The organism is [Zimmermannella] bifida NBRC 103089, from assembly GCF_001570925.1.
Taxonomy (GTDB): Bacteria; Actinomycetota; Actinomycetes; order Actinomycetales; family Microbacteriaceae; genus Gulosibacter; species Gulosibacter bifidus.
Genome location: NZ_BCSP01000004.1, coordinates 1 through 181,771, shown reverse-complemented (window position 1 = coordinate 181,771; position 181,771 = coordinate 1). Strand labels below are relative to the sequence as shown.

Genomic DNA, 181,771 nt, shown 5'->3' with positions numbered 1-181,771 from the left:
GGGGCGGGATGCGGGGCGGGATGCGGGGTGCCGGGCGGGGCGGGCAGGATGCGGGGGCGGCGCCTACCGCGAACGCTCGACGGAAGCGGCAGCGTGCGCCGCATCCGGCGCCGAAAGCCGCTGCACGGCCATCACCGGAATCGGCAGCCACTCGGGCCGGTGCTGCGCCTCATACAGCGTCTCGTACACGGCCTTGTCGAGCTCATACGCCCGCAATAGCGCCGCGAGATCGTCGCGTCCAACGGCCTCGACCACATCCTGGGCCGCAAGATTGCTCAGGTACCCGGCGAGGAACGCATCCCGCGCCGCATCCGCCCATTCACGGCCGACTTCGCGCCCGGCACGCACCGAAAGCGCGCCCGATACGTAGTCGAATGAGCGCAGCATGCCGGCGAGGTCGCGCTGCGGCAGATCGGGCAGGTTGCGCTCGTCGAGCGACCGCAATGGTTCCCCCTCAAAGTCGAGCAGCACCCAGCCGCGGTCGGGCACCGCGAGCACCTGTCCCAGGTGGTAGTCACCGTGAATCCGCTGCATTCGCGGCCACTGCACGGTGCCGGCATGGGCGTACACCTCGGTGACGTCGTCGCGCATCGCTTCGAGTTCGGGTACGGCTTCAACGGCCAGGTCAAAGCGGCGGTGCATCTGCGCAACGGCAGTTTCGATTTCGTCGCTGCTCGCATCCACCGTTGGCATCACGCGCGCGAGGGTGGCGTGCACCTCGGCGGTGGCCTCGCCCAGCAGGCGTGCGAGCTCGCCGAAGTCTTCGCCACTTTCGGCGCAGCGCAGCGCCACGCGCCACGCGTCCTGCACACCGCTAAAGAATTCCTGTGCGAACACGAAGTGTCCCGAAACCTGCCCGCGTTCGGGGTCCTGCCACACGCCGGTTACCTGCCCGAAGGTGGGCGGTACACGCAGCGATCCGGATGCAGCCAGTGCGGTTTGCAGCGTAACGTCGGGGTTGTCACCGGGGTGAATGGCGCGGAATACCTTGACGATCAGCGGCACGGCCGGGTCGCCGTTTTCATGCTGCAGTTCACAGATGATCGACGTGTTCGACTGTTCCCCCTGCAGGATGCGTGAGCTCGCGAACTCGGCCACGCGCGCGCCGGGCATTGGCTGACCGTAGACGTCAACGCCGGGGGCACCGGGGGCATCCGCACCAATAATCTGCCCTTCATCGCCGATGAGCGCGATGATGGCGCGGGCAAAGGCTGGATCGTGAGCGCCGTCGACGAGGGCAGCACGGTCGCCGTGCTCGGTGGCAGCGCCGATGTAGCCGCGGGTGTCGAGGTGTGCATCGACGTCTCGGATCACCATGGGCACTTGGTACGTGGGAGTTTCGGGGCGCGCGGCGTCGCGCACGAGGGCGACGGTGATGAGGCGCACGCTGGTGTCATCGTCGGGTGCGGGGAGCTCGTAGCTGCCGACGAGTTCGAGCTGTTGTGGCGTTTGATCGCCCGCGAACCACCGTTGCTGCGGCAACCACTGCGCGAGCAGCGACATGACGTTCGACATTTGTGGGGCTCCTTCCGCGCGACCTTCGCTCGTAAAGAATATGCGCCGCTGGCTTGGCTGCACGTGTACGTGGGCACCGAGTTGTTGGTGCGGATGCAGTCAGATGCGCGGCCTGCGGGCTAGTGTTGGTTCATGGCGCTCAAACAGGTTTGTGTGACGTATTTGCTTCGCGATGGTGCGGAGGGTACTGAGGTGCTGCTTGGCCGCAAGAAATATGGCCTCGGCGCGGGCAAGCTGGTGGGCTTGGGCGGCAAGCTGCATGCGGGCGAGCATCCGCGGATGGCGGCGGTGCGCGAGATCGAAGAAGAGTCGGGCGTGTTTGTGGCACCTGGCGAGTTGCGTCATGCGGGGTTGCTCACGTACTTGTTCCCGACTCGTATTGAGTGGTCGCAGGAGTCGTGGGTGTATCTGTGCCGCGATTGGGTTGGCGAGCCCGAGGAGTCCGTGGAACTGATTCCGGAGTGGTTCCTCGTTGATGAGTTGCCGCTGTCACAGATGTGGTCGGATGCGCAGTATTGGCTTCCGGGGGCACTGCAGGGTTCGTTCGTGCGCAAGAGCTTTATTTTTGGTGGCGATCTCGAGACTGCGGTCGCCAGCGACGATCCAGACGTAGGTCTACCGCCGATGCCGCCTGCCGGTTCGCTCGATTCGCCGAGCTAGCATCACCGCCGCCGCACCGCAGCAATCCCCCCGCTGCACTAGCGCCGCGAGAGCGTCACCGTGAACTTGTCATTCCGCGCGAGCTGCGTGGTTTCGCCAATGTAGTGCTCGAGGTACTTGCGGTGGCGCAGGTGTGAGTTGAACACGGTGATGCAAATACCGCCGGGCCGCAGCATCCGCCCGGCTGCCGCAAACATGGCGTTTGACATGCCGTTGTCGACGTCGCGGCCTTCGTGGAATGGTGGGTTGCACAGCACGAGGTCAACGCTGTCCCGGTCGATGCCCCGTCCTGCGTCAGCGCGAAGCACTCGCAGGTTTGTAAGGCCATTAGCGTTTGCGGTGGCGGTGGCCGAGGCGCAAGCCGACCAGGAGCGGTCGGTCGCGATCACGTCGGCATCGGGGTAGCTCTGGGCGAGTACGGCAGCGAGAATCCCGCTGCCGCAACCGAGGTCAACGGCACATTCGGGTGCCCTCGGGAGGTCGGGGTGTTGTAGGCGGCCACCCGGCAGTGCGCCGAGGGTTTCAAGCAGGGCACGGGTGCCGATGTCGAGGGTATTCGCGGCGAAGGTGCCACCGTGGGCGCAGACGGTCAGGCCGAGTTCGGGATGCGTGTTGGCCACCGGGTAGGGAACGCTGCTGCCCTGCCTGGGCGCGCTGGCGACAAGCACCCGCGATTTACGAGCGCCGCGTGAGGCGCGAACGCTCTCGAAGTAGCGGCCAAGCACGTCGTTCATGGCGCGCACGAGGTGCTTTTCCCGCCCACCGAGCATGAGGATGCAGTCGGATGCGGCACCGGCGGCGACGGTGGCGGCGATCTCGTCGAGTTCGGCGAGTGATTTGGGCAGATAGCCGACGACGAGGGAGGTCGCTGGAGTGACGAGTTCAGGTAGGTCGACGACGATGCCCGTCATGTTCGTGTCGAAGCCGGTATCGCAGGTGGTGCGTGGGCTTTCGCTTGCCAGCGTTGCCATTGCGCTGGTGAGGTGGCCGTCAGCGGCATCCACTACTGCGGCGCGGCTAATGGGTGCGTCGGTATCGGCGATTTCCCGCAGAATCACGTCGATGACGGGTTCGGGATGCGCGTGGTCGGATTGGTCGCTCATGGTTCGAGCTTCGCACACCCGCGCCTCGCGGTCGTATCGAACGGCCGCCATGCTGCGCCATGACGGCCTACTCACCCGCTAGGTCACCAGGAAACCGCAATCGGACCCGACCACTATGGCCGGGTCCGATTGCTCAGCGGTGGGATGCCGTCAGCACCGGAATGCTGACATTACCCGTCGGAATTAGGCGTTGCGGCGACGAAGTACGAGCGCGCTACCACCGGCCAGCGCAACCAGCGCTATCGCGACAATACCAAGCACGTTCTCCGCACCGGTTTCAGCAAGGCCGCCGCCCTGACCACCCGAGGCCGGGGTGGTTGCCGGGGCACTCTGCGCCGGAGTGGTTTCTACCGGAACAGTCTCGGTCGGAGTCGACGGAGCCGGAGCCGGCGGGGTCGACTCGGCCGGGGATGACGGAGTCGGGGTTGGGGTCGGGGTCGGGGTCGGGGTCGGGGTCGGGGTCGGAGCGCTCTCCACCTTGACGGTCTGCCCCTTGTCATTGATGTCTTTGTGCTCCGCGATAGCCTTGCCGTTCGCGTCGTACAGGGTCTCGAATACCACGAGGGTCTTGCCCTCGTAGCCTTCAGGAACGGTGAACTCTACCTCGACGGTACCGGTTGCCGTGGTCGGGGTGAAGGTCGCCTTGGCGGTGATGCCGGTGGCCTCAGCCTGGCCGTTGTTGTTCACCATGAGCTCACCCTCAACGGTGTATTCCTTGCCGGGGGTCAGGCCCTCGTGCTTAACAACATCCTTGATGGTGCCACCGGTGGTGGCGAGCTGCTGGTCGCCGTCAGCCTTGTCCGAGGCGGTGGTACCGATCTTGATGATTTCTTCACCGGTTTCAGGGCTGATGAACTTAGCGGTGATCAGGTTCTGGTACTGGTTCGGGTCGGCACCCTGAGCGATCGTGAAGATGGCGAGGGTTTCCTTGGTCTTGTCAGCCGTGGCCAGCTCAACCGGGGACTGTGCCTGCTTGGTCAGGATCTCGTACGCGGGCTTAATCGTGGCCGGCACCTCGTAGGTGCTCAGCGTGTCGGTGTAGTACCAGATCGCGAGCTGGGTCGCGGCGCGGAACTGCGCATCGGTGAGGCCGAGCTTCTGCTGGAGACCGGCGGTGTTAACCGGGTAGCCGTTCTTGAGCACGTCGAGCACACCCTGCTCGGCGTCAACCGACGTGATCGGGTTGTCGGCGTAGTTCGCCAGCGGCTCGCCGTAGGTCTTCTGGTAGCGCACGCCGCCGAGACGGTCGGTTTCACGGATGTTCGGGAAGCCGCGCTTGAAGTTGAAGCAGTAGACCACTTCGGCGTCAGCGGGCAGGTACTGGCCGTTCTGGTTAATGTCGCTGGTTTCCGGGAAAACCACCATCGGAGCCATCGAGCGCGTCGAGGTGGCCGAGGGGTACGGGTCTTCCATGGCGGTTTCACGGTCGATGATGGCCTTGTACAGGGTCTGATCCGTCTGTGCCTGGGCCCCTTGAATGTTCGGGAAGAACAGGACACCAACGGTCATGGCGAGAGCCATTACGGCCGCAACCGCAAGCTTCATGATCGTTTTGTTCATGGGTTAGTGCTCCAATTAGCGCTGAGTAGTTGCTAGCTGTTGTGCGAAATGCAGCACCCGCGTACACCTGCGAACCCGACGAAATCTAGACTCCCAGAGGGTCACATTATATAAAGGTGCATACATTCCTCATGCAGCCTAAATGACGAGCCCATAACAGAACACGAAAGTACAACTATCGAACGAATCCAGATATAACTTTCAGCGAGTGCCTCGGCGTGTCGGTATTCGAGGGTTATCATGCCCACGCGAGCGGCCGCGGTCATCTCCCGTTAACTCGGGGCCTTAGCATGGATGGAATGCGCGCCCGCGAAACCAGGCGCATCCACCGACAAACTCAACTGGAGACCCACGTGAAGATCGCAATCCTCGGAGGCGACGGCTTCTGCGGCTGGCCCACCTCGCTGCACCTTTCGAACCTCGGCCACGACGTTGTCATTGTCGACAACCTCTCACGCCGCCGAATCGACGAAGAACTTGGCGCGAACTCACTCACCCCCATCCAGTCGATCGAGGACCGCATCGCCGCCTGGCACGAAGTCAGCGGTAAGACCGTCGAATTCAAGAACATCGACGTCGCCCAGGACTACGACGCCCTGCTCAGCCTCATTGTTGACGACCAGGTCGACGCCATCGTGCACTTCGCCGAACAGCGTGCCGCCCCCTACTCGATGAAGTCGCCCAAGAACAAGCGGTACACCGTTGACAACAACGTCAACGCCACCAACAACGTACTCACCGCCATCGTCGAATCTGGCCGCAACGTGCACCTCGTACACCTGGGCACCATGGGCGTCTACGGCTACGGCACCGCCGGCATGAAGATTCCCGAAGGCTACCTCGATATCGAAGTCGTCGCCGACGAAGACAAGAATGGCAACCCCGCCGAACCGCACCGCGTTCAGCAGCAGATCCTCTACCCAACCAACCCGGGCTCGGTCTACCACCTCACCAAGGTGCTCGACCAGAACATGTTCGCGTACTTCGCGAAGAACGACCAGCTGCGCATCACCGACCTGCACCAGGGCATCGTTTGGGGCACGAACACTCGCGAAACCGCGATGGATGAGCGCTTGGTCAACCGCTTCGACTACGACGGCGACTACGGCACCGTACTCAACCGTTTCCTCATGCAGGCGGCAGTCGGCTACCCGCTCACCGTGCACGGAACCGGCGGCCAGACCCGCGCATTCATCCACATTCAGGACACCGTGCGCTGCATCGAAATCGCGCTCAATAACCCGCCAACACGCGGCGACCGCGTCATGATCTTCAACCAGATGACCGAAACGCACCGAGTGCGCGACCTCGCGGCACTCATTGCCAAGATCGCCGACGCCAAGGTCGAAAACGTGCCAAACCCGCGCAACGAAGCGGCCGAAAACGAGCTGCACGTGCGTAACGACACCTTCCTCGACCTCGGCCTCAACCCGACCAAGCTCGCCGAAGGCCTGCTGCTGGAAGTCACCGACATCGCCCGCAAGTACGCCGACCGCGCCGACCGTTCGAAGATCCCAGCCACGTCGCTGTGGACATCGAACCAGCAGGCCGGCGTGCCCGCATCGGTCGCAGGCAACAAGTAGTACCACCGGACGTAACCACGTCGTCACGCAGATTCGAGGTCATTCGCATGCGCATCGCCATGTTTACCGAGGTGTTTCTGCCAAAAATTGACGGCGTGGTTACCCGCGTGCTGCGCACTATCGAAGAACTCACCGCACTCGGCCACGAAGTACTGGTGTTTGCCCCGGGCAACCCACCCAGCCACTACTGCGGGCAGCGCGTGGTGCGGGTGAACTCGGTACCGATGAAGCCCTGGTACCCCGAGCTACAGGTTGGCCTCGCGACCCCAAAGATCGCGCGCGAAATGGAACAGTTCGCGCCGCACGTCGTGCACCTGGTGAATCCGGTCGTGCTCGCCGCATACGGCGCACTCTCGGCCTCGCGCCGCGACCTGCCAATGCTCGCGAGCTTCCACACCGACACCCCCCAATATGCCGATGCCCTCGGGCTCGCATCCATTCGCAAAGCCGGTACCGAGTACCTGCGCCGCATTCACAACCTCGCCGAAGTAAACCTCTGTACCTCACCACAAATGGTGGAACGTGCCGAACACCTCGGCTTTGAACGCGTCGACCTCTGGCCCAAGGCGATCGACACCGGCAACTACCGGCCCGATCGCGCTGATGACCCAATGCGCGCCCGGCTCACTGACGGCAACCCCGGCGACAAGCTGATGATCTACATCGGCCGCATGTCGAAAGAAAAGAACCTGCGCGCCCTGCTGCCGGCGATCCGCGCCCTGCAAGACCGTGGCGTGCGCCTCGCAATGGTGGGTTCGGGTCCAGACCGCGCCGAACTCGAACGCGAATTCGCCGACACCAACACCATCTTTACCGGCTATATGTCGGGCGACGCCCTCGCGGCCGCGTTCGCATCGGCAGACGTATTCGCGTTCCCCTCCACCACCGAAACGCTCGGCTTTGTAGCGCTCGAATCCATGGCCTCGGGTGTGCCAGTCGTAGGCGCGCGAGCCGGCGGCATCCCATTCGCCGTATCCGAAGGACGCTCTGGGCTGCTGTTCAACCCAGCATCCTTGGACGACTTCATCGCCCAGCTAGAACGCCTGCTTTTTGACGACGAATTGCGGATGCGGATGGGCGCAGCCGGTCGCGAAGAAGCGCTCGAGAGTTCGTGGCGGTCGGCGACCGAACGCCTGGTCGAGTGCTACGAACTCGCGATTGACCGGCACTGGCGCCGCGCCAACAACCTGCATTCGTATTCGCTGCCAATGCGCCTCTTTGGCCGCCCGCTCCCCCGCCCGCGCGACCTGCCACCGGCCCTGACCCACTGGAATGACTACCGCGCGTAAATCAAATGTCCCGCACTGCCGACTAGTCACGGCATGCCAGGTGTGAAACAACCACCTACAGATGTATGTTCATTCATCACGTGGTTTGGATTTTCCATTAATCGGGAACAAACGTTACTTCCCGTTACATCAAACCCTTACCGTGTACCCAGGACCATCGATCCGCACTCAATTTTTGGAGCCCAGATTATGAAGACTCTCCGCAAGCTTGCCGTTATCCCAGCACTCGCTGCAACGCTGACCCTCGCCGCCTGCGCTGGTGGCGGCCGCCCTTCGGCTAGCGACCTTCAGGACGCAATGAAGTCCGGCCTCGAGAAGCAGGGCATGACGACCATGCTCAGCGAAGACCTCGTCAACAAGATGACCGACTGCATGGCTACCAAGTTGCACGAATCGGACATCTCGGACGAGTCCCTCTCGAAGATGGTTGAAGCTGCCAAGAACGGCGAAGACCAGGTCGAGTACAAGGACGAGGCCGAGAAGAAGAAGACCGAAGACATCATCACCGACGTCAGCAAGCAGTGCGGTGACGACCTGCAGGACCAGATCATGGAAGAAATGGGCGGCGGAGCTGGCGGCGCTGGCGAAATCGCTCCTCCTTCGAACTAACGCATAGCGCGCAGCCTAATTCACGGGTACGCTATCCACGTTGCCGGGTCGTCGACTGAACGACCCGGCAACGTTCGCGTTTCCCGCGAACTGCCGCACCGCATCCGCCGAGCACCCCCAGCCCGCAAATATCGGCCGCACTCATTAACACTCGCAGGAGCATTCAACAATCAGACACCAGAATGTCACTTGCATTTGAATGCTTGAAATAGGCTGTATGCAAGCGACACGGTCGCCGGCGTTTACCGGATTTTGGAAGGACTCATGATGCGGTTCCGTCTGTATGCACTCGTGCCCGCAATTACCGGGCTGCTCGCACTCACCTCCTGCGCGTTCGCCCCCGATGAAGTACTGCGCGATGTCGCGCTCGACACCCTGCAGCAGGAACTCCACAACTTTGGCGTTTCGGTTGACGTCACCCGCGAACAGGCCAGCTGCTTGCTCGGCGAACTCGAACGCAGCGGCATTTCGATCGACCAGGTACCGCAGATCGTCGCGGATGCCGCGGGCGGTCACCCCGAGACCATCGAGAAGATCGAGCAAGTCATCACCAACTCGACCGCGACCTGCGGCGTGGACGTGGACAACGCAGCCGGTAACTAGCCGCATCCCACCGCCGAACCGCCACGCGGTGGTCGTGCCAAACCGGGACCGCATCCCTGCGAAGTCCAACACAGCAAACCAAGCCAACCAATACAGGCCAACCAAAAACGGGGCCTCACCAACTGGCGAGTGCCCCGTTTTCGTGTGAAGCTGCGGTGTACTAGGCGTTCAGTACCGTCAGGCGCGTCGTTGCCTCAAGGCCACGGATCTGCTCGAGCGCAGCCTCGGGAACACCATTGCTGCAGTCGGTAACCACGTAGCCGTAGCCACCGCGGGTCGAGAGCTGCTGGCTGTCGATGTTGACACCGTGCTCGCCGAGCACCGAGTTGACGGTCGCCATGACGCCCGGAACGTTTCGGTGTAGGTGCAGCAGACGCGAACCCTGGGTGAAGCGTTCAAGGCTAACTTCGGGCAGGTTGACCGACATGTAGGTCGAACCAGTCTGCACGTAGTCACGGAACTTGCCGGCAACGAAGCGACCGATGTCCTCCTGCGCCTCGGCGGTCGAACCACCGATATGCGGGGTCAGAATCACGTTTGGGATGCCCTGCAGCGGCGACACGAATTCGTCGCCCTGCTTCTTCGGCTCCTTGGGGTACACGTCAAGACCGGCACCGGCAATATGGCCCGAGAGCAGGTTGTCACGCAGCGCATCGATGTCAACAACGTGGCCGCGCGAAAGGTTGAGGAACAGCGAACGTGGGCGCATCTGCGCGAACGTGTCGGCGTTGAAAAGGTTGGTGTTCTCGGGGCGACCGTCAACGTGGATCGAAACGGTTTCGACCTTGCTGAGCAACTCTTCGAGCGAGTTGCAGCGAGTGGCGTTACCAAGTGCGAGGCGGTCGACGACGTCGTAGAAATAAACGTGCATACCGAGCGATTCGGCAAGCACCGAAAGCTGCGAACCGATGTTGCCGTAGCCGACGATTCCGAGCGTGCGGCCGCGAACCTCGTGCGAGCCCTTCGCGGTCTTGCTCCAAACACCCTTGTGCATATTGGCGCTGTGGTCGCCGATGTGGCGAGCCAGGTTGATGATCTCACCGATAGCGAGCTCAACGACCGAGCGCGTGTTCGAGTACGGCGCATTGAACGCGACGACCGAATGCTCTGCGGCAGCGTCAAGGTCGATCTGGTTCGTACCGATGCTGAACGCACCAATTGCGAGCAGGTCGGGGCACGACTCGATGACACGGCGGGTGGCCTGCGTCTTCGAGCGGATACCGAGCAGCTGCACGCCCTGGGCGGCGGCGATCAGTTCGTCTTCGTCGAGGGCACCCTTGCGGGTTTCAACCTCGATGCCCTGGCTGGCAAGAAGAAGTTCGGCTTCGGGATGAATGGATTCAAGGAGCAGCGCTTTCACCCTTGCCATTGTAGATCGCTCCCGTAACCCCAACAGTCCGGACTGCACATCCAGTGCTGACGACGTTGTTGTTCTGCACAATTGCGGATGCGGTACTCACGAGGGAGTGCAGGTTTCGTCGCCCTCAGTGCAGGTTCCGGCCGCCGCAACCCGATGTCTCGAAAAAATTGTTGCAGCACAGCACCTTCATCGACATATTTGCCTCGAAGGTCTCCTAGGGCAACAAATCTTGCACCGGGATGCGCGTTTCAACTACGCGCGAGGCGCACTAGATTTCGTCGTTGTTGCGCTTGCGACGCAGCGCCAGCAGCGCACCACCTAGGATCAGCACGGCAGCAGCGCCACCAAGCAGCCAGCCATTGACGTTGTTACCGGTTTCGGCAAGTGCTTCAGGAGTGTTTGCGGCATCAAGCACCGGTGGCTGGTCAGACTGGCTGGGCTCGTTCGAAGCGGTCTTGCCCGGTGCTTCGCTCTCGGATGCGGCCGGTGCCGTCGTTTCGGGCGTCGTCGGCGGGACGGTCTCCGGTGCCGTCGTTTCAGGGGTGGTTTCCGGAACCGTCGGCGTCGGCGTAGCTGACGGTGTAGGCGTCACCGGTGGCGTTGCAACGGGAACCTTAGTGGCAGTGTTCTCGATCTGTACCTTCACACGCTGCCCTTCAAGCACGGTGACCTCGGCGCTCTGGCCATCGGCCGAAACCTTCACGCCAGGGAGCTCCGTGAACTTCGGGGTACCCCAGGTTATGCCGGCAACCGCAGGAGGCGTCAGCTCACTCAATGTGATGACCACACCCGTGGTGAGGTCTTCCGAGTCCAGCGAGTTCTTCAGGGGCACGAGCGTGCCATCAGCCTTGATCTGCACCTGTTCGTCGTTGTGCACGACTTCGCCACTGACCGTGCTATCCCACTGCGCGCGGGCGGTGAACACCGTGTCGGCCGGTACCGATTCGGCACCGTCACCGCTCACCAGCTTCTGGATGCCAACGCGACCAAATCCGGTCGGAATGACCTTACCGCCGGCCTCCCAGTGACGTGTCGCGTCGTCGGTCACCTCGGTACCAGCTACAACGGCCGTGTTCGTGTACGGTCCTGGATCGCTGACATCGTCAATCTTGGCTTCGTAGTAGATCCGATACAGCTTGTTGGGATCAAGCGTGTTCGGCTTGATTGTGATCGTGAATTCCGTACCGCCGGCTGACACGTCTTCGGTGTACGCATCTGTTGGCAGTTCCGTGTACGTCTCTGGACTCTTCGTGACTTCTTCGACCATGACCACACCGTTATAGGTCTGGCCCGACCCGAGGGAGTCCGTGATCTTCAGCTCGGTGGTCGTGTCAACAGTGCCTTCAGGAATCCAAACCATCCAGCGGATCGCGTCTTGCGAACCCAAGGCAAACCAGCCCCACTTTTCGATTTCACTTGGAAACTCAGTTTGTTCGCCAATAATGCCGCCGCCACCGGGAATTTCAACAGCTTCAGTCTCGCCGGTTACCCGACCAAATTCGACGGTGGTGGTATCGGTCACCTCGTCAGCCTGCACATAAAAGAACACCTTGCCCTCGAGCTTGCTGAAGTGCTGCTGCGCGAAATCCGTGAAGGTGCAGGTGACCTCGCCAGTGGCGCCATCCGCACCACAACTTGCGGTGACGTTGCCGTCGTCATCGGTCAGGTCCCACGTGGGGTCAAGCAGCTGAAAACCAGCAGGCACCTTGACTCCAAAGGAGTCGCCCGCCTTAACCCGGCCATTCGTGTCAAACCCAAACTCGACCTTCAGCACGTCGTACTGCACCGTGGTCTCACCCTGGCCCCGCGACTCGTTCGTGAGCGTAATTGAACCGGGCACGATGATGTCGAGCTGAGCAGCATCGGCCGACTTCGGTCCGACCAGGACACCAGCCAGGGCGAGCACGACCGCGAGAATCATCGCGGCAGCAGTGGTCAGCCAAGAACGCGACTTGGTGATGGGCAGCGAATCTGCGAGCGATGGTCGCAACAATGACTCCAATACGTTGGAAGGTTTCCAGCGACTGCACCAACCGACTCACGCGCAGGTAGCCAGTGCCATAATCAGTGCATCCACACTAAACACGGTCGTCTGCAAGAACGATCACCAAAATGCTTGCGCTACTGCGATTGAGTCGCAACTAGCGGCAAGCGGATGCGGATCCGGATGCGCTACGCGATCGTCTCGGGGTCTGCTTCGGGCTCGGGGCCGAGTGCAAAGCGACGAGCAGTGATGCGTTCAATGTCGATAGCCACAAAGACGCGCTTAATACTCGGTACCAGCGGGCGCAGGTCGAGCTGTTCGGCACGCTCGATTTCGTCATCGCGGTCAAGGATGCGGGCGGCACCGGTTACGAGCACGCTCCAGGCTTCGGTTTCGGACACGTAGTCGGTCTGCAGGAAGACTTCGTCGGCGGTGACCGCAGCGGCAAGCTTGGTGCCGGGAGCGGTTCATCGTAGTTTCACCGTAAAACGCACACTACGGAGTTTGTCTAACTGATCAGCTCGCGTCGAGGCATTGCACAGTCAAGATTTCACCGCATCCGGATGCGCTGACAGCTGCTCTGGGCATGCTGGCAATATCACTGTTACGCACAGTCCGCCATCTTCATTCGCAGCAATGTCAAGTTTGCCGCAAGCTCGATCAACGATGGCAGAAACGATCGATAGTCCGAGCCCCCGGTTGCCACGACCTGTGCGTCCCGCTTTCGTTTCAAACGGTTCCAACAGCCGACCCAATTCGCTCGAATCCACGATCTCTCCAGAGTTGCGAACCATTACGACTGCAATGGGCGGCGTATCCCCTGCTCGATCCATTGTGGTGGACACCGTGAGATCACCGCCATCAACATTGTGTTGAATCGCGTTTTGCACGAGGTTCTGCACGAGCTGGCGAAACAACTGTTCGTCCCCGTACGCCGTTGATTGTGCGAGTTGTGTCGTTACGGTGAGACCACGCCGCTCGATTTCTGCCTCGAAATCTTGCAGCACACTACGAACTGTTTGGCTCAAATCGCATTCAGTTTGCGAAACTTTCCCGGCTTCGAGTTCGGCAAGATCAAGCAACGCCTCAACCGTTCGCGTGCTGCGGGCATTGACTTCTTTCAACTTGAGCAAGACATCACGGTCAACCATGTCTGGCTTCATGAGTGCCACTTCGAGGATCGTGCGAGTAGTTGCTAACGGGGTGCGAAGTTCGTGCGAAGCGTTTGCCGTAAATCGTCGCTGAGCGACAGTAAACCGCTCGAGGTTGTCGAGCATCTGGTCAAATGTTTGCGCAAGCTCTGTGATTTCGTCCTTGGGACCCTGATATCCGATTCGGTGATCAAACCGTCCGTCGGCAGCAAGTCGCGCAGCATTATTAACCGCCGCAAGTGGTTTCAGCATCCGCCCGGCTAACAGCCAAGCGGCTACTGAACTCAGCACGACCAACACGAGCAGCGCGATGAGCGAAACCTGTAACAAGAGCGTGAGGAAATCGCCCTCAGTCTTGACGGAAATCGCGAAATCTTCGGGGAAATTCTCCGGGTCATCAACGGCAATGACGAGCGGTCCGTGTTCAGAACTGCCTGTTGGCGAAGCAAATCCGTAATCCGGAACATAGCCGATGAACAGCGCCATCAGCGCCAGCAGCACCCCGCCGCAGAGAATCATGAGCAGTGCATACGAGAATGCGAGCTGTGTGCGAGCGGTGAAACGACGGCGTTTCCAACGCTTGGTCCGCTGTGGCCTACTCATCCACAGTCCGGTCAATTCTGTACCCAACGCCAGGTTCCGTACGAATAACCCATGGCTCACCGAGCTTGCGGCGAAGCGAGCTAATCGTCACCTTCACCGATTGCGTGAACGGGTTGGCGTTTTCATCCCAGGCTTCTTCTAACAGCGTTTCCGCGCTAATGACGCGACCTGGATCGCGCATCAGCGATTCCAACACCGCAAACTCCTTACGACTTAGACGGATGAAACGCCCGTCACGAGTAACCTCGTGCCGGAAAGGGTCAAGCGTCACCCCGGCCGCCTCGTAGTTGGTGGGACGAGCCGTGAATTGACGTCTGCCAAGTGCTCGGACTCTTGCCAAAAGTTCTGCAAATTCAAACGGCTTAGCTAGATAGTCATCTGCTCCAAGCCGGAATCCTTCAACTTTTTCTTCGGTGCGACGTGCTGCCGTCACCATGAGAATTGCCGGACGCTCGGCTCGGAGGTTCAGCCTCCGGCACACCTCATCACCGTGAATCCCGGGGATATCCCGATCAAGCAGCACCACCTCGTAATCGTTGACGTCGATGCTGTTCAGCGCGTCCACACCATTAGTGACGATATCGGCCGCGATGGAATGTAACGAAAGTCCATCTTGAATGGCTTCTGCCAAGTACGGCTCGTCTTCAACTATCAGAACGCGCATGACTCCTCCTAAGCAAAAGGTCAGCACATGATAATTGCACGGCTCCTCGCTGATTACTGGCCTGGACCAGTGTTGCACGCAGCCGGTAAAAGAAACGTAAGCAAATTTCTTTACCCTTTCGCAACCGCTTCACCTGTCAACTGGATTTGTCCCGGTCACGCAGCCGCAGCTGTGCTGACTCAGTTTCAAGAACATCAGGAGACTTCCATGTTGAATTCACGAGCTGCTCGATTCGCTACGGCCCTACTACTGGGCGGCGGCGCCCTGCTGTCGTTGGCTGGTTGTGCAACAAACGAACAGCCTGAGCTTAAGAAGGATCACGCATCGAGCGTCGAACAGTGGCAGCACGACTTTGACCGCTGCCTGCGAGACGAAGGCATCGAGCCCGAAAATGCCGGGATTCCAGTGAATCCTGATGGCTCGCCTGTTGAAGCGAATGCCGACAGCGCCGCACTCGATGCAGCACTGCAGACCTGCACTGAGAAAGTTGGCCCGGCACCCCAGGGAGCAGGCGTGGCAACTGACGAACAACTCAATGAACAGCTGCTGACGTTTGCGAAATGCATGCGTGAAGCTGGCTACGACGTCGCTGACCCAAACCCGAACGCTGGCGGAATCACCGTGCAACAGAATGGTGGCCCCGATGCTGATCCTGCAGATGTCAAGCGATGCAGCGAGGAAGCAGGCTTAGAAAACCAGGGCGAGTAGGTTCCATCGATGCAGAAGAAACGCATTGTCGCTATTACCGGCGGACTGCTCGTTGCTATCGCGATCGGGGTAACCGGAATATCACTCGCCAACGGTGCCGCCGCGCCACAAGCTGCTCAGACTGTGGCACCTTCGACCGAAACCGCGACGGTAACGAAAACAGATCTCGTAGAACGGGTAGAAGCCAAGGGCACCCTCAATCATGGCAAGACCATGACCTACGGGACGCAGCTAAGCGGCACCATTACGGCATTAGCTCCCATCGACACCAACCTTGCGCCCGGTACCGAGATGCTGCGCGTGGACGAACGGCCAGTCTTTGCCATGCGCGGTGAAGTCCCTGCCTGGCGAAGTTTTGAAGAGGGTATGACGAACGGCAAAGACGTCATGCAGCTCGAGCAGAATCTGAACGCACTCGGATATTTTTCCGACGAACCAGACGAACACTACGGCTGGGCAACTGCCTCCGCTGTCGCCCAGTGGAACAAAGACCATGGATTTGGCTGGAATACCACGCTTGAGCTGGGTCGCGTCGTGTTCATCCCAACAGATGTCCGCGTTAGCGCACACAAGGCCAAGGTCGGGGATGCCGCAAGCACGTCCGTGCTTGACGTCACGGGTACTGCCAAGGCAGTTACGGCCGAAGTTCAGCCGAGCATGCGGTCGCTGTTGCAGGTTGGCGCCAAAGCCGACATCACGCTACCCGATGGGAGCAGCATCAAGGGTGTCGTAGAAGCCGTCGACCCTCCGGTCGAAAAAGAAGACAAGTCTGGCCAAAAAACGGTCAAAGTGCCAGTACGGTTGTCACTTGTTGACCCGGCATCCGCCGATGCGTACACCGATGTGACCGTCAGTGTCGTCGCTACTCGGACCATCGCCAAGGATGTACTGGTTGTTCCGGTACAGGCCCTGCTTGCGGAACCTGGTGGCAAACACGCCGTTGAAGTCGTCAACAACAACGTGTCAAAACGCGTTCCGGTAGAAATCGGTGCGTTTGGTGACTCGATGGTTGAAATCAAGGGCGGCAACGTTCACGCAGGCGACAAGGTGGTAGTCGGCGAATGATGACGCAATCACCACTACTGACACTTGAAAGCGTGTCACGAACCTACGGCTCGCCGCCAACAACGGCCCTCAACGACGTCAGTTTCACCGTGAATTCCGGCGAGATGGTGGCGATCACCGGCCCCAGCGGCTCCGGCAAGTCGACGCTGCTCAACTTGATCGGTGCGCTCGACCGCGCAAGCAGCGGCGAAATCACCATCGCCGGTTACCAACTGTCCGAAGCCCGTGATGCTGACCTGTCGGCGCTACGAGCGCACCTCATCGGATTTGTGTTCCAGCAATATCACCTGGAAGAGTCACAAACCGCCGTCGACAACGTCGCCACGGGACTCCTCTACACCGGCATGCCCCTCAAGAATCGACGGGAACATGCTCGTGCAGCGCTGAGCCGTGTAGGACTCAGCGACAGACTTAACCACACACCTCGGCAGCTTTCGGGCGGACAGCGACAACGCGTCGCCATCGCCAGGGCAGTTGTCGGCGACCCGCCACTATTGCTTGCTGACGAGCCAACTGGTGCACTCGACACGCGCTCCGGTGAGCAGGTTCTCGAAATCCTCCGAGACCTCAATTCCACGGGAACCACCGTGCTCGTCATCACCCACGACCGTGACGTTGCTGCTGGGTTTCCCAGACAAATCAGTATCCGCGACGGCGTAATTGAACGCGATAGCCAACGCGCATGACACAACCAACCAATATGACAGCAGATATTTCTGTATCCCCTTCTCGGCTGCGCCGAAAGGATCTCCTGCGACTGGGCTGGCAAGGGATCCACGCGCATCCGCTGCGTGCCACGCTTTCTGCATTGGGAATCGCCATCGGAATCGCCGCAATGGTCGCAGTCATCGGCATCTCACTATCGAGTCAAGCAAGGGTCCAGGAGCGGCTAGCGTCACTCGGCACCAACCTACTTACCGTCTCCGCAGGAAAGTCATTCAACAACGAAGATGCCGTGCTGCCAGCCGACGCTGCTGAACGCCTCAAACGCATCGAGGGAGTTGAACAAGTTGGTTGGGTAGGCAACATGCCCAACGTGGCGGCGTATCGCAACCAATATATTGAGCCAAGTGCCACCAACGGTCTGACCGTCGCAGCAACGGATACCGGCCTACTTTCGGCAACCTCAACCGAACTGCAAAGCGGAAGCTGGTTCAATGACTCCACCAAGCAGTTTCCAACCACGGTGCTTGGCGCAACCGCGGCACAACGCCTGGGCATCGTTAGTCCTGGTGGGTTGATTACGATCGGCGGCCAGAACCATACCGTGCTCGGCATCCTCAAGCCTTCGGCGCTCGCCCCCCAACTTGACACCTCGGTCTTAGTAGGAAGCACGCACGCGGAAGCGCACCTCGGATTTACCTCGTCCCCCACGACCCTGTTTGAGCGGTCTACGGATTCCACAGTGGAGTCCGTTCGACAGCTCATCCCGGCAACGATCAATCCGAAATCCCCAAACGAGGTAAGTGTTAGCCGTCCTTCCGACACCCTCGCCGCACAACACGCAATCGACACCGCGTTTACCGGCCTGCTCGTAGGAATGGGCTCGATCGCCCTGCTGGTTGGTGGCGTTGGTGTCGCGAACACCATGGTCATCACGGTGCTCGAACGTCGACGTGAGATTGGCCTACGACGAGCGCTCGGCGCAACTCGTGCCCATGTCCGCATGCAGTTCCTAGTCGAGGCGATACTGCTGGCGACCTACGGTGGCGTAGCTGGAGTTGTGCTTGGCGTAACCACAACCGCTCTGGTCTCATTGGCCAACGGATGGCCGCTCGTGACACCCCCGCTCATTTCTGCACTTGCGTTAATTTCAACCATCGCGATCGGCGCGATCTCCGGCATGCTTCCGGCTATGAAAGCGGCGAAAGTTGCACCGACCGAAGCACTCGCAGCCTAACGGCAAGAACCTCACCGTTGGATACGCGCAGCAGCTCCATCTATGCGATGGAGCTGCTGCGCATTTCCTACGAACCTCATCGCGCACGTGCGTTAAACCACGGTGCGCTTGCGAGCCAGCAAGATCTCACCAAGAACAATCGCGTCAGCGGTGCTTAGGCGATCGTCTCAGGTTCTGCTTCGGGCTCGGGACCGAGTTCAAAACGACGCGCGCTAATGCTCTCGATATCGATCGCTACGAACACGCGCTTGACGCTCGGTACCAGCGGGCGCAGGTCGAGTTGTTCGGCACGCTCGATTTCGTCATCGCGGTCAAGGATGCGGGCGGCACCGGTAACGATCACACTCCACGCTTCGGTTTCGGACACGTAGTCGGTCTGCAGAAACACCTCGTCAGCGGCCACTGCGGCGGCAAGCTTCGTGCCGGGAGCGGTGCGGAAGATCAGCAGGTCACCCTCGATGGCGTAGTTGATCGGGAAGATCTCCACATGTTCGCCGATTCGCTCGACGAGTCGCCCCACCGTTTGCGATGCAAGCAGTTGGCGGGCTTCGGCCTCGGTTGGGATCATCATTACATCGTCGTAATCGCTCATGTTGCTATCGTGCCACTGCGGGCTGAACAACACGTGACGTTCGACGGGCACCTGCACGGCGCACCCGCTAGCCTCGCCGCTTGCGGCGAGCGATATTGGGGATTTCCAGCTCGGGCATCGCTCTGAGCATGAAGCGGTCGAAATCAGGAACCGTAAACGCGGCATACCCGTGAGCTGGCGTGTAGAGAAGTCCCATCTCAATCAGCTGTGCTCGTGCAGGGCCAAGCTGACTCGAATCTCGTTGCAACAGCTTGGCAACGTCCGCAGCTTTCTGCGGAGCCGGGCCAAGTTCTGCCATCGCCCGCATGTAGGCCGCTTGCAGTGGCGTTGCCCGGTCGAGACGGACTCGAAAAAATGAGCTGTCAAGCTTCTCTTCATAGGCTTCTCGTGCTTCTTCCACGTCCCGGGCAGTAATTGTCGGCCCCTCAGCGATTATCCACGCCTGATACCCGAGCTCTTGAATGAAGTAGGGGTAGCCGCGAGTGAAGTCGACAGCGAGTTCTGCCGCATCCGTTTCAAACTCAACACCCTCGGCGGCGGCTGGATCTCGCAGCGCTCGAATGGCTTCCTCGTACGAGAGTTCACCGATCACCGGAAACTTAAATAGGCGCTCCGCATAGGATTTTGCGTCCCCCGCAAGCTCAGCAATTTGCGGCAGACCAGCACCTACGAAGGTCACCGGAAGCTTCAGTTGCACCGTACGATGAACCGATTGAATTAGCGCCTCGAGCTGGGCAGGTTGCAAGAATTGCACCTCATCGATGAGGATCGCCACTCCACGCTTGCGGGCTTGCGCGGCTTTACCGACGGCAACAAGCGTATCGGTCAAGTCGAGTCCGATGTCTCCGTGGTCGGCAACGCCTTCACTCGGGTCAACACCCCAGGATGCGGTCAACCGCGCATCGTGGTCAATCACCAGTGCGAAAGAACTCAGCGCAGCGGCTGCATCCCTAGCGAACGAGTCCCAGCGCGCGCGGGGCGACAATCGCAACAGCGCACCCTTGAGCTGCGTGAACATCTTGCGACGAAATTCTTCGTCGTCGCCTTTGCTTGCTTCAAAGGACACGACTTCCCAGTTCGCGTCGGTGGCCAAGTGTTCGAACTTGTTCAGCAGGACAGTCTTGCCCACTCCGCGGAGCCCCGTGATGATCATGGACTGCTCGGTACGTCCCCGGGCAAGGCGTGCGAGCAACGTCTCAAACGATTCCAATTGATCGTCACGACCGATTAACACCTCGGGTGCTGCACCCGCATTAGGGGTGTACGGGTTCAGCTTGGGGTCCACGTGCGCCGCCTCAGTTTTCTACGATTACCTAACTTTATTAGCTTTCAATAAAACACTGTAAAACACGAAAAGTGCTACCACTGCTACCTGTGGATAACTCTGCGACGAATGACCTTGACGACTTCTTCGAAGGCGAGCACGAAAGCGCCCGCAGCCACCGCAATCAACCAGTGCACCGCATCCAGCCCGACCGTGCCGAAGGCCGATTGCAGCAGCGGCACCTCAACCACCGCGATCTGCGCCACGATCGCCACCGCAAACGAAATCCACAGCCAGCGGTTCGAGAACAGGTGCGTGAAGGCGCTCGACATATCCGAGCGACTGTTCAGCGCGTTGAAGAGCTGCATCATCACGAGCGAAGTGAACACCGTCGTGCGCGCCACCGCGAGCTGCTCGGACTCGGGCACGCCTTCGGTCATGCCCGCAAGGAAGCCGCCGGGCAGCATCAGGTCATAGATCACCAGGTTCACAACGCCCATCACCAGGCCGATGCTGATCATTCGTGACCACATGTGACCGTCAATCACGCGTGCATCCGGACGACGTGGCGCCCGCGCCATCACATCGTCAACTTCGGGATCAACACCCATCGCGAGCGCCGGACCCGAGTCGGTCACCAGATTCACCCAAAGAATCTGTGTCGCGAGCAGCGGGACCACGGTCGCCGCCGGGTTCGCAGGGTCGGCCAGGCCAATCAGGCCACCGAACACGACGCCCAAGAAGATCGTCGCGACCTCGCCCATATTCGAGCTCAATAGGTAGCGCATGAACTTCTTGATGTTGTCGAAGATCACGCGGCCCTGGCGCACTGCCGCAACGATCGTGGCGTAGTTGTCATCGCCCAAAATCATGTGCGAGGCCTGCTTGGTCACCTCGGTACCGGTGATGCCCATCGCGATGCCAATGTCGGCCGATTTCAGCGCCGGGGCATCGTTCACACCGTCGCCGGTCATCGATACGATCGCGCCACCCTCACGCAGTGCCGCGATGATGCGGAGCTTGTGTTCGGGAGAAACGCGAGCATAGACCGAAACGTCGCGGGCCGCTTCGACGAGCGCGGCCGCATCCATCGCATCTAACTGCGCGCCGGTGAGCGTGCGTGCCTGCTCCCCCGCACCAACGATGCCGAGATCTTGCGCGATACGTGCCGCGGTGATCGGGTGGTCGCCGGTGATCATCACGACCTTGATGCCGGCACCGTGCGCTTCGGCAATGGCCTGCACCGACTCATCGCGCGCCGGGTCGATGATGCTCGCGACACCGACAAACACCAGGTCGCGTTCGCAGGAGTCGTCGAACGCGTCGCACTCGCACTCGTCGGCGTCGCGCAACGCCACACCGAGGGTGCGGTATCCCTGCTCGGCGAGGTCACGAATCTGCGCCTGCCAATAGTCACGTCGCTCTGCCGTGAGTGGCACTTCACTGCCGTCGACGTATTCGGATGCGCAGCGGTCGAGCAGGACGTCGGGGGCACCCTTGGCCAGGATGCTCGCGGTTCCGTCCTCACGTCGGCCGATGACCGACATCATCTTGCGTTCTGACGAGAACGGCACTTCGCCCAAGCGTTCCAGCGCCGGAATCGGGCCCGCCGCCTCGAGTTTGCGCTCAGCGACGAGGAACGCGGCTTCGGTCGGGTCGCCCTGAATCTGCCAGCTGCCATCCACCTTGGCGAGCTGCGCGTTGTTTGCGCGCGCCCCGCCGTTGAGCACGAGTGCGGCTTCGGCGAGCACCGCCAGTGACGGCGCCAGTAGCTTGCCCTTGGGCGTGTAGCCCACGCCCTCGAGCGTGACGCGACCGGATGCGGTCACCACTTCGCGCACCGTCATCTCGTTTTTCGTGAGTGTGCCGGTCTTGTCAGAGGCAATCACCGACACCGAACCGAGCGTCTCGGCCGAGTGCAGGTCTTTCATGACGGCGTTGCGCTGCGCGAGCACCCGCACCCCGATCGCCAACACCAGTGACAAGATCGCAGGCAAGCCCTCGGGTACGGCCGCGACCGCGAGCGATACGCCCAGCAACAGCACCTGAATCGCCTCGGCCACCGAGTGCACGCCGTTGACCAGCACCAGCGCCAGCATCACCACGACGGCGATCGCAATCACCAGGATGCCCAGGGTGCGCGAAACGCGCGCAATCTCGCGTTCCAGCGGCGACGGCTCCGACTCGGTCGCATCCAGTAGTGTCGCCACTCGACCCATCTCGGTGTCCATGCCGGTGCGGGTAACGATCGCGCGACCCACGCCGCGCGCAACCGCCGTGCCTTTAAACACCAGGTTGACGCGGTCGCCGATCTGCTGTGGGGCATCAAGGGTGTCGACCGACTTGGTGACGCCGGTTGATTCGCCCGTGAGCGAGGCTTCTTGCACCTGCAGCGAAGTTGCCGAAACGAGGCGCGCGTCGGCACCGACCGCATCCCCCTCACCGAGCACCAGCACATCGCCCACAACGATTTCGGATGCGGGCACGCTCACCATGAGTCCGTCGCGCAGCACCGTGGCGCGCGTCGCGGTCATCGCCGAAAGCGCGGCAACGGCATCGGCAGCCTTGTTCTCTTGCACGAACCCGAGCACGGCGTTCGCGAGCACGATCACCGCGACCACGATGCCGTCGATCGGCAGGCCCTCGGCCCCTTCGGCGGCCCACGCAACCACCGAGATCCCGATGGCCACGAGCAGCAGGTACACGAGCGGATCGGCGAACTGCCGCAGGAATCGCACGAACGCCGACTCGCGCTCGGTGGTGCGCAGTTCGTTCGGGCCGTATTCGTTGAGGCGACGCTCCGCCTCGGCAGCGCTGAGGCCCTGTTCGGCGTCGACGCCGAAGTGCTCGGCGATCTCTTGTGGGGTGCGGGTTTCGAGGGCGTCGAGTGGGGTCAACTTCGGGTCCTTTGCGCGCGAAAACGGGGCCATACCCTGCTGTTTGCATCCTGGTGGGGATGCATGACGGTTCACGGTGTTGCCCGTCTACCCGAGGGTATAGCCCCGACAATTCGCGTTATTGAGCGTCGCTCAGTTTGCGGTGTTGGTGCGGATGCGCGCGGGACGAGTGCGTGTCGCGCGCGGCGTGCTTGTAGTTGCCGCTTGCTGAGTCTGCCGCTGACTAGCCTGCTGCTGGCCTAGGCGGTTGCCGCCGCAGCAGCTTCGGCGGCCTTCGGCAGGGCCTTCGCGATCTGCTCAAGCGCCGCGTCGTCATGGGCCGCCGAAAGGAACCAAGCCTCGAACACGCTCGGTGGCATGTTCACGCCGCCGTCGAGCATGGCGTGGAAGAACGCCGGGTAGCGGAACGATTCCTGACGCTTAACCTCAGCCTCGTTGATCGGCGAAGCGTTGCCGAACTCATCCTTGCCCGACCATCCGAGCGCAGCGCCGTCACCGAACGCGAACGAGAACAGGTTGCGCACCCGCTGCACGGCGAACGGCTGGCCCACACGCTGGAATTCGGTGGCCACAAGCTCGACCACACGGTCGGCCGCAGCATCGACGGCTGCGTATGCCGCCGCATCCGCCAAGCGCAGCGTGGTCACACCCGCGGCAACCGCAACCGGGTTACCCGAGAGCGTACCGGCCTGGTAGACGCCACCGTTTGGCGAGAGGTGTTCCATGATTTCGCGGCGCGCACCGAGCGCGGCAACCGGTAGACCGCCGCCGATGACCTTGCCGAACGTGAAGATGTCGGGTTCCCAGCCGCCGCGGGTCGAGTCCTGCTGCTCGCGACCCCACCAACCGGCAGGTCCCGTGCGGAAACCGGTGAGTACTTCGTCGCAGATCATCAGTGCGCCGTTGCTGTGGCAGATCTCGGCGAGCTCGCGGTTGAACCCGGCAGCCGGTGGCACGACACCCATGTTGGCGGGCGATGCTTCGGTAATAACCGCCGCGATCTGGCCCTCGTGCTCGGCGAACGCGGCGCGAACGGCCTCGAGGTCGTTGTAGGGCACCACGATGGTCTGTGAGGTGATGGCTTCGGGCACACCCGCCGAACCGGGCAGTGCCAGCGTTGCCAGACCCGAACCGGCTGCGGCGAGCAGACCGTCGGAGTGACCGTGGTAGCAACCGGCGAACTTGATGATGAGATTGCGGCCGGTAACGCCGCGCGCCAGACGAATCGCAGTCATGGTCGCTTCGGTACCGGTCGACACCAGGCGCACCTCGTCAAGTGCCGGCACGCGCTTGGCGATCTCTTCGGCGAGCTCAACTTCGCCAACCGTGGAGCCTCCAGGACACATCATGCGCGCCGAGGTCTCGCGAACTGCTTCAACAACCTCGGGGTGCGAGTGGCCCAGCAGCAGCGGCCCCCAACCGCAGACGAGGTCGACGCGCCGGTTGCCGTCGATGTCGGTGATCCAGGCGCCTTCAGCCGAGTGGGTGAACGGCGGGGTGCCGCCAACCGAGCCGAATGCGCGAACCGGGGAGTTCACCCCTCCGGGAGTCACCTTGCGGGCACGGTCAAACCAATCAGCGGATGCGCTCATGAATTCTCCTTGGAAGATGTTCAGACCCCAACAGTCTAGGCAGTGTCGATCTGCGGGGCGGTCAAGGCCTGCGGGCGTCGCCTAGGCGGCGGGCCAACGCGGCGGATTCCAAACTCTTTGCCGATGAATAACGGATTAAGTTGCACAAAATCGCGTTCATGTTGCTGTGACAGCAATATGAACGCGTTTTTGTGCAAGTTAGTGTGCCGCCTGACGGTTAGCGCAGCGTACGCGCGTACTCGAGCGCGAAATACGTGAGCACCGCATCCGCACCGGCACGCTTGATCGACACGATCGACTCGTCGATCGCGCGCTCACGGTCAATCCAACCGTTCTGCGCAGCAGCCTCGATCATCGCGAATTCGCCCGAGACTTGGTACGCCCAAACCGGCACGATCGACTCGGCTGCGGCATCGGCGAGCACATCGAGGTAGCTCATCGCCGGCTTGACCATCACGATGTCGGCACCCTCTTCGATGTCCAGCAATACCTCGTGCAGACCCTCGCGACGGTTGCCCGGATCCATCTGGTAGCTGCGGCGGTCGCCCGAAAGCTGCGAGTCAACGGCTTCGCGGAAGGGACCGTAGAAGGCAGATGCGTACTTGGCCGAGTACGCGAGCAAGATCGCATCCTGGTGACCGGCTGCATCCAGCGCCTCGCGCGCCACCGTGATCTGGCCGTCCATCATGCCCGACATGCCAATGATCTGCGCGCCGGCCTGCGCCTGCACGACCGCCATTTCCGCGTAGCGGGCGAGGGTGGCGTCGTTGTCGACGCGGCCGTCGGCGTCGAGTACACCGCAGTGCCCGTGGTCGGTGAACTCGTCGAGGCAGAGGTCGGCCTGAACCGTGAGGGCGTCGCCGACCTCTTCGGCAACCGCGGTAATCGCGCGGTTGAGAATGCCCTCGGGGTCGGTGGCGCCGCTACCGCAGGCGTCGCGCTCGGCAGGAATACCGAAGAGCATGATGCCGCCAAGACCCGCTTCGGCCGAGTCGTTGGCGAGCTTGCGCAGCGAGTCCATGGTGTGCTGCTGCACCCCCGGAAGCGAGGTGATGTCGACCGGTGCGTCGATGCCTTCGCGCACGAATACGGGCAGAATCAGTGCATTTGGGTGAACGCGAGTCTCGCAAACCTGGCGACGAATGGCGGGCGTGGCGCGCAAACGGCGCGGACGAATTGTGGGTTCGAGCATGTGGCCAGTCTATTCCCTGGCCCGTTACAGGCGGCGGCCGATCGGCGATGTTGCGAAACCACCGGCTTTCGTGACTCGGTTACTCGGTCTAAAGAACGTATGCGTCGCGAAACGCACCAGACGAGTCACGAACGCAGATCATCCGCCTGCAACGCCGCGCCCACCGCGTCGACAACCGCTTGCGGGTGCTTCGACGCGGCCTCAGCATCCACGCGGAGCCCAGCATCTTCGGCATCCGAGGTGGTGATCGGACCAAACGACACGACCTTTGTCAGGGCAGCGCCCTCGGCAGTGGCGAGTTCTGGAACCTGCGCCGCAAGCTCCCGCGCGATGGAACCCGAGGACACGACGACCGCATCCACCTCGCCCGCAAGTAGCCGCGAGCGCAGCGGGACCGGTAGCGTGCGTGCAACCGGGCGATACGCCACCACATCGGTGAACGCGGCGCCAAACTCAGCGAACCCGTCGGCGATCGTCGTGCGCGCAATCGCGGAATGCGGCCAGAGCACGCGCAATTCGTCGCGGTGGTCGGGCCACTGGGCGATCAGCGCTCGCGCCGTGTGTTCGGTCGGGATGAAGTGGGTTTCGATGCCGTATTCGGCCAGCGCCGCGGCGGTACCGTCACCGACCGCCGCCACCTTCGTGTGCTCGGGAATGCGCGCCGAACCGGCAGCGGCCACCAGCGCGTGGATTGCCCGCGGACTGGTAACCACCAGCCACTGGAACGCGCCCCGGCGCAGCTTCTCGGCAGCGTCGAATACCTCGTTCAGGTCGCCCGGCGCAACACCGATCAGTGGCGCGACCTCGACCGCGCAACCCGCCGCCGCAAGCAATTCGCGCGTGGGCCCCACCCAATCGCCATCGCTCAGCAGCGCCACCCGGCGCCCGGCCAATCCTGACTCGTTCATCGCGGTCGCTTAGGCGTACGGTTCGGCAATCAGCCGGCCCGCGCCCTGCTGCAGCAAATCCTCGACCACGAGTCGCGCCACCGCGAGCACATCGTCGGATGCCATGGGTCGCGCGGTCAGCGCACCGGTCGCAGGTGCCGGCAACGTGACCGGCCCGGTCGCCCGAGCCTCGCAGCGCGTCGACTGGCCCGCATCCAAGCCGTACACGACGCCGTGAATCGACAGCACGCCGTCGACAACTTCGGCGTGCACGCCAACCGGTGCCTGACAGCCCGCGTCAAGCCCGTTCAGCACGGCGCGTTCGGCCTCGACTGCGGTACGGGTCGCGGCGCAATCGACCGCGCCCAGCGCATCCAGTTCAAACCCTTCGCGCACCTCAACCGCGAGCGCACCCTGACCGGGAGCGGTCGGGAAGACATCCAGCGGCAGCATCTCGGTGATGACCCGTTCGCGGTCGAACCGCACGAGTCCCGCCGCGGCGAGCACGACCGCATCCAGCTCGCCCGAAGTGACGAAGCCGATGCGGGTGTCGATGTTGCCGCGAATGTCGACCGGAGTGACGTCGGGACGTGCCCGCCGCAGCTGCGCGATACGGCGCGGCGAACCGGTGCCCACACGCGCGCCCGCCGGTAGATCGGCAAGCCCGAGCCCGTCGCGAGCGACGAGCACATCGCGCGCATCGGCGCGTTCAGGATGCGCGGCCAGCACGAGCCCTGGGGCCGGTACCGTCGGCAGATCCTTCAGCGAGTGCACGGCGATATCGACCTCACCGGCCGCGAGCGCCTCGCGCAGTTCGGTCGCAAATACGCCCTGACCGCCGATTTCTTTCAGCGAGGCGCGGTTCACATCGCCGTGCGTCGAAACGCGCGCGATCTCGAACTCGCGACCGGCCGCATCCGCAATACGTTCGGCGATCTGCGTGGTCTGCGCCACCGCGAGCTTCGACCCGCGCGTGCCGATTCGAAGCGGCGCGGGCGTCATGGCTGCAGTCCCGCAACCGCAGGGCGGAACCCGAGGCGCACGTTCTCGCAGCAGCCGGCGCGGCAAACGTCGTACCAGGGGCCGATCTCGGTACGTGCGGGGCGCGCATCCTTCGGGGTGCCCTGGATGCGTTCTGCAATCAGGTCGGCAAGTCCGGCGACGTAGGTGGGATGCGATCCGGGAGTCGGCGTGCGACGGAACGCGAGGTTCGCGGCCGCGGCCGAATCCTTCGCCTCGTTGTCGAGGTCCCAGAGCACTTCCATGTGGTCGCTGACGAAACCGATCGGCACCACGATTACCGCGCGACGGCCCTGTTCGGGCAGCGTCTCGATGACGTCGTTGATGTCTGGCTCGAGCCATGGCTGCGATGGTGGGCCCGAACGTGACTGGAACACGAGCTGCCAGTTGAGCTGCGAGAGTCCGTCGCCGCGCTCCTGCAGCTGCGCGAGCACATCGCGCACGACCGCTTCGCTCACTGCGAGGTGCTGTGCCTTGTAGGCGCCGCCCTCGGGGAAGTTGCGAGTGTCGGGGCCGGAACGGTTGGCGTCGTCGACCGGTACCGAGTGCGTGGTGAACAGCACTTCGACGTCGGTGGCGAGGTTGAGGGATGCGTCGGCTTCCTTGAGCGAGTCGAGTGCGTCGCGCACGCCCTCAACAAAGGTATCGACGAAACCGGGGTGGTCGAAGAACTGACGCACCTTGTCGATTTCGAGTTCGCCGAACAGGCCCTGGTCTTCGAGCGCATCGGCGAAGTCTTCGCGGTACTGGCGGCACGACGAGTACGACGAGTACGCGCTCGTCGCGAGGGCGAGCAGCCGCTTGGCACCCGCATCCGCTGCCTCGCGCACCGCCTGGTTCATGTACGGCTCGGAGTTTCGGTTACCCCAGTACACCGGCAGGTTCAGCCCGCGGCGCTGCAGTTCGGCTTCGAGGGCCGCGCGCAGCTGGCGGTTCTGGGCGTTGATCGGGCTGACGCCGCCGTAGTGGCGGTAGTGCACGGCAACTTCTTCGAGACGTTCGTCGGGGATGCCGCGACCGCCAGTGACGTTGCGCAGGAACGGGATGACCTCATCCTGGCCTTCGGGGCCACCGAAGGATGCGAGCAGGATGCCGTCGTACTGCGTAGGTTCGGATACCCACGGGTCACCGGCGGCGCAGGCCGACGATGCGGCCGAAACGATGGCACCGGGGGCGAGCGGTGCGTCTTTGGCCGGTGCGGGTTTGCGTCCCAAGTTCTCGGCGGGCACTAGTTGCCGGCCTCGTTGGTAGCGGCTTCGTAGCGGAGCACGCTCGCGATCTCGGCGGCTTCGATGCGGCGGCCGGTGTAGAACGGTACCTCTTCGCGCACGTGCAGACGAGCCTCGGTGTAGCGAAGCGCGCGCATCATGTCGACGAGCTGAATGAGTTCCGGAGCCTCGAACGAGAGCATCCACTCGTAGTCGCTAATGCCGAACGACGCGACGGTGTTTGCGAGCACCTGCTTGAACTGGGCGCCGAGCATGCCGTGGTCGCGGAGCATGACGCTGCGCTCTTCTTCTGGCAGCAGGTACCACTCGTAGGAGCGCACGAATGGGTAGATGGTGATCCACTTCTCGGGGGCCTTGCCCATCATGAAGGCGGGCATGTGGCGGTCGTTGAACTCGGCGGCGACATGTACGCCAGCGACCTGCCAAACGAGTTCGAGTTCAGCGAACAGGCCGGTGCGGCGGATGTCGCGCACGGCAGCCTGCAACGCCTCGGGGTCTTCACCGTGTACCCAAACGAGCACGTCACCGTCGTAGCGGAAGCCCGAGACGTCGTAGAAACCGCGCAGGGTGACGCCACGATCGGCGAAGGTTGCGACGGTGGCCTCGAGGTCGGCGCGCGACTGGGCGATGTTGGTGGGCACGCCAGTCGTGGTCGGGCGACGGAACACCGAATACAGGGTGTATTGCGTGAGCGAACGAGATTCAGCGGTCTGCGAAGTGTCCATAGGCGGCAGTCTAGTCCGGCGCGCTGCGCGTAGCGGCGGGGCTCGCGCAGCCGAACGTGCGCCGCGCAGCCGAACGTGCGCCGCGCATCCCGAACAATTCCCGCATCCGGCGCAACTGCCCGCACACGTCCGACGCGCATCTCGCGCCCGGAACCCGCCTTGACCCCGCTTTTCTACGCAACTACTTCGCAAGGCAACTACCCGGCACCATCCGTCGGCGTCGTTTGACTCATCAAAATGCTGCGAATCGGGGGTTTTCACGCCAAAAACCACCGAAATGATGAGTCAAACGACACCTGACAGTCGAGCCAACGCACACGGCGCTGCGGATGCCGGATAACAGCTCGCACTCCGGCGGGCTGTGACTCATCAAAACGCAACAAATCGGGCATTTTCACGCCAAGAACCACCGAAACGATGAGCCGGAGCACGCGCGGTGGCTCCACCCGACGATGTTTGATGCGCCGGGCACCCAGTGCGTCTAGCGCAGCGCGGCTTCGGCGGCCGCGATCGCCGCAGGCACGACCGTCGCCAGGCCGGTGCCGTCAATCCACGTGCCGCAAACGTGCACGCGCGGGTGAGCTGCCGCACCCTGCCCGCCAACCGCACGCCGCACCTGCTCGAGCAGCGCGGCCCGCCCGAGTCGCGTCGGCGGCGCGGGCATGCGCCACACGCGACGACCAAGGTCGAGCAGGTGTGCATCCGAAAGCCGCACGCCAAGCAGCTCCGAGGCATCCGCGAGCGCCAGGCGCGCCACATCGGCGTCCGACATCGACGTGGTCTGCGGTTCGGCGGCGGTGCTCTGCCCCGGCTGCGGGCCGTACGAGAGCCGCACCACGTGGCGACCAGCGGCCGCGTCCTGCAGCCACTCCCACTTCGCGCTCGCATGGGTCAACGCTTTCGCGCGCACCTGGCGGTCGGTGCCTGTGCCGGACGCCACCAGCAGGCCAGTACCGCGCGGATACGCGTCAAGTTCTGGCGCATCCAGCAGCAGCGCCACCACTTCGGCAGCAACGGTGTCGGATGCGGCGAGTTGCGCGGCGTCGATAGCGTCGGTCGAGGCAGCGATGCCGGATGCGATCTGCAGCTCTCGCAACCACGGGAACGACGGCGACGGGGCCACGGTCACGATCACCGCATCCGCGCTGCCATCACCCGCAAGCGAGGTCGCGGCACGCCCTTCGCAGATCTCGACGCCGAGTTCGCGGCACTGCGCCGCCAACGCAGCGATGACGCGGTTCATGCCGCCGCGCACGGTGTTGACGAGCGCGCCGGGTGTTGCCTGCGCACGGCGGTGACGAATCACTGCGGCGACCGATCCGTGTTCGCGCACCTGCTCGGCGATACCAGGCAGCACCGCGTTGAGGTCGACATCTTCGGGATCGATCGAGTAGACACCGCGGCTCACCGGCGCGACGAGCCGCTCGAGCACTTCGTCACCGAAGCGCGCGCGCACAAACTCCGCGAGGGTCGTGGCGTCGGCACCGACGGTGGCGTCGAGCGTCGATTCAGCGGCGACGGATGCGGTTCCCGCGGCGGTAAGCACGTGGCGCACGTCGTCGGGGTCGCTCGGGATGCCGATGAGGCCTCCCTTGGGCATCGGGTAGGCGCGGCCGTCGGCGTAGCCCCAGGAACCGAGCGCGCGCGGTGCGACGACGTCGCCGCTCAGGCCGAGCTCGTCAATCAGCGTCGCGACCGCACCGCCGCGCACGGCGAAGGCTTCGGCGCCGATGTCGATCGTGACGGCACCGTCAGTATCGCCGCCCGCACGCAGCGTCGCGGGCTGAATCATCCCGCCAATCTGCCCCGCTTCGAACACGCGCACGCGCGCACCGAGTTGCGCTGCGCACCGAGCCGCGACCAGTCCCGCAGGCCCGGCACCGATCACGTCGACGCGACGCATTAGAACTCCCCGGTGTGAACCGCGGCGCCTGCCGTTGCGGGCAGGGTGTGGATGAACTCGACCAGGCGCGTTAGCACGGTCGGGTCGGCCTGCGGTGGCACGCCGTGGCCGAGGTTCACGATGTGCGCTGGGGCCGAGTAGCCGCGGCGCACGACGTCGCGAACGTGTGCGTGCAGGTGGTCGTCGCCGGCAAAGAGCGCGGCCGGGTCGATATTGCCCTGCACCGGCACGTTGCTGCCGAGGCGTGCGATGGCTTCGTCGAGCGGGATGCGGTCGTCAACGCCCTGCACGTCACCGCCGGTTTCGTGCATGGCAGTGAGCAGTTCGGCGGTACCCACACCAAAGTGAATCGACCGCATCCGCTCGCCATCGGGCGTGGTGAACTGTGCCGCGCGCTTCAGCGGAATTGCGCTGGATGGGGCGACGGCAGACGCGTAGGTTGCGCGCGAAAGCGATCCGGCCCACGAGTCGAACAGCTGCACGACCGAGGCACCGGCAAGGATTTGTGCTTCCAGGAACGCAGCTGAAAGCTCGCCGATTGCTGCAGCCAACTCGAGCCACGCATCCGGCTCGGCGCGCATGAGTGCGCGAGCACGCAGGTGATCCTTCGACGGACCGCCCTCGACCATGTAGGCCGCGAGCGTAAAGGGTGCGCCGGCGAAGCCGATCAGTGGGGTGTCGCCGAGCTCGGCCACGGTGAGCTTGACCGCTTCGGTGATGGGGGCAAAAATCTCGGGCGTGATCTCGCCGCGCACCTTGGCAGCAAACTCGCGCACCGCATCCGCATCGCGCATTGGTGCAGCAAATACGGGACCGCGGCCGGGAACGATGTCGACATCAACGCCGAGCAGTTTGAGCGGTACCACGATGTCGCTGAAGAACACGGCACCGTCGACGCCGTGGCGGCGTACCGGCTGCAGCGTGATTTCGCTGGCGAGTTCTGGGCGCAGGCAGCTGTCGAGCATGTCGATACCTTCGCGCAGTTCGCGGTATTCGGGCAGCGACCGACCGGCTTGGCGCATGAACCACACGGGCAGCGTGTCGGTGCGGTTTCCGCGGGATGCTTGCACCAGCGGTGAGTTAGCGGTGCGAGTACAGAGCGGATGGTCGGCTGGCAGAACAGTCATGGGCCAATCTTCCTACACTCGACCGCTTCCTGCATCCGGGCGCTGCCTGCCTGTCGCCGCGACGTATCGATGGTCGTTCCTTATGCCGCCTAGGCACGGCGTCGTCTGACTCATCAAAACCGGCCGCATCCACACCGATTCGCGCCAACACACTCAAAATGATGAGCGAAACGACGCCGAGCCACCCGCGTTCGTGTGCTGCGACTCATCAAACGCCAATAAATCGCCCAGCACGCTCAAGAAATCGCGCATTTTGATGCACCGCAGCACGCCAATCACCGCAGCACCGCAGCACCGCAGTTGCAGCACGCCATCCGCGAGCGACCCACAAAAGCGCTCGCAAGCGGGCTAGACTGGGGCGATCATGCTCGTGTGTCTGAGTGCCAACCACCGCAGCGCTGGTTTTTCGCTTCTGGAACGACTCTCGTCGACTCCGGTTCCCGCCCTGGAGGCGGTGCTTCGCGACGCTGACAGCGTGCTCGGTTCGGTGGTCCTCTCTACCTGCAACCGCATCGAGATCTACTTGCACGTCGACGACACCGACGCAGTCGATGCCCTCTTTGCGCCCCTCGCCGCCGTGGTCGGCATCGCCGAATCAGAGCTCCGCGACGGCGTACGCGTCGTCGGCAACGAAGAAGTCCCGGCCTACCTCTTTGCTGTCTCTTCTGGTTTGGAATCGGTGGTTGTGGGCGAAGCCGAGATCGGCGGCCAGGTGCGCCGCGCCTACCAGCAGGCGCTCGAAGCGAAGCTCACCACCAGCGTGCTCGACGACCTCTTCCGCTCGGCAGCAGAAACTTCAAAGGGCGTGCGCGCCAAGACCACGCTCACGAACTCGGGCCGCTCGCTAGTAAGCCTGGCCCTCGATCTCGCGGCATCGCAGGTCGCCGATTGGTCGACCGCACGCGTGCTGCTCATCGGCACCGGTGCGTACGCCGGCGCATCCCTCAAAGCCCTCGAAGCCCGCGGCGTCGGCAACGTCTCGGTCTACTCCCCCTCGCAGCGCGAGCACACGCTCGGCGAGCGTTACCGCATCACCCCGGTCACGCGCCCCGAGTTCAACGAAGTGCTCGCAACTGCCGATGTCGTCATCACCTGCACGTACAGTGACAACTACGTCATCGACTTCGATCTGCTGCGCAACACCCGCCTAACTGCAGGGTCGTCGGCCAAGAAGCTCATCATCGACCTGGGCTTGCCCCGCAACGTCGACCCGATGGTCGGCAAGCTCGACGGCGTCGATGTGCTCGACCTCGAGGCCCTGCGCCTGCACGCCCCGCTCGAAGAACTCGGTACCGCTGAGCTCGCGCGCTGCATCGTTGCTCGCGCCGCACTCGAGTTTGACCAGTCGCGTGCCGAACAGCGGGTTTCGGATGCGATCATTCGGTTCCGCAAGCACGTTTCGTCGCAGCTTGAGGCCGAAATCGCGCGCTATGCCAAGAGTGAAGAGACGGCGATTGCGATGCGCAAGCTCGGTGGTGCGCTGATGCACGGGCCGACGATGCGTGCCAAACAGCTTGCGCGCGAGGGCCGGGCCGAAGAAGCCGAGGCCGCACTCGACCTGCTCTTTGGCAGCGAATCGGTCTGCCCGGCACTGCCGGCGACCACAGCCGCGATCAAGACGCTGAACCACCGCGGCCAAAACTAGGCCAGCACCTGGCCCGCCGACTCCGCACCTCGACCCGGCTTCAAGCACCAGGCTCGGCAACCAGCTCGTCGCCGACACGTCGAGCTCACCAATCTTGCCGTCGTTGAATGACATCAACGCGCCACCGAAACACACTCAGTTATTCGCGCGTGTATATCGGCCTTCGGCATTCAAGGCTCCGAATCTGCCGTTAATTCCCAGCGATGCCTTTCGATTTCGGTCGTTACGCTCTTCCCGCGCAACCGTGCACTCATTCCCGCATCCCCGGATGCCTGCAATGAAAGATGACAACGACCATGACGCATTCGTACGCGAAACCGTGGAAGGCCGGCCCATTTGATATTCGGCTGCCTTTCCTTCACTACCGATTTGAATGGCAGGACTACACGCAGGGTCTGGTCATCTGTGCCGTCGATATGGCGGCAATTCCGCTGATCACACAAGCACTCGGGATGCCGTTTGAGGCTGCCTTGGCAATCGTCATCATGAACGGATTGCTGTATCTGCTGCACTCGACGTTTGGCGACCCGGTGATCCCCGGCTGGATTACCCCGGCCATCCCGCTGCTGTTGATGTACCTCGAGGAGTTCCCGCAGGAGCAAAAGGTTCATGCGCTGGTGGCGTTCCAGTTATTGCTGGGGCTCTTTTCACTGACGCTGGGTATAACCAAACTCGCGTCGAGAGTCGTCAAGCTCATTCCTAATGCCCTTCGCGCCGGAATCGTGATCGGCGCCGGTATTGCGGCCGTGCAGCGCGTATTTGCTGACGGTGGCGAATTCGACCAGTTCCCCGCATCCATCAGTATTTGCGTGGCCGTTGCGATCTTCTTTATGTATTCGAAGTGGTTCCAGAATGCGCAGCGCAATAACGCGGTGCTGTCGACAATCGGTAACTTCGGCATCTTGCCGGCAATGCTGCTTGCCGTGATCGTGGCGCCGCTGGTTGGCGAAGCCGCGTGGCCGACTATCGAATGGGGAATTACCCAGCCGGACTTCATGACGGTATTCACCGAATACACCGTGTTTGGCGTGGGATTCCCGCCGATTGAGATGTTCATTACCGCGATTCCGATCGTGCTCGCGGCCTACATCGTGGTGTTTGGTGACGTGATTCAAGCCGAGGCCGTGCTCGATGAAGCGAACGCGGTGCGTAAGGACGAGAACGTCAAGTACAACCCGAACCGCGCCCACCTGATCTTCGGTGGCCGCAACATGGTGATGGGTGTGGCCGGTCCCGACTGCGCCATGTGTGGTCCCCTGTGGGCGGCGATGCACGTGGCGACCTCGGAGCGCTACAAGAAGGGCCCGAAGGCGATGCAGTCAATCTTCTCGGGTGCCGCCGCCGTGCGCTTGGGTACGAATACGGGATTGTGGCTGCTGCCGATCGTGATGATGATGCAGCCGACGCTCGATGTCGGCTTGGCATTGACGCTGCTGATTCAGGGATTCGTGTCGGTGCGCGTTGGTGTCACCGAGGCACGGTCGAAGACCGACCTGGGCATTGCGGGTGTGGTTGCCGCCATCATCGCGATCGATGGTGCGACGACCGGTTTCGCGGCGGGTGTGCTGCTGACGCTGCTGATCTACACCAAGGACTTCTTCCGCGGTGAAGACGACGGCCTGTTCGCGCCCGACCCGAACAAGATCCCCGACCCCGCCAACGACCCCGAGGTCACCGCGCGTCCAGCAATCGACTGGAACAGCACGGCTGCTGAGTCGACTGCGGTTCAGGATGCACCCGGTCACGCCCCGCAGGCACCCGAAGGTTTGTCATCGTCGCCGTATACGCAGTCCCCACCGCAAGGCGGCGCTGTCGACGATCAACCCACCGACCGCTAATCCAACGTTCCTGCCTCCCAACGGGGAGCCGCGAACCAAACGGGGGTGGTGTGCCACAGGCACACCACCCCCGTTTACGTCCCACCGCAGCCGCACCGTAACGCACGCAGCCGCAACGTCCCGCATCGCACGCACCCGCACTCTGCGTGCTCCCACTCATCAATTCCGCCAAAATCACAGCGAAACCGGCCAAAAACACCCAAAATGATGAGTCGCAGCACACCGAGCCGCACCGACAGCCACCGGAAACGCGCCAAAACCACCCGCATCCCTATGTGAAAATCTCCATCACCCACCAGCAGGTTCGTGCTCATTTCCATTTCCCAGCTAACTTTCAGTGTCCTAGGGTGACCACTACGCACTGCCGCGTACCGCCCCGTCACCAGCGCCGGTGACGCTCACAACTGAAAGACGATTCATGACGCATTCCTACGCGAAACCGTGGAAAGCCGGACCGTTTGATATCCGACTTCCGTTCCTGCACTACCGCCTCGAATGGCAGGACTACACCCAGGGCCTCGTCATGTGTGCGGTCGACCTGGCGGCAATTCCGCTGATGACCGAGCTGCTGGGCATGCCGTTCGAGGCTGCCCTCGCGATCGTTATCCTCAACGGTCTGCTCTACCTGACTCACCACCTGCTCGGCGACCCGGTGATCCCCGGCTGGATCACCCCGGCCATCCCGCTGCTGCAGCTGTACCTCGAAGAGTTTCCGATGGAACAGCGCGTGCACGCACTCATTGCCTTCCAGCTCATTTTGGGAATCTTCTCGATCGCGCTCGGGGTGAGCGGGCTGGCGTCCAAGATCGTCAACATCATTCCGAATGCACTGCGCGCGGGCATCGTCGTCGGCGCCGGTCTCGCGGCCATCCAGAGCATTTTTGCTGCCGGTGGCAAGTTCGATTCGTTCCCGATCACGATCTCGGTCTGCGTCGGTATCGCGTTCTTCCTGCTCTACTCGAAGTGGTTCCAGCACGCGCAAATCGGTAACCGCCTGCTCGGCTTCATCGGTGGCCTCGGCATCCTGCCCGCCATGCTGCTCGCCGTACTCGTGGCACCGCTGGCTGGCGAAACGCCATGGCCAGAGATCGAGTGGGGCCTGTCGACGCCTGACTTCATCACCATGTGGTCGCAGTACACCGTTTTCGGTGTCGGTCTGCCTCCGATCGAAATGTTCGTGACCGCAATTCCCACCGTGCTCGCGGCGTACATCGTCGTGTTCGGCGACGTGCTCCAGTCGAAGGCCGTACTCGATGAGGCGAACGCTGTTCGCACCGACGAGAACGTGCAGTACAACCCGAACCGCGCGCACATGATCTTCGGTGGCCGCAACGCCCTGATGAGTTTCTTCGGTCCCGACACCGCAATGTGCGGCCCGCTCTGGGCGGCCATGCACGTCACCACTTCGGAGCGTTACAAGAAGGGCCCGAAGGCGATGCAGTCGATCTTCTCGGGTGCCGGTTCGTTCCGTTGGGGCACGAACACCGGTCTGTGGCTGCTGCCGATCGTGTCGATCATGGAGCCGATCCTCGGTGTCGCGCTGGCGCTGACGCTGCTCGTACAGGGCTTCGTGTCCATCCGCGTGGGTATCACTGAGGCTCGCTCGAAGACCGACCTCGGTATCGCCGGTGTTGTCGCGGCAGTGCTCGCAATTAAGGGCGCCACCTGGGGCTTCGTCGCCGGTATCTTGCTGGTCGCGCTGATCTACACCAAGGACTTCTTCCGCGGTGAGGACGACGGCGTGTTCGCGCCAGACCCGAACGCGATTCCTGACCCGGCCGCCGACCCAGAGGTCACCCCGCGTCCGCACATCGACTGGAACGACAAGTAGGTCAGTACCGACAGCAGACGTCCGAATTGTCACCAAACCACCCACAATCGGTCATGTTCGACCGAAATCGGCAAGATTGGTGACAGTTCGGACGTTTGTCTACAGCAACGCCAGCGACAGGCCGTACACCGCAACGCCGGTCACAATGCTCAGCAGCACACTCTTTCGCAACAGGTGGATGCCGATGGTCGCGGCCGTGGCGATCACCGTCGGCACCCAGGCGTAGTTCACGATCGGGGTGTCCTGCAGCATCGCCACAACCAGCGTCGCCATCACGCCAACGGGCAGCAGTAGCCCAAACTCTTCAACGAGCTCGTTGTCACGCAACCAGCGCGAGGCGACAAACGGCGCGGCCCGCAACGCGAACGTCACACCCCAGGCGGCCAGGATGGCTCCAGTCACGTACCAAGGCTCCATTACGCACCCCCGCCGGTTACGTTGCGGAAACGTCGGCGGGCGATCACCACGGTGGCGAGCGTGCAGTACCCGACGAGGCCAACCAGCATGGTCAGTTGCGGAACGACAAGTGCTGCGGCGGTGGCGATTGCCAAGCCTGCCGCCAGCATCCACCACTCACCGCTCACCCGAGCAGCCTCGAGCGCGAGCACCACAAACAGTGCGACGACCGCGAACGACATGAACGAAAGATCGAACGGCAAGAACAGCGCAATGATCGAGCCGATCGTGGTTCCAGACACCCAATAGAAGTGCCCGGATGCGCCGATGGCAAGCATGCGTCGCGGCGTCAGCACCGAGCGCGGCAGCGACGTGCACACCGCATACATTTCATCGGTGAGGCAGTGGATGCCGTAGGCACGCAGCCATGGATTCTTGATTCGCTCGATGGGCACACTCAGGCCGTACACCAGGTGGCGCGAATTGACGAGAAACGTGGTGGTGGCGATGGTGGCGATCGGCGCGGCCGCTGCAAGCATCCCGGCGACAAGGAACTCGACCGAGCCCGCGAAAATGAGTAGCGCGGTGATTGCCGCAAGCCACCAGGGCAGTCCCTGCGAGTGCGCATACATGCCGTAGCTCATGCCGAATGGCAGGTAGGCCCAGGCGATGGTCAGGCCGTCCTTGAGACCGGCTTTGATCTCTTCGCGGTGCACCTGTGCCAGATCGGCAGGTTGAGCAGTGTCTGAATGTGGCACGTCTCCCAATTGTGCCGGATGTATCGGGGGTTCGAGAACGTTTGTTACTTCTTGTAATGCACGGGCGGTGTTGGGGTCGCTCGCCGTCGACCCTAACCAACCACCCGCGCCTAACGAACCACCCGCGTAGAAATTTGACCCCACAGGGAGCCTCGGAAGCAATATATGCCTCCGACCTCACCACACGGGGCAATTTTCGCGCCAAGCAGCGCGAAACCCAGGACTGCGAAACTGGCATCGGGAGGAATGATGGCGCAAGATTTCGCAGTGCTCTGCATCGACGACGAGCTCGAACTCGGCGCCGCGATCGTCGAGTACCTCGCCGCATCCGGCATCGGCGCGACACACGTCACCACCATCGACGACGCTCGCCCACTCATCCAGCACGCTCGCCTCGTGCTGCTCGACATCAACCTCCCCGACGGCACCGGCTTTACCCTCTGCCGTGAAATTCGCGAGCAAGCCGATATCCCCATCATCTTCATTAGCGCCCGCGGCAGCGACGACGACCAGATTCTCGGGCTCACCATCGGCGCCGACGACTACCTCGTGAAGCCGTTCTCGCTCGGGCTGCTCACGGCGAAGGTCAAGCGGATGCTTGACCGTGAGCAGCCACCGACAGCCGCGTTCGACGACGGTTGGTTACGGGTCGATCCCGCATCTGGCCGCACCTGGATCAACGGCACCGAAGCGCAGTTACAAACCTTGGAGGACCGGCTGCTGCAGCTATTCGTTCGCGAGCGCGGCCGGCTCATCACCAAACAGGATCTCGCCGAAGAGGTTTGGGGCGACCCGTTCACGTCCGACGGCTCGGTCAATGTGCTCATCCGCCGCCTGCGCATGCGCATCGAACGCGACCCGAACGCTCCCCGGTATATCCGCACAGTTTGGGGACGCGGCTACCTCTTTGAATCCCCGGATGCATCGGCTCCCGGCCCCTTGAACGCTCCCGCACCACACGCGTCGCGATCATGAAGCTCACACTCCGCGCCCTCGCGCTTGCGGGACTCGCGTGCATCGGCATCCTGCTCGTTTGGCAGTTCGGTACCCGACCGGCGACCCGCGTCGATATTTCGCAGCTGAACGCTATCGCCAAGCAGGTGGAGCAGCAGTGGCCGACTCCAACGCTCACAACTCCCGGCGCGGTGTTCGAAGGCGAAACACCTATCACCAGCCGGGAGGTCTCGTGGCCGTCGCCGCTGGCTGCTGCCAGCGACGATGCCCAGCTGCTGCCAATTGTCGTCGACGGTGACACGGTTGGTGTGTTGGCAATCTCGGCGGATGCTGGGCGCGAACCAGTACTGAACGCACACCTGCACTCGGCGTTGCGGGTCGCGACCGCGACCATCGGCATCCTCACCCTGCTCGCCATCGCTTGGGTCGCAGTCGAGTACGCGCGTGTGATTCGCCCTTTCCGCAGGCTGGAGCAGTTTGCGAGCGATGTCGCGGCGGGCAATCTGGATGCACCGCTACTGGCCGGCACAAACACAAGGTTTGGTGCGTGGCAGTCGAGCCTCGATATCTTGCGCAGCGAGCTCCTTGAAGCCCGGGCGAATGAGGATACGGCGAAGCTCGCGCACAAGCAGTTGATTGAGCAGATCAGCCACGATATTCGCACCCCGATTGCGTCGATCGCCGCGAACGCAGAGCTGCTGGAGCTCGAGAACCTCTCCAGCTCGCAGCGCGAACGCGTCCACACAATCGCCGCGAAAGCACAACAGCTTGCCGCGTTCACGCACGATCTCGATCCAAACCTCGTGAAACTGCGCGTTGACCCCGTCGCGATCGGTAGCCCGCAGCTGCCCCCGATGTTCCGTTCGACGGATGTCGAGGTCCGCGTCGACCCCATCCCGCCGTGCATCGTCCTCGGCGACCCGATGCGCCTGCAACAGGTGATTGACAACATCATCGAGAACTCGGTCAAGTACGCGGGCACCCCGATCACTGTCACCTCCGAGCTCGAAGACGACCAGCTGTGCATCCACATTGCCGATACCGGCCTGGGCGTTCCCGCAGCCGAACGCGGCACGCTGCTCGGTCGTGGGGTTCGAGGTTCGAACAGTACCGGCGTCGTCGGCCAGGGCCTCGGCCTGTACACAAGCGCCCACCTCATGGAGCGCATGGGTGGGGCGATGTGGCTCACCGCACCAGATTCGCAGGATGCACCATCCGGGTTCACCGTGACGCTCGCGCTCACCCTTGCCGATTCGTGAGCGGTTTCATGGCCGGGACTCCGCGGTAAGTATCCGGTAAGAATCGTGGAACGATCTCGTACCCATCACCGACATAGCTTGAAATCAACGGAACTCCCCAGATGAACAAAGGACGCTGCTATGACTTCCGCTGATTCAAGCTCTCCAGTCATCGTTACCGACAAACTATCGACCACATTCACGCAGGGCGGCCGCCAGCATCATGTGCTGCGCAATATCGATCTCGAAATCGAGCGCGGCAGCTTCACTGTCATCATGGGTCCCTCAGGCTCGGGTAAGTCGACGCTGCTGTACGCACTCAGCGGCATGGATGCACCGACCCTCGGTTCGGTGGTCGTCGACGGTATCGAGATTTCTGGGCTCTCGGCCGATGCGCAGGCGAAGTTTCGCCGCAATCACTGCGGGTTCGTGTTCCAGCAGATGCACCTCATTGATGGCCTGAACGTACTCGAGAACCTCATGGTGCTCGGGCTGCTCACGAACGGCGACCGCCGGGAAGTTCGCCACCGCGCGCTGTCGCTATTGGAGCGCGTGGGGCTACCAGAACGGGATGCTGCGAAACACCCGTCGATGCTCTCCGGTGGTGAGGCGCAGCGCGTTGGAATCGCGCGGGCGCTGATGAACACCCCAACAATCGTGTTTGCTGACGAACCAACCGGCCAGCTGAACTCGAGCAACTCACAAAAGGTGCTCGATCTGTTGAACGAGGTGAATCGCGAGGGCCAGACGGTCGTGATGGTGACCCATGACATCCATTCGGCTGAGCGCGCGGACCGCATTTGTTTCTTGCGAGACGGGCACATCCGCTCGGAGCTGCAGCTTGAACCGTTTACTGAAACGAGTCGCGAACGCACTGAGTCTGTGACGTCCTTCCTCGCAGAATGTGGGTGGTAACGATGCTGTTGCGACGCTATCTGCGAAACGGCGCCTCGTTCTCGCTCACCGGGCTCGCGCTCGTTATTGGCATGCTGCTAAGCATCGCCGCGACCCTGGTGCTGGTGTACCCGAACAACATCCACAACAAGACTGACGAGTACAACGCTCCGGATGCGATCTCGGTCACCGAACGCATTCCAACCGACACAAAACTCACGCACGCCGATATCGACGAGGTTGAGATTGAGGATGTGTTCTCCGCGCTCGCGAAAATCCGCTTTGCGGACCAGGACAACTCCCTCACGTTGGTTATGCGCGATCACGCCAATGACTTGCAGTTCAGTGGAAGGCGTTTGCTGCGCGAAGATCCAACGCAGCACGACCGGCCGATCTGGCTGCCAGCGGTACTGCAGAGCGACTATGCGCTCGGCGATGATTTCGTTGTTCGAACCGCGGCCTCGACTACGACGTACCAGGTGCAGGGGTTTGTCGAGACAATCTACGGCGGTACCCCTGGCATGGGTACGTTCTTCGTCGAGATCAATCGCGGCGATGAAATTCCCGACGCGATTCCGACCAGCCTCATCAGCGTTACCGGCGATGACCCTGCTGATGCCTCCGCGGCAATTACGGAAGCGCTCGATGGCCGTGCGGCCGAGAAGTATCAGGATGCACTCGATCTCGTCGTCAGCATCACGGGTATTGGCGCGAGCGTGTTTGCGGTGATCTTCACAGCGTTCTCGATCATTCTCGCGCTGGCGCTGGTGATCGTGCTGTGGTTCGTTCTAGGCAACTTGCTACGTCGCGACCTGCCGGCGCTGGGCGCATTGCGCGCGGGTGGGTATCGAACCTCGGACGCGCTGCGCCCGTTCGTCCTTGCGTTCACGGTTGCTGCCTTCACCGGGGCCGCTGTCGGTGTCGCGGTTTCCTATCTGCTGTTGCCGGGGATTTCCGATGCGCTCATGCAACAGTCGGGAATTTCGTGGACGCCCGAATTCAGCTGGGTGACCGCTGCAATTGCGGTGGTGCCTGTGGTGGCAATTGTGTCAGTCGTGACCGCACTCGTTGCCCGCCGCATCCGAACACTCTCGGTGTTGGATGCTCTCGAGGGCGGTCGCGCAACTCGCGGAGGTGTGGATTCGCTCCCCCTCGATCGCGCGCGGCTCCCGCTTTCCGAGGTGCTCGGCGTGAAGTTATCGCTGCGACAGATCGGCCAACAGTTTGCTCTTGCGGGGTGTGTGCTTGCGGTCGCGTTCGCCTCCTGCTTTACATTCACCGCATCCACCCAGCTGCTCGGTTCTGCCGATAAGGCTAGTGACATGCTGCTCGGACAGATTGGGGATATCGCGGTTTCTGCAGGTCAAGAAACGACGGTTGCAGAGATCGCTGAGCGCGTCGACGGGTTCGACGGAATCGAAACGGCAGTCGCCACGCACGTCGAAAACACTCGAATCGACGGTGCCGCAGCCCTGCTCACCGTTGCCGACGACATTGAAGCGTGGCGTGGTCCGATCGCGCACCAGGGCCGCCTGCCGGTGAATGACAACGAGATTGCGTTTGGTGGGCCGTTGGCGAAACGGTTCGGACTCGAAGTTGGCGATAACTACACCCTGCATTGGGAAGGTGGCGAAAAGGAGTACCTCGTCACCGGCATCGTTTCGACGGTGAACGGCATCGGGCTCAACATGTTCATCACGACCGAGGGTGCGCTGCGCGTCAATCCCTCATATGCACCGAGCGACTTGACGATCCTGGTGCACGAAGATGTGGAAGTTGCAGATGTGGTCACTGATTTGCAGGCAGAGTTTGCAGACACGGATGCGACCGTTTCGAACATTCATGACGTCATTGGTTCCCAGGTGGACGGGTTCTTACAGATGGGGAGCGTGCTGAGTCTCGTCATCGGAGTGATTACCGGATCGATCGTCACGCTGATGCTGTCCCTGGTTGTAGTGACTCTGATCGCGAATAATCGAACGCAGTTTGGGGTGTTCAAGGCAATTGGGTATACGACGAACCAGTTAACTCGTCAGGTCGTTTGGGCGTTCTTGCCAACGATCTTCCTGAGTGCGGTTCTCGGAGCAGGGCTCGCAGTGGTCGGCATTGAGCCGATCGTCGCCGAGATGATGCAAGCAATTGGGGTGTCCCGGGTGTCAATCGACGATCCGATCACGATGGCGGTCCTCGTCGTCGTTGGTTTGACCCTGCTCGGGCTCGTCATTTGCCTGCTGACGGCGCAGCGGGTGCGGAAACTGCGGCCAACCGATCTCTTGCGCGCTTAGCCGCCTCCTTCCAGGGCAACCACCAGCCAAGAAATTTGACCCCACCGGGAGCCTCGGAAGCAACATATGCCTCCGACCTCACCACACGGGTCAAATCTCAGGCGGGCACGGCCATAACAGTACGAAGCAGGAAAGACCAAAACCCCCGAACCGAAGTTCGGGGGTTTCTCGCTCTGTTTGAGCTGGTGCGCGAGGGGGGAGTTGAACCCCCACGCCCTTTCGGGCACACGGACCTGAACCGTGCGCGTCTGCCTATTCCGCCACTCGCGCGCAAACGACAACGCTACCACAACTTAAACCAATTTACGACACCCACCGTAGAAGCATTTCGCTCGCTCACCATTGCGCACTACTATGCCAACCGTGGCCCGCGCGTGCGGAGTCCGTTGGCGTGTGCAAACTTCGGCGCGTACAACCAAGGAATACCGGCAGGGCCGTCACCCGGGAAACCGAGTGAACAACCACCAAGGAGACGTTTTGGGAATTCTCGACAACTTCGAGCGCGGACTCGAACGTGTCTTCAATGGCGCGTTCGCGAAGACGTTCAAATCAGGCTTGCAGCCGGTCGAGATTGTTGCAGTCCTCAAGCGCGAGATGGACACCAACACGTCCATCGTTTCGCGCGAGCGCATCCTCGTCCCCAACCGATTCCACATCATCGTCTCCCCCACCGACTACGACCGCCTCGCCGGCATGGGCGACTCGCTCCGCGACACGCTCATGCACGAGATCGAAGCGCACGCGGTCAAGCACCGCTACCAATTCCCTGGTGGTCTATCGATCAAGCTGCTCCACGATGAGGCCCTCAGCGAAGGCCAGCTGCGCGTCGATTCGCGCGCGGTCGAGGGCAAGGTCAATTGGACGCCGGTCGTCGACGTGAACGGTCAGCGTTTCCACCTGCAGCACGGCTCGAACGTGATTGGCCGCGGCTCCGAGGCCCAGATCACGATCGACGATGGTGGCGCTTCGCGTCGCCACGCCGAAATTATTTGGGATGGGCAGCGCGCGGGCATCCGCGACCTCGGTTCCACGAACGGCACCAAATGCAACGGCCGTCGCGTGGCACAGGCCTCGCTCGAATCCGACTCGCTCATTGAAATCGGACGCACGCAGCTCACATTCCGTGTCGTCCCCGAAGCAGCTCCGAGTGACGACACCGGATACCTGCAACGACCAGGAGGGCTGCGATGACCGGTGAACTCACTCTGCTCGTTCTGCGCCTGATCTTCCTCGCAGTCATGTGGATTTTCGTGTTTTCGATCATCTACTCACTGCGCAGCGATCTGTTCGGCAGCGCATCCCGCGACTATCAGAAGGCCATGGAGCAGTCGCGCCAGCAAACCTTCGGTGGCGGCGCCGCAACCCCGGCTTCGGCACAGGATGCACCGGCTCCCGCCCCAGCCCCGGTTCCGGCAGGTGCCGCGGCGCGTTCGCGTCCAACTGCCGCGAGCGCATCCACCCCGCCGCAACCCGGCTCGCAACCACGGCCGGCCGGATTCACCCGATTGGTGATTACTTCGGGACCCAAGCGCGGCACCGAGATCGACCTCGGCCAGCAGCCGGTGTCGATCGGTCGCGCACCCGACTCTGATCTGGTGGTGCAGGACGACTATTCGTCGACCCGCCACGCACGCCTGCTCAACTGGAACGGCCGCTGGATGGTGCAGGACCTCGACTCGACAAACGGCACGTTCGTCAACGACGAGCGCATCGGTCAGCCCACAGAAATTCGTGCCGGTAGCTCTGTCCGCATCGGAACCACCACCTTCGAGCTCCGCTAATGACACAAATTGTTCGCGCCGGTGCGGTTTCGCACGTAGGCCGAGTCCGGTCAAATAACCAGGACTCGGGCTTTATTGGCGCGCACATTTACGGTGTTGCCGACGGCATGGGTGGCCACGCCGGTGGTGACGTCGCGTCGTCGATTACCGTCAAGTTCCTCGCCGAGCACGAATCCGGCTTCGATTCCGTCGAAACGGCCGAAACCGGTCTGACCGAACTCTTGCTCGACGCCAACGAGATGATTGCCTCGGCCGTTGCCGAACATGCCGAGCTCAAGGGCATGGGTACCACCGCCGACCTCATCACGCAGGTTGGCGACCAGATGGTCATCGCGCACATCGGCGACTCGCGCGTGTATCGACTGCACCACGGCAAGCTCACGCAGATCACCACCGACCACACCTTCGTGCAGCGGTTGGTGGATGCGGGTCGCATCACTCCCGAAGAAGCGCTGATTCACCCGCGCCGCTCGGTGCTGATGCGCGTACTCGGTGACGTTGAGACCAGCCCGGACGTCGAAACCTATGTTGTGCCCGCGGTTGACGGTGACCGTTGGCTGCTGTGCTCGGACGGCTTGTCGAGCTATGTCAGCGACGCGGAGATCGCTGCCGTGCTCTCGCGCATGGGTGAGTCGTCACGCGAAGTTGGCGACGACCTCGTGCAGTTGGCGCTCGATAACGGCGCACCCGACAACGTGACGGTTGTGGTGCTCGAACTCGGTGCATCCGAGCTCGAAAACATGCCCCCGAAGGTCGTGGGCTCGGCGGTAAACCCACTGCGTTACGCGGCTCGCCCGCCACAGCGGATGAAGAAGCGCCTGCTGCCAGATGTGCTGCAGCCCAGCCGCCGCCTCGCGCAGCGTCCCGAGAACGAAGAGTTCGTCGTTCCTACCGACGATGTCTTCCAAGAGATTCTCGAGTCGGAGCGTCGCCGCAAGCGCTGGCGCCGCATCACCTGGCTGGCGGCCTCGCTGCTGCTGCTCGGTGTCATTACCGGCTCCAGCGTGCTTGCCTACAACTGGACCCAAACGCGTTACTACGTCGGCGTCGACAACGGCAACGTGGTCATTTACCAGGGAGTCCAGGCGACGCTCGGCCCGATCCCGCTTTCCGAAGTGGTCGAGAAGAGCTCGGTACACGTTGATGACCTGCCCGACTACCAACGCAATCAGGTGACGAACACGATTTCGTTCGACAATCTCAAGGCCGCACAAGAACTCATCGAACGACTAGAGGGGGCCACCAATGCCAAGTAGCGCACCGGTAGCTGCCTACCCGACTTCGACCCGGCCGGTTTCGATCCCCGGGCGCAAGCCGCGCACGCAGGGTCTGCGGAACATGGAACTCGCATTCCTGGTGTTCGCGTACGTCATTGTGCTTGCGGCCCTGCTGCAGGTGCAGCTTGGCGTCATGGGCGAGTTCGACTTCCAGCTCATTACCGTGTTCGGGTTCCTCGTGGCGCTCACGGTGGCCATGCATCTGGTGCTGCGCTTCCGGGCCCCGCAGGCTGATCCGTTCCTGCTGCCGATCGCCACGGCCATTAACGGTCTCGGTATCTCGATGATTTACCGCCTAGACCTGGTAAATCCCGACATCACCGACGGTTCAGTACCGAATGCGACCGCGCAGATGGTGTTCACAGGCCTCGGTATTGGTGTCGGTATCGCGGTGCTGATCGCGCTGCGCAACCACCGCATCCTGCAGCGTTACACCTACATTTTTGGCGCCGTATCGCTCGTGCTGTTGGTGCTGCCGCTGGTGCCCGGACTCGGTGTCAGCGAAGCGAATGCGCGCGTGTGGATCTCGGTTGGTCCGTTCAACTTCCAGCCCGGTGAAATCGCCAAGATCACCCTCGCGATCTTCTTCGCCGGCTATCTCGTGACTGCCCGTGAGTCGCTCTCGGTAGTGAGCCGTAAGTTCCTCGGGCTTCGACTGCCCCGGATGCGTGACCTCGGTCCGATTCTGATCGTTTGGGCATTCTGCATGGGCGTGCTGGTGTTCCAGCGCGACCTCGGTACCTCGCTGCTGTACTTCGGCCTGTTCTTGGTGATGATCTTCGTCGCCACCGGTCGCCTCTCGTGGGTGCTGATCGGTCTGGCGCTGTTCGTTGCCGGTGGTACCGTGGCGGCGCTGAACATGGAGTACGTGCGTAAGCGCATCGAAGGCTGGATCAACCCGTTCGATCCCGATTTCTACGAAGCCAGCGGCGGTAGCTACCAGCTGGTGCAGGGCCTGTTCGGCATGTCGAACGGTGGCCTGGTGGGCACCGGTCTCGGCCAGGGCCGTCCCGACATCACCCCGCTTGCCGAAAGTGACTTCATTATTTCGGCGCTCGGTGAGGAGCTCGGACTTGCCGGCCTGTTTGCGATCCTCGCGATGTACTTCATCCTCGTATCGCGAGCACTGCGCATCGGTCACCTGGGCGGTGACGACTTTGGTCGCCTGCTCGCTACGGGTCTTGGCTTTGTCATTGGTCTGCAGGTGTTCATTGTTGTCGGTGGCGTCACCCGCGTGATTCCGCTGACCGGTCTGACCACACCGTTCTTGGCGGCTGGTGGTTCGAGTTTGGTTGCAAACTGGATCATCATCGCGTTGCTCTTGCGATTGAGCGACACGATTCCGAATCAGGCAACGACGCGCTTGGAGGTGACAACGTGAGCCGCAATATCCGCTCGATCAGCATCATCCTGCTGGCGATGTTCTTGGCGCTGTTCGCATCTTCGACCGTCATCCAGATGATCGAATCGCCAAACCTTGCCGACGACCCGCGCAATCGCCGTGCCGTCCTGGCAAGCTACGACGTTGAGCGCGGACCGATCCTCATCAACGGCTCGCCGATTGCCTACTCCGAGCCGATCGACAGCGAGTTCAAGTTCCAGCGCAAGTACAACAACGGCGAGCTCTACGCCCCGATTACCGGCTACTACTCCACGAACCAGGGCCGCACGGGTCTTGAAGCGTCGATGGATCAAGAACTTTCGGGTCGCTCCGACTCGCAGTTCTTCGACAGCCTGCAGCGCAAGTTCACCGGCGAACAGCCCGCCGGTGCGGCCGTCGAGGTCTCAATCGACCCCGACGCGCAGCAAGCGGCTCGGGATGCAATGGGTGACATGAAGGGTGCGGTCGTCGCGCTCGACCCCGAAACCGGCGCGGTACTCGCCATGGTGTCGACACCATCCTTCGACCCGAACCAGCTCGCCATGCACGATGACGATCAGGTCATCGCGAACTACAACGAACTGCTCAACCGCGAAGACGGACCGCTCTTCAACCGTGCCATCGGGGGTAATCTCAACCCACCGGGCTCAGTATTCAAGGTTGTCGTAGCGGCCGCCGCCATCGAGCACGGCATTGTGAAGGCCGACACTCCGCTCGATAATCCGAACGAATGGAAGCTGCCGGGCACCAATTCGGTCGTTTACAACCCAAACCACGGGGCGAAGTGCGGCAATGGCGAAAAGACCACGCTGCGCGAAGCCCTCGAGCTTTCGTGCAATATTCCGTTTGCGCAGCTGGCCGTAAAACTTGGCGATGAACGAATCCGCGAAACTGCCCAGGGATTCGGCTTTAACGACAGTTTTGACCTGCCCATGCCGTCAACCGAGAGCACGTACCCTCGTGAAGCACTCGACGACGCGCAGACCGCGCTAACCGGGTTCGGACAGTTCGATGTCCGCACCACGCCATTGCAGATGGCGATGGTCTCGGCCGCGCTGGCAAACGAGGGCGAGGTCATGAACCCGACCGTCGTCGAACAAGTCCTGACCCCCGACCTGAACGAACTGCAGGGTCCCAAGATCAGCAGTTACGGCCGACCCATTTCGAAAGAAACGGCAGCGGTGGTCGGCGACATGATGAAGGGCAGCGTTCAACGCGGTGCCGCAACCAACGCGGCAATCCCCGGAGTCGACGTCGCAGGAAAGACCGGAACGGCCGAAAACGGCGCCGACGAACCGTATTCACTGTGGTTTACGGGATACGCGGAAGCCAACGGCAAGAAGGTCGCAGTTGCGGTTGTGATTGAAGACGGCGGCGGACAAGGACAAAGCGGCACCGGTAACGGGCTTGCGGCAGCAGTTGGAGCAGAAGTGATGAAGGCGGTGCTTGAGGTATGAGGCCAGCACAGGGTGTGACGTTTGGTAATCGCTACCAGCTCGGAAGCCGTATTGCCATTGGCGGTATGGGCGAGGTCTGGGAAGCCACCGACCTCGTGATCGGTCGCCAGGTTGCCATCAAGATCCTTAAAGACGAGTACATGGGTGATCCCGGGTTCCTCGAGCGCTTCCGCGCCGAGGCCCGTCACGCTGCCCTCGTCAACCACGAAGGCATCGCCAATGTCTATGACTACGGTGAAGAGAACGGCTCCGCCTACCTGGTGATGGAGCTCGTGCCCGGTGAGGCGCTCTCCACCATCCTTGAACGCGAACGCGTGTTGCCAAGCGATCAGGTCATGGATATCGTCTCGCAGACCGCGGCCGCACTCGGTGCCGCTCACCGTGCGGGACTCGTGCACCGCGACATCAAGCCCGGAAACCTGCTGATTACGCCGGACCACCGGGTGAAGATCACCGACTTCGGTATTGCCCGCATCGCCGACCAGGTGCCACTGACGGCAACCGGTCAGGTGATGGGTACGGTGCAGTACCTGTCGCCCGAGCAGGCATCTGGCCACCCGGCAACGCCCGGCACCGACATCTACTCGCTGGGCATCGTGGCCTACGAGTGCTTGGCAGGTCGCCGTCCGTTCACCGGTGAATCGCAGGTCGCGATCGCCATGGCGCACATTAACGACGAGCCACCGGCACTTCCGGTGACCGTGGCGACCCCGGTGCGCAACCTGGTGATGTCGGCGCTGGCGAAGGAACCGAAGGACCGTCCGGAGTCGGCCGCCGCATTCTCGCGCGCGGCTGCGGCCCTGCGTGACGGCCAGATTCAGCGTGCCGCACAGGCCGTACCGGCAGTGCTTTCGGGCGGCATCGGTACCGACACGGCACAGCTGGTGCAGACGCAGATGCTCGGGGATGACCCGACGATCGCGATGAACGCGACGAAACCGCAACCGCGCGAAGAGTTCGATCGGATGTTCGCCCAACGGGCAAACGACGAGTCCCTCAACCCCGACAAGAAATCCGACGACGCCAATAACAATTGGCGGTGGATCCTCGTGGGCGCGATTGTGCTGTTGGCACTGGCTCTGGGGCTGCTCGGGTTCGCGATGCTGCAAAACGGCGATGCACCGGCACCCACCGCGACGCCGACCGCATCCGCCACGGAAACGAGCCAGCCGACGCCGACCGAAACCGAAGCCGAAACGGTTGAAATCGATGGTGCCGATTTCGAAGGCCTGAGCTACGAAGAGGCACAGGCCAAGCTGTTCGAACTCGGCCTCAAGCCGGTCAAGGTTGATGGCGAAGCGGCAAAGACCACAGACGACGTCAACACCGTCATCGAAGTGAACCCAACTGGCACCCTGCCGTTGGGTAGCGAAGTGAACGTCACCGTCTATGGCGCCGTTGAAGCCGCGGATGCACCGACTGCAGCTCCGAAGGTCGAGCAGGTTAACGCGACGCAGCTCGTTGTGTCGGGCTTCCAGGGCACTTGCCCGGGCGGATCCGACGCACCGAACTTCAAGGTGAGCGTGACCTGGGACACCGGCGCCGCCGATGAGGTCGAAGTAGGTGCCGGACAGCGAGCACCATTCACCATTCCTAGCGATGCGAAGAGCGCGTCCGTGACGTACGTGCAGGTCTGCGGCGGCACGCCGCAGGAGAAGAGCTCACCGGTCACGACCTTTACGATCACCCCGCCGTCAACCCCAGCACAAAACGGTGGGGGCAACAACGCCAAGCCAAACCAGTAGCGGGAACTTTCTCGCCACCGGCCGCATCTAACCCGCGGGTACATAACAATTCGGATGCGCTCGGAACTATACGTTCCGGACATTCGACCTGATAGGTAGGCTGACAATTCTGAGTCGGTGGCAGCAATGGCGACCATCGCACAGACATCCACGAAGCAACTAGGGAGCATACGACTTGATCCAGGCAGAACGCATTCTTGCCGGGCGCTATCACATCGGCCGTCGCATCGGCCGCGGTGGCATGGCTGAAGTGTATGCAGCAACCGATGAGCGACTCGGTCGTCACGTCGCGGTAAAGCTGCTGCACACCAACCTCGCCACCGAGTCGAGCTTCCGCTCACGCTTCCGCCAAGAAGCGCAGGCCGCCGCCCGAATGACGCATCCGTCAATCGTGCGCGTATTTGATGCCGGCGAAGACACCTTCGTTCGCGGTGACGGCTTTGAAATTGTCGTGCCGTACATTGTCATGGAATACGTCGATGGTCAGCAGCTGAGCGATCACATCGCCGAGGGGCAGCTCTCGAACGAGAAGATCGAAAAGTACATGACAGAGATCCTCACCTCGCTCGAGTACTCACACCGCGCCGGCGTTGTGCACCGCGACATCAAGCCCGGCAACGTCATGATCAGCACTGCCGATGAGGTCAAGGTCACCGACTTCGGTATCGCGCGAGCGATCTCGGACACCACCGGCACCATTGCACAGACCACCGCAATTCTGGGCACCGCATCCTATTTCTCGCCCGAACAGGCCCGCGGCGAACAGGTTGACGGCCGCAGCGACCTCTATTCGGCCGGCATTGTGCTCTACGAAATGCTGACCGGTCGCGTGCCTTTCCAGGGCGACTCGGCCGTGGCCGTCGCCTACCAGCACGTCACCGAACCACCGCGTCGACCGAGCGAATTCAACCCGCGGGTCTCCCCCGAACTCGACGCCGTGGTCATGAAAGCACTGGCAAAGCGTGCCGATGACCGGTACCAGACGGCCGCCGAGTTCCGCACCGAATTGCAGAACGCGTTCAAAGGCATCGCCCCCGCCCACGCCGCGGCCATGGCCGATGCCAACCCGACCGAACTGTTTGGTCCAGGCCCCACTGCCATCGACGCCACCGAATCCGCACTGAACTCCATTCAGCACGACGATGACCGCGCCCCCGACGTACAGCGCCGCCCACCGGCAATGTGGATCTGGGCGGCGATCGGTGTCGTTGCCGCCGTTGTTATCGGTGCACTGATCTTCACGCTCATGCTGCCCAAGGAAGGGCAACTTCCCGACGCGAGTGTCAGCGTACCCAACGTTGAAGGCATGACGCTTGAAGAAGCGAAGTCCGTGCTCGAAGCCGAGGGCTTGAAGATTCGAGAGAAGAACGAGGCGAGTGACACGGTCGAAGCCGACCACATCATGTCGCAATCGCCACCGGCCGACTCATCCGTCGCACCTGGCACCACCGTGACGCTCACCATTTCTACGGGTAAGGGCGCCCTCACCGTGCCCGATATTTCAGGCATGTCGGTGGATGAGGCCAAGGCGAAGCTCGCGGAGATCGGGTTCAAGCCGGGGTCGATCACGAGCGAAGACTCCGCCACCGTCGCCGAAGGCGATGTGATTCGCAGCGAGCCGGGACCTGGTGAACAGGCCAAGTCCGGCGAAACGATCAACATCTTCACCTCAAACGGTAAAGTCACCGTGCCAGACGACCTCGTCGGTAAGCCCTATGCCGACGTCGAATCCGCACTCGGCGAGCTCGACCTGCCCTACACGCCGATCGAAAACCCATCCTGCCCCGCAACTCCAGAGAAGACCGTGACTGGCGTCTCGCCAACGGGCAAAGTGGCACAGGGAACCGAGATCCAGGTCACGTACTGCTCCGGTTCGAACCAGGACGGTAATGGCGGGCAGCAGCAACCCGGCAACAACACCCCACCAGGTCAAGGCGGCACAAATCCCGGAAACGGTGGTAACCCACCCGGACAAGACGACGATGACGATGACGACAGCGACAGCGGTCTCCCCGGCGACCGCCTCCCGAACGGCTAGTCCCCGAACGAATGAGGGTGCTGCATCCAGCGCAATGGATGTAGCACCCTCATTCGTTTCCCTGCGATCCCTGCCGTTTCGCTACGAGGGATAATCGCTACTTCAAGAACGCAACCTACGTGACGGCCTGCATCCCGACGGTAATGTCATCGCCGGTCTTGAGGTACGTCTCGTCAAACCAGGGGAAGGCGTAGGTCACCAGCGCCCAAAGTGCGACCGCAATGAGTGCCAAGAAGACAATGAGCTTGACCGGCCAGGGGCCGGGAATGACGCGCCAGAGTGCTCCGTACATTAGTGTTCAGCTCCGCCCCCGGTGTCGCCACCGTTGTTGTTCGTGCGTGCGTTGACCGCTCCGGCGATCTCTTCCGGTGGTCCCTCAGAACGCGGGATGAAGTCAACAAACGTCGTGTACGAAACCACGCGTTCTTCGGTCGAGTGGAATGGGTTGCACGTCATCAGCAGCATGATGCGGTCTTCGCCCTTGAGCTCTGGGTGACGCGGCACATCCGAAAGAATCGAAATTTCTGATGGACCAACATACTCACCGGCTCGGAAGGTGTACTCGTACCAACCGTCAACCGTCTCAACGTAAACGTTGTCACCGAGCTGCAGGTCGGGGATCTTCTGCATCGATGCGCCGTAGGCCAAGCGGTGGCCGGCGATGGCAAAGTTGCCGACAGAGCCGACCGGGTCAGAGTCTGGGTAGTAGCCGACGTAGTAGTCGAGCACGCCGTAGCGGGTGATACCGGTGGCAATTGTGCGTGAGTAGTCTTCACCCCAGGCCGGTACGTACAGCACCGCGAATGGCGTGGCTTCTTCGGTCGGAGCCTTGCGGATGGGAATACCGCTCTCATCGACCTCGGGCGGCTTGACTGTTTCGTACTCGCGGTCGAATTGCTCGCTGAGCGCCGCGCCCTCTTGGTTCTGCGCGTTTCCCACGATGATGTCGTTCAGCCAGAACTTCCAGCCAAGGAAGAGCATCATCACGAAGCCGGCGGTCAGCAGGAGTTCGCCAAGGACGCCAGAGACGGTGACCCGTGGTGCGCGCTTTCGAGGTCGCTTTGAACCGCGCTCTTCACGGCGCGAGGACGAAAGCGGCAGGTCATCACTCATAGCAGACAGTCTAGGCAGTTAGAATGCTGATATGCCAGAAACTGACCCCAAGAAGGACGCCGAGGAAGTCGTGGAATCGACCTCCAAGAGCGACTCTGCGGCCAAGAAGCCGCTCGACGCCAAGGCCCGCAAGGAAGCCGAGCGCAAGCGCATCGAACGCTCGAAGCAGATCGCCGCTGAGGCTCGTTCGAAGAAGGGACCGACCGCTCGCCGCGGCAAGAAGTCGACGCGCGATGACGCATCCCTCACCAGGGAACAGCTGCGTGCGTCTGGCCGTACCGAAGTTGCTGAAGACGAGAACCCGGTGTGGTTCAAGCCGATCATGTTCGGCTTCTTGATCCTCGGATTCCTCTGGATCATCGTGTACTACCTGTCCCAGGGACGCATGCCGATCGCCTCGATTGCCGACTGGAACATCCTGGTTGGCTTTGGAATCGCACTCGTCGGCTTCTTGATGATGTCGAATTGGAAATAGCCTTCCGCTAACAAGATTTCACGGTTCATCACCCATCCGGTGCCCATTGCCAAGTTATCCACAGGCAGTGGGCACCGTTGTTTATAGAGAAACACCTGATCAGTAGCGATTTCTGGGAGTATTACACAGGTGGAGTTACACGTGTGTAGTTCTCCCCAGGTGTGAATAAGTCTGTGGATAACCTGGTACCGCAAGGCGACGAAGGTGACCGGCGCGCATCCACCGAAACGGGTTCACCGACCGTGGTCCTGCGTCGCGGGTCAGCCGGCTCGGGTCAGCCGAACTAGGGCAGCAGCGAGCCCATGATCGGCGGCGCCGCCACACAAACGACCGCGACCACAAGTTGCAGCCACAGGCCCAAACGCGCGGGTTGCTTTGCGCGGCGCAGATCAACCATCGTCAGCCAACCGCACAGCAGACCGATGGCGAGACCACCCAGGTGGGCCTCCCACGAGATACCCGGGTTCATGAACGATACGGCGACGTTCAACCCGATCAGCACGAGCATCGAAGTCACATCCTGACCGCTCGTACGCAGAACCACGAACCACGCGGCAAAGAGACCGAAAATTGCGCCCGACGCGCCTACGACCCAAGCGTTCGGGGCCACCATCGCCACCGCGAGCGAACCGCCGAGCGCCGAGACCAGGTACAGCACCGCAAATCGCAGCGTGCCAATCACCGGCTCCAACGCGCGGCCAAAGATCCACAGCGACAGCATGTTGAACGCAAAGTGCAACGCCCCCATGTGCAAGAACGCCGAGGTGAGCATGCGCCACGGCTCAAACACCGTGCGGCCATCGGGGTAGATGTGCTGCAGGTCGGTGAACTGCGGCGAGTACGAACCAATCGCCGTGACCACACTCGTGCCGTTGAGTCCGGTCAACCACTGAATCAGACCAGCAATTGCGGTGATTCCGATCAGGATGTACGTGGCTGGGCTACCGCTACCGGTCAGGTTGCGCCAGGTCTCGTTGCCACGTCTCGAACGCAGCCAACTGCCGGATGCGGTTCGGCCGCGTCGCGCAGATTTGCCGCCAGGAATGAGTTTGAAGTCACGAACCGACCCAGCGCCGCCGGCTGCTGCCCCGCCGCGCAGGCACTCGGGGCAAATGACGCCGACTGGTGCCTCGGTTTGGCAATCGACACACACCGTGCGCGTGCAGCGCTGACAGAGGATGAAACTCATCCGATCCGGGTGCCGGTAACAGAAGTTATCGGAGTTCAGCTGCGGGTCGGTGGGTTCACTCATGCTCATATTCTCGGTTGTGCGGGTGCGGAAACGCGCGCAGGCGGTGTCGGTGTGTCGAGCGGGTGGTTCCGCTCGCTACCGAACACCGCCTGCGGCAGTGGAATCAAATGTTTGCGTTACAGCGCAACAACGTCGACCGACTCGATGACAACGTCTTCGAGTGGGCGGTCGCTGGCGTTGGTGGCAATGGCGTCGAGCTCGTCGACAACCTTCTTCGACGCGTCATCGGCAACTTCACCGAAGATCGTGTGCTTGCCCTGCAGCCAGGTGGTTGGTGCGGTGGTGATGAAGAACTGCGAACCGTTGGTGCCGCGGCCAGCGATACGGCCAGCGTTGGCCATGGCGAGCATGTACGGCTTGGTGAAGTCGAGTTCTGGGTGAATCTCGTCGTCGAAGTTGAAGCCGGGGCCGCCGGTACCCGTACCGGTACGGTCGCCACCCTGCAGCATGAACTCGCGAATAATGCGGTGGAAGATCACACCCGAGTAGAACGGTTCCTGCTTGGATTCACCGGTTACTGGGTCAACCCATTCGAGTTCACCGGTAGCCAGGCCAGTAATGACCTTGACCGTGTTTGGCGCGTGGTTGCCAAACAGGTTCAGCTTGATGTCTCCGTGATTGGTGTGCAGCGTCATGACTGCGGTTGCGTTGGTCATGAACACATCCTTACACAATGCATGCGCTTGTCATTCATGCACCACGCAGGTTCAGGATTAGCCAATTTCGTCGTGTCAAGATGAGTGGTGTTCCAATCCACTATTGGGTATTTACCTCGGAGGTAGAAATGGCACTGTCAAGGAAGAACAAGCGCAAGCTCAACCGACTGCGCCGCGACGCCGACCGCCTCTGGTCGGAACAGCAGGTCGTATTCGACAAGGCTCGTGAGCTCGTCGGTCGTGCCGGCGGCACCGCAAAGACGTACGCAGACAGCGAAATCACCCCTGTCGTTCGCAAGCGCGTTGACAACGATATTCGCCCCGCATTCGAGCGCGGTGTTGAAAGCGGCCGTCGCGCCCTTGCTTCGGCAGAGCAGACGCTGCAGAAGAACGTTCTTCCTGCCGTCGCTCAGGTCGGTGGCAATGTCACCGGTGCCGTGCGCGAACTGCTCGACTCGGAGCAGGTCAAGAACGTGCAGAACAAGGCAGAGCAGTTCAGCAAGCAGGCCGCCGCAAACCTCGAGCGCGTACAGGCGCAGGTTGCCAAGCAGAAGCCTGTCAAGAAGAAGAAGTCGGGCCCTGGTGTCGGTGGCTGGTTCCTCATCGGTGCCGGTGTCGCTGCGATCTCGGCCGTGGGCTACGCCCTCTGGCAGACCTTCCGCGCTGACGACGACCTCTGGATCGCCGACGAAGAACTCGACGCTCCGGTTGCCAAGGTTGTTACCAACAACTAGTCGCGCCAAGCGTTACTAACACAATCAGCAACGGGCTCCGCAATTGCGGAGCCCGTTGCTGTTGGTACCGGATGCGTGCCGTAACGCACGAGCGCACCTTTCGGTTAGCTCGCCTCAGCCTCGTCAAGCTTGCTGGGCTCGCTACCCGGTAGCCGTACCGCCGGGCGACGCTTGGGGCCGCCAAGTCCCTCCAGATGCCCGTTACGGGGACGTTCGTGGTACAGCCGCATGGCAACGCGTACGAGTGACACGGTTTGCAGCTTTTTGACCTCCCGCAGATCGAACCAGCGTGCCTCATCCGTCGTGCCATTTTCTTCGGCACGCAGATCGCCGCCGATGACGGTTGCCTGGTAAACGACGCGAACGTTCTGCAACGGCGCTTCTTGCGGGCGTCCCTTGCGGCGACGGTTGCGTCCGTTGACGACGATGGAGTCCACGCCCAAGAGCTGGTCGAGCTGCGCGTGGTAGCCGGTTTCTTCCCAGATCTCGCGGATGGCTGCATCGTGCGGATCTTCTCCGGCTTCAACACCGCCGCCCGGAAGGGTCCAGCCCGAACGTCCTCGGGAATTCCAATGCGCCAGCAACACCTGACCGTCGCGCACGATAACGCCGTACGCACCAACTCGGAATCGCATTCAGACTCCTTTCGTTGGATCGGTTGAGGTGCAGTCATCTGACTGCTGCGAAATACCTTCGCCATGCACCGACGTGTTCGATGCAATGGCACACGACAGTTGAGTTTACGACGTTGCAGATTAGTTCTGCGTCAAGACACCGCGTTCGACCTTGCCATCGTTGAATCGCGCTCGATCCACGCAGCGCAGCAAGCTGACGGTGTGAATCTGCCGGAAAAGTTTGAATCCCTCACGAATTGTCGTGAGGGATTCACCACCCGTGGAGCCTGCGGGAATCGAACCCGCGACCTCCTGCTTGCAAAGCAGGCGCTCTACCAATTGAGCTAAGGCCCCGTGCAGTACATTTCTGTACCAGTGGGTCTACCAGGACTTGAACCTGGGACCTCTTCGTTATCAGCGAAGCGCTCTAACCGCCTGAGCTATAGACCCGTAAACATTTCCCTTGCGGGAGCTGTTCAGCACAAGAAACGAGATTACCGCACGTTTCGTTGTTTGTGCAACTCGAGCAGCGGAAATGTTTTTCCAGCCCCGAATTTCACCTAGTTATTGGTGAATCCGAAGACCAAACCGCCGGTCACGCGGACAAGCAAGTTGTAGACAAACGCGCCAACAGCTGCGAGTGCCGTGTAGACGATGATCTGCAGCACACCGCAGACCGCGCCAAAGAGCGCTACCGAACCAAAGTTGATGAACTGCTCAACCGAAACGGAGTTCTTCTTGTTCTCGCCACCACCGGTGACGTCGTTCAAGAGCGCGTTGATCGAGTCGAGGACACCGGTGTTTGCCAGCACTACCCAACCAAGGATGAAGGCAACGATCGTCGCCAGACCGCAAAAGAGTGCGATCCAGAAGGCCATCTTCACAACCGACCATACGTCGACCTGTACCAAGCGCAGGCGAACCTGCTTGCCACGGGTACGACGCTCGGTTTTTTGCGCGAGCTTATCTGCGACTGAAGTCATGACTGTTGATCTTACTGGTCGTCGGCGTCTTCAGCATCCGCCGATGGTTGTTGATCATCAGCAGCGGCTTCGGTGGATGCGGTACCTTCGGCCGCAGCAGCGGTTTCCGTTTCCGTGTTCTCCGCCTCGTTCTCGGCACCCTCTTCGTCTTCGCCATCGGTACCCAGGTCGCGCTCGGTGTTGCGCGCCATACCAATAATGAAGTCGGAATCCGCGTGACGAGCAAAGACCACACCCATGGTGTCGCGGCCCTTGGCCGGAACTTCGGCAACGTCAGAACGCACGACCTTGCCCGAATTGAGGATGACAAGGACTTCGTCGCGCTCGTCTACGAGCATGGCGCCAGCAATCTGGCCGCGTTCTTCGGACTGCTTCATCACCTTGATACCAAGACCGCCACGGCCCTGGATGCGGTAGTCGCTAATCGAGGTGCGCTTGGCGTAACCACCCTCGGTGATGGTGAACACGTAGAGGTCGTCAGAGGTCGCCACCGCCGCGTTGATCAGGTAGTCGTCCTTGCGGAACGACATACCCTTCACACCCGAGGTGTCGCGCCCCATCGGACGCAGCTGCTCATCATCGGCAATGAAGTGCAGCGACTGACCGGCGTGCGAGAACATGAAGATGTGGTCGCCCTCGCTCACGGCCATGGCCGAAACGAGTTCGTCGTCTTCCCGCAGCTTGATCGCGATGATGCCGGCCTGACGGTTGGTGTCGTACAGGCTCAGGCGGGTCTTCTTGACCAGGCCCTTGCGGGTAGCAAGCACCAGGTAGTCGTGCTCTTCGTAGTTGTCGAGCTCGAGCACCTGCGCAACCTGCTCATCCGGCTGCAGTGGCAGCAGGTTGGCGATGTGCTGACCCTTTGAGTCACGACCGGCTTCGATCAGCTCGTAGCACTTGGTGCGGTAGACGCGACCGTAGTTCGTGAAGAACAGCAGCCAGTGGTGCGTGGTCGTGACCAAGAAGTGCTCCACCACGTCGTCGGCGCGAAGCTGCGCACCGCGCACGCCCTTGCCACCACGGCGCTGCGAGCGGTAGTTGTCGCTGCGTGTGCGCTTGATGTAGCCATCGCGCGTAACGGTGACCACCATCTCTTCGACCGGAATCAGGTCTTCATCACTAACATCACCGTCGAAACCACGAATGATCTCGGTGCGGCGGTCGTCGCCGAAGCGGCGCACGATCTCGGTAAGTTCTTCCGAGATGATTTCGCGCTGGCGCAACTCCGAAGCCAGGATCGCCTTGTATTCAAGGATGAGGTTCTCGAGCTTCTCGGCTTCGTCGGTGATCTTCTGTCGTTCGAGCGCGGCCAGGCGGCGCAGCTGCAGGTTCAGGATGGCCGAGGCTTGGATTTCGTCAACGCCCAGCAGTTCCATCAGGCCTTCGCGGGCCACCTCGACCGTGGCCGATGCGCGAATCAACGCGATGACCTCATCCAGCGCGTCAAGCGCCTTGAGGTAACCACGCAGGATGTGGACTTCTTCTTCGGTCTTGCGCAGGCGGTACTCGGTACGGCGAACGATGACCTCGATCTGGTGGTTCACCCAGTGGTAGATGAACCCGTCAAGCGAGAGCGTGCGCGGGGCACCGTCGACGATCGCGAGCATGTTCGCGCCGAACGTTTCCTGCAGCTGCGTGTGCTTGTACAGGTTGTTCAAGACCACCTTGGCAACCGCATCCCGCTTGAGCACGATGACCAGTCGCTGACCGGTGTGACCCGAGGTTTCGTCACGGATGTCGGCGATGCCGGCGAGCTTGCCTTCGCGCACCATTTCGGCGATGCGGTTGGCGAGGTTGTCGGGGTTGACCTGGTACGGCAGCTCGGTGGCTACCAGGCAGGTGCGGCCTTCGATTTCTTCGACGTTGACCACGGCACGCATGATGATCGAGCCGCGACCGGTGCGGTACGCCTCCTGCACGCCGCGGGTGCCGAGGATCTTCGCGCCAGTTGGAAAGTCCGGACCGGGGATGCGTTCCATGAGCGCTTCGAGCAGCTCCTCGCGGCTCGCATCCGGGTGTTCGAGCGACCACAGCGCACCTTCGGCAACTTCGCGCAGGTTGTGCGGTGGGATCTTGGTGGCCATACCAACGGCAATACCCTCGGAACCGTTAACGAGCAGGTTCGGGAATCGTGCTGGCAGAACGGTCGGCTCTTGCGTCTGACCGTCGTAGTTGTCCATGAAGTCGACGGTGTCTTCTTCAATGTCACGCACCATTTCGAGTGCGAGCGGCGCCATCTTCGTCTCGGTGTAACGGGGGGCAGCAGCACCGTCGTTACCGGCCGAACCGAAGTTGCCCTGTCCGAGCGCCAGCGGGTAGCGCATCGCCCAGTCCTGCACCAGGCGAACGAGGGTGTCATAGATCGCAGAGTCACCGTGCGGGTGGTACTGACCCATCACGTCACCGACCACGCGGGCACACTTCGAGAATGACTTGTCGGGGCGGTATCCGCCGTCGTACATGCCGTAGATCACGCGGCGGTGTACCGGCTTCAGGCCGTCACGTACCTCGGGCAGCGCACGACCCACGATCACGCTCATGGCGTAGTCGAGGTACGAGCGCTGCATCTCGAGCTGCAGGTCTACGGCAACAACGTGACCGCCCGCATCCGTATTCACTACGGGTTCGTTTGACTCGGGAGTTGGATTAGTTTCGTCAGCCATTGGTGTTCACTAACTCTTTTCGAAAACGTTCGTGTGGTGCTCGGATGCGCGGACTAGATGTCGAGGAAGCGCACGTCGTGCGCGTTCGACTGGATGAACGCACGGCGCGACTCAACGTCTTCGCCCATGAGCGTTGCGAACACTTCGTCGGCGGCTTCGGCATCGGCCATCGTCACCTGACGGAGGGTGCGAGTTTCGGGGTTCATGGTGGTGTCCCAAAGCTCGTTGTAGTTCATCTCACCAAGACCCTTGTAACGCTGGATTGCGTTGTCCTTGGGGATGCGGCGACCGGCAGCTTTACCGGCGGCGAGCAGTGCGTCACGTTCCGCATCCGAGAATGCGTATTCGTGGGCAGCGTTCGTCCACTTGATGCGGTACAGCGGTGGCGAGGCGAGGTACACGTACCCGGCATCGATCAGCGGACGCATGAAGCGGAAGAGCATGGTCAGCAGCAGTGTGGTGATGTGCTGACCGTCAACGTCGGCGTCGGCCATCAGAATCACCTTGTGATAGCGGGCCTTCTCGACGCTGAAGTCGTCGCCGATGCCGGCACCGAATGCGGTGATCATGGCCTGGATTTCGGCGTTCTGCAGGGCGCGGTCGATGCGCGCCTTCTCGACGTTCAGCACCTTGCCTCGCAGCGGCAGAATCGCCTGCGTGCGCGGGTTACGTCCCTTAACCGCGGAACCTCCAGCGGAGTCACCCTCAACGAGGAAGATCTCGGATTCGAAGGGGTTGCGCGAACCACAGTCCCGCAGCTTGCCGGGCATACCGCTCGACTCGAGCAGGCCCTTTCGACGGGTCTGTTCACGAGCCCGGCGAGCCGCAAGACGCGCTGCCGATGCCTGGGTGGCCTTGCGAATAATTTCCTTCGCCTGCACCGGGTTGCGGTCGAGCCAGTCCTGCAGGGCCTGGTTGGTGACGCGCTGCACGTAGGTCTTTGCCTCGGTGTTACCAAGCTTCATCTTGGTCTGGCCCTCGAACTGCGGTTCGCCGAGCTTCACCGAAATAATCGCGGCGAGACCTTCGCGCACGTCTTCACCCGAAAGGTTTTCGTCTTTTTCTTTCAGCAGACCCTTTTCGCGGGCGTAGCGGTTCATCGCGCTGGTGAGTGCGGCACGGAAACCTTCGAGGTGCGTACCGCCCTCCTTGGTGTTGATCGTGTTCGCGAACGAGTGCACCGACTCGTTGTACGACTCGGTCCACTGCATGGCGATCTCGACCGAAATCATCGCGTCGGTGTTCTCTTCGGTCATGCCGATGACCTCTGGGTGCACCACGTCGACCTTCTTGCGGCGAACCAGGTGTTCCACGTAGTCAACGAGACCGCGGTCGTACTTGAACACGACTTCGCGCGGTTCAAATTCAGTGTCGGCAGCGGTTTCGGATGCGGTGGCATCCGCATCCTCGGCCCTCTCGGCGGTCTCGAGGTCGTTCGCGACGTCAGTCTCGAGCACCTCGGCAACCGAGGTGATGGTCTTACTCAGGGTTGCTGGGTTGCGCTCATCGATGAGCTTGATGCTCAGGCCCTTGTTGAGGAACGCCATCTGCTGGAAGCGCGTGCGCAGCGTGTCCCAGTCGAACTCAACGGTCTCGAAGATGTCGGAGTTCGGGTAGAACGTGATGCGGGTACCGGTTTCGTCGGTTGCCTCGCCGCGTTCGATCGGTGCATCCGGCACACCGTTCTGGAACGACATGCGCCAGTTGTAGCCGTCGCGGCGTACTTCGGCGATCATGCGGAATGACAGCGCGTTCACGACCGACGAACCCACACCGTGCAGACCACCGGAGACCGCGTATCCGCCGCCGCCGAACTTACCGCCGGCGTGCAGCTTGGTCAGTACCACTTCGAGCGTCGAGATGCCCTCTGCCGGGTGTTCGGCAACCGGAATACCGCGACCGTTGTCGTCTACCTGAACCGAGCCATCCTGGCGCAAGCGCACCACGATGTCGTCGGCATAACCGGCCAGTGCCTCATCGACCGAGTTGTCCACAATTTCATACACCAGGTGGTGCAGACCTTCCGGTCCGGTCGAACCGATGTACATACCGGGACGCTTTCGAACTGCTTCGAGGCCCTCAAGCACCTGAATCTGGTTGGCGCCGTATTGGTTCTCAACGCGGCCAGTGCCGGTTGTTTCGGTATTCGGTTCGCCAGTTTCACTCATCGTTTCGAACTCCTAGTGGGATGCCTGGGGGCACGTTCGATACCCCGCGCATCCGGTTCAATGGGCTGACTCGTCCGTTCGGATAGTCAAAGACAACCCATCTTACCAAGCGAAACCCCAGAAACGGGCGTCAAATGGCCGCTAAACGCGATTACCCCGCGTGCAAGTAGGTTCCCACATGATCAGCCGTACGTGTCTCGAGGCCCGCGTCCAGGTACCGATCGAATTCCGTGACGCCACGAAGGGGCTCCCGGATTGAGGAATTTGATGTCTCGAATTTCGGCGTCTGGAAAGCGCTGATTGATCGTGCCAAGTACGGTGCCGCGAATCGAACGCAACTGCGTTGCCCACGCAGTTGAGTCGCACTGCACCTGCAGTACGCCCGCATCATCAACAAATTGCGGATTCGTGTGCCGCGCAGTCTGTTCTCCCACCAACTCGGCCCAAGCGTTCACGACACTTGCCTGCGCGAGTGGGGTCTGCCAGCCGTATTGCTGCAAGAGCTGCGACATTGCCGATGCCGAGGTGACCGGGTCGCGATGCGGACCAAACGGCAGTTCGTCTGCCGAAGCGTTCTCGGGAATCTGCATCGTGTGCTTGCGGCGGTACGAGGTCTTCACACCGGCAAAGACCTCTTTGAAGTGCAGCCAAACGAGCGACGACTCACTGAGATTCATCGTGCTCGCCCTCGGTATCCGACTCGATGCCGGTATTTGACTCGATGCCGTCAGTTGCGGCTGCAACGCGCTCGAGGATCGTCCCCGATTGGATGCGGATGCGGTGCTGTCGCAGTGGTTCGGGAATGTCCGCAAGCACGGCGCAGGTAATGAGCACCTGCTCAAAATCACCAATCGCGCGGCTCAATCGTTCGCGTCGACCGCCGTCAAGCTCAGCGAACACGTCGTCGAGGATGAGTACCGGGTCGCCCGTTCGCGATTCGGCGCGAATGAGTTGGGCGGATGCGAGTTTCAGCGAAAGTGCGAACGACCACGATTCCCCGTGGCTTGCGGTGATGCGCGCGGGCAGGCCGTTCAGCCAGAAGGTGGCATCGTCACGGTGGGGACCGACAAGTGTCAGACCGCGGTCAAGTTCTCGTGGCTGTGCCTGCAGCAGTCTCGTACGGAAACGTTCACGAATTTCGTCGACCGTGATGTCGCCACCACGCTCGCCACCGTCATCGTCCTCATCCATCAGCGTCGCCGCATCCGCCAATGCCGAAACACGCATGGTGATGTCGGCACCGTGATCGGCATCGGCAAGCGCGCGATAGGCCGCGGCCAGATGCGGGCGCAGGCGTTGCACCAGGTCGAGGCGCCCGACGATGATCTTGGTGCCGAGCTCGATGAGCTGGTCGTTCCAAATTTCGAGGGTGCCAAGTTTGTCGGCAGGGATGCGCTGCGATTTTGCCGATCGCAAGAGCGTGTTTCGCTGTTTCAGCACGCGCTCGTAGTTCGCAATCGTCTCGGCAAATCGCGGCGAATGGATAACGAGCAGCGCATCCAAGAACTCGCGTCGCCCGCTCGGATCGTCACGAACAAGTGCCAAGTCTTCGGGTGCGAACACCACCGTGGTGAAAAAGCGCGAGAGTTCGCGGGCCTTCACCTGCGAGTTGTGCACGCGGGCACGGTTGGCACCCGATTTGTTGATCTCAACATCGATGCTTAACCGGCGCATGCCGTGCGCAAGTTCGGCGCGAACCACCGCTTGCTGCGCACCAAACCGGACCAGCGCCGCATCCTTCGATACCCGGTGAGACTTCAAACTCCCCAAGTAGGCGATGGCTTCAACGAGGTTGGTTTTCCCCTGCCCGTTGGCACCCTCGAAGACGTGGATGCCCGAGTCAAGCTGCAGGTCTGCCGCGTGATAGTTGCGGAAGTCCTTAATGACCAGCCGAGTGACGTGCACTGTTAGCGCATGAGCAGGTTTGGCTGCAGCAGGTAGCGGAACGTGTCGTTTGCTGCTGGCTCATCGAGCGAAGTCTGGCCGCTGAGCAGCACAGGCCCTGGCTTGTTCGGGTTGTCGGTTGCGGTGAACGCAATGCGAACGAACGGGTTGTGGATTGCACCCACGCCCTCGAGCAAGAACTGCGGCTTGAGCGAAACCACCATGTCGTCGCCGACGAGATTGACGCCGAGCTCTTCCGAGCCGGCAGCCTTTTCGGCACCGACAGCGTCGAGCTTAAGGCCCTCGGCGGTGAACGAAAAGCGCAGTGCCTGTTCGCGCTCGAGCACGAGCTGCATACGACGAACTGCGTCGACAACTTCGCTGCCCTGCATTACGGCAAAGTGCGGGGTTTCCTTCGGGAACAGTCGCGAAACGGCCGGGAAGTTGCCCTTGATGAGCAGCGAGGTAACCGTACGGCCCTCGGCAGTGAATGCAATGAGCTGGCGATCGCCTTCGGTAACGAGGGTGATGACCACTTCGTCGGCGTGCGCGAACGACTTACCCACTTCGCCAAGCGTGCGCGAAGGCACGAGGGCCTGGTCTCCCTCGTTGAAGTTGCTCTGCCATTCGATTTCACGAACGGCAACGCGATAACGGTCGGTAGCAACCAGTCCGAGGGTGGTTGGCGACAGGGTCAGGTGCACACCGGTGATGACCGGCGCAACATCTTCGCGAGATGCCGCAACGACAACCTGGCCGATGGCCTCCGAAAAGTCAGCGCCCGAAACGACACCCGAGGTGCCTTCGATCATTGGCAGTGCCGGGAATTCTTCGATCGGCATGACGGGCAGCGAGAAGCTGGCGCGACCACAGGTGATCGTGACGCCGCGTTCATCCTGTGACACCTCAACCGGGGCAACCGGCAAACGGTTGGCAATCTCAGCGAGCAGACGCCCTTGAACGAGTACCGCACCTGGGGTTTCGACATTCGCTTCGACGCTGGTGCGCGACGAAACTTCGTAGTCAAACGTCGACAGCGACAGCTGGCCTTCGTTGGCTTCGAGCACAACACCGCTCAAGATCGGCAGCGTTGGACGTTGTGGCAGGAGCTTGACAACAAACGAGACTGCGTCGCTAAACACGTCGCGGTTGACTTCAAACTTCACGGTGCGTCCTCTCGGTTGGTAGGGCTACCCATGCTAGCCGTTAATTGTTGTTGTCTTCATCCAGATCGGTGACAACGAATAACAAGTTGCTGCTGATCGAGCGTTTCTTGTGTGGGCTTGGCTGATCCCATCGTGGAGATCCACTAGCGGTTTGTCTTGTCTGACCTTCGTTCGTACCCGGATGCGTGACGATGTGTCGCACCACCTCATTGTTGATTTTGCATTGGATGAATTTCTTGAGTCGTACAAGACGCAAGTGTTGTGGTCGGCGAACCCAGTCGAGTCAAGTCGGTAAATGTCACGAGCTTGATGTTTTGTAATTGCAATAAGAGTCATCTTCGTAATAACCCTTGTGGAGACTGTGGATAAGTCTGTGGTGAGTAGACGCGAGTAGGGAACTACAACCGTGAAAGATGTGGTTCGTTGGTGAACCAAATGTGACCGACATTCGACAGAAATTTGACGTTGCCGTTCGCTATCCACATTAGAAACTGGGAAAACCCACTTTTTTGACCGTTTTCCCGCAGTTTCTCCACAAGTTATCCACAATCGTTGTCATTGCAGTTATCCACCTCTTGTTCACCTGTTGTCCACCGGAGTTTCCGCAGACTTATCCACATTGCCTGTGGATAACTCGGGAAAGTGGCCGATCAGCTGCGTGCTTCGGTCGGTTTCATAGCCGGTTCTCAGCGTGACCGTGGTGCTGCCAGTGGAGGCAGAATCGGTCGATTTCTGCTCGCGTGATTACCGGCATCCGGTCGAAATGGTGTCTGGCAGCACCGGCTGAGCAGCGTTGCTACCGATGCGATGAGGCGAACCAGTAGCCGAAACCAAGGGCGCTGACTGACGTCCAGAACGTGCCCGAGCTGTGGCCTAACGCGACTCGATCCATGTCAATGGCGATTGGGTGGGGTCGGTGCTACCCGAATCAGGCTCGTTCGTTAGCCGCATCCTGGTCATGGATGCGCAAATCCATTCGCTATGGCTAGCGAACGTTGGGCTGACGGATGCGGGAGGTGAGTTCGGTGACCTGGTTGAACACCGAACGGTCACTGGTCATGAGCTTGGTGATCTTGCGGTGGGCGTACATCACTGTCGTGTGGTCGCGGTTGCCAAACAGCTGGCCGATCTTCGGCAACGAGAGGTTGGTCATCTCGCGGCAGAGGTACATCGCAATCTGTCGACTCGTTGCGATCGCTTGCGAACGGCTTGAACCATAAAGGTCATCGACCGTGAGGTGAAAATAGTCGGCCGTCTGACGAATGATGTCGCCAGGCGCAATGACGTTCGGCTCGTCGGTCGTAATGATGTCCTTGAGCACGGTGGTCACCATGCTCAAATCAATCGCCTGCTGGTTCAGGTTCGCGTAGGCGCTAATGCGAATCAGCGTGCCTTCGAGTTCACGTACGGAGCTGTCCACGTGCACGGCGATGAACTCGAGAACATCGTCAGGCAGCACCAATTGATCAGCCTGGGCCTTCTTGCGCAGAATCGCGATACGCGTTTCGAGGTCGGGAGACTGCACATCCGTGATGAGTCCCCACTCAAAGCGAGAGCGCATCCGGTCTTCAAATCCGGTGAGCTGCTTTGGCGGCACATCTGAGGTGATGACGACCTGCTTGTTGTGCTCGTGCAAGGTGTTGAACGTGTGGAAGAACGCTTCCATCGTCTCGGCCTTGCCTTGCAAGAACTGAATGTCGTCGATCAGCAGGATGTCGTTGTTGCGGTAGCGCTCGTGGAATTGCGCCACGCTGTTCTGCGCGATCGAGTTAATGAAGTCGTTCGTGAATTCTTCACTCGAGACGTACCGAACCTTGATGCCGGCATAGATGTGCTCAGCGTAGAGACCGATGGCGTGCAAGAGGTGTGTCTTGCCGAGTCCGGAGTCGCCGTAAATGAACAGCGGGTTGTAGCTTCGGGCCGGAGCTTCGGCCACCGCGACGGCGGCTGCGTGCGCAAACCGGTTCGAGCCACCGATGATGAAGTTTTCGAAGGTGTACTTCGGGTTAAGTCGACTGCCCGTTGTCGCTGTGACCGATACGTGTGCGTCTGCGGTGGTCACCGACGATCGTTCGGGATGCGTGCCGGTTGCGCCGCGAGGTTCGTCGACCTGGGTATGCAACTGTCCACCCTGTGGATAACTCGTGGATAAGTTGGTCGGTTGTACCGATTCGTGCAGCACTTTCACCTGATCAGCGACGGATGCCTCGGGTGAATTGAGTGGTTGCAGCTCGCGTTCGTCGAGCACGGGTTCCGGAGCGATATCCGGGTTGACGAACACGGCAAATGTCGAAATCTCGTGGTCAACGGGAGCGGTGCGGATCGCATCCAGTAGTGGTTGTCGACCCTTTTGCTCGATCATCGACCGGGTGACGTCGTTGGGAACTTCGAGGTAGATCGTGCCGTCCATCACGCCTTTTGGCCTGACCAGAGCGAAAAAACCGCGCATCGATGCGGGGAGATCGTGATCTTGCAGGAGCTTGTTGAACAGGGCGTCCCAAATTTCCGCGACATCCTGGCTCATGAACAAACCTCCTGTTTTCTTACCAACGCATACCGTGCATCGTGTTCGACTGAACGGCACCGCGTTCGATCAGAAATGCTTCGAGTAACCGCAGGCCGCGCACCGAAAACACGCCTAAGCATGACTTATGCACATGTCCTGTGGATAAGTATGTAGCCTGTGAACAACTCGAAGCAACAGACTGCAACTATATGCATGGATCGTACTTCGACGCCAATCAAAAATCTGAGAATCTCGGTGAGTCGGATTCGAGAAGTGTTTGGTATGTGTTACCTCAAGCTTCAACCAATGCTTGACTGTCACTGCCCTTGGGCGTATTCTGGTGCAGTTGTGCCCGTAACGGGCAATTGAGTCGATGCCCCTCGCAGGGCCACGATCCGGAGATTTTTACATGTCGAAGCGCACCTTCCAGCCAAACAACCGTCGTCGTGCCAAGAAGCACGGCTTCCGTGCACGTATGCGCACCCGCGCAGGCCGTGGCATCCTCGCCTCGCGTCGCGCCAAGGGTCGCAAGGTCCTCTCGGCCTAAGTACTGCACGTGCTAGCTCGGCACCATCGGGTGACTAGCGGCGCGGATTACCGCCGTATTTCCCGTCGAGGCCGTCGAGTTGGCGCACCAGGTTTTATCGTCCTTGCTGAATGCAGCAGGGACGCGGCTTCGCCCACCCGGTTTGGTTTCATCATTACCAAGCGGGTGGGCGTTGCTGTTGTCCGAAATCGGATGCGGCGGCGACTTAAGGCGATCTGCTTCGAGGCATTGCCGTTGCTTCCTACGGGTCTCTCGATCGTGATTCGCGTGTTTCCGGAATCCGCATCCATCCCCTATGCCCAATTGCGCGCCGAAGTACGTGCGGCGCTGGTCAAGGCAGCAGAGCAGGCTGGACTACTGGCCATCCCAGAAGAATGCAGCTGCAGCGATGTTGTCGACTAATGTTCGCCGCACGGTGCACAATGTCGCGCTCGTACCGCGCAACTTGGGCGTTGCGTTCTTGTTGCTCTACCGCAAAGTGATTTCTCCGATTTATGGCGACGTGTGCCGCTACTACCCCACTTGTTCCGCGTATGGTTTAGAGGCGGTACAGGTGTACGGATTGGTACGCGGTGGATGGATGGCGTTGCGACGAATTACGCGTTGCCATCCGTGGGCGAAGCCGGATTTCGATCACGTTCCCGAACCTAAACGTCCGTATGCACTGCGGCGAACCAAACTCGGTTTCGTCGTGTCTGATCTGCAAGCGAAAGGCTAGCCTGCAATGAATTTCTTTGACATCATCCTGTGGCCATTGCGCTGGGTGATTGAGGTTGTGCTCGTCTCGGGTCACGCATTCGTGACGTCCCTGGGCATGCCATTTAACAGCGGATGGTCGTGGGTTCTCGCGATCCTCGTGCTGGTGCTGATCGTTCGCTCGGCAATGATCCCGCTGATGCTCAAGCAGATCCGTTCGATGCGCGGCATGATGGAAATGCAGCCGGAGATGCAGAAGATCCGGGACAAGTACAAGGGCAAGCGCGACCAGTTCTCGCAGCAGGCCATGCAGCAAGAGATGATGGCGCTCTACAAGCGTCACGGCTCGAGCCCACTGTCGGGTTGCTGGCCGATGCTGATCCAGATGCCGATCTTCTTCGCGCTGTTCCAGGTGCTGCAGGCAGCTAACCAGAACCGTGCCGGTGTGGGCATGATGAGCCTTGACCTCGCGAAGTCGTTCTCGGAATCCACCATCTTCGGTGCCCCGATGAGCGCCGTGCTTTCGCACGCGAACGGTAATTCCACCATCATCACGGTGGCGGTTGTACTCATTGTCCTGATGGTCGGTACGCAGTTCTTCACCCAGTTCCAGATCACGGCGCAGAACGTTTCGCAGGCGGCGAAGGAATCGCCGATGTACCGCCAGCAGCGCATCATGATGTACCTGTTCCCGCTGCTGATGGTCGTTTCGGGTGTCATGTTCCCGATCGGTCTAATGGTCTACTGGGCACTTACGAACCTCTGGACCACTGGTCAGCAGTGGTGGACGATCCGCAATATGCCGACTCCTGGTTCGGATGCAGCTAAGAAGCGTGAAGAGCGCCTGCGCGCTGCCGGCAAGTGGGATGACCACCCGGACAACCCCGCAAACAAGAAGAAGAAGTTCGACGAAGAAACCGGCAAGCCGATCGTGCAGACCGGTCAGCGTCAGCAGCCAATTGGTAAGCAGCGCGCTAAGAAAAAGAAGGGTAAGCGCTAGTAGCTAGTGGCGGTATGCATCCAGTCGGATGCGAACCCACGATCGTGCCCCGGATGCAGGTAGTCACCGCATCCGGGGCACGATCAGTTTCCGCGAGTTTCGCACAAGGGCGCGCCATTATGAGAGAGTTAGTACTTATGAACAGCAACCTGCCTGCCGAAGAATCCACCAAGCCTGAAGGCACCGCCGAGGAGCAGCTGGAGACCGTGTCTGGTCTCGATGCTGATGCCGGTGCCGACACACAGCTCGGTGCTGATGATGCGGCTGCTTCGACTCCGGTCGATGGCGAGGATGCTGCCGACGACGATGATCGCGACGAAGGCGACATCGCTGCTGATTTTCTTGAAGAGCTGCTCGACATCGCCGATATCGACGGAGACCTTGAGATTGAGATCCGCAAGGATCGCACCTACGTTTCGGTCGAGAGTGACGACGCTGATAGCAACCTCAAGGTGCTTTCGGAGCGCAAGGTTGTTGATGCGTTGCAGCAGCTCACGCGCCTGGCGGTGCAGGCCGAGACCGCTGAACCGGCACGGTTGATTCTTGATATTGCGGGTTCGCGTGAAGCACGCAAGGTTGAGCTGAAGGAACTCGTTGACCGTGCGATCGCACGCATCGAGGAGGGCGCTGCTTCGGCTGCGCTGCCACCAATGACTTCGTATGAACGCAAGCTCGTTCACGACATTGCCGGTGAACTCGGGTACTCGTCGGAGTCCGAGGGTGAGGGCGCAGGCCGGCACACCGTGCTTCGCAAGGAAGCTGACTCGCAGTAGGTTTTGTTGCGCAGATGCCGCTGCTCACCGTTTGTGTGAGCGGCGGCATTGTTGTTTGTTGGTGGATGCATGCGGTCGGTTGGATGTGTCGGATGTCGCCCCGATCTCGGCTCGCTCTCGACTCATCGCGGTCGGTGATTACCTGGAGGATTGTTCGTGGCCGGTTGACGCTGCTCTGTCGAACGAATAGGGCCGCTCAACATATTGATTGGTTTCGATGCGTTGTTCATTGGGCGTGCTGCAACGATGGCGTTTTCCCGTGAGCAAGCAATGGGCGCGTTTGTATTCGTGAGGATGCATCCGGGTGACGATCTAAAACGATGTGTGTCGATATAGATTGTTAGCTTCGCTCAAACGCATTCGCTTTCACACGATTGAGCTCATCGGTATACAGTTGATTTCGAGAAAACTGCCTCTCATCTGGGAAATTGTTTGCTGAGGCGTATCTTGACCATGTCCAAGGTGTAGATCCATCCGTCTAAACCAGAATGGTGTAGTTCTGGCGATGATGAGACTGACCACTATCGTAGGTAGTTCGTCCAATCTGGATGGCTGTTCGTGACGTCGGCAATTTTGGCTGACTCGAGGACCGTGGCGCGGTCGGTGGTTGATCGGATCGCTGGGGCATCGACCGGCTTGATGTTGGTACGCAAATCAGTGAAGTATTAACAGTGCCTTTAGATACATTGAATCGGCATAAATGTGTGGGTGGTCGACTATCACCTGGGGTGGGGTTTGAGGCTTGCGGCCGCTCAAACATGCAAGAACTAGTTATATGGTGTGTTCGCTAATGTATCGTGTGAGCTCACTGCTGAGTGCTCTGCGTCTTGTTTGATGCATTGGCTGCCTGGATTCCGATTCCGGAAGGGTACTACCTCTGATCGGTGAGACACTCGGCCTTGGTTGCGGCCCCTTGTGGCTATCTGGTTTCACGTGAAACGGTACTTTGAATCCCTGGGGTTGCTCCAGTCGTAGTTCCATTTCTTTATGACAGAGGGGATGCGTTGCTGCACGCCAGGTTAAAATCTCCCGCTCCACACTGCCTCACTTCCCTGCAGCAGTCCGTGAGTGTGTCGTCGGTGCCACCTGGATGAGGTGTCTTACTTATGCCAAGGCGCCCCACCTGTTGCTGCTGAAGAACGGGATGCGACTTCTCTTGTGTGTTGTCGCCTAGAGTTTCACGTGAAACGAGCAGCGTTGGGAGGCCTTCGCGCTGCTGGTTACTGCCTCAAGCTTGGGGTGAATTGCACAACAAGTGGGGTGCGAGGGGTGGAGAATCTCAACGGATGAACCCTAGGACTTGCCCGTCTAATGAATTCGGCCCGCTCTAGACCGCGAGCGAAGGAAGCGTTTCACGTGAAACCATTCGAGCCTGGTAGCTGAAAACAGGCGTTGGGTGCAGTGAATGCATGTTTCCGGTGATGCGTACCTCGCCATGCGTGGTTAGCTGATCGGCATACACCATGGACGAAAGTCCCAGACCGATTGGCTGACGACGCTACTTCGTGGTTCCGATGGGTGACAGTTGGATGGTGTGATGCGCTGGCTTGGCGCGATGTTTCACGTGAAACTAGTCCGTCTTGAGCGGGTGAACCGTCCAGGGGCGTCCGTTGACAGGCCATTTGGCATCGGATTCACTGTCGGGTCCATGCGCAGCGGTGATTGTTGGCATTCCTTGGGCCGCCAACCAGTCAGTTGATAGAAGCCTAAACACAGACCGAAACATCGCGAAGCTGTTGTTTCACGTGAAACCACCACCCCGATCGCCGGTGAATGCGGAGCGAGATTGCTGCTGGAATCCAGCCTGAACGCAGGGCTGAGGTCGTCCTCGTGAGGTAGTGAGTCAGACACGATTTGATCGATTCGAGGGCCTTTAGCCGCGTTGGGTTGAATACTCACTACCGGTCCACTGACGACAGTGCTGCGCAGATTCCGTCATGTTTCACGTGAAACGAGACTCGCGAACGTCCCGATTCTGGGGTGTTCAACTTCTGTAGGCGTTAAACGGTAGTTCTCTCGAGACCGCGCACAACGTGCCTGAGAGTCATCCTGATGATGTCAGTGCACGGGAGCTCTCCTGCTCGAAGGTCCAAACATTGTGTTTCACATGAAATGGCGAATGATCGGTATCAAGGGGAACAGCGTTCAATAGACGATGCATTTTCGCTTGATGTATTGGATCCGCACCCGCACCCGCACCCGCACTTACACCCACGCCCACGGGTCACTGGTCACAGGCCACAGGTCATAAGCAGATTCGCGAAGCCACGCACCGGGCTATCCGGCTACCGGGCTAGCGTCTACCGATCTACTCTTGGCTCACGAAGCATCGCGACAATCCTGGTGAGTACATAGGGTCCACATGTCACTATGCCGGCCTCTGACGAAGAGCAACCGTCCAAATTCTGGGCGGAATTGAGCCACAAAATGCAACTGGAATTCCCTCGAAACCCGACAACAAATGAGTGCAGGATGCATTCTGACGACGAGAAAAATTGCGGATTGACATGTTTCACGTGAAACGGGAACACTGTGACCGTGATGTATCGCCCAATGAGGTGGGATTCTGTCTGTCTTTCCGTTCGATAGCACCCCTCCTGTGCAACTTCACTACTTTCGTGCGAGCTTCGTTTCACGTGAAACGACCCCACGTTATCCATTCGATCGGGGCGACCACGTGGATGCTTCGCGCGAATGGAACCGATCATGGTCTGGAGCATTAGTTCCACGGGGCGAGGACATGCTTTGCCTGTTGCCTGTTGCCTGTTGCCTGTTGCCTGTTGCCTGTTGCCTGTTGCCTGTTGCCTGTTGTCTGTTGTCAGACGCCAGACCCTCGAGCCCAGAACGCCAGTACAGAACGCGTCTGTTTCGGGCACCGCGGCTACTTGAGGCATTCGCTACCCGAGTTGGGAGATCAACGACGCGAGTTTCACGTGAAACGTAGACGCCTTGAGGTTCCTGTTTGGCCCCCTTGCCTGGAGTGACGGGCTATTGGTGACTCAAACCGGGACATGGCGAGCTCCCGCACTCCGCATGGTTGGCGAACGATGGGGACTGACGATGTGCAAAGTGTTTCACGTGAAACGGCCCCGATCGTGTCTGGTCGAGCAACCATCGCAGACCTTGATCGAACAAATTCCACTTCTGAGAACCCTGTTCGGTGAATGAGTGGGGGTTGAATCGGGACAGACCAATCCAGACCTAACTAGACCGGCTTCGTCCAGACTCAGCTCTATTGGGTTCGGTGGGCTCGGCTGTTTTGATGGCACTCAGGACATTTGGTGTTGCCCCGTGGACCCGATGTTGCTGTGGATGAGGTCCCTGCCATGAATGCTTCGTCTCGCATCTGGAGCAGGGGGCGGCCATCTGTGTAGCCTTGCCGTGAGCCTACATTGACCCTTGGGGTAGTCGTGTTTCACGTTGAAACAAACCTGGCATGTTTCAACGGCGAAAAGGTTCCAAAGCACAGTGACTCCGTACCGCTCACTGTGGAACATGGCGACCAGCGTACGGAAGTAGAACAGCCCATGAGGGGAACACTCCAAGCAATGTACTTGCTCAAATGCTCGGTGGGAACAGTGTTTCGGCAAGTAGGAACCACAAAAGGCCAGATCAGCAGCATAAAAGGTCTCTGTAATGGCGTCACTGGTTCGCATGTGTGGGGCCGACATGACGCGCTCCAGTCCCCGCGCGTGGTGATGTTCTGGCTACTTCGGAACGATCGGAAACCGCAGCGTTTCACGTGAAACAATAGACACTGAACGAAGGAGTGTCATGAGTGAACACGAGGACCTGACCACCGCATCCGCGAACAAAGAATCACCGGTCACAGAAGTCGTTCTCGACGGAGAAACCGTGCCGGTTGAACCCCGCCCTGCTGTAGCAGAAGCAATTTTCGGCGACCGCGTCGATGTGGCTCAGCAGTATGCTGACGCACTTGCTCGCGACGGTGAAACCCTTGGCCTGCTCGGCCCCCTCGAATACCCGCGCCTGTGGACGCGTCACGTCGTAAACTCCGCGCTCATTGCACCACTCCTCAACGGCACCGTTGGTGATATCGGATCAGGTGCCGGACTCCCCGGAATCCCGCTCGCTATTGCTCGCCCGGACGTGCAGTTCACGCTTATCGATCCCATGGAACGTCGCCACACTTGGCTTACACAGCAGATCAAGTCGCTTGACCTCACCAACGTCACTGCGGTCCGCGCACGCGCAGAAGAATTGTTCGATACGCATACATTCGACCAGGTTACGGCCCGCGGTGTTGCGGCACTGAGCAAGCTCATTCCATGGACGGCCCCACTGGTTCGGTACGAGGGCGAACTCGTTCTCATGAAGGGCAAGAATGCCGAGGCTGAGATTGAGAAGGCGGCAAAGGTTATTCGCCGATTCGGTCTCGTTGATGTTCGCGTTGAAGAAGTCGGAACGGATCTCGACACCGAGCCGACTCGCGCGGTGGTCGCAACCGTTGCCTAACGCATCCAATTACTGAGCTCCAAGAAATTCCGTTTCACGTAAAACGGAACCAGAGGAAAGTTATCCACAGCTTGTGCACATTGGGGCAGATTGTTGTGGGGAATGTGTGGAGAACAGGTCAACCGCATCAGTTATCCACAGTGCGGGAACCAATCCCGATACTGTGCGGAAGTGGTGCGAAGATTGACGCTGACCTGTGACGATGTCGAAGGAACCAGAGAGAGGTGCGCCACCAGTGTTTGATGAGTTTGACTCACCACTTGCGCGTCAACTTGAAGCATTGCGCCTGCGTCGCAAGAAGCTGAAGGCTGCGACCATGCCGGCACCCGCTGAGACTCGCATCATTGCGGTGTCGAACCAGAAGGGCGGCGTAGGTAAGACCACCTCGACGGTTAACCTTGCCGCTGCATTCGCGCTCAACGGGATGCGGGTGCTCGTCATCGACATCGACCCGCAGGGCAACGCTTCCAGTGCCCTCGGCGTAAACACCAATAGTGACGTCCCCGGTACCTACGAAACGATACTGAAGGACCTGCCGATGGCCGAGGCAATCGTGCGCTCAACCAGCATTGAGAACCTCTACTGCTGCCCGGCCACACTCGCCCTCGCCAGCGCTGAGATCGAACTCTTCCCGCTCGATGACGGCCAGACGCGCCTGCGTAAGAGCCTGTACGAGTTCCTCAACATCAGCGCGAAGAACGGTCACGGTTTCGACTACGTCCTCATTGACTGCCCACCATCGCTCAGCATGCTCACGATGAACGCTTTCAGCGCGGCCAAAGAGATCCTCGTGCCTATGCAGACCGAGTACTACGCCCTCGAAGGCCTTGAGCAGCTCGTGCGTTCGATCTATGCGTTTTCGAGCCGGCTCACGCACCCGCCGAAACTCAGCACCATCCTGCTGACGATGTTTGACAAGCGTCTCAACCTGGCCCAGGACGTCGTTGAAGACGTTCGCACGCACTTCCCCAAGGAAACGCTCGAAACGACGATCCCACGTTCGGTCCGCATCTCGGAGGCGCCAAGTTTCCAGCAGACCATCATGACGTACGACCCCAATGGCGTAGGCGCTGTTGCCTATCGCGAAGCAGCACTAGAAATCGCACGGCGAGGAGCCTAAGCACACATGGCAACGAAGAAACGGTCCGGCCTCGGCCGCGGCCTCAGCGCACTCATTCCCCAGGCACCGGCTCAGTCCGAACGAGACATTGACGTCTTCTTTAATGGTTCCGCGCCAACTGGTCGCACCGTAAGCACCGCCGAGACTGACACCGCATCGACAACAACTAATGCAGCTCCGGCACGCACCAAGTCGACCGGCGCCAAGGCGAAGTCGACCAAGACCGCGTCCTCGCGAACCGCATCCGCATCGAAATCAACGGCCAAGAAGGCCGCCTCGACCGCTAAATCAACGAAATCTGCAGCAAAGAGCGCAACAACATCTCGTGCAACGGCGAAGAAAACGTCTGAGCCATCGATCGAAGAGTTGCGTAACGCATCGATGCAGGCCGATGAAGCTATTGAGCGTATCGACAATGATCGATCTGATGACGCAGTCGAGTCGACAGACAGTACGAGTACCGAGGAAACGACCACAGCGGCGGCAGTAACCGACACAGCATCGCTCGAAACCGCATCCACCGCCGCAACAGCTGGCGACAGTGCTGCAACTGACACCGCGGCAAGCGACGACGAGATGGAACTGCTGCCGGTTCCCGGCGCACGTCTTGCCGAGCTCGACCCGTACCGGATCGTTCCGAATGCCAAGCAGCCGCGTCACGAATTCGATCAGGACGCACTCGACGAACTGATCATCTCGGTGCGCGAGTTTGGTGTGCTGCAGCCAATCGTCGTGCGTCCGCTTGCCGAAGACGACCCCCGTCGTGCCGAAGGCGACTTCGAGCTCATCATGGGTGAGCGCCGCCTGCGCGCTACCAAGGCATCTGGCCGCACCGAAGTGCCGGCAATCATCCGCGACACGAACGACGAAGACATGCTTCGTGACGCGTTGCTCGAGAACCTGCACCGCGCAGAACTCAACCCGCTTGAAGAAGCCTCGGCCTACCGCCAGCTGCTCGATGACTTCGGCTGCACACAGGACGAACTCGCCGAGCGCATCGGCCGTTCGCGCCCGCAGATCTCGAACACGCTGCGTCTGCTCAACCTGCCCGTAGAAGTACAGCGTCGCGTCGCTGCTGGCGTTCTAAGCGCCGGACATGCCCGTGCCGTCCTCTCGGTAGGCGAGCCCATCGCAATGGCGCAGCTGGCCGACAAGATCGTCAACGAGCAGCTTTCGGTGCGTCAGGCAGAAGCTGCAGCGGCCACCAGCGCGACTCGCGCCGGCCGTGCCAACCCTCGTCGAGGAGAACAGCACTCAGATTCGCTCACCGCACACCTCAACGAGGTGGGGGAGCGACTGGGCGATCGCCTCAACACCCGTGTTCAGGTATCGCTGCGCAAGACCAAGGGCACGATCCGCATCGACTTCGCGTCGGTAGCCGATCTCAACCGCATCCTCGAAGAACTCGGCGAAGACACCGAGGTCTAACCGCGGAACACACGACCACGCACCACACAACGAAGAACGGTGGCGACCCACTACGGGCACGCCACCGTTCTTGTTTGGTTGTCGGATGCGGATGTTCGGTTTAGTTCTCGCCCGTAGCTTCGTCCGCAGCCTCGTCAGCCGTCGAATTCGCAAACACACCGGCCGAACCGAACGCATCCTGAACCTGCTCTGGCGTATTGCGCGGACCACGCTCAGCAGCGATCATCGCAAGCGTTGCGTACACCTCCGAGAGCTGCAAGCCTGCAGCCTCAATACCCATCGGCACCAGCGAAGTCTCGGTCATGCCCGGAATCGGGTCGGCCTCAATGAACCAGGCCTTGCCTTCGGCATCAACAATGAAGTCAATGCGAGCAACGTCAGCCAGGCCGATCGTGCGGTAGGCGTGCAGCGCCTGCTGTGCCACCGACTCCGCGACCTCGGGCGACAGGCGTGCCGGGGCGTAGTAGGTCGTCTCGCCCGGGTTGTAGCGGGCAGCGTAGTCAAACACACCGTTGTTCGGCACCGTCTCGACGGCTGGGACCGTCATCGGGCCCTCGCCGAGGTCGAGCACGCCAACCATCACTTCGGTACCCGAGATGTGCTTCTCGATGAGTGCCGTGTCGCAGTAGGTGAACGCGGTCATCAGCGCGCGGCCGAGCTCGGCAACGTTCGATACGTGGGTAACACCCTGCGCCGAACCGCCCTCGGCAGGCTTCACGACGGCAGGGAAATCAATACCGCGCGACACCGCGTCGATAACGGTCTTGGCGCCAAGCTCACGGAAGATCTCGTTCGGCAACACGATTGATGGCGGGGTCGCAAGACCGGCACGCTTGGCCAGTGCCTTCGCGGTTGCCTTGTTCCACGCGAGCTTCGTCGCGGTCGGACGCGAACCAACATAGGCAAACTCGTTCGCCCGCAGCAGCGAGTACAGCGCACCGTTCTCACCCGAGGCACCGTGCAGAACCGGCCACACGACATCAACGTCGTCGCGGTTCTCAATCAGCCAGGGCAGCAGCGAGCCGTCGGGCTCGCGAACCGTCACCTTGGCACCCGCGCGAGTCAGCGCATCCGCCACACGACGACCAGAACGCAGCGAGACGTCACGCTCATGCGAGATTCCACCAGAGAGGATCACAACGTGGCGACCTTGCATAGTCATTTGGCCAGTACTTTTTAGCAACGCGGGCTCCTTAACAACGCGGGTTCCAAAGTTACGCGGGAACTTGGCGTGAGATTTGATGAACGGTTGGCGGTCACAGTGGGGGAGTCAGGCCTGGCACGGGGGCTCGGCCGACGTGAGCAGCATTAGACGAGGTCCGGCGGGGCGGCCGAGACGTGGTCATCATCGTCAGTGGGCGCCGACATCGCGCCAAAGGTCTCGAGCAGGTCGAGCTCTTCGTTGATGACATTCGCCAGGCGACGTACACCCAAGCGGATGCGCTCGGGCTCGGGAAGGCTGAAGGACAGGCGGATCTTGTCGCGACCACGGCCATCCACATAGAACCCGGTACCGGGCGTGTACGCGACGAGCTCGGTGACAGCACGAGGCAGCATCTGCTTCGAATCCAGACCCTCTGGCAGCTGTACCCACGTGAAGAAGCCGCCTTCGGGCACGGTCCAGCTGAGCATTGGCAGGTGTTCCTGCAGCGATTCGAGCATGGCGTCGCGGCGCTCGCGGTAGATGCCGCGGAAGGTGTCGATCTGTGCGCGCCAATCGGTGCTTGCCAGGTACTCGGTCACAAGCCACTGGTTCAGCATCGAGGGCGAGAGAATCGACGACTCGACCGAGAGCACCATCTTTTCGCGGATACCGTGCGGCGCAACCACGAAGCCGACGCGCACACCCGGCGAGAGAATCTTCGAGAACGAGCCGAGATAGACGACGTGTTCCGAGTCCATCGAGCGGATCGCATCCGGTGCGGGCTCGTCAAAGTAGAGCAGACCGTACGGGTTATCTTCGACAATGAGCACGTTTTCGCGGATGCACAGGTCGAGAATCTCGCGACGTCGCGCAACCGACATGGTCACGCCGGTCGGGTTGTTGTAGTTCGGCACCGTGTAGAGGAACTTGACCTCTTTACCTTCGGCACGAGCGGTCTGGATGGCCGCGGTTACGCCGGCGATCGTGAGTCCCTCGTCGTCCATGTCGACGTGGCGAACATCGGCCTCGTACGACTTGAAGGTTCCCAGAGCCCCGACATAGCTCGGCGACTCAACCAGGATCACATCACCCGGGTTGATGAACAGCTTGGTCACCAGGTCGATCGCGTGCTGCGAACCGGTGGTGGTGATGATGTCATCGGCACCGGCATCGGTGATGCCCTCAATGGCGATCAGGTCAAGAATCTTCTCGCGCAGCTGCGGCAAGCCCTGGCCGCCACCGTACTGCAGGGCGTCGGGGCCGTGGTGTTCCATCATCGACTGGAACGCGGCGTGCACGAGTTCGTCGGGCAGACCCGCTACGAACGGCGAACCACCGGCCAGCGATACGACCTCGGGGCGCGAGGCCACCGCGAACAACGCTCGAACTTCGCTGGCCGCCAGTCCCTTAGTGCGGGATGCATAGGTTTCGTACCAGGGGTCGAGGTTGCGACCACCTGCGGGCTTCGAATGGTTCTGCGATGACACGTAAATCCTCTTTGAGCTAAAGGTCGATGCCTTAGTTTACGCCCGGCCTCCGGTTTGGCACAGCGTTTTGGTGGCGAAGCGCCTGCAAACCGGGCGGAAAACGACGGATGCGGTCACGAACGAGCCGTGACCGCATCCGGTTGCTAGAACCACTACCGGAACTGGCAGGGTGACTAGTCGAGAAAGCCTTCGAAGTCCTTCTCGAGTGCCGCGCGTGGCTTTGCGCCCACAACTTCGCGCTGCACTTCACCGTTCTTGAACAGCTTGATCGCTGGGATCGAGGTGATGCGGTACTTCATGGCGAGGTCCATCTCGTCGTCGATGTTGACCTTCACGACCTTGACCTTGGGGTGCGCTTCGGCGATGGCGTCGAGCACCGGGGCAACCTGGCGGCAGGGACCGCACCATGGCGCCCAGAAATCAACGATTACGGGACCGGCGTGACGCAGTACTTCGGCGTCGAACTCGGCGGTCGAAATTTCTTTCGCAGCAGTCATTTGGACTCCTTTGCTTGGGAAATGGGTAAGTTGTGCGCGACTATTCGGCGGCGTCTACCTGAGCAAGCAGCTCGTCTGACAGTCCGGCGATGTACGCCTCGGCGTCGAGAGCGGCAACGCAGCCCGAACCGGCTGCAGTAATGGCTTGGCGGTAGTGGTCGTCGATCACGTCACCGGCGGCAAACACACCGGCAACGCTGGTACGCGACGTGCGGCCATCCACCGCAATAACGCCGGCTTCGGTGAGCGCAATCTGGTCGCGGAACAGATCAACGCGCGGGTCGTTTCCGATGGCAACAAACGCGCCGGTTGCCTCGATGACGCGCTCTTCGCCGGTGCGGGTGTCGCGGAGTTTCACGTACGAAAGCGTGGGTTCACCCGAGAACTCAACAACTTCGGCGTGCGTGATCCACTCGATCTTCTCGTTGGCGCGGGCGCGCTCGAGCATGATCTTCGAGGCACGGAAGTTGTCGGAACGGTGGATGACGGTGACGCGCTTGGCGAAGCGGGTCAGGAACGTCGCCTCTTCCATAGCCGAGTCGCCGCCGCCAACCACGATGATGTCTTGGTCCTTGAAGAACGCGCCGTCGCAGGTGGCGCACCACGAAATGCCCTTGCCCGCGAGCGCCTCTTCGCCAGCAACGCCGAGGTGACGGTAGGCCGAACCGGTCGCAATGATGACGGCGAGTGCCTCGAAGTCGCCCGAGTAGGCCGTCTTGATCTGCTTTACGTCACCGTCGAGCTGTACTTCGGTGACGTCGTCAAAGACGAGCTCGGTGCCAAAGCGCTCGGCCTGTTCCTGCATCTTCTGCATCAGATCGGGGCCCATGACGCCCTCGGGGAAGCCCGGGAAGTTCTCGACGTCGGTGGTGTTCATCAACTCGCCACCAACCTCAACTGCCGAGGTAAACAGCACCGGACGTAGGCCGGCGCGGGCGACATAGGTTGCGGCGGTGTACCCGGCCGGACCGGAACCGATGATGGCGACGTTTCGCATGAACTCTCCTTATGGCGGTAATGCCGGATGCAGTGGGGCAGACGGTGACCTACCCCGCGTTGGGTGCGCCCGGATATCCGAACGTGAGTGTTCGAACCAACCGAGTACTCGATGCAACGAATACCGAGCGAATCTATTTCATTGTTGTGGTTGCGGCTGTGCTCTGGCCGAACGGGTGGATGCGTGCGCCGGGTTACGCAGGGCCGATCGAGCAGGTCTAGATGAGCGTTTCGTCGTCCTGCTGCACCTGCCGGTCATACGCTTCGCGCTGCTTCTTGCGCATGTATTCGCGCAGTTCGCGACGGGTGGGCAGCGACGACGTCGTGTTGGACACGCTCTGCACCACGGCAATGTCTGGAGTGGTGACGCCGGTGGCATTGGGCTGTGGCGTGTAGTTGTCGAGCAGGGTGCCGAGCTCGTCGTCATCAGGGCGCACGGTGTTGGCAGCGTGGCGGTGCGACGAGTCGGAGTGGCGGCCACGGAGGCGCTCGAACTTGTGCAGCAGCGGCCCGGCATACGCTTCGATTTCGGGCGAGCGCAGCGCAATCGTGAGTCCGAAGTAGACCAGCACCATGGCGATACCGGCGACGGCACAGGTGAGCACGGCCGGAGCGATGCCGGTGCGCGCGAATCCACCAGCGGTGTACCCACCGAGCAGCCACACGATGACCCCACCAATGCACGCGGTTGGCAGCGCGATACCGAGGTACTTCAGTGTGGTGGCCCCGAGGCGTTCGCCGTTGATGGGGCCGATGTATCGCGTTACACCACGCAACTGGATGCCCATGCGCAGGATGGTGATGACCGTAGCCACGAGGGTGATCGCGACCACGATCCAATCGACCGGCACCAAAAAGCCGACCACGAGCATCGCAATGACCTGGATCGGTGTGGTGTAGACGTACAGGAAGAACACCGCGCGGGTGTCTTCGAACGCGTAGTAAATGCGGTGCGTGTAGAACAGCAGCGAGAACGAAACCAGCCCGATAAGTGCCGCACACAGAATCGTGGCCAGCGCATCCACACCCGCATCTTTGGCGTCAAAAATGCGCGCGAACGCCGGCGAAATCACCATGAGCGCCACCGCCGAGAAGATCATGAACATGATGATCGAGCGGGCCCCGCGGCCGAAGTCGCGGGTTACGGCAGTGAGATTACGCTCGGCCGCATTTGAACTCAGCCCGGTGAACAGTGACGTCGCCACCGACACGGTAATCAGCGAGTGCGGCAGCATGAAGATCATCCACGCGTTCTGGTTTGCGGCCAGCGACGCGGCCGCACCGAACGCACGGTTCACCATGAGTGTTTCGATCCAGCCCACGGTTTGCGTGATGAACAGCACGCCGAGCGACCAACCGGCGAGCTTGCCCGCGTGGCCGAGACCGGTACCGCGGAAGTGGAAGTCGGGGCGATAGTCGTAGCCGGCCTTGCGCAAGAACAGGAACAGCACGATGGCCTGCAACGCGACACCGACCGTGGTGCCGCCGCCGAGGAATCCGATCATCATCGGATCCCAATCGGAAATCGGTCGCAGACCCGCTGCATCGGTACCGAAAACGACGCCGAAGGCAATGAGTACCGCGATCGCAACAACGTTGTTCAGCACCGGGGCCCAGGCAAACGGCCCGAACATTTCGCGCGCGTTGAGGATTTCGGTCACGACCGAATACAGCCCGTAGAAGAAGATCTGCGGTACACACCAGAACGCGAAGGCGGTGACGAGCCCGAGCTGTTCGCTCGTGAGCGTCATGCCGTAATACCAGGCGAGTACCGGGGCGCCGATCGTGAAAATCACGGTGACTGCCGCGAGCACCACGATCGAAAGCGTCACCAGCCGGTTGATGTACGTCTTGCCGCCGTCGACCTGCTTCATGGCCCGCACGATCTGGGGCAGCAGCACAGCGTTGAGCAGACCGCTCGAAATCAGTTGGTAGACGTTGGCGGGGAGCGCGTTAGCGTTTGCGAACGCGTCGGCAGACGCCGAACCCACCAGACCGATCGTGCCGGCGAGCACGATGGCCTTGACGAACCCGAGCACTCGCGAAACGAGTGTTCCCGAGGCCATGATCAAGACATTTTTGCCGGTTGCCATCGTTATGGACGTTCCTCAATCGTGTCGTTGGTCGTGGTCGATTCGACGACAGCTCCGTCGGTGGATGCGTCGCTATCGGTTTCGGTATTGGTTTCGGATGCTTCGAGGGTGTCTGACTCGGCGGCCTCGGCAGCAACCGTCTCGTTCGCGGCTGCCCGACGCGCCAACCCGCGCCGCCGCATCCGCACGAACCCGGCAACGAGTAGCAGCCCGACCACACTGAGCATGACGACCATGATGATGGTCTCGAAATTGGTGTTCACATTGACCGGGAACGCCGCGTTCGACGGCAGCTGCACGCCATCGGGCGTCCACAGCGTGGCTTCGAGCGTGGTGGAACCGTTGGCAATCGCTTCGACCGGCACCTGGGCACGCGTGACCGAGTTCGGTGCCACCGAAATCGTCACCGGCTTGTCGACGTTCAAATGGCCGGTGGTGGCGCGCAACCGAACTTCGACGGTGACCCGGCGATCGGTGTTGTTAGCAATAAAGAGCGGAATTGCAGATTCGTGGCCGATGAGCTGAATCTCACTGCCCTGCTCCACCCGCACCTTGCGCCAGGCTCCGGTCGCAAACGCCTCGAAGTGCTCGAGTGTTGCCTTGTGGGTTGTTGTCGACATGCGCTGGGCCGACATAGCGAGCACAAACTCGGCGTGCAATTGCTGTTCGGCATGTTCTGGCACGTCGTAGAGGCCGGTGAGCGATTCACCGCGAGTCTGGAGTTCCTCGAGCTTCGCGACATCGCTGAGCTGGTAGTCGGGCACTTCGCCCGGCGCGAAGGCAACCTCGGGAAGGCTGGCGGTTTCGGCATTGGATGCGTTGGGTAAGCCGGCGAGCGCAACGGCCGGAAGTGCGTCTAGGTCGTCGAGCAGTGCACCAACGAGCTTTGGGTCCGCCACCATGGTGCGCGGCAGCGTCACCACGTTGATGGGTCCGGTGACCGCAGCATGCTGCGAACCCTGGTCGGCGGCGCCCGTGCCTGAGAATCCGGGTGCCGAGACCGACGTTGCCGCAATCAGATCGCTGCGCACCGAGTTTCGAGCCGCATCCGAGTCTGCCGAAAGATACGCGCCGAGTAGCGCCTGCACCTGGCTATCGGTCACGACCGCCTGCGTGGAACCGATGCGCTGCATCGACCCCGTGCCCGCGGTGACATCGGCGCCGTCGACCACTTGGCTGCCATCGACGAGCAGGACCGCGCCCTTGCCATCGCTTGCCCACATGGCGAACGACTGCGCGTTTTTGATCGTGCCGGCGACCGGCCAGACTAGATCTGGGTTCGAGTAGTCAAACCCCTGCAGCTCTGCGGTCGAAGGCGGAGTGTTCGGATCGTTCGGTTCGCCCTGGGGTGTGGGTGCTGCCGGTTTGGATGCACCGGGCGCGGGGGATGCATGTCCATCACCGGTTGCCGCCGGCGTAATTGCGTACGCATTCACGTTGGCGAAGGTGTTGCCATCGGTGGCAAAGCGAAATGACTCGGGGCGAACGGGTGCGTCTAATCCTGCCTGCTGCTGCAGGGTGAGGTGTGCATCCCCAAATTCGAGCGGGAAAGAGGGGTTATCGAGCTGTTGCAAACGCATCAGCCAGGTCAGCGCGCTCGCGGGAGCAGTGTCGCCAAGGGCACGGATCGATACCAGCAAGCGCGGGTCAATCGCGAGCGTGGCGGAGGTGCCTTCGACGGCGTCGAGCAATAGGTCAAGTTCGCCGCCATCTGTCGTGAGCACCGCCAGGGTGTCGGCATCGACCAGGGTGTCGTTGCTGTTCGGCGCCAGCACCGGCACCACAACGTTGAGCCGGTATGGCGCGCTCAGATCGGCGCCATCGGCGATCTCGCCACCGCTTACGACTCCGTGCCCCTCGGCAACGGCATGATTGTTTGACACCAACTGCGCGCGCAGGCTGTGGATGCTGCTGGTATCGACACCGAGTTCGGTGAGATCGGCTTGCTCGATCTTGAACGAAACTTCGCGACGCTCATCGGCCTTGAGTGAGTCGACCTTGATCTCGGCGAGTGCGGCAGTTTCAGAAATAGTGGACCCGACCGCAACCGGTGACTTGCGGTCACCGAGCCAGGAGCGCGCCTGGGAACGCGAGGTGATCGCATCCACGTTCAATTCGAGGCGGATGACGGCCTTGTCGATGGCGTTCGTGCTGCGGTTGCGCAGCACGATGGTGCCGGTCAGTGGCTTGGAGCCGTCGGTGGTGGGCGCATCGGGAGAAATCTCGACGGTGACTTCGCCGTCGATGCCGTCGCCAAGGTTGAAACTGGGCGCTACGCGGTTTGTGGCAGCAGCAAACTCGCCCGTGTTCGCCCCCAGCGCATTCGCTGATTTCACATCGTGTTGCGCGGATGCGTGTAGTGGGTTTGCGGCAGCAGTTGCGTTGGCAACTGGGAACGGTGAAGCACCCGCGGCGGTGCAGACACACACCAGCGCGGCGGCCGCAGCCTGCACCAGGCGAAGCAAGGGTCGCCGGGATGCACGCACTTGCTTCGCATCGGACATAACCGTCAGTTTACGAGTGCCCTGAAATCATCTGGGCACCCCTCGCCGGGGAGCGACTCGTAAACTGGAACGGTGCAACACGTGCAGACCGCTCTTGATCGCCTCAAACAACTCGCTGAAACCGGGCCGGTGGCGACACTTTCTGCTGCGTTTTCGCAGGCCGGTGCCGAGTTGGCGCTGGTGGGTGGACCGGTACGTGATGCATTCTTGGGTCGACCCATTCACGACCTGGACTTTGCCACGAACGTCGAGCCGGACCGCATCCTGCAAATCGTGAAACCGATTTCGGATGCGCACTGGGACATCGGCCGCGAGTTTGGCACGATCGGGGCGAAGATTCAGGGCGAAACGGTCGAAATCACGACTTATCGCGCCGATAGCTATGACGGCCACTCGCGCAAGCCCGTGGTTGCGTTCGGCGACAACATCGAGGGCGACCTGCTGCGCCGCGACTTCACCGTTAACGCCATGGCGCTGTCGCTGCCGGAACTGCAATTGGTTGACCCGACCGGCGGCTTCGACGACCTGATGGAAGGCGTGCTGCGCACCCCGATCGCACCAGAAGTTTCGTTCGGCGACGACCCGCTGCGCATGCTGCGCGGGCTGCGGTTCTCGTCGCAGCTCGGGTTTTATCTCGACGCGGATGCGTTTGCAGCCGTTAACGACATGCGTCAGCGCATCCTCGATATTTCGGCTGAACGCGTGCGTGACGAGCTCATCAAGCTGATGTGCACCGACAAGCCGCGCGTCGGTCTCGAACTGCTGGTTGAAACCGGACTCGCGGAGCTGGTGCTGCCGGAGCTTCCCGCGCTGCAGCTCGAACACGACAGCGCGCACCACCACAAGGACGTTTACGAGCACTCGTTGAAGGTGCTCGAGAACGCCATCGAACTTGAAACGGCCGCGTACGAGCAGGCCGTTGCCGACGCCAGTGCTGCAACGGCGAACGACACGACGGCGAGCGACGCAGAGTCTGAGCCGGATGTCGAATCACCTGCGCTGCCGCCGCATCCCGACCTGGTGCTGCGCCTGGGCGCACTGCTGCACGACATCGGCAAGCCCAAGACGCGCGCCTTCGGACCAAACGGTGTGGTGACCTTCCACGGGCACGACTGGGTCGGCGCAAAACTCACCCGCAAGCGCCTCACCGCGCTGCGCTTTGACAACGACTCGATCAAGCAGATTTCGCGCCTGGTTGAGCTGCACATGCGCCTCTACAACTACGAGGGTGCCGGTTGGACCGACTCGGCGGTGCGCCGCTTTGCGCGCGATGCCGGCCCGCAGCTGCAGCAATTGCTGCTACTCATTCGCGCCGACATCACCACGCGCAACAAGCGCAAGTCGGATCGCTTGCAATTCGCCATTGACTCGCTCGAACAGCGGTTGAACGAGCTGCGCGAACAAGAGGCGATGGATGCGATTCGTCCCGATCTCGACGGCAGTGACATTATGCGCATCCTCGGTATCGGTCCCTCGCGCGAAGTGGGCGAAGCTCGAAACTTCTTGCTGGAACTGCGTCTCGACGAAGGCCCGCTCGGTGCCGACGTTGCCGAAGCCCGACTGCTCGAATGGTGGCAGGCGCGCGGTGAACAGGGCGGCGACAACAGCAAGACTTCGCGAACGGATGCGCGTGACTAGCCTCGCGCGCGACGCAGCGACGACCTCCACCGCATCCGAAAACCGGACGCGGCCGGAGGGCACACCGAGCGCGCGCAATACGCCCAAGCGTGCCCGCCGCCGGGAGACGCTCACGGCTTACGCGCTGGTAGCACCCGCACTCATCGGTGTCGTGGCATTCATGGTCGTGCCGATTCTGGTGCTTTGCTACCTCTCATTTGCGAAGTGGGACATTCTGCTGCCGATGAAGTTCATCGGCACGGCGAACTGGGAATGGGCGCTCACCTCGCCGACGATGTGGCACAGCCTTGGCGTCACGCTGCTGTTCGTGGCGATCGTGGTGCCATTGCAGGTCGGTGTGGGTCTGTGGCTCGCGACGCTGCTCACTCGAGCGCTGCCCGGCTCGACGGTTTTCCGCACGCTGCTGGTCTTGCCGTGGGTGAGCGCACCGGTGGTACTCGGCATCGTCTGGAACTGGATTTTCGACTACGGTGGCGTGCTCGACAGCGTGCTCGGCCAACACCTCGGCCTGCTGAGTAACGAGGCATTCGCGCTGCCGACCGTGGCGTTTGTGCAGGCCTGGACCCAGATTGGCTACGTCTCGCTGTTCTTTATGGCCGGGCTCTCAAGCATTCCGAATGAAGTGGTCGAAGCCGCCCGCATCGACGGGGCAACCGACCGGCAGATTTTCTGGCAAGTGAAGTTCCCGCTGCTGCGGCCAACGCTGTTCTTTGTGTCGGTCACCGGTGTCATTGCCTCGTTCCAGGCGTTCGATCTGGTCTATACGCTTTCGCCCAATGGCGGCCCCGGCGGCAGCACCGACCTCATCGCCGCGCGCATTTACCAGCAGGCAATTGGGCAGGCGAATATCGGCCAAGCAGCGACTCTTGCACTGACGCTATTCGTGCTGCTGGTCGCAGTCACCGTCATCCAAAACCTCGTGTTCAGCCGACGCATGAACTACGACCGATAGGCGGTGAACTCAATGTCTACAACGCAATCCGCAGCCACCGTGGGTGGGCCGTCGAAGGCCGCCCGCCGCTGGCAGATGGTCGGTACGTACACGGCACTCACGATCGTGACGCTGATCACGCTCGCCCCGTTCATCCTGGCGCTGCTCACCGCGTTTACCTCGAAGGCGCAGTTCAGCGCGCAGGGGCTTTCGGTGCCGATGCCACCGACGCTCGATAACTTCATTGCGCTCGGTGACCGTCGCGTCGACTTCGCTGAGGCCGCATGGGTAACGCTCGCCGCCGTGCTGGTGATTACGGTCGGGCAGCTGCTGTTTTCGGTGATGGCGGCATTTGCGTTTGCGCGGATGCGGTTCCCCGGTCGTGATCTGCTGTTCTGGCTGTTCCTGGCCACGCTCATGGTGCCGCAGGTGGTGACGGTACTGCCGCTGTACTTCATGATGAGCGAGGTCAACCAGGTGGGTACGTTTACCGGCCTGGTGCTGCCGTTCATTCTTGGTTCGCCGTATGCGGTGTTCTTGTTGCGCGAGCAGTTCCGGCAGATCCCACAGGAACTGCTCGATGCGATGAGGATGGACGGGGCTGGGACCCTGCGCATCCTCTTTGGGCTCGTGGTTCCGTTATCGCGGCCGACTCTGGTAACGCTCATGCTCATCACCGTGGTGACGCACTGGAACAACTTCATGTGGCCGCTGATCATTGGTCGCAACCGCCTGTTCGTGATTACGACGGCGACGCAATCGCTGCAGGAGCAGTACGCAAACAACACCACGCTGATCATGGCTGCCTCGCTCTTGGCGATGCTGCCGCTGATCGTGCTGTTCGTGATCTTCCAGAAGCAGATCGTGCGTTCGATTCGCATTTCGAGCTTCCGCTAGCTGCCGGATGCGGTGCCCTGGCCGGTTCGAGTCTGCCGCGCACGGGGCTGTTCGCTGTTAGCGCGCAACCGCGTCCTGGTGCGTCACAGCACGTCATGCGCCGTCATATTTTTGGTTGATATCGCAACTATCAAGCATTTTGCGGCGCATCCTGCAAAAATTATCCCAAAGTTAATGCGCCATCATGTATCACCCGGCCCGGGTTGAACACGTGCGCGTGGGACGGAGCAACATGAACCTTCGACGGATTATCACGGGTGCCGTGGCCGCGCTGGCTGCAGTTTCACTCGTTGGCTGCGCACCTGGGGCCGAAGGCGATGCCTCGGGCAAGGTCACGCTGCGCCTGTGGGACGAGAACGCGGCCAAGGCGTATGAGTCTTCGATCGCCGAGTTTGAAAAGCAGAACCCTGGCATCGATGTTGAGATCAACGTCGTTCCTTGGGACTCGTACTTCACTTCGCTGCGCAATGAGGTCGGCAGCGGCCAGGGCGACGATGTCTTCTGGCTCAACGGCGCCAATGTCACCGACTACGTGCAGAGCGACAGCCTCATCAACATCAGCGAGACCTTCGACAAGGACACCATCAGCAAGTGGGACCAGTCGGTCGTCGACCAGTACACCCAGGACGGTTCGCTCTGGGGTGTGCCGCAGATTAACGACGGTGGTTCGGCCTACTACGTGAACGAAGACCTGCTCAAGGAAGCCGGTGTTACCGCAGACGAGCTTTCGAAGGCCACCTGGAGCCCGAAGGAGTCCGAGGACACGCTGCTGCCGATTCTGCAGAAGTTGACCATCGACAAGAACGGCAACAACGCTGCATCGCCAGAGTTCGACGCCGCAAACGTCAAGACCTACGCGATTAACGCATCCAGCGAACTGCAGAACATTCAGCTGAACTTCATCGCTTCGAACGGCGGCACCTACCAGGATGAAACCGGCAAGCTGACGTTCACGAACGAAAAGACGGTTGAGGCGTACCAGTACATCGTTGACCTGATCAACAAGTACCACGTTGCACCACCGGCTGAAGCCACCAACGACAATGGTGACTACACCCGCGATGAGTTCCTCAAGGGCAACATCGCCGTGTTCCAGTCGGGTACCTACAACCTCGCTAATGTCAACGAGGGCGCGCAGTTCAAGTGGTCGGTGACCGAAATGGCTGCCGGTCCGGAAGGCAAGGTCACCGTTGCACCGGGTCTGATTGCTGCGGGTAACAAGAACTCGGACAACCCCGAGGCCACCAAGAAGCTGCTCGAGTGGCTCGGTTCGGCCGAAGGCGTCTCGTACCTCGGTGAGGCCGGCGCAGCAGCTCCAGCCAGCGAAGAAGGACGCAAGGCGTACGACGAGTACTGGAAGTCCCAGGATGTTGACACGTCGGCGTTCTACAGCGTGATTGAGGGTACCGAACCGGCGCCACCGGTCATTGGTACCAACTACGCAGCGCAGATGGAGGCGTTCACGCCGGCGCTGAACGAGGTATTCCTGGGTAAGACGCCCGTCAAGGAAGGTCTCGAGAAGGCGCAGCAGGCAGCTGACAGCGTTGGCTAGTCTGCAGATTCTCTGATCAACACCGCCCCGTTTGCTTCGGCAACGGGGCGGTGTTGTGTTTGCCTGTATCGACGGTCGTTAGTGATAACGAGATTAGAAGCTTGGCGAACCAGTCGGCTCGGGCAGCTTGGTTGAGGGTGCGTTCTCGTCGGGCACGTTTGCTGGCGACGTTGGGTCGTTGTCGAGCGTCGCCCTCGGTTCGTTGGCCGGGGGAGTGGCGTCCGTTTCGTAGGGCGAGTGCGTCGACGTTGGTTCGGTTGTCCTAGTGGGCGCGTCCCAGTCCACGTTGTCGGTGACTTCGAAAATGAACCAGCCGATTCCGAAGATCAACAAGACAACCGGCAATACGAAACCGAGGAACATCGCAACTACACCGCTAATAATCGCGACAATCGCCCAAGCTCGCTTGCCGCGATACTGCGACATGATGCAACCGGCGATGCCGAGACCTGCGGCAACCAGCCCAGCAAGAATGCCGAAGATGCCGATAACCGGGAAGAACGCGAGCACGATGCCGATGAACGCGATGATGGAGCCGACGATGCCGGGGACGTTGGTTTTACCGGGGGTAGCCGGTGGTGCGCCGAACGGCGGCTGACCCGGATTCGGCACGGCACCGTACGCGCCCGGGCCGTACTGGGGGCCACCGTACTGAGGTGCACCGTACTGCGGCTGTCCGTACTGTGGCCCACCCTGTGGGTACCCGGAGTTGCCATAGCGCGGTGCCCCGCCAGGCTGGCTTGAAGCACCGTATTGTGGCATCACCGCGCCAGGCTGCTCGCTGGCACCCAATTGTGGTGCGGCACCTGCCCAGCCGGTCGGTTGCGTGCCGGCACTGTTTTCGGTGGATGCGGGCTGCTGGTCGTCCTTGTTCGTACCGTCGGAGTAGGGCGAGCTCATCTGATCCTTCAATCGTGGGCCTGGTCGCGCATCCTGAACCGAATACGCAGGCGATGTTCGGGCAACATTCGTGTTGTTCCGACACTATGGGATTGCCGTAAATCGAACATCATCCGGAGGGTGCGAGATTCGGTTATGCGTTCGGCCAGAAAAATGGGTGGCGGGATGCGTGTGGCTGGCATAAGCTAAACAGGTTGTGTTGGCTCTACCTGAATTAGCACAGCAGTGGTGGCAAACAATTGCCGTCACGATGCAACAACCCTCCTGCTACAGACCGTCTGTAGCCGTTTGAGACCAAAGGAGGTGGGTTACACGTGCATCAGTATGAACTCATGGTGATCATTGATCCCGAGGTGGATGAGCGCACCGTCGCACCAAGCCTCGACAAGTTCCTCGCCGTTATCACCAAGGATGGCGGAACTATTGAGAACACCGACATCTGGGGCAAGCGCAAGCTCGCTTACGAGATCAACAAGAAGTCTGAAGGCATCTACGCCGTTGTGAACTTCACTGCGACCCCGGCAACCGCGCAGGAACTCGACCGTCAGCTTCGTCTGTCGGAAGCAATCATGCGTACCAAGGTGCTGCGTGCCGACGAGGCATCGTTCCGCATCGGTGCAGCCAAGTCGGACGACGAAGCTGCCGCAGAGTCGAAGTAAGACCGAAACACCGTCGAAATAGGAGCGCAAATTGGCCGGCGACACGATCATCACCGTGGTGGGTAACCTCACCGCAGATCCAGAACTGCGCTACACCCCTAACGGGTTGGCAGTTGCAAACTTCACGATTGCATCCACCCCACGCGTTTACGACCGTCAGTCGAACGAGTGGAAGGATGGCGAAGCCCTGTTCCTGCGTGCGTCCGTTTGGCGTGAATACGCAGAGCACGTTGCCTCCAGCCTCACGAAGGGCCAGCGCGTCATCGCGCAGGGCAAGCTCAAGCAGCGCTCCTACGAAACTCGCGAGGGCGAAAAGCGCACCTCGGTTGAGCTCGACATCGACGAGATCGGTCCCGCACTCCGTTACGCCACCGCGCAGGTCACCCGTTCGACGGGTGGCGGCAACTTCGGTGGCGGTCAGGGCCGCAATAACGAGGTTCAGGGACAGGCTGCACCGCAGTCGCGCCCCCAGGCCGACGAACCGTGGGGCAGCTCCGCAGGTCGTCAGCCACAGTCGAACTTCGGTGGCGGCGCAGGCGGCTGGGCAGCGCCCGGCGCCGGAGCTGGCGGATACGACGACGAGCCGCCGTTCTAAACAGCGGCCCTCTCAGATCATTAACTCTTTAGTTCAGAAGGAAAGACATCAGCATGGCTGGTAAGTCGAGCGGCGATCGCCGCAAGTCACACCGGGGTAAGGCAAAGCCTGCCGCACCGGTAAAGCACATCAAGGTAGGCGTTATTGACTACAAGGACGTCAACACGCTTCGTAAGTTCGTTTCGGAACGCGGCAAGATCCGCGCCCGCCGCATCACCGGTGTTTCGGTACAGGAGCAGCGTCTCATCGCTCGCGCTGTAAAGAACGCCCGTGAAATGGCACTGCTTCCGTACGCCGGCTCGGGACGCTAGGGAGGTCGACACACATGGCAAAGATCATCCTTACTCAGGAAGTAGCTGGACTCGGTTCGGCCGGTGACGTTGTTGAGGTCCGCAACGGCTTCGCACGTAACTACCTCGTACCTCAGGGCTACGCAGTGAACTGGACCCGCGGTGGCGAATCGCAGGTTGCGCAGATCAAGCAGGCTCGCGAGGCTCGCGAACTCAAGTCCGTCGAAGAGGCACAGACGCTCAAGCAGCAGCTTGAAGGCGCGCTCGTTAAGATTGCCGTCAAGTCGGGTGCTGAAGGCCGCCTGTTCGGTTCGGTTCGCACCGCCGACGTCGCTGAGGCTGTTGAAGCTCAGGGCCTTGGCAAAATCGACAAGCGCAAGGTTGTCTTCCCCGAGCAGATCAAGACGATCGGTACCCACGAGGCAACCGTTCGCCTGCACGAGGACGTAACTGCAACCCTGAAGCTGCAGGTCATCGCAAAGCGCTAACGCGTGAGCTTGTTGCCTTCGCGGCAGCGAGCATCGCCACGGCGATAACTGTAGGTATCGGCATCGACCCGTTTGGGTTGGTGCCGATACTTCATTTCCCGGATGCGGTGGGTCGCGAACACCGCTTGAATTTCCGGCAAACTTGTCGTCGCTTCCGGTGAAAACCGGCCTTGACGCGATCGGTTCTCCACAGGTGAGTGTTTGCTGAGTGCAACCTTCAACCTGGACTTTACACAGATCCTGTGCACAGCCATATGGGTACATAAAGGCCTGATCAGGGCAATGTAATGTTTTGATAACGGTCGCTTATCCACAGTTTTCCCCAGGAGATTCCACAAGCATTCCGCGTGTCGTCCACGAACTTCCCACAAGTTATCCACAGGGTATGTTCTGGGTGGCGTTATTGTAGGGCAGCCCACGAGTGTGCATCCTCGAATCGATGTCGGGGAGCCGACTAAGCTCGGACTCGATCGAACGATTACGGCCGATGCTGATCGACCGCGGTTCGACCGTTGCGGCCGAGGGAACCGGCTCGCATCCCACTACTTGCAAGAAAGACACGGCACATGGCAATTCCGCAGCACAACAATGACTCGCGCGGTCAGCGCGACTCAGGCGGTGGCCCCGGCCGTGAAGCTCGCGACCAGCAAGATGGACCACGCATTCCCCCGCATGACCTTCCGGCCGAGCAGTCGGCGCTCGGAGGCATGCTGCTGTCTAAGGATGCGGTCGCTGATGTTGTCGAGTCGGTACACGGTTCCGACTTCTATATCCCCAAGCACGAGATCATTTTTGATGCGCTGCAGACGCTGTATGCCGCGGGTGAACCCACCGACGTCATTGCGGTAACCGACCAGCTCACCAAGACCGGCGACCTGCAGCGTGCCGGTGGTGCCGAATATCTGCACAACCTCGCCAGCGTCGTGCCAACCGCGGCGAACGCGGGCTACTACGCATCCATCGTCGCTGAACGCGCGGTGCTGCGCCGCCTCGTCGAGGCCGGTACCCGCATCGTGCAGATGGGGTACAACGCCGAAGGTGAAGTCGTTGACCTCGTCAACAATGCCCAGGCCGAAATCTATGCCGTTACCGGTGGTGTCCAGGCCGAAGACTTCGTGCCGCTGAGTGAAGCGCTCATGGAAGCGCAGAACGAGATCGACGCGGCGCAGAACCGTGACGGCGAACTCACCGGTGTGCCAACCGGATTCCGCGACTTCGACAAGCTCACCAACGGGCTGCACGCCGGTCAGCTCATCATCATCGCGGCGCGACCGGGTTTGGGTAAGTCGACGCTCGCACTTGACTTGTGCCGGCACGCATCCGTTCACGCCAAAATGCCGTCGATCTTCTTCTCGCTCGAAATGAGCCGCGCCGAAATCGCAATGCGTCTACTTTCGGCTGAGTCCCGAGTGCGCCTGCAGCACATGCGTACCGGCAATGTGGCTGATGACGATTGGCCCAAGATTGCGCGCACGCAGGGTGAGATTGCCGACGCGCCGCTATTCATCGATGACTCGCCCAATATGACGCTCGTGGAAATCCGCGCGAAGTGTCGTCGCCTTAAGCAGAAGCACGGCCTGCGCCTGGTGGTTATTGACTACCTGCAGCTGATGACCTCGGGTAAGCGCGTGGAATCTCGCCAGCAAGAGGTTTCGGAATTCTCGCGTGCCCTCAAGCTGCTCGCAAAAGAACTCGAAGTGCCGGTTATTGCGCTTTCGCAGCTCAACCGAAACTCCGAGCAGCGTGCCGACAAGAAACCTGCGGTGAGCGACCTCCGCGAGTCGGGTTCGCTCGAGCAGGATGCCGACATGGTGATTCTGCTGCACCGCGAGGGTGCCTACGAAAAAGATCACCCGCGTGCATCCGAAGCCGACTTTATTGTCGCTAAGCACCGTAATGGCCCCACCGACACCATCACGGTGCTATTCCAAGGCCATATCTCTCGCTTCGTCGACTACGCGCCGGGTACGGCACCGTCGCCCTCGATGTAGCAAGCCGTCACCGTCCATGTAACCAGGGCGGTGGATGCACCCGCTCGCGAGAATCCCAGGCTCGCGAACGATGGCGGTCGCGCCTCGGTTCGCTACGCTGACAGAGTGCGCAATCAAAGCAACGCGGCCAACGACCCCGGCCAGTCCACCGAAACACCGGACAGCTCGAGGGTCGATGTTGCGCGCGATGCTGCTGCGTCGAAGCCACGCGCATCGCGCCGCCGTAACTGGTACCGAGGCAAGGTCGGTGCGGGCATGGCGATTGGTGTGGGTGCCGCGATCTTCGCCATTGGTGTCTGGATTGCCTTTGGGCTCGGGTTCTCGCGCGCCCGGCCAGAATTCCCGCTGAACCGCGCGATCGGCCTCGACTCGATTCCACAAATCACGTACCAGACCGGTGATACCGGCTGGTTCCGGCTCGAAGGTGAAGGGTGGGACCCAAACTTCGAGCAATACGGCAACGTTGCCGAGGACAGTGAGGCCCGCTGCATCCTACATTGGCGAACTGGGCACCTCGGAGGCGGGCAAATCGGTACCCGAATTGGGGCTACCGACTTTGAGGCCTCGCGATTCTTGCTGCGCTCGCTCTCGCTGAATCCCAACGAAGCGACCACACTCAATCTCACAGCAACAAATAACACACGATTTGAGTTGCTTTTCGGTATTCGCAATGACGACCAGATTTCTACCGGTCATGCGGTCCGGGCATTCTCGGCCTCAAACCACATGATTGTGTTCACGATCATGTGCGACCGTCAGGGAGCAGTTACGCCGGCGCTCATGAATGATGCGTTGCTCGGTGTCCAACTTGAAATTAGTCCAGTCTGATTTTCAGTCACTGGACTGGGGCAACAATCACTCGCTTGTGGGATTACGTGCAGCCCCATAGCTTGATATAAACGAAAACAGCAACCGCACAACACGACGTAAGGAACAGAATGTCGAATCAGTTCCCCCCAGCCGGCTATGGCCAGGGCGAGGGCTACCAGCAGCCGGGCCAGCCTAGTGAGGGTGGCTACGGTGCGTCGCAGGACTCCAGTGGTTACCAGTCCTCGACCGGTGACTACCAGGGTTACCAGGCCCAATCGAACTACTCGGGTTACGGCAGCGACCAGAACCCCGGTCAGCAGAGCGACTACTCGGGTTACGGCAGCTACGGCCAGCAGGACCAGTCGGCCCCGTCGTATGATCAGGCCGGTCAGGACGCTTCGCAGGGCTACGACCAGCAGCAGACCTACGGTCAGGATGCAGCTCCGAGCTACGGTCAGCAGAGCTACGGCCAGGACGCCGCTCAAGGGTACGGCCAGGACGCATCGCAGGGCTACGGTCAGGATGCAAACAGCGGTTACGGTGCCTACGGCCAGCAGCCTGCTTACGGTCAGGACGCCTACGGCCAGCCCGCAGGTGCGGCAGCCGGCTATGGCGGTTATGGCCAGCAAGGCTACGGTGCCCCGCAGGGCGAAGCCCCTAAGAAGAAGGGTCCAGCAGGATGGGTATGGGCAGTAGTTGCCGTACTCGGTCTCGCGCTGGTTGGTGGCCTCGTCTGGGGTGGCATTATGCTCTTCGGTGGCGGCGGCATGGGCGGCCCGAACTACTCGATCGAATCGAAGGATACCGTTGACGATGTCTCGGTTGAGTACACCGGGCCTTGGAAAGAAAGCAGCTTCTCATCGTCGTCCAGCAAGGTCTACGAATCCGGTGACGGTAGCTGCATGTACGGCATGGAGTACTCCAGCAATCTGAAGGCCGACATCGACCCGAACGATGTTCGCGGCAGCATGAAGTCGTCGATCGACGATGCAATGGCGGAGTCGGTGGGTACCTCCGGTATGGATCTGCAGGTCAACGAACTCGACTCGATGAAGCTCAAGGACACTGAGGGCCTCGAGGTTGAATTCCTCGTATACGAGGTAAAGGTCGACAGCGGCTACGGTTCGTCGGGTAGCGCATACGTTGCGATCCACCCGTTCTCGGACTCGGGTGAGTCCCTTGCTGGCATGGTCATGTGCCAGGACGGTGGCAGTAATGGCGAGTCGTACCTCAGGGAACAGATGGAGGCGACTGAGTTCACGCTAACGCCAACCAAGGAGTAGGTTCTCGGCGAGCGAGTTCATCGCACACAATTGGTGGGTACTGCGGATGCGGTACCCACCGCTCGTTTTCCGCGCCCATTCTGAAGGCGGCACGCGCATACATCCGCAGGTGGTTATGTCGTGATGCGTAACCGTGGAAAATAGCCCTGACAACCGCAAGCATTTTGCTTGCTCATGGAAGGGACCCCTCATGGTCGAGAATTCCTCGAAGAATCGCGATGGTGACGAGTCTGAGCTGAACCGCCAGGCAGTTTTTGGCGCCGGTGACTCCTACATCGGCGGCGCGCACGCATTCGGTGGCGATGACTATTACAGCGACTACGACGGCGAACCGTCGCAGCACGATCACCAGTCCTCGCAAGCCTTCCACGACCAGCAGGGATACCAGCAGCAGGGTCCAAGCCGGCAGGATGCAGGCCAGCAGCAGTACGGGCAGCACGGCCCGGCGTACGGTGCCCCGCAGCAGTTCCATCCCGCCCAGCAGCAGTCGCCGTACCCGCCACAGCGGGGGCCGCACCCAACGCAAGCGAACAATCACGCGTTTGCACCGCATCCACCGCAACCACCAACGTCAGGTTCGGGCACGGATGCGAGCCGCAAGAAGAAGGCGCCCTGGCTGATTCCCGTGGTCGCAGTTGCGGCCCTCGCACTCGTAGGCGGGCTGGTTTGGGGTGGCATCGCGCTTTTTAGCAAGGGCGGATCCGACGAAGCTGATGGCCGCGACGGCGGCGGCGAGACAACGGCAGAGCCGACGACGCCGCCACCGGGAACGGCGACGTACCCGCTCGAAACCGACGAAGACATTACGTCGGCATCAGTGAGCTATACCGGGTCATGGGAATACGACGCAACCAAAGACATCTACCTGCAGCCAGAAGGGCAGTGCGCGTACCAAGCGAGCCACGCACCCGACCCGACGCTTGTGGGTGTCCGCCACAGTAACGAAGACCTGATCAAGCTCATTGAAGAGCAGGCTTCAGCGACTTCGAACACCGAGATCACCGGCAGCTTTGTCGAGCCGTACACGCTCGGCACGACGTCCGACGACACCGTGCAGTTTGCGCTCATGAACTTCACCAGCAGCGCCCCAGCGGGCACCTATGGCGAGGTCTATGCCGCAGTTCACGTGTACGGCGAGAGCGGGGAAACGACCATGATGATGCTTGCCTGTGTTCGCGGCAAGGGTGAGCTGCAGATGCTCAAGGATCGGATGCAGGAGACCTCGCTCACGATCACGAAGTAGACGGTCACACACGCGCGATTCGCAAGTGCGGGCATCCTGAACACTTGCGTCGGTCGAGTCGCACGGGAATCCGCGTAGACTTGGGGAGTTAGCCTCGGCAGGATTCTGCCTGGGCAGTGACTACTGGAGGAAATGTGTCGACCGTTCTAGGTGAGTCCCGTCGCCCCAACCCGACTCGCAACCTGCCCGAGTCCGTGTGGAAGTCCATGCTTTTCCGCGCGCTGCCGGTGCTCGTCGGCGCCTTCGTCATTACCTTTTCGCAGGACCACAACGCGCGATTTGGGTTTGCCGTTTTTGGTGCGGTCGTGCTCGCTTCGGGTGTCATCACCGGCTTTGAAGCCGTCGGCATCAAAGGGCACCCGCTGCGTCCGTTCGTATTCGCACGCGCCATCTTTAGCGCCATCGCTGGTGGCTTCGCCCTGTTCATGGCCACTGGTGGTCATGACTGGGCGACCGTTGGCGCGTTCATCCTTACGGTTGCAATCTGGGGTATCGCAACCGGTCTGCTGGAGCTGATCGGTTCGTTCTTGGTGCGCCGTCACTCGCTGTACGCCGGTGAGATCCTCGTTTCGGGTGCGCTCACCCTGCTACTCGGTCTGATCGTGGCGTTTGTTCCGCCAGAACTGAATGCGGGCTACGGTGGAATGGAGCAAGTTGAGGGTGCGCTCACCGCAGATGTGCAGGCCATCGGATTCGTTGGCGCCTATTTCGCGCTCTTGGGTGTGCTGCTTGTCATCGAAGGAATCAGCCTGCGCGCGGCCATGCGCCGCCGCGACGAAGCACTTGAAGGGGTAGGAATTTCTGCATGAGCGACGACAAGGAAGCCTTGCGCGCCCAGCGCCGCGCGCTGATGAAGCCATTTGAGGTGCTCGGCGTTGCCGGTGGCTCCGGTGCGTTCGTGTTCTTGATCGTGTTGCTCACGCTCAAGGACTTCAAACTCGGCCTGATTCTCGCCGGCATCACCATTGTTGTCGTGCTGCTGATTCTGGGTCTGCTGCTGCTGAGCTACAAGCCCAATCCTGATGTCCCGGTCTACCTCGACCGTGATCTGCACGATAGCGACGAGCCCGGCGCTCGCGGTGCGGCGCTTCGCCCCTATGACGGTGAAGTTGCGGTACCGGATGCAGAGAAGCTCGATAACAGCTAGTTACTGCGTGTAGGCGGTTGCGTTTTGGCCGCCACGTTGCTGCTGACACCCTGCCAAGAAGAATGGGCGCCCCCTCAAGTGAGGAGGCGCCCATTCTTGTTGTGGTGATTAGGACAGGCGGTCAACCAGCTGCGAGCTGCGGCCGATGTAGGTCTCCGGGGTGAGTGCACGCAAACGTGCCTTTGCCTCGTCGCCGATCTCAAGTGCATCCACGAATGCAATGAGCTCGTCGCGGCCCACGCGGTGACCGCGGGTGAGGTCTTTGAGCACCGCGTAGGGGTCTTCGATCGACGAGCGACCGGCGACCTTTTCGGCGCGAATCACGGTCTGGATCGCTTCGGCGAGGACTTCCCAGTTCTCGTTGAGTTCGGCTCCCAGGCGTTCTGGGTTGACGTCAAGTTCGCCGAGACCACGGCGAACGTTGTCGAGTGCCAGCACCGAGTGGCCGAAGCCAACGCCGATGTTGCGCTGCGACGACGAGTCGGTAAGGTCGCGCTGCATGCGCGAGGTGACCAGAGTTGCGGCGAGCGAGTCGAGCACGGCACACGAAAGCTCGAGGTTCGACTCGGCGTTCTCAAAGCGGATCGGGTTGATTTTGTGCGGCATCGTGGACGAACCGGTCGCGCCCGGCTGCGGGATCTGCTTGAAGATACCGCGCTGAATGTACATCCAGACGTCGGTGCAGAAGTTGTGCAGTACGCGGTTGAAGTGGCAGATGTCCGAGTACAGCTCTGCCTGCCAGTCGTGCGACTCGATCTGCGTCGTCAGCGGGTTCCACTCGAGGCCGAGTACCTGCATGAAGTCCGTTGCGAGCTGCTCCCAGTCGGTTTCGGGGCTGGCGGCCAGATGCGCGGCGAAGTTACCGGTGGCACCGGCCCACTTGCCGAGGTACGGCTGCTGTTCGATGCGGCGCAGGATGCGGTTCATGCGGTGGGCGACCACGGCAAGTTCCTTGCCGAGCGTCGTTGGCGTGGCGGGCTGGCCGTGCGTCAGCGAAAGCATCGGCTGGTCGCGGTACGTACCGGCGAGCTCGGTGATGGCGGCAACGACGGCCTTGGCTGCGGGCAGCCAGACCTCGTCAACGGCGGCGCGGATCGTGAGCGCGTACGAAGTGTTGTTGATGTCCTCAGAGGTGCAAGCGAAGTGCGTGAGCTCTTCGATGCCGGCGAGGTCGAGTTCGCGCAGGCGGGCACGCACGAAGTATTCGACAGCCTTCACGTCGTGGCGGGTACGCGCCTCGATTTCGGCAATCTCATCGATGGCGGCCTGGTCAAAGTTCGTGACCACCGCGCGCAGGGCTTCCTGCTGCTGGGTCGTCATCGGCGCTGCGCCGAACATCTTGTGTTCGCACAGGAAGATCAACCATTCGATCTCGACCTGGACGCGGGCGCGGTTGAGTCCGGCCTCGCTGAGGTGGTCGCCGATCGACGAAACCACGCGGTAGTAGCGGTTGTCGAGGGGGCTGATTAGCTGCGGTGGCAGCGAGCTCATGGCTTCTCCGTTCGGTGCGGTGTTGCAGGTAGTGGCGGTGTGGGCGGATGCGAATTGCGGCCGTGCGGTCGGCGCCGGGCTACGGTTTGGTCGCGGTCGTGGCGTCGATCTCGCTGGCGGCCCGCAGTGCGGGAGTCAGCTGTTTGAGCAATTGCAAACAGGCCGCTTCGATCTGGTCGCGGACCGTGTCAAAGAGCGCGTCATCTCCATAGTAGGGATCCGTGACGTCTTGGCGATCGCTACTGGCAGGATCGAACGAGAGCAGCGGTCGCAGCAAATTGCGTTCCGCATCCGTCTCGGCCCAAGAACGCAGAATGCGCAATTGGCCGCGGTCGAAGGTGCACACCAGGTCAAAATCCGAGAACCACTCGGGATCGAATTGCTTGGCCCGGTGCTCGTCAGCGGAATAGCCGGCGCGCTTGAGTGCGGCGAGCGTGCGCGGATCGGCCTGTTCGCCGACGTGCCATTCGCCGGTGCCGGCTGACGTAAACGAGATGAGCTTATGCAGGCCCAGGCCTTTCGCAAGCTTGCGACTGATTGCTTCGGCCATCGGTGACCGACAAATATTGCCGGTGCACACAAAACAGACGCGAAACATCGAGTCTTCTTGCGAATTTCCCATGGGCATATTCTGCCGCACTTCGGTATTGCGTGGGTGGCCGAGTTGACAGGCAGCAGTGCAGCCGGATTGTCGAGCTCGAGCTGTGGAAAACGAGTTATGCACAGCTGACCGCCATGAGTGCCAAGATGCTCCCCAACTTCGACACAATCTCGGCACCGGCTCCCGCTGCTGAGAGGACGAAGATGCAACCCGCCACCCAATTCATCAATCTTTCCCTGCCCGATTTTGGTGCCATGCTCGACGAGACCCTGATTCGTCAGGTTCGGGATGAAGCTGAGCGGTTGGCTGCGCTGCTGCGCGAATGTGCCGCCGTCGTCGAAGAAGCACTCTTGCCCGCTGTTGACCAGGCCGAGATTTCCGAGTGGCAATCGCTGGCGCGGCTGAGTTATGACCTGACCCGATCGACCCTGCGCGGCATGATCGAGGCTGCCTGTTGCGGGATGCACGCCATTGCGGGGCAACTCGACCTCACGGTTCCGATGCTCAACGGTCAGATCACGGTTGCGGAGGCGTTCTAATGCACGGACAGATTCGAGTCGAGACGGCCCACTTCGATACCGCGAGCGAACACCTTCGTGCGATTGCGACGCAGCTCGAAACGGTGCACGCACGAATTTCGTGCGAGAACTGGTATCCCTCGGGTGCCGAGCACACGCCCGTGGCGTTCATGTTTGATGCGATTTCCCTGCAAGCCGATGTGCTGACGTTGGGGTTGCCCGGGATGGCGGGCCTTGCCGGCATGGTTTCCGATCACTTGATCCAGGCACAGCAGTGGTATGAGCTGGCCGATCAAACGGTCGTGCAACTGGTGGCATCGGTGTCGGACACGCTCATTGGTATTGCGGTGAATGGGCTGCGACAGCTCGCTACCGTCGCCATGGGATCGGCTGTGGCACTGCTGGGCTCGCCGGGTGGCCTCGCCGTAATCGCGGGCGTTGGCGTGACGTCGTGGGCGCTGACGGAAGCCGGCGTGCTGCCTAACCCGTTGGAGGGTCTCAGCACGCTCGTCGACAACGCGCACGTCTTGGCAACTCCCGACACGGTGATGTTGCTACGCGGTCTCGTGTCTGCCGGTGACGAGATCATGAACGGTCTCGGCCCAGTGCCGACACTCGGCGATGGTCAGGTACCGCGGGAGCACGCTGCCGCCATTGCCGGGTTTGCTGGTGTGGCCGTGGGGGCGGCGCCGATGGCGGTTAAGGCAGTGCCGCGTGACCAAACGGCCAAAGCGCCCGAATCTGTCGCCGACCTGGCCGCATCCATCCCCAGCACCGACGAAAACGGGCCGCACGCGACCATCACCGAGTACGTGCGTGCCGATGGCAGCACGGTCTACACCGTCTCGGTCGCGGGCACCTCCACCACCGAGTTTGGTGGGGAATCCGGCATGGACAACCTCTCGAACCTCGCCGCCTACGGCAACATGGATGCGCAATCGCTCGCGGCGTTGCGTGAGGCCATGCAGGATGCGGGTATTGAGCCAGGCGATGAGGTCGTGTTCTCGGGGTACTCGCAGGGCGCACTGCTGATTACGCAGCTTGCGGCCTCGGGGGAGTGGGATACCCGTGCGGTGGTCACCGCGGGGACGCCGATTCACGGCAATGAGATTGGCGGGCAGGTGCCGGTTGCGCAGCTCGAGCACGACGGCGACCTCATCACCGGTTTGCAGGGATGGGTGGCGCCGGCCGCGGGAGAGGTATCGGTGATTCGCCGCAATCCGTTCCCCGAGGGTGTGCCGGCCGAGGCTGGGGTGCTCGGGCCGCACGAACTGGCGGCGTACCAAGAAACGGCCGCACAGTACGACGCGCTTACCGACGAGAAATCAGTCGAACAGCGCAGCCAAATTCTCGCACCGGTGGCTGGCGCCACCGCCGTAGCAACCACCGACTACCGATTCACGCGTGAACAGTAGCGGAAGCCCCGGGTGTTAGTCGCGAGCAGATTCGCGGTTACTCGACTTGCGGTCCTTGCGGCTGCTATTGAACAGGCCGTTCAGGATGGACGAGAACAGACCCATCAGAATCGCGCCACCGATTGCCCACCAGAAGTTCTTGATGGATAGGCCGTAGCCAAGCAATTCGCTGACCCAGCTCACCAGCCAGAAGAGGAATCCGTTGACGATGAGCGCGAAGAGTCCGAGCGTCAGGCAGTACAGCGGCAGCGAGACGAACTTGACGACCTTGCCGATTACCGAGTTCACCAGTCCCCACACACCGCCGAGGAGCACCAGCGTGAGGACATACGCCAAGTCAGTGTTCTCGTAGGCCGTAACCGTCAAGCCGCCCGAAAGGATCATCGTTGTGAGCCAGAGCGCAACAGCATTGAAGACCAAAGAACCAATGAATCGCATTGCCCCATTGTCGCAATTGCCGCTGAGTGGCCCCCGTGCAACGGAGCTGGCCTGGGGGACGAAGCTCGATGCAGGAGCACCTCAACGCCAGACGTCTACCCGGAACTTGGCCGCGTTACGGCCAGGGGCGTTCGATGCAGCGAATGCTGGTACACGGTGTTCGTCAAGAAGCGGAGGGCGATGCGCCCACCCATGGGTCAATCAAGGTGATACCAGTGCTGCGGAAGTCCTTGGTGTTGCGTGTCGCACAAACTGCTCCTCGGGCGCGACAAATCGCCGCGATTTGCGCATCTCCGGTCGAGATCGGGAGGCCTATTGCTTGGCGCTCAGCCAGGATGTCGGCATAGTGCGGAGCCGCTAGGGCATCAAACGCAAGAATTGCTCCGGTATCGCGATACGGTCGCAAGGCGGTTTCTACCTGAGCCGAGAGCTCGGACTTTCGTTTGCCGTCCGGCAAGCGACGCAGCCCCGCTAAGAGTTCAGCCAGGGTGATTGCCGTGATAGCGACGTCATCAGTGATCGATTCCAGCCAGTTCACAACGTTGGCATCCGGGCGAGGCCTGAGCACCTCAGAAACGACATTCGTATCGAGAACGATCACGAGAAATCCACCGTGCGAGCACGATCAGAACGCTCCGGAATCGGCAGATCCTCAACTCCACCCACCGACTGCCCGGCACGCAGGAGCGCCAATCCAATGTTCGGCCGGGTCGCCGCCCGCGTCAGGATGTCACGGACTTCAGCTTCCATGGAGCGGCCATGCTCCTTTGCCTGAGCCGCCAAACGCGCCTTGACTGACTCATCAAGTCCGCGAACAACAATGGACGACATCACGGTCACCTCCCACAATGATTGCACTGATGCTATCACTTTGCCATTACGAACCGTCGCTGGGCGCGAGGCGGCGGGCAGTTCGGGGTGGATGCGTAGACTGGCGACATGTCAGAGTCACCGGTGCAGCTCCGTCCAGAAATCATGGCGCAACGCGCATACAAGCAGGGCAAGCCTGCACCCGTGAATGCGTTCAAACTGTCCTCAAACGAGCTGCCGTTCCCGCTGCTCGACGACGTTGTCGCGGCAGCAAGTGACGTCATCGACAACAACCGTTACCCGGATGCATCCTGCACCGCCGTGCGTGAAGCACTCGGTGAACACTATGGCCTCGAGTCCGACCACGTACTCGTCGGCGCCGGTTCGGTCGCGCTCCTGCAGCAAGCGATCACCACCGCTGCAGGCCCGGGCGATGAAGTCATCATCCCGTGGCGCAGCTTTGAGGCGTACCCCGCCATGCTCGTGCCCTCGGGCGCGCTCGGCGTGACGGTGCCGCTCACGCGCGAAGGCGGCATGGATCTCGACGCCATGGCCGAGGCCATCACCGGCCACACCCGCTGCATCCTCGTCTGCACGCCAAACAACCCGACCGGCCCCGCAGTCGGGCACCGCGAGTTCGAGCAGTTCATGGACAACGTCCCCGAAGACGTGCTCGTCATCGCCGACGAGGCCTACCACGAGTTCGTCACCGACCCGAAGGCGCTCAACGCCGCTCGGGTACTCGACCGTCACCCAAACCTCGTCGTCGCGCGCACGTTCTCGAAGGCCTACGGCCTGGCCGGCCTACGCATCGGCTACATGCTTGGCAACCCGGCAATCCTGGCCGCATTCAACACTGTCGCCATCCCCTTCGCTGTCCCTGCACCATCGCAGGCGGCAGCGCTCGCGGTCATGCGTGCCGGTGATGCCGTGCGTGCCCGCGTCAACGAAATCACTGCCCGTCGCGATGAGATTCGACGCGCGCTCTACGACCAGGGATGGCCGGTGCCAGAATCGCAGGCAAACTTCGTTTGGTTGCCCTGCCGCGAACAGGTCGAAGGCGTTAACGCCATTCTGCAAGCCGGCGGCATCATCGCCCGCCCGTTCCCGGGCGACGGCATCCGCATCAGCATCGGCGAAGAAGCCTCAGTGACCCCGCTGCTCGCCGCCTGCTGGCAGGCCATCGAACGGTACCCCTACCTGCGCCGCGACGAACTGCTCTAAGACACGGAGGCCCCGCATCCCGGCCGAAAATGCCTGGCTGAGATGGCTGCAACGCCCGGTCTATGACGGCTGCGCTCAGAGTGAACATTTGGGCAACTATTCGCTTGCAACGTATGTTGAACCGCAGAACCGTTATCATTACCTGGTTGGATGCCTCGCCGACGTCAGGGCGGGCGAGCATCCGCTTACCGTTGCCCTGACATAGAGGGGACTTCACAATGCGCGGAACGAAACGCGTCCTTTTTGGCTCGGCCGCCGCAATTCTGGTTGCTGGCAGCCTGGCTGCGTGCTCGCCAGCAAGCAATGACCCGGCTGCTGACGGCTTCAAGATCGTCACGACCACGACTCAGCTCACCGACTTCGCCACGAACGTCGCCGAAGGCACGAACGCAGAGATCGTCAGCCTGTTTGAACCGGGCGAATCGGTGCACTCGTTCGAAGCGAGCGCTGCCGACCTCGAAGACCTCCGCACTGCCGATGTCGTGATCTACAACGGCATGGGACTCGAGCCATGGCTCGAAGAAACCCTGACTTCGGCCGACTTCAAGGGCACCAAGATTGACGCCTCGGAAGGCTTTGACCCAGAGTCGATTCACGATGACCACGGCCACGGTGGCGAAGAAGGCCACGAGGGTCACGACCACGGTGCAGCCACCGACGGCGCCACCGAAGAAGGTCACGACCATGGCACCGAAGAAGGCCACGAAGGTCACGACCACGCCGCTGGCGCTGCTGAAGACCAGAAGATCGCTGCTGCAACCACGGAAGAGCACGACCACGGCGCTGAAAAGGGCCACGAGGGCCACGACCACGGCGCAGAGGAAGGCCACGACGGTCACGACCACGGCGCAGAGGAAGGCCACGACGGTCACGACCACAGCCACGACGGTCCCAACCCACACATCTGGACCTCGCCTGACGGCGCAGTAACGATGGTCGAAAACGTATCGAAGGGCCTGTCGGAAGCCGACAAGGACAACGCCAGCAAGTACGACGAAAACAGCAAGGCCTACATCGCCAAGCTCGAATCACTTGACGGCTGGATTGCCGAGAACATCAAGGCAGTACCCGAGGAGCAGCGCGTGGTCGCCACCGGTCACGACGCTCTCGGCTACTACAACGAGGAGTACCACATCACCTTCGTTGGTTCGGTCATGCCGAGCTGGGACGACAACGCTGAACCTTCGGCCGCCGAACTCGACGAACTCGTTGCCAAGATCAAGGAACACAAGGTTCCGGCCATCTTCACCGAGACGCAGCTCGACCCGGCAACTACCGAAGCTCTCGCCAACGAAGCAGGAATCAAGGTTTATTCTGGCGAGGACGGTCTGTACACCGACTCGCTCGGTGCAGACGGCTCGGGCGCTGAGAGCTACATCAAGGCGACCATCCACAACACTAAGCAGCTGCTCGACTCGTGGGGCAAGACCGCGAGCGAAGCGCCTGCAGACATCCAGGACGCCTAGCTTTTGCCAATGAATTCACCATGTGACGTCCCCGGTGTCGATGCGATATCGGGGACGTCCTCGCATCCGGCCGCACCACTGCATCCGGAACGCACCCTCGTTACCGCTCACGATGCCGGGCTCTCGTACGGCGGCCAAGCCATTGCCCTCGACCACCTCGACTTCAGTATTGCGTCGGGGGATGCGTTGGCGCTGGTTGGTCCCAATGGCTCGGGTAAGTCGACCCTGCTCAAGGCCCTGCTCGGCCTGGTGAAAACCGTGCGCGGCGAGCTTCACGTACTCGATGGCGATCCACGCGCCGCCGCGGGGCGCATCGGCTACTTGCCGCAGCACGACGAAATCGACCTCGAATTTCCCGTATCGCTGCAGCAAGTCGTGATGATGGGGCGCTACCGCACGCTGGGCAACTTCCGCTGGCCCGGCAAGGCCGATCGCAAAGCCGTTCGCGAGGCGCTCGAACGAGTTGACCTCGCCGATCGTGCCAGCGCGCACTTCGGCTCGCTCTCGGGCGGTCAGCGCCAGCGCGGCCTGCTCGCGCGAGCGCTCGTTGACAGCCCCGATCTGCTACTGCTCGACGAACCCTTCAACGGGCTCGATACCACCAGCCGCAAGGCGCTCATGGCAACACTGCGCAAGCTGCGTGGCGAAGGCGTCGGCATCATCGTCTCGACCCACGATCTCGAACTCGCGCACCAGGTGTGTTCCCACATCCTGCTCGTAAACCGCGAACAGATCGCATTCGGTCCGATTCACGAAACGCTCATTCCCGAAAACGTGACGCGCGCCTTCGGTGAATCGCACGACCACTTCGACACGCACAGCGACCTCGTTGCCCACCCGCACCCGGTGCAGCACGACCCACGATCGCGGGACATTCTGTGACCCCGATCGCCATCGTGTTTGGCGCGCCGTTCATTCAGACGGCGGCGATCGCCCTCGCCATGCTCGCGGTTGTCGTCGCCGCGGTCGGCGTCGCGCTCAACCTGCGCGGGCTCGAATTTGTGAGTGACGGCCTCGTCCACGCGGTTTTTCCCGGCATCGTGATCGGGTTCATCCTCGGCGGAGGCGAGCGCATCTATATCGGTGCCGCTATTGCTGCGCTCATCGCGACCGTGTTGCTGACCCTTGCCGCAAGAAAAGGTACCGGTACGGATGCGGCTACTGCCGTCATGCTCGCCGGTACGTTCGCGCTGGGTATCGTCATCGTCTCGCGCACGACCCGCTACTCCACGGGGCTCGAACAATTGCTGTTTGGGCAACTGCTCACCATCAACTCGCACGATCTCATCTACATCGCCGTGCTCGGTGGGATTGCGATTGCGCTCGTTGGCACCACCTGGAAGATGCAGACGTTTATCTCGTTTGACCGCCAGGGGGCAATTGCGTCAGGTGTTTCGGTGCTTCGCTACGAACTCATCTTGAACATCGCGATCGCTATCGTCGTCGTGGCGGCCTCGCGTGCGGTCGGCAACTTGCTGGTGCTCGCACTGCTGATCGTGCCTGCGGCGATCGGTCGATGCATCTCCCGTGATATTCGCGTGATCTTGGTGGTTGCGCTGTTCTCGGCGCTGCTGGGTTCGTTTGCTGGACTGCTTGGCGGCTACTGGCTCTCGGTCGATGCCGAGCTCAGTGTCTCGCCGTCGGCAGTGCTGGTGCTGGCGCTCGTGGCCGTGTATTTCATCGTCGCTATCGCAACGACGCTGGTGCGGGCACCCTGGCGTGCTCGGCAGCAGCGCCAGCGCGGCCAGGTGGATGCGGCGGCTGACACGGAGGCGGTTGCGGCATGACGGTCTTCGGCAACGCCATGCTCGCCGCGGTGCTCGTCGGTGCGCTCTGCGGCATCGTCGGCACGCTGGTGGTGCTTCGTAAGCGGGCGTTCTTTACCGTGGCGCTCACCCACGCGACGTTCCCCGGGGGCGTGATTGCGGCCATCCTCGGGGTACATCTCGCGCTCGGTGGGTTTGTCATGGGGATGCTGCTGGTCGGGCTGATGGTGCTCGTCGGCAAGCTGCACCGCCAGGGTAACGAAGTTGCGGCCGGCATTGTGCTGTCGTTCGGCTACGCCCTCGGCACGTTCCTGCACGCCGCGAATCCGCAATTGCAGTCAAAAGTTGACTCGTTCCTGACCGGAACCATCCTCGGCATCAATCGCGAGAGCATCCTGCTCATTGCCACGATGCTGATCATTACGGTGGTCGCGATGACGCTGTGGTGGAAACCGATGCTGTTTTCGACCTTCGACCCGCGCGGGTTCGTTGCCAGCGGCTACTCCGGTTGGGGATTTGAAGCGCTCTCGCTGGTGCTGATCGTTGGCACCGTCGTGGTTACGATGCCCGCAATTGGGTCGGTCTTGGCGATTGCGATGATCGCCGCTCCGGCCGCTTCGGCGAAACTGCTCGTTCGCAATGTGGTCTGGTTGATTCCGACCGCGGTGGTGCTGGGAATCTTGGCCGCCACCGGTGGCCTGTGGATCTCGCGCTGGCTGTCGATATCTGCAGGTGGCTCGATTGCGCTGACCGCGACGCTCGTATTCGTCGTCGCCACGGTGCTGCGCAGCCTGGGCGTTGGGGGACCGCAGCGGGGTGCTGCCGCAACGTTGCCTGTAAAAATTAGCGACCGTGCATAGGGGCATTCGGGCTAGGCTGATGGCATGAATGAAATTCCATCAGCAGGCCCGCAGCGCCGCAAGACGTGGCAGCGTGACGCAGTGCGTGAAGCGCTCGCCGAAACCGCCGAGTTTGTCAGCGCGCAGGAACTGCACCGCATCCTCGAGGATCGCGGGCAGCGGATGGGATTGGCAACGGTGTATCGCGCGCTCGGTTCGCTGCACGAGAGCGGCGAAGCGGACTCGCTACACACTGCCGATGGTGAGCGCTACCGCAGCTGTGAAAGCGAGGCGCACCACCACCACTTGGTATGCCGCAACTGCAAGGCAACCGTCGAAATTGAAACGCCAGACGTTGAGGTTTGGTCGCGCCAGCTCGTCGAGGCGCACGGCTACACCCAGCCGTCACACCACCTCGAAGTATTCGGGCTCTGCCCGAAGTGCACCGCCGAAACTGCCTAAGTTCGGTTCATTCGTCGGGTGATACCGCCGCGTGATGCGCGGCGGTGATTATTGCGTCTTGTGCGGATGCGCGTGGCCAAGTAAGCTTGTGCGCTGGTGCGCCTGGGGAACTCCTCCGGCGTAACCGCGTTCGATGTGGCCTATCCGCTCGGACGCCGACAAGAGATCTTGGGCAACACGTTCATGCGTGTTGCGGTATTGAAGGAGCAACCATGGCCGCAGTGTGCCAGGTGACCGGGAACACCCCCCAGTTTGGTCACAACATTTCACACTCGCACCGTCGCACCAAGCGTCGGTTCGACCCAAACATCCAGAAGAAGAAGTACTACGTACCTTCGCTCAAGCGCACCGTTACGCTGACGCTTTCGGCAAAGGGCATCAAGGTTATTGACGCTCGTGGTATCGACTCGGTAGTTGCAGAACTGCTTAAGAAGGGAGTGAAGCTCTAATGGCTAAGAAGTCGCAGGACGTACGTCCCATCATCAAGCTTCGTTCCACCGCCGGCACCGGTTTCACGTACGTGACCAAGAAGAACCGCCGCAACACCCCTGACCGCCTCGTGCTCAAGAAGTACGACCCGGTTATTCGTAAGCACGTCGAATTCCGTGAGGAGCGCTAAGCCATGGCGAAGAAGAGCAAGATTGCCAAGAACGAACAGCGCAAGGAAATCGTTGCGCGTTACGCCGAGCGTCGTCTGCAGCTCAAGAAGCAGCTGGTAGACCCTAACGGCACCGACGAGTCGCGCGAAGAAGCTCGCGTAGCTCTGCAGAAGCTGCCTCGCGACGCATCGCCGGTACGAGTTCGCGGACGCGACTCGATCGACGGTCGTCCACGTGGTGTCCTCTCGAAGTACGGCATTTCGCGTGTCCGCTTCCGTGAGATGGCCCACCGCGGTGAGCTTCCAGGCATCCGCAAGTCGAGCTGGTAAGCACCAAATCTCGCGTAAAACGCGCGCTGACGCCGAAGTAATGCAAATTTATTGAGGCTTTACAGCAAATTGCCATAGTGGCGAGCAGTTTTGAATTGCTCGCCACTATGCATTTTCCTGAATGATTACGCGAAGTGGATGCTGACCTGGGGTTTTATTGTTTGGTTGGTGGATGCGGTTGCGTTGCTTGCAAGTTACCGAGAGCGGGTTGCATGGCCGGTGGATGTCTGCCAGCAGGGGAAAAATTTGGTAACAATACCCCCGACTTCCGCGTAAATTCAGCGATCGCACGGCATCGGTGTTAGTTTGGCGACGTTGCCATTTGGGGCGAGAGCCCCGTGAAGGTGACCACAACGTAAGAAACGCTCATCCCTGAGCGTCACGTGTCCTTAGGAGGACTTCATGGCAGACAAGACTGTGAACAAGACCGAACTCGTTGCGACCATCGCCGCTGAGACCGGTCAGAGCCAGGCAACCGTAAACGCCGTTCTCGACGGCCTCTTCCAGCAGCTCGCAGCTAACGCTGCAAAGGGCGTCAAGGTAACGATTCCTGGCTGGCTTTCGGTTGAGCAGACGCAGCGCGCAGCTCGCACCGGTCGCAACCCGCAGACCGGCGCAGAGATCCAGATCCCTGCTTCGAAGGGTGTCAAGATCTCGGCTGGTTCGAAGCTCAAGAACGCAGTCAAGGGCTAATTCGCTCGAACACTGTCGGTGGGGTCGTCCGTTTGGGTGGCCCCACCGTTCGTTTCCGCACCGAGCCCGCCCGCCGCGCGCCCCCGCACACGCCACGCACCCCCGCACCCCCGCACTCCCGCACACGCCGCATCCCGCCGCATCCCGCCGCATCCCGCGCCTCCACCGCATCCCGCCGCACCAAAAGCGTGAAAAAGCGCCCTTATGTGCCGTGAAAGGGGCGCGTGCTTGCTCCTTTTCACGAAGATCGGTGCATATGGCACCGCATCAGCACTAGAACCGGATGCGGGCTAGGCTGGAGGCACCATGTTGCTGACCGATCACGCTGCCGCAACCGGTTGGTCGCGGACCACCGTTCGTTCCCTGCAATGGGGGCCGCTGGCGCTGCTCATCGTTGCCATCGCATTTACGTTCATTGCGTACACCACCGCGGGTGGTGCGGAGCCGCTCGTTGTTGGCGATCCCGGCCCCCTCGTGCGCTGGGGTGTGCCGCTGGGGCGCCTCGCGTTCAACCTCACCGCCGCGCTCACCCTCGGCGCGCTCGTGCTCGCCATGTGGGCCGCGAGCCGCAAGCTCCCCGAGTTCGAACGGTGCCTCACCATCGCTCAGGGTGCATCCGTCGCCTGGACCTTCGCGACCATCTACGCGTCGATCGTCACCTACCTCGATGTCTCGACCATCCCGTTCTCATTCGACGCCGAATTTGGGCAGGGGCTCTGGTACTACCTGACAAACCTCGAGATGGGCCAGATGTGGCTGATGGCGACCGTGATGATCGCCATGCTCACCACGTTCATCTTCGCCAGCCGCTCGCCCTGGGGCATTTTCCTCACCACGATGTTCGGGCTGCTCTGCCTCTGGCCGGTCGCCACGCTCGGCCACGCCGCCGGTGCTGCCGCTCACGAAACCGCCGTTGGTGCGAACACGCTCCACTACACCGGTGCCGCCGTTTGGATCGGTGGTCTTGCCGTGCTCGCAATGGTGACCCCGCGCCTGGCGCCAGCACGCCGACTCGCGCTCACCGAGCGCTATTCCGAACTCGCGCTGGTGGCCTTCACCATCACCGGCTTCAGTGGTGTCGTCGCCTCGTTCCTCAACCTCTCAGCGCTCGAAGACCTGACGAACACCGGCTACGGCGGCATCGTGCTGTTCAAGATTCTGCTCACGGTGGTGCTCGGATGCTTCGGTGCGGCACAGCGTCGCTACTTCATTGATCGGATGCGCGCGCAGCTGCCGGTAGTCACCAAGCGTGGCCGTGGCGCGGCAGCTTCAGCAGCGGCGAAGGATGCGCCCGCTTCGGCACCGCAGGCGGGCGGTCGGCCGCTCGTGTGGCTGATCACGCTCGAGTTGCTGATCATGGGTGCCGTTTCGGGTGCCGCCGCAGCACTGGGCCGTTCGCCGCGCCCGCAGCCACAGATCACCGCGGATCAGCTCGCCGACCCGACTCCCGCGCAGCTGCTTTCGGGCGACGCCCTGCCACCCGAGTTCACGTTCACGCGCCTGTTCACCGAATGGCGACTCGACCCGGTATGGACCTCGCTGGTCGTGATGGGCATGATCTTCTATTACTTCGGTGTTGCGCGACTGCGTCGCCGCGGTGACAAGTGGCCGATCTGGCGCACTGCATCCATCACCGTTGGTGCGCTCATTCTGCTCTACAACGTCAACGGCGCCATGGTCGTCTACGGCAAGTTCCTGTTCAGCTTCCACATGACGGAGCACATGATCCTGTCGATGATCATCCCGATCTTCCTCGTGCTCGGCGCCCCGATGACGCTGCTGCTGCGTGCCGTCAACGCTCGCACCGACGGCTCGATGGGCGCGCGCGAATGGGCGCTCAAGCTCGTGCACTCGAAGTGGGCGGCGTTTGTGAGCCACCCGATTGTCGCGGCGGTGAACTTCGCGCTCGCGCTGCTGACGTTCTACTACACGCCGCTGTTCCGCTGGTCGGTCGCCGACCACGTCGGTCATATGTGGATGATCGCGCACTTCCTCATCGTCGGCTTCCTGTTCGTGGAATCGCTCATTGGTGACGACCCGATGCGCACCCGCGCTTCGTACCCGATGCGACTGATCGCGCTCATCCTGGTCATGACTTTCCACGCGTTCTTCGGGCTGGGCGTGATGACCGGTGAAGCGCTGCTCGTGGCCGAATGGTTCGGGTCGACGGGACGCGATTGGGGCGAGCTTTCGGCGATCCTCGACCAACAACTCGGCGGTGCCGTGGCTTGGGGTCTGGGCGAGTTCCCGACAGTCATTCTGGCGCTGCTTGTCGGTCTGCAGTGGGCGAAATCGGATGAACGTGCCGCGAAGCGCTCCGACCGTAACGCGAGCCGCACCCAAGATGCCGAGCTCAACGCCTACAACGAACGGCTTAAGCAGCTGGCGGAACGCGAAGGGCGCTAATGGCGATCGAACTCACCCCCGAACAGCAGGCGGTGTTCGATGCCATCGAGCACAGCACTGAGCACCTGTTTGTGACCGGTCGCGCCGGTACCGGTAAATCGACGCTGCTGAATCACCTGTCGTTTCACACCTCGAAGCAATTGGTGATCTGCGCGCCTACCGGTGTCGCCGCGCTCAATGTGGGCGGGCAGACGATCCACTCGCTGTTCAAATTGCCGATCGGCATTATTGGCAATCAGCCGCTGGAACAGCCCCGCGACGTGAAGCGCCTGCTAAAGAAGATCGACACGCTCGTGATCGACGAGATCTCGATGGTGTCGGCAGATTTGCTGGATGCGATGGATCGGGCGCTGCGACAGGCGCGAGGACGGGCATCAGAGCCGTTTGGCGGCGTGCAGGTGGTCATGTTCGGTGATCCGTTCCAGTTGGCGCCGGTGCCGCCGAGCGATCCGACTGAGCGCGCCTGGATGCGCGATAACTACAAGTCGATGTGGTTCTTCGACGCGCGGGTGTGGCGCGAAACGGAGCTGCGCATCCACACCCTGCGCGAAATCCACCGCCAGCACGATGACGAGTTTCGCCAGCTACTGACTGCCGTGCGATACGGACAGGTGACGGCCGATATGGCCGCGCGGCTCAACGAGATTGGTGCCAGGCCGGCACCGACTGACGGCATTATTACGCTGGCCTCGAAAAACGCGACGGTTTCGCGCATCAACGCGCGCGAACTCGAGCGGCTTCCCGGCCGCGCCATGACAGCAACCGCCGAAGTCCACGGTGACTTTGAACACGCCCGCACGTTCCCGGCTGAAGAAGAGCTCGTGCTCAAGGAGGGCGCGCAGGTGATGTTCCTGCGCAACGACACTGACGGCCGCTGGGTGAATGGCTCGGTCGGCGTTGTCTCGCGCATTTCGAACACCGTGTACGTCGAAGTCGACGGTGAAGAACACGAAGTTGAGCCGATCGTGTGGGAGAAGCTCAAGTACGACTATGACCTCGAGACGAAGGAACTCTCGCGCGAAGTCGTCGGCGAATTCCACCAGTTCCCGCTGCGGCTGGCGTGGGCCGTGACGATCCACAAATCGCAGGGCAAGACCTATGACCGTGCGGTGGTCGATCTCGGTGCCCGCGCGTTCTCGCCGGGTCAGACCTACGTGGCGCTCAGCCGCATCCGCTCGCTCGAGGGTCTGTACCTGAACCGGCCGCTGCAGCCGAACGATATTTTCGTTGACCAAGACGTGTTGCGGTTCATGAACGAAGTCGCCCAGGCGCAGAAGGCGGCGCGCAGCGCAGCTAAGGCGTAGCTGCCGTAGCTAACCGCGGTCGCTAGTGCGGGTGGATGAACAAGCGAATTTCGGCCGCGAGCGCATCCGCATCCACGCCGGTTACTCCGAGGACCTCTGCCCAGGCGCCGACGTACTCCTCGAAGTACCGGTGCGCGTGCCCACCCGGCGTGGAAATCGACATGGGCGAGTCCGCGACAATCTGCCAGAACGTCACCCACGGCCACCAGCGCCAGTGCGCGGTGACGTCGTGGCCGCGAGTTTCGCGCATCCACTGCGGTTCGCGCCAGATCATCGAAGTGCTGCCCCACACCACCGGGTCACTCGGGTGTTGCAAGAAGATGAAGCGGCTGTCGTCGGCCCACGCCGCATAGGGCTCGCCTTCGACCGGACCGTGTAGATCTTCGGTGCGGTTCGAGAAGCGGATGCGGGAGCCGTCGCCGATGCGCGGCAGGATCTCGAGGGAGCCGGGTTCGCGCGCCTCGGTGAGCTCCTGCCAAATCGCAGCAATCTGCGGGCACCCCGCCCAAACCGCGCCGTCGAGACGCGCCATCATGTCGGCCGCATCATCGAACACCGAGAGCCCGCCGAACGCACCGAGCGATTCACCCGACATGACAATCTTCGGGCGCTGGTCTGCGGGCAGTGTTTCGATCTCGGCCATGACCTCGCGGTAGAGCGCCTGGCCGGTGAGCTTGGGAGAGTTGCGGTCGACGAGCAGCGCCAGCGAGCTGGTCAGTACCGTGTACTGCAGCGACACCACCGCGCAATTGCCGCGGGTGAGGTATTCGATTGCCGCCATCGACCAGTCGTTGAGCCAGCCCGTGCCGGTGCCGACCTTGATGCAGATAACGTCGCGATCGAAACCACCGGCACGCTTGAGCTCGGCAACCGCGCGCTTGGCCGCATCCGGAATTGAAACCTGCGCACGCAAGCCGACATACGCGCGAATCGGTTCGAGCGCGGGTTCGCCCCAGTATGCGGCGATGTCGCTGCCGCGCGGCCCGTCGCTGACGATGGCCTTGCCGTGGCGGCCGAGGGTGTTGAACGGTTCGAGGGATGCGGCGGATCCGCTTCGTTCGGATTGTTCCGGTGGTACGCGCCCTGGCAGCGGACTCAGGTTCTTGGCGTGTGCTGCCGCCTTAAGGCGTTCCATGAGTCGCTGCCAGAGGATTGACCGGTTGAGGTAGTACGTGAGCCCGAAGGTAATGAGCGTGCCCGAGAACGGTGCCGCGAGCGCGGGAGCAAAGCGTCGCAGGAGTTGTTTGGTGCTGTGTGATTGCAGCCTGAAGACGGTGAGCCAACCGAAGATGGCGCTCGCGAACGCCGTGCCGGCGGCCATACCGACGATCTGGGTGCGCGTCGAGGGTTCATCGACGCCGATGCGGCGGGCGATTTCGCGCTGGCGGGGAATCGAGCGCAGCAGCGCGACAACGGTGCCGGCCGACATGGTGAGCACCGAGGTCCACCGCCAAATTCGGTTCAGCGTGGCGGGGAAAGTCGGGTTGTTCGGTAGGTGCAGCAGGCGGCGAGCGGGGATGCGGAGCAAGCTGCGGACGCTGCGGGCGCCGGAGCCGACGGCGTAACCGTAGATCTGTGCGAGGGCGACGCTACCGGCGGTCATCCACCAGGTGCGCGGCAAGAAGCTCGGGCCGAGGGCGATCCACGAGGCGATATTGGCGCCGATGGCTCCCCACCAGTTCGGCAGGTAGCGGGCGATCGTGGTGGGTCGTTTGGCGCGGGGGCTGGGCGCGAATCCGTCGCGCTGTTGGGCTTGGTGGGCGATTTTGGCCCGTCGCATGAAGCGGATGCGGCGCTGGCGCTGGCGGTCGAGCTGCGTGCGGATGCGCCGGAACCTGAACATGTGCTCAATTATCTGATAGTTCGTAGGGTGGGGCATCCGCCGTTGGGTGGGATTTCGGATGCGTGCTGTGGCGGTCGTATTGGGTGCTAGCGCAGGATTTCCGAAACGTTTCCGAGAACGCCCTTGCGCATTTGCGTGAACGCGAATAGGTTGTATCTACAACTAATTACTTCCGGTGCAACAACCAGGTGTTCCGGGTTATGTAGCAGGCAGGCTCGCAACGCGGGTCGCCACCACAACACAGGAGAATGAATGACCACCCAAATCGCCACCGGTACTTGGACCATCGACGCCACCCACACCAGCGTGGGATTCCAGGTACGTCACCTCGCCGTTTCGAAGGTTCGCGGCACGTTTGACAACGTTGCTGGCACCATCGAGATCGCCGAAAACATCACCGACTCGAAGGTTAACGGCACCGTCGAGGTTGCTTCGGTCAACACTCGCAACGCTGACCGCGACAACCACCTGCGCACCGGCGACTTCTTCGCTGCCGACGAGTTCCCAGAGATTACCTTCACCTCGACCGAAATCACTGGCGAAGGCGACGAGCTCAAGGTCACCGGCGACTTCACCATGCGTGGCGTCACCAAGCCCGTAACCTTTGACGTTGAAATCGGCGGCGTACTGCCAAACAACGGCTACGGCGCCCAGGTACTCGGCTTCGAGGCCACCACCACCATTAACCGCAAGGAGTTCGGCGTGAGCTTCAACATGGCAACCGAAGCCGGTGGCCTCACCCTTGGTGAAGACGTCAAGATCGTCATCGAAGGCGAAGCCAAACCTCGCCGCCTAGTTCCGCGAGTTTGCGCGGCTACGGGCTATGTATCCCGTAGCATTGCTGGTGTTCAGTGTCGCGCGCATCGCGCGTAATTGCGGGGCAGTAACCATCGTGGTTGCTGCCCCGCGTTGTTGCGTCTGCAGCCAACCCACCCACAGAAGGATTCGCGAGGATACCGCATCCCGCTAACCTAAAGAACATGCTGCTTAGCGATCGCGACATCCGTGCCGGAATCGACTCGGGCCGAATCGGCCTCGACCCGTGGGACCCCGCAATGGTGCAACCCTCGAGCGTCGACGTGCGCCTCGACCGCTACTTCCGTCTCTTCGACAACCACCGCTACCCGTCGATCGACCCGGCAGCAGAACAGCCAGAACTGACCCGCCTGGTTGGGATCGCACCCGACGAGCCGTTCATCCTGCACCCGGGCGAGTTCGTGCTCGCATCCACATACGAACAGGTTTCGCTTGCCGCTGATGTCGCCGCGCGCCTCGAAGGCAAGAGCTCGCTCGGTCGACTGGGCCTGCTCACGCACTCGACCGCTGGATTCATTGACCCCGGCTTCCAGGGGCACGTCACCCTTGAGCTGTCGAACGTGGCGACGCTGCCAATCAAGTTGTGGCCGGGCATGAAGATCGGTCAGCTGTGCTTCTTCCAGCTCAGCTCGCCATCTGAGCTGCCATACGGTTCCAAGGAATACCAGTCGCGTTACTACGGTCAGCGAGGCCCGACCGCATCGCGCTCGTTCCAGAACTTCTCGATCGTCGACGTCAGCGCCACCGACGCGGGCAGCCGCGGAAACTAGCGCCGACCCGCACGCCGACTGACCGCATCCGTGCTGCCCGACACCGCGCAATTCGCCGCAGCGCGGCAGCTCGTGCGGCAATATGGCGGCCCAACCCAGCTACAGGTGTGGCACCGGGGTGCGCTGGTGGTTGACGAACGCATTGGCGTCGGCGCCGAAGCGCTGTTCTGGCCATACTCCACCTCGAAACTCTGGGTCGCCACCGCCATCTGGGCGCTCCACGACGACGGCAAGCTCGACGTGGATGCACCGGTCGCGACCTACTGGCCCGCCTTTGGTGCTGCGGGCAAGTCGACGATCACTATCCGCGAAGTGCTGCAGCATCGCTCGGGGCTGCCACGAGTGGGCGGCTCCCTCCACGAAGTTCGCACCATGACGAACTGGCACCGTGCCTGCCGCAACATTGCCACCGCCACCGCTGCCAACGATCGGCTCGCAACCCCCGCCTACGAGTGGCTCGCCTGGGGATTCATCCTCGCCAAGGTGGTTGCAGGTGCATCCGGGCAGCGATTCGAGGATGCGCTCCGCAATCGCATCATGCGACCGCTTGGCGCTGACTCGCACGCGGTGCTCCCGGCGGATGCGGTCTGGCGCGCGGTACCGTTCCGCGGCACCGAGCCGTCGACCCGGCTGGTCGCCGCCGTACTCAACCGGCCCAGTGTGCGCGAAGCCTGCATCCCCGCCGGCGGCATCTGGTCGCGCGCAACCGACCTCGGGATGCTGCTCGAAACGCTGGCGAAGCATCCCGAACGGTTACGGATGCGCCCCGAAACGGCGCGCGCGATGTTAACCCCCAGCAACAACGGCGAATTCGACCGCTACTCGGGATCGCGCGTGTGGTGGGGCAACGGCGTGCAGCTCGGCCACAGCGCACCGAGCCTGATGGGTGCCTCGGCACTCGGACGCCGCTCCACCGCACGCACCTTCGGGCACAACGGGTCGAACGTGTCGATGGCCTGGCACGACCTCGACCGCGATTGCACCTTCGTGCACTGTTCCGGCCGCATCCTGCCGTTTCCCCTGAACCGTCGGTACCTGATGCGGGTGGCGGATGCAGTAACCGCTGCAATCGACGCAACAACGCCGTAATCGCAGGCGGTGCGGGGCGCCAACGCCGGCCGTCGTATGCGTGCACTCGGGCTGTCGGAACCTGCAACCACGCACTACACTCGAACGGTCGCCCTCGAAAGGATTCCAGTGCCAAATCGCTCGCCCGCGCCGCAGCCCCGCCCTGAGCGCATCCCGCACCGAGAAGACCCGACCCCCGCCGACATTCGTCGCTGGCGTCGCTACCTGGCCGACGAACAAGCCGAAGCCGAAACGTACCGCGCGCTCGCAAAGAAGCGCAAGGGCGAAGAACGCGAAGTGCTCCTGGCACTGGCCGAAGCCGAACGCCGCCACGAACAGCACTGGCTCGACAAGCTCGGCCCCGAGCACGCCGCAAAACGCGTCAGCCCAAGCTTTGGCACCCGACTGTTTGGCGTATTTGCTCGCCACTTCGGCTCCGTATTCGCGCTCGCCATGATGCAGAACGCCGAAGCCCGCTCGCCATACTCGACCGACCCCGACGCCACCGACCAGATGGAAGCCGACGAGGCAGTCCACACCGAGGTCGTGCGCTCACTTGCACAGCGCTCGCGAGCGCGCATGAGCGGGTCATTCCGAGCGGCCGTATTTGGCGCGAATGACGGACTCGTCTCGAACCTCGCGCTCGTGCTCGGTGTGGGCGCAACTGGTGTTGGTGGTGGCGTAGTACTTGCTACCGGCATCGCCGGGTTGCTTGCCGGTGCGCTGTCGATGGCCGCGGGAGAGTACGTATCGGTTTCGAGCCAGCAGGAACTGCTCGACGCATCCACCCCCAACCCCGAAACCGCACGCAAACTGCCAGCGCTCGACGTCAACGCCAACGAACTGGCGCTCGTCTACCGCGCTCGCGGCATGAACGCCGACGAAGCTGCCAGCCGCGCCGCCGAGGCGATGGCACTGCAAACTGGCCTCACGACCGACCCCGTATCTGCGGTCGATACCACCGAGTCGCTCGAAGAGCTCGGCACACCCATGGGTGCTGCGATTTCGAGCTTCCTCTGCTTTGCAATCGGCGCGCTGTTCCCGGTGTTGCCGTGGCTGTTCGGGATGGTCGGGCTTCCGGCGGTCGTGACCGCTGCGGTTGTCGTCGGCGCGGCGCTGCTATTTACCGGCGGCGTGGTTGGTGTGCTTTCGGGCTCAACGCCGTGGAAACGGGCGCTGCGGCAGCTGGTGATCGGCTATGGGGCTGCGGGTATCACCTACGCGCTCGGTCTCGCCTTCGGCGGCGTCGTTGCCGGCTAATGGCCGTGCCAGTTAGTGCCAGCGGTGGCCGGATTCGGTCGTGCGTAGGACTCGCGCGATAGCCTCAAGTCATGCCGATTCCCGAGTTTATTGTCGAGCTGCGCAAGAAAATTGGCCACGATCCGCTGTGGCTGGTGGGATGCACCGCGGTGGTCGTGCGTGCACACGCCGACGATGCCGCGCGCCGCGCAGATGCCGAAGCGGCCTGCGAGACTGTGGGCACCGCATCCGACCCCAACGCACCGCGGGTGGGCCTGGGTGCGGTGGATGCATCGGTCTGGCAGGCGGGGGATGGCAGCGAAGACGTGCTGCTGGTGCGGCGCGCCGATGACGGCCTCTGGGCGCCGGTGACCGGCGTGGTCGACCCGGGGGAGCACCCGGCGATCGCGGCCGTGCGCGAAACGTTTGAAGAAGCCCGCGTCGAAGCGGAGATTGAGCGCTTGGCACAGGTGCACGTGACTGACGAAGTCACGCACGCCAATGGCGACCGGGCGCAGTACACGGGGCTGGTTTTCCGCTGCCGCGCGATCGGGGGCAGTGTGGGCGTCGGCGACGATGAGTCGATCGATGCCCGCTGGTGGCCGAGCGACGCCATGCCACCGATGCGGCAGGTGCACCGGGATGCGATTGCGGCAGCATTGCGTCGGGAAGCGCTCGCGGAATTGCGCGTGGGTGACTCGGTGTTGCCGGTGGTGGCCCCGTAATGGGTGCCGTAGCGGCTGTCGTGGCAGCGGCCGAGTAAGGAACTTGCGAATGCATCGAACCGCGACTGAACGGCAGCGAGCCGAGCGCCATATTTTCGGTGTGACCGAGCAGCAGTGGCACCGTGTGTCGATTTGGCCGCTCGGGTTTGCTGGGCTTGCATTCTTGGCGAGCTTTTCGCTCGGGGTATTCATCCCCGAATATTCGACGCTGCTATTCACCCGCATGGTTGAGGTTGTGGTCTGGGCGATCTTCGCGGTGGACTACGTGATTTCGCTGTATCTGGCGCATAACCGCATCCGCTGGTTTTTCCGACACCTGTTGCTGCTGTTCATCGTGATCTTGCCGGCGCTGCATCCGCTGCGATTGCTGTGGAGCGTGACCGTGTTCACGGCAATTCACCGTGTGACGTCGGCGGTGCTGCGCGAGCGCGTGCTGATCATGGTGATCGCTGCCAGCGGGCTCTTGGTCTACCTCGCGTCGCTTGCGGTGTGGGAACTTGAACGAAACAACCCGATGAGCGAGGTCGTCACGTACGGCGATGCGGTGTGGTGGGCCGTGATGACGATCACCACGGTAGGTTACGGCGACATCGTGCCGATTACCTCGCCGGCACGCACGATCGGTGTGGTGCTGATGCTTGCCGGTGTTGCCTCGGCTGGATGCATTACCGCTATTTTGGCGTCGTGGCTGATCGACGTTGCCGGCGAACGGCAGGGGCGTCGCACCGCAACTACCGAACACATTGATCTGCTTGCTTCAGAAATACGGATGCTTCGGGCGGAGGTTGCGGCGATGCACCGGGAACACGGTCGCGCGGGTTCGCAACCGACCGGCACTGTGCCCACCGTGACGAATGCTGTGCCGACGAGTGTGGCGCCGACGAGCGCGGCGCCGGTGCTGCCGCCGGAAGCCGTCTCGAACCGGACCGGCACGCTGCGACTTCCGCAGCCTGAGGACCCGCCAGTGTAGGAAACGCCCGCCCTACCTGTTGCGTATGCGGGCAGCGTTGCGTATTTGGCAGCGCCGCGACATATGGCAACAGCTAGGGCAGCGTGAGCGGTTACTGCGCCTATTCTGGGGCGCCGACGACCAGCTGGCCCGACTGCGAGCCCTGGGTTACGGTGACGGTCTGTGTGCCGCCGGCGTACTCAAACTCGCACTGGAAAGACTCGCCCTGGTCGACCTTGATCCAGTTGGGGCAGTCAACCGAAGCCAGGTCGCTGAACCCGTACTCGTCGCGAAGTACGCCAGCCACCGCATCCTCGACCGCCTTGTTGTCGAACGAGTTCACGTTCGTCGCCAATGCGTAACCGCCGATCAGACCGCCAATAATGCCCAGGGGCAAGAGCAGCGAGAGCACCACGATGGCACCACGGCCGCGCTTCTTCGTGGGGTTCGAAGCAGCCGTACCGCCGGTTGTTCCATAGCTGGGGGCACCCGAGCTTGCCGGTGCGCCGATCGGTGACTGTCCACTCGTTGCCGACCAGGCCGGTTTGGATGCGTTGGTTCCGGCCATCGTGGCCGGATTCGGTACGCGCGCGGCCGGGTTCGGTGCGGGCACACCGGGGGCGCTGCGCAGCGGTGGCAGCTGCTGCGTCGGCGCATCGGCGCTGCGCTGTGGCGCTTGGTGCTGCGAGCTTGGAGCCTGGTGCGGTCGAACACCGGGGGCACCAGACGGTGCTTGTGCCTGTGCGCTAGGTCGCGGCATACCGGCGGATGCGGATGCTGCTCCACCCTGCTGCGCGCCGCCTACCGGAGGCACACCATAGCGATCGGCGTAGGCACCGAAACCACCGGTAGGACCGCCTGGCCCTGCCGGGCGGCTGGGCATACCGGGAACGTTCGAAGCGCCCTGGGCGCTTGGCGCACCCGGAGTCTGCGGTGCGGCGGGAGCTGCTGGTGGCGTGGCCGCATGCTGCTGACCGGCACCGGACTGGGCCGCACCGTTCGAGTCACCCGGTGCGGTACCGGGGCGCGACGCACCATGCGGGGGAAGCTGATTCATGTCGTTGTTCATATTCACCAAACTCGCTAGCTCCCAAGCTTTTCAACAAACGTTTCAAGCTGGTCGGGGGTGGTAATCCGGTAGAGGTCTTGTTGGGGAATCTGCGCGGGGTCAACCGGCTTGAGTTCGCTCGACGCGGAGGTCGATGTCAACTCAAAGCCAATCTGCAGCGCCATCTCTTCGCCGTTCGCGCCCACAGCAACACCGTTCACTTCCATCTTGGTGACGATGCCATTCGCATCCACCCAAATATGAAACGGAACCAGGGTTTCATCGGCGGTTTGGGCGTCGAACCCTTCGGTTTCATCGGCGCGAATCGTCAGCCCGGCTTCGTCGAGGGCGCTCAACGAAACGGCGGTGGTGAAGTGGCGCTCACCGGTTTCGGACTGTGCCAGCTTGACCGGCACCGACTTGTGCTGTTCGCGCGTAATGTTCCACGCTTCGATGAGATTGCAACTGAACGCCACGGCGAACAGCTTGCAGGCTCGCGGCGGATCCTGCATGCGGTTGAGGTCGCCTACCGGCACCGAAACCCAGCTCTTGCCATTGCTGGCGCGGTTCTTGAGTTCGTCGCCGAGCAGGTAGTACGTCTCGTTCGAGCCGGCCTGGTGCGATTGGTCAAACGAGAAGCCCGACTTGTTGCTCGAGAACTTCGAGACAAAGCCTTCGCCCGAAACCGACGACTCGTATTCGAGGTGCACCCGCCAGCTCGGTGACTCAACGTGGTGAAAGCCAACCGCCTGAAACTCGTTCAGCGTGGCGAATCCCGCGGTCGCATCCAGGTTCAAGAGCTCGTCACCGGCGTCCTTGTGGAACGCCACTTTTTCATCGTGGTGCGCCACCGCCCATGGCGAGATTTTGGTGTCGGGCAACAGTTGGCAGCCGCTGAGCAGTCCTGCAGTCAGCAACGACAGTGCGGCGATGGATGCACCACGAAATTGCGCGCGCACGGTTCGGTTACTCGTCATCGCGCTACCCCTGATCCAGTTGGTTGTAGAGTCCGAGGGCGGTTTGGCCGAGCACTGGCGAGTTCGCCATACCGGTGGCGTCGACGGTTGAAGTCACCGCAACGAGGTAGCCCGTTCCCGTCTTGGCGTCGTAGTCCGACATCCAGGCGCCACCCGATGCACCCTGCGTCATATCGCAGCGGTGCGCGTAGCCGCCCTGCCAGTTGGAGCTGAACGAGGTCGACGCGCACATGAACTCGTCACGGCCGTCGAACGGTGGTGCCGAGGGATAGCCGATCTGCGTCAGGTAGTTCACGGGCGTACCGAACGCGATTCCCTGCGCACCGGTGACGTCCTGGATGCTCTTGCCGTCTTGTTCTTCCATCCGCAAGAACGCGAAATCGTAGTTCCAGCCCTCATCACTGAGCAGCTGACCTTGATCGTCCGTACGGGCCTTATCGATGAACTGCTGCGGCACCACCATTTCGACGGCAGCCCAGGTTCCGTATGGGGTTTCGCGGCCGTTGTCCTTGTCACCAGGGATGAACACCACCGATTCGGCGAGCTTGCCCGAACCATTCGTTTCGGCAACACAGTGACCGGCAGTCGCGACAATATCGCCCGACTTCGAGTTCACTACGGTGGCCGAACACACATAGGTCTCGCCACCGTCAAAGGTGAAGTACAAGCGCCCGAATGAGGATGCGGCTAGACCCTGTCGATCGAAGACCTCGGCCTTGGGGACATCGCCGTAGCCCGAAGGGTTACTCGGCATCGCCTGCGTCGCCGGCACATAGGCACCGGTGGCCGGGTCGCCCGGGCCGGGAGGAAGGCCATTATCGGGCGCCTTGTAGTCCATGCCTTCGGCGTTGTCACGGCGCTCAGGATCCGACCAATAGTCGTGCGACTCGCTCGGATTCTTCGAGAACTCCTGGCGCAGACCAGAGTCGGCGCTCGTCACCTCGGGCAGGTAGAGCTCGTAGCCGCCATCAGCGGGCACAGCCTCGATGTTCGTTACCGTGCAACCGGTGCACACGAGCGCCGCAGCGGCGATCAGCGCAGCGAACCCGCGCCGGTTATGGGAGCCAGCAAAACGCATCCTGTGCCTTCCTCAGTTGTGCTTGTAACGACTAGCTTCTCGAACATTAGTCGCTCGCGCTATCGTGCATTGGTCGTAATCCACAGATAGCGCGCATCCAGTAATCGCGGCACCCGACGCGGCCACCGCGCACTCAGCCCACTGGTGTTCGATACGCACATGACCAATGTTTCGGTGCTCGACCTCATCATGCTTCGTCGCGGCGAATCCGTCGCAACCGGGCTGCAACACAGCCACCAACTGGTGCAAGCCGCCGACCGGCTTGGCTATACGCGATATTGGGTGGCCGAACACCACAACTCCGAGGCCATCGCTTCAACGTCGCCGGCAACCACCCTCGCGTACCTCGGGCAGGGAACGGAACGCATCCGCCTCGGCTCGGGCGGCGTGATGCTGCCAAACCACACGCCGCTGGTCGTCGCAGAACAGTTTGCGCTGCTCAGCCACATGTATCCCGGTCGCATCGACTTGGGTCTGGGCCGGGCGCCGGGAACCGACCCGGTCACCGTGGCGGCGGTGCGCGGGCGGCCGCTCACCGAAGGTCGGTTGCCGGATGCGGTGGCTCGTTACCCGCAAGACGTGCTTGAAATTGCCGGGTACTTCGGCGATGTGCGGCCGCAAGCCGATCGCGAACGGTTCCGGCAGGTGCGCGCGGCAGCCGACCTGCCGCATCCACCGCAGCTGTGGCTGCTGGGATCGAGCAACTATTCGGCGGCGCTCGCGGGCGAACTCGGCCTGCCGTTCGCCTACGCGAACCACTTTGCGTTCGGATCGAACCCGCGACAGGCATTCGCTGCCTATCGCGACGGGTTCGTGCCGTCGGCAGTGTGCCCAGAACCCCTCGCCATGATTAGCGCCTCGGTGCTCATCGCCGATTCGGTGGATGCGGCAACTCGGCTCGATCTGCCCTCTCGCGTGTTTCGATACCAGCTCATGTCGGGCACGCCACGGGCCATGCTCACACCCGACGAAGCGCAGGAATTCGCCGATAACATCGTGAATCCGCAGCTGTGGTTCCGCGCCACGGGGTCGCAGTACCTCGGCTCGGCTGAACAGGTGCGAGACCGTCTGCACGACCTGGTGACGCAAACGGGCGCCGACGAACTGATCGTGACCCTCGGCGGCAGCGACTTGGCCACCCGGATGCACACGCTCACTGAGCTTGCACCGCTCGCGCAGCAACCGGGTGACCGGTAGCGACGCCGCAAGCTTCCGAAACGCGCCCCGTAAAACCGACCCCGGTAAGCCAGACCCCGGAAAACAAGCCAGACCCCGGAAAAACAAGCCAGAATGGACTGCATGACGCACAACGCCACCGCCGCATTCGACGACCCGAGCGACGCCCCCGACAGCCGCGATATCGCGCGACTCGGCCGCATCCGCGCCGCCTTCGCCGCCGCCAACTACACCGTTGACGGCGTGAACGAGTGCCTGGGCGCCGGCGCCGCCGAAGCGCTGCACCGCGACCTGCTCGTTCCCGCTCAGCATGCGCTCGCGAACGTTGCCGAAACGGACGCGCTGGCCGCGCTCATCCGCCTGTACCTGCTGGCTGAGACCATGCCCGCCGCAGTGGTGCCCGCGGCCGAAGACCAGGTGGCCGCAGGCTTGCTCGAACCGGTTCCGGCGCAGCCCGAGAGGCTGCGGGCCCGCGTCGACATTCGCCCGTACGCCGTTGCTGCGCCGGGCACCGACGCAGATTCGGCGGATGCGGGCGAGCCCGCCGCGCTCGATCTGTGGGTGGCGAGCGACCTCGGTGGCCTGCAAGTTCCCGCTGACCAGCCGCTTCGCCGCGACCACGTCGTTGGTATTGGCCCAGCCACCGCAAACCTCGCACAGCTCACGCCGCGCGAACCCGTCGCCCGCGCGCTCGACTTGGGTGTGGGGATGGGCGTGCAAACGATGCACCTGCTCAGTCACGTCGACCACGTGGTCGCGACCGATATCTCGGCTCGCGCGATCGAGTTTGCCCGCTTCAACCTGCTGCTCAACGCTGAAGTGCTGAGCATTGACCCGCAGAACCTGGAGGCACGCGTATCGCTGCGTCTTGGCGACTTGCTGCAGCCGGTCGCGGGGGAGCAGTTCGACCTGATCGTCTCGAACCCACCGTTCGTCATCACGCCGCGCGCGGCCGATGAAACCGCATCCGACCAGTACACCTACCGCGACGGTGGCCGCCCGGGCGACCGCCTGGTTGAAGAACTCGTTCGCAACCTCGGTACCCACCTGGCGCCGCGCGGTGTTGCCGTGATGCTCGGTAACTGGGAAGTCCACGAAACCGATGAGTCGTGGCACACCCGACTCGAATCGTGGGTGCCCGCGCACACCGACCTGTGGGTAGTGCAGCGCGAACGCGCCACGCCCATCGAGTACGCCGACATGTGGCTCAAGGACGCCGCCGAGAACCGCGAGCTGACGAGCTGGCGCGAACAGTTCGTTCGCTACCTCGATGACTTCGCTTCGCGCGGTGTCGTTCACGTGGGCATGGGCATGCTGCTGCTGCACGCTGCACCGGAGGGCACCGCACCGGTGCGCCGATTCGAGACGCTCGAACATCAGCTGGCAATGCCGCTGGGCGCGAACATCCGCGATGCCTTCGATGCCGATGACTGGCTGCGTGAGCGTACCGACGACGAACTCGTTGACGAAACGTTCGTTGTTGCGCGCGATGTCACCGACGAACGCTGGACGATCCCCGGCGAAGCTGACCCATCAGCCATGCTGCTGCGCCAGGGCGGTGGCTTTCGCCGCACCTTCCCCGAGAGCACCGAGCTTGCGTCGTTCGTTTCGGTTTGCGATGGCGACCTCACCGGTCGCCAGATCATCGTTGCGATTGCGGCACTGCTCGAAATTGATCAGGATGCGCTGCTTGCGGCGATTGCACGCGATGTGCGCGATCTTGTGTCGCTCGGTTTCTTGGTGCCGCGCTGGATGTAATTTTCGGATGCGGCGCGGGAATAGTGCCGCGACGCAATTCGTTATCGCTAGTAGTGGCCGCCATGAGCGGTGTGACTATCCCGACCTGCACCCCACCCCTCGAACGGAGCATCCCATGAACACCACGTACCTCGTAAGCGGCATGACCTGCGGTCACTGCGAACTCAGTGTGCAAGAAGAACTCGCTGAAATCGACGGTGTTACCGCCGTCAAGGCCGACCACGTAAGCGGCAAGGTCGAAGTCACCTCGCAGGCGGAGCTTTCGCGCGACGACGTCGAGCGTGCCGTGACCGAAGCCGGCTACACGCTCGAGGCGTAGCCTCGACGACGCGAACGGAAGCGAGCGCACCCAATTGACCGACGCATCCACCAACCCCACTGCTGACGAGGTCGTACTTGACCTCGAAGGCATGACCTGTGCGAGCTGCGCGAACCGCATTGAACGCAAGCTCAATAAGCTGCCCGGGGTGGATGCGGCAGTCAATTATGCGCTCGCGCAAGCGGTGGTGCGCCCCAAGCAGGCGGGTGCGGCGTCGGGTGCCGATGTGGGCACGCCGTCGCTGCCAGATGCGCAGCAGCTCGTCGAAACCGTCCGGGCCGCTGGCTATGACGCGCAGGTGCACGAGGTCGGCGCGGTCGATGACGGCGCCGATGCCGAAGCACATGCGGCTCGCACGCTGCTCGTGCGCTTGGTGGTGTGTGCGGTACTCACCGCGCCGGTGATCGTGACCGCAATGATCCCGAGCACCCAATTTGCCGGCTGGCAGTGGGTGTCGATGGCGCTCACGCTGCCGGTGGTGACGTGGGGTGCGTGGCCGTTCCACCGTGCCGCATGGCGCGGGCTGCGACACGGCAGCACGAGTATGGACACGCTCGTGTCGCTCGGCATTACCGCCGCGATGCTGTGGTCGCTGGTCGCGATGTTTGTTGGCCACGCGGGCCACATCGGCATGACCCACACCTTCGAGTGGCGGCCAACGCCGCAGTCGGGCCTCGGCAATATCTACTTTGAAGTTGCCGCTGGCGTGACGACGTTCTTGCTGCTCGGCCGTTTTCTCGAGGCACGAGCCAAGCGTCGCGCCGGTTCGGCACTGCGCGAACTGCTGGCGCTTGGTGCTCGCGATGTTGAAGTGATCGTGGCCGAATCGCCCCGCGAAACCCAGCGCATCCCCATCGACCGACTGCGGCATGGGCACCGATTTGTGGTGCGCCCGGGCGAACGCATCGCGACTGACGGCATCGTGCGCGAGGGCCACTCGGCAATCGACGCGGCGGTGCTGACCGGCGAATCGGTGCCGGTTGACGTTGCCGAAGGCGACGACGTGATCGGCGCCACCGTCAATACCCACGGGATGCTCGTGGTTGAGGCCACCCGGATTGGCCGTGAAACTCAGCTCGCGAAAATGGGCGAAATGGTTGCCCAGGCGCAGGCCGGTAAAGCCGCCGCGCAACGTCTCGCCGACCGCGTCTCGAGCGTGTTTGTGCCGATCGTGCTGGCGCTTTCGGTCGTGACGCTCGTCGCCTGGCTGCTCATTGGTGCCACCGGCGACATGGCCATTACCGCGGCCGTCGCGGTGCTGATCATCGCCTGCCCCTGCGCGCTCGGACTTGCGGTACCCACCGCGATCCTGGCCGGCACCGGCCGCGGCTCGACCATGGGCATCCTGCTGTCTGGACCCGAAGCGCTTGAACGCGCACGCAGCATCACCACTGTCGTACTCGACAAGACCGGTACCGTCACCAGCGGCGAAATGCACGTGCGCCAGGTTATTGCGGTCGCGGATGCATCCGAAAACGAACTCTTGACGCTCGCAGCTGCCGTCGAGCAGGGCAGCGAACACCCCATCGCTCGCGCCATCGTCCACGCCGCCCGCGAGCGCAGGCTCGACCTCGCGCAACCCGAGGGATTCCAGAACCTGCCCGGACACGGAGCCCGCGCATCCGTCAGCGGCCACGAAATTCGGGTGGGGCGCGACGCCGCCGCCGATGGGCTCGCCGCCGAACTCACCGCGCGCCTAGCGCAACAGGGCGAGACGCCGGTGCTCGTCTGGCGAGACGACGCGTTGCTCGGCGCGATCTCGGTTGCCGACCAGGTTGCGCCGGACTCGGCCGAAGCGATTTCCCAGATGCGCGCGCTCGGCCTGCAGCCTGTGCTGTGCACCGGCGACCACGAACTCGTGGCGCAGGCCGTCGCTGCCGAAGTTGGCGTTGACCGGGTGATTGCTGGCGTGCTGCCCGAGCAAAAGGCCGAAGTGGTACGTCAATTGCAGGCTGACGGCAACCGTGTTGCCATGGTTGGCGACGGCGTGAACGACGCCCCGGCGCTCGCGACCGCCGACCTCGGCATCGCCATGGGTGGCGGTACGGATGCGGCTGCGGCAGCGAGCGACATCACGCTCGTTCGCGGCGGGTTGCGCACCGCAGTCGACGCGATTCGACTCTCGCGCGCGGTCAACCGCATCCTGCGCCAGAACCTCTTCTGGGCGTTCGCCTACAACGTACTGGCCCTGCCACTGGCGGCGTTTGGCCTGCTCTCGCCCATGATTGCGGGCATCGCGATGGCCTTCTCGAGCGTGCTCGTGGTCACCAACTCGCTGCGTCTTGTGCGTTTCAAATAAATTCCTAGCCGCGACCGCGCTCGGTCGTTAGGCTCGTTTCCCATGGCAGATCTCCGCATCCGCACCGTGACCACCGCTGATATTGATGACCTGGTTCGTATCCATAACCAGGCCTGGCAGGAAACCTACGGGGGCACGATTCCTCAGGATCACCTCGACATGGGCGCCAATATTGATGATCGCTTGGCGTTCTGGCAGGACGCGATTACCGAAGCCGACGCTACGAAACGTGCGCGCATCCGCATGGGGTTCATTGACGGTGAACCGGCCGGGTTCGTGTTTGCTCGCCCGACGCCCGACGAGGAATCACCGCGCGATGTGGAGTTGCGCGTGCTCTACACCCTGAAAATCGCGCACGGCACCGGTCTCGGCCGCATGCTCGCCGACGCCGTGCTTGAGCAGGATGCCGCGTGGCTGTGGATGCTTGAGGGCAATGACCGCGCCGAGGCGTTCTACAAGAAGCTCGGATTCCGCCGCGATGGCGAGCCGATTTTCCGCAGCTGGCCTGACGGCCACCGCGACCTGCGCCTGGTGCGCGACGCACAACCGGCGCTCGAGTCGGATACAGCTTCGGAGGCGCAACCGACCGCATCCGCCGTGGCTGAAGCCGAAGCGACCGTGAAGGCCGCCGAAGCGGAGCTCGCGACATCGACGGACACCCGCGAACTTCACTGCTGCAGCTAGGCTCTGCTGTAGCTAGGCTCTGCTGCAGCTAGGCTCTGACATCGCCAAGAAATTTGTTGCCTGACAGCGCCTACATCGCAATATTTGCTTCGTAGGGCCTGTCATGCAACAAATGTTTCCTGGGTCTCGGGGCCGGGCGAAGGTCGGGGGCTTGGGGGCTCGGCAGGCTACGCGTCAGCGGATGCGGTGCTGCCGTCTCGCGAGGCAAGCGACGCGATCTTCGGTACCGCCGGCACCGTCCACATCAGCAGCAGACCGATCAGCAGCGTGAGCAGGATGCCCCAGACACCGGCCTTTGGCGTCATCAGCATCGAAATGAACGCGAAGTAGAGCAGGTTCGACAGCCAGCCAGCCGCGCGCCCGGTGGTCGAGTAGAGGCCCATGAGTTCACCCTCGCGACCCTGCGGAATCGACCGCGCCATGTAGCTGCGGGATGCGCTCTGTACCGGCCCGATGAACAGGCACAGCAGCAGCGCCACGACCCAGAACGAAGTCTGCACATCGGGCAGCACCATCATGCCGAGACCGGCGATGAGCATGCCGATGAGCGACCAAATGATCGTTGGCTTTGTGCCGACCCGGTGCTCGATGGATCCGCCGACGAACGCACCGATACCCGACACCAGGTTCGCGACGATCGCGAACATCATGATCGCGGTGTTGCTGAACCCATAGACCTGGCCTGCGAGCACCGCGCCCCACGCGAAGACGGCGTTGAGGCCGTCGCGGAACACCGCGCTCGCGAGCAAGAACTGCAGCAGCTTGCGGTCGGTGCGCCACAGCGAGCGCAGCGTGCGCCACAACTCGGCGTAGGCGCCGAAGAAACCGACGCGGCGTTCATTGGTATTCCGCGGTGCTGAGGGCACGCGACGCAGAATCGGGATGAGGAACACTAGGTACCAGATTGCGGCGAAGACGATGGCCAGGCGGATATTGAGCGCTTCGCCGTCGGCGCCCGAGGGGAGCGCGAAGATGCCGGAACCCGGTGCATCCCCGTTGACGTCTTGAATAAAGAGCACTAGCAGCAGGATGAGCAGCACGATCGACGAGATGTAGCCCAGGCCCCAGCCGCGGCCGGAGACCTTCGAGACGTTTTCGTGCGTGGCGACCTGCGAGAGCATGGCGTTGTAGTTCACGAACGCGAGCTCGCTGAGCACGGTGCCGCTCGCGAGCAGCACGGCGCCGATCGCGAGGAACTTGGCATCGGGCCTGACGAAGAACATGCCGAGCATGACCGCAACCACCAGTCCTGAGAAGACCGCCAGCATGCGCTTGCGCGAGCCCGAACCATCGGCGGTGCGGCCCAATGCGGGGGCGATGAGCGCCACCAGGATGCCGGCGATGAGGTCGAAGCCAGCAATGACCTGCTGTGACTCGGCCTGCGCCGCTACATACGCCGGGTCGGTCTTGGGCAGCGCAGCAATCTGCGGGTCGAAGAACAGCGGACTCGACAGGTACGTGGCGAAGACGAAGGTCACGATCACCGCCTGCCACGCCGATTGCGATAGGTCGTAGAGCTGCCAGGCGAACGCGCGGCGGCGCTGCTCGCGATGACTGAGCGTGGTGCCGTCGAGCGTGGTCAGGGTGGTGTTGGCGGTAGTCACGCGGCGGATTGTATGCGCCCAAGTCAACCGAATGATTGCCGTTCATCGAACGCCGGGATGAATCCGAGGGATTCCGTGACGACACGCGGTAAGTTTGGGCACAAGGAGGATCCGACTATGACGATCTCGAGGTGCCCTGGATGCACGGCTCAAATTACGGCGAATCAGCGGTTCTGCGCGGAGTGCGGAACGCGCTTGGTGACGCCGCCCGCTGCGGCGGACCGCAATGCCGTGATGCGACGCCCCGGTGGTGGCCAGCCCGATCCCTTTGCAGTGGGCACATCGGACTATGACGCCGACGACTTCTTCTCGCAGTTCACGCCCAAGCGGGTGACGAGCGCTGAGGACGTCGCGAATGCGAGCGCCGAGTCACAGGCCGGTTCGAGCGGTGAACCGCAGCTCCCGAGCCGTCGTTCGCGCCGTCGCTTTCAGCCGAAGCTCTATGACACTTCGCAGGTTCCGGAAGTGTCCTCGCAGTCTGGCGGGGATGCGGAGGCCGCGTCGAGTGCGCAGCCGTCGGTACCTGCACCTGCCGCAGCTAGCGAGCCCGCCGCATCCGCTCAGCCCGCCACGCCGGCCAAGCCCGCACCGGCTCAGCCAGCACAGCAGGCCCCGCAGCAGCAGCCGGAACAGCCAGCAATGCCGGAACAGCCAGCACAGCCGCAGCAGTCGCCGTTCAGTGCGCCGGACGCTGCAGGCTCGGGTGATGCATCCATGCCACCGATGCCCCCGCTACCGCCACAGTCGCCGTTCCAGCCGCCGAAGACCGTGCAGATGCCGCAGGCTCCGCGGTCGAATGCAGCCGAGCCGGCGGAAAATGGCGCACCGACCGTGCAGATGCCGCAGGCTCCGCAGACGCCGGCTGCTCCGGCCCCTCAGCGCCAGACTGGTGACACCCAGACTGGCGACGCACAGCGCGAAACACCTCAGGCTGACCAGCCCAAAGACGTCGCCGCCCGCGACCGCCGCAACGCGCCGTCACTTCCAGAGCCCGGTATGCAGCAGGGCTCGCCCATGGACAACTCGTTCACGCAGGTCATCAAGGGGTTGCCGCAAGACCCAGCAGACCAGCCAATTGCTGCGCCGCAATTCGACAAAACCGGCGTTGTACCACTGCCCGCACTTCCGGCTGCCGACCCGCAGCAGCGCGCCGCTCGTGACCGTGCCGCCGCGTTCTACACCGGCGAGGTGCCACCGAACGCACAGCCGTCGCAGCCGCGCTCGAATTGGGCACAGCCGACACCACCGTCATTCGCCGCCAACACTGGCGAGCAAGCCGAGCCACCGGTAGCGCCCAAGGCGGTTACCCCGGGCCAAGAACCAATCGACAGCCCGTTTATTTCGGACTCCACGTCGCAGCCCGCCGCCTCGGCGTCAGCCGGGCACGGACGCAGCGAGCCCGAGGTTGATGACTTCGCCAGGATGCTTGGTTTCGGCGATGACGAAAACGAACCCGAGGCACCGGCATCGAACGGGTTTGCCGCAGGTTCAGTGGCGGATGCGGGGCTCTCGAAGCCGCGTAACCGTAGCTGGAAGCGTCGTGGCGGCGCCAAGTCCAATGGCAGCACGCAGGTTGAAGTCCCGGATCCTGCCGCTGGCGCGCTCGGCGCGGCCGGTGTGGCAAGCGCCAATGCTGCCGTCGAAGCGGCGGCTGCTGCACCTGACTCACCGTTTATGGGGAGCACCGCCCCGGTGCAGAACCCGCCCGCATACGACGGCGCGAACTGGCAGCAGTCCGCATCCAACGACGCCGATCTCATCTCGGGCAGCGCCACGGGCGGTGCCAGCGGTTTCGGTGGCGGCGGCTCGGGTGGGGGAGAAAGCTCTATTCCGGAACGTCGCCGCGGTGTCGCGATGATCATGATCGCTGCGGCCGCCGCGCTGGTGCTCATCCTGGGCACGCTGGTGATTACCGGCCTCTTCGGTGGTGGCAAGGACGAAGCAACTGCGCCAGATTCGAACCAGGAGCAGAGCGAACCGGCACCAAACAGCGAAGGCAACGGCGAAGCATCGCCGAGCGACTCCGAAACCGAAGCACCCGCAGCGGACTTCGAACCGGTTGCGTTCACCTCGGAATCGGGCAACATTCGCTGCCAGATTACGAAGGAATCGGGCGTTGCCTGCCAGATTCTTGAGCGCAACTTCAGCCTTCCCGACGGTGAATGCCGCGGTCAGAACTACTCGGGTGCCGCAGTCGGCTTGGATGCGGAGGGCGCCACGTTCCCGTGCCTGCAGGGCGACCTGCAGGGTAGCGCGATTCCGTACGACCAAGAGGTCAAGGCCGGGCAGTACACCTGCGCGATCAGTTTCGAAACCGGTGTTCGCTGCGACAACGGTAAGGGCTCGCAGTTCGTGCTCGAGTACGAAACGGGCATCCTGGTGACCGGAAACCCGTCACCGAACCCGCATCCGGATGTTGCACCACTCGGATAGCGTCGCTCGCGCGGAAGCGTCCTAGCGCGCGGTCCCAAAACACTCAAGGCCGGTCAGTTTCCTATGAACTGACCGGCCTCAGTGGATTGCGTGAGCGTATGCCTACTTACTGACCCAGCGCATCCGCCACGATTGCCTTTGCCGCCTCTTGCACTTCGCGCAGGTGCTCGGTGCCCTTGAACGACTCAGCGTAGATCTTGTAGACATCTTCGGTGCCGCTCGGGCGGGCCGCGAACCACGCGTTCTCGGTGACCACCTTCACGCCGCCGATCGCCGCACCGTTGCCCGGTGCTTCCGAAAGCTTCGCGATGATTGGCTCACCGGCAAGCTCGGTGGCGGTGATCTGCTCGCCCGACAGCGCCTTCAACACGGCCTTCTGGTCCGGCGTCGCCGGTGCATCCACCCGCTGGTAGGCGGGGTCGCCGAACTTCGCGACGAGGTCCTGGTAGTAGTGCGACGGCGACTTGCCCGTAACCGCAATGATCTCGGCAGCAAGCAACGCCAAGATGATGCCGTCCTTGTCGGTGGTCCAGGTCGAGCCGTCGAACTGCAGGAACGACGCACCGGCCGACTCCTCACCGCCGAATACGACGGTGCCGTCGCTCAGACCCGGCACGAACCACTTGAAGCCAACTGGCACCTCAACCAGATTGCGCCCGAGATCCGCGACAACGCGGTCGATCATCGAACTCGACACGAGCGTCTTACCGATACCCGCATCCTTCGACCACTGCGGGCGGTTGCCGGCCAGGTAGTGGATGCAGACGGCCAGGTAGTGGTTCGGGTTCATGAGACCCGCGTGCGGCGTCACGATGCCGTGACGGTCGGCGTCAGCATCGTTACCGGTGAGCACGTCGTAGTCGTCGCGGTGTTCGAGCACCGAGGCCATCGCCGATGGCGACGACGGATCCATACGGATCTTGCCGTCCCAGTCGAGCGTCATGAACGGCCAGCGTGCATCCACTTCGGGGTTCACCACGGTCAGGTCGATGCCATACTCATCGGCAATGGCCTGCCAGTACTTGACGCTCGAGCCACCCAGCGGGTCGGCGCCGATGCGCACACCGGCGCGCTGAATTGCTTCGAAATCGATGATGCTGGCGAGATCGCGCACGTAGTTTCCGCGGAAGTCGTAGCGGCCAATGTGGCCGTCGGAGTTGATGCGCTTCACGTCGCCCATGCCGGCGGCGATGATGTCGTTCGCGCGCTGCTCAATCCACTTGGTGGCATCGGTGTCGGCCGGGCCACCGTGCGGCGGGTTGTACTTGAACCCACCGTCCTGCGGCGGGTTGTGGCTTGGGGTCACCACGATGCCGTCCGCCTGGTCAGTGTGCTGCGGGTTGGCGTTGTACGCGACGATTGCACGCGAAAGCGCGGGGGTGGGCACCCACGAGTTTTCTGCATCCGCCAGCACCCGAACACCGTTTGCTGCCAGCACGTCCAGGGCAACCTGCTCGGCAGGTTCGCTCAGTGCGTGCGTGTCGCGACCGATGAACAGCGGGCCGGTGTAGCCCTGCTGGGCGCGGTACTCGCAGATCGCCTGCGTGATGGCGAGGATATGCGTTTCGTTGAATGACGACTTGTAGCTGGAACCGCGGTGGCCGGAAGTGCCGAACGCCACGCGCTGGGTTGGATCTTCGACATTCGGAACGTTTCGATAGAACGCACCGATCAGGTCGTCAATATCAATGAGGTCTTCGGGAAGGGCTCGTTGGCCAGCTCGCTCATGCATGGTTCCATCCTGGCAAGTGCAGTTGAACAAACCCGCCAAGTACCCGCGGTAGCCGCTTACGAAAATCCCCAACCACCGCCGGGTACTAATGGCTCCCGGGAAAATGTTGCCCACGGGGCACTCCGATGTGGATATCGCAACGGACTGCCGCAGCGGCAACAGCTTTCCTGGCTTACCGACGTGATGTTGGCTTCCGTTACCCGCTGTGCGCGGGCGCCAACCTGCCCGCAAACGCAAACGACGTACAGTAACGGCATGGACGATCGCGAGACGATTTCATATCTTGGCCCCGCTGGCACGTTCACCGAGGCTGCCCTGAAACTTGCCCCGCAGGCGGTGGGGAAAACGTGGAAGCCGGTGTTGAACGTGCTGGAAGCGCTGCAGGACGTGCAGGCCGGCACTTCGTGCGCGGCGATGATTGCGATTGAAAACTCGGTCGAGGGTGGGGTGACGGCCTCGCAGGATGCACTGGCAACGATGCCGGGGCTGCGGATCGTTGGCGAGTACATCGTCCCGATCCGGTTTTCGTTGGCCGCTGCTGCCGGAACGGCGTTGGATGCGGTGCGCACGGTTGCGGCGCATCCGGTTGCCTATGGTCAGTGCCGACTGTGGTTGAACCGAATGTTGCCGGGCCATGTGCACGTTCCGGCCGCATCCAATGTCGCCTCAGTTGATCTGGTGTTGGCAAACGAGGGGGCGCAGCGGCTTGCGGATGCGGCGATCACCACGCCGTTCATTACGGACCACCGCGATGTAGCAATTTTGGCAAGCGACATTCAGGACAATGGCAACGCTCGCACCCGCTTCGCGCTGGTGACGATGGGTACTGAGCTGCCCGAGCGCACCGGACGTGACAAGACCTCGCTGATTGTCGAGCTGCCAGAGGAGCGTCCGGGTGGCTTGCTATCGCTACTGGAACAGATTGCCGCGCGCGGAATCAATCTTTCGATGATCGCTTCGCGGCCGATCCCGCAGCAGCCGGGCCGCTACCGCTTCGTGCTCGACTTGGATGGCCACCTGCATGATGCGCGTGTGCGCGACGCGCTGCTGGGTATCCGGCGGCTGTCGCCCGCGGTGACATTCCTCGGGTCGTATCCGCGGGCAGTGGCCTCAACGGTACCGGTGCCCAGTGCCTATTCGGATGAAAACTACCAGGCGGCAGCGCAATGGTTGCAGGGGCTGGAACGGTAGTAAGCGAAACGGGGCGGAAGCCGGTTGCCCGGTTCCGCCCCGAATCATGGGTGTGCGCTAGGCGTTGCGGCGGCGAGTCGAGTACAGGGTGAAACCACCCAGCAGCGCGGCTACCGCGAATACGGCTATCGCAGTGACATCTTCGCTACCGGTGGTGGCCAGGCCCTTAGCGCTGTCGTCGGCGCTGCCTGTCGGTGCGGGCGTGGTTGGTGGGATCGACTTCGAGGTGCCGTCCTTCGCGTCCTTGTCGGTCTTGCCGTCCTTGTCGTCAGCCTTCGCGACGACCGCAATGTCTGCCGAGGCAGTCTTGCCCGAGGCACCGATGGCGACAAGCTGGTGCTCGCCCGGGGTGGTGTCGGCGGCCAGTACGAAGCTGCCGCTGGCCTGACCGTTAGCGTCAGCGGTTACCGTCGCGACCTCTTGCGGAGTCGAGTGCAGTTCGATCTTGACCTCATCCTGCGGTGCGAAACCGTCGATGTTGAAGTTAACGGTGTCGCCCTGGGCGTACGAGGCCTTGTCGGCGCTGATCGAAGGGTCCTTGACGACCGTGATTTCACGTTCGGCGGTGACTTCCCACTCGGTGCCGGCAGCGATCGTGAACTTCACGGTCTGCGGGGTGTCGAGCTTGCTGGCATCAACGTCGCCGGTGATTTCTACCGGGAACTTGTCGGCGTCACACATCGAGTGCTCAACGCCCTGCAGCAGGTCGGCTGAGGATGCTTCCGATTGCGTAATCGTTAGCGGTTCGGGGTTAGCGTCCAGGGTCGGGCGAGCGTTGGGTACGTTTACGCGCACCTCATCCACGATGCTGTTGACTTCGTGTTCGCTGCTGCCATCGGCGCGGTGGGTGCGGTACGTGAACGAACAGGCGTCCACATCCACAACCGTGTAGTTGCGCAGGTATTCCTGGTTCTTGACCGCAAGGTACGGCTGGTCGGCCTCGTTGATGTCGTAGAACTTCGAGCCCGAAGCGGAGTTCGCGACGATCGATACCAGCTGGTTGTCGGTGAGGAAGACTTCCTTCGGAGCATTCTCGCCGGTGCCGAGGTTGATGACCTCACCGGTCTGATCCTTCCAGTTGTTGCCTGGGGTGCCCGGGTAGAAGTTGTTCACAATGTGTGAACGAGCGTAGGAGTGGTCGTGTCCGGTCAGCAGCACGCTGATGTTGTGCTTGTGCAGCAGCGGCACGAACGTGGTGCGCACGTCGTCGGTTGCGCTACTGGTTGAGTGCGGGCCGGTGGAGTACAGCGGGCGGTGCATGACTACCGCGTGGTGGGCGTACTTGCCACCCTGCTCGGCAAGCACCTTGGTCATCCAAGCGTCGTGTGCTTCGAACGCGTCGGGTCCGGTGAACTCCGTGTTCATGTGCAGGAAGAGCACGTTGTTTTCAGCCCACCAGCTGTTCCAGGTGTCCTGGTCGAAGTTCGGGTGGTTGTAGTGCTCTTGGTAGGTGGCGCGACCGCCGGTGTAGTAGTCGTGGTTACCGAGGGTGGGCGCGTTCTGGAGGGTTTTCAGCGCCTGCGGGTAGCTGTATCCGAGGTATTCGCGTTCGGTCTGGTTCTGCGAGCTGTTTGGCTGGGACGTGCGGGATGATTCGACCTGGTCACCGGCAGAAACATGCGTGTGGATGTTCGGATAGGTCTTGGTGGCAAGCTTCAGGGTTTCATTCCATCCCCAGGTGTCGGCCTGCCAGCTGCGCTCCATTGGATTGGTGCCTTTGTGACCTGCTGATGCACCAATTTGCGGGTCGCCTGTGAAGAAGAAGCTCCACTTGTCGCCTGCCTGTTCGGTGGTGAACTGCCATTGTCCGAGCCAGGTGTCGCCATTGCCGATGCGGTAGGCGTAGCTGGTGCCCGGCTTGAGGTCCTTGAACGTGATCTTGTTCACGTTCGCCTCGAAACCGCGCGACTGGGTTTGTCCGGCAACGTGTGTGGCAATCTCGTTACCGGTGAAGCGAGTGGCACCGCGTTCTGGGAATGCTCCGTTGGTGAGCTTGTCGGCGGTGATCAGCTCAACGATCGGGGCGCCACTGTTTTCCGAGTCGGTGTACCAAACGAGGTTGCGGGTGTTTGGTTCCGCGCCCACACCGAGGATCACGTTGGTCAGGGCAGTCTCGTTTGCCAGGGATGCCTTGATTCCGGCCAGCGAGTCGTCACGCGTTTCGGCGAGGTTCGCCAGGGCGGGGTTTGCGGACGCGTTGATGGCACCGAACAGGCCAAGGGCCACCACGGCAGTGGCTGCGGCCAGTTTCTTGGCCACGAGTGAAGCTCTATGCACGTTTTACTCCGATTAAGTGAGAAGTGACATCTATCACAACTCATAGATTTGACTTGTCAAAATTAGTGTTACGGGAGGTGGTAACGAATTGGTAAATTGGCAATGAAAATTAATTACATGTATTTTCAAGGGTTGCGGGATGCGCACCCGCGTGCGAGATAGGCCAGGGGATGAGAGCCCGCGTGTGAGATAGGCCAGGGGATGCGCACCCGCGTGTGAGATAGGCCAGGAGATGCGAGGCCGCGTGTGAGATACGGCAGCCGGGTGTGGATTCGTGCGCGGCTTGGGTTAACGATGCGGGATGCGCACCCGCAGCGCACGGGGCATGACGGTGAACCTTGCCGCCACGACGGGACCGACAGTGTCCCCATCCACCTGAAACTCCTCCGGGCGCGAATCCAGCCGCAGCATGATCGTGCGCCCACAGTGATACCCGAGCATGCGTTGTGAACCGCGCTGACCTCGCTGCCAACGGTGCGCAAGAATCCTCACTGCCACAACAACCCAACCCAGCGGCCCGCGCGGGCGCATCATAATCATGTCAATAACCCCGTCATCAATGCGCGCCTGGCGCATCAACACCAGCCCACCGGTAAGCGTGCCGGAATTGCCAACCATGATCGACGCGGCGCGAGTGCCGTAGGTCGGCCGCTGGTCAACTCGATATCGGGCTCGAAACGAGCCGCTACTGACCAGCCAACGCAAAATACCCACCCCGTACGCAGGCCAGCCCAAGCGCTTCTTCAACGTCGGGTTGGTGTTCGAAATCATGCCCGCATCAATACCGATACCGGCAATCACCGCGAACACAAATGCATCCCGAGCACCACTGGGGCGCTCAACGGCCACCCGCACCAGGTCAATATCACGCTCACCACCGGCGAACGCGAGTTCGACAGCCTGCGCGAGCGTTGCATCCGGATGCAACAAACCGGGAGTGGATAACTCAAGCGTGCGGGCAAGCAGGTTCCCAGTACCAAGCGGAACGATCGCAAGCGGAACACCGGTATCGGCCAACGCTTCAGCAGCCAAGCGGACCGTGCCGTCACCACCGGCGGCGATGACGACCGCGGGACCGTGCCCCAATGCATCCCGAACCTGACAGCGCGCATCGTCGTCAACGGTTGTCGCGATGAACCGTGTTGGCGCGAAGCCGTAGTGCTGCTCGGCCTGCTGGCACCAGTCGCGCAACTTGTCGATGGTGATTCTTGTGGGGTTATAAATGCACGCCGCGTGCGATTGAGTCACCTGATCGAGTGTAGGTTGCAGCCTTGTGTTCTTCTGGATGGCTACGATGGCAGCGTGATTGACGTTCAGCTTCTTCGTGACAACCCTGACCTGATTAAGGCCTCCCAAATCGCGCGCGGTAACGACCCGCAAACGGTGGATGCGGCAGTTGCGGCAGATTCCGCACGTCGCGAGGCGCTCATGAAGTTTGAGACGCTGCGTGCCGAACAAAACACCAAGTCGAAGCTCATCGGCAAGGCAACACCCGAGGAACGCCCAGCGCTGCTCGCTTCGGTGCAGGAACTTGCGCAGCAGGTTAAGGAAGCCCAGGCTGCTGCCAATGCCGCCGAAACCGAGTTTGAGACCGCCGTGATGGCGATTGAAAACCTCGTGCTCGACGGTGTTCCCGCCGGTGGCGAAGAGAACTTCACCGTGCTGCGCACCGTCGGCGAGCGGCCGCAATACGACTTCGAGGTGCGCGACCACCTCGAGCTCGGCGAAATGCACGACGCCATCGACATGGTTCGCGGCGCCAAGGTCGCTGGCGCTCGCTTCAGCTACCTCAAGGGAATCGGCGCCCGCCTCGAACTGGCCATCATGCAGCTCGGCCTCAACAAGGCCGTCGAAAACGGCTTCGTGATGCTCACCCCGCCAACGCTGGTCAAGCCCGAAATCATGCGCGGCACCGGCTTCCTCGGCGAGCACGCCGACGAAATCTACTACCTGCCAGCCGACGACCTGTACCTCACCGGCACGAGTGAAGTTGCGCTCGCGGGTTACCACGCCGACGAAATCATCGACGTTACCGAGCCCAAGCGTTATGTCGGTTGGTCGACCTGCTACCGCCGCGAGGCGGGTTCGGCGGGTAAGGATACGCGCGGCATCATTCGCGTCCACCAGTTCAACAAGCTTGAAATGTTCGTGTACACCCGCCCCGAAGATGCCGAAGCCGAACACGATCGACTGCTCGGTTGGCAGGAAGACATGATGCAGGCGCTGGGGCTTCACTACCGCGTGATTGACACCGCGGCTGGCGATCTTGGTTCTTCGGCGGCACGGAAGTACGACGTTGAGGCGTGGGTGCCAACGCAGGAGACCTTCCGCGAGCTCACATCGACGTCGAACTGCACCACCTACCAGGCGCGCCGACTGCAGACTCGCGCACGCGATGAATCCGGTAAGGCGAAGCCGGTAGCGACCCTCAACGGAACGCTCGCAACCACGCGCTGGTTGGTGGCGCTGCTGGAGACGCACCAGCGTGCAGACGGATCGGTTTGGGTTCCCGAAGCGCTTCGTCCATACCTCGGCGGACTCGAAATTTTGGAGCCAGTGACACCATGACCGAACGCCTGCTCGTCGCCCTTGACATCGACGGCACAATTCTCGACATTGACGGTGAAATCTCAGACGCCACGCACCAGCAGGTGACGCGTCTACGCGAAGCAGGACACGAAGTCATGCTCGCCACCGGGCGCTCGGCCCGAGACATGCTGCCAATTCGAGAACGACTGTCGCTCACATCCAAATATTTGGTTGCAGCAAACGGTGCGATGGTGCTCGAGCAGGATGCGGATGCTCCCGAGGGGTACTCGCCGCTTTGGGTTGAAACTTTTGACCCGACCGACGCGCTGATGCGGATGCGGGATGTGCTCGAAGGTGCGCGGTTTGCGGTTGAGGGCAGCGACGGTATCTACCGATTCTCGGGGCGATTCCCCGAAGGTAGCTTCGAGGCGCAGGGCAAGGAAGTCAGCTTTGATGAGCTGATGGCCGAGCCGGTCACCCGACTCGTAGTAATTTCCCCAGATCAGTCGATGGAGGAATTTATTGACCGGGTGAAAGGCTCTGGCCTGCACTCAGTGAGCTACTCGGTGGGTTGGTCGGCATGGCTCGACATTGCGCCGAACGGCGTGAACAAGGCAACCGCACTTGAGCGTGTTCGTGCGGAACTCGGCATCGCTCGCGAGAATGTCGTGGTTGCTGGCGACGGCCGGAACGACATCGAAATGCTGAGCTGGGCCCGCGATGGTGGCGGACGAAGCTATGCGATGGGCAATAGTCCTCAGGAAGTAATTGCGGCGGCGAGCCACCTCACTTTGGACCTGAAACATGACGGATTAGCCCACGCACTCGCAAACGTCGGTTACGATTGACGACATTCCACATCGTTCGTTACGAAATCGTTGTGGAAGGGAGGGCTGTCCGAGCGGCCTAAGGAGCTGGTCTTGAAAACCAGTGGGCAGCAATGTCCCGTGGGTTCGAATCCCACGCCCTCCGCAGCACGTGCGGGTCTTCGCCCGTTTCCGTAGCAACTAGGGAGACCGCTTTTGGCTGGAAAATCCGGTGGGCAGCATGGTGCCCGGGGAACCGTTGCGCGTCACGGTCGACTTCGTGTCACGACCGCATCGGGAACGCTGGCGCGCGGAATTTCCGGCGCGCTCGCCGTCTTGTTGGTGTCGGCACTGACCTTCCTGGCCATCGTCTGGTGGAACCTGCAGTCGGGTGTTGAGACGTTTGACCTTGCTGTGCCCGCCAATGACGAGAACGCAGCCCAGGGTAGCGGTGCCGTGTTCGAAGGCGGCGTCAATATCTTGCTGGTGGGTAGCGACTCTCGTGAAGGCCAGGGTGCTGAGTTCGGTGAGGGCGAAGAAGCTGCTGCCGGCACGCTCAACGACGTGAATATGCTCTTCCACCTTTCGGAAGACCACTCGCACGCATCCCTTATTTCGATTCCTCGCGACACGCTTGTCGATACGCCACAGTGCCAGAACGACCAGGGCGAAACGCAGTACGAGCGCTACGGCGTGATGATTAACTCGATTCTTGATTCGGGTGGCATGAACTGCGTCGTCGCCACGGTCGAAGAGATGTCGGGGCTCGATATCCAGTACGCCGCGATGGTCAAGTTCAAGGGCGTCATTGAGATGTCGAATGCTGTCGGCGGTGTAGACGTGTGCGTTGAGCAGCCGATTTCTGACAGCTATATCGGTCTCGAACTTGATGCGGGCATGCACTCGTTGCAGGGTGCGGATGCGCTGAAATTCTTGCGTACACGACACGGTGTGGGCGATGGGTCTGACCTTGCCCGAATTACCAACCAACAAGTGTTCATGTCGGCGCTATTCCGCAAGGTCAAGAGCGACCAGACGTTCTCGGATCCCGGTCGTATGTACGCGATCGCGCGTGCGGCAACCCAGAACATGACGCTGTCGAGCAACCTCAACAACATTGACACGCTCGTGAGTCTTGCCGGTGCCCTGTCCAGCGTTCAGCTCGACAAGATGGCGTTTGTGCGCTTGCCGGTGGTCGAGGCCGCTGAGGCAGGCCGAGTCGTGCCCGACCCCGACAAGGCCGAGGTCATGTGGCAAATGCTGCGTGACGACAAATCACTGTTCGATGCAGCGCAGCCGACGCCTGCCCCTGAGCCGCAGCCCGGCGACGAAGGTACGCCGCCGCTGCAGGACCAGGCAGAGCCGGATGCTGGCGTGGTTGACCCCGGTGCAGACAGCAGTGTCGACGATGGAACTGGTGAGGTCCCACCTGTCGACGAAGAAACGGTCACGCCGCAAACGCCTGAGTTTGACGGTCAAACGGCGGATAAGACGACTTGTTCGAACGGCGATACGCTGTTCTAACCGATTCGCAGCGCACGCAGAATCCGCGTCGAGTGGCAAGTTCGTGCGGTCTGTGTAGAATTGGCAAGTCTGGACACGTGCTAGAGCGGCCGAATAGACCACCCTGCTAAGGTGGGGCCTCCATTAGGGGGCCGAGGGTTCGAATCCCTCCGTGTCCGCGTGTATAGGGCGCCCCGCTGGGGCGCCCTTAGTCTTTTCCATGAGGTGTGCGTTTGGGCGCGGTGCTCATTCGCACCGCGGGATTTCCGAATCCCAATACCGCGGTTGAACGGTGGCTTGGCGATGTACCTAGGTGCGGGTGGATGCGGTTGGTCGCGTTGGCAGCACGATGATCGCGATGATGATGGCCACCAAATAGATGACCGCAACCATGGCGATGAGCGATATCCAGCCGTGTGACTGGTAAAACAGGCCGCCTACGAAGCCGAACACGCTTGACCCGAAGTAGTACGTGAAGTTGTACAGCGCGCTCGATTGGGCGCGGCCGTTCTTTGGGTGCGCCGCAGCCCAGCCAATGCTGATTGCGTGGGAGGCGAAGAACCCGGTGGTAAACACGATGAGCCCGGCCACGATCGCCCACAGGTTAGGAATCAGCATGATTCCCAGGCCGACGAGCGAGATCGCATCCGAAGCGAGCTTGACGCGTTTGCGCCCGTGTTCGCCGCCCAGGCGTCCGGAGATCGGTGAGCTGATTGCGCCGGCGAGGTAGGCCACGAAGGCGAACGAGGCCAGCCAGACCGGCAGCGAATACGGTTCTGCGGTCAGGTAGTAGCCGAGGTAGTTGTAGATGGCCACGAAGCCACCCATCATCACGAACGGCTGCAGGTAGATCGCGAGCAGCACGCGATCGTGCAGGTGCTCCCAGGCGTTACGGACCGTGCGCCGCACGGATGCGCCGACTGACTGTGTAGGTCCGAGTGGGGTGAATCCCTGTGGCGTGGGGGAGAGGAACATGAACAGCAGTGCGGCTACGAGCGCCAACGTAGAAACCGACAGCACGCCAAGCTGCCATGACCCGGTGAGTTCACCAACTGGCCCCGAAACCAGGCGGCCAGAAAGGCCGCCGATGGTGTTACCAGCCACGAACATCCCGGATGCGGCCGCGGAGTCGATCTTGTGTACTTCTTCGTTGAGGTACGCCATGGCGGCGGCGGGGACGCCACCGAGGGCGAAGCCTTCAAAGAGCCGGATAAGTAGTGCGAGCTGGAAGTTCGGCGCGAGAATGGCGCACAGGCCCAAGATGGTCGCGGCAATGATCGCGATTGAGATGGATCGCTTGCGGCCGATGCGGTCAGCTACCAGTGTCCATGGCACGACGGCTACGGCGAGGCCGACGGTCGACGCCGAGACCATGAGCGAGGACTCGGCGGTGGTGACGCCAAAGCCCTGTGATACCTGGGGAAGGACCGCCTGGGGCGCGTAGAGCTGCGCGAAGGTGGCGATTCCGGCGAGCAGCATCGCAAGTTGGATGCGGCTGTAATCGCGGGTTCCGCGTCGGTGCCCAATCCATGTGGTGCCCGTTTGCGAAAATCCTGCGTTGGTCATAGTTGAACCGTAGTCGAATTGCGGCGTGTTGCGGAGGAGTTGCGTTTTGCGGATGGATATTGCTAAGCTTGCTCAGTCGCCACGCGATGTGCGCCCGTAGCTCAATGGATAGAGCATCTGACTACGGATCAGAAGGTTAGGGGTTCGAGTCCCTTCGGGCGCGCGGCATCCGCCCCGTCTCCACCAGGAGACGGGGCATTATTCGTTTCCCCAGTTCGCAGCCAATCCGCATCGACACCGCAAGCGAATGCCCACATCGCTAGGGTCGCGCGGTTCGGCTTGGCTAGGCCACGTTCGGCGTTTGAGATGGTCGCTCGGCTAATCCCGGCGCGTTCTGCCAGTTCGCCCTGCTCCAATTCGGCAAATTCACGCGCTACGCGCAGGCGAGTTCGCAGCGTGATTGCTGGGATCGCGCCGCCGGTCATGGGTTGCATCGTCATGTAAGCAACGTTACGCACGTTACCCACTTGGCACAAGTGCTTACGGCGCGTCGCAAAGCTAAAACTAGGCATATGTGTAGCAATCATGTAAGTTACGCATATGCCTAGTAATCAGCTCATATCAACCCGCGCCGCCGCAGCGCGGCTAGGCGTGTCGCATCAGCACGTGGCGTACATGGTGCGCAATGGGCTGCTGACACCCGCATTCCAGGCACCAGGACTACGCGGCGCGTACATGTTCGACCGCGATCACATCGAGCAGATCGCGCTGGCGCGCAAGGCGAAAGAGGTTCACCGATGAACCGTCCACAGCCGCCGTAGCCGTCGCCACTCACTCAGTGGCGACAACCACAGCACAGCGTGCAATACGAGAAAAGCCCGCACAGCATCGAAGTGCAGACCCTGGCAGACAGAACCAGACAACTCCCGTAGCCCTTACCCGGCGCGGCATCAACCGGTTAGAGCGGCAAATGTACCGACCCGAAAACGCGCGGCGCTGGTTAAGGCAGAACCGGGCAGCGGCAAAAGTCCCGCGCGTTTACATCCCGTTCCTGACGCGCTACCGCGCGTGCGCCCCGACCGATCGACCGACCGACCGAAACGACCGATAGGCAGCGTCTCTAGCGAATGAAAGTTCGCTAGGGGCGCGCCGCTCCCTCACTCCCTCACTCCCTCACTCCCGATAGGACGCGACTATGAGCGATCAAACGCAACAACTCACCGATTTACACCGCAAACTAACGCGACTGCACCGCGAGCTAGACCTAGGACGTCCTGCAATCACAATGACTGCAAACGGCAAAGCCGCATCGATCATGGTTCGCGTCGGACAACAAGCAATCGCTAATGCTCTCAGCGCAAGCGCGCATTCCATGCCTAAGCCGTTCGTCATTGCCGCCGAGTCTCACGCGATCGAAGTAGCTCAATGGGCCGTTCATGAAATCGAAAGCATGTCAATTGGCTAGACCCGAACACTGCCAAGTTTCGTTGTTTGCCGAGTTGGCGCGTGCACGCGCCGCACTGATCGATTGGGCAGACAAGTACGACTTTCCCACTCGTGCGCACATGATTCGTGCCGCCGAACATCTTGGCAGCGCGGCACACCGATTGATCTACCGATCAGACACATATGACGAAGCCGCCGCATTGCTCGAAGCCGTGCAACCACTACTAACGCTAACGGATGAGTGAACCAATGACAGTTGACATGAACGAAGTACGACTACTTAACGCAATGGTCGCATCAGTCCAGTCCGGTCGCGCGTTGACGCCATCCGAAATCGAATCGGCAACCGAACCTATTGCGTTGTGTTTGCCGCGAATCGTTTGGTCGCAGATCGCTCGCATCTTTGCCATTCGCGTAGACCCGATACCTGACGAACACTTCAGCGCCTTGGCGCTTGAGTCACTTCAGCGGTTCGCCGATCTGCTCAACCACATTGGGGACATCAAATGAACACCCCCATGAGAGAAATTGCACCCCCACCCCCCACACCAAAACGACGGGGTAGGGGAAAGCACGCCCCGCCCGGTCGCCGTGAAGTATGGGCTGGCAGTCGCGTCGCCAAATGGGTACAACGAACGCTGGCCGAATACGGCACTACATGTTGGCTATGCGGACTACCTGGCGCAGACTCAGCCGATCACGTCGTGCCGCGAAGTCAAGGCGGGGCGGTATATGACATGGAGAACCTCGCGCCAGCACACAAACGATGCAATATCGCGCGTGGCGATCGCGACGTGACGCCAGCCGCCAAACAGATTGAGTCACGGCTGCATTTTTTTAACATCTGACGCCCTCGGAAGATTCGCGCCAGCCCTTTCCGTCTCTCTCGACCACCCTCAAAAAACCTGGAATCTGCCCGAAAGACTCGACCAGAATCATGCCAAATCAGACCACACCAGCCCTAGACGGATTGGAACCACCGACACCGCCAAGCGAACTTCGTCAAGCGCTCGACAAAACGATTCAGTCGCTAACCGATGACGGACTAATCAACGATTCGCACGCTGCATTGTGTGCCCTCGCCCGTGTGCTTGCCGACGCCACCGAATCCGGTAGACATTCTGGCCGTGCATCGGCTGCAGCTATGGCAGCGCGCGAACTTCGCGAATGTCTCGAAGCGTTACCGAAGCCCGAAAGCGTTACCGAAGCCGAAGCATTCGCCAAACTCGTTGAGGGCTTGAATGGCTAAACCAGCCCATGCCACCGAGCGCGACCCAAGTCGCAAGAACTTTGCCGAGCCGATCGCAAAGGTATCGGCAGCACTTGGCAAACCACTAATGCCATGGCAACGGCAAGTACTCGAAACCGCCACCGAGCTAGACGAACGCGGACGATTCGTGTATGACACCGTGCTTGTTACAGTGCCGCGCCAATCCGGTAAGACCACGCTGGTTTGGCCGCTCATGCTGTGGTGGGCGATAACTCGCCCGCGTGCAACCGTGTTCTATACCGCACAGACTGGCAAGGACGCACGCGACCGATTTCGCGACGCATCAAAGCTAATCGAATCTTCGCCATTTGCCAGCGTTACCCGCGCCCGCTGGTCGGCAGGCGACACCGGGCTTGACGTGCCGCTAAACGGCTCAGTCATTCGCACATTCTCGCCTGGCATGGCAGCCGTTCACGGCTCCACGCCCGGATTAGTGGTGCTCGATGAGATTTTTGCATTTACCGATGAACTAGGCACGGCAATGCTCGACGGCGCGATTCGACCCGCGCAACAGACACTAACCGGGCGAGCGCAAGTTTGGCTGATCTCGACCGCTGGCGACGCGACTAGCACGTTCATGCGCCGACTCGTTGACGAAGCACGGGCCGGTACACGGCAAGGACTCGCATATTTCGAGTGGTCACGCCCTGCGGATCTCGACCCCTACGAACCGGCAACACTCGAAGCGTTCCACCCTGCAGTTGGACACACAGTAACCGCCGCCGATCTGCTCAAGATTCGCCCAAGCTCGCACGCGGCATGGCTTCGCGCATTCTGCAACAACTGGATTGACGCCGCCGAACCACTCATTTCGCTAGACGATTGGGACAGCCTGGCAACGGACTTGACGCCGCCGCCGCTGCATAGCATCGGCATTGGATACGAAGCCGCCGATTCACCTGATTCGCTATCAGCCGTGTTTGCTGCTTGGCGAGACGATGCTCGGCGCCCGTGCTTGGCGCTAATGCATGCCGCGCCTGGCACTACATGGCTGCAACCGCTGCTTCGCCGTATCCATGCAGCAAAGCCGAAAGGTATCGCCGCCGATGACGGCGGCACATCCAGAGCAATCACGGCCGCGCTAGTTCGTGACGAACTCGACGTTGCCAGCATCGGCGCACGCGACGCCGCAACCTGCACCGCCGAGCTGCTAGATGCGATCGCCAACAAGCAACTACGCCATGACGGTAGCCAATCAATGCGCCGTTCCATCGCAGTAGCGCAGCTGCAGCGGCGCGGCGACGTAGTTCGTTTCTCTCGCTCGCGCTCCACCGGTTCGATCAGTGCACTACTCGCCGCAACCGCAGCACTGTACGCCTACGACAATGCCCAAACGGTACTACCTGCACCGCTCGTTAATTTCTAGGAAACCATCATGACTACGTTCGTAATCGACTCAACAAAGCACACCGTCGTTATCCGCTGCAAGTCCTGCACCTGGTGGAGTGCGATGAGATTCAGCCGCGCTGAAGCCTGGCAGGTAGCTAACGATCATGAACGCCTGCATCACCCTGAGCACCGTCACGCGCAAAAGATGGTTAGCCAACAGCGGCAATCCTGACATTATGCACATGCTGGAAACATGAACCTTTGGCAGGTGGCACTAAACGCACTCGGCGTGGACGCCGTTACCGGCACGGCGTCGCCACATGCTGATTCGACACATCTCGAATCGCTCAACAACGCTGCAGCCTTTGCAACGCCGCCGATGCCAGTCATTGACCGCCGCGCCGCAATGAGTATCCCGGTGGTGCGCCGCGCCCGTAACCTAATCGCGTCAACGATTGGACGCCTACCACTCGTTGAAACGGTTGCACCGAACGCCGAACCAACGAAGCTGCTCACACAGCCGGAACCCGGCAGAACCCGAGCGAACTCGATTACTTGGCTAGTCGATCAACTCATTTTTTACCCACACGCACATTGGCATGTAATTGATCGCAACGGGCGTGGCTATCCCACTGCAGTTGAGTTGCTACCGTATGACGCCGTTTCTTATGACGCGACTACCGGCGCGCCGACGCTACCGCCCGGCATGTCTGCCGCGAACTTGATTCGATTTGATTCACCAGATGAAGGACTGCTGGCGGCTGGCGCCGACGTGCTACGCCGGTCACTATCCATTACCGCCGCCGCATCACGCGCCGAATCCAATCCGGTGCCAGCCCTTGATCTGCACAACAACGGCGAAGAACTTACCGCCGCCGAAATCGAACAATTGTTGAGTTCGTGGGAACGCGCGCGCGCTCGCCGTGGCGTCGCGTATTCCTCGCGTTCGCTTGAGGTGCGCCCGCTTGGTTCATCGACTGAGAACCTGCTAATTGAGGGGCGTCGTCAAATTGATCTTGAGTTGGTTCGTGCAATCGGCCTACCGGCATGGGCGGCAGACGTAGTTATTTCTGGTAGCTCACTGAACTACACCAACCGCGAATCACGTAACGCCGAATTAATCGACTTCACGCTTGCGCCATACATGACGGCGATTACTGAACGCCTATCACTTGGCGACGTCACACCGAGCGGGCGCAATGTCACGTTTGACACCGACGCACTCGTTAAGCCGAGCCGCGAAAACCGGTGGAAAACCCTAGAAATCGGAATCAACGCAGGAATCATTACCGCCGAAGAAGCACGAAAAGAAGAGGGGCTAGACCGATGAAACTACAGCTAGAAGCCCTGGCCGTAACTGACGTTCCATCTCGCCAGATCACCGGCATTATCGCCAGTCACGGCACACCAAGCACGACGCAACGCGTACAGCTTGCAGCCGATGCACTCAAGCCGCGCCAGCCGCTTAGCCGCGTCAAGCTGCTAATCGACCACAAGCAAGACCAACCGGTTGGCGTTCTGACCGCGATCGAAGCCACGCCGGATGGCACACGCGCAACGTTCACGTTGCCAGAGGGCGCCGAATCTGACGCCGCGCTGGCTTCGGCTTCGGCAGGGCTTCGTGATGGCCTTTCGGTTGGCTTCGTCGCCACGAAGCATGAGCTTGCCGCCGATGGCGTGATTCACGTCCACGAAGCCGAACTATTTGAAGTGTCGCTAGTCGCTATTCCAGATTTTGCCGCCGCAACCGTTGAAACCGTCCACGCATCCGCTAACACCGACAAGGAAATTGAACCGATGCCAACAACCACCGAAGCACCCGAAGCACCTGAAGTGACCACCTCGGAAACGACCGCGCTCGCCGCGACGCCCGTCGCACCTCGCGTTGAGGTAACTCACCGCCCGCTCAACCTGCAGGCCGCACTCTCCACCGTTTCTAGCGCAATCAACAATGGCGATCGGAACGCAATCATGCTGGCGCTTGCGGACATTGTGCCTAGCGACGATGCCGGAAACGGCTTCATTGGTCGCGACGATTGGATTGGCGAACTATGGACGGCATCCGGTGCACGTCGTCAATGGATTGACGCATTCGGCGGCACGAAGCCGCTTACTAGCTTGAAGCGCACCGGTTGGCGTTGGAAGAAGCGCCCGAAGCCTGGCAAGTACGACGGCAATAAGACCGAAGTGCCAACCGGCAAAGCAACCACCGAGTCATACACCGTTACGGCAGAACGTTGGGCAGGCGGCTGGGATATTGATCGAATCTTTATTGACCTGGCCGATCCCGGATTCCTCGAAAGTTTCTGGAATGCTGCACTCGTTGAGTACGCTGCAGATTCCGACGCTGACGTTGCCAAGAAGATCGCCGCCGCCGCGACTACCGGCAAGGGTGGAACCGATTCGCTGCTTACCGCACTCAAGCACTCGGCGCGCGACATTCGCCGCATTGGTGGTGAAATGACTACCGTGTTCATGGCGGACGATCTCTACGACGCTTACGCCGCACTCAAGCAATCCGATGTACCGCATTGGCTGGCAAATTCGGTTGGCGGCGTCGATCTTCGCGACCAGAGCGCGAACGTTGGCAACATTCGCATTGAAAGCGCGCCAGAACTTAAGCCTGGGCAGCTGCTCGCGGCCGATGCCCGCGCCGTCACGATTCGCGAAAAGGCACCTATTCAGCTCAAGGCATTCGACGTCGCTCACGCTGGCATTGATCTGGGGTTCTACAGTTACGGCCTAGTAGAAATCCATGACCCGCGTGTGATCGTGTCGCGAACCGTCACTAGCACCGCCGAGCCTAGCGAATAATGCCCGCAAACACTGCAGAGGTCACGCCCGCCGAGTTGAGCGACTACCTGGCGGAAGCCGGTAGCGACTCGGCGCGCGTGGCCGAATGCGCCGCCGCCGCGACTGCATACGTTCGCCGGTATCGCACCGAGTGGGACGAATCGTGTCACCTCGGCGCGCTGCACCTTGCCGCTGGACTGTACCGCGACCGCGCTACACCCGGTATTGCAGAGGGTTGGGAAAGCGCGCAAAACGTGTTCGCCCGGCTTACCGATGTTCGCATTGAACAGTTATGTCGCATTGGGCGTTTCGCCCCGCCCCGGATTGGCTAACCATGATTACCGCCGCACTCAACGAAGTTCGCGACGCACTCAAGCGTGCTGGCATCACCTCGCACGCCGATCCGAAGCGTGTACCGATACCCGGTGCTTGGCTAAACGCCAGCGAAGTACGAACCGACACGCTCGACGGTTCATGTCGCGTGCGCGTTGACGTGCATCTTGTGGTGCGCGATCAATCAGCTACCGGCGCCATTCGCGACTTAGAAGCCCTGCTACTGGCGGCGATGGCTGTGATTGAGCCTGACGGCGAAATTGAGACCGCAGAGGTATTGCAGACCGATCGCTACGCCTTGCCCTGCTTCGTGTTCCCCGTATTCGTAACCACATCCCGAGAGGTATAACCATGCCAGTTAAGTCCACCGTTCTAGGCCCTGGAAAGTTGTTGATTGGCGACATCACCACTACTACTAAGGCGGAAGAGTTCGCCACGCAATGCACTAAGACGCGACTAAAGCCATCTACAAAGACCGATGACGCGCTAATTGTGCTTTCGGGCGATTCAATCCCAGGTAGCCAAACTACGACGTGGGAACTCGAAGCAACAATTATTCAGGACTACGACACCGGCAACCTTGCCGAGTTCTGCATGACGCACGCCGGCAAGCAAGTCCCGTTTGAGTTCACGCCAGCAAACGGCGCGAAGCGCATGTATAAGGGTGAACTTGTGTTGCGCCCGTTCGACATTGGTGGCGACGTCGGCAAGCGAAACACCTCGGATGTTTCGTTTCCGCTCGTTGGCGACCCGAAGCCTACCAACGCAAATGAGTAACGCCGTATGACTATGTACGTAGTTGGCGCGCGTGCATTACGACGCCAACTATCGCAAGCCGCTGACGATTTCAGCGACTTGAAAGCCGTACATCGTCGCAGCGCTGAAATCGTCGCTACCGAAGCCGCGCGCCGCGCCCCGGTGGAAAGCGGAAAGCTTCGCGATTCCGTGCGCGTTGGCGTTACGAAGAAAACCGGCATCGTCCGGTTCGGCAAGAAGTCCGTACCGTATGCGCCGCCTATCCATTGGGGATGGCATAAGCGCGGTATTCGGCCAACCTTGTTTGCCACCAAAGCGGCAAAGGAAACCGAACCGGAATGGGTAGCCGAGTATGAACGCCGTATGAACGAAATTATCGACAAGATCAAAGGAGCACAAACCTAATGCAGTTCACCGCAAAGCTCGAAACCGGGAATACGTTCACCGTGTCGCCAAAGTTTGCCGACAAGATCGCGTTTGAGCAATACCTAGCCAATCGCAATATCGGCAACATTGCTACGAACGTGTTTCGGATGCAGGCATTTTGCACCTGGCGGGCTGGCAAGCGCGACGGGCATATTGACATGACGCTTGACGATTTCATGAATCAGCTGGTTGAAATCGACGTCACTGAAGCGCCCGCGATCGATGACGAAGCCGACGATGACGCCATGATTGAGGGCGTCACGCTGGGAAAAGATGGCCTACAGGCTCAGCAAATGAACTAGTTGTTGCCGTCGCGCTCGCCACTCACACGCACCCGGATGTGTGGCGAGCTGGCAGCGAACTCGATCTACTCACGGCAATTCACATTCTGAATGAACAGCGAGAAGCGGTAGACAATGGCTAAATCGGCGATCGTATCGATTCGATTGGTTGGCGATGCCGAATCGGCACGCAAGGCGCTAAATCAGACTGCAACCGCCGCCGAGAAGTTTCAAGCGGGCATCAACAAGGCAGCGGGCTACGCTTCGCTAGGCTTCGCCGCTATCAGTGCTGCATCATTGAGTTGGATTGATTCGGCAAGCGAAGCGGAGCAAGCGCAAGGTGCGTTGGCGGCAACGTTTGGCGATCAAACCGCCGCAATGCAAGCGAACGCCGAAGCCGCCGCCGAAAGTGTTGGACTGGCAAGTTCTGAGTACGCACAAATGAGTGCCGTAATCGGGTCGCAGCTCAAGAACCTCGGCGTCGATCAGGCAAACCTCGGCGCCGAAACCGATAACCTAATTCGGCTCGGCGCCGATCTTGCCGCACAGTTTGGTGGCACTACCGCCGACGCAGTAGGCGCGCTCGGCTCATTGCTTCGTGGCGAACGTGACCCGATCGAACGCTACGGTGTATCAATCAAGCAGGCGACGATTGACGCGAAAGTTGCCGAGCTTGGACTAGACGGACTCACCGGAGCGGCCAAGACAGCCGCCGAGCGGCAAGCAACACTAGCGTTGCTTACCGAGCAAACGGCATCCGCGCAAGGTGCGTTTAGCCGAGAATCAGACACCGCAGCCGGTGCGCAGCAACGCGCTAATGCCGAGTTCGAGAACGCCAAGGCAGCCCTTGGCGCCGGATTCTTGCCAGCCGTTTCAGCCGCAGCAAACTGGGCTAAGGGCTTCGCCACATGGGCAAAGGATAACCCTCAGCTAGTTGCCGGAATTGTGGTTGCGCTTGGCACGCTCGCGTTGGCGATCATGGGCGTGGCTGCAGTAACCACGATCATGAATGCTACTTGGCTGGCGTCGCCGGTCACATGGATTACGTTAGGCATCGTCGCAGCGATTGGGCTTGTTGTTGCGGCAATTGTTTGGCTGACCCAAAACTGGGATGCCGCCATGGCCTGGCTTCAAAAGACGGGCCAAGACCTGGCAAACGGCTGGCAAGGCATGTGGCAAGACATCGGCAAGTGGTGGCAAGAATTATGGAACGGCATCGGTAACAACTGGGCAAGTTTCTGGAATGACGTAGGCAACAACTGGTCAGGATTCTGGCGCGACGTAGGCAACAACTGGTCGAATTTCTGGAATGACATTGTTGCCGGTTGGCAAGGCATGTGGCGCGACATCATCGACTGGCTAGTTGACTCATGGAACAATTTCGCGAGTTTCTGGGCAGACATCTGGAACGGCATGTTTGGTTGGGTGAACGACGTCGCCGGGCATGTGAACGACGCGCTCGGCTGGATTGGCAACCTAAGCGTGTCTACCGAAGCGACGGCAAACATAAACCACGCCTATACCGCTGCAGCCTACGACGCTGCACGGCCTATGACGTTCTATCTCGCCGCATTTGAACCGCCCCGTCCATTGGCGGCATCGTTCGCGAACGCCGCAGCACCCTCGGCGCGTCACGCTACCTACAACATCAACGTGACTGGTGCTACCGATCGCGAAGCGGCAGCACGCGAAATTCGCGACATGATCGCCGACTTAGAACGAAGCGAGGGGCGCCGACAATGGTAGACACATACCAGCCGACGAACCGCGCCTACGGCATCGAAGCAATTGCTATTGGCGGTATGCGCCTAGGTACCGGCGCCGCAGAGCTGCAACCGCCGGAATGGTTAACCGGTGGCTCGCGTGCGCCCGTAATGCTCGCATCCGTCACCATTCCATGGGGTCGTGAACGCCTTACCGATAAGCCGCAAGGCAACGCCTGGACCATTGACCTAGCCTTGCTACCTGGTAACGCAATTCCCGATTTCGTTGGCGCGCAAGTGTCGATTCGGTTCATGTCAGGTGCAACGCTGATTGGCAAGGTATCGAAGCAATCAATTAGCGTGCGCAAGCTCAACGAACCTACCGATAGCACCGGCACACGCGAAGTGCTGATTATTCGCGTTGTCGCGCGCGATCGCTACGGCGTGCTTGCCACGACGCACATTACTGGCGACGCGCCGAATGACTCGCCTTGGCCGAGAGGTTGGAAACCACAACTCGCGCGCGTGCGCGCCGAGTACATCCGCAACAAGGCTGGCATTGCATCAATGGAGAAACTGCCATTTGGTGAACTGCCAAAGCTCACCGAAAGCGCGTTTAACAACGTCAAGCAAAACGACGGCTTCGCCTGGACAATGCAACCGCCGTACAAAGCGAATGAAGCACCTAACGCGCTCGACATGCTCAATTCGTGCTACGCCGCAACAATCAACGGTGCTTGGCCGATCTTTTACGACACTGGACTACGCACCGGCACGCCAGGCACGCCCGGCACGCTGTCGCTACGACTAAACCGCGGCAAGATAGAAGTCGCTGCAAGTGGTTGTGTGATGTGGCCAGCAGATCGACTAGAAATTGAACCTGGCGCGTTCCCGCAAGCCGATTTCGACAACCGCATTGGCACAGCAATTGTTAGCTACACCGGCGACGAGCACGTTCACACCACAAGCGGTTGGCAAACACCGTACAACCATGCGGGCGCGGCAGTGTGGAATCTTAAGGAAAGTGTAAATACGGCAACCTATGACGCTGGCACATTGTTTTTCAATGGCGGCTGGTCAAAGGGCGCAATTAACAACACCGACCCATCTGGCAACACCGTTAACATTGGCTCAGGTGCAAACGGCGCCCATAGACGCGCGTATGATCTAGTTACATGGCTTAGTAGCTACTCAACGTTGCCACGAATGCCAGTTGTGACTATTTCCACCCGAACCGGTAGTGTTTCGGCAAACGCTGAAATGTTTACACCACGCGAATTGCTTACCGCATCAGGTACGCAGGCGATCTACTTGGCAGGCTCGAAGTGGAATAACCGTAAGGACATTCCCCGGTTCTGGCAGTCAGTTGGCGGCACATACCGCGAAGATGGTAAACACGCTTACCATGACATTCAGCTTGCGCCGATTCATGACACTAAGCCGCGCGACTTGCGTATTTCGCAGCTATTCCCGCCGTCGTCCACAGCACCATTGAAGTTTGACAAATCGCTACGCCTTAGCGATTTGTCTGCAGTAACCGAAAGCAAGTTGTAATGGCCCGCCAATATACACAGACAAACCAAATCCCATACCTAGCCGCGAACTCACTCGCGAGCGACATTCAACCAGCAAGCTACGAACTGGCCAGCCGAGTCGATCAGCTGCTTGAGGATGTGAAACGTTCGCACGGTGCCGAAGCGGTCGCCCAGCTGCAAACCGATGTAAGCAACGCGGCAAGCAAAGCGGACGCCAACGCCAAATCACTCAGCACGCTAACGACTAGAGTTAAGAGCGCCGAAGATCGCATTACAGCGCTAGAGGGCAAGGGTGGCAGCAACGCGGCGCTAATGGTATGCGCACGCACTGGCGCGGCAAAACGTACTGGCGATACGTCGTTTACCGTTATCTACCAAGGGTATGACTGGCAGACTGAGCAGATTGCAGGCGGCGGCATCACTCGAAAAGGTTCGGTATTTACAGTTACGCCCGGCATTTACCTGGTTACGTTCAAAGTTGCGTTAGCGAAGCCCGTCACAGGGTTCGCATTTAACGCAATCAAGGTGAATGGCGGGCAACCACAATTCGCTACGCCAATGCAAGGTGGCGTTACGACGCCATCAGCGCCCGAGGCTGAAATCGGGCTAATCAACCTGCACGCTGCAGTTGAAATGAAATCTGGCGGCACGATCGAAACGGTTGGAGCGCACAACGCTAACGATATGCCAGAGTTTTGCACGTTGACAATCGCAAGGATTTAGGAGCGACTCATGACATTGTTCGGCATTGACGTATCGGCATGGCAGCCGGACGAAATCACACGCCAAATCAATTGCGATTTCGCGATTATCAAGGCAACCGGCGGCACCGGGTATGTATCGGCTTCATGTAACACACAAGTCGCAGCAGCAATTGCCAGCGGCAAGCGCATTGGACTTTATCATTTCGCCGCAGACGGATTTGCAGACCGTGGCGCGGTAGCGGAAGCCGATCACTTCGTTGATTCGATTCTTGGACACCTTAAGCACCGCCCGATGCTGGTACTTGACTGGGAAGCCGACGCATTGCCGCGCGGTAGCGCGTGGGCGCACGCATGGTTGCGCCGAGTTCACGCCCGCACCGGCGTTAAGCCGCTCATCTACATGTCTGCAAGCGTCACCCGGCAATATGACTGGCACCCGGTAATTGCTGACGATTTCGGGCTATGGGTAGCCGCCTACTATGATGCCGCGCCGCGCGGCTTCGCGAACCCTGGCAGCGCACCACGCACGCCGTGGCCATTTGTGGCCATGTGGCAGTACACGTCAAGTGGACGCATTGCCGGGTACGATGGCGATCTTGACCTAAACGTTTTCTATGGCGACGCCGCCGCATGGAACAAATACACCGGCGGCAATGCGACGAACGTCGCGAAGCCGAAGCCGAAGCAAGCGCCAGCCACAAAGACGTACACGGTCGCACCTGGTGACACGCTCAGCGGCATTGCCGAACGATTCGGCACTACCTGGCAGCACCTCGCCAAGCTCAACGGCTTGGCTAATCCCGATCTAATCCACCCTGGGCAGGTGCTCACCGTCACCGGTGGCATGAAGCAAGCGCCAGCCACAAAGACGTACACGGTCGCACCTGGTGACACGCTCAGCGGCATTGCCGAACGATTCGGCACTACCTGGCAGCACCTCGCCAAGCTCAACGGCTTGGCTAATCCCGATCTAATCCACCCTGGGCAGGTGGTGCGCTTGCCATGAACAGCGATGTTGCCGTTGCCGTTGTCAACGCGCTTGGCCTTGTGGCGTCCACCGTTTCGGCAGCCGTACTAGGCACGATCTTGCCAAAGGTGCGCAAGACTGAGAAGCACACGCAACAAGTGCTGGCGCAAGTGCAGAACACGCACACGACAAACCTAAGAGACGATATAGACGCGAATCACGCCGCCGTCATTGCCGAGCTTGCCGCAATTGGCGACGTGATCGAAAGGAATCACCCTAATGATGCTTATTCAATCAGCCGACGTCACGCCAGCAACCCGCCGCGACGCCGCCGAGCGTGGCACGCGTACGTTGTTTCAAGGCTTAGCCGTAGACATCTTGGCAGCTATTGGCGCAACCGTTCTGCTAGTCATGGGCAGCATGGATGACAGCGCGCTACTTACCGCGCTCGGCTGGCAAACGATCGGCGTTAGTCTGCTCAAGTCCGTTTTGACGGCGGTCGCTTCGTGGTTGGCTCGACTCTCGGCGCCGCCGCTATCGCAGCGCGGTAAGCACGCACGCTAAGCCGCTAGGCTCTCAATCACGGTGCGCGCCTTTGTCGCGTCCGGTGCAATGTAGACCCGCGTAGTTACTGGCGACGCATGCCCTAGTAAGTCCTGCACAACTAGCAGATCGCCGCATTGGCGATGTGCCAACGTCGCGAACCGGTGGCGCCCCGCGTGCAATGACCACGCGCCGGGCAAGGCATTGGCGGCAAGCTTGCCAACCCACCGTGCCGACAAATGCCCATCATCACGTCCTGGGAATAGGAAGCCCTCGGCGTCAAGAATCACACGGGCAAGGCTGGTTGGTAGTGGCAGGATTCGCACCCGTTCGCCCTTGCCACGCACGCGAAGCGAGTAACCAACCAGATCATCAATCACATCGTCGCGATGAATCTTTGCGATCTCGGCACGGCGTAGACCGAGGTCGCACGCCAGGCGCAAGATCAGTTGCGTTCGCGCATCGGCGCGCAGAATCGCAGCGTCAAGAGCTGCAGTCGGTAGCGGGCGCGGCGCTGGCAGCGTAGGGCGCACAACTGGCAGCGCCTTTGCTGCATCGTGTTCAAGCCGTCCGGTAGCTACCGCCCATCCCCAAAACGCACGAAAGGTTGTTCGTCGGCCGCGCCGAGTTTCGCGCGCCCATGACTGACAGCTTGCCCATTCAACAAGGTGATTGCCAGTAATGTCACCCGGCGCCCTCTTGATCTTTCGCGCTAGGTGGCTTAGGTGCTGGCGACGCGTCTCAACGGTAGTGCTTGGTGCACCGGCTGCAATCTGTGATTCGAGGAAGTCGCCAATCATAGCCGCCCATGCTGGCGGTACTGATAACCGTTCTAAAGACATACAGACGTTTTACATGTACATTCAGCGAACTTTCAGCTAACTACGCCGCAAATCGGATGATTTCCGCACCGGGGGAAACCACAGAACAGAAGGTTAGGGGTTCGAGTCCCTTCGGGCGCGCGATAGGAAAGTCCCGGCAGTTTACCTGCCGGGACTTCTTCGTTTCCTGCCTTTGCCGGTCCAATCCGCTGAACTGCAGCTAACACTCGACGATGTTGACGGCGAGGCCGCCGAGCGCAGTCTCCTTGTACTTGGCCTTCATGTCTGCGCCGGTTTGCATCATCGTGCGAATCACCTGGTCCAGCGACACGATCTGGTCACCATCGCCGTGGAGCGCCAGTCGCGCCGATGCGATCGCCTTGGTCGCGCCAATCGCGTTCCGTTCAATGCACGGAATCTGCACCAGCCCGCCAACCGGATCGCACGTCAACCCCAGGTGGTGCTCCATCCCGATCTCTGCCGCACAGCACGCTTGTCGCGCCGAACCGCCCATGGCCTCGGTTAGCGCAGCGGCGGCCATCGAACATGCCGTGCCGACCTCGCCCTGGCAACCCACTTCGGCTCCCGAAATGGATGCGGTCTGGTGGTAGACCGCGGCAATCGCGCCGGCGGTCAGCAAGAAATTGCAAATCGCATCCTCGCTCGAACCATTAGGCACGAACCGCACGGCATACTGCAGCACCGCGGGAATGATGCCGGCAGCACCATTGGTTGGCGCCGTCACGACGCGCCCACCTGCGGCGTTCTCTTCGTTGACGGCAAGCGCCCACAGCTGCACCCAATCCATCGCAATCAGCGGGTCGTCAACGTGTCGGTCCGCGGGCATTCCCTCGCTGCGAGCCAGGCCCGCAGCTTCGGCACGCGCGGCCTCAGCCTCCGCATCCCACACCAATCGGTCGTACAGTGCGGCCGCTCGCCGCCTCACCTTCAGCCCTCCCGGCAGCGTGCCGACGGTTGCGACTCCCGCATCCACACAAGCTTGCATCGTGCGCCAAATCTCGAGTAGCCGCGCGCGAACTTGGGCCGCAGGGCGGCGAGCACACTCATTTGCGAACATGACTTCGCAGATTCGCATGCCGGTGGACTCGCACACCTCGAGCAGGTCGGCGCCCGACCGGAACGGGTACGGCACCTCAATACGTTCATGCGTCATCTCGGCATGCCCGTCATCATCGGCGGCCACGACGAACCCGCCGCCGACCGAATAGAACGTGCGCTCGGCGGCGACTTGCTCACCGGCCCACCCCGTGAACCTCAGGGCGTTGGAATGAAACTCCAGCCGAGTGTTCCGATGCAAGATGAGGTCAACCTCGCGGTGAAACGGCACTTCCCTTCCCGGGTCACCGAGCAGCCGGAGCGAACCACCGTCGGTGATCTCGTTCGCCCGGGGTTGAATGCGGTCGGTTTCGACAGTGGCGGGATCGGCACCTTCCAGCCCGAGCAAAACCGCTGGCTCAGAGCCGTGGCCGCGACCGGTGGCCCCCAGCGATCCAAAGAGTTCGATGCGGATGCGGGTGATTGGCTCAGACGTCGCTGCAGTCAGCTCGCGCGCAAACATTGCCGCAGCCTTCATCGGGCCAACCGTGTGCGAGCTCGATGGCCCGATACCGATCGTGAATAGATCGAAAACACTCGTTGTCATAAGTGAATTCTTAATAGTTCTTGCTGAACGCTTGCTGGTGTTCGTGCTCTGTTTCGAAGAGGCATCAGGCGTTGCGGCTCGTTCCAAACAGTCCGTTGCGGTCGAGGCTCAAGACGAGCGGGTCATTTGGGCCGCGTCGTCTGCGCAGGATGTCGATTGACTGGTTAACCAGTTGGAGACGTTCCGGCGTGGTACTGAATTCACGTGCTTGCAAAATGAGACGCACTGCGGTGTTCATTTCCCTGACGTTCAAGGTTTCGGTGAAGCAATAGCGGTACTGGTGCAACAGTTCAGGAGTTTGCTCGGGATGCAGGTGAGCCAAGGCCTCACACACGAGCGCATCCGTTTCGTCGTGGTCGAACAGCGTGGCGACCTCGACGATCAATTCGGGTGCATTGAGTTCGTGCGCGATTCGACACAGTTCGTCACCACTCGCGGTTACCTCATCTGTCAACTCGGCTCGTTGTGCGTCGAGTTGACGGCGCACAGCCTCGAGTGCATGTACCCGTGTGGTCGCCGGATCGTTGGTGTGTGTACGCAGTTCCCGATATAGCGCCAACGTGGGACGCACCGCGAAGGCGGCTTGCAAAAGCTGATCGGCAAGGCGCGCAGCATTCAAATCGCGCAATCGTGTGGCAACGGAGACTGCGCCCACGAACTCGTCGCTATCAGCGGCTTCAGTAACGCACTTGGATTCGAGCGCACGATTGATCCAGTGCTGTGCCTCCTCGATACGGGCCGCGGTGAGGAGTCGGGTGACGATTTGGCCATACTTTGGTGGCCTACACTCGGCGAGCACGTCAATGGCCGCATCCGTATCATTCGTCATATCCGCGATTTCAAGCAACAGTTCACGGCGTCGAAATTCCGGGATCTCGGTATCCGGAGCAGCCAGAGCAGTTAGGCACATGCGAAGGCCGTTGTCGCCCATCGCCTCGATATAGTCGCTGAGGCGAACGGTGCAATAGGCCGGTGCGTACCCACGAAATTCAGCAAACCATTGGCCGAGTTCGGTCTGATTGATTCCTTCGAGCTTGGCGGTCTTACGGTGGAACTCCAGCGCTTGACGTATCGCGAATCGTTCCTCGCCTCCGTTGTACCAACCGCGGTTGAGATTGGTACAGACCACCTTGAGGAACAGCTCGATGGCTTGTCGTGCCGCGTCAGCGCGGCCGAGCGCAATCACGGTTCGGCAAGGTTTGGTTAGCGAGACCAGACGCTCCTCAAGTTCAAGGCCATACAGATCGTCGTCCTCGCCTGGAACCAGCGCAGCAGCACGGCTAGCTTGATCGCGCAACATGGCGATGCTTGCTGCGGGATCTGAAATGCACAGTGCGCCTAGGAGCAACGTGGACCGTGTTGTTGAGCCTTGTTGCCAGAGAGCACCGCACAGTTGTGCCAAAGTCTCATGACTGGCTCGTTGCAAGAACTGCGCAAAACGGTCTCTTGCCTCCTGCTCGAGTTGGAGCTGCGTCGCATGCTGCGCGATGATCTTCGTGGTTGTGGCAGGCAGACGGTCGCCAGCAGCATTGCGGACGGCTAGACCAACGGCTACTAAGTGCTTGCAGAATTGCGTGTACGGGCAGGTGCATTCACCCCAAACCCGGTGTTCGTCCCACGACAGCGTGGCGAAATATCGCAATGTGCCTTGCACGGATGCAGCGGCGCTCTCGTCCTTGACCTTCAGATCGTCAACCTCAAGGATGAGTAAGAGTCCGCGCTCATACACTTTCACGGATGCAGCCGTGCGGAGAGCTTGAAGCGTTGGGGAGTTCATGTCTTGAACATATCTCGGGCCTACGACACGCATTAGTGCAGGGGAGGCTCACGCGGGCAGCCGCCTCACAACCGAAATCCTTACGGTGATCGCATGAACCAAACGCATCCCGAACACGCCAAGGGCGGCGTCTACTCCAGCGCAGGCAGGGGCTACGAGCGTGACACGAACTACATCAACGATCGCATCACCAACGGTGCCCGCCCGGTCGCCGACGGGATCCGCACCTGGCCGGTAGAACCTGGTCGTTACCGGCTCGTCGTGGCGCGAGCCTGCCCCTGGGCTCACCGAGCCATCATCGTGCGCCGGCTACTCGGGCTCGAAGACGCCATCTCCATGGCAGTGTGTGGGCCCGTGCACGATGAACGTTCCTGGACCTTCGACAAGGCCCCGGATGGTCGCGACGAAGTCCTCGGGTATGCCCGCCTTCAAGAGGCGTACTTCGCGCGCGACCCCGAGTACCCGCGCGGCATCACCGTACCCGCGATCGTTGACACCGCATCCGGTCAGGTCGTTACCAACGACTTTCCCTGGATCACCCTCGACTTCAGCACCGAATGGCGGGAGTATCACCGCGACGGTGCCCCAGACCTGTACCCCGAAGCGCAGCGCGACGAGATGAACGAAGTCATGCGCCACATTTATACCGAGATCAACAACGGTGTGTATCGCTGCGGTTTCGCCGGTAGTCAGAATGCGTACGACTCGGCGTATGCGCGCCTGTTCGCCGCACTTGACACGGTTTCAGAACGCCTGGCTACTCGCCGCTACCTCATGGGCGACCACATCACCGAAGCCGATGTGCGTCTGTTCACGACGCTGGTTCGGTTCGACGCGGTGTATCACGGGCACTTCAAGTGCAATCGCCAGAAGCTCAGCGAAATGCCGGTGCTTTGGGCGTACCTGCGCGACCTATTCCAAACGCCGGGCTTTGGCGACACTACCGACTTCGTGGACATCAAGCGGCACTATTACGAAGTGCACCGCGACCTCAATCCGCACGGTATCGTGCCACGCGGGCCGGAACTCGCCGAATTTCTTACGCCGCACGGCCGCGAGGCGCTCGGCGGTCAGCCGTTCGGAAGCGGCAGCGCGCCGGACGCGGTTCCTCGCGATCCGGTCGAACCGGAACATCGCCTCGAAGCTCTTACCCAGCACACGAGCAAAGCAGCAGATCACTAACTTGCTCAAAATCGGGCTTATGTGGCTCTGAGCGCAACATGATCGCGTTTTTGCGCAAGTTAATTGCTCATGGCGACCGTGATTGTCCGTGGACCGGGTTAGTCGTGTGTCGATACGCTCGCGATCAGGCGCCCGAGCGCATCCGCATCCGGCCGGTACAGGCGCCAATTACCCGCGCGTTCAACCGTCACCACTTCGGCTGCGACCAGCAGCTTGAGGTGGTGCGAGACCGTTGCCTGCGAACAACCGAGAGCTTCGGTGAGTTCGGTAACGGTCATCGGGCGCGGATCGTGTGATGCAAGTAGCGACAGGATGCGGATGCGTGCGGTATCGGCCACGATGGCGAGTGCGTCAGCTAGAGCCGCGGCGGCGTCAGCGCTGATGGCTTCGTCACCCACGCGCCCGGGCCACGCAAATCCGCTGCCACGGCGGGCAGGCGACGGTAACGCGGGCGAATTCGACATCGTGACCCGAGGTTAGTTGCTGGAATCTTTACGCAGCAACTGGCGGCTGAGCTTCGTCAGCGTGTTGAGGTCGTCGCGGGTGAGGCTGCCTTCCATGCGCAGCCGAATATTCTGTTCGTGAATGGCGTTGGCCTTGTTGAACGCCTGCACACCCTTGTCGGTGAGCGCCACGATCGTGCCGCGCGCGTCCATGCCGTCTTCGTGTTTCGACATGAGCCCGCGGGCAACCAATCGGTCAACAAGTCGCGACACCGAGGATTGGGTAATAAGGACGTTGGCGTTGAGCTCGCGCATGCGGATGCGGTGCTCGCGGGCGTCATGAACAATGTTCATCACGTCATACTCGTTCATGGTCATACCGACGTTGGTAAACGCATTGCGAAGGTCGCGCATGATCGAGACTTGGGCTCGATACATGGACTCCCATGCGTCACTCGCTGCTGCCTTCATAGTTTTGACTCTGCATATCTCTCGAGTGGGCCGTCCTCACTCAGGACGGCGTTGCGGACGCCGAAAGCACGGCCTCGGGGATCACTAGCTCGGCGAAGCTGCAGGCACGCGTGAGTTCGTAACTCGTTGTGGGCGTCGGCGCTGAAGGTCCTCTCAGCGGCTGGCAACCACGGCAGCGTATCCGATTTCCATGCGAAGACCCCCAATTTTCGTTGAGATATCGGCAATATCCCCAAATGGTATGACAAAGAGTCTCACTATTAATTACGGTGCATCGACAAGGCGTCAAGTTCGAGAAAAACTGCTTCCCTGGTACAGGGTGTTCCTACGTCAGGTGGGCACACGAGTGGATCACTCGCACATCCGCATGCCGGTCAAAGCGGTAGCCCTTACCGCGGACCGTGCGCACGATGTCGGCATAGTCACCCAACCGGTTGCGCAGGCGTCGCACGTGCACGTCAATGGTTCGGGCGTGCGGTTGCGGCTCGGCTGAGTCCTTCCAAAGCACTTCAATGATCTCTTCGCGCGAAACGGTCCGTCCTTCGCGCAGTACCAACGCCTGGAGCAGCTCGAACTCCTTGAACGTGAAGTCGGCGTTCTCGCCGTCGACGAGCACGCGCTTGCGCGAGGTGTCAATAATCACGCGCGACGATGCCTCGGCGTCGGCTTGCTTCTTGCGTTCGGTCTCGCTGGCCTGCTGGTGAGCGTGCACCGCCTTGGGTTCCTGAAGCGCCAGGCGTACCAGGTCGAGGTTCTTGCCCGGTGCGCCGCTGGGGGCAAGCGCCACGGATGCGTAGTGTTCGGCGCTCGGCGCGCGACGCTGCAGCAGTTCGCGCAGTTCGGTCACGATCTCGGTCAGTGAGATGCCGAGTTCTGCGGCGCTGGCTTCGTCGAGGCCCACGTAGAGGGCAAAACCGCGAACTTCGCTCGGTGCCGGCTGAGGTGGTGTTGCGGGCACGGCGGTGGATGGCCGTGGCTGCGGATACGAGCGAGTCGCGGGAGCCGCTGGTTGCGTCACGGTCGTGGTGCCCAGCTGGGTTTGGGCTCGGGCGGGCGCCCGCAGGGGTGCCTGCGTGGATGCTGGCACGGCGGACGCGCGGTGATGCGCGGTTGGTGCGCCGTGGGCACGGGTGTGCGGGGCCTGGCGAGCAGGCCGAGTCTGGTGCGCAGGCTGAGTCTGGCGGGAAGCAAGGGTGGTAACCGGTGCGAGAGTCATGAGAAATCCTTGTGTGGAGTCGCGCGATTCGAGCGCGGTGCCGCCGGAGTCATCCAGTCGGCGGCGAATGTAGCGAAGCGGGCGTTCCGGAGCGGTTGACGCGTGTGGCGCACCATTTGCGTGACGTGAGTCGGTGCAATTGCGTATGGCGCGCATCCGCTGCACAACGAAGAACCGGAACGGTGGACGCTCGAACTTCGAGCGTGGCCCTGCACGACGGGGTGGGTCTGCGGGGCGGGGATCCTGGTCTCGATCACGGACTCGAGGTCGACGTGACGGCATTGAAGCCAGAGACGAAAGGAGCGTCTTAGCTACACATTCGACAGTGCTCACCCGCTGCGGCACGCATCATGCATGCCTGCCCTGCCCGAAGAACGGCAGTAGCAACGCGAGCGGTGAAGTGAGTCATAGCGTCAATCTTTGTCGTAGTTGCGAACGGCTGTCAAGCAGCGATCGTTGCCGCCGCACATCGTGCATTCCGAGCCGGGCAACAACGGCCGCAGCGCAGCGCATCCGCTGTTCATCATCCGCGCGACGGATTTACGCGGTCACGGCGGGTTTTCAGTGCGCCGAACCGATCGATTCCGTTTCCTGGGCCGTGTAATGTCATCCCGTATTTCGTTAATCCGGTTTCGCACGCGGCGACGAACGTTGGCCGGTCGCCACGCCAACGAACCGGCTGCCCGACGGAACGCTCGACGGGCTGCTTGCACGAAACGCGCTCGCACAGGCCTGCTGATGCGAGTGTGCTGACACAGGAAGCTGGGGGAGTAATGGCTTTGACGGACAACGCCGCAACGAGTAGCACGGTGCCGGTGACGTTCGCGCAGGACACCACGACCTTCGACCTGGCGGTGCCACTGCACCTGCCGCTCACCGAGGTTGTGCCCGCGGTCATCGACGAAATGGGGCTACTGACGCCCCGTGCTGCCTCCGGCGGATTCCGATTGGTCAACGGGCTTGGCGAACACGTCTCGCTCGAGCTCACCCCGGCTGAAGCTGGCATCGTTGCCGGTGACGTGCTCACCGTCGAGGGGCTCGGCTACGGCGAAGACGACATGCGTTACGACGACCTTGTTGAGGCACTCGGCGCCGTCGTTGAATCGAGCAATGTTGGCTGGAGCGGCGCCGACTCGTTGCGCACCTGCATCGCGGCCGCCTGCACCCTGTTTGCGGTGACGGCGGGCGTGCTCTGGTTCGAGGGCGGGCTGTTGGCAATTTCGGCCGGATTCGGTGCCGCGCTGGCCGCAATTATCGCGGCGATCGTGGTGTTGCGACTCGGGCAACCCACCGGCGCGGTGCTCACGCACGGCATCGGCGCACTGCTGGCCGCGGCCGGAAGCGCCGCACTGGTCGATGGCACCGGGCCAAAACTGCTGCTTGCCGGAGTCGCCTTCGTTGTCGTCGCCGGCCTCGGGTTCATCACGCTGCGCGCCGCAAACGGCGGCCAAATGCTGCCGCATATCTCGGCAATGTTCGGGCTTATCTACATTGGCCTGGCGCTGCTGTGGGCAGGAATTGCGCGCCACTATCTCGTCCAAGAACCGCACTTTATTGCCGTTGTCATCGTCACGATCACGGCCCTGGTGCTCATCATGGCGCCGTGGATCGCGCTCGCACAGACACCAATTCGCAGCTACATCCCGCGCAACGAAGACGAACGCGCGCGCGACAACGCGGTCTACACCGACAGCGAAGTCCGCCGGTACACGGCCGTCGGCCGGGCGCTCGCGGTAACGATCAAGATTGCCGGTGGCCTGGTATTGCTATTCACCACGCCATTCTTGGTCACCGAAAGCATTCCGTCGCTCGTGCTGGCAGGTGCCGTCGGTGCATCCATGCTGCTCGCGACGCGTCAAGTACGCGACCGTGCCGAAGTGCTCATCGGCGTCATGACCGGCGCCGGTGTGCTGCTCGAGATCGCGGTATTCACCATGCTCGGTCAGCCGCACCTCGCCACGATCGTCGCTTGGGTCATCATCGGCCTGGCGAGCTTGGTGCTCTTTTTCGGTGCCCTTGCCCGTGCGTTCTCGCCGGCGATGAACCGCTGGGCCGATGCGCTTTCGGTGTGCTGCTTGCTGGCGATCGTGCCGGCCGCGGCGCTCGCGAGCGGATTGCTCTAGGCGGGGCGAGGTCACCACACCATGGCAACCAGCAAAGACATTCTCGATGCCCAGCGCTTTAACAAGCGCCGGCTGATTTCTGCGTTCACGTCGGGCAAACCCGGTGGCCGCGAAGTCGAACTCAAGTCACCGATGGGGCCAATGCTCGTCGGCGCGGTGCTGACGCTGTTGATCTTGGTGGGCGCCTGGATCTTTGGCCGCTTCGCCCCAGCGCTGCCGTCGAACTGGCAGAACGGCATGTTCATCACCGACTCCGACACGGGTGCGCAATTCTTCTCGATCGACGGCACGCTGCATCCGGTACGCAACGCGGTGAGCGCACAGCTGCTCGCCGAAGGCGTGACGGTTTCGCGCACGTCGGTCGGTTCGAGCGCGCTGACCGATATTCCGCGCGGACCCGAAGTCGGCATCGTCGGTGCGCCCGACTCGGTGCCGAAGCCCGATTCGTTGGCGAATACCGGTTGGGCTGCCTGCCCGGCCGAGGGCGGCGAACACCTCACTATCGGCGGCAAGCCACAGCCAACTGGTGGCGTCAACGGTTCACTCGTCAGCAATAACGAGCGCACCTATCTGGTTGCCGATGGACGTCGCTACGAAATTCTTGAGGGTGATCTCGCGCTCGTTCGCTTGGCATTCGGTTGGGATGCGGCCGAGATCACGCCCGTTTCGTCGAACTGGCTCGACCTCTTCGAAGAAGGCGAACGTATTTCGCCGTGGAGCTTGGATGGCGCCACCGATACGCCAGTGGGCATGACCGGCGCGCTTTCGAGCGCCAAGATCGGCACCATGGTTGAGGTGCTGGATGGCCGCACCTCGCGGTACTACTTGGTCACGGGCAAGGACACACTTGACTCGATGACCGACTTCGAGCGCAGCATGTACTCGACCTCAACCGGGCCGAACACCGGCGATAACGTGATTCGCGCATCCGTCGGCGATGTTTCGGGACTCAAAGTGAGCCCGGACAGCCCCGGTCCGAGCAGCTGGCCAAGGCAGGTGCCGCTGCTCAACGAAGAAGGCACGATTCCTTGCGCCATTCTGCGCGGCGATGAAAAGGGTGTGCGCACCGAAGTAGCGCAGGCCACCCGGCCGGAAGGCCCGGGCATCGTCATCGCCGGCGGTAGCGGTGCATTGGTGCGCGCAACCGGGGGTGGCTCGATCGGCGCACTGTTTGTGATTACCGACGTGGGTATGGCGTTTGGTCTCGAAGGCGCACCCGAAGATATCGTGCAGCGCCTCGGCTACCAAATGACCGACATTACTGATGTGCCCTCGCCGTGGGTGAAGCTGCTGCCGCAGGGGCCAACGCTGTCGACGACTGCCGCCTGGGCATCGGTGCCGACCGGAGACATGGCCGCCGACGGTCAGGTCGCTGTCGCGGCACCATACGCAGCCTCGAACCAGACCGCATCCTTGAACCAGCCAGCAGCACTGGCCCAGACCGCATCCCTGCCGCTCGGCCCGAAATCTCGCGAGGCCGAGGCCGAAGCCGGCGAGCAGTGCGAGCGCGGTAACCCGCAGTATCTGCCGCAGACGCCGACCGCATTCACGCAGCTCGGGATTGACCGGGCGCAGCAGCTGGCGCTCGGCGAAGGGGTGACCGTGGCGGTCGTTGACTCTGGCGTCGATTCGCGAAACAAGCACCTTAACGGTGTGCAGGGCGGTCACGATTTCACTGGCGCCGGTAATGGGCTGCAAGATGACGAAGGGCACGGCACGGCAGTTGCCGGCATCATTGCCGCCCAGCCCGTAGACGGTTCAGGTCTTGTTGGCGTGGCGCCCAAGGCCAAGATTCTGCCGGTGCGGGTGTACCAGTCAACGCAGGACAACAAGATGGTTGGCCCAAATATCCCGATGACGGCCGATGGGATCCGCTGGGCGGCAGACCACGGCGCGCAGGTGATTGTGGCAGCGCTCTCGACGTCGACAGATGACCCGAAGCTTGCCGAGGCCGTGGCCTATGCGCAGGGCAAGGGGTCGCTTGTTGTGGCAAGTGCCGGCAACCGAAACACTGCCGACGAAGACGACAAGGCCGATGGCGTTCGTTACCCGGCCGGCTATGACGGTGTCGTTAGCGTGACCGCGGTAACCGACGACGGACAGCCAACGGATGCGGCCATTCACGGCGTGCACGTCGGCGTGGCGGCGCCCGGGCAGAATGTGCTCGTGTCGTGGTTCAACGATGGTGACTGCATCATCGCGCCGGATGCACCGTCAACGAGTTTCTCGACCGCGTACGTCGCGGGCGTGGCCGCGCTCGTCGCATCGGAATATCCCGATGAATCTCCCGAAATGTGGAAGTGGCGCATAGAAGTGTCGGCGCTGCGACCGAGCATCGCCGAGCACAACGAATTGACCGGTTGGGGCATCGTCTCGCCGTTCGACGCGCTAACGGTGACCCCAGACAGCGCGTACCAGGGACCGCTCGTACCCGGTGGCGAACGTCGCCCCGAAAACGCGCAAGCCGGCCGCACCCCGCCGCAGGCCGAAGAGAAGCCGCTGCTCGTGCGTCATCAGGCCGCGATCGGTATTACCGGTGTTGGTGCGCTCGGCGTCGTCGTGCTCTGGCTGCTGCGTCGCGGCGTTGACCTGCGCAATCGTCGCGCACGCTAGAACGCACTCAGCATCTGGTGGTCGAATAACGACCCCACAACGCATTCGGTCCGAGGTGGTTACTCACCCCGGGCCGAATGCGTTCTCGCGTGAAATGACGGTGTGCTAGCCGAGCCAGAGCATCGCACCGTCGCCGAGGTCGATGACATCGCCGCGGGCAAGTGTGACGGCATTCATCGCCTGCAGCGGCTCGGGAATGCTGCCACCGCGCGCGACGACGGTGCCGTTGGCCGAGCCGAGGTCCCAGACGAGCACATTGCCCGCCTCATACGTCACCACGAGGTGCGATCGCGAGATCTCTTGCTGTGGTGAACGCAATTGCATGAGCTGCGCGTGCGTGGGGTCCGGCGCGCGGTCAACTACCGGGGCGCGGCCAACAACGACCGTGCTCGACAGCGTGACCACGTGTCCCTGGTTGCTGTTCAACTGCGGCGCCCACTCCCTGGCCGGCAGCGCGTGCCGTCCGCTCGGCGCGGCCATGCCGTTGCGGGATGCGGCAAGTTGCGGTTCGTGGACCGTCGCGTCATCCGCGTCGTACGACGTCGAATGGGTGGGCATGTGCGGTGGTGGTGGCATCGCGGATGCGGGCGGTGCAGCTGCAGACGCATTCGGAGTGGCAGCGCGTGGTTGCGCAGCTGGTGTCGCATGTTGGACGGTCGCGGCGGCCACACTCGGCATGCCGAGGCCCGCAGCGGGGGCCGGGGCCGCCGGATGTCCCAGCGGTGCCGGAGCAGCGTTGGCGTTGATCGCACGCGAAACTGCGCTCGGTGCATCCGGGATCGTGTCGTCGTCGATCTCGGCGTTGCCGCTGCTGTCAGCTGTGGTCATCGCCGCCGGTTCGGGCGAAGCCGGTTCTAATTCGGTGGTGGATGCGGTGCTCCCGTTTGCGTCGGGGCTCGGCTGGTCCTTCGCAAACGTCGTGACCGCATCCGTATTGATCAGCGAGAATTTGGCAACTTCACCAAACCAGACCTCGCTGGTCGGGGCCGCGCCCTCGGTGATGGCGAACTGCGTGCGATCGCCCAGGTGTGTGGCCTCGGTCGTCGACTTGAGACGTATGCGCCACCCCGACATCGAGGTAACGGCACCACCGCGCCAGCCACGGCGAAGTTCGGGGAACGTTTCAACCGGGCCGCTCGGCGTTTCAATGCGAAGCTGCAAGGCATCGCCGCGGAGCACGAATGAGGTCGCGGCAGGAGCCATGCCGACCACTGCCACGGAGTGACGTGCGGTCGGGTCAGCGAGCTCCGCATCCAGCACGGCCATCGGGTTGGTGCCGGCGAGGAGCGCCTCGTAGACACGTGGGGCTGCGGACACCAACGATGGGCCGAGCACAATGCTCGACCCATCGTGGGTAATTACCGCACCGCTACCGCCGTGAAACTGAAGCGTCGGTTTCGGGTTGGTAGTGGACACGGGTTAGGCCGGTGCGCTGAGCTTTGGCCAAGCGTTGCCGGGGAAGACGTCCGTTGCGCCTTCGAGCGCCGAGGTGATCTCGTTGAAGGTCGAGACCTGGCCAGCGATGAAGTCGAACAGGGCAATGATCGTGTCGGCGATGTTCGCGGCCAGCGGGAATGCGCCCGCAAGGAGCGTGACAATCGCTGCTGGGATACCAACGATCGTGCCGGCTTCAACACCTGCAGCAAGCATCGCGGCAATGATCGCGATGACGAGGGTGAGCAACTCGATGTACAGCTGCTGGCCCTGGTGCGCACATTCTGCGAGCGACTCTGAGTGGGTGTTCGCTACCTTGCTTGCGTGCTGGGCCGCTTTGACGCTCTGGGCGGCTTTGGCGCGATACGCATCAGCAGCTTGACCCGTCCAGGCTGGGCTACCGGGGGCACGCAGGCCGGTGGGGCCGAGGGCCTTCGCGACGTTGTCCATGTCGTGCGAAATCTGCAGCCACTTGTCGGCGTACGTCGGCATGATCCAGGGCATGAATACACCCTTGATCGCTTCGAAGAGCTTCGTGGCAACTTCCTTCAGCTTGGCAATGAACGTCTTGAAGTTGTTGAGGGCCTCGTTGAGCTTGTCGAGTACGCTGCCGATGCCGAAGCCGTCGAGCAGTTTGTGGCCAAAGCTAATCCAACCGCTGACCTTGTCGAGCGCACGCTCGATCCAACCGAGGACGTCGAGACCGGTTGGTTCTACGTCAGGAACCTTGCATTGGAGCTGATATGCGGTTTCCATGGTTCTAAAAATCTCCTATGTGTCTAACTAGGTTTCGCTTGGCTACTTGACCAGGCGGTCGAAGAGCTCTTCGGCAACTTCAGCGATCAAACCGCCCTTGCCCTTCTTGCTCTTCTTGCCGCCCTTGTCGTCGCCCTTACCACTGGTAGAAGACGAACCGTCCGAGCTGCTGCCCGAACCTGAGCTATCCGAATCCGAGTCCTTCTTGCTGCGTCCAGCGTCAATGACGTCGCCGAGGTCGGGAGTTTCGAGACCCCAGTCGACCGGGTCGACGTCAGCCTTGGCCGAGTCGTCGCGGTGCATGGTGCCCGAGTAGTCGTAGTTGGTTGGCAGCTGGTCGTATCCCTCGAATCCGGATGCGCGACCCTCGTCGGTCTGGCTGAAATCGATCGCGGTCTGGACCAGTGCTTCCATCGCGAGTTCGAACTCGTTGACACCGGTCATGCTCAGCGTGGTGAACAGGTCGGCCAGGCGGTTGTTCGGGTCTTGGAGCGCAAAGAAGATACCGGCCTCGAGTCCGTCCCAGTTGCATTCTTGGGCAAGGCGGTTCGCGTTGTTCAGATAACCCGCGGCATCCTGCCATGCTGCGGATTCAGCGGTGACTTCGGCCGGCGACAGGTACGTTTCCTTGTCACCAGCAGGGCCATTGCTCGTGGTCTTCTTGTCATCACTGGACTTGTCGCTGCCGCCGCCGGACGGGTTGTTGCCGCCGCCGTTGGTGTCGCCACCGCCGCCGCCGGACGGGGTGCCGCCGCCACCAGACGGGGTGCCGCCACCGCCGCCACCAGACGGG

The 181,771-nt window shown here is 61.6% G+C and carries 164 protein-coding genes, 6 tRNA genes and 2 pseudogenes; 104 read left to right on the top strand and 68 right to left on the bottom strand.

Features of this window, described 5'->3' with window-relative positions; all coding sequences use genetic code 11:
- Positions 1 to 63: 63 nt before the first annotated feature.
- The gene (locus tag ZBI01S_RS05380; RefSeq protein ID WP_066057460.1) at positions 64 to 1,515 is read right to left on the bottom strand and encodes a maltokinase N-terminal cap-like domain-containing protein; all 1,452 of its coding nucleotides are present in this window, start codon (positions 1,513 to 1,515) and stop codon (positions 64 to 66) included.
- A 132-nt stretch (positions 1,516 to 1,647) separates the two neighbouring features.
- Here ZBI01S_RS05380 and ZBI01S_RS05375 point away from each other — a divergent pair, with 132 nt between their 5' ends.
- On the top strand, positions 1,648 to 2,175 hold the full coding sequence (locus tag ZBI01S_RS05375; RefSeq protein WP_066057457.1) for an 8-oxo-dGTP diphosphatase: 528 nt from the start codon (positions 1,648 to 1,650) through the stop codon (positions 2,173 to 2,175).
- A gap of 38 nt (positions 2,176 to 2,213) precedes the next feature.
- On the opposite strand, the gene ZBI01S_RS05370 is transcribed toward ZBI01S_RS05375, so the two are convergent.
- Together ZBI01S_RS05370 and ZBI01S_RS05365 are read right to left on the bottom strand one after the other, a co-directional pair.
- The gene (locus ZBI01S_RS05370; protein ID WP_159421412.1) at positions 2,214 to 3,278 is read right to left on the bottom strand and encodes a class I SAM-dependent methyltransferase; all 1,065 of its coding nucleotides are present in this window, start codon (positions 3,276 to 3,278) and stop codon (positions 2,214 to 2,216) included.
- Between the two features lie 183 nt (positions 3,279 to 3,461).
- On the bottom strand, positions 3,462 to 4,838 hold the full coding sequence (locus ZBI01S_RS05365; RefSeq protein WP_066057451.1) for a VaFE repeat-containing surface-anchored protein: 1,377 nt from the start codon (positions 4,836 to 4,838) through the stop codon (positions 3,462 to 3,464).
- A gap of 353 nt (positions 4,839 to 5,191) precedes the next feature.
- Here ZBI01S_RS05365 and ZBI01S_RS05360 point away from each other — a divergent pair, with 353 nt between their 5' ends.
- The 4 genes from ZBI01S_RS05360 to ZBI01S_RS05345 all read left to right on the top strand — a co-directional run bounded on the left by ZBI01S_RS05360 (position 5,192) and on the right by ZBI01S_RS05345 (position 8,922).
- Positions 5,192 to 6,421, top strand: a complete 1,230-nt coding sequence (locus tag ZBI01S_RS05360) for an NAD-dependent epimerase/dehydratase family protein (protein ID WP_066057448.1) — start codon at positions 5,192 to 5,194, stop codon at positions 6,419 to 6,421.
- Positions 6,422 to 6,468: 47 nt separating this feature from the next.
- A complete protein-coding gene (locus ZBI01S_RS05355) occupies positions 6,469 to 7,710 on the top strand; it encodes a glycosyltransferase family 4 protein (RefSeq protein WP_066057444.1) in 1,242 nt (413 codons plus the stop codon).
- Positions 7,711 to 7,899: 189 nt separating this feature from the next.
- A complete protein-coding gene (locus tag ZBI01S_RS05350) occupies positions 7,900 to 8,319 on the top strand; it encodes a hypothetical protein (RefSeq protein WP_066057441.1) in 420 nt (139 codons plus the stop codon).
- Positions 8,320 to 8,583: 264 nt separating this feature from the next.
- Positions 8,584 to 8,922: a hypothetical protein gene (locus tag ZBI01S_RS05345; protein WP_159421411.1), complete on the top strand. Its 339-nt coding sequence runs from the start codon at positions 8,584 to 8,586 to the stop codon at positions 8,920 to 8,922.
- Positions 8,923 to 9,082: 160 nt separating this feature from the next.
- Here ZBI01S_RS05345 and serA read toward each other — a convergent pair whose 3' ends face one another.
- The 5 genes and pseudogenes from serA to ZBI01S_RS05320 form a co-directional block, all read right to left on the bottom strand.
- Positions 9,083 to 10,282, bottom strand: coding sequence for a phosphoglycerate dehydrogenase (gene serA / locus ZBI01S_RS05340; RefSeq protein ID WP_066057434.1), 1,200 nt, complete (start codon positions 10,280 to 10,282; stop codon positions 9,083 to 9,085).
- A gap of 268 nt (positions 10,283 to 10,550) precedes the next feature.
- Positions 10,551 to 12,275: an Ig-like domain-containing protein gene (locus ZBI01S_RS05335; RefSeq protein WP_159421410.1), complete on the bottom strand. Its 1,725-nt coding sequence runs from the start codon at positions 12,273 to 12,275 to the stop codon at positions 10,551 to 10,553.
- Between the two features lie 179 nt (positions 12,276 to 12,454).
- Positions 12,455 to 12,721: pseudogene (locus ZBI01S_RS05330) on the bottom strand (pyridoxamine 5'-phosphate oxidase family protein); the annotation flags it as partial.
- Positions 12,722 to 12,808: 87 nt separating this feature from the next.
- Positions 12,809 to 14,020: a sensor histidine kinase gene (locus ZBI01S_RS05325; RefSeq protein WP_083524528.1), complete on the bottom strand. Its 1,212-nt coding sequence runs from the start codon at positions 14,018 to 14,020 to the stop codon at positions 12,809 to 12,811.
- On the bottom strand, positions 14,013 to 14,684 hold the full coding sequence (locus ZBI01S_RS05320; protein WP_066057423.1) for a response regulator transcription factor: 672 nt from the start codon (positions 14,682 to 14,684) through the stop codon (positions 14,013 to 14,015). Before ZBI01S_RS05320 ends, ZBI01S_RS05325 begins: the two co-directional genes overlap by 8 nt.
- 207 nt (positions 14,685 to 14,891) lie before the next feature.
- Here ZBI01S_RS05320 and ZBI01S_RS05315 point away from each other — a divergent pair, with 207 nt between their 5' ends.
- Genes ZBI01S_RS05315 through ZBI01S_RS05300 form a run of 4 tightly spaced genes read left to right on the top strand, consistent with a single transcriptional unit; the run spans position 14,892 to position 18,357 of the window.
- Positions 14,892 to 15,392, top strand: coding sequence for a hypothetical protein (locus tag ZBI01S_RS05315; RefSeq protein ID WP_159421409.1), 501 nt, complete (start codon positions 14,892 to 14,894; stop codon positions 15,390 to 15,392).
- A 9-nt stretch (positions 15,393 to 15,401) separates the two neighbouring features.
- Positions 15,402 to 16,457 carry a peptidoglycan-binding protein gene (locus ZBI01S_RS05310; RefSeq protein ID WP_066057418.1) on the top strand — a complete coding sequence of 352 codons (1,056 nt, stop codon included), beginning with the start codon at positions 15,402 to 15,404 and terminating at the stop codon, positions 16,455 to 16,457.
- The gene (locus tag ZBI01S_RS05305) at positions 16,454 to 17,143 is read left to right on the top strand and encodes an ABC transporter ATP-binding protein (protein ID WP_306301613.1); all 690 of its coding nucleotides are present in this window, start codon (positions 16,454 to 16,456) and stop codon (positions 17,141 to 17,143) included. The genes ZBI01S_RS05310 and ZBI01S_RS05305 overlap by 4 nt, the downstream gene beginning before the upstream one ends.
- Positions 17,140 to 18,357, top strand: a complete 1,218-nt coding sequence (locus ZBI01S_RS05300; protein ID WP_245610541.1) for an ABC transporter permease — start codon at positions 17,140 to 17,142, stop codon at positions 18,355 to 18,357. The genes ZBI01S_RS05305 and ZBI01S_RS05300 overlap by 4 nt, the downstream gene beginning before the upstream one ends.
- Before the next feature lie 154 nt (positions 18,358 to 18,511).
- Here the strand turns inward: ZBI01S_RS05300 and ZBI01S_RS05295 are convergent, their stop codons facing one another.
- The 11 genes from ZBI01S_RS05295 to hemE all read right to left on the bottom strand — a co-directional run bounded on the left by ZBI01S_RS05295 (position 18,512) and on the right by hemE (position 32,785).
- The gene (locus tag ZBI01S_RS05295; RefSeq protein ID WP_222822370.1) at positions 18,512 to 18,949 is read right to left on the bottom strand and encodes a pyridoxamine 5'-phosphate oxidase family protein; all 438 of its coding nucleotides are present in this window, start codon (positions 18,947 to 18,949) and stop codon (positions 18,512 to 18,514) included.
- Between the two features lie 67 nt (positions 18,950 to 19,016).
- Positions 19,017 to 20,234, bottom strand: a complete 1,218-nt coding sequence (locus ZBI01S_RS05290) for an ATP-binding protein (RefSeq protein ID WP_066057407.1) — start codon at positions 20,232 to 20,234, stop codon at positions 19,017 to 19,019.
- A gap of 83 nt (positions 20,235 to 20,317) precedes the next feature.
- Positions 20,318 to 23,143: a cation-translocating P-type ATPase gene (locus tag ZBI01S_RS05285; protein ID WP_066057404.1), complete on the bottom strand. Its 2,826-nt coding sequence runs from the start codon at positions 23,141 to 23,143 to the stop codon at positions 20,318 to 20,320.
- A 206-nt stretch (positions 23,144 to 23,349) separates the two neighbouring features.
- Entirely contained in the window at positions 23,350 to 24,702 is a 1,353-nt protein-coding gene (hemL, locus tag ZBI01S_RS05280; RefSeq protein WP_066057401.1) for a glutamate-1-semialdehyde 2,1-aminomutase, read from the bottom strand.
- A gap of 217 nt (positions 24,703 to 24,919) precedes the next feature.
- Positions 24,920 to 25,894: a porphobilinogen synthase gene (gene hemB / locus ZBI01S_RS05275; RefSeq protein ID WP_066057400.1), complete on the bottom strand. Its 975-nt coding sequence runs from the start codon at positions 25,892 to 25,894 to the stop codon at positions 24,920 to 24,922.
- 125 nt (positions 25,895 to 26,019) lie between these two features.
- Positions 26,020 to 26,802, bottom strand: a complete 783-nt coding sequence (locus ZBI01S_RS05270) for a uroporphyrinogen-III synthase (protein ID WP_066057397.1) — start codon at positions 26,800 to 26,802, stop codon at positions 26,020 to 26,022.
- Between the two features lie 9 nt (positions 26,803 to 26,811).
- On the bottom strand, positions 26,812 to 27,783 hold the full coding sequence (hemC, locus tag ZBI01S_RS05265; protein WP_066057394.1) for a hydroxymethylbilane synthase: 972 nt from the start codon (positions 27,781 to 27,783) through the stop codon (positions 26,812 to 26,814).
- Positions 27,780 to 29,030, bottom strand: a complete 1,251-nt coding sequence (locus tag ZBI01S_RS05260) for a ferrochelatase (protein WP_066057392.1) — start codon at positions 29,028 to 29,030, stop codon at positions 27,780 to 27,782. Before ZBI01S_RS05260 ends, hemC begins: the two co-directional genes overlap by 4 nt.
- Positions 29,030 to 29,755, bottom strand: a complete 726-nt coding sequence (gene hemQ, locus ZBI01S_RS05255; protein ID WP_066057389.1) for a hydrogen peroxide-dependent heme synthase — start codon at positions 29,753 to 29,755, stop codon at positions 29,030 to 29,032. Before hemQ ends, ZBI01S_RS05260 begins: the two co-directional genes overlap by 1 nt.
- Before the next feature lie 481 nt (positions 29,756 to 30,236).
- The gene (locus tag ZBI01S_RS05250; protein ID WP_066057387.1) at positions 30,237 to 31,658 is read right to left on the bottom strand and encodes a protoporphyrinogen/coproporphyrinogen oxidase; all 1,422 of its coding nucleotides are present in this window, start codon (positions 31,656 to 31,658) and stop codon (positions 30,237 to 30,239) included.
- Positions 31,658 to 32,785, bottom strand: a complete 1,128-nt coding sequence (gene hemE, locus ZBI01S_RS05245; RefSeq protein ID WP_066057385.1) for a uroporphyrinogen decarboxylase — start codon at positions 32,783 to 32,785, stop codon at positions 31,658 to 31,660. The genes ZBI01S_RS05250 and hemE overlap by 1 nt, the downstream gene beginning before the upstream one ends.
- Before the next feature lie 364 nt (positions 32,786 to 33,149).
- Here hemE and ZBI01S_RS05240 point away from each other — a divergent pair, with 364 nt between their 5' ends.
- The 3 genes from ZBI01S_RS05240 to ZBI01S_RS05230 all read left to right on the top strand — a co-directional run bounded on the left by ZBI01S_RS05240 (position 33,150) and on the right by ZBI01S_RS05230 (position 38,099).
- A complete protein-coding gene (locus tag ZBI01S_RS05240) occupies positions 33,150 to 34,430 on the top strand; it encodes a glutamyl-tRNA reductase (RefSeq protein WP_066057382.1) in 1,281 nt (426 codons plus the stop codon).
- A 296-nt stretch (positions 34,431 to 34,726) separates the two neighbouring features.
- Positions 34,727 to 36,268 (top strand): benzoate/H(+) symporter BenE family transporter, encoded by a 1,542-nt coding sequence (locus ZBI01S_RS05235; protein WP_110477047.1) that lies wholly within the window; start codon positions 34,727 to 34,729, stop codon positions 36,266 to 36,268.
- A 418-nt stretch (positions 36,269 to 36,686) separates the two neighbouring features.
- Positions 36,687 to 38,099: a hypothetical protein gene (locus ZBI01S_RS05230; RefSeq protein ID WP_222822369.1), complete on the top strand. Its 1,413-nt coding sequence runs from the start codon at positions 36,687 to 36,689 to the stop codon at positions 38,097 to 38,099.
- A 99-nt stretch (positions 38,100 to 38,198) separates the two neighbouring features.
- Here the strand turns inward: ZBI01S_RS05230 and ZBI01S_RS05225 are convergent, their stop codons facing one another.
- Positions 38,199 to 38,501, bottom strand: coding sequence for an AzlD domain-containing protein (locus tag ZBI01S_RS05225; RefSeq protein WP_159421408.1), 303 nt, complete (start codon positions 38,499 to 38,501; stop codon positions 38,199 to 38,201).
- 14 nt (positions 38,502 to 38,515) lie between these two features.
- The gene (locus tag ZBI01S_RS05220; protein ID WP_066057379.1) at positions 38,516 to 39,253 is read right to left on the bottom strand and encodes an AzlC family ABC transporter permease; all 738 of its coding nucleotides are present in this window, start codon (positions 39,251 to 39,253) and stop codon (positions 38,516 to 38,518) included.
- 246 nt (positions 39,254 to 39,499) lie between these two features.
- Here ZBI01S_RS05220 and ZBI01S_RS05215 point away from each other — a divergent pair, with 246 nt between their 5' ends.
- The 4 genes from ZBI01S_RS05215 (at position 39,500) to ZBI01S_RS05200 (ending at position 44,624) form a co-directional block, all read left to right on the top strand.
- Positions 39,500 to 40,228, top strand: a complete 729-nt coding sequence (locus tag ZBI01S_RS05215) for a response regulator transcription factor (RefSeq protein ID WP_222822368.1) — start codon at positions 39,500 to 39,502, stop codon at positions 40,226 to 40,228.
- Entirely contained in the window at positions 40,225 to 41,466 is a 1,242-nt protein-coding gene (locus ZBI01S_RS05210) for a HAMP domain-containing sensor histidine kinase (protein ID WP_066057376.1), read from the top strand. Before ZBI01S_RS05215 ends, ZBI01S_RS05210 begins: the two co-directional genes overlap by 4 nt.
- 120 nt (positions 41,467 to 41,586) lie before the next feature.
- Positions 41,587 to 42,360 carry an ABC transporter ATP-binding protein gene (locus ZBI01S_RS05205; protein ID WP_066057375.1) on the top strand — a complete coding sequence of 258 codons (774 nt, stop codon included), beginning with the start codon at positions 41,587 to 41,589 and terminating at the stop codon, positions 42,358 to 42,360.
- Between the two features lie 2 nt (positions 42,361 to 42,362).
- Positions 42,363 to 44,624, top strand: coding sequence for an ABC transporter permease (locus ZBI01S_RS05200; RefSeq protein WP_159421407.1), 2,262 nt, complete (start codon positions 42,363 to 42,365; stop codon positions 44,622 to 44,624).
- Positions 44,625 to 44,807: 183 nt separating this feature from the next.
- Here ZBI01S_RS05200 and ZBI01S_RS05195 read toward each other — a convergent pair.
- Positions 44,808 to 44,894 (bottom strand) — tRNA-Leu (locus ZBI01S_RS05195).
- Between the two features lie 207 nt (positions 44,895 to 45,101).
- Here ZBI01S_RS05195 and ZBI01S_RS05190 point away from each other — a divergent pair.
- The 7 genes from ZBI01S_RS05190 to pknB all read left to right on the top strand — a co-directional run bounded on the left by ZBI01S_RS05190 (position 45,102) and on the right by pknB (position 54,303).
- Positions 45,102 to 45,815, top strand: coding sequence for an FHA domain-containing protein (locus ZBI01S_RS05190; protein WP_066057370.1), 714 nt, complete (start codon positions 45,102 to 45,104; stop codon positions 45,813 to 45,815).
- A complete protein-coding gene (locus tag ZBI01S_RS05185; RefSeq protein WP_066057367.1) occupies positions 45,812 to 46,405 on the top strand; it encodes an FHA domain-containing protein FhaB/FipA in 594 nt (197 codons plus the stop codon). Before ZBI01S_RS05190 ends, ZBI01S_RS05185 begins: the two co-directional genes overlap by 4 nt.
- Positions 46,405 to 47,661 (top strand): PP2C family protein-serine/threonine phosphatase, encoded by a 1,257-nt coding sequence (locus ZBI01S_RS05180; RefSeq protein ID WP_066057365.1) that lies wholly within the window; start codon positions 46,405 to 46,407, stop codon positions 47,659 to 47,661. Before ZBI01S_RS05185 ends, ZBI01S_RS05180 begins: the two co-directional genes overlap by 1 nt.
- Positions 47,651 to 49,063, top strand: a complete 1,413-nt coding sequence (locus ZBI01S_RS05175; protein WP_066057363.1) for an FtsW/RodA/SpoVE family cell cycle protein — start codon at positions 47,651 to 47,653, stop codon at positions 49,061 to 49,063. Before ZBI01S_RS05180 ends, ZBI01S_RS05175 begins: the two co-directional genes overlap by 11 nt.
- On the top strand, positions 49,060 to 50,520 hold the full coding sequence (locus tag ZBI01S_RS05170) for a peptidoglycan D,D-transpeptidase FtsI family protein (protein ID WP_066057360.1): 1,461 nt from the start codon (positions 49,060 to 49,062) through the stop codon (positions 50,518 to 50,520). The genes ZBI01S_RS05175 and ZBI01S_RS05170 overlap by 4 nt, the downstream gene beginning before the upstream one ends.
- Positions 50,517 to 52,265 carry a protein kinase domain-containing protein gene (locus ZBI01S_RS05165; RefSeq protein WP_083524527.1) on the top strand — a complete coding sequence of 583 codons (1,749 nt, stop codon included), beginning with the start codon at positions 50,517 to 50,519 and terminating at the stop codon, positions 52,263 to 52,265. The genes ZBI01S_RS05170 and ZBI01S_RS05165 overlap by 4 nt, the downstream gene beginning before the upstream one ends.
- A 175-nt stretch (positions 52,266 to 52,440) precedes the next feature.
- Complete coding sequence (gene pknB / locus ZBI01S_RS05160) at positions 52,441 to 54,303, top strand: Stk1 family PASTA domain-containing Ser/Thr kinase (protein ID WP_245610540.1); 1,863 nt, start codon at positions 52,441 to 52,443, stop codon at positions 54,301 to 54,303.
- Between the two features lie 115 nt (positions 54,304 to 54,418).
- Here the strand turns inward: pknB and ZBI01S_RS09925 are convergent, their stop codons facing one another.
- Positions 54,419 to 54,595, bottom strand: coding sequence for a hypothetical protein (locus ZBI01S_RS09925; protein WP_169794641.1), 177 nt, complete (start codon positions 54,593 to 54,595; stop codon positions 54,419 to 54,421).
- Positions 54,595 to 55,416 (bottom strand): class E sortase, encoded by an 822-nt coding sequence (locus tag ZBI01S_RS05155; RefSeq protein WP_066057356.1) that lies wholly within the window; start codon positions 55,414 to 55,416, stop codon positions 54,595 to 54,597. Before ZBI01S_RS05155 ends, ZBI01S_RS09925 begins: the two co-directional genes overlap by 1 nt.
- A gap of 31 nt (positions 55,417 to 55,447) precedes the next feature.
- Here ZBI01S_RS05155 and ZBI01S_RS10100 point away from each other — a divergent pair, with 31 nt between their 5' ends.
- Positions 55,448 to 55,891, top strand: a complete 444-nt coding sequence (locus ZBI01S_RS10100) for a cell division protein CrgA (RefSeq protein WP_083524526.1) — start codon at positions 55,448 to 55,450, stop codon at positions 55,889 to 55,891.
- A gap of 283 nt (positions 55,892 to 56,174) precedes the next feature.
- Here ZBI01S_RS10100 and ZBI01S_RS05145 read toward each other — a convergent pair whose 3' ends face one another.
- Both ZBI01S_RS05145 and ZBI01S_RS05140 read right to left on the bottom strand, forming a co-directional pair.
- Positions 56,175 to 57,143 carry a rhomboid family intramembrane serine protease gene (locus ZBI01S_RS05145; RefSeq protein ID WP_159421406.1) on the bottom strand — a complete coding sequence of 323 codons (969 nt, stop codon included), beginning with the start codon at positions 57,141 to 57,143 and terminating at the stop codon, positions 56,175 to 56,177.
- Positions 57,144 to 57,259: 116 nt separating this feature from the next.
- Complete coding sequence (locus tag ZBI01S_RS05140; RefSeq protein WP_066057487.1) at positions 57,260 to 57,799, bottom strand: peptidylprolyl isomerase; 540 nt, start codon at positions 57,797 to 57,799, stop codon at positions 57,260 to 57,262.
- Positions 57,800 to 57,927: 128 nt separating this feature from the next.
- Between ZBI01S_RS05140 and ZBI01S_RS05135 the strand changes: the two genes are divergently transcribed.
- Positions 57,928 to 58,533 carry a hypothetical protein gene (locus ZBI01S_RS05135; RefSeq protein WP_159421405.1) on the top strand — a complete coding sequence of 202 codons (606 nt, stop codon included), beginning with the start codon at positions 57,928 to 57,930 and terminating at the stop codon, positions 58,531 to 58,533.
- Positions 58,534 to 58,637: 104 nt separating this feature from the next.
- Here ZBI01S_RS05135 and ZBI01S_RS05130 read toward each other — a convergent pair whose 3' ends face one another.
- From ZBI01S_RS05130 to dnaA, 10 genes are all read right to left on the bottom strand, one after another.
- Positions 58,638 to 59,168: an NUDIX hydrolase gene (locus tag ZBI01S_RS05130; protein WP_083524525.1), complete on the bottom strand. Its 531-nt coding sequence runs from the start codon at positions 59,166 to 59,168 to the stop codon at positions 58,638 to 58,640.
- Positions 59,169 to 59,428: 260 nt separating this feature from the next.
- Positions 59,429 to 59,501 (bottom strand) — tRNA-Ala (locus ZBI01S_RS05125).
- Between the two features lie 22 nt (positions 59,502 to 59,523).
- Positions 59,524 to 59,597, bottom strand: a tRNA-Ile gene (locus ZBI01S_RS05120).
- 110 nt (positions 59,598 to 59,707) lie between these two features.
- Positions 59,708 to 60,130: a DUF3566 domain-containing protein gene (locus ZBI01S_RS05115; protein WP_066057346.1), complete on the bottom strand. Its 423-nt coding sequence runs from the start codon at positions 60,128 to 60,130 to the stop codon at positions 59,708 to 59,710.
- An 11-nt stretch (positions 60,131 to 60,141) separates the two neighbouring features.
- Positions 60,142 to 62,793, bottom strand: coding sequence for a DNA gyrase subunit A (gene gyrA, locus ZBI01S_RS05110; RefSeq protein WP_066057341.1), 2,652 nt, complete (start codon positions 62,791 to 62,793; stop codon positions 60,142 to 60,144).
- Positions 62,794 to 62,846: 53 nt separating this feature from the next.
- Entirely contained in the window at positions 62,847 to 64,961 is a 2,115-nt protein-coding gene (gyrB, locus tag ZBI01S_RS05105; protein ID WP_066057338.1) for a DNA topoisomerase (ATP-hydrolyzing) subunit B, read from the bottom strand.
- Positions 64,962 to 65,143: 182 nt separating this feature from the next.
- Complete coding sequence (locus tag ZBI01S_RS05100; RefSeq protein WP_066057335.1) at positions 65,144 to 65,638, bottom strand: DciA family protein; 495 nt, start codon at positions 65,636 to 65,638, stop codon at positions 65,144 to 65,146.
- Positions 65,625 to 66,866 carry a DNA replication/repair protein RecF gene (gene recF, locus ZBI01S_RS05095; RefSeq protein ID WP_066057332.1) on the bottom strand — a complete coding sequence of 414 codons (1,242 nt, stop codon included), beginning with the start codon at positions 66,864 to 66,866 and terminating at the stop codon, positions 65,625 to 65,627. The genes ZBI01S_RS05100 and recF overlap by 14 nt, the downstream gene beginning before the upstream one ends.
- A gap of 2 nt (positions 66,867 to 66,868) precedes the next feature.
- Positions 66,869 to 68,011, bottom strand: a complete 1,143-nt coding sequence (gene dnaN, locus ZBI01S_RS05090; RefSeq protein WP_066057330.1) for a DNA polymerase III subunit beta — start codon at positions 68,009 to 68,011, stop codon at positions 66,869 to 66,871.
- A gap of 985 nt (positions 68,012 to 68,996) precedes the next feature.
- Complete coding sequence (gene dnaA / locus ZBI01S_RS05085) at positions 68,997 to 70,535, bottom strand: chromosomal replication initiator protein DnaA (protein WP_066057328.1); 1,539 nt, start codon at positions 70,533 to 70,535, stop codon at positions 68,997 to 68,999.
- A gap of 391 nt (positions 70,536 to 70,926) precedes the next feature.
- Between dnaA and rpmH the strand changes: the two genes are divergently transcribed.
- From rpmH to ZBI01S_RS10095, 8 genes are all read left to right on the top strand, one after another.
- The gene (gene rpmH, locus ZBI01S_RS05080; protein WP_066057325.1) at positions 70,927 to 71,064 is read left to right on the top strand and encodes a 50S ribosomal protein L34; all 138 of its coding nucleotides are present in this window, start codon (positions 70,927 to 70,929) and stop codon (positions 71,062 to 71,064) included.
- Positions 71,065 to 71,073: 9 nt separating this feature from the next.
- Positions 71,074 to 71,466 (top strand): ribonuclease P protein component, encoded by a 393-nt coding sequence (gene rnpA / locus ZBI01S_RS09515; RefSeq protein ID WP_083524524.1) that lies wholly within the window; start codon positions 71,074 to 71,076, stop codon positions 71,464 to 71,466.
- Positions 71,360 to 71,782 carry a membrane protein insertion efficiency factor YidD gene (yidD, locus tag ZBI01S_RS09510; RefSeq protein ID WP_306301612.1) on the top strand — a complete coding sequence of 141 codons (423 nt, stop codon included), beginning with the start codon at positions 71,360 to 71,362 and terminating at the stop codon, positions 71,780 to 71,782. The genes rnpA and yidD overlap by 107 nt, the downstream gene beginning before the upstream one ends.
- 6 nt (positions 71,783 to 71,788) lie before the next feature.
- Positions 71,789 to 72,760 carry a membrane protein insertase YidC gene (yidC, locus tag ZBI01S_RS05070; RefSeq protein ID WP_066057320.1) on the top strand — a complete coding sequence of 324 codons (972 nt, stop codon included), beginning with the start codon at positions 71,789 to 71,791 and terminating at the stop codon, positions 72,758 to 72,760.
- A gap of 137 nt (positions 72,761 to 72,897) precedes the next feature.
- On the top strand, positions 72,898 to 73,533 hold the full coding sequence (locus ZBI01S_RS05065) for a Jag family protein (RefSeq protein ID WP_083524522.1): 636 nt from the start codon (positions 72,898 to 72,900) through the stop codon (positions 73,531 to 73,533).
- A gap of 3,774 nt (positions 73,534 to 77,307) precedes the next feature.
- Positions 77,308 to 78,009: a 16S rRNA (guanine(527)-N(7))-methyltransferase RsmG gene (gene rsmG / locus ZBI01S_RS05060; protein ID WP_083524521.1), complete on the top strand. Its 702-nt coding sequence runs from the start codon at positions 77,308 to 77,310 to the stop codon at positions 78,007 to 78,009.
- 202 nt (positions 78,010 to 78,211) lie between these two features.
- Positions 78,212 to 79,129 (top strand): ParA family protein, encoded by a 918-nt coding sequence (locus tag ZBI01S_RS05055; RefSeq protein WP_066057318.1) that lies wholly within the window; start codon positions 78,212 to 78,214, stop codon positions 79,127 to 79,129.
- A gap of 381 nt (positions 79,130 to 79,510) precedes the next feature.
- Complete coding sequence (locus tag ZBI01S_RS10095; RefSeq protein WP_083524536.1) at positions 79,511 to 80,557, top strand: ParB/RepB/Spo0J family partition protein; 1,047 nt, start codon at positions 79,511 to 79,513, stop codon at positions 80,555 to 80,557.
- A 100-nt stretch (positions 80,558 to 80,657) separates the two neighbouring features.
- Here the strand turns inward: ZBI01S_RS10095 and ZBI01S_RS05045 are convergent, their stop codons facing one another.
- The 6 genes from ZBI01S_RS05045 to ZBI01S_RS05015 all read right to left on the bottom strand — a co-directional run bounded on the left by ZBI01S_RS05045 (position 80,658) and on the right by ZBI01S_RS05015 (position 89,278).
- Positions 80,658 to 81,719, bottom strand: coding sequence for a D-alanine--D-alanine ligase family protein (locus ZBI01S_RS05045; protein ID WP_083524520.1), 1,062 nt, complete (start codon positions 81,717 to 81,719; stop codon positions 80,658 to 80,660).
- 146 nt (positions 81,720 to 81,865) lie between these two features.
- On the bottom strand, positions 81,866 to 83,188 hold the full coding sequence (locus ZBI01S_RS05040; RefSeq protein ID WP_066057313.1) for an aminotransferase-like domain-containing protein: 1,323 nt from the start codon (positions 83,186 to 83,188) through the stop codon (positions 81,866 to 81,868).
- A gap of 173 nt (positions 83,189 to 83,361) precedes the next feature.
- Positions 83,362 to 83,685: a thioredoxin gene (gene trxA, locus ZBI01S_RS05035; protein ID WP_066057310.1), complete on the bottom strand. Its 324-nt coding sequence runs from the start codon at positions 83,683 to 83,685 to the stop codon at positions 83,362 to 83,364.
- 40 nt (positions 83,686 to 83,725) lie between these two features.
- Positions 83,726 to 84,682 carry a thioredoxin-disulfide reductase gene (gene trxB, locus ZBI01S_RS05030; RefSeq protein ID WP_066057305.1) on the bottom strand — a complete coding sequence of 319 codons (957 nt, stop codon included), beginning with the start codon at positions 84,680 to 84,682 and terminating at the stop codon, positions 83,726 to 83,728.
- A gap of 217 nt (positions 84,683 to 84,899) precedes the next feature.
- Positions 84,900 to 86,774 (bottom strand): murein biosynthesis integral membrane protein MurJ, encoded by a 1,875-nt coding sequence (gene murJ, locus ZBI01S_RS05020; protein WP_066057298.1) that lies wholly within the window; start codon positions 86,772 to 86,774, stop codon positions 84,900 to 84,902.
- 2 nt (positions 86,775 to 86,776) lie between these two features.
- Positions 86,777 to 89,278, bottom strand: coding sequence for a DUF6049 family protein (locus tag ZBI01S_RS05015; protein ID WP_159421404.1), 2,502 nt, complete (start codon positions 89,276 to 89,278; stop codon positions 86,777 to 86,779).
- 72 nt (positions 89,279 to 89,350) lie between these two features.
- Between ZBI01S_RS05015 and ZBI01S_RS05010 the strand changes: the two genes are divergently transcribed.
- From ZBI01S_RS05010 to ZBI01S_RS04995, 4 genes are all read left to right on the top strand, one after another.
- Positions 89,351 to 90,916: a CCA tRNA nucleotidyltransferase gene (locus tag ZBI01S_RS05010; protein ID WP_066057292.1), complete on the top strand. Its 1,566-nt coding sequence runs from the start codon at positions 89,351 to 89,353 to the stop codon at positions 90,914 to 90,916.
- Positions 90,903 to 91,868 (top strand): carbohydrate ABC transporter permease, encoded by a 966-nt coding sequence (locus tag ZBI01S_RS05005; RefSeq protein ID WP_083524519.1) that lies wholly within the window; start codon positions 90,903 to 90,905, stop codon positions 91,866 to 91,868. The genes ZBI01S_RS05010 and ZBI01S_RS05005 overlap by 14 nt, the downstream gene beginning before the upstream one ends.
- A gap of 12 nt (positions 91,869 to 91,880) precedes the next feature.
- Positions 91,881 to 92,744: a carbohydrate ABC transporter permease gene (locus tag ZBI01S_RS05000; RefSeq protein ID WP_083524518.1), complete on the top strand. Its 864-nt coding sequence runs from the start codon at positions 91,881 to 91,883 to the stop codon at positions 92,742 to 92,744.
- A gap of 232 nt (positions 92,745 to 92,976) precedes the next feature.
- A complete protein-coding gene (locus tag ZBI01S_RS04995) occupies positions 92,977 to 94,296 on the top strand; it encodes an ABC transporter substrate-binding protein (protein ID WP_159421403.1) in 1,320 nt (439 codons plus the stop codon).
- 93 nt (positions 94,297 to 94,389) lie between these two features.
- Here ZBI01S_RS04995 and ZBI01S_RS09705 read toward each other — a convergent pair whose 3' ends face one another.
- Positions 94,390 to 95,196 (bottom strand): hypothetical protein, encoded by an 807-nt coding sequence (locus ZBI01S_RS09705; protein ID WP_066057286.1) that lies wholly within the window; start codon positions 95,194 to 95,196, stop codon positions 94,390 to 94,392.
- A 332-nt stretch (positions 95,197 to 95,528) separates the two neighbouring features.
- Here ZBI01S_RS09705 and rpsF point away from each other — a divergent pair, with 332 nt between their 5' ends.
- Genes rpsF through rplI form a run of 4 tightly spaced genes read left to right on the top strand, consistent with a single transcriptional unit; the run spans position 95,529 to position 97,228 of the window.
- A complete protein-coding gene (gene rpsF / locus ZBI01S_RS04985; protein WP_066057283.1) occupies positions 95,529 to 95,855 on the top strand; it encodes a 30S ribosomal protein S6 in 327 nt (108 codons plus the stop codon).
- Between the two features lie 31 nt (positions 95,856 to 95,886).
- Complete coding sequence (locus ZBI01S_RS04980; protein WP_066057280.1) at positions 95,887 to 96,450, top strand: single-stranded DNA-binding protein; 564 nt, start codon at positions 95,887 to 95,889, stop codon at positions 96,448 to 96,450.
- Positions 96,451 to 96,503: 53 nt separating this feature from the next.
- Entirely contained in the window at positions 96,504 to 96,761 is a 258-nt protein-coding gene (rpsR, locus tag ZBI01S_RS04975; protein ID WP_066057276.1) for a 30S ribosomal protein S18, read from the top strand.
- A gap of 14 nt (positions 96,762 to 96,775) precedes the next feature.
- Complete coding sequence (rplI, locus tag ZBI01S_RS04970) at positions 96,776 to 97,228, top strand: 50S ribosomal protein L9 (RefSeq protein WP_066057273.1); 453 nt, start codon at positions 96,776 to 96,778, stop codon at positions 97,226 to 97,228.
- Here rplI and ZBI01S_RS09825 read toward each other — a convergent pair.
- Positions 97,225 to 97,449, bottom strand: coding sequence for a hypothetical protein (locus ZBI01S_RS09825; RefSeq protein WP_159421402.1), 225 nt, complete (start codon positions 97,447 to 97,449; stop codon positions 97,225 to 97,227). The two genes, rplI and ZBI01S_RS09825, sit on opposite strands and share 4 nt — an antisense overlap.
- Before the next feature lie 345 nt (positions 97,450 to 97,794).
- On the opposite strand from ZBI01S_RS09825, the gene dnaB reads away from it, so the two are divergent.
- The 6 genes from dnaB to ZBI01S_RS04940 all read left to right on the top strand — a co-directional run bounded on the left by dnaB (position 97,795) and on the right by ZBI01S_RS04940 (position 103,702).
- On the top strand, positions 97,795 to 99,219 hold the full coding sequence (gene dnaB, locus ZBI01S_RS04965; protein WP_066057271.1) for a replicative DNA helicase: 1,425 nt from the start codon (positions 97,795 to 97,797) through the stop codon (positions 99,217 to 99,219).
- 105 nt (positions 99,220 to 99,324) lie between these two features.
- Positions 99,325 to 100,047, top strand: a complete 723-nt coding sequence (locus ZBI01S_RS04960) for a hypothetical protein (RefSeq protein WP_159421401.1) — start codon at positions 99,325 to 99,327, stop codon at positions 100,045 to 100,047.
- A 110-nt stretch (positions 100,048 to 100,157) separates the two neighbouring features.
- Positions 100,158 to 101,312 (top strand): hypothetical protein, encoded by a 1,155-nt coding sequence (locus ZBI01S_RS04955; protein WP_066057265.1) that lies wholly within the window; start codon positions 100,158 to 100,160, stop codon positions 101,310 to 101,312.
- A 190-nt stretch (positions 101,313 to 101,502) separates the two neighbouring features.
- Positions 101,503 to 102,555 carry a hypothetical protein gene (locus ZBI01S_RS04950; RefSeq protein WP_066057262.1) on the top strand — a complete coding sequence of 351 codons (1,053 nt, stop codon included), beginning with the start codon at positions 101,503 to 101,505 and terminating at the stop codon, positions 102,553 to 102,555.
- Positions 102,556 to 102,689: 134 nt separating this feature from the next.
- The gene (locus ZBI01S_RS04945; RefSeq protein WP_159421400.1) at positions 102,690 to 103,364 is read left to right on the top strand and encodes an HdeD family acid-resistance protein; all 675 of its coding nucleotides are present in this window, start codon (positions 102,690 to 102,692) and stop codon (positions 103,362 to 103,364) included.
- Complete coding sequence (locus tag ZBI01S_RS04940; RefSeq protein ID WP_066057256.1) at positions 103,361 to 103,702, top strand: hypothetical protein; 342 nt, start codon at positions 103,361 to 103,363, stop codon at positions 103,700 to 103,702. The genes ZBI01S_RS04945 and ZBI01S_RS04940 overlap by 4 nt, the downstream gene beginning before the upstream one ends.
- A gap of 108 nt (positions 103,703 to 103,810) precedes the next feature.
- Here ZBI01S_RS04940 and purB read toward each other — a convergent pair whose 3' ends face one another.
- Positions 103,811 to 105,193 (bottom strand): adenylosuccinate lyase, encoded by a 1,383-nt coding sequence (gene purB, locus ZBI01S_RS04935; protein ID WP_066057252.1) that lies wholly within the window; start codon positions 105,191 to 105,193, stop codon positions 103,811 to 103,813.
- 79 nt (positions 105,194 to 105,272) lie between these two features.
- A complete protein-coding gene (locus ZBI01S_RS04930; protein ID WP_245610538.1) occupies positions 105,273 to 105,815 on the bottom strand; it encodes a low molecular weight protein-tyrosine-phosphatase in 543 nt (180 codons plus the stop codon).
- Between the two features lie 113 nt (positions 105,816 to 105,928).
- Here ZBI01S_RS04930 and ZBI01S_RS04925 point away from each other — a divergent pair, with 113 nt between their 5' ends.
- Both ZBI01S_RS04925 and ZBI01S_RS04920 read left to right on the top strand, forming a co-directional pair.
- Positions 105,929 to 106,333 carry a hypothetical protein gene (locus ZBI01S_RS04925; RefSeq protein WP_159421399.1) on the top strand — a complete coding sequence of 135 codons (405 nt, stop codon included), beginning with the start codon at positions 105,929 to 105,931 and terminating at the stop codon, positions 106,331 to 106,333.
- Positions 106,333 to 107,727 carry a hypothetical protein gene (locus ZBI01S_RS04920; RefSeq protein WP_066057243.1) on the top strand — a complete coding sequence of 465 codons (1,395 nt, stop codon included), beginning with the start codon at positions 106,333 to 106,335 and terminating at the stop codon, positions 107,725 to 107,727. Before ZBI01S_RS04925 ends, ZBI01S_RS04920 begins: the two co-directional genes overlap by 1 nt.
- Positions 107,728 to 107,742: 15 nt before the next feature.
- Here the strand turns inward: ZBI01S_RS04920 and ZBI01S_RS04915 are convergent, their stop codons facing one another.
- The 3 genes from ZBI01S_RS04915 to ZBI01S_RS04905 form a co-directional block, all read right to left on the bottom strand.
- A complete protein-coding gene (locus tag ZBI01S_RS04915) occupies positions 107,743 to 108,165 on the bottom strand; it encodes a phage holin family protein (RefSeq protein ID WP_066057240.1) in 423 nt (140 codons plus the stop codon).
- A gap of 163 nt (positions 108,166 to 108,328) precedes the next feature.
- Complete coding sequence (locus ZBI01S_RS04910; RefSeq protein ID WP_066057236.1) at positions 108,329 to 108,766, bottom strand: type II toxin-antitoxin system VapC family toxin; 438 nt, start codon at positions 108,764 to 108,766, stop codon at positions 108,329 to 108,331.
- Positions 108,763 to 108,996: a FitA-like ribbon-helix-helix domain-containing protein gene (locus ZBI01S_RS04905; protein ID WP_066057234.1), complete on the bottom strand. Its 234-nt coding sequence runs from the start codon at positions 108,994 to 108,996 to the stop codon at positions 108,763 to 108,765. The genes ZBI01S_RS04910 and ZBI01S_RS04905 overlap by 4 nt, the downstream gene beginning before the upstream one ends.
- 108 nt (positions 108,997 to 109,104) lie before the next feature.
- On the opposite strand from ZBI01S_RS04905, the gene ZBI01S_RS04900 reads away from it, so the two are divergent.
- From ZBI01S_RS04900 to ZBI01S_RS04845, 12 genes are all read left to right on the top strand, one after another.
- A complete protein-coding gene (locus tag ZBI01S_RS04900; protein WP_066057231.1) occupies positions 109,105 to 110,199 on the top strand; it encodes a histidinol-phosphate transaminase in 1,095 nt (364 codons plus the stop codon).
- A gap of 218 nt (positions 110,200 to 110,417) precedes the next feature.
- Positions 110,418 to 111,665 (top strand): metal ABC transporter solute-binding protein, Zn/Mn family, encoded by a 1,248-nt coding sequence (locus ZBI01S_RS04895; protein WP_066057229.1) that lies wholly within the window; start codon positions 110,418 to 110,420, stop codon positions 111,663 to 111,665.
- Between the two features lie 9 nt (positions 111,666 to 111,674).
- Positions 111,675 to 112,547 (top strand): metal ABC transporter ATP-binding protein, encoded by an 873-nt coding sequence (locus tag ZBI01S_RS04890; RefSeq protein WP_083524517.1) that lies wholly within the window; start codon positions 111,675 to 111,677, stop codon positions 112,545 to 112,547.
- Positions 112,544 to 113,452 (top strand): metal ABC transporter permease, encoded by a 909-nt coding sequence (locus tag ZBI01S_RS04885; RefSeq protein WP_066057226.1) that lies wholly within the window; start codon positions 112,544 to 112,546, stop codon positions 113,450 to 113,452. Before ZBI01S_RS04890 ends, ZBI01S_RS04885 begins: the two co-directional genes overlap by 4 nt.
- A complete protein-coding gene (locus tag ZBI01S_RS04880; RefSeq protein ID WP_066057222.1) occupies positions 113,449 to 114,291 on the top strand; it encodes a metal ABC transporter permease in 843 nt (280 codons plus the stop codon). Before ZBI01S_RS04885 ends, ZBI01S_RS04880 begins: the two co-directional genes overlap by 4 nt.
- Positions 114,292 to 114,315: 24 nt before the next feature.
- The gene (locus tag ZBI01S_RS04875) at positions 114,316 to 114,732 is read left to right on the top strand and encodes a Fur family transcriptional regulator (RefSeq protein WP_066057220.1); all 417 of its coding nucleotides are present in this window, start codon (positions 114,316 to 114,318) and stop codon (positions 114,730 to 114,732) included.
- Between the two features lie 212 nt (positions 114,733 to 114,944).
- Positions 114,945 to 115,181 carry a 50S ribosomal protein L28 gene (gene rpmB, locus ZBI01S_RS04870; protein ID WP_066057217.1) on the top strand — a complete coding sequence of 79 codons (237 nt, stop codon included), beginning with the start codon at positions 114,945 to 114,947 and terminating at the stop codon, positions 115,179 to 115,181.
- The gene (gene rpmG, locus ZBI01S_RS04865) at positions 115,181 to 115,351 is read left to right on the top strand and encodes a 50S ribosomal protein L33 (RefSeq protein ID WP_026937797.1); all 171 of its coding nucleotides are present in this window, start codon (positions 115,181 to 115,183) and stop codon (positions 115,349 to 115,351) included. The genes rpmB and rpmG overlap by 1 nt, the downstream gene beginning before the upstream one ends.
- Before the next feature lie 3 nt (positions 115,352 to 115,354).
- Positions 115,355 to 115,660, top strand: coding sequence for a 30S ribosomal protein S14 (gene rpsN, locus ZBI01S_RS04860; protein WP_066057214.1), 306 nt, complete (start codon positions 115,355 to 115,357; stop codon positions 115,658 to 115,660).
- A gap of 402 nt (positions 115,661 to 116,062) precedes the next feature.
- Positions 116,063 to 116,353 (top strand): HU family DNA-binding protein, encoded by a 291-nt coding sequence (locus tag ZBI01S_RS04855; protein WP_066057212.1) that lies wholly within the window; start codon positions 116,063 to 116,065, stop codon positions 116,351 to 116,353.
- A gap of 306 nt (positions 116,354 to 116,659) precedes the next feature.
- Positions 116,660 to 118,759 (top strand): bifunctional copper resistance protein CopD/cytochrome c oxidase assembly protein, encoded by a 2,100-nt coding sequence (locus ZBI01S_RS04850; RefSeq protein ID WP_066057209.1) that lies wholly within the window; start codon positions 116,660 to 116,662, stop codon positions 118,757 to 118,759.
- The gene (locus tag ZBI01S_RS04845; RefSeq protein ID WP_066057206.1) at positions 118,759 to 120,063 is read left to right on the top strand and encodes an ATP-dependent DNA helicase; all 1,305 of its coding nucleotides are present in this window, start codon (positions 118,759 to 118,761) and stop codon (positions 120,061 to 120,063) included. The genes ZBI01S_RS04850 and ZBI01S_RS04845 overlap by 1 nt, the downstream gene beginning before the upstream one ends.
- A 22-nt stretch (positions 120,064 to 120,085) precedes the next feature.
- Here ZBI01S_RS04845 and ZBI01S_RS04840 read toward each other — a convergent pair whose 3' ends face one another.
- Complete coding sequence (locus tag ZBI01S_RS04840; protein WP_066057203.1) at positions 120,086 to 121,906, bottom strand: alpha/beta-hydrolase family protein; 1,821 nt, start codon at positions 121,904 to 121,906, stop codon at positions 120,086 to 120,088.
- A gap of 252 nt (positions 121,907 to 122,158) precedes the next feature.
- Here ZBI01S_RS04840 and ZBI01S_RS04835 point away from each other — a divergent pair, with 252 nt between their 5' ends.
- The 6 genes from ZBI01S_RS04835 to ZBI01S_RS04810 all read left to right on the top strand — a co-directional run bounded on the left by ZBI01S_RS04835 (position 122,159) and on the right by ZBI01S_RS04810 (position 127,494).
- Complete coding sequence (locus tag ZBI01S_RS04835; RefSeq protein ID WP_083524515.1) at positions 122,159 to 122,779, top strand: YceI family protein; 621 nt, start codon at positions 122,159 to 122,161, stop codon at positions 122,777 to 122,779.
- A 107-nt stretch (positions 122,780 to 122,886) separates the two neighbouring features.
- The gene (gene dcd, locus ZBI01S_RS04830) at positions 122,887 to 123,492 is read left to right on the top strand and encodes a dCTP deaminase (RefSeq protein WP_066057201.1); all 606 of its coding nucleotides are present in this window, start codon (positions 122,887 to 122,889) and stop codon (positions 123,490 to 123,492) included.
- A 30-nt stretch (positions 123,493 to 123,522) separates the two neighbouring features.
- Positions 123,523 to 124,581 carry a serine hydrolase domain-containing protein gene (locus tag ZBI01S_RS04825; RefSeq protein ID WP_066057199.1) on the top strand — a complete coding sequence of 353 codons (1,059 nt, stop codon included), beginning with the start codon at positions 123,523 to 123,525 and terminating at the stop codon, positions 124,579 to 124,581.
- 108 nt (positions 124,582 to 124,689) lie between these two features.
- A complete protein-coding gene (locus tag ZBI01S_RS04820) occupies positions 124,690 to 125,820 on the top strand; it encodes a VIT1/CCC1 transporter family protein (RefSeq protein ID WP_245610537.1) in 1,131 nt (376 codons plus the stop codon).
- Between the two features lie 71 nt (positions 125,821 to 125,891).
- On the top strand, positions 125,892 to 126,524 hold the full coding sequence (locus ZBI01S_RS04815; RefSeq protein WP_083524513.1) for an NUDIX hydrolase: 633 nt from the start codon (positions 125,892 to 125,894) through the stop codon (positions 126,522 to 126,524).
- Positions 126,525 to 126,573: 49 nt separating this feature from the next.
- Positions 126,574 to 127,494 (top strand): potassium channel family protein, encoded by a 921-nt coding sequence (locus ZBI01S_RS04810; protein WP_066057196.1) that lies wholly within the window; start codon positions 126,574 to 126,576, stop codon positions 127,492 to 127,494.
- A 100-nt stretch (positions 127,495 to 127,594) separates the two neighbouring features.
- On the opposite strand, the gene ZBI01S_RS04805 is transcribed toward ZBI01S_RS04810, so the two are convergent.
- Genes ZBI01S_RS04805 through ZBI01S_RS04795 form a run of 3 tightly spaced genes read right to left on the bottom strand, consistent with a single transcriptional unit; the run spans position 127,595 to position 130,576 of the window.
- Complete coding sequence (locus ZBI01S_RS04805; RefSeq protein WP_159421398.1) at positions 127,595 to 128,530, bottom strand: DUF4333 domain-containing protein; 936 nt, start codon at positions 128,528 to 128,530, stop codon at positions 127,595 to 127,597.
- A gap of 26 nt (positions 128,531 to 128,556) precedes the next feature.
- A complete protein-coding gene (locus tag ZBI01S_RS04800; RefSeq protein WP_159421397.1) occupies positions 128,557 to 129,498 on the bottom strand; it encodes a hypothetical protein in 942 nt (313 codons plus the stop codon).
- A gap of 4 nt (positions 129,499 to 129,502) precedes the next feature.
- Positions 129,503 to 130,576 carry a trypsin-like serine peptidase gene (locus ZBI01S_RS04795; RefSeq protein WP_066057187.1) on the bottom strand — a complete coding sequence of 358 codons (1,074 nt, stop codon included), beginning with the start codon at positions 130,574 to 130,576 and terminating at the stop codon, positions 129,503 to 129,505.
- Positions 130,577 to 130,735: 159 nt separating this feature from the next.
- On the opposite strand from ZBI01S_RS04795, the gene ZBI01S_RS04790 reads away from it, so the two are divergent.
- The 5 genes from ZBI01S_RS04790 to ZBI01S_RS04770 all read left to right on the top strand — a co-directional run bounded on the left by ZBI01S_RS04790 (position 130,736) and on the right by ZBI01S_RS04770 (position 136,812).
- Positions 130,736 to 131,773, top strand: a complete 1,038-nt coding sequence (locus tag ZBI01S_RS04790) for an LLM class flavin-dependent oxidoreductase (protein WP_159421396.1) — start codon at positions 130,736 to 130,738, stop codon at positions 131,771 to 131,773.
- A 102-nt stretch (positions 131,774 to 131,875) separates the two neighbouring features.
- The gene (locus tag ZBI01S_RS04785; protein WP_083524534.1) at positions 131,876 to 133,510 is read left to right on the top strand and encodes a DUF7059 domain-containing protein; all 1,635 of its coding nucleotides are present in this window, start codon (positions 131,876 to 131,878) and stop codon (positions 133,508 to 133,510) included.
- Positions 133,511 to 133,625: 115 nt separating this feature from the next.
- Positions 133,626 to 133,829, top strand: coding sequence for a heavy-metal-associated domain-containing protein (locus ZBI01S_RS04780; protein WP_066057178.1), 204 nt, complete (start codon positions 133,626 to 133,628; stop codon positions 133,827 to 133,829).
- A 34-nt stretch (positions 133,830 to 133,863) separates the two neighbouring features.
- Positions 133,864 to 136,128, top strand: a complete 2,265-nt coding sequence (locus tag ZBI01S_RS04775) for a heavy metal translocating P-type ATPase (RefSeq protein ID WP_066057175.1) — start codon at positions 133,864 to 133,866, stop codon at positions 136,126 to 136,128.
- Between the two features lie 42 nt (positions 136,129 to 136,170).
- Positions 136,171 to 136,812: a GNAT family N-acetyltransferase gene (locus ZBI01S_RS04770; RefSeq protein ID WP_066057172.1), complete on the top strand. Its 642-nt coding sequence runs from the start codon at positions 136,171 to 136,173 to the stop codon at positions 136,810 to 136,812.
- A 167-nt stretch (positions 136,813 to 136,979) separates the two neighbouring features.
- On the opposite strand, the gene ZBI01S_RS04765 is transcribed toward ZBI01S_RS04770, so the two are convergent.
- Complete coding sequence (locus ZBI01S_RS04765; protein ID WP_110477042.1) at positions 136,980 to 138,416, bottom strand: MFS transporter; 1,437 nt, start codon at positions 138,414 to 138,416, stop codon at positions 136,980 to 136,982.
- 195 nt (positions 138,417 to 138,611) lie between these two features.
- On the opposite strand from ZBI01S_RS04765, the gene ZBI01S_RS04760 reads away from it, so the two are divergent.
- The gene (locus tag ZBI01S_RS04760) at positions 138,612 to 140,849 is read left to right on the top strand and encodes a hypothetical protein (protein ID WP_159421395.1); all 2,238 of its coding nucleotides are present in this window, start codon (positions 138,612 to 138,614) and stop codon (positions 140,847 to 140,849) included.
- Positions 140,850 to 140,955: 106 nt separating this feature from the next.
- Here the strand turns inward: ZBI01S_RS04760 and pgm are convergent, their stop codons facing one another.
- Positions 140,956 to 142,581 carry a phosphoglucomutase (alpha-D-glucose-1,6-bisphosphate-dependent) gene (gene pgm / locus ZBI01S_RS04755; protein WP_066057166.1) on the bottom strand — a complete coding sequence of 542 codons (1,626 nt, stop codon included), beginning with the start codon at positions 142,579 to 142,581 and terminating at the stop codon, positions 140,956 to 140,958.
- Between the two features lie 255 nt (positions 142,582 to 142,836).
- Between pgm and pheA the strand changes: the two genes are divergently transcribed.
- Positions 142,837 to 143,772 (top strand): prephenate dehydratase, encoded by a 936-nt coding sequence (pheA, locus tag ZBI01S_RS04750; RefSeq protein WP_066057163.1) that lies wholly within the window; start codon positions 142,837 to 142,839, stop codon positions 143,770 to 143,772.
- Between the two features lie 57 nt (positions 143,773 to 143,829).
- On the opposite strand, the gene ZBI01S_RS04745 is transcribed toward pheA, so the two are convergent.
- Together ZBI01S_RS04745 and ZBI01S_RS04740 are read right to left on the bottom strand one after the other, a co-directional pair.
- Complete coding sequence (locus tag ZBI01S_RS04745) at positions 143,830 to 146,031, bottom strand: purple acid phosphatase family protein (RefSeq protein ID WP_066057160.1); 2,202 nt, start codon at positions 146,029 to 146,031, stop codon at positions 143,830 to 143,832.
- A gap of 306 nt (positions 146,032 to 146,337) precedes the next feature.
- Positions 146,338 to 147,297 (bottom strand): diacylglycerol/lipid kinase family protein, encoded by a 960-nt coding sequence (locus tag ZBI01S_RS04740; protein ID WP_066057158.1) that lies wholly within the window; start codon positions 147,295 to 147,297, stop codon positions 146,338 to 146,340.
- A 54-nt stretch (positions 147,298 to 147,351) separates the two neighbouring features.
- Between ZBI01S_RS04740 and serS the strand changes: the two genes are divergently transcribed.
- The 5 genes from serS (at position 147,352) to ZBI01S_RS04715 (ending at position 151,066) form a co-directional block, all read left to right on the top strand.
- Positions 147,352 to 148,617, top strand: coding sequence for a serine--tRNA ligase (serS, locus tag ZBI01S_RS04735; RefSeq protein ID WP_066057155.1), 1,266 nt, complete (start codon positions 147,352 to 147,354; stop codon positions 148,615 to 148,617).
- Positions 148,614 to 149,426, top strand: coding sequence for a Cof-type HAD-IIB family hydrolase (locus ZBI01S_RS04730; RefSeq protein ID WP_066057152.1), 813 nt, complete (start codon positions 148,614 to 148,616; stop codon positions 149,424 to 149,426). Before serS ends, ZBI01S_RS04730 begins: the two co-directional genes overlap by 4 nt.
- Positions 149,427 to 149,465: 39 nt before the next feature.
- Positions 149,466 to 149,550 (top strand) — tRNA-Ser (locus ZBI01S_RS04725).
- 50 nt (positions 149,551 to 149,600) lie between these two features.
- On the top strand, positions 149,601 to 150,908 hold the full coding sequence (locus tag ZBI01S_RS04720) for an LCP family protein (RefSeq protein WP_066057149.1): 1,308 nt from the start codon (positions 149,601 to 149,603) through the stop codon (positions 150,906 to 150,908).
- Positions 150,909 to 150,979: 71 nt separating this feature from the next.
- Positions 150,980 to 151,066 (top strand) — tRNA-Ser (locus ZBI01S_RS04715).
- A gap of 130 nt (positions 151,067 to 151,196) precedes the next feature.
- Here ZBI01S_RS04715 and ZBI01S_RS04710 read toward each other — a convergent pair.
- A complete protein-coding gene (locus ZBI01S_RS04710) occupies positions 151,197 to 152,453 on the bottom strand; it encodes an MFS transporter (RefSeq protein WP_066057146.1) in 1,257 nt (418 codons plus the stop codon).
- A gap of 90 nt (positions 152,454 to 152,543) precedes the next feature.
- Between ZBI01S_RS04710 and ZBI01S_RS04705 the strand changes: the two genes are divergently transcribed.
- Positions 152,544 to 152,616: transfer RNA gene (locus ZBI01S_RS04705), tRNA-Arg, on the top strand.
- Here the strand turns inward: ZBI01S_RS04705 and ZBI01S_RS09500 are convergent.
- The gene (locus ZBI01S_RS09500; RefSeq protein WP_110477045.1) at positions 152,582 to 152,893 is read right to left on the bottom strand and encodes a helix-turn-helix domain-containing protein; all 312 of its coding nucleotides are present in this window, start codon (positions 152,891 to 152,893) and stop codon (positions 152,582 to 152,584) included. The genes ZBI01S_RS04705 and ZBI01S_RS09500 overlap by 35 nt on opposite strands.
- Positions 152,894 to 152,993: 100 nt before the next feature.
- On the opposite strand from ZBI01S_RS09500, the gene ZBI01S_RS09700 reads away from it, so the two are divergent.
- The 21 genes and pseudogenes from ZBI01S_RS09700 to ZBI01S_RS10090 all read left to right on the top strand — a co-directional run bounded on the left by ZBI01S_RS09700 (position 152,994) and on the right by ZBI01S_RS10090 (position 166,500).
- A complete protein-coding gene (locus tag ZBI01S_RS09700; protein ID WP_110477041.1) occupies positions 152,994 to 153,194 on the top strand; it encodes a MerR family transcriptional regulator in 201 nt (66 codons plus the stop codon).
- 394 nt (positions 153,195 to 153,588) lie between these two features.
- Positions 153,589 to 153,858 (top strand): hypothetical protein, encoded by a 270-nt coding sequence (locus ZBI01S_RS04700; protein ID WP_159421394.1) that lies wholly within the window; start codon positions 153,589 to 153,591, stop codon positions 153,856 to 153,858.
- Positions 153,851 to 154,084, top strand: coding sequence for a hypothetical protein (locus tag ZBI01S_RS04695; protein WP_159421393.1), 234 nt, complete (start codon positions 153,851 to 153,853; stop codon positions 154,082 to 154,084). Before ZBI01S_RS04700 ends, ZBI01S_RS04695 begins: the two co-directional genes overlap by 8 nt.
- Positions 154,085 to 154,100: 16 nt before the next feature.
- Positions 154,101 to 154,349: a hypothetical protein gene (locus ZBI01S_RS04690; RefSeq protein WP_159421392.1), complete on the top strand. Its 249-nt coding sequence runs from the start codon at positions 154,101 to 154,103 to the stop codon at positions 154,347 to 154,349.
- Positions 154,346 to 154,687, top strand: a complete 342-nt coding sequence (locus ZBI01S_RS10220; RefSeq protein WP_370664366.1) for an HNH endonuclease — start codon at positions 154,346 to 154,348, stop codon at positions 154,685 to 154,687. The genes ZBI01S_RS04690 and ZBI01S_RS10220 overlap by 4 nt, the downstream gene beginning before the upstream one ends.
- An 89-nt stretch (positions 154,688 to 154,776) precedes the next feature.
- Positions 154,777 to 155,088: a hypothetical protein gene (locus tag ZBI01S_RS04685; protein ID WP_159421391.1), complete on the top strand. Its 312-nt coding sequence runs from the start codon at positions 154,777 to 154,779 to the stop codon at positions 155,086 to 155,088.
- An 8-nt stretch (positions 155,089 to 155,096) separates the two neighbouring features.
- Positions 155,097 to 155,177 carry a hypothetical protein gene (locus ZBI01S_RS10215; RefSeq protein WP_370664368.1) on the top strand — a complete coding sequence of 27 codons (81 nt, stop codon included), beginning with the start codon at positions 155,097 to 155,099 and terminating at the stop codon, positions 155,175 to 155,177.
- Positions 155,177 to 156,475, top strand: a complete 1,299-nt coding sequence (locus tag ZBI01S_RS04680) for a terminase large subunit domain-containing protein (protein WP_370664367.1) — start codon at positions 155,177 to 155,179, stop codon at positions 156,473 to 156,475. Before ZBI01S_RS10215 ends, ZBI01S_RS04680 begins: the two co-directional genes overlap by 1 nt.
- A 216-nt stretch (positions 156,476 to 156,691) precedes the next feature.
- A complete protein-coding gene (locus ZBI01S_RS04675; RefSeq protein WP_066057126.1) occupies positions 156,692 to 157,768 on the top strand; it encodes a phage portal protein in 1,077 nt (358 codons plus the stop codon).
- A complete protein-coding gene (locus tag ZBI01S_RS04670) occupies positions 157,765 to 159,252 on the top strand; it encodes an HK97 family phage prohead protease (protein ID WP_066057124.1) in 1,488 nt (495 codons plus the stop codon). The genes ZBI01S_RS04675 and ZBI01S_RS04670 overlap by 4 nt, the downstream gene beginning before the upstream one ends.
- Complete coding sequence (locus tag ZBI01S_RS04665) at positions 159,252 to 159,563, top strand: hypothetical protein (RefSeq protein WP_066057121.1); 312 nt, start codon at positions 159,252 to 159,254, stop codon at positions 159,561 to 159,563. Before ZBI01S_RS04670 ends, ZBI01S_RS04665 begins: the two co-directional genes overlap by 1 nt.
- 2 nt (positions 159,564 to 159,565) lie before the next feature.
- Complete coding sequence (locus tag ZBI01S_RS04660) at positions 159,566 to 159,913, top strand: hypothetical protein (RefSeq protein ID WP_066057118.1); 348 nt, start codon at positions 159,566 to 159,568, stop codon at positions 159,911 to 159,913.
- A 2-nt stretch (positions 159,914 to 159,915) separates the two neighbouring features.
- Complete coding sequence (locus ZBI01S_RS04655) at positions 159,916 to 160,341, top strand: hypothetical protein (RefSeq protein WP_159421390.1); 426 nt, start codon at positions 159,916 to 159,918, stop codon at positions 160,339 to 160,341.
- A 6-nt stretch (positions 160,342 to 160,347) separates the two neighbouring features.
- Entirely contained in the window at positions 160,348 to 160,725 is a 378-nt protein-coding gene (locus ZBI01S_RS04650; RefSeq protein ID WP_083524510.1) for an HK97 gp10 family phage protein, read from the top strand.
- Positions 160,725 to 161,048 carry a hypothetical protein gene (locus tag ZBI01S_RS04645; RefSeq protein WP_066057110.1) on the top strand — a complete coding sequence of 108 codons (324 nt, stop codon included), beginning with the start codon at positions 160,725 to 160,727 and terminating at the stop codon, positions 161,046 to 161,048. The genes ZBI01S_RS04650 and ZBI01S_RS04645 overlap by 1 nt, the downstream gene beginning before the upstream one ends.
- Before the next feature lie 114 nt (positions 161,049 to 161,162).
- Positions 161,163 to 162,773 carry a phage tail tape measure protein gene (locus ZBI01S_RS04640; RefSeq protein WP_066057107.1) on the top strand — a complete coding sequence of 537 codons (1,611 nt, stop codon included), beginning with the start codon at positions 161,163 to 161,165 and terminating at the stop codon, positions 162,771 to 162,773.
- A gap of 128 nt (positions 162,774 to 162,901) precedes the next feature.
- Positions 162,902 to 164,284, top strand: a complete 1,383-nt coding sequence (locus ZBI01S_RS04635; RefSeq protein WP_159421389.1) for a hypothetical protein — start codon at positions 162,902 to 162,904, stop codon at positions 164,282 to 164,284.
- Positions 164,284 to 164,988, top strand: a complete 705-nt coding sequence (locus tag ZBI01S_RS04630) for a hypothetical protein (RefSeq protein WP_066057101.1) — start codon at positions 164,284 to 164,286, stop codon at positions 164,986 to 164,988. The genes ZBI01S_RS04635 and ZBI01S_RS04630 overlap by 1 nt, the downstream gene beginning before the upstream one ends.
- A gap of 9 nt (positions 164,989 to 164,997) precedes the next feature.
- Positions 164,998 to 165,975, top strand: a complete 978-nt coding sequence (locus ZBI01S_RS04625) for a LysM peptidoglycan-binding domain-containing protein (RefSeq protein WP_066057097.1) — start codon at positions 164,998 to 165,000, stop codon at positions 165,973 to 165,975.
- Positions 165,972 to 166,205: pseudogene (locus tag ZBI01S_RS10210) on the top strand (DUF2746 domain-containing protein); the annotation flags it as partial. The gene ZBI01S_RS04625 and the pseudogene ZBI01S_RS10210, both read left to right, overlap by 4 nt.
- 10 nt (positions 166,206 to 166,215) lie before the next feature.
- On the top strand, positions 166,216 to 166,500 hold the full coding sequence (locus ZBI01S_RS10090) for a hypothetical protein (RefSeq protein WP_066057094.1): 285 nt from the start codon (positions 166,216 to 166,218) through the stop codon (positions 166,498 to 166,500).
- Here the strand turns inward: ZBI01S_RS10090 and ZBI01S_RS04615 are convergent.
- From ZBI01S_RS04615 to ZBI01S_RS04605, 3 genes are all read right to left on the bottom strand, one after another.
- On the bottom strand, positions 166,497 to 167,012 hold the full coding sequence (locus tag ZBI01S_RS04615) for a tyrosine-type recombinase/integrase (RefSeq protein WP_187330013.1): 516 nt from the start codon (positions 167,010 to 167,012) through the stop codon (positions 166,497 to 166,499). The genes ZBI01S_RS10090 and ZBI01S_RS04615 overlap by 4 nt on opposite strands.
- A gap of 508 nt (positions 167,013 to 167,520) precedes the next feature.
- Complete coding sequence (locus ZBI01S_RS04610; protein ID WP_066057088.1) at positions 167,521 to 168,963, bottom strand: L-serine ammonia-lyase; 1,443 nt, start codon at positions 168,961 to 168,963, stop codon at positions 167,521 to 167,523.
- Between the two features lie 64 nt (positions 168,964 to 169,027).
- Complete coding sequence (locus ZBI01S_RS04605; RefSeq protein WP_159421388.1) at positions 169,028 to 170,740, bottom strand: SWIM zinc finger family protein; 1,713 nt, start codon at positions 170,738 to 170,740, stop codon at positions 169,028 to 169,030.
- A gap of 93 nt (positions 170,741 to 170,833) precedes the next feature.
- Here ZBI01S_RS04605 and ZBI01S_RS04600 point away from each other — a divergent pair, with 93 nt between their 5' ends.
- Positions 170,834 to 171,922: a glutathione S-transferase family protein gene (locus ZBI01S_RS04600; RefSeq protein ID WP_066057082.1), complete on the top strand. Its 1,089-nt coding sequence runs from the start codon at positions 170,834 to 170,836 to the stop codon at positions 171,920 to 171,922.
- Between the two features lie 98 nt (positions 171,923 to 172,020).
- Here the strand turns inward: ZBI01S_RS04600 and ZBI01S_RS04595 are convergent, their stop codons facing one another.
- The 3 genes from ZBI01S_RS04595 to ZBI01S_RS04585 form a co-directional block, all read right to left on the bottom strand.
- Positions 172,021 to 172,386: an ArsR/SmtB family transcription factor gene (locus ZBI01S_RS04595; RefSeq protein WP_083524508.1), complete on the bottom strand. Its 366-nt coding sequence runs from the start codon at positions 172,384 to 172,386 to the stop codon at positions 172,021 to 172,023.
- A gap of 12 nt (positions 172,387 to 172,398) precedes the next feature.
- Positions 172,399 to 172,836, bottom strand: a complete 438-nt coding sequence (locus tag ZBI01S_RS04590) for a MarR family winged helix-turn-helix transcriptional regulator (RefSeq protein WP_066057075.1) — start codon at positions 172,834 to 172,836, stop codon at positions 172,399 to 172,401.
- Positions 172,837 to 173,161: 325 nt separating this feature from the next.
- A complete protein-coding gene (locus ZBI01S_RS04585) occupies positions 173,162 to 174,052 on the bottom strand; it encodes a winged helix-turn-helix domain-containing protein (RefSeq protein WP_083524529.1) in 891 nt (296 codons plus the stop codon).
- A gap of 773 nt (positions 174,053 to 174,825) precedes the next feature.
- Between ZBI01S_RS04585 and ZBI01S_RS04580 the strand changes: the two genes are divergently transcribed.
- Complete coding sequence (locus ZBI01S_RS04580) at positions 174,826 to 176,175, top strand: EsaB/YukD family protein (RefSeq protein WP_083524507.1); 1,350 nt, start codon at positions 174,826 to 174,828, stop codon at positions 176,173 to 176,175.
- Between the two features lie 21 nt (positions 176,176 to 176,196).
- Positions 176,197 to 178,788, top strand: a complete 2,592-nt coding sequence (gene eccB, locus ZBI01S_RS04575) for a type VII secretion protein EccB (RefSeq protein WP_066057069.1) — start codon at positions 176,197 to 176,199, stop codon at positions 178,786 to 178,788.
- Positions 178,789 to 178,893: 105 nt separating this feature from the next.
- Here eccB and ZBI01S_RS04570 read toward each other — a convergent pair whose 3' ends face one another.
- The 3 genes from ZBI01S_RS04570 to ZBI01S_RS09690 all read right to left on the bottom strand — a co-directional run.
- Positions 178,894 to 180,204 carry an FHA domain-containing protein gene (locus tag ZBI01S_RS04570; RefSeq protein ID WP_066057066.1) on the bottom strand — a complete coding sequence of 437 codons (1,311 nt, stop codon included), beginning with the start codon at positions 180,202 to 180,204 and terminating at the stop codon, positions 178,894 to 178,896.
- A gap of 3 nt (positions 180,205 to 180,207) precedes the next feature.
- Entirely contained in the window at positions 180,208 to 180,978 is a 771-nt protein-coding gene (locus ZBI01S_RS04565; protein WP_066057063.1) for a hypothetical protein, read from the bottom strand.
- 42 nt (positions 180,979 to 181,020) lie between these two features.
- On the bottom strand, positions 181,021 to 181,771 hold a 751-nt coding region (locus ZBI01S_RS09690; protein ID WP_176572861.1), incomplete at its 5' end, for a hypothetical protein.

What these genes read in the sequence shown, in the direction of transcription:
- ZBI01S_RS05380 (WP_066057460.1), bottom strand. Translation starts at nt 1,515, where the DNA reads ATGTCGAACGTCATGTCGCTGCTCGCGCAGTGGTTGCCGCAGCAACGG.
- ZBI01S_RS05375 (WP_066057457.1), top strand. Translation starts at nt 1,648, where the DNA reads ATGGCGCTCAAACAGGTTTGTGTGACGTATTTGCTTCGCGATGGTGCG.
- ZBI01S_RS05370 (WP_159421412.1), bottom strand. Translation starts at nt 3,278, where the DNA reads ATGAGCGACCAATCCGACCACGCGCATCCCGAACCCGTCATCGACGTG.
- ZBI01S_RS05365 (WP_066057451.1), bottom strand. Translation starts at nt 4,838, where the DNA reads ATGAACAAAACGATCATGAAGCTTGCGGTTGCGGCCGTAATGGCTCTC.
- ZBI01S_RS05355 (WP_066057444.1), top strand. Translation starts at nt 6,469, where the DNA reads ATGCGCATCGCCATGTTTACCGAGGTGTTTCTGCCAAAAATTGACGGC.
- ZBI01S_RS05350 (WP_066057441.1), top strand. Translation starts at nt 7,900, where the DNA reads ATGAAGACTCTCCGCAAGCTTGCCGTTATCCCAGCACTCGCTGCAACG.
- ZBI01S_RS05345 (WP_159421411.1), top strand. Translation starts at nt 8,584, where the DNA reads ATGATGCGGTTCCGTCTGTATGCACTCGTGCCCGCAATTACCGGGCTG.
- ZBI01S_RS05325 (WP_083524528.1), bottom strand. Translation starts at nt 14,020, where the DNA reads ATGAGTAGGCCACAGCGGACCAAGCGTTGGAAACGCCGTCGTTTCACC.
- ZBI01S_RS05320 (WP_066057423.1), bottom strand. Translation starts at nt 14,684, where the DNA reads ATGCGCGTTCTGATAGTTGAAGACGAGCCGTACTTGGCAGAAGCCATT.
- ZBI01S_RS05315 (WP_159421409.1), top strand. Translation starts at nt 14,892, where the DNA reads ATGTTGAATTCACGAGCTGCTCGATTCGCTACGGCCCTACTACTGGGC.
- ZBI01S_RS05310 (WP_066057418.1), top strand. Translation starts at nt 15,402, where the DNA reads ATGCAGAAGAAACGCATTGTCGCTATTACCGGCGGACTGCTCGTTGCT.
- ZBI01S_RS05305 (WP_306301613.1), top strand. Translation starts at nt 16,454, where the DNA reads ATGATGACGCAATCACCACTACTGACACTTGAAAGCGTGTCACGAACC.
- ZBI01S_RS05300 (WP_245610541.1), top strand. Translation starts at nt 17,140, where the DNA reads ATGACACAACCAACCAATATGACAGCAGATATTTCTGTATCCCCTTCT.
- ZBI01S_RS05295 (WP_222822370.1), bottom strand. Translation starts at nt 18,949, where the DNA reads ATGAGCGATTACGACGATGTAATGATGATCCCAACCGAGGCCGAAGCC.
- ZBI01S_RS05285 (WP_066057404.1), bottom strand. Translation starts at nt 23,143, where the DNA reads ATGGCCCCGTTTTCGCGCGCAAAGGACCCGAAGTTGACCCCACTCGAC.
- hemL (WP_066057401.1), bottom strand. Translation starts at nt 24,702, where the DNA reads ATGAGCGCATCCGCTGATTGGTTTGACCGTGCCCGCAAGGTGACTCCC.
- hemB (WP_066057400.1), bottom strand. Translation starts at nt 25,894, where the DNA reads ATGCTCGAACCCACAATTCGTCCGCGCCGTTTGCGCGCCACGCCCGCC.
- ZBI01S_RS05270 (WP_066057397.1), bottom strand. Translation starts at nt 26,802, where the DNA reads ATGAACGAGTCAGGATTGGCCGGGCGCCGGGTGGCGCTGCTGAGCGAT.
- hemC (WP_066057394.1), bottom strand. Translation starts at nt 27,783, where the DNA reads ATGACGCCCGCGCCGCTTCGAATCGGCACGCGCGGGTCGAAGCTCGCG.
- hemQ (WP_066057389.1), bottom strand. Translation starts at nt 29,755, where the DNA reads ATGGACACTTCGCAGACCGCTGAATCTCGTTCGCTCACGCAATACACC.
- ZBI01S_RS05250 (WP_066057387.1), bottom strand. Translation starts at nt 31,658, where the DNA reads ATGCGTCGCGTCGACGTGATCGGTGCCGGGCCTGCGGGACTGGTCGCG.
- hemE (WP_066057385.1), bottom strand. Translation starts at nt 32,785, where the DNA reads ATGACTGTTCTGCCAGCCGACCATCCGCTCTGTACTCGCACCGCTAAC.
- ZBI01S_RS05240 (WP_066057382.1), top strand. Translation starts at nt 33,150, where the DNA reads ATGCTCGTGTGTCTGAGTGCCAACCACCGCAGCGCTGGTTTTTCGCTT.
- ZBI01S_RS05235 (WP_110477047.1), top strand. Translation starts at nt 34,727, where the DNA reads ATGACGCATTCGTACGCGAAACCGTGGAAGGCCGGCCCATTTGATATT.
- ZBI01S_RS05230 (WP_222822369.1), top strand. Translation starts at nt 36,687, where the DNA reads ATGACGCATTCCTACGCGAAACCGTGGAAAGCCGGACCGTTTGATATC.
- ZBI01S_RS05215 (WP_222822368.1), top strand. Translation starts at nt 39,500, where the DNA reads ATGATGGCGCAAGATTTCGCAGTGCTCTGCATCGACGACGAGCTCGAA.
- ZBI01S_RS05210 (WP_066057376.1), top strand. Translation starts at nt 40,225, where the DNA reads ATGAAGCTCACACTCCGCGCCCTCGCGCTTGCGGGACTCGCGTGCATC.
- ZBI01S_RS05205 (WP_066057375.1), top strand. Translation starts at nt 41,587, where the DNA reads ATGACTTCCGCTGATTCAAGCTCTCCAGTCATCGTTACCGACAAACTA.
- ZBI01S_RS05200 (WP_159421407.1), top strand. Translation starts at nt 42,363, where the DNA reads ATGCTGTTGCGACGCTATCTGCGAAACGGCGCCTCGTTCTCGCTCACC.
- ZBI01S_RS05185 (WP_066057367.1), top strand. Translation starts at nt 45,812, where the DNA reads ATGACCGGTGAACTCACTCTGCTCGTTCTGCGCCTGATCTTCCTCGCA.
- ZBI01S_RS05180 (WP_066057365.1), top strand. Translation starts at nt 46,405, where the DNA reads ATGACACAAATTGTTCGCGCCGGTGCGGTTTCGCACGTAGGCCGAGTC.
- ZBI01S_RS05175 (WP_066057363.1), top strand. Translation starts at nt 47,651, where the DNA reads ATGCCAAGTAGCGCACCGGTAGCTGCCTACCCGACTTCGACCCGGCCG.
- ZBI01S_RS05165 (WP_083524527.1), top strand. Translation starts at nt 50,517, where the DNA reads ATGAGGCCAGCACAGGGTGTGACGTTTGGTAATCGCTACCAGCTCGGA.
- ZBI01S_RS09925 (WP_169794641.1), bottom strand. Translation starts at nt 54,595, where the DNA reads ATGTACGGAGCACTCTGGCGCGTCATTCCCGGCCCCTGGCCGGTCAAG.
- ZBI01S_RS05155 (WP_066057356.1), bottom strand. Translation starts at nt 55,416, where the DNA reads ATGAGTGATGACCTGCCGCTTTCGTCCTCGCGCCGTGAAGAGCGCGGT.
- ZBI01S_RS10100 (WP_083524526.1), top strand. Translation starts at nt 55,448, where the DNA reads ATGCCAGAAACTGACCCCAAGAAGGACGCCGAGGAAGTCGTGGAATCG.
- ZBI01S_RS05145 (WP_159421406.1), bottom strand. Translation starts at nt 57,143, where the DNA reads ATGAGTGAACCCACCGACCCGCAGCTGAACTCCGATAACTTCTGTTAC.
- ZBI01S_RS05140 (WP_066057487.1), bottom strand. Translation starts at nt 57,799, where the DNA reads ATGACCAACGCAACCGCAGTCATGACGCTGCACACCAATCACGGAGAC.
- ZBI01S_RS05135 (WP_159421405.1), top strand. Translation starts at nt 57,928, where the DNA reads ATGGCACTGTCAAGGAAGAACAAGCGCAAGCTCAACCGACTGCGCCGC.
- ZBI01S_RS05130 (WP_083524525.1), bottom strand. Translation starts at nt 59,168, where the DNA reads ATGCGATTCCGAGTTGGTGCGTACGGCGTTATCGTGCGCGACGGTCAG.
- ZBI01S_RS05115 (WP_066057346.1), bottom strand. Translation starts at nt 60,130, where the DNA reads ATGACTTCAGTCGCAGATAAGCTCGCGCAAAAAACCGAGCGTCGTACC.
- gyrA (WP_066057341.1), bottom strand. Translation starts at nt 62,793, where the DNA reads ATGGCTGACGAAACTAATCCAACTCCCGAGTCAAACGAACCCGTAGTG.
- gyrB (WP_066057338.1), bottom strand. Translation starts at nt 64,961, where the DNA reads ATGAGTGAAACTGGCGAACCGAATACCGAAACAACCGGCACTGGCCGC.
- ZBI01S_RS05100 (WP_066057335.1), bottom strand. Translation starts at nt 65,638, where the DNA reads ATGAATCTCAGTGAGTCGTCGCTCGTTTGGCTGCACTTCAAAGAGGTC.
- dnaA (WP_066057328.1), bottom strand. Translation starts at nt 70,535, where the DNA reads ATGAGCCAGGATGTCGCGGAAATTTGGGACGCCCTGTTCAACAAGCTC.
- rpmH (WP_066057325.1), top strand. Translation starts at nt 70,927, where the DNA reads ATGTCGAAGCGCACCTTCCAGCCAAACAACCGTCGTCGTGCCAAGAAG.
- yidD (WP_306301612.1), top strand. Translation starts at nt 71,360, where the DNA reads ATGCCCAATTGCGCGCCGAAGTACGTGCGGCGCTGGTCAAGGCAGCAG.
- yidC (WP_066057320.1), top strand. Translation starts at nt 71,789, where the DNA reads ATGAATTTCTTTGACATCATCCTGTGGCCATTGCGCTGGGTGATTGAG.
- ZBI01S_RS05065 (WP_083524522.1), top strand. Translation starts at nt 72,898, where the DNA reads ATGAACAGCAACCTGCCTGCCGAAGAATCCACCAAGCCTGAAGGCACC.
- rsmG (WP_083524521.1), top strand. Translation starts at nt 77,308, where the DNA reads ATGAGTGAACACGAGGACCTGACCACCGCATCCGCGAACAAAGAATCA.
- ZBI01S_RS05055 (WP_066057318.1), top strand. Translation starts at nt 78,212, where the DNA reads ATGTCGAAGGAACCAGAGAGAGGTGCGCCACCAGTGTTTGATGAGTTT.
- ZBI01S_RS10095 (WP_083524536.1), top strand. Translation starts at nt 79,511, where the DNA reads ATGCAGGCCGATGAAGCTATTGAGCGTATCGACAATGATCGATCTGAT.
- ZBI01S_RS05045 (WP_083524520.1), bottom strand. Translation starts at nt 81,719, where the DNA reads ATGACTATGCAAGGTCGCCACGTTGTGATCCTCTCTGGTGGAATCTCG.
- trxA (WP_066057310.1), bottom strand. Translation starts at nt 83,685, where the DNA reads ATGACTGCTGCGAAAGAAATTTCGACCGCCGAGTTCGACGCCGAAGTA.
- trxB (WP_066057305.1), bottom strand. Translation starts at nt 84,682, where the DNA reads ATGCGAAACGTCGCCATCATCGGTTCCGGTCCGGCCGGGTACACCGCC.
- murJ (WP_066057298.1), bottom strand. Translation starts at nt 86,774, where the DNA reads ATGGCAACCGGCAAAAATGTCTTGATCATGGCCTCGGGAACACTCGTT.
- ZBI01S_RS05015 (WP_159421404.1), bottom strand. Translation starts at nt 89,278, where the DNA reads ATGTCCGATGCGAAGCAAGTGCGTGCATCCCGGCGACCCTTGCTTCGC.
- ZBI01S_RS05005 (WP_083524519.1), top strand. Translation starts at nt 90,903, where the DNA reads ATGCGCGTGACTAGCCTCGCGCGCGACGCAGCGACGACCTCCACCGCA.
- ZBI01S_RS05000 (WP_083524518.1), top strand. Translation starts at nt 91,881, where the DNA reads ATGTCTACAACGCAATCCGCAGCCACCGTGGGTGGGCCGTCGAAGGCC.
- ZBI01S_RS04995 (WP_159421403.1), top strand. Translation starts at nt 92,977, where the DNA reads ATGAACCTTCGACGGATTATCACGGGTGCCGTGGCCGCGCTGGCTGCA.
- ZBI01S_RS09705 (WP_066057286.1), bottom strand. Translation starts at nt 95,196, where the DNA reads ATGAGCTCGCCCTACTCCGACGGTACGAACAAGGACGACCAGCAGCCC.
- rpsF (WP_066057283.1), top strand. Translation starts at nt 95,529, where the DNA reads ATGGTGATCATTGATCCCGAGGTGGATGAGCGCACCGTCGCACCAAGC.
- rpsR (WP_066057276.1), top strand. Translation starts at nt 96,504, where the DNA reads ATGGCTGGTAAGTCGAGCGGCGATCGCCGCAAGTCACACCGGGGTAAG.
- rplI (WP_066057273.1), top strand. Translation starts at nt 96,776, where the DNA reads ATGGCAAAGATCATCCTTACTCAGGAAGTAGCTGGACTCGGTTCGGCC.
- dnaB (WP_066057271.1), top strand. Translation starts at nt 97,795, where the DNA reads ATGGCAATTCCGCAGCACAACAATGACTCGCGCGGTCAGCGCGACTCA.
- ZBI01S_RS04955 (WP_066057265.1), top strand. Translation starts at nt 100,158, where the DNA reads ATGTCGAATCAGTTCCCCCCAGCCGGCTATGGCCAGGGCGAGGGCTAC.
- ZBI01S_RS04950 (WP_066057262.1), top strand. Translation starts at nt 101,503, where the DNA reads ATGGTCGAGAATTCCTCGAAGAATCGCGATGGTGACGAGTCTGAGCTG.
- ZBI01S_RS04940 (WP_066057256.1), top strand. Translation starts at nt 103,361, where the DNA reads ATGAGCGACGACAAGGAAGCCTTGCGCGCCCAGCGCCGCGCGCTGATG.
- purB (WP_066057252.1), bottom strand. Translation starts at nt 105,193, where the DNA reads ATGAGCTCGCTGCCACCGCAGCTAATCAGCCCCCTCGACAACCGCTAC.
- ZBI01S_RS04930 (WP_245610538.1), bottom strand. Translation starts at nt 105,815, where the DNA reads ATGGGAAATTCGCAAGAAGACTCGATGTTTCGCGTCTGTTTTGTGTGC.
- ZBI01S_RS04925 (WP_159421399.1), top strand. Translation starts at nt 105,929, where the DNA reads ATGAGTGCCAAGATGCTCCCCAACTTCGACACAATCTCGGCACCGGCT.
- ZBI01S_RS04920 (WP_066057243.1), top strand. Translation starts at nt 106,333, where the DNA reads ATGCACGGACAGATTCGAGTCGAGACGGCCCACTTCGATACCGCGAGC.
- ZBI01S_RS04915 (WP_066057240.1), bottom strand. Translation starts at nt 108,165, where the DNA reads ATGCGATTCATTGGTTCTTTGGTCTTCAATGCTGTTGCGCTCTGGCTC.
- ZBI01S_RS04905 (WP_066057234.1), bottom strand. Translation starts at nt 108,996, where the DNA reads ATGTCGTCCATTGTTGTTCGCGGACTTGATGAGTCAGTCAAGGCGCGT.
- ZBI01S_RS04900 (WP_066057231.1), top strand. Translation starts at nt 109,105, where the DNA reads ATGTCAGAGTCACCGGTGCAGCTCCGTCCAGAAATCATGGCGCAACGC.
- ZBI01S_RS04895 (WP_066057229.1), top strand. Translation starts at nt 110,418, where the DNA reads ATGCGCGGAACGAAACGCGTCCTTTTTGGCTCGGCCGCCGCAATTCTG.
- ZBI01S_RS04890 (WP_083524517.1), top strand. Translation starts at nt 111,675, where the DNA reads ATGAATTCACCATGTGACGTCCCCGGTGTCGATGCGATATCGGGGACG.
- ZBI01S_RS04880 (WP_066057222.1), top strand. Translation starts at nt 113,449, where the DNA reads ATGACGGTCTTCGGCAACGCCATGCTCGCCGCGGTGCTCGTCGGTGCG.
- ZBI01S_RS04875 (WP_066057220.1), top strand. Translation starts at nt 114,316, where the DNA reads ATGAATGAAATTCCATCAGCAGGCCCGCAGCGCCGCAAGACGTGGCAG.
- rpmB (WP_066057217.1), top strand. Translation starts at nt 114,945, where the DNA reads ATGGCCGCAGTGTGCCAGGTGACCGGGAACACCCCCCAGTTTGGTCAC.
- rpmG (WP_026937797.1), top strand. Translation starts at nt 115,181, where the DNA reads ATGGCTAAGAAGTCGCAGGACGTACGTCCCATCATCAAGCTTCGTTCC.
- rpsN (WP_066057214.1), top strand. Translation starts at nt 115,355, where the DNA reads ATGGCGAAGAAGAGCAAGATTGCCAAGAACGAACAGCGCAAGGAAATC.
- ZBI01S_RS04855 (WP_066057212.1), top strand. Translation starts at nt 116,063, where the DNA reads ATGGCAGACAAGACTGTGAACAAGACCGAACTCGTTGCGACCATCGCC.
- ZBI01S_RS04850 (WP_066057209.1), top strand. Translation starts at nt 116,660, where the DNA reads ATGTTGCTGACCGATCACGCTGCCGCAACCGGTTGGTCGCGGACCACC.
- ZBI01S_RS04845 (WP_066057206.1), top strand. Translation starts at nt 118,759, where the DNA reads ATGGCGATCGAACTCACCCCCGAACAGCAGGCGGTGTTCGATGCCATC.
- ZBI01S_RS04840 (WP_066057203.1), bottom strand. Translation starts at nt 121,906, where the DNA reads ATGTTCAGGTTCCGGCGCATCCGCACGCAGCTCGACCGCCAGCGCCAG.
- ZBI01S_RS04835 (WP_083524515.1), top strand. Translation starts at nt 122,159, where the DNA reads ATGACCACCCAAATCGCCACCGGTACTTGGACCATCGACGCCACCCAC.
- dcd (WP_066057201.1), top strand. Translation starts at nt 122,887, where the DNA reads ATGCTGCTTAGCGATCGCGACATCCGTGCCGGAATCGACTCGGGCCGA.
- ZBI01S_RS04815 (WP_083524513.1), top strand. Translation starts at nt 125,892, where the DNA reads ATGCCGATTCCCGAGTTTATTGTCGAGCTGCGCAAGAAAATTGGCCAC.
- ZBI01S_RS04810 (WP_066057196.1), top strand. Translation starts at nt 126,574, where the DNA reads ATGCATCGAACCGCGACTGAACGGCAGCGAGCCGAGCGCCATATTTTC.
- ZBI01S_RS04805 (WP_159421398.1), bottom strand. Translation starts at nt 128,530, where the DNA reads ATGAATCAGCTTCCCCCGCATGGTGCGTCGCGCCCCGGTACCGCACCG.
- ZBI01S_RS04800 (WP_159421397.1), bottom strand. Translation starts at nt 129,498, where the DNA reads ATGACGAGTAACCGAACCGTGCGCGCGCAATTTCGTGGTGCATCCATC.
- ZBI01S_RS04795 (WP_066057187.1), bottom strand. Translation starts at nt 130,576, where the DNA reads ATGCGTTTTGCTGGCTCCCATAACCGGCGCGGGTTCGCTGCGCTGATC.
- ZBI01S_RS04790 (WP_159421396.1), top strand. Translation starts at nt 130,736, where the DNA reads ATGACCAATGTTTCGGTGCTCGACCTCATCATGCTTCGTCGCGGCGAA.
- ZBI01S_RS04785 (WP_083524534.1), top strand. Translation starts at nt 131,876, where the DNA reads ATGACGCACAACGCCACCGCCGCATTCGACGACCCGAGCGACGCCCCC.
- ZBI01S_RS04780 (WP_066057178.1), top strand. Translation starts at nt 133,626, where the DNA reads ATGAACACCACGTACCTCGTAAGCGGCATGACCTGCGGTCACTGCGAA.
- ZBI01S_RS04770 (WP_066057172.1), top strand. Translation starts at nt 136,171, where the DNA reads ATGGCAGATCTCCGCATCCGCACCGTGACCACCGCTGATATTGATGAC.
- pgm (WP_066057166.1), bottom strand. Translation starts at nt 142,581, where the DNA reads ATGCATGAGCGAGCTGGCCAACGAGCCCTTCCCGAAGACCTCATTGAT.
- pheA (WP_066057163.1), top strand. Translation starts at nt 142,837, where the DNA reads ATGGACGATCGCGAGACGATTTCATATCTTGGCCCCGCTGGCACGTTC.
- ZBI01S_RS04730 (WP_066057152.1), top strand. Translation starts at nt 148,614, where the DNA reads ATGACCGAACGCCTGCTCGTCGCCCTTGACATCGACGGCACAATTCTC.
- ZBI01S_RS04710 (WP_066057146.1), bottom strand. Translation starts at nt 152,453, where the DNA reads ATGACCAACGCAGGATTTTCGCAAACGGGCACCACATGGATTGGGCAC.
- ZBI01S_RS09500 (WP_110477045.1), bottom strand. Translation starts at nt 152,893, where the DNA reads ATGACGATGCAACCCATGACCGGCGGCGCGATCCCAGCAATCACGCTG.
- ZBI01S_RS09700 (WP_110477041.1), top strand. Translation starts at nt 152,994, where the DNA reads ATGCCTAGTAATCAGCTCATATCAACCCGCGCCGCCGCAGCGCGGCTA.
- ZBI01S_RS04700 (WP_159421394.1), top strand. Translation starts at nt 153,589, where the DNA reads ATGAGCGATCAAACGCAACAACTCACCGATTTACACCGCAAACTAACG.
- ZBI01S_RS04690 (WP_159421392.1), top strand. Translation starts at nt 154,101, where the DNA reads ATGAACGAAGTACGACTACTTAACGCAATGGTCGCATCAGTCCAGTCC.
- ZBI01S_RS10220 (WP_370664366.1), top strand. Translation starts at nt 154,346, where the DNA reads ATGAACACCCCCATGAGAGAAATTGCACCCCCACCCCCCACACCAAAA.
- ZBI01S_RS04685 (WP_159421391.1), top strand. Translation starts at nt 154,777, where the DNA reads ATGCCAAATCAGACCACACCAGCCCTAGACGGATTGGAACCACCGACA.
- ZBI01S_RS10215 (WP_370664368.1), top strand. Translation starts at nt 155,097, where the DNA reads ATGCCACCGAGCGCGACCCAAGTCGCAAGAACTTTGCCGAGCCGATCG.
- ZBI01S_RS04680 (WP_370664367.1), top strand. Translation starts at nt 155,177, where the DNA reads ATGCCATGGCAACGGCAAGTACTCGAAACCGCCACCGAGCTAGACGAA.
- ZBI01S_RS04675 (WP_066057126.1), top strand. Translation starts at nt 156,692, where the DNA reads ATGAACCTTTGGCAGGTGGCACTAAACGCACTCGGCGTGGACGCCGTT.
- ZBI01S_RS04670 (WP_066057124.1), top strand. Translation starts at nt 157,765, where the DNA reads ATGAAACTACAGCTAGAAGCCCTGGCCGTAACTGACGTTCCATCTCGC.
- ZBI01S_RS04665 (WP_066057121.1), top strand. Translation starts at nt 159,252, where the DNA reads ATGCCCGCAAACACTGCAGAGGTCACGCCCGCCGAGTTGAGCGACTAC.
- ZBI01S_RS04660 (WP_066057118.1), top strand. Translation starts at nt 159,566, where the DNA reads ATGATTACCGCCGCACTCAACGAAGTTCGCGACGCACTCAAGCGTGCT.
- ZBI01S_RS04655 (WP_159421390.1), top strand. Translation starts at nt 159,916, where the DNA reads ATGCCAGTTAAGTCCACCGTTCTAGGCCCTGGAAAGTTGTTGATTGGC.
- ZBI01S_RS04650 (WP_083524510.1), top strand. Translation starts at nt 160,348, where the DNA reads ATGACTATGTACGTAGTTGGCGCGCGTGCATTACGACGCCAACTATCG.
- ZBI01S_RS04645 (WP_066057110.1), top strand. Translation starts at nt 160,725, where the DNA reads ATGCAGTTCACCGCAAAGCTCGAAACCGGGAATACGTTCACCGTGTCG.
- ZBI01S_RS04640 (WP_066057107.1), top strand. Translation starts at nt 161,163, where the DNA reads ATGGCTAAATCGGCGATCGTATCGATTCGATTGGTTGGCGATGCCGAA.
- ZBI01S_RS04635 (WP_159421389.1), top strand. Translation starts at nt 162,902, where the DNA reads ATGCTCGCATCCGTCACCATTCCATGGGGTCGTGAACGCCTTACCGAT.
- ZBI01S_RS04630 (WP_066057101.1), top strand. Translation starts at nt 164,284, where the DNA reads ATGGCCCGCCAATATACACAGACAAACCAAATCCCATACCTAGCCGCG.
- ZBI01S_RS04625 (WP_066057097.1), top strand. Translation starts at nt 164,998, where the DNA reads ATGACATTGTTCGGCATTGACGTATCGGCATGGCAGCCGGACGAAATC.
- ZBI01S_RS10090 (WP_066057094.1), top strand. Translation starts at nt 166,216, where the DNA reads ATGATGCTTATTCAATCAGCCGACGTCACGCCAGCAACCCGCCGCGAC.
- ZBI01S_RS04610 (WP_066057088.1), bottom strand. Translation starts at nt 168,963, where the DNA reads ATGACAACGAGTGTTTTCGATCTATTCACGATCGGTATCGGGCCATCG.
- ZBI01S_RS04605 (WP_159421388.1), bottom strand. Translation starts at nt 170,740, where the DNA reads ATGAACTCCCCAACGCTTCAAGCTCTCCGCACGGCTGCATCCGTGAAA.
- ZBI01S_RS04600 (WP_066057082.1), top strand. Translation starts at nt 170,834, where the DNA reads ATGAACCAAACGCATCCCGAACACGCCAAGGGCGGCGTCTACTCCAGC.
- ZBI01S_RS04595 (WP_083524508.1), bottom strand. Translation starts at nt 172,386, where the DNA reads ATGTCGAATTCGCCCGCGTTACCGTCGCCTGCCCGCCGTGGCAGCGGA.
- ZBI01S_RS04590 (WP_066057075.1), bottom strand. Translation starts at nt 172,836, where the DNA reads ATGAAGGCAGCAGCGAGTGACGCATGGGAGTCCATGTATCGAGCCCAA.
- ZBI01S_RS04585 (WP_083524529.1), bottom strand. Translation starts at nt 174,052, where the DNA reads ATGACTCTCGCACCGGTTACCACCCTTGCTTCCCGCCAGACTCAGCCT.
- ZBI01S_RS04580 (WP_083524507.1), top strand. Translation starts at nt 174,826, where the DNA reads ATGGCTTTGACGGACAACGCCGCAACGAGTAGCACGGTGCCGGTGACG.
- eccB (WP_066057069.1), top strand. Translation starts at nt 176,197, where the DNA reads ATGGCAACCAGCAAAGACATTCTCGATGCCCAGCGCTTTAACAAGCGC.
- ZBI01S_RS04565 (WP_066057063.1), bottom strand. Translation starts at nt 180,978, where the DNA reads ATGGAAACCGCATATCAGCTCCAATGCAAGGTTCCTGACGTAGAACCA.